Annotated in this window: 210 protein-coding genes, 3 tRNA genes and 1 pseudogene (2 of these 214 running past the window's edge); 128 read left to right on the forward strand and 86 right to left on the reverse strand. The window is 63.9% G+C overall.

Features of this window, described 5'->3' with window-relative positions; translation table 11 throughout:
- Positions 1-1,119: the 3' portion of a tRNA lysidine(34) synthetase TilS gene (gene tilS, locus KPL81_RS04855; RefSeq protein ID WP_338035590.1), read on the forward strand. It extends 147 nt beyond the left edge of the window; only the last 1,119 of its 1,266 coding nucleotides appear in the window; the start codon falls outside the window, past its left edge; the stop codon is at positions 1,117-1,119.
- Positions 1,120-1,149: 30 nt separating this feature from the next.
- Here tilS and ppx read toward each other — a convergent pair whose 3' ends face one another.
- Positions 1,150-2,697 carry an exopolyphosphatase gene (ppx, locus tag KPL81_RS04860; protein WP_219790898.1) on the reverse strand — a complete coding sequence of 516 codons (1,548 nt, stop codon included), beginning with the start codon at positions 2,695-2,697 and terminating at the stop codon, positions 1,150-1,152.
- A 183-nt stretch (positions 2,698-2,880) separates the two neighbouring features.
- Complete coding sequence (locus tag KPL81_RS04865) at positions 2,881-3,042, reverse strand: hypothetical protein (RefSeq protein ID WP_219790899.1); 162 nt, start codon at positions 3,040-3,042, stop codon at positions 2,881-2,883.
- Between the two features lie 114 nt (positions 3,043-3,156).
- Here KPL81_RS04865 and rho point away from each other — a divergent pair, with 114 nt between their 5' ends.
- From rho to KPL81_RS04900, 8 genes are all read left to right on the forward strand, one after another.
- The gene (gene rho / locus KPL81_RS04870; RefSeq protein WP_209475970.1) at positions 3,157-4,416 is read left to right on the forward strand and encodes a transcription termination factor Rho; all 1,260 of its coding nucleotides are present in this window, start codon (positions 3,157-3,159) and stop codon (positions 4,414-4,416) included.
- Positions 4,417-4,488: 72 nt separating this feature from the next.
- The gene (gene ubiD, locus KPL81_RS04875; protein WP_219790900.1) at positions 4,489-5,988 is read left to right on the forward strand and encodes a 4-hydroxy-3-polyprenylbenzoate decarboxylase; all 1,500 of its coding nucleotides are present in this window, start codon (positions 4,489-4,491) and stop codon (positions 5,986-5,988) included.
- Complete coding sequence (locus KPL81_RS04880) at positions 5,985-6,764, forward strand: NAD(P)H-flavin reductase (RefSeq protein ID WP_219790901.1); 780 nt, start codon at positions 5,985-5,987, stop codon at positions 6,762-6,764. The genes ubiD and KPL81_RS04880 overlap by 4 nt, the downstream gene beginning before the upstream one ends.
- Positions 6,761-7,474, forward strand: coding sequence for a dihydromonapterin reductase (gene folM, locus KPL81_RS04885; protein ID WP_219790902.1), 714 nt, complete (start codon positions 6,761-6,763; stop codon positions 7,472-7,474). The genes KPL81_RS04880 and folM overlap by 4 nt, the downstream gene beginning before the upstream one ends.
- A gap of 36 nt (positions 7,475-7,510) precedes the next feature.
- Positions 7,511-7,636: a hypothetical protein gene (locus KPL81_RS20720; RefSeq protein WP_275951357.1), complete on the forward strand. Its 126-nt coding sequence runs from the start codon at positions 7,511-7,513 to the stop codon at positions 7,634-7,636.
- A 318-nt stretch (positions 7,637-7,954) separates the two neighbouring features.
- The gene (locus KPL81_RS04890) at positions 7,955-8,119 is read left to right on the forward strand and encodes a hypothetical protein (protein ID WP_209475978.1); all 165 of its coding nucleotides are present in this window, start codon (positions 7,955-7,957) and stop codon (positions 8,117-8,119) included.
- 7 nt (positions 8,120-8,126) lie between these two features.
- Positions 8,127-9,209 carry a 3-deoxy-7-phosphoheptulonate synthase gene (locus tag KPL81_RS04895; protein WP_219790903.1) on the forward strand — a complete coding sequence of 361 codons (1,083 nt, stop codon included), beginning with the start codon at positions 8,127-8,129 and terminating at the stop codon, positions 9,207-9,209.
- Positions 9,210-9,290: 81 nt separating this feature from the next.
- Entirely contained in the window at positions 9,291-9,803 is a 513-nt protein-coding gene (locus KPL81_RS04900) for a DUF3087 family protein (RefSeq protein ID WP_219790904.1), read from the forward strand.
- Positions 9,804-9,839: 36 nt separating this feature from the next.
- On the opposite strand, the gene ppk1 is transcribed toward KPL81_RS04900, so the two are convergent.
- Positions 9,840-12,071: a polyphosphate kinase 1 gene (ppk1, locus tag KPL81_RS04905; RefSeq protein ID WP_219790905.1), complete on the reverse strand. Its 2,232-nt coding sequence runs from the start codon at positions 12,069-12,071 to the stop codon at positions 9,840-9,842.
- Between the two features lie 51 nt (positions 12,072-12,122).
- Positions 12,123-13,121, reverse strand: coding sequence for a porphobilinogen synthase (hemB, locus tag KPL81_RS04910; protein WP_422674114.1), 999 nt, complete (start codon positions 13,119-13,121; stop codon positions 12,123-12,125).
- Positions 13,122-13,353: 232 nt separating this feature from the next.
- On the opposite strand from hemB, the gene elbB reads away from it, so the two are divergent.
- Positions 13,354-14,016, forward strand: a complete 663-nt coding sequence (elbB, locus tag KPL81_RS04915; RefSeq protein ID WP_209475985.1) for an isoprenoid biosynthesis glyoxalase ElbB — start codon at positions 13,354-13,356, stop codon at positions 14,014-14,016.
- A 79-nt stretch (positions 14,017-14,095) separates the two neighbouring features.
- Here the strand turns inward: elbB and tatC are convergent, their stop codons facing one another.
- The 13 genes from tatC to KPL81_RS04980 form a co-directional block, all read right to left on the reverse strand.
- A complete protein-coding gene (gene tatC / locus KPL81_RS04920) occupies positions 14,096-14,881 on the reverse strand; it encodes a twin-arginine translocase subunit TatC (RefSeq protein WP_209475986.1) in 786 nt (261 codons plus the stop codon).
- Positions 14,878-15,312, reverse strand: a complete 435-nt coding sequence (gene tatB, locus KPL81_RS04925) for a Sec-independent protein translocase protein TatB (protein WP_209475987.1) — start codon at positions 15,310-15,312, stop codon at positions 14,878-14,880. Before tatB ends, tatC begins: the two co-directional genes overlap by 4 nt.
- 6 nt (positions 15,313-15,318) lie before the next feature.
- Complete coding sequence (gene tatA / locus KPL81_RS04930) at positions 15,319-15,588, reverse strand: Sec-independent protein translocase subunit TatA (RefSeq protein WP_209475989.1); 270 nt, start codon at positions 15,586-15,588, stop codon at positions 15,319-15,321.
- Between the two features lie 47 nt (positions 15,589-15,635).
- Complete coding sequence (locus KPL81_RS04935) at positions 15,636-15,971, reverse strand: phosphoribosyl-ATP diphosphatase (protein WP_209475992.1); 336 nt, start codon at positions 15,969-15,971, stop codon at positions 15,636-15,638.
- A gap of 29 nt (positions 15,972-16,000) precedes the next feature.
- Positions 16,001-17,623 carry a ubiquinone biosynthesis regulatory protein kinase UbiB gene (gene ubiB / locus KPL81_RS04940; protein WP_219791364.1) on the reverse strand — a complete coding sequence of 541 codons (1,623 nt, stop codon included), beginning with the start codon at positions 17,621-17,623 and terminating at the stop codon, positions 16,001-16,003.
- Positions 17,623-18,261, reverse strand: coding sequence for a ubiquinone biosynthesis accessory factor UbiJ (locus tag KPL81_RS04945; RefSeq protein ID WP_209475994.1), 639 nt, complete (start codon positions 18,259-18,261; stop codon positions 17,623-17,625). The genes ubiB and KPL81_RS04945 overlap by 1 nt, the downstream gene beginning before the upstream one ends.
- Positions 18,262-18,268: 7 nt before the next feature.
- Complete coding sequence (gene ubiE, locus KPL81_RS04950) at positions 18,269-19,036, reverse strand: bifunctional demethylmenaquinone methyltransferase/2-methoxy-6-polyprenyl-1,4-benzoquinol methylase UbiE (RefSeq protein ID WP_219790907.1); 768 nt, start codon at positions 19,034-19,036, stop codon at positions 18,269-18,271.
- A gap of 98 nt (positions 19,037-19,134) precedes the next feature.
- Entirely contained in the window at positions 19,135-19,518 is a 384-nt protein-coding gene (locus KPL81_RS04955) for a gamma-butyrobetaine hydroxylase family protein (protein ID WP_219790908.1), read from the reverse strand.
- A gap of 192 nt (positions 19,519-19,710) precedes the next feature.
- Positions 19,711-21,033, reverse strand: coding sequence for an ATP-dependent protease ATPase subunit HslU (gene hslU, locus KPL81_RS04960; protein WP_219790909.1), 1,323 nt, complete (start codon positions 21,031-21,033; stop codon positions 19,711-19,713).
- Positions 21,034-21,044: 11 nt separating this feature from the next.
- Positions 21,045-21,563, reverse strand: coding sequence for an ATP-dependent protease subunit HslV (gene hslV / locus KPL81_RS04965; protein WP_209476002.1), 519 nt, complete (start codon positions 21,561-21,563; stop codon positions 21,045-21,047).
- 157 nt (positions 21,564-21,720) lie between these two features.
- Positions 21,721-22,446, reverse strand: a complete 726-nt coding sequence (locus tag KPL81_RS04970; protein WP_219790910.1) for an SPOR domain-containing protein — start codon at positions 22,444-22,446, stop codon at positions 21,721-21,723.
- Between the two features lie 3 nt (positions 22,447-22,449).
- Positions 22,450-24,135: an arginine--tRNA ligase gene (gene argS / locus KPL81_RS04975; protein ID WP_219790911.1), complete on the reverse strand. Its 1,686-nt coding sequence runs from the start codon at positions 24,133-24,135 to the stop codon at positions 22,450-22,452.
- A 138-nt stretch (positions 24,136-24,273) separates the two neighbouring features.
- Positions 24,274-26,511 (reverse strand): primosomal protein N', encoded by a 2,238-nt coding sequence (locus KPL81_RS04980; RefSeq protein WP_219790912.1) that lies wholly within the window; start codon positions 26,509-26,511, stop codon positions 24,274-24,276.
- A 184-nt stretch (positions 26,512-26,695) separates the two neighbouring features.
- Between KPL81_RS04980 and rpmE the strand changes: the two genes are divergently transcribed.
- Complete coding sequence (gene rpmE, locus KPL81_RS04985) at positions 26,696-26,911, forward strand: 50S ribosomal protein L31 (RefSeq protein ID WP_111412913.1); 216 nt, start codon at positions 26,696-26,698, stop codon at positions 26,909-26,911.
- 254 nt (positions 26,912-27,165) lie between these two features.
- Entirely contained in the window at positions 27,166-28,437 is a 1,272-nt protein-coding gene (locus tag KPL81_RS04990; protein WP_209476010.1) for a malic enzyme-like NAD(P)-binding protein, read from the forward strand.
- Between the two features lie 81 nt (positions 28,438-28,518).
- Here KPL81_RS04990 and KPL81_RS04995 read toward each other — a convergent pair whose 3' ends face one another.
- Entirely contained in the window at positions 28,519-29,265 is a 747-nt protein-coding gene (locus KPL81_RS04995) for a DUF481 domain-containing protein (protein WP_219790913.1), read from the reverse strand.
- A gap of 128 nt (positions 29,266-29,393) precedes the next feature.
- Complete coding sequence (locus tag KPL81_RS05000; RefSeq protein ID WP_219790914.1) at positions 29,394-31,919, reverse strand: penicillin-binding protein 1A; 2,526 nt, start codon at positions 31,917-31,919, stop codon at positions 29,394-29,396.
- Between the two features lie 276 nt (positions 31,920-32,195).
- Here KPL81_RS05000 and pilM point away from each other — a divergent pair, with 276 nt between their 5' ends.
- The 13 genes from pilM (at position 32,196) to eno (ending at position 49,873) form a co-directional block, all read left to right on the forward strand.
- The gene (pilM, locus tag KPL81_RS05005; protein ID WP_219790915.1) at positions 32,196-33,257 is read left to right on the forward strand and encodes a type IV pilus assembly protein PilM; all 1,062 of its coding nucleotides are present in this window, start codon (positions 32,196-32,198) and stop codon (positions 33,255-33,257) included.
- Positions 33,254-33,829: a PilN domain-containing protein gene (locus KPL81_RS05010; protein ID WP_219790916.1), complete on the forward strand. Its 576-nt coding sequence runs from the start codon at positions 33,254-33,256 to the stop codon at positions 33,827-33,829. Before pilM ends, KPL81_RS05010 begins: the two co-directional genes overlap by 4 nt.
- Positions 33,826-34,452: a type IV pilus inner membrane component PilO gene (locus tag KPL81_RS05015; RefSeq protein ID WP_219790917.1), complete on the forward strand. Its 627-nt coding sequence runs from the start codon at positions 33,826-33,828 to the stop codon at positions 34,450-34,452. Before KPL81_RS05010 ends, KPL81_RS05015 begins: the two co-directional genes overlap by 4 nt.
- Positions 34,449-34,973 carry a pilus assembly protein PilP gene (locus KPL81_RS05020; RefSeq protein WP_219790918.1) on the forward strand — a complete coding sequence of 175 codons (525 nt, stop codon included), beginning with the start codon at positions 34,449-34,451 and terminating at the stop codon, positions 34,971-34,973. The genes KPL81_RS05015 and KPL81_RS05020 overlap by 4 nt, the downstream gene beginning before the upstream one ends.
- Before the next feature lie 56 nt (positions 34,974-35,029).
- Positions 35,030-37,153 carry a type IV pilus secretin PilQ gene (locus KPL81_RS05025; protein ID WP_219790919.1) on the forward strand — a complete coding sequence of 708 codons (2,124 nt, stop codon included), beginning with the start codon at positions 35,030-35,032 and terminating at the stop codon, positions 37,151-37,153.
- Positions 37,153-37,695 (forward strand): shikimate kinase AroK, encoded by a 543-nt coding sequence (gene aroK, locus KPL81_RS05030; RefSeq protein ID WP_219790920.1) that lies wholly within the window; start codon positions 37,153-37,155, stop codon positions 37,693-37,695. The genes KPL81_RS05025 and aroK overlap by 1 nt, the downstream gene beginning before the upstream one ends.
- A 2-nt stretch (positions 37,696-37,697) precedes the next feature.
- Positions 37,698-38,810 carry a 3-dehydroquinate synthase gene (gene aroB / locus KPL81_RS05035; protein ID WP_219790921.1) on the forward strand — a complete coding sequence of 371 codons (1,113 nt, stop codon included), beginning with the start codon at positions 37,698-37,700 and terminating at the stop codon, positions 38,808-38,810.
- A gap of 470 nt (positions 38,811-39,280) precedes the next feature.
- Entirely contained in the window at positions 39,281-43,732 is a 4,452-nt protein-coding gene (gene gltB / locus KPL81_RS05040) for a glutamate synthase large subunit (protein WP_219790922.1), read from the forward strand.
- Between the two features lie 24 nt (positions 43,733-43,756).
- Positions 43,757-45,178, forward strand: coding sequence for an FAD-dependent oxidoreductase (locus KPL81_RS05045; RefSeq protein ID WP_240549066.1), 1,422 nt, complete (start codon positions 43,757-43,759; stop codon positions 45,176-45,178).
- A gap of 125 nt (positions 45,179-45,303) precedes the next feature.
- Positions 45,304-45,858 carry a cupin domain-containing protein gene (locus KPL81_RS05050; protein WP_219790923.1) on the forward strand — a complete coding sequence of 185 codons (555 nt, stop codon included), beginning with the start codon at positions 45,304-45,306 and terminating at the stop codon, positions 45,856-45,858.
- Between the two features lie 112 nt (positions 45,859-45,970).
- Entirely contained in the window at positions 45,971-47,626 is a 1,656-nt protein-coding gene (locus tag KPL81_RS05055) for a CTP synthase (protein ID WP_219790924.1), read from the forward strand.
- Positions 47,627-47,631: 5 nt separating this feature from the next.
- Positions 47,632-48,498 (forward strand): 3-deoxy-8-phosphooctulonate synthase, encoded by an 867-nt coding sequence (gene kdsA, locus KPL81_RS05060; protein ID WP_219790925.1) that lies wholly within the window; start codon positions 47,632-47,634, stop codon positions 48,496-48,498.
- Between the two features lie 82 nt (positions 48,499-48,580).
- Positions 48,581-49,873 carry a phosphopyruvate hydratase gene (gene eno, locus KPL81_RS05065; protein WP_209476027.1) on the forward strand — a complete coding sequence of 431 codons (1,293 nt, stop codon included), beginning with the start codon at positions 48,581-48,583 and terminating at the stop codon, positions 49,871-49,873.
- Between the two features lie 497 nt (positions 49,874-50,370).
- On the opposite strand, the gene fdxA is transcribed toward eno, so the two are convergent.
- Positions 50,371-50,694 (reverse strand): ferredoxin FdxA, encoded by a 324-nt coding sequence (gene fdxA, locus KPL81_RS05070; RefSeq protein ID WP_111412930.1) that lies wholly within the window; start codon positions 50,692-50,694, stop codon positions 50,371-50,373.
- Between the two features lie 223 nt (positions 50,695-50,917).
- Positions 50,918-53,506, reverse strand: coding sequence for a DNA mismatch repair protein MutS (gene mutS / locus KPL81_RS05075; protein WP_219790926.1), 2,589 nt, complete (start codon positions 53,504-53,506; stop codon positions 50,918-50,920).
- 194 nt (positions 53,507-53,700) lie between these two features.
- Between mutS and KPL81_RS05080 the strand changes: the two genes are divergently transcribed.
- The 9 genes from KPL81_RS05080 to KPL81_RS05120 all read left to right on the forward strand — a co-directional run bounded on the left by KPL81_RS05080 (position 53,701) and on the right by KPL81_RS05120 (position 60,931).
- Positions 53,701-54,213, forward strand: a complete 513-nt coding sequence (locus tag KPL81_RS05080; RefSeq protein WP_209476029.1) for a CinA family protein — start codon at positions 53,701-53,703, stop codon at positions 54,211-54,213.
- Between the two features lie 122 nt (positions 54,214-54,335).
- Complete coding sequence (gene recA, locus KPL81_RS05085) at positions 54,336-55,400, forward strand: recombinase RecA (protein ID WP_219790927.1); 1,065 nt, start codon at positions 54,336-54,338, stop codon at positions 55,398-55,400.
- A 3-nt stretch (positions 55,401-55,403) separates the two neighbouring features.
- Positions 55,404-55,883 (forward strand): regulatory protein RecX, encoded by a 480-nt coding sequence (locus tag KPL81_RS05090; protein ID WP_219790928.1) that lies wholly within the window; start codon positions 55,404-55,406, stop codon positions 55,881-55,883.
- A gap of 174 nt (positions 55,884-56,057) precedes the next feature.
- Positions 56,058-58,667, forward strand: a complete 2,610-nt coding sequence (gene alaS, locus KPL81_RS05095; protein WP_219790929.1) for an alanine--tRNA ligase — start codon at positions 56,058-56,060, stop codon at positions 58,665-58,667.
- A 100-nt stretch (positions 58,668-58,767) separates the two neighbouring features.
- Positions 58,768-60,018: an aspartate kinase gene (locus tag KPL81_RS05100; RefSeq protein ID WP_209476036.1), complete on the forward strand. Its 1,251-nt coding sequence runs from the start codon at positions 58,768-58,770 to the stop codon at positions 60,016-60,018.
- Positions 60,019-60,248: 230 nt separating this feature from the next.
- On the forward strand, positions 60,249-60,449 hold the full coding sequence (csrA, locus tag KPL81_RS05105) for a carbon storage regulator CsrA (RefSeq protein WP_219790930.1): 201 nt from the start codon (positions 60,249-60,251) through the stop codon (positions 60,447-60,449).
- A gap of 99 nt (positions 60,450-60,548) precedes the next feature.
- Positions 60,549-60,641 (forward strand) — tRNA-Ser (locus KPL81_RS05110).
- A gap of 34 nt (positions 60,642-60,675) precedes the next feature.
- Positions 60,676-60,752, forward strand: a tRNA-Arg gene (locus KPL81_RS05115).
- A gap of 102 nt (positions 60,753-60,854) precedes the next feature.
- A tRNA-Arg gene (locus KPL81_RS05120) sits at positions 60,855-60,931 on the forward strand.
- A 207-nt stretch (positions 60,932-61,138) separates the two neighbouring features.
- Here KPL81_RS05120 and KPL81_RS05125 read toward each other — a convergent pair.
- Positions 61,139-62,101, reverse strand: a complete 963-nt coding sequence (locus KPL81_RS05125; protein ID WP_219790931.1) for a tRNA dihydrouridine synthase — start codon at positions 62,099-62,101, stop codon at positions 61,139-61,141.
- A gap of 168 nt (positions 62,102-62,269) precedes the next feature.
- Here KPL81_RS05125 and KPL81_RS05130 point away from each other — a divergent pair, with 168 nt between their 5' ends.
- From KPL81_RS05130 to KPL81_RS05140, 3 genes are read left to right on the forward strand one after another with little or no spacing between them, the layout of a single operon-like run.
- On the forward strand, positions 62,270-62,521 hold the full coding sequence (locus tag KPL81_RS05130) for an OadG family protein (RefSeq protein WP_219790932.1): 252 nt from the start codon (positions 62,270-62,272) through the stop codon (positions 62,519-62,521).
- A 56-nt stretch (positions 62,522-62,577) separates the two neighbouring features.
- Complete coding sequence (gene oadA, locus KPL81_RS05135; protein ID WP_219790933.1) at positions 62,578-64,413, forward strand: sodium-extruding oxaloacetate decarboxylase subunit alpha; 1,836 nt, start codon at positions 62,578-62,580, stop codon at positions 64,411-64,413.
- A gap of 12 nt (positions 64,414-64,425) precedes the next feature.
- The gene (locus tag KPL81_RS05140) at positions 64,426-65,748 is read left to right on the forward strand and encodes a sodium ion-translocating decarboxylase subunit beta (RefSeq protein WP_219790934.1); all 1,323 of its coding nucleotides are present in this window, start codon (positions 64,426-64,428) and stop codon (positions 65,746-65,748) included.
- Between the two features lie 89 nt (positions 65,749-65,837).
- Here KPL81_RS05140 and KPL81_RS05145 read toward each other — a convergent pair whose 3' ends face one another.
- Positions 65,838-66,179, reverse strand: coding sequence for a 2Fe-2S iron-sulfur cluster-binding protein (locus KPL81_RS05145; protein ID WP_219790935.1), 342 nt, complete (start codon positions 66,177-66,179; stop codon positions 65,838-65,840).
- A 402-nt stretch (positions 66,180-66,581) separates the two neighbouring features.
- Here KPL81_RS05145 and KPL81_RS05150 point away from each other — a divergent pair, with 402 nt between their 5' ends.
- From KPL81_RS05150 to KPL81_RS05160, 3 genes are all read left to right on the forward strand, one after another.
- Entirely contained in the window at positions 66,582-66,965 is a 384-nt protein-coding gene (locus KPL81_RS05150; protein ID WP_219790936.1) for a Na-translocating system protein MpsC family protein, read from the forward strand.
- Between the two features lie 178 nt (positions 66,966-67,143).
- Positions 67,144-68,166, forward strand: coding sequence for a Nif3-like dinuclear metal center hexameric protein (locus tag KPL81_RS05155; RefSeq protein ID WP_219790937.1), 1,023 nt, complete (start codon positions 67,144-67,146; stop codon positions 68,164-68,166).
- An 84-nt stretch (positions 68,167-68,250) separates the two neighbouring features.
- Positions 68,251-69,354: a hypothetical protein gene (locus tag KPL81_RS05160; RefSeq protein ID WP_219790938.1), complete on the forward strand. Its 1,104-nt coding sequence runs from the start codon at positions 68,251-68,253 to the stop codon at positions 69,352-69,354.
- A gap of 255 nt (positions 69,355-69,609) precedes the next feature.
- Here the strand turns inward: KPL81_RS05160 and KPL81_RS05165 are convergent, their stop codons facing one another.
- The 4 genes from KPL81_RS05165 to KPL81_RS05180 all read right to left on the reverse strand — a co-directional run bounded on the left by KPL81_RS05165 (position 69,610) and on the right by KPL81_RS05180 (position 73,969).
- A complete protein-coding gene (locus KPL81_RS05165; protein ID WP_219790939.1) occupies positions 69,610-70,890 on the reverse strand; it encodes a DcaP family trimeric outer membrane transporter in 1,281 nt (426 codons plus the stop codon).
- Between the two features lie 271 nt (positions 70,891-71,161).
- Positions 71,162-72,640, reverse strand: a complete 1,479-nt coding sequence (locus KPL81_RS05170; RefSeq protein WP_219790940.1) for a hypothetical protein — start codon at positions 72,638-72,640, stop codon at positions 71,162-71,164.
- A 229-nt stretch (positions 72,641-72,869) separates the two neighbouring features.
- Positions 72,870-73,400 (reverse strand): chromate transporter, encoded by a 531-nt coding sequence (locus tag KPL81_RS05175; RefSeq protein WP_219790941.1) that lies wholly within the window; start codon positions 73,398-73,400, stop codon positions 72,870-72,872.
- Positions 73,397-73,969, reverse strand: coding sequence for a chromate transporter (locus KPL81_RS05180; protein WP_219790942.1), 573 nt, complete (start codon positions 73,967-73,969; stop codon positions 73,397-73,399). Before KPL81_RS05180 ends, KPL81_RS05175 begins: the two co-directional genes overlap by 4 nt.
- 172 nt (positions 73,970-74,141) lie before the next feature.
- Between KPL81_RS05180 and KPL81_RS05185 the strand changes: the two genes are divergently transcribed.
- From KPL81_RS05185 to KPL81_RS05200, 4 genes are all read left to right on the forward strand, one after another.
- Positions 74,142-74,798, forward strand: a complete 657-nt coding sequence (locus tag KPL81_RS05185) for a GntR family transcriptional regulator (RefSeq protein ID WP_219790943.1) — start codon at positions 74,142-74,144, stop codon at positions 74,796-74,798.
- Positions 74,799-74,973: 175 nt separating this feature from the next.
- Positions 74,974-75,804, forward strand: coding sequence for a creatininase family protein (locus tag KPL81_RS05190; protein WP_219790944.1), 831 nt, complete (start codon positions 74,974-74,976; stop codon positions 75,802-75,804).
- 55 nt (positions 75,805-75,859) lie between these two features.
- Positions 75,860-76,165, forward strand: a complete 306-nt coding sequence (locus KPL81_RS05195; protein ID WP_219790945.1) for a ferredoxin — start codon at positions 75,860-75,862, stop codon at positions 76,163-76,165.
- Between the two features lie 156 nt (positions 76,166-76,321).
- A complete protein-coding gene (locus KPL81_RS05200) occupies positions 76,322-76,981 on the forward strand; it encodes a GntR family transcriptional regulator (RefSeq protein WP_219790946.1) in 660 nt (219 codons plus the stop codon).
- A 108-nt stretch (positions 76,982-77,089) separates the two neighbouring features.
- On the opposite strand, the gene nadX is transcribed toward KPL81_RS05200, so the two are convergent.
- The 6 genes from nadX to KPL81_RS05230 all read right to left on the reverse strand — a co-directional run bounded on the left by nadX (position 77,090) and on the right by KPL81_RS05230 (position 82,254).
- Complete coding sequence (gene nadX / locus KPL81_RS05205) at positions 77,090-77,908, reverse strand: aspartate dehydrogenase (RefSeq protein ID WP_219790947.1); 819 nt, start codon at positions 77,906-77,908, stop codon at positions 77,090-77,092.
- Between the two features lie 8 nt (positions 77,909-77,916).
- Complete coding sequence (locus KPL81_RS05210) at positions 77,917-78,255, reverse strand: 2Fe-2S iron-sulfur cluster-binding protein (RefSeq protein WP_219790948.1); 339 nt, start codon at positions 78,253-78,255, stop codon at positions 77,917-77,919.
- A 30-nt stretch (positions 78,256-78,285) separates the two neighbouring features.
- A complete protein-coding gene (locus KPL81_RS05215) occupies positions 78,286-79,302 on the reverse strand; it encodes a 2Fe-2S iron-sulfur cluster-binding protein (RefSeq protein WP_219790949.1) in 1,017 nt (338 codons plus the stop codon).
- A gap of 119 nt (positions 79,303-79,421) precedes the next feature.
- Positions 79,422-79,901, reverse strand: a complete 480-nt coding sequence (locus KPL81_RS05220; protein ID WP_219790950.1) for a GlcG/HbpS family heme-binding protein — start codon at positions 79,899-79,901, stop codon at positions 79,422-79,424.
- A gap of 41 nt (positions 79,902-79,942) precedes the next feature.
- Positions 79,943-81,397, reverse strand: coding sequence for an aldehyde dehydrogenase family protein (locus KPL81_RS05225; protein WP_219790951.1), 1,455 nt, complete (start codon positions 81,395-81,397; stop codon positions 79,943-79,945).
- Between the two features lie 125 nt (positions 81,398-81,522).
- Positions 81,523-82,254, reverse strand: coding sequence for an iron-containing redox enzyme family protein (locus KPL81_RS05230; RefSeq protein ID WP_219790952.1), 732 nt, complete (start codon positions 82,252-82,254; stop codon positions 81,523-81,525).
- A 468-nt stretch (positions 82,255-82,722) separates the two neighbouring features.
- Here KPL81_RS05230 and KPL81_RS05235 point away from each other — a divergent pair, with 468 nt between their 5' ends.
- On the forward strand, positions 82,723-84,111 hold the full coding sequence (locus KPL81_RS05235; protein ID WP_219790953.1) for an MFS transporter: 1,389 nt from the start codon (positions 82,723-82,725) through the stop codon (positions 84,109-84,111).
- Between the two features lie 52 nt (positions 84,112-84,163).
- Here KPL81_RS05235 and KPL81_RS05240 read toward each other — a convergent pair whose 3' ends face one another.
- The 4 genes from KPL81_RS05240 to KPL81_RS05255 form a co-directional block, all read right to left on the reverse strand.
- Complete coding sequence (locus KPL81_RS05240; protein ID WP_209476047.1) at positions 84,164-84,694, reverse strand: chromate transporter; 531 nt, start codon at positions 84,692-84,694, stop codon at positions 84,164-84,166.
- Positions 84,691-85,263 carry a chromate transporter gene (locus tag KPL81_RS05245; protein ID WP_209476049.1) on the reverse strand — a complete coding sequence of 191 codons (573 nt, stop codon included), beginning with the start codon at positions 85,261-85,263 and terminating at the stop codon, positions 84,691-84,693. Before KPL81_RS05245 ends, KPL81_RS05240 begins: the two co-directional genes overlap by 4 nt.
- Positions 85,264-85,378: 115 nt before the next feature.
- Complete coding sequence (locus tag KPL81_RS05250) at positions 85,379-85,996, reverse strand: IMPACT family protein (protein WP_219790954.1); 618 nt, start codon at positions 85,994-85,996, stop codon at positions 85,379-85,381.
- Positions 85,996-86,475 (reverse strand): LexA family protein, encoded by a 480-nt coding sequence (locus KPL81_RS05255; protein ID WP_240549067.1) that lies wholly within the window; start codon positions 86,473-86,475, stop codon positions 85,996-85,998. The genes KPL81_RS05250 and KPL81_RS05255 overlap by 1 nt, the downstream gene beginning before the upstream one ends.
- 203 nt (positions 86,476-86,678) lie before the next feature.
- Between KPL81_RS05255 and ccmA the strand changes: the two genes are divergently transcribed.
- From ccmA to KPL81_RS05325, 14 genes are all read left to right on the forward strand, one after another.
- Positions 86,679-87,323, forward strand: coding sequence for a cytochrome c biogenesis heme-transporting ATPase CcmA (gene ccmA / locus KPL81_RS05260; RefSeq protein ID WP_209476052.1), 645 nt, complete (start codon positions 86,679-86,681; stop codon positions 87,321-87,323).
- Positions 87,310-88,047 carry a heme exporter protein CcmB gene (ccmB, locus tag KPL81_RS05265; RefSeq protein ID WP_209476054.1) on the forward strand — a complete coding sequence of 246 codons (738 nt, stop codon included), beginning with the start codon at positions 87,310-87,312 and terminating at the stop codon, positions 88,045-88,047. The genes ccmA and ccmB overlap by 14 nt, the downstream gene beginning before the upstream one ends.
- Before the next feature lie 14 nt (positions 88,048-88,061).
- A complete protein-coding gene (locus KPL81_RS05270; RefSeq protein WP_209476056.1) occupies positions 88,062-88,802 on the forward strand; it encodes a heme ABC transporter permease in 741 nt (246 codons plus the stop codon).
- A complete protein-coding gene (gene ccmD / locus KPL81_RS05275) occupies positions 88,802-89,041 on the forward strand; it encodes a heme exporter protein CcmD (RefSeq protein ID WP_219790955.1) in 240 nt (79 codons plus the stop codon). Before KPL81_RS05270 ends, ccmD begins: the two co-directional genes overlap by 1 nt.
- On the forward strand, positions 89,031-89,534 hold the full coding sequence (gene ccmE, locus KPL81_RS05280) for a cytochrome c maturation protein CcmE (RefSeq protein ID WP_209476060.1): 504 nt from the start codon (positions 89,031-89,033) through the stop codon (positions 89,532-89,534). The genes ccmD and ccmE overlap by 11 nt, the downstream gene beginning before the upstream one ends.
- Positions 89,535-89,546: 12 nt before the next feature.
- The gene (locus tag KPL81_RS05285) at positions 89,547-91,553 is read left to right on the forward strand and encodes a heme lyase CcmF/NrfE family subunit (RefSeq protein WP_219790956.1); all 2,007 of its coding nucleotides are present in this window, start codon (positions 89,547-89,549) and stop codon (positions 91,551-91,553) included.
- Entirely contained in the window at positions 91,550-92,077 is a 528-nt protein-coding gene (locus tag KPL81_RS05290) for a DsbE family thiol:disulfide interchange protein (RefSeq protein WP_219790957.1), read from the forward strand. The genes KPL81_RS05285 and KPL81_RS05290 overlap by 4 nt, the downstream gene beginning before the upstream one ends.
- The gene (locus KPL81_RS05295) at positions 92,068-92,535 is read left to right on the forward strand and encodes a cytochrome c-type biogenesis protein (protein ID WP_219790958.1); all 468 of its coding nucleotides are present in this window, start codon (positions 92,068-92,070) and stop codon (positions 92,533-92,535) included. Before KPL81_RS05290 ends, KPL81_RS05295 begins: the two co-directional genes overlap by 10 nt.
- The gene (ccmI, locus tag KPL81_RS05300; protein ID WP_219790959.1) at positions 92,532-93,761 is read left to right on the forward strand and encodes a c-type cytochrome biogenesis protein CcmI; all 1,230 of its coding nucleotides are present in this window, start codon (positions 92,532-92,534) and stop codon (positions 93,759-93,761) included. Before KPL81_RS05295 ends, ccmI begins: the two co-directional genes overlap by 4 nt.
- 4 nt (positions 93,762-93,765) lie before the next feature.
- Positions 93,766-97,260, forward strand: coding sequence for a chromosome segregation protein SMC (smc, locus tag KPL81_RS05305; protein ID WP_219790960.1), 3,495 nt, complete (start codon positions 93,766-93,768; stop codon positions 97,258-97,260).
- A 226-nt stretch (positions 97,261-97,486) separates the two neighbouring features.
- Positions 97,487-99,106, forward strand: a complete 1,620-nt coding sequence (gene zipA, locus KPL81_RS05310) for a cell division protein ZipA (RefSeq protein WP_219790961.1) — start codon at positions 97,487-97,489, stop codon at positions 99,104-99,106.
- Between the two features lie 103 nt (positions 99,107-99,209).
- Positions 99,210-101,273: an NAD-dependent DNA ligase LigA gene (ligA, locus tag KPL81_RS05315; protein ID WP_219790962.1), complete on the forward strand. Its 2,064-nt coding sequence runs from the start codon at positions 99,210-99,212 to the stop codon at positions 101,271-101,273.
- Positions 101,270-101,542: a YheU family protein gene (locus tag KPL81_RS05320; RefSeq protein WP_219790963.1), complete on the forward strand. Its 273-nt coding sequence runs from the start codon at positions 101,270-101,272 to the stop codon at positions 101,540-101,542. The genes ligA and KPL81_RS05320 overlap by 4 nt, the downstream gene beginning before the upstream one ends.
- A 186-nt stretch (positions 101,543-101,728) precedes the next feature.
- Complete coding sequence (locus tag KPL81_RS05325; protein WP_209476077.1) at positions 101,729-104,341, forward strand: putative bifunctional diguanylate cyclase/phosphodiesterase; 2,613 nt, start codon at positions 101,729-101,731, stop codon at positions 104,339-104,341.
- A gap of 13 nt (positions 104,342-104,354) precedes the next feature.
- Here the strand turns inward: KPL81_RS05325 and mnmC are convergent, their stop codons facing one another.
- Together mnmC and KPL81_RS05335 are read right to left on the reverse strand one after the other, a co-directional pair.
- Positions 104,355-106,364 (reverse strand): bifunctional tRNA (5-methylaminomethyl-2-thiouridine)(34)-methyltransferase MnmC2/FAD-dependent 5-carboxymethylaminomethyl-2-thiouridine(34) oxidoreductase MnmC1, encoded by a 2,010-nt coding sequence (mnmC, locus tag KPL81_RS05330; protein WP_240549112.1) that lies wholly within the window; start codon positions 106,362-106,364, stop codon positions 104,355-104,357.
- A gap of 193 nt (positions 106,365-106,557) precedes the next feature.
- Entirely contained in the window at positions 106,558-106,857 is a 300-nt protein-coding gene (locus KPL81_RS05335; RefSeq protein ID WP_209476081.1) for a YciI family protein, read from the reverse strand.
- A 115-nt stretch (positions 106,858-106,972) separates the two neighbouring features.
- Between KPL81_RS05335 and KPL81_RS05340 the strand changes: the two genes are divergently transcribed.
- Positions 106,973-107,902, forward strand: coding sequence for a PHP domain-containing protein (locus tag KPL81_RS05340; protein ID WP_209478489.1), 930 nt, complete (start codon positions 106,973-106,975; stop codon positions 107,900-107,902).
- A gap of 34 nt (positions 107,903-107,936) precedes the next feature.
- Positions 107,937-108,560: an L-threonylcarbamoyladenylate synthase gene (locus KPL81_RS05345; RefSeq protein ID WP_219790965.1), complete on the forward strand. Its 624-nt coding sequence runs from the start codon at positions 107,937-107,939 to the stop codon at positions 108,558-108,560.
- Between the two features lie 15 nt (positions 108,561-108,575).
- On the opposite strand, the gene KPL81_RS05350 is transcribed toward KPL81_RS05345, so the two are convergent.
- Together KPL81_RS05350 and KPL81_RS05355 are read right to left on the reverse strand one after the other, a co-directional pair.
- Positions 108,576-109,460 (reverse strand): ion transporter, encoded by an 885-nt coding sequence (locus KPL81_RS05350; protein WP_219790966.1) that lies wholly within the window; start codon positions 109,458-109,460, stop codon positions 108,576-108,578.
- 58 nt (positions 109,461-109,518) lie between these two features.
- On the reverse strand, positions 109,519-110,361 hold the full coding sequence (locus KPL81_RS05355) for a CYTH domain-containing protein (protein WP_219790967.1): 843 nt from the start codon (positions 110,359-110,361) through the stop codon (positions 109,519-109,521).
- Positions 110,362-110,489: 128 nt separating this feature from the next.
- On the opposite strand from KPL81_RS05355, the gene KPL81_RS05360 reads away from it, so the two are divergent.
- From KPL81_RS05360 to glrR, 6 genes are all read left to right on the forward strand, one after another.
- Complete coding sequence (locus KPL81_RS05360; RefSeq protein ID WP_209476089.1) at positions 110,490-111,170, forward strand: TIGR00153 family protein; 681 nt, start codon at positions 110,490-110,492, stop codon at positions 111,168-111,170.
- Positions 111,171-111,238: 68 nt separating this feature from the next.
- Complete coding sequence (locus tag KPL81_RS05365; protein WP_219790968.1) at positions 111,239-112,504, forward strand: inorganic phosphate transporter; 1,266 nt, start codon at positions 111,239-111,241, stop codon at positions 112,502-112,504.
- Positions 112,505-112,639: 135 nt separating this feature from the next.
- Entirely contained in the window at positions 112,640-113,953 is a 1,314-nt protein-coding gene (argA, locus tag KPL81_RS05370; RefSeq protein WP_219790969.1) for an amino-acid N-acetyltransferase, read from the forward strand.
- Positions 113,954-114,844: 891 nt separating this feature from the next.
- Positions 114,845-116,344 carry a sensor histidine kinase gene (locus tag KPL81_RS05375; protein WP_219790970.1) on the forward strand — a complete coding sequence of 500 codons (1,500 nt, stop codon included), beginning with the start codon at positions 114,845-114,847 and terminating at the stop codon, positions 116,342-116,344.
- Positions 116,341-116,955, forward strand: a complete 615-nt coding sequence (locus KPL81_RS05380) for a hypothetical protein (protein WP_240549068.1) — start codon at positions 116,341-116,343, stop codon at positions 116,953-116,955. The genes KPL81_RS05375 and KPL81_RS05380 overlap by 4 nt, the downstream gene beginning before the upstream one ends.
- A gap of 164 nt (positions 116,956-117,119) precedes the next feature.
- On the forward strand, positions 117,120-118,400 hold the full coding sequence (gene glrR, locus KPL81_RS05385) for a two-component system response regulator GlrR (protein WP_240549113.1): 1,281 nt from the start codon (positions 117,120-117,122) through the stop codon (positions 118,398-118,400).
- A 56-nt stretch (positions 118,401-118,456) separates the two neighbouring features.
- Here glrR and xseA read toward each other — a convergent pair whose 3' ends face one another.
- From xseA to KPL81_RS05420, 7 genes are all read right to left on the reverse strand, one after another.
- Positions 118,457-119,797, reverse strand: a complete 1,341-nt coding sequence (xseA, locus tag KPL81_RS05390) for an exodeoxyribonuclease VII large subunit (protein WP_219790971.1) — start codon at positions 119,795-119,797, stop codon at positions 118,457-118,459.
- Positions 119,798-119,950: 153 nt separating this feature from the next.
- Positions 119,951-120,508, reverse strand: coding sequence for a PRC-barrel domain-containing protein (locus KPL81_RS05395; RefSeq protein WP_219790972.1), 558 nt, complete (start codon positions 120,506-120,508; stop codon positions 119,951-119,953).
- Between the two features lie 57 nt (positions 120,509-120,565).
- Positions 120,566-120,763 carry a CsbD family protein gene (locus tag KPL81_RS05400; RefSeq protein WP_167112124.1) on the reverse strand — a complete coding sequence of 66 codons (198 nt, stop codon included), beginning with the start codon at positions 120,761-120,763 and terminating at the stop codon, positions 120,566-120,568.
- Positions 120,764-120,925: 162 nt separating this feature from the next.
- Entirely contained in the window at positions 120,926-122,008 is a 1,083-nt protein-coding gene (locus KPL81_RS05405) for an AbrB family transcriptional regulator (protein ID WP_219790973.1), read from the reverse strand.
- Between the two features lie 53 nt (positions 122,009-122,061).
- A complete protein-coding gene (locus KPL81_RS05410) occupies positions 122,062-123,564 on the reverse strand; it encodes a tripartite tricarboxylate transporter permease (protein ID WP_219790974.1) in 1,503 nt (500 codons plus the stop codon).
- A gap of 12 nt (positions 123,565-123,576) precedes the next feature.
- Positions 123,577-124,026, reverse strand: a complete 450-nt coding sequence (locus tag KPL81_RS05415; protein ID WP_219790975.1) for a tripartite tricarboxylate transporter TctB family protein — start codon at positions 124,024-124,026, stop codon at positions 123,577-123,579.
- Positions 124,023-125,009, reverse strand: a complete 987-nt coding sequence (locus tag KPL81_RS05420) for a Bug family tripartite tricarboxylate transporter substrate binding protein (RefSeq protein ID WP_219790976.1) — start codon at positions 125,007-125,009, stop codon at positions 124,023-124,025. The genes KPL81_RS05415 and KPL81_RS05420 overlap by 4 nt, the downstream gene beginning before the upstream one ends.
- Positions 125,010-125,152: 143 nt before the next feature.
- On the opposite strand from KPL81_RS05420, the gene KPL81_RS05425 reads away from it, so the two are divergent.
- The 8 genes from KPL81_RS05425 to KPL81_RS05460 all read left to right on the forward strand — a co-directional run bounded on the left by KPL81_RS05425 (position 125,153) and on the right by KPL81_RS05460 (position 135,309).
- Positions 125,153-125,821, forward strand: coding sequence for a response regulator (locus KPL81_RS05425; protein ID WP_219790977.1), 669 nt, complete (start codon positions 125,153-125,155; stop codon positions 125,819-125,821).
- The gene (locus tag KPL81_RS05430; RefSeq protein WP_219790978.1) at positions 125,818-127,233 is read left to right on the forward strand and encodes a sensor histidine kinase; all 1,416 of its coding nucleotides are present in this window, start codon (positions 125,818-125,820) and stop codon (positions 127,231-127,233) included. The genes KPL81_RS05425 and KPL81_RS05430 overlap by 4 nt, the downstream gene beginning before the upstream one ends.
- Entirely contained in the window at positions 127,230-128,258 is a 1,029-nt protein-coding gene (locus tag KPL81_RS05435; protein WP_219790979.1) for an ABC transporter substrate-binding protein, read from the forward strand. Before KPL81_RS05430 ends, KPL81_RS05435 begins: the two co-directional genes overlap by 4 nt.
- 103 nt (positions 128,259-128,361) lie before the next feature.
- Complete coding sequence (guaB, locus tag KPL81_RS05440; protein WP_209476114.1) at positions 128,362-129,831, forward strand: IMP dehydrogenase; 1,470 nt, start codon at positions 128,362-128,364, stop codon at positions 129,829-129,831.
- Positions 129,832-130,007: 176 nt separating this feature from the next.
- On the forward strand, positions 130,008-131,582 hold the full coding sequence (guaA, locus tag KPL81_RS05445) for a glutamine-hydrolyzing GMP synthase (protein WP_219790980.1): 1,575 nt from the start codon (positions 130,008-130,010) through the stop codon (positions 131,580-131,582).
- Between the two features lie 287 nt (positions 131,583-131,869).
- Positions 131,870-133,000: a PIN-like domain-containing protein gene (locus tag KPL81_RS05450; protein WP_219790981.1), complete on the forward strand. Its 1,131-nt coding sequence runs from the start codon at positions 131,870-131,872 to the stop codon at positions 132,998-133,000.
- Between the two features lie 49 nt (positions 133,001-133,049).
- Positions 133,050-134,333 (forward strand): ATP-binding protein, encoded by a 1,284-nt coding sequence (locus tag KPL81_RS05455; RefSeq protein ID WP_219790982.1) that lies wholly within the window; start codon positions 133,050-133,052, stop codon positions 134,331-134,333.
- The gene (locus KPL81_RS05460) at positions 134,326-135,309 is read left to right on the forward strand and encodes an O-methyltransferase (RefSeq protein ID WP_219790983.1); all 984 of its coding nucleotides are present in this window, start codon (positions 134,326-134,328) and stop codon (positions 135,307-135,309) included. Before KPL81_RS05455 ends, KPL81_RS05460 begins: the two co-directional genes overlap by 8 nt.
- Before the next feature lie 158 nt (positions 135,310-135,467).
- Here KPL81_RS05460 and KPL81_RS05465 read toward each other — a convergent pair whose 3' ends face one another.
- The 5 genes from KPL81_RS05465 to KPL81_RS05485 form a co-directional block, all read right to left on the reverse strand.
- Positions 135,468-135,833 carry a DndE family protein gene (locus tag KPL81_RS05465; RefSeq protein ID WP_219790984.1) on the reverse strand — a complete coding sequence of 122 codons (366 nt, stop codon included), beginning with the start codon at positions 135,831-135,833 and terminating at the stop codon, positions 135,468-135,470.
- Positions 135,834-137,828: a DNA sulfur modification protein DndD gene (gene dndD / locus KPL81_RS05470; protein WP_219790985.1), complete on the reverse strand. Its 1,995-nt coding sequence runs from the start codon at positions 137,826-137,828 to the stop codon at positions 135,834-135,836.
- Positions 137,828-139,348, reverse strand: a complete 1,521-nt coding sequence (gene dndC, locus KPL81_RS05475) for a DNA phosphorothioation system sulfurtransferase DndC (RefSeq protein WP_219790986.1) — start codon at positions 139,346-139,348, stop codon at positions 137,828-137,830. The genes dndD and dndC overlap by 1 nt, the downstream gene beginning before the upstream one ends.
- Positions 139,348-140,424 (reverse strand): DNA sulfur modification protein DndB, encoded by a 1,077-nt coding sequence (dndB, locus tag KPL81_RS05480; protein WP_219790987.1) that lies wholly within the window; start codon positions 140,422-140,424, stop codon positions 139,348-139,350. Before dndB ends, dndC begins: the two co-directional genes overlap by 1 nt.
- A gap of 295 nt (positions 140,425-140,719) precedes the next feature.
- Complete coding sequence (locus tag KPL81_RS05485) at positions 140,720-141,961, reverse strand: NAD(P)/FAD-dependent oxidoreductase (protein ID WP_219790988.1); 1,242 nt, start codon at positions 141,959-141,961, stop codon at positions 140,720-140,722.
- Positions 141,962-142,279: 318 nt separating this feature from the next.
- Here KPL81_RS05485 and KPL81_RS05490 point away from each other — a divergent pair, with 318 nt between their 5' ends.
- Positions 142,280-143,137 (forward strand): TIGR01458 family HAD-type hydrolase, encoded by an 858-nt coding sequence (locus KPL81_RS05490; RefSeq protein ID WP_219790989.1) that lies wholly within the window; start codon positions 142,280-142,282, stop codon positions 143,135-143,137.
- A gap of 164 nt (positions 143,138-143,301) precedes the next feature.
- Here KPL81_RS05490 and KPL81_RS05495 read toward each other — a convergent pair whose 3' ends face one another.
- The 5 genes from KPL81_RS05495 to KPL81_RS05515 all read right to left on the reverse strand — a co-directional run bounded on the left by KPL81_RS05495 (position 143,302) and on the right by KPL81_RS05515 (position 145,739).
- Positions 143,302-143,844: an HD domain-containing protein gene (locus KPL81_RS05495; protein ID WP_219790990.1), complete on the reverse strand. Its 543-nt coding sequence runs from the start codon at positions 143,842-143,844 to the stop codon at positions 143,302-143,304.
- Positions 143,845-143,932: 88 nt separating this feature from the next.
- Positions 143,933-144,109 carry a DUF1289 domain-containing protein gene (locus KPL81_RS05500; protein ID WP_219790991.1) on the reverse strand — a complete coding sequence of 59 codons (177 nt, stop codon included), beginning with the start codon at positions 144,107-144,109 and terminating at the stop codon, positions 143,933-143,935.
- Complete coding sequence (locus KPL81_RS05505) at positions 144,110-144,475, reverse strand: hypothetical protein (RefSeq protein ID WP_219790992.1); 366 nt, start codon at positions 144,473-144,475, stop codon at positions 144,110-144,112.
- Between the two features lie 201 nt (positions 144,476-144,676).
- Positions 144,677-145,255, reverse strand: a complete 579-nt coding sequence (locus KPL81_RS05510; protein WP_219790993.1) for a tetratricopeptide repeat protein — start codon at positions 145,253-145,255, stop codon at positions 144,677-144,679.
- Positions 145,256-145,532: 277 nt separating this feature from the next.
- Complete coding sequence (locus KPL81_RS05515) at positions 145,533-145,739, reverse strand: cold-shock protein (RefSeq protein ID WP_209476169.1); 207 nt, start codon at positions 145,737-145,739, stop codon at positions 145,533-145,535.
- 303 nt (positions 145,740-146,042) lie between these two features.
- Here KPL81_RS05515 and KPL81_RS05520 point away from each other — a divergent pair, with 303 nt between their 5' ends.
- The 5 genes from KPL81_RS05520 to KPL81_RS05540 all read left to right on the forward strand — a co-directional run bounded on the left by KPL81_RS05520 (position 146,043) and on the right by KPL81_RS05540 (position 153,144).
- On the forward strand, positions 146,043-147,770 hold the full coding sequence (locus tag KPL81_RS05520) for a mechanosensitive ion channel family protein (protein WP_219790994.1): 1,728 nt from the start codon (positions 146,043-146,045) through the stop codon (positions 147,768-147,770).
- A 131-nt stretch (positions 147,771-147,901) separates the two neighbouring features.
- Positions 147,902-148,903 (forward strand): cytochrome c oxidase subunit II, encoded by a 1,002-nt coding sequence (coxB, locus tag KPL81_RS05525; protein ID WP_219790995.1) that lies wholly within the window; start codon positions 147,902-147,904, stop codon positions 148,901-148,903.
- Positions 148,900-151,431 carry a cytochrome c oxidase subunit I gene (gene ctaD, locus KPL81_RS05530; protein ID WP_219790996.1) on the forward strand — a complete coding sequence of 844 codons (2,532 nt, stop codon included), beginning with the start codon at positions 148,900-148,902 and terminating at the stop codon, positions 151,429-151,431. Before coxB ends, ctaD begins: the two co-directional genes overlap by 4 nt.
- A 19-nt stretch (positions 151,432-151,450) precedes the next feature.
- A complete protein-coding gene (locus tag KPL81_RS05535; RefSeq protein ID WP_219790997.1) occupies positions 151,451-151,864 on the forward strand; it encodes a hypothetical protein in 414 nt (137 codons plus the stop codon).
- Positions 151,864-153,144, forward strand: coding sequence for a c-type cytochrome (locus KPL81_RS05540; RefSeq protein ID WP_240549115.1), 1,281 nt, complete (start codon positions 151,864-151,866; stop codon positions 153,142-153,144). The genes KPL81_RS05535 and KPL81_RS05540 overlap by 1 nt, the downstream gene beginning before the upstream one ends.
- A gap of 125 nt (positions 153,145-153,269) precedes the next feature.
- Here the strand turns inward: KPL81_RS05540 and KPL81_RS05545 are convergent, their stop codons facing one another.
- A complete protein-coding gene (locus tag KPL81_RS05545) occupies positions 153,270-154,313 on the reverse strand; it encodes an aldo/keto reductase (RefSeq protein WP_219790999.1) in 1,044 nt (347 codons plus the stop codon).
- 202 nt (positions 154,314-154,515) lie between these two features.
- On the opposite strand from KPL81_RS05545, the gene KPL81_RS20820 reads away from it, so the two are divergent.
- Positions 154,516-155,379 (forward strand): helix-turn-helix domain-containing protein, encoded by an 864-nt coding sequence (locus KPL81_RS20820; protein ID WP_219791000.1) that lies wholly within the window; start codon positions 154,516-154,518, stop codon positions 155,377-155,379.
- Between the two features lie 109 nt (positions 155,380-155,488).
- On the opposite strand, the gene KPL81_RS05555 is transcribed toward KPL81_RS20820, so the two are convergent.
- Together KPL81_RS05555 and KPL81_RS05560 are read right to left on the reverse strand one after the other, a co-directional pair.
- Positions 155,489-156,118 carry a Vgb family protein gene (locus tag KPL81_RS05555; RefSeq protein WP_219791001.1) on the reverse strand — a complete coding sequence of 210 codons (630 nt, stop codon included), beginning with the start codon at positions 156,116-156,118 and terminating at the stop codon, positions 155,489-155,491.
- A gap of 29 nt (positions 156,119-156,147) precedes the next feature.
- Entirely contained in the window at positions 156,148-157,374 is a 1,227-nt protein-coding gene (locus KPL81_RS05560) for a helix-turn-helix domain-containing protein (protein ID WP_209476188.1), read from the reverse strand.
- Between the two features lie 277 nt (positions 157,375-157,651).
- On the opposite strand from KPL81_RS05560, the gene KPL81_RS05565 reads away from it, so the two are divergent.
- From KPL81_RS05565 to KPL81_RS05600, 8 genes are all read left to right on the forward strand, one after another.
- Positions 157,652-158,776 carry a CobW family GTP-binding protein gene (locus KPL81_RS05565; RefSeq protein WP_219791002.1) on the forward strand — a complete coding sequence of 375 codons (1,125 nt, stop codon included), beginning with the start codon at positions 157,652-157,654 and terminating at the stop codon, positions 158,774-158,776.
- Positions 158,773-159,681, forward strand: coding sequence for a GTP cyclohydrolase FolE2 (folE2, locus tag KPL81_RS05570; protein ID WP_219791003.1), 909 nt, complete (start codon positions 158,773-158,775; stop codon positions 159,679-159,681). Before KPL81_RS05565 ends, folE2 begins: the two co-directional genes overlap by 4 nt.
- 88 nt (positions 159,682-159,769) lie before the next feature.
- Positions 159,770-160,288 (forward strand): S-ribosylhomocysteine lyase, encoded by a 519-nt coding sequence (gene luxS / locus KPL81_RS05575; protein ID WP_209476205.1) that lies wholly within the window; start codon positions 159,770-159,772, stop codon positions 160,286-160,288.
- A 108-nt stretch (positions 160,289-160,396) separates the two neighbouring features.
- Entirely contained in the window at positions 160,397-160,882 is a 486-nt protein-coding gene (locus KPL81_RS05580) for a 2-thiouracil desulfurase family protein (RefSeq protein WP_209476207.1), read from the forward strand.
- A gap of 103 nt (positions 160,883-160,985) precedes the next feature.
- Positions 160,986-161,981: a DUF2157 domain-containing protein gene (locus tag KPL81_RS05585; RefSeq protein WP_219791004.1), complete on the forward strand. Its 996-nt coding sequence runs from the start codon at positions 160,986-160,988 to the stop codon at positions 161,979-161,981.
- The gene (locus KPL81_RS05590) at positions 161,978-163,045 is read left to right on the forward strand and encodes a DUF4401 domain-containing protein (RefSeq protein WP_219791005.1); all 1,068 of its coding nucleotides are present in this window, start codon (positions 161,978-161,980) and stop codon (positions 163,043-163,045) included. The genes KPL81_RS05585 and KPL81_RS05590 overlap by 4 nt, the downstream gene beginning before the upstream one ends.
- Entirely contained in the window at positions 163,042-163,578 is a 537-nt protein-coding gene (locus KPL81_RS05595; protein WP_219791006.1) for a GDYXXLXY domain-containing protein, read from the forward strand. The genes KPL81_RS05590 and KPL81_RS05595 overlap by 4 nt, the downstream gene beginning before the upstream one ends.
- Before the next feature lie 124 nt (positions 163,579-163,702).
- Complete coding sequence (locus KPL81_RS05600; protein WP_219791007.1) at positions 163,703-164,491, forward strand: ion transporter; 789 nt, start codon at positions 163,703-163,705, stop codon at positions 164,489-164,491.
- 15 nt (positions 164,492-164,506) lie between these two features.
- Here the strand turns inward: KPL81_RS05600 and KPL81_RS05605 are convergent, their stop codons facing one another.
- Positions 164,507-164,656, reverse strand: coding sequence for a hypothetical protein (locus KPL81_RS05605; RefSeq protein WP_209476215.1), 150 nt, complete (start codon positions 164,654-164,656; stop codon positions 164,507-164,509).
- 130 nt (positions 164,657-164,786) lie between these two features.
- On the opposite strand from KPL81_RS05605, the pseudogene KPL81_RS05610 reads away from it, so the two are divergent.
- Positions 164,787-165,404: pseudogene (locus KPL81_RS05610) on the forward strand (LysE family translocator).
- A gap of 66 nt (positions 165,405-165,470) precedes the next feature.
- On the opposite strand, the gene KPL81_RS05615 reads toward KPL81_RS05610, so the two are convergent.
- A complete protein-coding gene (locus tag KPL81_RS05615) occupies positions 165,471-166,223 on the reverse strand; it encodes a VIT1/CCC1 transporter family protein (protein ID WP_219791008.1) in 753 nt (250 codons plus the stop codon).
- Between the two features lie 144 nt (positions 166,224-166,367).
- Here KPL81_RS05615 and KPL81_RS05620 point away from each other — a divergent pair, with 144 nt between their 5' ends.
- From KPL81_RS05620 to KPL81_RS05670, 11 genes are all read left to right on the forward strand, one after another.
- Entirely contained in the window at positions 166,368-166,808 is a 441-nt protein-coding gene (locus KPL81_RS05620; RefSeq protein WP_219791009.1) for a hypothetical protein, read from the forward strand.
- 78 nt (positions 166,809-166,886) lie between these two features.
- The gene (locus tag KPL81_RS05625; protein WP_219791010.1) at positions 166,887-167,519 is read left to right on the forward strand and encodes a LysE family translocator; all 633 of its coding nucleotides are present in this window, start codon (positions 166,887-166,889) and stop codon (positions 167,517-167,519) included.
- Between the two features lie 136 nt (positions 167,520-167,655).
- A complete protein-coding gene (gene yghU, locus KPL81_RS05630) occupies positions 167,656-168,519 on the forward strand; it encodes a glutathione-dependent disulfide-bond oxidoreductase (RefSeq protein WP_219791011.1) in 864 nt (287 codons plus the stop codon).
- A complete protein-coding gene (locus KPL81_RS05635) occupies positions 168,520-168,987 on the forward strand; it encodes a GNAT family N-acetyltransferase (RefSeq protein ID WP_219791012.1) in 468 nt (155 codons plus the stop codon).
- A 72-nt stretch (positions 168,988-169,059) separates the two neighbouring features.
- A complete protein-coding gene (locus KPL81_RS05640) occupies positions 169,060-169,401 on the forward strand; it encodes a zinc ribbon domain-containing protein YjdM (protein ID WP_209476228.1) in 342 nt (113 codons plus the stop codon).
- A gap of 86 nt (positions 169,402-169,487) precedes the next feature.
- Entirely contained in the window at positions 169,488-170,474 is a 987-nt protein-coding gene (locus KPL81_RS05645) for an ABC transporter substrate-binding protein (protein ID WP_209476230.1), read from the forward strand.
- Positions 170,475-170,476: 2 nt separating this feature from the next.
- On the forward strand, positions 170,477-172,177 hold the full coding sequence (locus KPL81_RS05650) for an ABC transporter permease (RefSeq protein WP_219791013.1): 1,701 nt from the start codon (positions 170,477-170,479) through the stop codon (positions 172,175-172,177).
- Positions 172,165-173,211, forward strand: a complete 1,047-nt coding sequence (locus KPL81_RS05655; protein ID WP_219791014.1) for an ABC transporter ATP-binding protein — start codon at positions 172,165-172,167, stop codon at positions 173,209-173,211. Before KPL81_RS05650 ends, KPL81_RS05655 begins: the two co-directional genes overlap by 13 nt.
- Entirely contained in the window at positions 173,208-174,251 is a 1,044-nt protein-coding gene (locus KPL81_RS05660) for an MBL fold metallo-hydrolase (RefSeq protein ID WP_219791015.1), read from the forward strand. The genes KPL81_RS05655 and KPL81_RS05660 overlap by 4 nt, the downstream gene beginning before the upstream one ends.
- Positions 174,238-174,771, forward strand: coding sequence for a histidine phosphatase family protein (locus KPL81_RS05665; RefSeq protein ID WP_219791016.1), 534 nt, complete (start codon positions 174,238-174,240; stop codon positions 174,769-174,771). Before KPL81_RS05660 ends, KPL81_RS05665 begins: the two co-directional genes overlap by 14 nt.
- 93 nt (positions 174,772-174,864) lie before the next feature.
- Entirely contained in the window at positions 174,865-175,614 is a 750-nt protein-coding gene (locus KPL81_RS05670; protein ID WP_219791017.1) for a DUF72 domain-containing protein, read from the forward strand.
- A 165-nt stretch (positions 175,615-175,779) separates the two neighbouring features.
- Here KPL81_RS05670 and KPL81_RS05675 read toward each other — a convergent pair whose 3' ends face one another.
- From KPL81_RS05675 to KPL81_RS05685, 3 genes are all read right to left on the reverse strand, one after another.
- On the reverse strand, positions 175,780-176,019 hold the full coding sequence (locus KPL81_RS05675; RefSeq protein WP_219791018.1) for a hypothetical protein: 240 nt from the start codon (positions 176,017-176,019) through the stop codon (positions 175,780-175,782).
- A gap of 139 nt (positions 176,020-176,158) precedes the next feature.
- Positions 176,159-176,536: a septal ring lytic transglycosylase RlpA family protein gene (locus KPL81_RS05680; RefSeq protein ID WP_209476244.1), complete on the reverse strand. Its 378-nt coding sequence runs from the start codon at positions 176,534-176,536 to the stop codon at positions 176,159-176,161.
- A 264-nt stretch (positions 176,537-176,800) separates the two neighbouring features.
- Positions 176,801-177,697: a diguanylate cyclase gene (locus KPL81_RS05685; RefSeq protein ID WP_219791019.1), complete on the reverse strand. Its 897-nt coding sequence runs from the start codon at positions 177,695-177,697 to the stop codon at positions 176,801-176,803.
- A gap of 706 nt (positions 177,698-178,403) precedes the next feature.
- Here KPL81_RS05685 and KPL81_RS05690 point away from each other — a divergent pair.
- The gene (locus KPL81_RS05690; protein ID WP_219791020.1) at positions 178,404-178,793 is read left to right on the forward strand and encodes an HIT family protein; all 390 of its coding nucleotides are present in this window, start codon (positions 178,404-178,406) and stop codon (positions 178,791-178,793) included.
- A gap of 166 nt (positions 178,794-178,959) precedes the next feature.
- Complete coding sequence (locus KPL81_RS05695; RefSeq protein ID WP_219791021.1) at positions 178,960-179,388, forward strand: nuclear transport factor 2 family protein; 429 nt, start codon at positions 178,960-178,962, stop codon at positions 179,386-179,388.
- Positions 179,389-179,409: 21 nt separating this feature from the next.
- Here the strand turns inward: KPL81_RS05695 and KPL81_RS05700 are convergent, their stop codons facing one another.
- The 7 genes from KPL81_RS05700 to KPL81_RS05730 form a co-directional block, all read right to left on the reverse strand.
- Positions 179,410-180,726 carry a glycerophosphodiester phosphodiesterase family protein gene (locus KPL81_RS05700; protein ID WP_219791022.1) on the reverse strand — a complete coding sequence of 439 codons (1,317 nt, stop codon included), beginning with the start codon at positions 180,724-180,726 and terminating at the stop codon, positions 179,410-179,412.
- 87 nt (positions 180,727-180,813) lie between these two features.
- On the reverse strand, positions 180,814-181,428 hold the full coding sequence (locus tag KPL81_RS05705; RefSeq protein ID WP_219791023.1) for a LysE family translocator: 615 nt from the start codon (positions 181,426-181,428) through the stop codon (positions 180,814-180,816).
- Positions 181,429-181,465: 37 nt separating this feature from the next.
- Positions 181,466-182,314 carry an AraC family transcriptional regulator gene (locus tag KPL81_RS05710; RefSeq protein WP_240549069.1) on the reverse strand — a complete coding sequence of 283 codons (849 nt, stop codon included), beginning with the start codon at positions 182,312-182,314 and terminating at the stop codon, positions 181,466-181,468.
- Positions 182,315-182,464: 150 nt separating this feature from the next.
- The gene (locus KPL81_RS05715) at positions 182,465-182,626 is read right to left on the reverse strand and encodes a hypothetical protein (protein ID WP_219791024.1); all 162 of its coding nucleotides are present in this window, start codon (positions 182,624-182,626) and stop codon (positions 182,465-182,467) included.
- Between the two features lie 159 nt (positions 182,627-182,785).
- Positions 182,786-183,097: a hypothetical protein gene (locus KPL81_RS05720; protein WP_219791025.1), complete on the reverse strand. Its 312-nt coding sequence runs from the start codon at positions 183,095-183,097 to the stop codon at positions 182,786-182,788.
- Positions 183,098-183,384: 287 nt separating this feature from the next.
- Positions 183,385-184,383, reverse strand: a complete 999-nt coding sequence (locus tag KPL81_RS05725) for an NADP-dependent oxidoreductase (protein ID WP_219791026.1) — start codon at positions 184,381-184,383, stop codon at positions 183,385-183,387.
- Between the two features lie 43 nt (positions 184,384-184,426).
- Complete coding sequence (locus KPL81_RS05730) at positions 184,427-184,738, reverse strand: hypothetical protein (RefSeq protein ID WP_219791027.1); 312 nt, start codon at positions 184,736-184,738, stop codon at positions 184,427-184,429.
- 295 nt (positions 184,739-185,033) lie between these two features.
- Between KPL81_RS05730 and KPL81_RS05735 the strand changes: the two genes are divergently transcribed.
- Positions 185,034-187,706 carry an AsmA family protein gene (locus tag KPL81_RS05735; protein WP_219791028.1) on the forward strand — a complete coding sequence of 891 codons (2,673 nt, stop codon included), beginning with the start codon at positions 185,034-185,036 and terminating at the stop codon, positions 187,704-187,706.
- A 162-nt stretch (positions 187,707-187,868) separates the two neighbouring features.
- The gene (locus KPL81_RS05740; RefSeq protein WP_219791029.1) at positions 187,869-189,044 is read left to right on the forward strand and encodes a GGDEF domain-containing protein; all 1,176 of its coding nucleotides are present in this window, start codon (positions 187,869-187,871) and stop codon (positions 189,042-189,044) included.
- 6 nt (positions 189,045-189,050) lie between these two features.
- Here KPL81_RS05740 and KPL81_RS05745 read toward each other — a convergent pair whose 3' ends face one another.
- Positions 189,051-190,520 (reverse strand): dihydrolipoyl dehydrogenase, encoded by a 1,470-nt coding sequence (locus tag KPL81_RS05745; RefSeq protein WP_219791030.1) that lies wholly within the window; start codon positions 190,518-190,520, stop codon positions 189,051-189,053.
- A gap of 74 nt (positions 190,521-190,594) precedes the next feature.
- Positions 190,595-190,783 carry a DUF3008 family protein gene (locus tag KPL81_RS05750; protein WP_219791031.1) on the reverse strand — a complete coding sequence of 63 codons (189 nt, stop codon included), beginning with the start codon at positions 190,781-190,783 and terminating at the stop codon, positions 190,595-190,597.
- Positions 190,784-191,118: 335 nt separating this feature from the next.
- On the opposite strand from KPL81_RS05750, the gene KPL81_RS05755 reads away from it, so the two are divergent.
- From KPL81_RS05755 to KPL81_RS05780, 6 genes are all read left to right on the forward strand, one after another.
- Entirely contained in the window at positions 191,119-192,426 is a 1,308-nt protein-coding gene (locus KPL81_RS05755) for a putative bifunctional diguanylate cyclase/phosphodiesterase (RefSeq protein WP_219791032.1), read from the forward strand.
- A 92-nt stretch (positions 192,427-192,518) separates the two neighbouring features.
- Positions 192,519-192,722: a tautomerase family protein gene (locus KPL81_RS05760; protein ID WP_219791033.1), complete on the forward strand. Its 204-nt coding sequence runs from the start codon at positions 192,519-192,521 to the stop codon at positions 192,720-192,722.
- Positions 192,723-192,731: 9 nt separating this feature from the next.
- Positions 192,732-193,484 carry a creatininase family protein gene (locus KPL81_RS05765; RefSeq protein WP_219791034.1) on the forward strand — a complete coding sequence of 251 codons (753 nt, stop codon included), beginning with the start codon at positions 192,732-192,734 and terminating at the stop codon, positions 193,482-193,484.
- A gap of 311 nt (positions 193,485-193,795) precedes the next feature.
- Positions 193,796-194,251: a hypothetical protein gene (locus tag KPL81_RS05770; RefSeq protein ID WP_219791035.1), complete on the forward strand. Its 456-nt coding sequence runs from the start codon at positions 193,796-193,798 to the stop codon at positions 194,249-194,251.
- Positions 194,252-194,347: 96 nt separating this feature from the next.
- Positions 194,348-194,767, forward strand: coding sequence for a phage holin family protein (locus KPL81_RS05775; RefSeq protein WP_240549071.1), 420 nt, complete (start codon positions 194,348-194,350; stop codon positions 194,765-194,767).
- A complete protein-coding gene (locus tag KPL81_RS05780) occupies positions 194,764-195,906 on the forward strand; it encodes a DUF3618 domain-containing protein (protein ID WP_219791037.1) in 1,143 nt (380 codons plus the stop codon). Before KPL81_RS05775 ends, KPL81_RS05780 begins: the two co-directional genes overlap by 4 nt.
- 64 nt (positions 195,907-195,970) lie before the next feature.
- On the opposite strand, the gene KPL81_RS05785 is transcribed toward KPL81_RS05780, so the two are convergent.
- Complete coding sequence (locus KPL81_RS05785) at positions 195,971-196,693, reverse strand: YebC/PmpR family DNA-binding transcriptional regulator (RefSeq protein ID WP_219791038.1); 723 nt, start codon at positions 196,691-196,693, stop codon at positions 195,971-195,973.
- Positions 196,694-196,840: 147 nt separating this feature from the next.
- Here KPL81_RS05785 and KPL81_RS05790 point away from each other — a divergent pair, with 147 nt between their 5' ends.
- Both KPL81_RS05790 and KPL81_RS05795 read left to right on the forward strand, forming a co-directional pair.
- Positions 196,841-198,031: a M24 family metallopeptidase gene (locus tag KPL81_RS05790; protein ID WP_219791039.1), complete on the forward strand. Its 1,191-nt coding sequence runs from the start codon at positions 196,841-196,843 to the stop codon at positions 198,029-198,031.
- 107 nt (positions 198,032-198,138) lie between these two features.
- The gene (locus KPL81_RS05795) at positions 198,139-198,360 is read left to right on the forward strand and encodes a hypothetical protein (RefSeq protein WP_209476290.1); all 222 of its coding nucleotides are present in this window, start codon (positions 198,139-198,141) and stop codon (positions 198,358-198,360) included.
- A 36-nt stretch (positions 198,361-198,396) separates the two neighbouring features.
- On the opposite strand, the gene KPL81_RS05800 is transcribed toward KPL81_RS05795, so the two are convergent.
- Positions 198,397-199,026: a glutathione S-transferase family protein gene (locus tag KPL81_RS05800; RefSeq protein ID WP_219791040.1), complete on the reverse strand. Its 630-nt coding sequence runs from the start codon at positions 199,024-199,026 to the stop codon at positions 198,397-198,399.
- 76 nt (positions 199,027-199,102) lie between these two features.
- Positions 199,103-199,552: a redox-sensitive transcriptional activator SoxR gene (soxR, locus tag KPL81_RS05805; RefSeq protein ID WP_240549072.1), complete on the reverse strand. Its 450-nt coding sequence runs from the start codon at positions 199,550-199,552 to the stop codon at positions 199,103-199,105.
- A 264-nt stretch (positions 199,553-199,816) separates the two neighbouring features.
- Between soxR and KPL81_RS05810 the strand changes: the two genes are divergently transcribed.
- Positions 199,817-201,709, forward strand: coding sequence for an ABC transporter ATP-binding protein (locus KPL81_RS05810; protein ID WP_219791041.1), 1,893 nt, complete (start codon positions 199,817-199,819; stop codon positions 201,707-201,709).
- Between the two features lie 19 nt (positions 201,710-201,728).
- Here the strand turns inward: KPL81_RS05810 and KPL81_RS05815 are convergent, their stop codons facing one another.
- Positions 201,729-202,706: a LysR family transcriptional regulator gene (locus tag KPL81_RS05815; protein WP_209476298.1), complete on the reverse strand. Its 978-nt coding sequence runs from the start codon at positions 202,704-202,706 to the stop codon at positions 201,729-201,731.
- Positions 202,707-203,019: 313 nt separating this feature from the next.
- On the opposite strand from KPL81_RS05815, the gene KPL81_RS05820 reads away from it, so the two are divergent.
- From KPL81_RS05820 to aroQ, 6 genes are all read left to right on the forward strand, one after another.
- The gene (locus KPL81_RS05820) at positions 203,020-204,231 is read left to right on the forward strand and encodes an efflux RND transporter periplasmic adaptor subunit (RefSeq protein WP_219791042.1); all 1,212 of its coding nucleotides are present in this window, start codon (positions 203,020-203,022) and stop codon (positions 204,229-204,231) included.
- 99 nt (positions 204,232-204,330) lie between these two features.
- The gene (locus KPL81_RS05825; protein WP_209476302.1) at positions 204,331-207,504 is read left to right on the forward strand and encodes an efflux RND transporter permease subunit; all 3,174 of its coding nucleotides are present in this window, start codon (positions 204,331-204,333) and stop codon (positions 207,502-207,504) included.
- Positions 207,497-208,975 (forward strand): efflux transporter outer membrane subunit, encoded by a 1,479-nt coding sequence (locus KPL81_RS05830; RefSeq protein ID WP_240549073.1) that lies wholly within the window; start codon positions 207,497-207,499, stop codon positions 208,973-208,975. Before KPL81_RS05825 ends, KPL81_RS05830 begins: the two co-directional genes overlap by 8 nt.
- A 271-nt stretch (positions 208,976-209,246) precedes the next feature.
- On the forward strand, positions 209,247-210,647 hold the full coding sequence (gene dbpA, locus KPL81_RS05835; protein ID WP_219791043.1) for an ATP-dependent RNA helicase DbpA: 1,401 nt from the start codon (positions 209,247-209,249) through the stop codon (positions 210,645-210,647).
- A 27-nt stretch (positions 210,648-210,674) separates the two neighbouring features.
- Positions 210,675-211,577: a PA4780 family RIO1-like protein kinase gene (locus tag KPL81_RS05840; RefSeq protein WP_219791044.1), complete on the forward strand. Its 903-nt coding sequence runs from the start codon at positions 210,675-210,677 to the stop codon at positions 211,575-211,577.
- A 53-nt stretch (positions 211,578-211,630) separates the two neighbouring features.
- On the forward strand, positions 211,631-212,224 hold the full coding sequence (gene aroQ, locus KPL81_RS05845) for a gamma subclass chorismate mutase AroQ (RefSeq protein WP_219791045.1): 594 nt from the start codon (positions 211,631-211,633) through the stop codon (positions 212,222-212,224).
- Positions 212,225-212,236: 12 nt separating this feature from the next.
- Here the strand turns inward: aroQ and KPL81_RS05850 are convergent, their stop codons facing one another.
- The 3 genes from KPL81_RS05850 to KPL81_RS05860 form a co-directional block, all read right to left on the reverse strand.
- Entirely contained in the window at positions 212,237-213,016 is a 780-nt protein-coding gene (locus tag KPL81_RS05850; protein WP_219791046.1) for a molybdopterin-binding protein, read from the reverse strand.
- Complete coding sequence (locus tag KPL81_RS05855) at positions 213,000-213,881, reverse strand: cytochrome b/b6 domain-containing protein (protein ID WP_219791047.1); 882 nt, start codon at positions 213,879-213,881, stop codon at positions 213,000-213,002. The genes KPL81_RS05850 and KPL81_RS05855 overlap by 17 nt, the downstream gene beginning before the upstream one ends.
- Positions 213,882-213,970: 89 nt before the next feature.
- Positions 213,971-214,261 (reverse strand): hypothetical protein, encoded by a 291-nt coding sequence (locus tag KPL81_RS05860; protein WP_219791048.1) that lies wholly within the window; start codon positions 214,259-214,261, stop codon positions 213,971-213,973.
- 190 nt (positions 214,262-214,451) lie between these two features.
- On the opposite strand from KPL81_RS05860, the gene KPL81_RS05865 reads away from it, so the two are divergent.
- Together KPL81_RS05865 and KPL81_RS05870 are read left to right on the forward strand one after the other, a co-directional pair.
- Entirely contained in the window at positions 214,452-215,216 is a 765-nt protein-coding gene (locus KPL81_RS05865; RefSeq protein ID WP_209476312.1) for a response regulator transcription factor, read from the forward strand.
- Complete coding sequence (locus KPL81_RS05870) at positions 215,213-216,688, forward strand: sensor histidine kinase (protein ID WP_219791049.1); 1,476 nt, start codon at positions 215,213-215,215, stop codon at positions 216,686-216,688. The genes KPL81_RS05865 and KPL81_RS05870 overlap by 4 nt, the downstream gene beginning before the upstream one ends.
- A 16-nt stretch (positions 216,689-216,704) precedes the next feature.
- On the opposite strand, the gene KPL81_RS05875 is transcribed toward KPL81_RS05870, so the two are convergent.
- Complete coding sequence (locus KPL81_RS05875; protein WP_219791050.1) at positions 216,705-217,454, reverse strand: NAD(P)H-dependent oxidoreductase; 750 nt, start codon at positions 217,452-217,454, stop codon at positions 216,705-216,707.
- Positions 217,455-217,582: 128 nt separating this feature from the next.
- Between KPL81_RS05875 and KPL81_RS05880 the strand changes: the two genes are divergently transcribed.
- The 3 genes from KPL81_RS05880 to KPL81_RS05890 all read left to right on the forward strand — a co-directional run bounded on the left by KPL81_RS05880 (position 217,583) and on the right by KPL81_RS05890 (position 220,636).
- Entirely contained in the window at positions 217,583-218,623 is a 1,041-nt protein-coding gene (locus KPL81_RS05880) for a zinc-dependent alcohol dehydrogenase family protein (protein ID WP_219791051.1), read from the forward strand.
- A 20-nt stretch (positions 218,624-218,643) separates the two neighbouring features.
- On the forward strand, positions 218,644-219,543 hold the full coding sequence (locus KPL81_RS05885; protein ID WP_240549074.1) for a LysR family transcriptional regulator: 900 nt from the start codon (positions 218,644-218,646) through the stop codon (positions 219,541-219,543).
- 85 nt (positions 219,544-219,628) lie between these two features.
- Positions 219,629-220,636: a zinc-dependent alcohol dehydrogenase family protein gene (locus KPL81_RS05890; RefSeq protein ID WP_219791052.1), complete on the forward strand. Its 1,008-nt coding sequence runs from the start codon at positions 219,629-219,631 to the stop codon at positions 220,634-220,636.
- On the opposite strand, the gene KPL81_RS05895 is transcribed toward KPL81_RS05890, so the two are convergent.
- The gene (locus tag KPL81_RS05895; RefSeq protein WP_240549075.1) at positions 220,633-221,442 is read right to left on the reverse strand and encodes a helix-turn-helix domain-containing protein; all 810 of its coding nucleotides are present in this window, start codon (positions 221,440-221,442) and stop codon (positions 220,633-220,635) included. The two genes, KPL81_RS05890 and KPL81_RS05895, sit on opposite strands and share 4 nt — an antisense overlap.
- 262 nt (positions 221,443-221,704) lie before the next feature.
- Here KPL81_RS05895 and KPL81_RS05900 point away from each other — a divergent pair, with 262 nt between their 5' ends.
- The gene (locus KPL81_RS05900; RefSeq protein ID WP_219791053.1) at positions 221,705-222,025 is read left to right on the forward strand and encodes a DUF1330 domain-containing protein; all 321 of its coding nucleotides are present in this window, start codon (positions 221,705-221,707) and stop codon (positions 222,023-222,025) included.
- 153 nt (positions 222,026-222,178) lie between these two features.
- Positions 222,179-222,616 (forward strand): META domain-containing protein, encoded by a 438-nt coding sequence (locus tag KPL81_RS05905; protein WP_219791054.1) that lies wholly within the window; start codon positions 222,179-222,181, stop codon positions 222,614-222,616.
- Here KPL81_RS05905 and KPL81_RS05910 read toward each other — a convergent pair.
- Positions 222,610-223,143, reverse strand: a complete 534-nt coding sequence (locus KPL81_RS05910; protein ID WP_219791055.1) for a GrpB family protein — start codon at positions 223,141-223,143, stop codon at positions 222,610-222,612. The genes KPL81_RS05905 and KPL81_RS05910 overlap by 7 nt on opposite strands.
- Positions 223,109-223,613, reverse strand: the 3' end of a protein-coding gene (locus tag KPL81_RS05915) for an AraC family transcriptional regulator (protein WP_219791056.1). It continues 524 nt past the right edge of the window; only the last 505 of its 1,029 coding nucleotides appear in the window; its start codon lies off the right edge, out of view; the stop codon is at positions 223,109-223,111. Before KPL81_RS05915 ends, KPL81_RS05910 begins: the two co-directional genes overlap by 35 nt.

The raw sequence follows: 223,613 nt of genomic DNA on the forward strand, positions 1-223,613 counted from the left end.
CATGGCCTGCAGGATTGCGCCGATGGCTTCGAGGCCCACTGTCGGCGGCTTTGCTCACACCTCGGCGTGCCGCTGTTCGTCGAGCGCGTGGCGGTCGAGCGGGATGCCGGACTGGGGCTCGAGGGCGCGGCGCGGCAGGCGCGCTACGCCGCCTTCGCCCGCCGTGTGACACCGGGTGGCACGCTGTGGCTGGCCCAGCATCGCGACGACCAGGCCGAGACCTTCCTGCTCGCCGCCTTGCGCGGCAGCGGCGTGCGTGGCCTGGCGGCCATGCCCAGGCGGCGTGAGTGGCAGGGTCGACGCTTTGAGCGTCCACTGCTTGCCCACACCCGGCTCGAGCTCGAAGCCGAGGCCGAGCGGCTCGGCTTGCCGTGGATCGACGACCCCACCAATACCGATGAGAACCTCGATCGCAACTTCCTGCGCCGCAGCGTGCTGCCGCTGTTGCAGTCGCGCTGGCCCCATGCGACCGATGCTCTGGCGCGCAGCGCATGCCACGCCGCCGATGCGGAAGAGATGATCGAGGCGCTGGCCGAGGACGATCTCGCTGCGCTGGGGGGAGAGCCTGGGTGCCTACCGGTGGCGGGGCTCGCGTCGCTCAAACCCGCCCGCTGCCGTTCGCTGGTGCGCCTTGCCTGCCGCCGGCTGGGGCTGGCGCCGCCGCCTTCGGCGCGTCTCGATACCCTTCTGACCCAGCTCGCAGCACGCAAGGACGCCCAGGCGTGCGTCGACTGGGCCGATGCCGAGGCGCGGTTATGGCGTGGCCGGCTCTATCTTCAGCGCCGGCTTGCCGCGTTGCCGGCCGGATGGCGGGCCGAATGGCACGGGATGGAGCCGTTGGCCACGCCTTGGGAAGAGGCCGCAGTGGCACTGGCGCCTGCCGATGGCCGCCCGGTACGGCTGGTGCTGCTCCCGCGTCGGGGCGGCGAGCGCCTGCGCCTGGCCGGGCGAGGCCGACGCGACCTCAAGCGGCTGCTGCAGGAGGCCGGGGTGTCGCCCTGGGCGCGTGAGCGCGTGGCCGTGGTCTGGTACGAGGAGACGCCGGTGGCGGCACTGCTGCTGCCGGAGGGGCGCTGGGTCGCGGTGGCCGCCGGCTGGCGAGCGCAGCCGGCGGTTTGAGCCCCGCTGGGGCCGGCTGCGATGAGCGGCTCAACTGATGTTAAGGGCGAAGCCCGCGGTCTCCTGGTAGGAGGCTTCCTGCTCCAGGTCGGTGCGCAGCAGCAGCGCTTCGTCGCTCTCCCCCGCAACCAGCGCCAGCTGCAACGTCTCACCATCGTTGACCGCGAGACGCGGCGTCTCGGTGGGCTGTTCCCCCCGCGAGTGGTTGAGCAGCACCGCCAGACGCAGCAGCCGGGCCAGGCGAGCCAGAGGGAGCTGCTGAGACACGGGCAGCGCGCGCCATTCGCGCAGCGGGAACTTGCGCCGGTGGGCGCGCACCAGGAACGCCAGCAGCTGCTGCTCGGGACGCGAGAAGCCGGCCAGGTCCGAATGTTCCAGCAGATACGCACCGTGGCGATGGAATTGGCTGTGGGAGATGGCCAGGCCGATCTCGTGCAGGCGCGCGGCCCAGTCGAGAAAGCGTGCATGATCGTCACCGAGCCCCCAGGCCGCTCGCACCTGGGCGAACAGCCGGGCGGCGGAGAGCGCCACGTTCTCGGCCTGGCGCATGTCCACGCCATGGCGCTGCTGCAATGAGGCCAGCGTCTTGAGGCGCGAATCCTCGGGGCTGTTGCGGCCCACCATGTCGTAGAGCACGCCTTCCCGCAGGGCGCCATCGGCATAACGCAGCTGATCGAGACCGAATGCCTCGAAGATGGCGACGAGGATCGCCACCCCGGCGGGAAAGACCCGGGCGCGATCCGCCTTGAGGCCCTCCAGGTCTACCCGGTCGAGGTGGCCGCAGGCGATCAGGTCACGGCGTATCCGCTCGAGTCCCTTGCGTGTCACCAGGCCATCGGGAGCGCCGCCGGCGGCGGCAATGACCGAGGCGGCCGCCTTGATCGTGCCGCTCGAACCCACCGGATCGTTCCAGCCCAACTGGCAATAGGGACGACGGATATTGGCCAGTTCCGAGCGCGCCGAGAGCTCGGCGCGGCGCATGCGCTTCTCGCTGATCTCGCCATCTTCGAAGAAGCGGCGGGTATAGGTCACGCAGCCCAGTTGCAGGCTCTCCAGCGCCAGTGGCTCGAAGCGCTCGCCAATGATGAACTCGGTGGAGCCACCACCGATGTCGATGATTAGCCGGCGGCCGTTCTCGGCCAGGGAATGGGCGGCACCAAGGTAGATCAGGCGCGCCTCCTCGCGACCGCCAATGATCTCGATGCGATGTCCCAGCAGGGCTTCGGCGCGGTCGATCAGCGTCTGGCTGTTGTGCGCGTCGCGCAGGGCGTTGGTGCCCACCACGCGCAGCTGGCCCTGGGGGATGTCGGCGACGAACGGAGCGAAGCGGGCCAGACAGTCCAGCGCCCGCTGCATGGCGGCCTCCTCGAGCTGACCGTCGGCGTCGAGTCCGGCGGCCAGCTGCACCTTCTCGCCGCGCCGCGCGACGACCTGCAGGCGGTCATCCTGGTAGTGCGCGACCAGCAGGTGAAAGCTGTTGGAGCCCAGGTCGATGGCGGCCAGGCGTGTGGGACTCGGCGGCTGCGTCAGAGTGGCGGTAGCGTCGGTGGGCTGGGGCCGTTCCGTGGGTGAAGTCATCGAGGCATCCTGATGGCGAATGGCTAAAGGGTGCTGCGACGGCTGGATCGTGTCAATCTCACAAGGTTGATCGACAGGGTTGCGTTCCTCGTCGGCGTTGACTAACATCGGGTCGTTCGCCTGTTCCGAATGCTTTCCGACCGAGACACGACGTCCGCGTCGCGGTCAACATCAAGTCGTCAGTCAGCCCCCTTTTTGTCGCCCTGTCATGTGCCGGTAGCCATGGTGGCACTTGAGACGCACCAGGCGAAGAGTCGAGGCGACGAGAAGTGCTGCTCCCTCGAACACGATACCGTGCCGGCGGCCCTTGCGCAGAATGGTCGTAGCGTGACGGGAATCGCGCATGAGCGACAGCTTCCCGGGCTCTGAACGCACCCAAGCGGCGTACCGTTCTTTCTCCGCACCACTCCCACGGCCGCCGTGCCGCCACGCTGACATGAGCAACTTCCGAACGCACCGATGAATCTTACCGAACTCAAGCAAAAATCCGTGCCGGACCTTCTGGAGATCGCCCGTGAGATGGGCATCGACAACCTGGCCCGCTCGCGCAAGCAGGACATTATCTTCGCCATCCTCAAGAAGCACGCCAAGAGCGGCGAGGACATCTACGGCGACGGTGTCCTGGAAATCCTCCAGGACGGCTTCGGCTTCCTGCGCAGTGCCGACAGCTCCTACCTGGCCGGCCCCGACGACATCTACGTCTCGCCGTCGCAGATCCGTCGCTTCAACCTGCGCAAGGGGGATTCGATCTCCGGCAAGATTCGCCCGCCGAAGGAAGGGGAGCGCTATTTCGCGCTGCTCAAGGTCAGCGAGATCAACTTCGACAAGCCGGAAAACGCCAAGCACAAGATCCTGTTCGAGAACCTCACGCCGCTGTTCCCCCAGGAGCGGCTGCGCATGGAGATCGGCAACGGCTCCACCGAGGATCTCACCGCTCGCATCATCGATCTCACCGCCCCCATCGGCAAGGGCCAACGCGGCCTGATCGTCTCGCCGCCCAAGGCCGGCAAGACGCTGATGCTGCAGAACATCGCCACCTCGATCACGCGCAACAATCCCGAGTGCCACCTGATCGTGCTGCTGATCGACGAGCGCCCGGAAGAGGTGACCGAGATGTCGCGTACCGTGCGCGGCGAAGTGGTCGCCTCGACCTTCGACGAGCCGCCGGCACGCCACGTGCAGGTCGCCGAGATGGTCATCGAGAAGGCCAAGCGCCTGGTCGAGCACAAGAAGGACGTGGTCATTCTGCTCGACTCCATCACCCGTCTGGCACGTGCCTACAACACCGTGGTACCCAGCTCCGGCAAGGTGCTCACCGGCGGTGTCGACGCCCACGCCCTGGAGAAGCCCAAGCGCTTCTTCGGTGCCGCGCGGAACATCGAGGAGGGCGGCAGCCTGACCATCATCGCCACCGCGCTGGTCGACACCGGCTCGAAGATGGACGAGGTGATCTTCGAGGAGTTCAAGGGCACCGGCAACATGGAAGCCCACCTGGACCGCAAGCTCGCCGAGCGCCGCGTATACCCGGCGATCAACATTCGCCGCTCCGGCACCCGCCGCGAGGACCTGATTGCCTCCGAGGACGAGATGCAGCGCATGTGGATTCTGCGCAAGCTGCTCAACCCGATGGAAGATACCGCGGCCACCGAGTTCCTCATCGACCGCCTGAAAGATACCAAGACCAACCTGGAATTCTTCGAGGCGATGAAGCGCCGCTAAGCGGGATCAGCGGTGCAGAAAGGGGCGGCATGCTAAGCTGCCCCTTTCGTCGTTCCGGAAACGGGAAATCGAATGAAGTACAACGACCTGCGCGACTTCATCGCGGCCCTGGAGGCCCAGGGCGAGCTGATACGAGTTTCTGCCGAGGTGGACCCCTATCTCGAGATCACCGAGATCTGCGACCGCACCCTGCGCGCCGGTGGCCCGGCGCTGCTGTTCGAGAACGTCAAGGGCCATGACATGCCGCTGCTCGGCAACCTGTTCGGCACGCCCAGGCGGGTCGCCATGGGCATGGGCCAGGACAGCGTCGAGGCGCTGCGCGAGGTTGGCAAGCTGCTCGCCTTTCTCAAGGAGCCGGATCCTCCCAAGGGCTTTCGCGACGCCTGGGACAAGCTGCCGATCTTCAAGCAGGTAATGAGCATGGGGCCGAAGACGGTGCGCAGCGCCCCGGTGCAGCAGGTGATACTTGAGGGCGACGACGTCGACCTCGATCGCCTGCCGATCCAGCACTGCTGGCCGGGCGATGCCGCCCCGCTGGTGACCTGGCCGCTGGTGGTTACCCGCGGGCCGCACAAGAAGCGCCAGAACCTGGGCATCTATCGCCAGCAGAAGCTTTCCAGGAACCGCCTGATCATGCGCTGGCTGTCGCACCGCGGCGGCGCGCTGGACTTTCAGGAGTTCCAGCAGACGCACCCTGGCGAGCCCTTCCCTGTGGCGGTAGCGCTGGGCGCCGACCCGGCCACCATTCTCGGCGCGGTGACCCCGGTACCGGACTCCCTCTCCGAGTATGCCTTCGCCGGGCTGTTGCGCGGCTCGCGTACCGAACTGGTCAAGTGCGGCCACGCCGACCTCGAGGTGCCGGCCTCCGCCGAGATCATTCTCGAAGGCTTCATCTACCCCGACGACATGGCCCCGGAAGGCCCCTACGGCGACCATACCGGCTACTATAACGAGGTCGACGAGTTCCCGGTGTTTACCGTTACTCGCATGACCATGCGCCGCGACGCCATCTATCACTCGACCTATACCGGGCGGCCGCCCGACGAGCCGGCGATCCTCGGCGTCGCACTCAACGAAGTGTTCGTGCCGATTCTGCGCAAGCAGTTCCCCGAGATCGTCGACTTCTACCTGCCGCCTGAGGGCTGCTCCTACCGCATGGCAGTGGTGACCATGAAGAAGCAGTATCCCGGTCACGCCAAGCGCGTGATGATGGGCGTATGGAGCTTCCTGCGCCAGTTCATGTACACCAAGTTCGTGGTGGTGCTCGACGACGACGTCGACGCCCGCGACTGGAAGGACGTGATCTGGGCCATCACCACGCGCATGGATCCGGCACGGGACACCGTGATGGTCGAGAACACGCCCATAGATTACCTCGACTTCGCCTCGCCGGTGGCGGGGCTGGGGTCGAAGATGGGGCTGGACGCCACTTCCAAGTGGCCCGGCGAAACCGAGCGAGAATGGGGCACTCCCATCGTCATGGACGAGGCCGTCAAGGCCCGCGTCAGCGAACGCTGGAACGAGCTGGGTATTCACCTTCCCCCATCCCCTGACGACAAGAGGCCTGCATGACCCCGAGGACCCTGAGCTGCCAGGTGACGGCAGTGGAGGACCTGACCCCAGACGTGTTCCGCGTACGCCTGGAAGGACGCGCCGAGGCCATGGCCCACGAGGCGGGCCAGTATCTCGAGCTCAGGCTCGATGACGAGACCTGGGTACCGTTTTCCATCGCCAGCGCGCATCGCGGCGACGGCACCCTGGAGCTGCACATCCAGCACTGGCCGGAGCGCGAGAACTCCGCCCGGCTGCGTGAGCTGATCGTGGTGGCGCATCACCTGACGGTGCGACTGCCGGGCGGCGATTGCGTGCTGGATACCACCAGCCAGCGCCCGCTGCTGCTGATCGCCGCCGGCACCGGTTTCGCCCAGATGAAGGCGATCGTCGAGGCCTCGTTGCACGAGGCGCCCGAGCGACCCATCGAGCTGTGGTGGGCGGCCCGCGAACGGCGTGACCTCTATCTCGAGAGCCTGCCGCGGCAATGGGCCGAGCAGCACGAGAGCGTGCGTTTCCACGTGGTCACCGAGAGGGCGCCGGAGCCGCCGGTCACCGGTGAGCGCATCCAGGGCCATCGGGGCCGCATCGACCAGGCGTTGGCTGCCGGGGTCGAGGACGTCAGCGGCCATGACGTCTACCTCTCCGGCTCGCCGGGCATGGTCTATGCCTGTGTCGACGTGCTGGCTTCGCTGGGGTTGGAGCCGAGCCGGGTTTTCTCCGACGTCTTCGCCTATGCGCCGCGCCAGCCGTTGGTGCCCACCGCGGGAGTGCTGCGCCGGGGGAGCGCACGGTGAGTGCCTCGCCGATACTGATCACCGGTGGCGCCCAGCGCCTGGGCCGTCACTGCGCCGAGCGCCTGGCCGAAGATGGCCATCCGGTGATCGTCAGCTATCGCCGCGAGCGCCCCGAACTCGAGGCCCTGCGCCGTCGGGGCATCGTGACCCTGCCGGCGGATTTCTCCAGCGAGGCGGCAATTTTCGATTTCATCGCCAGGCTAAAGGGCGCAACGAGTTCGTTGCGCGCCATCGTTCACAACGCCGGCGACTGGGCACCGGACAGCCAGGGCGACGAGGCCGGGGTCGCTTTCGAACGACTGTTCCGCGTGCACATGCAGGCGCCCTACCTGATCAACCTGCATTGCCGCGAGCTGCTCGAAGCGTGCGCCGAGCCCCAGCGCGACATCGTGCACATGACCGACTACGTGGTACAGAAGGGCTCGAAGCAGCACGCGGCTTATGCTGCCACCAAGGCGGGGCTGGCCAATCTGACGCTCTCATTCGCGGCCATGTACGCGCCCCGGATCCAGGTCAACGCCATCGCGCCCGCCTTGATCATGCTGGGCGAGAGCGACGACGATGCCTATGCCGAGAAAGCCAGGGCCAAGTCGGTCATGGAGATGGTGCCGGGGCCGGGAGTGATCTACCAGAGCCTGCGCTACCTGCTCGACAACCGTTACGTGACCGGGATCACCCTACCGGTCGATGGCGGGCGCCACCTTCGCTAGAATGTTCCTCCCCCTGACAATACAAGAGGAACCCACATGGCGAATGACCATGACTTCAAGGACGACAGCGGTCTGCTGTCGATCGTGCTGGGCCTGGTGGTACTGGTCAGCATGGCTGCACTACCGGCCACCATCGGCTGGTACCAAGTGTTCGCGGGCTGACGGCCGCGCTTGCCAAGCCTGCCCCGATGGGGCACGATGACCGCAGAACATCGGGAGACGACCATGACACCGAAGCAGAGAACGAACCTTGCCGTTACCTACCGCATCTCGCATGCGGTGGCTGCGCTTGGCGTCCCCTTCGGTGGTCAGTACTGGTATTGGTTTAGCACCGGTGTGCCCGCGGCCGGGTCCTGAACGAGGACAGCGCCGCGAAGGCACACCCTAACCGGGTTGCCTCCCTTGAAACCCCCGGTCGGCAACCCCGACCGGGGGTTTTGCGTAGGCAGGCCCCAACGTTTTCGACACAGGAGACGCACCATGATCGTACGCCGCGCCACTTACGCCGCCTATGCCCGTCATGCCTATTATGGCTGGGATTACGGCTGGCGATTTAGCGCCGCGCGGTCGGTCCAGTGCGCCACCTCCGACCGTGAAATGACCGGTGGCATGACGACACGATGTTTACCGATCCCACGGAGTTGAAGACACCATGAATGCCCCCGCATCGCTTGCCCAAGGCCTGGCTCATGGCCATGCCGATCTCGCCGTTACCCATGCCAGCCGGGTCGAAATGACACTGCCCACGCCCGGCGAACTGCGTCGCCGGCTTCCTGTGACACCCCTCGTGGCCGAACGCCTGCACGGCCAGCGGCGCGCCATCCAGGACATCGTCTGTGGCCATGACGACCGCCTGCTGGTGGTCGTGGGGCCCTGCTCGATCCACGATCCCCTGGCGGCGCTGGAGTACGCTCACCGTCTGGCCGAGCTGGTGCCGAAGGTAAGCGATCGCCTGCTGCCGGTGATGCGGGTCTACGTGGAAAAGCCGCGCACCACCGTAGGCTGGAAGGGACTTGCCTACGATCCTGATCTGGACGGCAGCGGCGACATGGCTCGCGGTCTGCATGTGTCGCGTCACCTGATGAACGAGATTGCGGCGTTGGGACTGCCGGTAGCCACCGAGGTGCTGCAGCCGATGCTGGCCGCCTACCTCGACGACCTGTTGGCTTGGGTCGCCATCGGGGCGCGTACCACCGAATCGCAGCTGCATCGCGAACTTGCCAGTGGCCTCGAGGCGGCGGTGGGCTTCAAGAATGCCACCAGCGGTGAGGTTGGCGTGGCGGTGGATGCCATTCGCGCGGCGGCCCACCCCCATCAGCATTTCGGCCTCGACGATCAGGGCCGCCCGGCGCTGCGCGAGACCTCGGGCAACCGTCATGCACATGTGGTGCTGAGAGGGGGGCGCCATGGACCCAACTACGACAGCGATGCGGTGGGTGAGGCTCGCCGAATGCTGGAGCGGGCTGGGCTGCCTGCACGCCTGATGGTCGACTGCAGCCACGCCAACGCGCGCAAGGATCATCGCCGCCAGGCTGAAGTGCTGCGCGATGTAGTGACACAGCGCCTGGGTGGCGAAACGGCCCTGATGGGGCTGATGCTGGAGAGCCATCTGGAGGAGGGGCGCCAGGAACTCACCCCCGGCGCGCTGCGCCACGGCGTCTCGGTGACCGACCCTTGCCTGGGCTGGCGGGAGACCGAGGCGCTGTTGCAGGAGACCGCTGACAGGCTGCGCTGAACCGGAGTGGGCGAGTGAGACCTGTACTCGGCGTGACGATGCCGGGATAATCCCGGCATCGTTGCTATCGGAGTTCCCCTCATGCCGTTCACCTTCGAGCACCCTGATCCCGAGACCTATCGCCGCAAGGCGCGCATCATCAGCGTGGCCATGGCCGGCCAGCTGATCGTCTTCGGCCTGGTGTTCTCCCAACTGCTGGTGGCAGCCTTCGGTTCGAGCCTGTGGCTCAACGTGCTGGGGGTCTTTCTCGGCCTGCTGGCGACCAGCCTGACCTTCGCCGTGCTGCGTGAGCGCCCCTGGATGCGCGAGATGCGCTACGTCTGGCAGCTCAAGCATCACCTCTCACGAGTCAGCGGCTACCTAGGCACCCTGCGACAGGAAATGGATCGCGGCAACGACGTCGCGCTGCACCTGATGACCTTTTACCATCAGGGCATGGCCCAGTTGGCCGAACTCAATGGCCGCACCCTGGATGACGATGCCGAGCTGCTCGGCGAGCGTGCCAGGATCCGGAGCCTGCGCGAGGAGCGCGGGCTGCCCGAACGGGTCGAGGGGGTCGATCCCAACGATCTTGCCGCCTTCCGCAAGCGCTGAGGAAGCCGCCCGAACCTCGGACTGGCCCCGTGGCGCTCATACCTTGGCGGCGTAGGCGTACAGCAGCGTTTCCTGAGCGCTGATGGGGGCGCTGTCTCCCGGCTGCTGCTTCAGGTAGCGGCCGTCCGGCTGGAGCAGCCAGCTCTGGCAGTTGTCCACCAGATAGGTCTCGAGATCCTTGCGTACCCGCTCGGCCTGCTTGCGGTCGAGGAGCGGGAAAGCGGTCTCGACCCGGTGGAACATGTTGCGTGCCATGAAATCGGCGCTCGAGCACCAGGTCTCCTCCTTGCCGTCGTTGTGGAAATGAAACACTCGGGTGTGCTCGAGGAAGCGGCCGATGATCGAGCGCACTCGGATGTTCTCCGAGACGCCCGGCACGCCGGGGCGCAGGCAGCACATGCCGCGAATGATCAGCTCGCACTCGACGCCGGCCTGGGACGCCCGGTAGAGCGCCTGGATCAGCTTCGGCTCGGTCAGCGAGTTGCACTTGATGATCAGTTGAGCGCGCCGGCCGCGCCGGGCATGCTCGGCCTCGCGTTCGATCATCGCCACCAGACGTTCGTGCAGGGTGAAGGGGGCGTGCAGCAGCTTGTCGATATGCTGCGCCCGGCCCATGCCCGAGAGCTGCTGGAACACCTTGTGCACGTCGGCACACAGCGTCGGATTGGCGGTGAGCAGACTGTAGTCGGTATACAGCCGGGCGGTGCGGGCGTGGTAGTTGCCGGTGCCCAGGTGCGCATAGTGGCGTAGCTTGCCCCGCTCGCGGCGCACGATATGCATCATCTTGGCGTGGGTCTTGAAGGCCATCACCCCATAAATGACGATGGCCCCGGCCTCCTGCAGCCGCGAGGCGAGCGCCAGGTTGTCGGCCTCGTCGAAGCGTGCGCGCAGCTCGATCACCACGGTGACCTCCTTGCCGTTGCTCGCTGCTTCCACCAGGGCATTGACGATGGCCGAGTCGGCCCCGGTACGGTAGAGGGTCTGCTTGATGGCCAGTACGCTGGGGTCGCGGGCCGCCTCGCGCAGCAGATCCTCCACCGGCGAGAAGGCCTGGAAAGGGTGATGCAGCAGGATGTCGCCGCTGGCGATGGCTTCGAGCAGGCTTGCCTTCTTGCGCATCGCCTTGGGCAGACCCGGGGTGAAGGGGCGGTAGCGCAGATCGGGCCGGTCCAGGTCGCCGAGCGCCGAGATCATGCGGGTTAGGTTGACCGGGCCGTTGACGCGATAGAGGTCGGCCGCTTCGAGCTCGAACTGCTTGAGCAGGAAAGCGGCGAGTTCCTCGGGGCAGTTATCGGCGACTTCCAGTCTCACGCCGCTGCCGTAGCGCCGGGCCAGCAGCTCGCCGCGCAGCGCCGAGGCCAGGTCGGAGACTTCCTCGGGGTCCATCGAGAGGTCGGCGTTACGGGTCAGGCGGAACTGGTAGCAGCCGCGTACCGTCATGCCGGGAAAGACTTCGGCGGCATGGGCGTGAATCATCGACGACAGGAAGACGAATTCCTGGAAATCCGCTTCGCACAGCTCGCCGGGGAGCGCGATGACTCGCGGCAGCGAGCGCGGTGCCGGCAAGATCGCCAGTCCGCCCTTGCGGCCGAAGGCATCCTTGCCCTCCAGCTCGACGATGAAGTTGAGGCTCTTGTTGACCAGCCGCGGGAAGGGGTGCGATGGGTCCAGCCCGATGGGGCTGATCACCGGGACGATCTCGTTCTCGAAGAACGTGCGGATCCAGGTTTGCTGCGCCTCGGTCCACTCGTCGCGACGGCGGAAGCGCAGCCTGTGTGTCTCGAGGGCCGGGATCAGGATTTCGTTGAGAATCTGGTACTGGCGATCGACCTGCTCATGCACGATCTGGGATATCTCGGCCAGCAGCTGACGCGGCAAGAGACCGTCGGCGCCGGTGGTTTCGTCGCCCAGGGCGACCTGGTGCTTCAGCCCGGCGACCCGGATCTCGAAGAACTCGTCCAGGTTGGACGAGAAGATCAACAGGAACATCAGCCGGTTGAGCAGCGGATGTGCTTCGTCCAGGGCCTGCTCGAGCACGCGCACGTTGAATTGCAGGTGCGAGAGTTCGCGGTTGAAGTACAGCGCCGGATCGCTCAGGTCGGCCACGGCATCGGGCTGCGGCTTGGGCTTGATGCCGGCATGGCTCTGGTTGAGGCGTGGAGCGACCGTCTCACTGGCCGTCTCGTCGGTGATGCCGGCGGACACGCCGCCGGACGCTACGAGGTCTGTGGGGTCAAAGGGGCCACCAGGGCCGGGCACGTCTACCATAACGCTCTCTCGTGGCTAAGCGGCAGAGTGCCCAGAGACCGGGTCCCGCCGTCAGGATGCGAGCAGTGTCGCCGCTCGTTTGGCGAAATAGGTCAGGATGCCGTCGGCTCCGGCACGCTTGAAGCACATCAGCGACTCGAGAATGACTTCGTCGGGGTCCAGCCAGCCGTTGTCGAAGGCGGCCATGTGCATGGCGTACTCACCGCTAACCTGGTAGGCGTAGGTGGGCACCCTGAGCTCGTCCTTGATCCGACGCACCACGTCCAGGTAGGGCATGCCGGGCTTGACCATCACCATGTCGGCGCCTTCGGTCAGGTCCAGGGCTGCTTCGTGGAGTGCCTCGTCGCTGTTGGCCGGGTCCATCTGGTAGGTGCGCTTGTCGGCCTTGCCCAGATTGGCCGCCGAGCCCACCGCATCGCGGAACGGGCCGTAGTAGCGCGAGGCATACTTGGCACTGTAGGCCATGATGCGTACGTTGGGCAGATGCTCCTGTTCGAGCACCTGGCGAATCTCCCCGATGCGACCGTCCATCATGTCCGACGGGGCGACGATGTCGGCCCCGGCCTCGGCGTGGGACAGCGCCTGCTTGAGCAGTGTCTCCACGGTACGGTCGTTGAGCACGTAGCCGCTGTCGTCGATGATGCCGTCCTGACCGTGAATGGTGTACGGGTCGAGCGCCACGTCGGTCATGATGCCCAGCTCCGGCACTGCGGCCTTCAAGGCGCGCACGCTACGCTGGACCAGACCGCTGGCATTGTAGGCCTCCTCGGCCAGCTCGCTTTTCAGCGCCGGCTCCACCACGGGGAACAGCGCCAGGGCGGGTATGCCCAGCGCGTGGGCTTCGCGCGCCTCCTCGATAAGCAGGTCCAGCGACAAGCGCTCCACACCGGGCATCGAGGGCACGGCCTCGCGACGCTTCTCGCCGTCGAGGACGAACACCGGCCAGATCAGGTCGGCGGCGGTCAGGATCGACTCCCGCATCAGTCGCCGCGAGAAATCGTCGCGGCGCATGCGGCGCATGCGAGTGGCGGGAAACTGGCGTGTGGTCATGAAACTCAAGAGGCTCTACTCCAACTGGGGGCCACATCCGCCTTGAGATCAACTGGCGGCAGTGTGCCTGGAAAGAATGACGATTCGATGACAAGCATTGTGTCGAGTATATCAGTGCCGATCGAAGCGAAAAGCCGCGCCTTGTCGCACCCGGCACGACTCTCTAAAGTGTTGGCTTCGGGATTCGAGGCATGGCCCATCATTCGAGGCGCCTGACTACAAGGAGAAAGGCATGAGCAAACAAGTGGCGGTCATCCTGTCGGGGTGCGGGGTTCAGGATGGCTCGGAGATCTACGAGACCACCCTGACCTTGCTGCGTCTGGATCAACTGGGCATCGGCTATCGCTGCTTTGCGCCGGATATCATGCAGTACCATGTGATCGACCACCGCAACGGCGAGGCGATCGAGGGCGAGTCGCGCAATGTGCTGCTGGAATCGGCGCGCCTGGCGCGGGGCAACATCGCACCGCTGGAGGAACTCGAGGCCGACGAGTTCGACGCCGTGATTCTGCCCGGCGGCTTCGGCGCAGCCAAGAACCTGTCCAACTTCGCCGAAGCGGGCAGCGACATGGAGCCTCTCCCGGCACTGGTCGAGGCCGTGGCCCCCTTCCACGAGGCGCGCAAGCCGATCGGGCTGATGTGCATTGCGCCGGCGCTGGTGCCAAAGCTGCTGGGCCCGGGCATTGCCGTGACCATCGGCCACGACCCCGGTGTTTCAGGAGCGATCAGTTCGATGGGCGGCCTGCATCGCAGCTGCGGCGTCGAGGACATCGTAGTGGACTTCGAGAACCGCGTGGTGACCACGCCGGCCTACATGCTCGCCACCCGCATCGGCGAGGCCGCCACTGGGATCTTCAAGCTGGTCGAGCGTATCGACGAGCTGATGGACCTGTAACCACCGCACCGTAAAAGCACAGCGCCCCTCGTTCCCGGCGAAACGAGGGGCGCTTGCGGTTCAAGGCTTGGCTGCTCTGTCAGACGTCGTCGCGCTCTTCGACCGGGGTGGTCGGCTCCGAGCCTTGTCGCTTGCGTCGCACCAGGCGGCCGAACAGGATGCCCACCTCGTAGAGCAGGTACATGGGGATGGCCAGCAGGCTCTGGGAGATCACATCCGGCGGTGTCAGCAGCATACCGATCACGAAGCAGCCGAGGATGATGTAGGGCCGCTTCTTCGTCAGGCTCTCCACCGTGGTGGCGCCGGACAGAATCAGCAGGAAGGTGGCGATGGGGATCTCGAAGGCCACGCCGAAGGCGAAGAACATCTTGAGGACGAAGTTCAGGTATTGATTGATGTCGGTCATCACCGCCACGTCTTCCGGCCCGGTCTGAGTGAAAAACTGGAACAGCAGCGGGAAGACGACGTAGTAGGCAAAGGCGGCGCCGGTATAGAACAGCCCCACGCTGGAAGCCAGCAGCGGCAGGGCCAGAGACTTCTCGTTGTCGTAGAGGCCGGGCGCGACGAAGGCCCACGCCTGGTGTAGCACATAGGGAATGGCGACGAATACCGCGGCCACCAGCGTCAGTTTGAAAGGCGCCAGAAAAGGCGAGGCCACTTCGGTGGCAATCATCTGCGAGCCTTCCGGCAGCAGCGCCATGAGCGGCTGGGCCACGAAGGTATAGATCTCGTTGGCGAAGGGATAGAGCCCCAGGAAGATGACGAGAACCGCCACCACGGCGCGCAGCAGGCGCGAGCGTAGCTCGACCAGATGCTCGATCAGCGGGGCCTGGCCAAGTTCCTGCTTGTTGTCGGAGTCGCTCATCGGGAAGCGGCACCCTTGTCGTCTTGGTCTTGGGGGGAGTCGGGTTCAGCGGTATCGCGGGCGTCGGCAAGAGCGTCGTCCAGGCGCGCCGCAGCCGGCTTGGGAGGCTCCTGCGCTTCATCCTGCCCCGGCACGGATTGAGCATCAGGTGACACTGTCGAAGACGATGGCGTTTCGGCGATGCTCTCGACGTCGCGCTTGGCCTTGTTCAGGCTCTCATCGAGCTTGGTCTGCTGCTCCTTGAGCTTCTGACGCAGCTCCTCCGCTTCGAGCTGCGAGTTGATCTCCCGCTGCATGCTCGACACGGTGCGCTTGATCTTGCCGACCCACAGTCCCACGGTGCGAGCCGCCTTGGGCAAGCGCTCCGGGCCGAGCACCAGCAACCCCACGATCCCGATGATCAGGAGTTCGAGAAAGCCGATATCGAACATGGAAGTTTACTTGCGCTCTTCCCGGTCCTCGACCTCGTTCGCCGTCTTCTTCTCCTCGGCTCGAACGTCGTAGGTGTTGGGCTGCTCCTCGTGGGTCACCTTGGCCTGCGTCTTACTGTCCTTGCCTTCCTTGTCTTCCTCGTTGACGGCCTGCTTGAAGCCCTTGACCGCGCCACCCAGGTCGGAGCCGACGTTGCGCAGCTTCTTGGTGCCGAAGATCAGGATGATGATGCCGAGAACGATCAGCAGTTGCCAGATACTGATGCCACCTAACATGTAGCGTTACCTCTGAGTCGGGTTTCCGGCGGATCCGGAAGCCAATTTCACTTTGACCTTGCGGCCTTCTCTTCGTGCCCGGAGATTCCGAAACGGCGGGCCAACTCGTCTAGCACGTCCCGGTGGTCGAGTCCGAGATGCGACAGCATCACCAGGCTATGAAACCACAGGTCGGCGGTTTCGGCGACCACTGCCTTGCGCTCGGCGTCGCCGCCGGTTTCGGCGTCCTTGGCCGCCAGCAGGGTTTCCGTTGCTTCCTCGCCGACTTTCTCGAGTATCTTGTTGAGCCCCTTGTCATGCAAGGCGGCCACGTAGGACTCGGCGGGGTCGGCGCTGCGGCGCTGGCGGAGTACGTCGAAGAGTTCATCGAGAATATCATGCATGCGGCGGCTCCGGTTGAGGTGGATCAAGTTCACTGCCAGGCCAGCAGTACCAGGCCCAGCCCGGCCAGCAGCAGTACCGGCCAGGGCTGGCTCGCGGCCCAGTCGGTCAGCGGTTGCCAGGCCAACGCCACACCGGCCAGCAGCAGCCCCAGGCGCAGGCGGCGTCCACTGCGCCGGCTTTCGCCCAGCTGCTGCTGGATGCCACCGAGTGCCTGAGCCTGACGGCGGCGCTGGCGATGCTCATGCTCGATGCGGCTGAGCGCCTGATGGGCCACGGAAGGCAGCTCGGGCAGTTGACGCGACAGCTCCGGCGCCTGGCGCTTGAGCGACTCCCACAGACCCACCGCACCGGCGCGCTCATGCATCCAGCGCTCCAGATAGGGCTTGGCGGTGCTCCACAGATCGAGGTCGGGGTAGAGCTGGCGTCCCAGGCCCTCGATGTTGAGCAGGGTCTTCTGCAGCAGCACCAACTGCGGCTGCACCTCCATGTTGAAGCGTCGTGCGGTCTGGAACAGGCCCAGCAGCACCTGACCGAAGGAGATGTCCTTGAGCGGCTTCTCCAGAATCGGTTCGCACACCGTGCGAATGGCAGCAGCAAACTCGTTGGCACGGGTGTCTTCGCCGACCCAACCCGACTCGATATGCAGCGCGGCGACTTCGTAGTAGTCCTGACGGAAGAAGGCGAGCAGATTGCGTGCCAGGTAGTCCTGGTCCTCGCGTGTCAGGCTGCCGACGATGCCGCAGTCGATGGCGATGTACTGGGGATCGTGAGGGTGTTCGCGGGCGACGAAGATATTGCCCGGATGCATGTCGGCGTGGAAGAAGTTGTCGCGGAACACCTGGGTGAAGAAAATCTCCACGCCGCGTTCGGCAAGGCGCTTGAGGTCGGTACCCTGGGCACGCAGCGCGGCGATGTCGGCTACCGGGATGCCATGGATTCGCTCCTGCACCATGACCCGGCGGCGGGTGTGTGACCAATGCACCGTGGGCACGTGGAGCAGCGGCGAATCCTTGAAGTTACGCTTGAGCTGCGAGGTGTTGGCGGCTTCCTTGTGCAGGTCGAGCTCGTCGAAAAGGGTGGCTTCGTAGTCGCGCACCACTTCCACCGGGCGCAGCCGGCGCGCCTCGGGCAGCAGGGTCAGCAGACCGGCCACCCGGTACATCAGTGCCATGTCCTGACGCATCACCCGGTCGATGGCGGGGCGGATGATCTTGACCACAACGTCTTCACCGCTATGCAGGCGAGCGGCATGCACCTGGGCGATGGAGGCCGATGCCAGCGACTCCGGCTCGAAATGGGCAAAGGCGACGTCGAGAGGCATGCGCAGCTCGGCCTCGACCAGCGCCTTCGCTTCTTCGCCGGGAAAAGGCGGTACCTGATCTTGCAGGCGTCTGAGCTCATCGGCGACCTCCTCGGGCAGCAGGTCGCGGCGGGTGGAGAGTAACTGGCCGAACTTGACGAAGATCGGGCCCAGCGACTCCAGCGCCAGGCGCAGGCGCTCGCCGCCCGTCCGTCGACCCACCGGCACCAGGCGCAGCGGCGAGAGCAGGAAGGCCAGGCGCAGCCACCAGGGCAGCCGTTGAAGCGGTAGCAGGGTATCGAGGCGGTAGCGGGTGATCACCCAGATGATGCGCAGCAGGCGGAGCCCCATCATGACGCGGCCTCGCGTTCCAATCGGCGGCGCAGCCTGGCCAGGCGGGCCTCGAGGCGGTCAGTGGCTATCTCCAGCTCGGTGAGATGGTCGCGCAGGTTCTCCAGTTGCCGGCGTCCGGGAAGCAAGCGCGCCTCCTCGAACACATACTCGGCGATGTCGGCGCGCATCTCCTCCTGGGCACGCAGGCCCCAGCGGGCCAGGCTGCGCAGCCCTTCGGCGAGACTGTGGGCGGGTACGTCGCCCAGCCAGCGGGCCAGCTCCGCTTCCCAGTCGATATCGAGGTCGAGAAACAGGTCGCGCACCTCCTCGAGCAGGTGCACGCGGCCGCGCACGGCCAGGCGCCCACGAAACATCAGTCGCTCCATCGATTCGCCGCCGAGCAGCTCGCCCAGCGCTTCGGTATCGAGCTCGACGACGGTATCGGCAGCGCTCTCGTCGGGCTCGTCCTGGCGCATCAGGTCGACACCGTGCGGGTGGAAGCTCAGCAGCAGCGTCAGGGCAGGGCGCTCCAGTCGCAGCAGCAGCCGGCTGCCTGACAGCCGGGCCAGACGTGAGGGCGCAGCCAGGTCTCGTGCGAGCAGGGCATTGAGCGTGCGTTCGATGCCGGCCAGCAGCAGGGGCGGGGTCAGCGACATTACGACCTCAGAGCTTGATGCCGCGATGCAGGGCGACGATGCCCCCGGTGAGATTGGTGTATTCGACCCGCTCCAGCCCCGCTGTCTCCATCATTGCCTTGAGCGTCTCCTGGTCGGGATGCATGCGTATCGACTCGGCCAGGTAACGGTAGCTGTCGGCGTCGCCAGCTACCATCTGACCCATCACGGGCAGCAGACGGAAGGAGTACTCGTCGTAGGCGCGGGTCAGCACGGGGTTGTTCGGCTTGGAGAATTCCAGCACCAGCAGGCGACCGCCGGGCTTGAGCACTCGCGTCATTGAGCGCAGCGCGGCGTCCTTGTCGGTGACGTTGCGCAGGCCGAAGGCGATGGTGATGCAGTCGAAGCTGTTATCGGGGAAGGGCAGGCACTCGGCATTGGCCTGCACGTATTCGACGTTGCCACCGACGCCGTTGTCGAGCAGCTTGTCGCGGCCGACCCGCAGCATCGATTCATTGATGTCGGCCAGTACCACTCGACCGCGAGGCCCGACCAGACGCGAGAACTTGAGCGTCAAATCCCCGGTGCCACCGGCAATGTCGAGCACGCTGTGGCCGGGGCGCACACCGGCGCGCTCGATCGTGAGCCGTTTCCACAGCCGGTGGATGCCCAGTGACATGAGGTCGTTCATGACGTCGTAACGTGCCGCCACGGAGTGGAAGACGTCGGCCACGCGTGAGGCCTTTTCCGCTATCGGCACCTCCTGGTAGCCGAAATGGGTGGTGCGCTGCTCCCCTGGGGTGGAGTGAGGGCTCATGCGAAAGGGCTCCCGAATCGCTGCGGAAAGGTGAGGCGGGCCTCGTTCAGGGCCACATTGTAGCCTTCGGCAACGGTGCTTGTCTTGACGCCCGTCTCCTACAGCTGCTTGATTTCGATGCCCAACGGCTCGCGGCTGGCGCCGGCCTTCTCCAGTCGCGCGAGATAGTCGGCCCAGTAGGCCTCGCGGTTCTGGATCAGCTCGTGAAGGTAGTCCCAGCTGTAGATGCCGCTGTCGTGGCCGTCGTCGAAGACAAGTTTGACGGCATAGCGGCCCACCGGCTCGATGTTCTTCAGGCCGACGTCCTTCTTGCCCACCTGCAGCACGGCCTGGCTGGGATGGTGGCCGCGCACCTCGGCGGAGGGGGAGTAGACCCGCAGGTACTCCACCGCCAGGCGATGGCTCTCGCCGTCGGGGTAGCTGAGCTCCAGCTCGCGGGCCTTCTTGTGGTAGTGGATCTTGCTGGGGATGGGGGCGGTCATGCAGGACTCCGCTTGCATTGGTGAAGCGCAGCTGGCCGGCGACAGGCACCCGGGGTGCCGTACCATCGCGGAGGGGCTGTGAACCCATCCTTGGGCGCTACATTCGCCATCCCTGGCGAATGAGCTCCGCTTCGACCTGTCCCCGGCGCTGCACTCATGTAGGCCTTTGCTGCCGCGAGGTGCAGCCCACGATTAAAGAATATACCGCGACAGATCCTCGTCCATCGCCAGCTCGCCGAGCTGGGAGTCGACGTAGGCGGCGTCGATTGCCAGCGGGCTGCCGAGGTCGGCGCCCTTGAACGAGGCCTCTTCCAGCAGTCGCTCCATTACCGTATGCAGGCGCCGTGCGCCGATATTCTCGGTGCCTTCGTTGACCTTCCAGGCGATCTCGGCGATGCGCTCGATACCGTCCTCGGTGAAGTCGATGTCGAGCCCCTCGGTGGCCAGCAGCGCCTTGTACTGCTTGGTCAGCGCGGCGGAGGGCTCGGTGAGGATGCGCTTGAAGTCCTCCGGGGTCAGCGCTTCGAGCTCGACCCGGATCGGCAGGCGGCCCTGCAGTTCGGGGATCAGGTCGGAGGGGCGTGACAGGTGGAAAGCACCGGAGGCGATGAACAGGATGTGGTCGGTCTTGACCATGCCGTACTTGGTCGAGACGGTCGAGCCCTCGATCAGCGGCAGCAGGTCACGCTGCACGCCCTCGCGGGAAACCTCGCCACCGCTGGACTGGCCGCCGCCCTTGGCCACCTTGTCGATCTCGTCGAGGAAGACGATACCGTTCTGCTCCACCGCGTCGATGGCGCGATGCTTGATCTCCTCTTCGTTGACCAGCTTGGCGGCCTCTTCGTCACGCAGCAGGGCGAAGGCATCCTTGACCTTGACCCGGCGGGTCTCGGTCTTCTGGCGGCCCATGTTGGAGAACAGGCTCTGCAGCTGGCTGGTCATCTCCTCCATGCCTGGCGGCGTCATGATATCGATGCCCGGCCCCTGGGGGGTGATCTCGATGTCGATTTCCTTGTCGTCGAGATCGCCCTCGCGCAGTTTCTTGCGGAAGGTCTGGCGCGTCGAGCTGTCGGCGCGAGGGCTGTCCTCCTGGCCGCGGGGCGGCGGCAGCAGGGCGTCGAGGATGCGATCCTCGGCGGCATCCTCGGCGCGATGGCGCACTTCGTCCTTGGCCTGTTCGCGCACCAGCTTGATCGCGGCCTCGGTGAGATCGCGGATGATCGATTCGACGTCGCGGCCGACATAGCCCACCTCGGTGAACTTGGTCGCCTCGACCTTGATGAAGGGCGCACGGGCAAGCTTGGCCAGGCGCCGGGCAATCTCGGTCTTGCCCACCCCGGTGGGGCCGATCATGAGGATGTTCTTGGGCGTGACCTCGGGACGCAGGTCATCGTCGAGCTGCATGCGCCGCCAGCGATTGCGCAGGGCGATGGCGACGGCACGCTTGGCATCCTGCTGGCCGACGATGAACTGATCCAGGGCGTGGACGATCTCGCGGGGGGTCATCTGGGACATGAGGGCGGCCTTCAGAGCGTTTCGAGGGTGACGTGATGGTTGGTGAACACGCAGATGTCACCGGCGATCTCGAGCGATTTCTCGGTAATTTCCTGGGCCGAGAGGTCGGTGTTTTCCAGCAGTGCACGCGCCGCGGCCAGGGCGAAGTTGCCGCCCGAGCCGATGGCGATGATGCCGCGCTCCGGCTCCACCACGTCACCATTGCCGGTGATGATCAAAGAGGCGTTCTTGTCGGCCACGGCGAGCAGCGCCTCGAGCCGGCGCAGGGCGCGATCGGTGCGCCAGTCCTTGGCCAGCTCCACGGCCGCCTTGACCAGGTTGCCCTGGTACTTCTCCAACTGCGCCTCGAAGCGCTCGAACAAAGTGAAGGCATCGGCGGTGCCGCCGGCGAAACCCGCCAGTACCTGGCCGCGATAGAGGCGACGCACCTTGCTGGCGTTGCCCTTCATCACGGTGTTGCCCAGCGATACCTGGCCGTCGCCGGCCAGGGCCACCTGGTCACCGCGGCGCACGGAAACGATCGTGGTCATGGAGAGTAACTCCGTAACGGGGAGCCGGGGCTCCCGGTGACTTTCGGTCCCCGGCTGGCCGGGGACCGTGAAAGAGCATCCAGGGTAGGTGCGGGCGGCTGGGGGGGAATTCAAGCGCCATCGGCTATGTGGTCCTGTTGCCCGCCGCCAGTTCGGCTCAGTTGGTGGCGCGGTGGCGCAGCGGGGTTATGCCCTGGGTCACCATCAGATCCTCGGCGCGGTTGAGCTCACGGGTATCGTCATAGGGGCCGACCATGACCCGGTGCCAGGTCTCGCCGTCGGCGGCCTGTACCTGGCTGACCTGGGCCATCAGGCTCAGGTTGCGCAGGCGCTGGCGCAACTGCTCGGCGTCCTCGGGCTGGCGGAACGATGCCGCCTGCAGCATGTAGCGCGTGCCCGCCGGTGCCGCCGCCTCGCTGGCCGGTGTGGCATTTACTTCCTCACGCAAGTTGGCGGCAATCACCTGCGCGATGGGGTCGTCGGTGGACGCCTGCTCGGCAGCGGCGTCGTTGTCATCGGCTGGCGGTGGCTCGACCGCCAGCTCCGGCGGCGAGGCAGTCGAGGCGACGTCTTTGGGGGCCACGACTTCCTCAGGCAGCAGGGTATAGAACTCGAAGGTGGGCATGGGAGGGTCGCGCGGCTCGACGGTCGGCGTGGGTTCGCTCACTTCGGTTGGCGTGCGCGGGATCAGCTTGGCCAAGGGCGAGTCGCTGCCCGCCTGCCAAGGCGCGGTGCCGTGCTGATGTTGAGCCAGCAGAAAGCCTGCGATGACGCCACCCAGGCCCCATAGCCAACCGGGCAGGCGGAAGCCTTGGCGCCGGGCAGGAGCGCGCTTGCGGCTGGTAGTGGCGCCACGCTTGCTGGGCGTACGACGGGCGGCCATGGATCACATCTCCTCGGGGGCGCCGACGCCCAGCAGGTCGAGGCCGTTGCGCAGCACCTGACGCGTGGCCAGGCCCAGGGCCAGCCGGGCGTTGCGCAGCTCGTCATCGTCGACCATGACCTTCACCGCGTTGTAGCAGGAGTGGAACTCGGCGGCGAGGTCGAGCAGATACTGGGCGACCTGCTGCGGCTCTCGTGATGCGGCGGCGTGGTCGACGACCTCGGGGAAGCGCGCCAGGCGGTTCATTACCGCCTTCTCCTGGTCCGCGTCGAGCTTCGCCAGGCTGACCATCGCCAGGTCATGGTCGAAGCCGAGTCCCTGGGCCTCGGCCTTGCGCAGCATGCTGCATACCCGGGCATGGGCGTACTGCACGTAGTAGACGGGATTGTCGTTGGATTGCGAGCGTGCCAGGTCGATGTCGAAGGTGAGCTGCGAATCGGCACGCCGCGCGGCGAGGAAGAAGCGCGTGGCATCGCGCCCCACCTCGTCGATCAGGTCGCGCACGGTAACGTAGCTGCCGGCGCGCTTGGAAAGCTTCACCTCCACGCCGGAGCGGGTCACCATGACCATCTGGTGCAGCACGTAGTCGGGCCAGCCCCGGGGAATACCGGCTTCCAGCGCCTGCAGCCCGGCGCGCACTCGGGTCACCGTGGAGTGGTGGTCGGCCCCTTGCTCGTTGATCACGGTCGTGAAGCCGCGCTGCCACTTGTTCAGGTGGTAGGCCACGTCGGGCAGGAAGTAGGTATAGCTGCCATCGGACTTGCGCATCACCCGGTCCTTGTCGTCGCCGAAGTCGGTGGTGCGCAACCACAGGGCGCCGTCCTGCTCGTAGGTGTGGCCCTTCTCGATCAGCCGCTCGACCGCCTCCTCGACCTTGCCTTCACGGTAAAGCGAGGATTCCAGGAAATAGACGTCGAACGAGACGCCGAAGGCCTTGAGATCGAGATCCTGCTCGCGGCGCAGCCAGGCCACGGCAAATTCGCGGATGGCATCGAGGTCGTCGGGGTCGGCCTTGGCGATGACGTGACGGTCGTCGGCGTGGACCGTCTCGCCGGCCAGGTAATCGTTAGCTACCTCGATGATGTAGTCGCCGCGGTAGCCGTCTGCGGGCCAGGCGTCGTCATCGGGCGTGAGGCCCTTGGCGCGGGCCTGCACGGACAGCGCCAGGTTGGCGATCTGGGCGCCGGCGTCGTTGTAGTAGAACTCGCGAGTCACATCGAAGCCGGTGGCTTCGAGCAGCCGGCTGATACAGTCGCCAATGGCGGCACCACGCCCATGGCCGACGTGCAGCGGCCCGGTGGGGTTGGCGGAGACGAACTCGACCTGGACCTTCTGGCCGCGTCCGGCCAGGCTGCGGCCGAAAGTATCGCCGGCGTCGAGCACCTGGCGTACGACCTGAGCCGCGGCATCGGTGGCGGCGAAGAAGTTGATAAAGCCGGGGCCAGCGATCTCCACCTTTTCCACGGCGTCGCTTGCGGGCAGTGCCGCGATCAGCGCCTCGGCCAGATCGCGCGGTTTCCGGCCGGCCGGCTTGGCCAACAGGAGCGCCAGGTTGCTGGCGTAGTCGCCATGGGCCTTGTCCTTGGTCGGGTCGACCTTGATGGTCGGCTCGATATCGGCGGGCAGCGTGCCTTGCTGCTTGAGCGTATCGAGGGCGTTCTCGAGCAGGGAGATGATCGTCTCTTTCATGAAGCGGTTATGTCCTGTTGCGACGGGCGCACGAGGTGATGACGAAGCCAGAGGCACTCGCGAAGGGCGCGGCCACGATGAAAATGGGGCTGGTCGACCATTATCGGCAATTGTGCAGCGGCTTTAAAGGCCGCACGTTCAGCTGAGTGACTGCGGGTCGACGTCCAGCGACCAGCGCACCCGGCGCGCCTCGGGCGACGCCTCGAGCCAGACGGTGAGTCGGGCACAGGCGGCATGCAGCTGGCTGCGCCGGCCGGCGCTGAGCAGCAGGTGGACATGGTAGCGGTTCTGACGCCGCTCCATGGGGGCCGGCACCGGTCCCAGGCAGCTCACGTCGGGGGCGTGCTCGGCGACCCACTGACGCATCAGCAAGGCCGCTTCGCGGCCGAGTGAGGTGGCCGCTTCCTCGCGCGGGCTTTCCAGGCGCAGTAGGGCGAGGTGGCGGAAGGGCGGCAGCGCGGCGGCGCGACGCTCGGCCAGCAGTTGGCCGGCCAGGGCGTCGTAGCCGTGCTCGGCGAGCAGGCGCAGGTGTGGGTCATCGGTGTGCAGGGTCTGCACCAGCACCCGACCGGGATGTGCGGCGCGGCCGGCGCGACCGGCAACCTGGGTGAGCAGCTGGGCGCTGTGCTCCAGGGCTCGGAAGTCGCTGGCATAGAGCCCGGCGTCGGCGTTGACCACGACCACCAGCGTGACGTGGGGCAGGTGGTGTCCCTTGGCCAGCATCTGGGTTCCGACCAGCAGGCAGGGGGCACCGCGCCTCACCTCGCCGAGGGTCTGCTCGAAGGCATCGCGTCGCCGCGTGCTGTCGCGATCGATACGGTGAACCGGTACCTTGGGAAAGAGCGCCGCCAGGGTCTCTTCGGTGCGCTCGGTACCGCTGCCCAGTGGGCGCAGGTCGGCGCTGCCGCACTCGGGGCAGGCATCCGGCACCGGGCGGTGCTTGTCGCAGTGATGGCAGGCCAGCATCGGTGGCTGGCGATGCAGCGTCATGTGCGCGTCGCAGGCGTCACAGTCGGCCAGCCAGCCGCAGGTGTGACAGGCCAGCGTCGGCGCGAAACCGCGGCGGTTGATGAACACCAGCACCTGGTGTCCGGCCGCGAGCGTCTCGCGAATCGCCTCGATCGTCGGCGGGATCAGGCCACCCTGGCGCTGACGGCCGCGCAGGTCGATCAGCTCCAGCCGGGCCGGGGCGTAGCGGCTGGCGCGGCGGGTCAGGCGCAGGTGCCGGTAGTTGCCGCGCTCGGCATGGTAGAGGCTCTCCAGTGACGGTGTGGCGCTACCCAGCACCAGCGGGATGTCGTGGTGCTTGGCGCGGGCCACGGCCAGGTCGCGAGCGTGGTAGCGTAGCCCGTCCTGCTGCTTGAACGAGCCGTCATGCTCCTCGTCGACGATGATCGCGCCGGGCCGTGCCAGCGGCACGAAGATTGCCGAGCGGGTGCCGATGACGATGGGCGCGCGGCCGCTGGCCACTGCTTCCCAGGCGTCGAGGCGCTCGTTGTCGGTGAGTCCCGAGTGCAGTGCCACCACCGCTACCCGGAAGCGACTGCGAAAACGTGCCAGGGTCTGCGGCGTCAGGCCGATCTCCGGCACCAGCAGCAGCGCCTGGCGTCCGCGAGCGACTACCGCCTCGATCAACTGCAGATATACTTCGGTCTTGCCGCTGCCGGTGACGCCATGCAGCAGGCAGGGGTGAAAGGCATCGAAGCGCTCATGAATCGCCGCCAGTGCCGTGGCTTGCTCGCGGTTGAGCGGTAGCGCCGGCTCGGCCAGCAGCTGGGTCGTGGCGGGCGCGGCGCCGGCGAGCGGTATCTCGTGCCGCTCGGCCAGCGCTTTCTCCACCAGCGAAAGCAGTTGGTCGCGAGTAAAGCCCTGGGCCACGATCGCCTGGGTGGGCAGTCCATGGGGGTGTTGGCGCAGCATGGACAGCAGCTCGGCCTGGCGTGGCGCTCGCTTCAGGCGCGCATCGCCATCACGGCTGGCGGCCAGGGCCCGCCAGTGCTCGCGTTGGCGTCCGGCCAGCGGGCGACCCTGGCGCAGCAGCACGGGCATCGCCTGATGCAGGGTGTCACCCAGAGAATGCTGATAGTAGCGCGCGGTGAAGCGGCACAGCCACAGCCAGTCCTCGGGCAGCGGCTCGGCGTCCAGCCAGGCCTCCACCGGTTTCAGCCGGTCCAGGGGGTAGTCGCTGCGGTTGTCGCACGCCATCACCACGCCGACCACCTGGCGGCGTCCGAAGGGCACTCGAACGCGCAAGCCTGCCTGCCAGCCGCCGGGGGGCGCTTCGCGGCACGGGCGGTAATCGAACAGGCGCCTCAGGGGCGTGGGCACCGCCACGCGCAGCACGCGAGGCGGAGGCGAAGAGGGGGAATCGAGCAATTGGCCTCCGGCGTCGGCTCTGCTAGAATATCCGGCCGTCGTGGCACCTGGCTTTCCGAGAAGCAGGCCTGGCGGCTACCGGTTGGTTGAACGACTAATGTTGAACGAGTAGCGACGACAGACAACCCGTATGCGGTGCCTGGCAATGGATCAGGTGGCGGCATACCGCTCCATGAGGCTCAAGATGAAACAAGGTATTCACCCGGATTACAAGATGGTCACCGCGACCTGTTCCTGCGGCGCGACCTTCGAGGTCGGCACTACTGCCGGCCATGACCTGTCACTGGACGTCTGCTCCCAGTGCCATCCTTTCTACACCGGCAAGCAGAAGCAGGCGACCACCGGCGGCCGCGTCGAGCGTTTCAACAAGCGTTTCGGTGCCGCCATCAAGCGTGGCTGATTCGCCCTGCTACGGCGATACGCCTCGAAAACCCGCCTTCACGGCGGGTTTTCTCGTTTTGGGGCAAGGGAAGATGCCGCTGGGTGATAAGGAAAGGGTTATGGTTGCGGTGTCTGGTATAAGTTGCAGTAAATGGTGGCGATTGTTCGCGAACGAGCGTTCAAAAGCGGCGAATGGTGCGCTTGTTGAGTAGTGGAAGCTTTTTCTATATTGTAGAGGCCCTTACCCAAAAGTATGGATACCGGACTCTCAGCATGACAGACGCCAAGAAGCAGGCAGCGCTGGACTATCACGCCAAGCCCATCCCCGGAAAGCTCTCCGTGGAACTGACCAAGCCCACCGCTACCGCTCGTGATCTCTCCCTGGCCTACAGTCCTGGTGTCGCCGAGCCGGTGCGCGAGATCGCTCGAGATCCGGAGAACGCCTATCGCTACACCGGCAAGGGCAACCTGGTGGCGGTGATCTCCGACGGCAGCGCGATTCTCGGCCTGGGCAACCTGGGGCCGCTGGCCAGCAAGCCGGTGATGGAAGGCAAGGGCGTGCTGTTCAAATGCTTTGCCGGCATCAACTCGGTGGATGTCGAGGTCAATGCCGAGAGTCCGCAGGCCTTCATCGATACCGTGGCGCGCATCGCCGACACTTGGGGCGGCATCAACCTCGAGGACATCAAGGCCCCTGAGTGCTTCGAGATCGAGCAGGCGCTGATCGAGCAGTGCAGTATTCCCGTGTTCCACGACGATCAGCACGGCACCGCCATCGTCACCGCGGCCGGCATGCTCAATGCGCTGGAGATCGCCGGCAAACGCCTGGAGGAGGCCAAGATCGTCTGCTTGGGTGCCGGCGCGGCGGCGATCGCCTGCATGAAGCTGCTGGTTTCCTGCGGGGCTCGCTCCGAGAATCTGATAATGCTCGATCGTCGCGGCGTGATCCATGCCGGCCGTGAGGGGCTCAACCCCTACAAGGCGGTCTTCGCGGTGGACACCGACAAGCGCACGCTGGACGATGCCATCGAGGGCGCCGATGTGTTCATCGGCCTTTCCGGTCCCAACCTGATGACCGCCGAGCACATGCGCAAGATGGCGCCGAACCCCATCGTCTTTGCCTGTACTAACCCCGATCCGGAGATTCATCCAGACGTGGCACGCGAGGCGCGCCCCGACGTGATCATGGCCACCGGTCGCTCCGATTACCCCAACCAGGTCAACAACGTGCTGGGCTTCCCGTTCATCTTCCGCGGGGCGCTGGACGTGCGTGCCACGCGCATCAACGAAGAGATGAAAGTGGCGGCGGTGCATGCGCTCAAGGACCTGGCTCGCGAGCCGGTCCCCCAGGCGGTGCTCGACGCCTATGAGCGCGATCACATGGCGTTCGGCCCCGAGTACATCATCCCCACGCCGGTCGACGTGCGGCTGCTGGAGCGGATCCCGGCGGCGGTGGCCCAGGCCGCGGTGGATTCCGGGGTGGCGCGTCGTCCCTACCCGGCGCACTATCCGCTGAAGACCGTGGATGACGTCTACGGCGGCTGACGCTGGAACGTGCAACGACTGACGCAGCAGTACGCCGGCCTTCGGGCCGGCGTACTGCATGTTGGGCGTATTGAGGTGGGTTTACCAGCTGTAGAGCAGGGTCACGTTGCTGGTGTGGTCGGTATTCGCATCCGCCGTCTCGGGTGGGCTGGAGTTGTGCTTGATCTCGTGAGAGAGGCGCAGCGAGAGCCGCGAGTTGAGCTTGGCGGTGAGTGACGATACCGACCGCGACGTGGTGTTCTTGTCGGTCGCTTCCACCGACATCTCCTGGCGCAGATGAGAGTAGTCGGAGAAGGTCCATTGATAGTCCAGGGCGCTGTAGATCACGCCGAGGCTGTCGCTTCCGCCGTCCTCGAACTGATCGTGGCGGAATCCCGGTCCTCCCTCGAGCGAGAGGCGATGTCGGCCGGTGTCGATGACGTCGCGCCCGTAGCCGCCGATGGTGGTGATCTGCTGGTCGTAGCCACTGAAGCGGTCCTTCTCCCAGCGAGCGAAGCCGAACAGATAGTGCGGCCCGCTGAAGTCGTAGCGTTCCCGACCCGAGAGCAGATATTGTTCGGCGCTGGTCTCGCCATCGCGGGCCACGTTGCGTACCTCGGCGCGCAGCGTGTGGGTCAAGCTCCCCGTCAGCCAGGTCAGGCGGCTCTTGCCGATCAGGGTCTGGCTATTGGTGTTTCCGGAGAGGTGAGTGTAGCCGAGCTCGGCTTCGCCGCTGAAGGTGGGGCTGTCCTCTTCGGGTTGCGGAGGCGCATAGAAGACACTGTTGGCAAGGGCGGTGCCCGGCAATAGCGTCAGGCCAATGAAACACCATGGTAGAAGGCGTGGCATAGCAACGAACCTGTCCTGTTGTCCCGGTAACGGACCGCCTGGGTGAGCGGCTGTATGACGGTTGGCAAGACGGTGGGCGGCGTCCCTGCCGCCCTCGCACATACACTCCGTTAGAAAAGTGCTTTCGTTCAGAAGATTGCTTCGTAGCTGCCGGTACCCTGCGAGCCGCTGCGTTGCTCGATCTCCTGCTCGATCCGGCGCGGCTCCATGTCGGGCAGGTGATCGGGATGAAATATTTCAGTGATCCCCCCGGCTTGGCCATCGGCCAGGCGTCGCCCGGTCTGCTCGTCGATGCGTGCCCTGACCAGCTCCTCGGGCTCTTCGGGCAACGCCTCGGGACGCCCCTCCAACGCGCTGCCCATGAAGTCGATCCAGATGGGCAGGGCGGCATTGCCGCCATACTCGGCAATCGACTCGTTATCGTCCTTGCCGACCCATACGGTAGCGACCAGATCGTCGTTGTAGCCGGCGAACCAGGCGTCGCGGAAGCCGTTGGTGGTACCGGTCTTGCCCACCACGTCGCTGCGATTGAGCGACAGTGCGGCGCGTCCAGTGCCGCTCTCGATCACGTCGCGCAGCATGTCGCGCAGAATATAGACGGCCGTCGGGTCGGCGACCCGGGGCGCCACATCGTAGCGCTGGCCGTCGATTTCGACCTCGGTCTGACCCTCGCGACAGTCGCGGCAGGCGATGGCGGGGCGGGCTTCACTGATGATCTGATCGTCGCTGCCGCGGGTGACGCGCTCGATGAACCAGGGGGAGACCTGGAAGCCGCCGTTGGCCAATACGGCATAGGCGTTGGTCATCTCCAGAGGCGTCAGGTCGGCACTGCCAAGCGCCAGTGACAGGCCCCGCGGTAGCCGGCTGGGGCTGAAGCCGAAGCCCTCCAGGTACTCGATGGTGTTGTCGAGACCAAGGGTCTGCAGGATGCGGATCGTCACCAGGTTGCGTGAACGTGCCAGCGCCACGCGTAGCCGGGTCGGGCCGAGGAAGTCGCCGCTGGAGTTCACCGGTCGCCAGACCTCGTCGCTGCCGTCCTGCATCACCACCGGCGCGTCGTTGACCACCGAGGAGGCGGTCATCAGGCCGGTGTCGAGAGCGGCGAGATAGACGAAGGGCTTGAAGATCGAGCCCGACTGACGCTGCGCCTGGACGGCACGGTTGAACTTGCTGGCATTGAAACTGAAGCCGCCCTGCAGTGCCAGAATCGCGCCGTTGCTGGGGTTCATTACCACCAGCGAACCCTCGGCGTCGGGGCGCTGGGAGAGACGCCAGCTGCCGTCGTCGCGTTGCAGGATGCGCACCAGGTCGCCGGTATCGGCGATCTCGGCGGCGGAGCTTGGCTCGGCGCCGCGTGCCCGCGGGCTGCGGTACTCGCGTGCCCAGGAGAGGCCATCCCAGCCCAGGGTGACGAGTTCGCCTTCCCGGCTCAGCACGCGCATCTCGCGCTCCTGGCTCTCGACCACGATGGCGGGCTGCAGGGGGCCGAAGCCGGGCGTGCGCTCGAGTACGCGCAGCCAGTTGCTGACGTCGCCCTCGATGCCCTCGATGCGCGTCTGGCTGCGCTGCGCGGCCTGGCGGGCGGTCTGCATGATTTCGGGGGACTCGTCGAGCTCCTCTTCCAGGCCGCGGCGTTCGGTGCGCTCCTGGGCCTCGGCCAGGCTGGCGGGAATTTCGCGCTCCTCCGGCCCGCGCCAGCCGTGGCGGGTATCATAATCGATCAGACCGCGGGCCAGGGCCTCGCGGGCAAAGGGCTGCAGGTCGCTGTCTAGCGTGGTGTGGATGCGGTAGCCGCCGGTGTAGGCCTCTTCGCCGAAGCGCTCTATGGCGTACTGGCGTGCCATCTCCGCCACGTAATCGGCATCTACCTCAACCTGCGCCACGTAGCGACGGGCAGTGGTGGGCTCCTGCACGGCGGCCTCGTAGGTGGCCTGGTCGATGTAGCCGAGCTCGCGCATGCGGTAGAGGATCCAGTTGCGGCGGATCAACGAGCGCTCGGGGTTGGCCAGCGGGTTGAACGACGACGGCGCCTTGGGCAGCCCGGCGATCATCGCCTTCTGCGCCAGCGACAGCTCGTCGAGTGGCTTGTTGTAGTAGACCTCCGCGGCGGCGGCGATGCCGTAGGCACGGTGGCCGAGGAAGATCTTGTTGACGTAGAGCTCGAGGATCTCCTCTTTCGACAGGATGGTCTCCATCTCCAGTGCCAGCAGGATCTCGCGGATCTTGCGGGTGAAGGTTCGATCCAGCGTCAGCAGGTAGTTGCGCGCCACCTGCATGGTAATGGTGGAGCCGCCCGACTGGATGTCGCCGCTGGCGACCAGCTCCAGGGCGGCGCGCGCCAGGCCCTTGGGATCGACCCCACGATGATCGAAGAAGGAGGCATCCTCGGCGGCCAGCAGGGCCTGGAGGAAGTCCTCGGGAATCTCGTCGAAGGTGACCGGCATGCGGCGTTCCTCGCCGTACTCGCCGATCAGTTTGCCATCACGGGTGAAGATGCGCAGCGGGGTATGCAGTTCGAAATCCTGCAGCTGGCGAACGTCGGGCAGGCCCGGCGAGAAATAGAGGGCTGCGCCGGCCACGCTGAGCAGGGCCGCGGCGAATAGCGAGACCAGTAACCAGAAGGCCGAAAGAACCAGAGTCTTTATCCACTTCATGAAAAGGCGTTATCCGTGGTGAGAGCAGGAAGGGGATGGCGATGAAAGTGTGCCTTCATTGGCGTGGGGGCCATTATAGAGAACCTGAGCCGTTCGCCACCAGCGTTGAGACTCCGCCCCGTCCAACTTTGTGTGCAGTGACGAATTATCATGTAACCTCGTTCCTAGTAATGCGGGTATGATCGTTCTCAGCCTTCGCGCTCCGGTGCACAAGGCATACAAGAGCGGGATGATAACTAGCGACTATCGCGATGGCTTACGCAAGGGCAACGATTGATGCGACTCAGGCCCTCCGGCAAGGGGTTGATCGGTGTCGATATCACCTCGGCAACGGTCAAGCTGATCGAGCTCAAGCGAGTGGGCTCCCATTACCAGATCGAAAGCTATGCCGTCAGGCCGCTGCGCGAAGGTGCCGTGGTCGAGCGACGCATTCGCGATATGGGCGAAGTGGCCGATGCGCTGCGCCGCGCGGTCGAGAGTGCCAAACCCTCCTCTCGGCTGGCTGCGGCCGCGGTGCCGGCCAGCGCCGCCATCACCAAGACCCTGACGCTACCCGCTTCGCTCAACGATGACGAGATCGAAGCGCGTATTCAACTCGAATCAGACAAGCACATTCCGTTTCCGTTCAGCGAGGTCGCCTTCGATTTCCAGCGGTTGGGACTCAATGCCCGCTACGGTGATCAGCAGGACGTGTTGCTGGTGGCGTGCCGCCAGCAGGATGTCGTCCAGCTCACCGATGCCCTGCACCAGTCCGGGCTTTCGCCGGCGGCGGTGGACGTCGAGACTTTCGCCATGGAGCGCGCCTTCGGCGAGCTACGCCAACAGCTGCCGCCGGCCGCCGGCGATGACGACTGCGTGGCGCTGGTCGACATCGGGGCCACCATGAATGCCTTTCACGTGCTGCGCGGTGGGCGCATTGTCTACAGTCGCGACACTGTCTTCGGCGGGCGCCAGCTTACCGAGGAGATACGGACGCGCTATGGCCTGACGCTGGAAGAGGCCGGCCTGGCCAAGAAGCGCGGCGGTTTGCCGGAGGATTACCGGACCAGCGTGCTCGAGCCTTTCATCGATACCCTGGTCCAGCAGGTCGGACGCTCGCTGCAGCTCTATTACACCGCGGGTCGCAAGCAGGAGGTGCGGCGCATGGTGCTGGCCGGTGGCTCCAGCGTCATCCCCGGCCTTGCCGAGCGGCTCGCCCGTGAGAGTGCGATGCAGGTGGTGATCGCCAACCCCTTCCTGCGCATGAGGATAAATTCGCGTATCGACGTCCAGACGCTGGCCAGCGATGCGCCGGCCATGGTCACCGCCTGCGGCCTCGCCATGAGGTCCCCGTCATGACCATCGAAATCAACCTGCTGGGCTGGCGTGAGCAGCAACGGGCTCGCCGCAGTCGCCGCTTCTATCTGGCCCTGGCGTTCATGGCTGTGCTCGGTGGGGCAGGTGGCCTGGGTTTGACCTATCACTACGACGCGGCACTGGACGCCCAGCGCGAGCGCAATGCACATATACAGGCGCGCATGCAGCAGCTCGATGGTGATATCCGTTCGATCGGCGAGTATGAAGCCATACGCGAGCGCATGATCGGTCAGGTCCAGGTGTTCGGTGATCTGCAGCAGGGGCGTGCGCAGACGGTCGAGGTCTTTCGTGACCTCACGCTGAGCCTGGTCGACGGGGTGCACTACGTTCAGCTGAGTCGCCAGGGCGACCAGCTGCGCCTGACCGGGCGCGCCGAGAGCAATCACCGTGTCTCGGAGCAGATGCGCGCGCTGCAGACAGCGCCGGCCTTCTCCGAGCCGGTGCTGTCGGAAGTGGAGTCCGACGGCGGTGCGCGGCGACGCTTCAGTCTCGGCGTGACGCAGCTCGCCAACGGCATGCCGCCTCCGGGGGATGAAGAGGAGGGCGGGCCATGAACCTGCGTGCCGAGATACGCCGCCTACGCGAAGTTGACTGGCGTGGGCTGGACCTGAAGGAGTCCGGCGCCTGGCCGCTGCTGCTGCAATGGCTGTGCTGCCTGCTGGTCCTTGGCGTGACCTTTGCCGGTACCTACTGGTACCTGGCAGGCCCCAAGGCGGCCGAGCTCGAGCGCGCCGCAGCGGAGGAGGAGCGGCTTCTGCTCGACTATCGCAATCGCGCCGCACAGGCCGCTCGCCTGCCCGACATGCTCGAGCAACTGGCCCAGCTCGAGTCGCGCATGGACGAACTCATGGCGATGCTGCCCTCCGGCGCGGAGATTCCCTCGCTGATCGACAGCATCAGCGAGAGCGCCCTCAACCATCACCTGAGCATCGACTTCATTCGCTTGCGCAGCACCGTCGAGCGTGATTTCTACATCGAGCGTCCGTTCGACATCCAGGTGGAGGGAGAGTACCACCATATCGCCGGCTTCCTGGCCAGCGTGGCGGCGCTGCCGCGAATCGTCACGCTGCATGATTTCATCCTGGCGCCGGTGGAGGGCAGCGATCGCCTGCGGCTGTCGATGCTGGCGCGAACATACAGCTACCGTGCCCAGGCCGATGAGGAGGCGACGCCATGAAGCAAGCGTCGGTGGCGCTCACGGTCGGCCTGCTGCTGGTGGGCTGTGCCGATCCCCGTCTGGGCGAACTGGACCGGCGGCTGAGCGATATCCGCGCCAATCCGGGCGCGCCGCGAGTGCTGGAGATGCCGGAGGTGCCCCGCTACGAGTCGGTACCCTACGAGGCCAGCGATCATCGCAGTCCTTTCCGCCCCCAGTTGCCGGAGCCGGAACAGGCGCCTGCAGGCGATAGCGACCTGACGCCCGACTTCGAGCGGCAGCGGGAGCCGCTCGAGGCATACGACCTCGAGGCGCTGAGTCTGGTGGGCATCCTGACCATGAGGGGGCAGACCCATGCCTTGGTCAGGGAGCCCGAGGGCGAGGTGCACCGCCTGCGCACCGGCAACTACCTGGGTCGCAATCATGGTCGCATCGTCAGCATCACCGATTCGACGGTACAGTTGGTTGAGCTGGTGCCCACTGGCGGGGGCGGCTGGATGGAGCGCACGACACGCATGGCATTGGAAGAGACGAAGCGCTGACAGCGTTCGCGGTCGCTCGTGGCAGGGCACTTGAAACAGGCAGGAGTAGGGCAACGATGAAACATGTGATTCGCACACTGACGATACTCTGCCTGGTGTTGGCGGCGATGCCTGCCCTGGCGGCCACCACGCTCACCGATCTGGACTTTCGCCAGGGCGAGCGAGGTGAGCTGCTGGTCGACCTGACCTTCAGCGGCGGCGTACCGGAAGTTCGTGGCTATCGGCTGGACGCGCCGGCGCGACTGACCATCGACCTGGTGGATACGACCAATGCATTGGAGCGACGCAACATCGACCTTGGGGTCGGCGGCGTCGAACAGGTCACCGCCTTGGAAGCCGGCTCGCGCACGCGTCTGGTCTTTAATATGGAAGGTCCGCTGCCCTACGATACCGTGCAGCAGGGCGACCGGTTGAGGCTGGCCATAGGTGGGGGCGCGTCCGTCTCGGCCACACCGGCGGCGAGCAGTACGCCGGCCGCATCTCCCCGGTCCGCAGCGGCCGCCACGGGTGCCAGTCCGACCATTACCGATATCGATTTTCGCCGCGGCCAGGAGGGAGCGGGGCGATTGATCGTCACCTTCGACCGTGCCGGCGTCGAGGCCCGGGTACGCGAGCCGGGCCGCCATCGCATCGTCGCCGAGCTCAGCGGTGTCGAACTGCCGGAGGCGCACAACCAGGTGCTCGATGTCAGCGACTTCGGCACACCGATACGCCGTATCACGCCGCGTGTCGGCCGCGACGGCGTCACTCTCGAGATAGAAGGCAGTGACGAATTCGCCATGCTATCCACCCAGAGCGGACGCCAGCTCACCATCGAGGCGCAACCGATCACCCCGCAGGAGCGCGAGCAGCGCGTACGCCAGCAGTTTCCCTACACCGGCGAGCGCATCACGCTCAATTTTCAGAACATCGAGGTGCGCTCGGTGCTGGCGATCATCGCCGACTTCACAGGGCTCAACCTGGTCGCCAGCGACAGCGTGACCGGCGAGGTGACCCTCAACCTTGAGGACGTGCCGTGGGACCAGGCGCTGGATCTGGTGCTCAAGAGCCATGGCCTGGCCAGTCGCCAGGAAGGCAATGTCATCGTCGTGGCGCCGGCCAGCGAGCTGGCCAATATCGAGCGTCAGCAGCTGGAGGCGCGGGCCCAGGCCGAGACGCTGGCGCCGCTGGTGTCGGAGTACGTTCAGGTCAAGTATGCGCGCGCGGAAGATCTGGCCCAGTTGCTGCGGGGCGGCGAGGGCTTCGGTCTGCTCTCGGAGCGTGGTCGGGTGGCGGTGGACGGGCGCACCAACACACTGCTGATTCAGGATACCGCCGATCAGATACAGGAGATTCTCGCCACGCTCGACCAGCTGGATGTCGCCGTGCGCCAGGTGCAAATCGAGGCGCGCATCGTCATCGCCCGCGACGGCGTGACCCAGGAACTCGGCGTCAACTGGGGGGCCTCAGGCGGTGGCAGCCGCTTCAACCTGGGCGGGGCCTCGACCGGCACGCCGATCGCCGGTTTCGGCGATGGCCTCACCGGCCAGCGCGATAGTCGCGGGCAATTCACCGGTGAGTTCGACGACCCCACCGGCAGCCGCTTCGAGCGCGGCGGGCTCGCGGTTGACCTGGGTAGTGCCAACCCCATGACCAGCTTCAGTTTCGGCTATCTCTCCGGCGACATCCTGCTCGACCTCGAGCTGCGCGCGCTGGAGAGCGAGAACAAGAGTCAGACGATTTCTCAGCCCCGCGTGATCACCGCCAACCAGCGCAAGGCGACCATCATCCAGGGCGAGGAGCGCGCCTTCCAGTCCATCGGCGAGGGCAATGTGCCGCAGACCGAGTTCAAGGAGGCCGAGCTGTCGCTCGAAGTGACGCCGCAGATCACGCCGGACAACCGCATCATCATGGATCTGGTGGTCAAGAACGACAGCTTCCGCGAGGCGGCGCCGGGCCAGGCGCCGCCCATCGACACCAACCGCATCGAGACCCAGGTGCTGGTCGACAATGGCGAGACGGTGGTGCTGGGCGGCATCCTCACCACCGAGCAGCTCAGCCGTCTGGCCAAGACGCCGTTCCTGGGGGACCTGCCTGTGCTGGGTAGGCTTTTCCGGTACAATGAGTCGAGCAACCAGAAAGTGGAGCTGCTGGTGTTCATCACTCCACGGATACTCGAGGACGGCCTGGCGATTCGCTGATGCAGGACTTGCCCAATTTGATACTGGTCGGCCCCATGGGGGCCGGCAAGAGCACCATCGGCCGCCTTCTGGCGGCCGAGCTTTCCCGCGACTTCTTAGACAGCGACCATGAGATTCAGGCCCGCTGCGGTGCCGACATTCCGTGGATTTTCGACGTCGAGGGCGAAGCGGGCTTTCGCCAGCGCGAGATGCAGATGATCGAGGAGCTGACCGCGCTCGAGGGCGTGGTGCTCGCCACCGGCGGAGGCGCGGTGCTGCGTGAGGAGAACCGCCGGCGGCTGCGCGAGCGGGGCACCGTGATCTATCTCTTCACCACCGTCGAGCAGCAGCTCAAGCGCGTGGCCAAGGATCGCAACCGCCCCCTGCTGCAGCGTCCTGACCGCGAGCAGGTGCTGCGTGAGATGTTCGAGCTGCGCGATCCGCTCTACCGTGCCACGGCCGATGTCGTGGTGCGTACCGACCGGCGCAGTCCACGCGGCGTGGTCAACGAGATCGTGCGTCGTGTGCAGCGAATCATCGACCCCCTACAAGCCAAGGCCTGACCATGTTCACGAGCGAACCCCAAGCGAGCCGGTGCCGCCTGCAGGTGGCGTTGGGCGAGCGCAGCTACCCCATCCATATCGGCACCGGCCTGCTGGGCGATTCCGCCTGCCTCGCGCCTTATCTGGCCGGGCGCCAGGTCATGGTCGTGACCAACGAGACGGTGGCGCCCCTGTACCTGGCTCGCCTGCGTGAAGGGCTGCCCGCCGATGCCGAGGTGCGCGAGCTGGTATTGCCCGACGGCGAGGCGACCAAGACCCTGGCCAGCGTCGGCCGCATCTGGGACGCGCTGCTGGAAGCCGGGTTCAATCGCCGCTGCACCCTGATCGCCCTGGGCGGCGGCGTGATAGGCGACATGGTCGGGTTCGCCGCTGCCTGTTACCAGCGCGGCGTCGCCTTCCTCCAGGTGCCTACCACGCTGCTCTCCCAGGTGGACTCCTCGGTAGGTGGCAAGACCGGCGTCAACCATCCGCTGGGCAAGAACATGATCGGTGCCTTCTGGCAGCCGCGGGCGGTGCTGATCGATACCGATACCCTGAAAACCCTGCCGGCAAGGGAGCTCTCGGCAGGGCTCGCCGAGGTGATCAAGTACGGCCTGATCCGCGACGCCGATTTCCTGGCCTGGCTGGAGGGTGAGATGACTGCGTTGAGAGCCCTTGAGCCCCAGGCGCTGGCCTGGGCTATCGAGCGCAGCTGCCAGCTCAAGGCTGAGATCGTCGCAGCGGATGAAACCGAGCAAGGCGTGCGAGCCCTGCTCAACTTGGGACACACCTTCGGTCACGCCATCGAAGCGCACCAAGGCTATGGCAAGTGGCTACACGGCGAGGCGGTGGGGGCGGGCATGCTGATGGCCGCCGAGCTGTCGCAACGTCTCGGCTGGCTGGCCGCAGCGGAGGTCGAGCGTATCGCCGCCATCATTGCCTCGGCCGGTCTACCGCTGGCGGCTCCCGCCGACATGGGGGTCGAGGATTTCCTCGTGCGGATGCGCCTGGACAAGAAGAACGTCGACTCGCGCCTGCGCCTTGTCCTGCTCGAGACCCCGGGCCGGGCGGTGATCCACGATGAAACCCCTCAGCCGCTGCTCGAGGAGCTGTTGGCGGCCTTTCCTCGCCGCTGACCGCATCTCGCTTCGCTCTTTTCGCTCTGGCCGGTACGACGCCCAGCAGGCCGCACGAAGACTCGTGCGGCTTTTTTACGTGGCCCAGTATGTCGGTGCCTAGTGAGCGCTTTGCACTTTCAGCATTGAATCCGTATGCCTCATGCCGTATCGGCATGGGGAAAAAGGCCGGTTGTCGACTAAAGTCGTATGCCTTGTTTTGTACGTTTGCAATCCGTTTATGAGCCACGCAAGTCTTTGAACTGGTGGTTTTTTTTGTTTTGATTCATTCAGCAAGTTGCGGATTTGACGAAGGTTTTGCCAGCGGGCGGGAAGGCGGGAGATTGCGCGGCAGGGCGGTAAGTGTCTATGCTGGTCGTCCTTTTTACGCGACGGCAGCAGGCTGTTCTCGACAGCCAGAATAAAAAGAAAACATACCAAAATACACAACTGATGCCGTTTGGTCAATAGACACTCTTTGAGGCACGCCCATGAACCGAGGCCTTCATCAACCAGGCGAGTTCCGTGACAACTGTGGATTCGGCCTGATCGCGCATATGGAAGGGCAGGCCAGCCACGATCTCCTGCGTACCGCCATCGAATCGCTCACCTGCATGACTCATCGCGGCGGGATTGCCGCCGATGGCAAGACCGGTGACGGCTGTGGCCTGTTGCTCAAGATGCCCGAGGGCTTCATGCGCGAAGTCGCCGCCGAGTCGCTGGGCGTCGAACTCGGCGACCTGTTCGCCGTGGGGGCGGTGTTCCTGCCCGACGACGACGCCAAGGAGGCGCGTGCGCGCGGCATTCTCGAGGGCGAGCTGCGCGCCTGCGGCCTGGTCATCCGCGGCTGGCGCGACGTGCCGGTCGATCCCTCCTACTGCGGTCCCATCGCGCGTGCCTGCCTGCCGCGCATCCGCCACCTGTTCGTCGAGCCGGGCAAGCTCGGCGATGCCGCGCGTTTCGACGTCGACCTGTTCATGGCCCGTCGTCGCGCCGAGCAGATGCTGCGCGACGAGGAGGATTTCTACGTCTGCTCGCTGTCGTCCCAGGTCGTCTCCTACAAGGGCCTGATGATGCCGGTGGATCTGCCGACCTTCTACCAGGACCTGGGCGACGAGCGCCTCGAGACCGCCATCTGCGTCTTCCACCAGCGCTTCTCCACCAATACCGAGCCGCGCTGGCCGCTGGCCCAGCCGTTCCGCCTGCTCGCGCACAACGGTGAGATCAACACCATCGAGGCCAACCGTAGCTGGGCGAACTCGCGCAAGGAGAACTTCGTCAACGAGCGATTGCCCGACATCGCCGAACTCGACGAGATCGTCAATACCGTGGGTTCCGATTCATCGAGCATGGACAACATGCTCGAGGTTCTGCTGATGGGCGGCATGGAGCTGCACCGCGCGGTGCGCATGATGGTGCCGCCGGCCTGGCAGAACGTCGAGACCATGAGCGGCGAACTGCGCGCCTTCTACGAGTACAACTCCATGCACATGGAGCCGTGGGACGGCCCGGCCGGGCTGGTCATGACCGACGGCCGCCAGGCGGTCTGCATGCTCGACCGCAACGGCCTGCGTCCGGCGCGCTGGGTTATCACCAAGAACGGCTACATCACCCTGGCTTCGGAGATCGGCACATACGACTACAAGCCCGAGGATGTGGTGGCCAAGGGTCGCGTCGGCCCGGGCCAAATACTCGCCGTGGATACTCACACCGGCGAGGTGCTGCACACCGCGGACATCGACGAGCGCCTGCAGTCCGCCTACCCCTACAAGCGCTGGCTGAAAGAGGAGGCCCACTACCTCGAATCGGCCCTGACCGAGCTGGCCAGCTTCCAGAACATGGACGCCGAGCAGGTCAAGACCTGGCAGAAGATGTTCCAGGTCAGCTTCGAGGAGCGTGACCAGGTGCTGCGCCCGCTGGCCGAGAGCGGCCAGGAGGCGGTGGGCTCGATGGGTGACGATACCCCCATGGCGGTGCTGTCGCGCAAGCAGCGTCTGCTGACCGACTACTTCCGCCAGAAGTTCGCCCAGGTCACCAATCCGCCGATCGATCCGCTGCGCGAAGCGATCGTGATGTCGCTGGAGACCTGCATCGGTGCCGAGCTCAACGTGTTCAAGGCCACGCCGGAGCATGCCCACCGCATCATCCTGACCACGCCGGTGCTGTCGCCACGCAAGTTCACCGCGCTGCTCGAGCAGGACGATCCGACCTTTGCGCACCAGCAGCTGAGCCTGGGCTACGACCCCGAGCAGATGGGACTCAAGGCGGCCATCGTCGAGCTGTGCCGCCAGGCCGAGGCCGCGGTGCACGATGGCAAGGTGATTCTGGTGCTGTCGGATGCCCACCTCGAGCAGGGGCAGCTACCGATCCATGCCGCGCTGGCGGTAGGCGCCGTGCATCACCATCTGGGCAAGCTGGCGCTGCGCCCGCGTGCCAACATCGTGGTCGAGACCGGCTACGCCCGTGACGCCCATCAGATGGCAGTGCTGTTCGGCGTCGGCGCCACCGCCGTCTTCCCGTGGCTGGCCTACCAGGTGATGGCCGACATGCATCGCACCGGCGAGCTCACCGGCAACCCGGCGGATGCCCGCGAGAACTATCGCAAGGGCATGCAGAAGGGCCTCTACAAGATTCTCTCCAAGATGGGTATCTCGACGCTGGCCTCCTACCGCGGCTCGCAGCTGTTTGAGGCGGTAGGGCTCTCCTCCGAGGTGATCGAGCTGTGCTTTTCCGGCATGGCCTCGCGCATCGAGGGCACCGGCTTCAGCGAACTGCAGCTGCAGCAGGAACTGCTGGCGCGCGACGCCTGGACGCCGCGCAAGGGCATCGCACAGGGCGGCCTGCTCAAGTACGTGCACGATCACGAGTACCATGCCTACAACCCCGACGTGGTCAAGTCGCTGCAGGAGGCCGTGCAGGAGGGCGACTATCGCAAGTGGAAGAAGTTCGCCCAACTGGTCAACGAGCGCCCCGCCGCGACCATCCGCGATCTGCTGGGACTCAAGGCCGCCGAGACGGCGCTGCCCCTCGAAGAGGTGGAGTCGATCGACGAATTGCTGCCGCGCTTCGACAGTGCCGGCATGTCGCTGGGGGCGCTCTCTCCCGAGGCCCACGAGGCGCTGGCCCAGGCCATGAACGAGGCCGGCGGACGCTCCAACTCCGGCGAGGGCGGCGAGGACCCGGCGCGCTACGGCACCATCCGCAGCTCCAAGATCAAGCAGATCGCCTCGGGTCGCTTCGGCGTCACCCCGGCCTACCTGGTCAACGCCGAAGTGCTGCAGATCAAGGTGGCCCAGGGCGCCAAGCCCGGCGAGGGCGGCCAGTTGCCCGGCGGCAAGGTCAACGACCTGATCGCACGGCTGCGCTACTCGGTGCCCGGCGTGACGTTGATCTCGCCTCCGCCGCACCACGACATCTACTCCATCGAGGACCTGGCGCAGCTGATCTTCGACCTCAAGCAGGTCAACCCGGAGGCGCAGGTATCGGTGAAGCTGGTCTCCGAGCCCGGCATCGGCACCATCGCCACCGGCGTGGCCAAGGCCTACGCCGACCTGATCACCGTGTCGGGCTATGACGGCGGCACCGCGGCCAGCCCGCTGACCTCGATCAAGCACGCCGGCAGTCCCTGGGAACTGGGCCTGCCCGAAGTGCACCAGGCGCTGCGCATCAACGGCCTGCGCGACAAGATTCGCCTGCAGACCGATGGCGGTCTGAAGACCGGCCTCGACGTGGTCAAGGCGGCGATTCTCGGTGCCGAGAGCTTCGGCTTCGGTACCGCGCCGATGGTGGCGCTGGGCTGCAAGTACCTGCGCATCTGCCACCTCAACAACTGTGCCACCGGTGTGGCGACCCAGCACCAGTACCTGCGCGACGAGCACTTCCGCGGCACCGTGGACATGGTCAAGAACTACTTCCGCTTCATCGCCGAGGAGGTGCGTGAACTGCTGGCCATGCTGGGCGTGCGCAAGCTGACCGACCTGATCGGCCGCACCGACCTGCTCGAGGTGCTGGAAGGCGATACCGCTTCGCAGCGCAAGCTCGACCTGACGCCGCTGCTGACCAACGACTTCGTGCCGGCCGATGCGCCGCAATTCTGCCAGGTCAGCCGCAACGTGCCGCACGACCCCGGTGCCAAGAACCAGGAGGTGCTGGCTACCATCGAGCAGGCCATTGCCGACAAGAGCGGCGGCGAGTTCACCTTCAACATCACCAACTGCGACCGCTCGGTGCCGGCGCTCTCCTCCGGGGCGGTGGCCAAGCACTACGGCGAGGCGGGTCTCGAGGATGCGCCGATCACGCTGCGTTTCACCGGCGTGGCCGGGCAGAGTTTCGGCGTGTGGAACGCCCGTGGTCTCAACCTCTACCTGGAGGGCGATGCCAACGACTATGTCGGCAAGGGCATGAACGGCGGCAAGGTCGTGCTGATACCGCCGCGGGGCAGCCGTTTCGAGAGTCACAAGACGGCGATCATCGGCAACACCTGCCTGTATGGTGCCACCGGCGGCAGGCTGTTCGCCGCCGGCACCGCCGGCGAGCGTTTCGCCGTGCGCAATTCCGGCGCCCATGCGGTGATCGAGGGCGCCGGCGACCACTGCTGCGAGTACATGACCGGCGGCCTGGTCTGCGTGCTCGGCGCGACCGGCGTCAACTTCGGTGCCGGCATGACCGGCGGCTTCGCCTACGTGCTCGACGAGGATCGCTCCTTCGTCGATCGCTACAACCATGAGCTGGTGGAGATCCACCGGGTCAATACCGAGGCCATGGAGGCCTATCGGCGTCACCTGCGGGAGATCATCGAGGAGTTCGTGGCCGAAACCGGCTCTGCCCGTGGGCGCGAGATACTCGACGACTTCAGCGACTTCGCCCGCCATTTCTGGCTGGTCAAGCCCAAGGCGGCGAGCCTGAACAGCCTGCTCGACGAATCGCGCAGACGTCCCGAGTAAGCCGGAATTCCAGGAGACACGAGTATGGCCAACCGTTTGACCAGAAACGACTTCCAGTTCATAGACGTGGGGCGTCAGGATCCGCAGAAGAAGGATGCGCGCACGCGTTCGCGCGAGTTCGGCGAGATCTACGAGGCGTTCAAGCCCCAGGAGGCGGCCAGCCAGTCGCACCGCTGCCTGCACTGCGGCAACCCGTACTGCGAGTGGAAGTGCCCCGTGCACAACTACATTCCCAACTGGCTGCAACTGGTGGCCGAGGGCAACATCCTCGAAGCCGCCGAGCTGTCGCACAAGACCAACTCGCTGCCCGAAGTGTGCGGCCGGGTGTGCCCGCAGGATCGCCTGTGCGAAGGCGCCTGCACGCTCAACGACGGCTTCGGCGCGGTGACCATCGGTTCGGTGGAGAAGTACATCACCGATACCGCCTTCGCCATGGGCTGGCGCCCGGACATGTCCCAGGTCACCTGGACCGACAAGAAGGTCGCCATCATCGGTGCCGGTCCGGCAGGGCTCGGCTGCGCCGACATTCTGGTGCGTAATGGCGTGCGTCCGGTGGTCTACGACAAGTACCCCGAGATCGGCGGCCTGCTGACCTTTGGCATCCCCGAGTTCAAGCTCGACAAGACAGTAATGGAGCGTCGTCGTGCGGTGTTCGAGGAGATGGGTATCGAGTTCCGCCTGGGCGTCGAGGTGGGCAAGGACGTCGACTTCGACGCGCTGCTCGCGGAGTACGACGCGGTATTTCTCGGCATGGGAACCTACAAGTACATGACCGGCGGTTTCCCCGGCGAGGACCTGCCCGGCGTGCACAAGGCGCTCGACTACCTGATCGCCAACGTCAATCACTGCCTCGGCTTCGAGAAGGATCCGGCCGACTACGTCTCGCTGGAAGGCAAGCAGGTCGTGGTGCTGGGCGGCGGCGACACCGCCATGGACTGCAACCGCACGGCGATTCGCCAGGGGGCCGCCAGCGTGACCTGCGCCTACCGCCGCGACGAGGAGAACATGCCGGGTTCCAAGCGCGAGGTGGCCAACGCCCGCGAGGAGGGCGTGGAGTTCCTGTTCAACCGCCAGCCGGTGGCGGTGGTCGGCGAGGGTCAGGTCGAGGGCGTCAAGGTCGTGCGTACCCGCCTGGGCGAGCCCGACGAGAACGGCCGCCAACGCCCCGAGGTGGTGCCGGGCTCCGAGGAAATCCTGCCTGCCGACGCGGTGGTCATCGCCTTCGGCTTCCAGCCGAGCCCTGCGCCCTGGTTCGATCGCTTCGGTATCGAACTCGACGAGCGCGGTCGCGTACTGGCGCCGGAGCAGGGTGCCTATGCCTTCCAGACCACCAACGAGAAGATCTTCGCCGGTGGCGACATGGTGCGCGGCTCCGACCTGGTGGTCACCGCCGTGTTCGAGGGGCGCCAGGCCGGCGAGGGCATCCTCGACTACCTCGGCGTGTAAGCGCCTTCGAACGCCTCGCTCTTTCTGCTCGGTCCGCCCCGGCCTGATGTGCCGGGGCGTTTTCGTTCTACGCCGTATTTTTCTAGACTCTGGGCAGATTCCCAACCTGCCGACGAGGAGCGATCATGGACGAGACGCGACTGGAGCTGGGGCTTGCCGACGCACAGGGCGACCCGGTTGCCCCCGAGCGGATGGTGTTCGCCGATGACGAGCGCATTCCCAACAGCCGGCTGGCGACGCTGGCCTTTCGTTCGCGTGGCGTGAGCCCGGTGCTCGACCGTGAGGCGATTGCCGAGCGCTTCGAGCGGCTGTTCGACGCCAACGGCTGGCGGCCGAGCTGGTGCGGCGGAGTTTACGACTACCATCACTACCACTCCATCGCCCACGAAGCGTTCGGCGTGCTCTCGGGCTGGGGCAGGCTGCGCCTGGGCGGAGAGCGGGGCGACGACCTCGAGCTGCACACCGGCGATGCTCTGGTGCTGCCCGCGGGTACCGGTCATTGCCACCTGGAGGCGAGCGATGACTTCCTGTTGCTCGCCGCTTACCCGCAGGATCAGCGCGAACTCGATCTGCTGCCGGCCGACCCCGCCGAGCACGATGCGGCGGTGGCACGTATCGCCCAGGTATCGCGCCTGTCGCGCGATCCTCTGGGAGGCGATACGGCGCGCTGGTGGTCGTGATGCCGGGACGCCAGCGTCGAAATTGAGCCATTGGTCGTAATCTGCTACGCTGTTGTCCCATCCTGGCGCGGCTTTCTGCCACGCCTCATGATCACGTTTCGACAGGTCCTTCATGACACGATATATCTTCGTGACCGGCGGCGTTGTGTCCTCTCTCGGCAAGGGCATCGCGTCGGCCTCGCTGGCGGCGATTCTCGAGGCGCGTGGCCTCAAGGTCACCATGCTCAAGCTCGATCCCTACATCAACGTGGATCCGGGCACCATGAGCCCGTTCCAGCACGGCGAGGTGTTCGTCACCGAAGATGGCGCCGAGACCGATCTCGACCTGGGCCACTATGAGCGTTTCATCCGCACCAAGATGACCCAGGGCAACAACTTCACCACCGGCCGCGTCTACGAGCACGTGCTGAGGCGTGAGCGCCGCGGCGACTATCTGGGCGGCACCGTGCAGGTGATCCCGCATATCACCGACGAGATCAAGCGCCGCGTCTACGCCGGCGGCGAGGGCTTCGATGTGGCCCTGGTCGAGATAGGCGGCACCGTGGGCGACATCGAGTCGCTGCCGTTCCTCGAGTCGATCCGCCAGATCAGAAGCGAGCTGGGCGCGAGCCGGGCGATCTTCATGCACCTGACCCTGGTGCCCTACATCAAGACCGCCGGCGAGACCAAGACCAAGCCGACCCAACACAGCGTCAAGGAGCTGCGCTCGATCGGCATCCAGCCCGATATTCTGATCTGCAGGAGCGAGGTTGAGCTGGAGGAGACCGAGCGGCGCAAGATCGCCCTGTTCACCAACGTCGAGGAGCGTGCGGTCATCCCGCTTCAGGATGCCGACACCATCTATCGCATCCCGCTGATGCTGCACGAGCACGGCCTCGACGAGATCGTCTGCGACAAGCTGCGCCTGGAAGCCGAGCCGGCCGATCTGGCGGAATGGGTCCGCGTGCTCGATGCCAAGCTCAACCCGCTCAAGTCGATCAATATCGCCATGGTCGGCAAGTACATGGAGCTGCTCGACGCCTACAAGTCGCTCAACGAGGCGCTGATCCACGCCGGCATCCAGACCCGGGTCAAGGTCAACGTCGACTACATCGACTCCGAGGACATCGAGCGCCACGGCACCGAGCGCCTGGCCGGCAAGGATGCGATCCTGGTGCCGGGCGGCTTCGGCGAGCGCGGCGTGGAGGGCAAGATCGAGACTGCCCGCTACGCTCGCGAGAACGGCATTCCCTACCTCGGCATCTGCCTCGGCATGCAGGTGGCGGTGATCGAGTATGCTCGCCATGTGGCCGGCTGGGAGGATGCCAACTCCACCGAGTTCACCCACGACACCCAGCACCCGGTAGTGGGCCTGATCACCGAGTGGATCAACGCCGAGGGCAAGATCGAACTGCGCGACGAGGCCTCCGACCTGGGCGGCACCATGCGCCTGGGCGGCCAGGTCTGCCATCTCGAGCCCGGCACCAAGGCGCGCGAGGCCTATGGCAGCGACGAGATCGTCGAGCGCCACCGGCATCGCTTCGAGGTCAACAATCAGTTCGTCGAGCAGTTGCAGCAGGCCGGCCTGGTGATTTCCGGCAAGAGCGTCGACAACTCTCTGGTGGAAATGATCGAGCTGCCCGACCACCCGTGGTTCGTGGCCTGCCAGTTCCATCCCGAATTCACCTCCACGCCGCGCGACGGCCATCCGCTGTTTACCGGCTTCGTCAATGCGGCGCTGGAGCACAAGGCGGCGCGCACTCGCGCGTTGACCTCGCATCAGGAGTGAGTCCCATGTCTGCCGCGACCCCGTCCGTACCCGAGCGACATGTTTCCATTGCCGGCCTTACCGCCGGCAATTCTTTGCCATTGATGCTGCTCGGTGGCATGAACGTGCTGGAGTCCCGCGAGCTTGCCCTCGAGGTGGCCGAAACCTACGTCGAGGTGACCGGCCGGCTCGGCATGCCCTACGTGTTCAAGGCCAGCTTCGACAAGGCCAATCGCAGCTCGATCCACTCGTTCCGCGGTCCCGGCCTGGAGCAGGGGCTCGCGATTCTGGCTGAGATCAAGCAGCGCTTCGGCGTGCCGGTGATCACCGACGTTCATGAGCCATGGCAGGCCGAGCCCGTGGCCGAAGTGGCCGACATCATCCAGTTGCCGGCCTTCCTGGCGCGCCAGACCGACCTGGTGGTGGCCATGGCCAGGACCGGCGCGGTGATCAATATCAAGAAGCCGCAGTTCCTCGCGCCCCACGAGATGCGCCACATCATTCGCAAGTGCGAGGAGGCGGGCAACGGCCGCCTGCTGCTGTGCGAGCGCGGCTCGAGCTTCGGATACAATAATCTGGTGGTCGACATGCTCGGCTTCGGCGACATGAAGCAGACCGGCTGCCCGGTCTTTTTCGACGTCACCCACTCCCTGCAGCGGCCGGGCGGCCGGGCCGACAGCGCCGGCGGCCGTCGCCAGCAGGTTGCCGAGCTGGCCCGGGCCGGCGTTGCCGTTGGGTTGGCCGGGCTGTTTCTCGAAGCCCATCCGGACCCCGACAGCGCCCTGTGCGACGGCCCTTGCGCGCTGCCGCTGGACCAGCTCGAGCCCTTCCTGACCCAGCTCAAGGCGCTCGACGAGCTGGTCAAGGGCTTCCCGGCACTGAATATCGAATAACGGCTACCCAGGCAATTTTGCTCCATAAGCCGAGAGAGAACATCGACTCAATCAACGCTGACTGAATGAAAGGACGACACAGATGACCAAGATTGTCGAAATCCACGCCCTCGAGGTACTCGACTCCCGCGGCAACCCCACCGTGCAGGCCGAAGTGCGCCTGGAGAGCGGTGCCGTTGGCGTGGCTTGCGCTCCGAGCGGTGCCTCTACCGGCTCGCGCGAGGCGCTGGAGCTGCGTGACGGCGACAAGTCGCGCTACCTGGGCAAGGGCGTGCTGAAGGCGGTCGAGGCCGTCAACGGTGCGATCCGCAGTCGCCTGGTCGGCATGGATGCCCGCGACCAGCGTGGTCTCGACAATGCCATGCTCGAACTCGACGGTACCGACAACAAGGCCAGCCTTGGCGCCAATGCCATCCTTGCCGTGTCACTGGCGGCCGCCAAGGCCGCGGCCAACGCCAAGGGCATGCCGCTCTACGCTCATATCGCCGAACTCTATGGCCAGCCCGGCCAGTACCGCATGCCGGTGCCGATGATGAACATCCTCAACGGCGGCGAGCACGCCGACAACAACGTCGACATCCAGGAGTTCATGATCCAGCCGGTGGGTGCGCCGAATTTCCGCGAGGCGCTGCGGGTCGGCGCCGAAATCTTCCATGCGCTGAAGAAGGTGCTGTCCGCGCGGGGGCTGGCCACTGCGGTGGGCGACGAGGGCGGCTTCGCGCCCAACCTGGAGTCCAACGCCGAGGCGCTCGCCGTGATCAAGCAGGCCGTCAGCGATGCCGGCTACGAGCTCGGCCGCGACGTGACCCTGGCGCTCGACTGCGCCTCCTCCGAGTTCTATCAGGACGGCCAGTACAGTCTGTCCGGCGAAGGCAAGTCCTTTGACGCTGCCGGCTTCGTCGACTACCTGGCCGAGCTGTGCGACCAGTATCCGATCGTCTCCATCGAGGACGGCATGGACGAGTCCGACTGGGATGGCTGGAAGGCGCTGACCGACAAACTCGGCGACAAGGTGCAACTGGTCGGTGACGACCTGTTCGTCACCAACACCCGTATCCTCAAGCGCGGTATCGACGAGAGCATTGGCAACTCCATCCTGATCAAGTTCAACCAGATCGGCTCGCTCTCCGAGACGCTGGACGCCATCAAGATGGCCCAGGACGCCGGCTTCACCGCGGTAATCTCCCACCGCTCCGGCGAGACCGAGGACACCACCATCGCCGATCTGGCCGTGGGAACCTCGGCCGGCCAAATCAAGACCGGCTCGCTGTGCCGTTCCGATCGGGTAGCCAAGTACAACCGCCTGCTGGTGATCGAGCAGCAGCTCGGGGACCGTGTCTCCTACCCTGGTCGTGCGGCGATCAAGGGGCAGTGAGCGCATCGTTTATGGCTACCGGCCGACGATATCGCTGACATTTTTGTAGGATATTGACTACAAAAAGGCGAAGATCTAAGCCCGCATAGCTGCAAGAAGGTCGATACCAAAGGTGTCGGCCTTTTTTAATTCCTTGTTTTTACTCACTTTACGCAATGGGTTGTTAACCTCGAGAAGGCCTCGAGGTTGTTTGGTGGCTGCTTGCGCCTGTTGGCGGACATGCCAGAATGCACGTGGGACAAGGCAGAGCGGGAGGCTCTCCGGCAGGATGCAACGGGATGCTATCTACATGGCACGCTCGGTGCGACAGGACGTCGCCTCCGGGCAGGGACGTTGCCGCAGGAGAGAGGGCGGAGGGAACCGCCCAAGGAAATGCTGGGAGCCGGGCGACCTGAGGGGTCGCCTTTTTTTTGCCCGGCGTTTGGCCTGGGCAGGCTCGCCAAGGCGCCGAATGCCGGCTGGCATGCGGCGCGGGAACAGGCCGGCTTGCGCTGCGCTCAGCGCTCGAGGTATTGCAGTTTGCCGGGCTTGCCGTCCCACTCCTCGGCATCGGCCGGGGGATCCTTCTTTTCCGCAATGTTGGGCCACACTTCGGAGAGTTCGGCATTGATGGCGATGAACTCCTCCTGCCCCTCGGGTAGTTCATCCTCCGAGAAGATTGCCTCGGCGGGGCACTCGGGCTCGCACAGGGCGCAATCGATGCACTCGTCCGGATGGATCACCAGAAAATTGGGGCCTTCGTAAAAGCAGTCCACCGGGCAGACCTCGACGCAGTCGGTGTACTTGCACTTGATGCAGTTTTCGGTGACGACAAAGGTCATGCCTGTCTCCCTCCTCGCAGCCGGGTCGTGACCTCCCGGTTGGTAATGTACGGATCAGTCTTGGAAAAGCACTGCACAAAATACCTGCGCTTCTTCTCGCCCGGCGATCTGTTCAGCACTTTCTTAGGTCTTTAAGTTATAAAAAACTAACTTTTTATAAGGGGTGCATAATTGGACGCTTCATTCTAGTCATGCCTCCCCGTGTGAGCAAGCGCCGTCGTGGCTACAACCTCTCGCGCCAGGCATAGATCAACTCCAGTGCTCGCCGCGGCGTCAGCTCATCCGGGTCGAGGCCGGCCAAGTCGTCGAGCAGGGGGTGTGGCGCCGTGGCAAACAGGTCGTTCTGCAGCGGGGCCGGTCCGCTATCGTGCCTAGGGGTGCCGCGATGGCTCTGGTCGACTTCCTGCTGCTCGAGTTGCGCCAGCTTGTCCCGAGCCCGCGCGATCACTGATGGCGGCACGCCGGCCAGCTGTGCCACCTGCAGACCGTAGCTCTGGCTGGCAGGGCCTTCCTCCACGCGGTGCATAAAGACGATGCCGTCGCGGTGCTCGGCGGCGGTGAGGTGCACGTTGGCAACCCCCTCAGCCTGGTCGGTCAGCGCGGTCATCTCGAAGTAGTGGGTGGCGAACAGCGTGAAGGCGCGCGTGCGAGTCAGGTGCTCGGCGCTGGCCCAGGCCAGCGACAGGCCGTCGAAGGTGCTGGTGCCGCGGCCAATCTCGTCCATCAGCACCAGGCTGTGGTCGGTGGCGTTGTGCAAGATGCTGGCTGTCTCGGTCATCTCCACCATGAAGGTGGAGCGGCCGCCGGCGAGGTCATCCGATGAGCCGATGCGGGTGAAGATGCGGTCCACCGGACCGATGCAGGCCTCGTCGGCAGGGACGAAACTGCCGGTATGCGCGAGCAGCACGATCAGTGCCGCCTGGCGCATGTAGGTCGACTTGCCGCCCATGTTGGGGCCGGTGATGACCAGCATGCGACGGCGCTCGTCGAGCACCAGGTCGTTGGGCACGAAGGGCGCGTCGCTGACGTGCTCGACCACCGGGTGGCGGCCGCCGCGAATCTCGATACCCGGCGCCTCGGCGAGGCGGGGGCGCGAGAAGCCGAGCGCCTGGGCGCGCTCGGCGAAGGCCGCCAGCACGTCCAGGGCGGCCAGGGCGCGACCGGTGCCCTGGAGTGCATTGAGTTCGGCGTTGAGCGAATCGAGCAGGCCGTCGTAGAGCAGTTTCTCGCGGGCCAGGGCGCGCGACTTGGCCGACAGTGCCTTGTCCTCGAACTCCTTGAGTTCGGGAATGATGAAGCGTTCGGCGTTCTTCAGGGTCTGGCGCCGGATGTAGTCGACCGGCGCCTCGCGGGCCTGGGCGCGGGGAATCTCGATGTAGTAGCCGTGCACCCGGTTGTAGCCCACCTTGAGGCCGGCGAGGCCGGTGCGTTCTCGCTCGCGGGCCTCGAGCTGCACCAGGTAGTCGCCGGCGTGCTCGGCCAGCCCGCGGTAGTCGTCGAGCTCGGCATCGAAGCCTTCGCGGATCACGCCGCCGTCGCGGATCACCACCGGCGGGTTGTCGACCAGCCCGCGGGTGAGCAGGTCGGCGAGTTCGGGGTAGGGGCGGATATGGTGGGCCAGATCGTCCAGCGCGGTGCCGTCGCTGTAGTCGGCGAGTTCGCGCTCCAGCGCCGGCAGGGCCAGCAGGGCGTCGCGCAGGCGGGCGAGATCCCGTGGCCGTGCACTGTAGAGCGCCACGCGCGCCAGGATGCGCTCGACGTCGCCGATCGCCTTGAGCTGCTCGCGCAGGGCCACGAAGCCCTCCCGCTCGAGCAGCAGGGCGACGGCTGCCTGGCGCCCTTGCACCTGGCTGCGGTCGCGCAGCGGGCGGTTGAGCCAACGCTTGAGCAGTCGCGAGCCCATGGCGGTGGCGGTAGTATCGAGCACGCTGGCCAGGGTGTTGTCGCTGCTGCCGCCGAGATTGATGTCGATCTCGAGGTTGCGCCGGCTGGCGGCATCGATCACCACGGCGTCGTCGCGGTTCTCGACACCCAAGGCGGTGACGTGGGGCAGCCGCGAACGCTGGGTGTCGCGGGCGTACTCGACCAGCACCCCGGCGGCGGTAAGTGCCGCTTCGAGGTGGGCGCAGCCGAAGCCGCGCAGATCCTGCACCTGGAACTGGTCGCACAGCAGGCGGGTGGCGGATTCGAGGTCGAACAGCCAGTCGCTCTGGCGGCGCAGGCCCTGTCGGCCCTCCAGGGCGGGTGGCAGCGGCAGGCTCTCGGGCAGGAGCAGTTCCGCCGGGTCGAGGCGCTGCAGCTCGGCCAGCATGTCGCCTTCTCCCTCCACTTCGAGCACGCTGAAGCGGCCACTGGAGAGTTCCAGCCAGGCGATGCCCCAGCAATCACCGGCCGGATGCACCGCCACCAGCAAGTTGTCGCGGCGGGCGTCGAGCAGCGCCTCGTCATAGAGGGTGCCGGGGGTGACGATACGCACCACGCGGCGCTCCACCGGCCCCTTGCTCGTCGCCGGATCGCCGATCTGCTCGCAGATCGCCACCGACTCCCCAGCCTTCACCAGGCGTGCCAGATACCCTTCGGCACTGTGGTAGGGCACTCCGGCCATGGGAATCGGCTTGCCCGCGGACTGGCCGCGCTGGGTCAGGGTAATGTCGAGCAGCGCGGCGGCGCGCCTGGCGTCGTCGAAGAACAGCTCGTAGAAATCGCCCATTCGATAGAACAGCAGCACCTCGGGGTGCTCGCGCTTGATCTTCAGGTACTGGGCCATCATCGGCGTATGGCTCGGCACATCCGTCTTGACCGCGTCGTTCATGCTTTCTCGGCTGGCTCGTCGGTTGTGTGGGGCATGGAAGAGAGCAAGGTTACCACGCCCCATGCGGCGTCGACACGATACAAGCTGATGGCCTGCTGTCGAGGGCAAGGATACGCTATGGTAAGGCTGTTGCAGGACATGCGGTCGGTGCCGCGGCTCTCTGCCCCCGACCCTACCGACAAAGGAGCGATACCATGCCCCACAGTGCCTCCAGCCTGGCCAACCTCGACCTCGCCACGCTCGCCGAGCGGCTCGGACGGCGCTGCCGCGAGCATGGCGTCAGCGTCACCACGGCTGAATCCTGTACCGGCGGCGGGGTGGCCAGCGCCATCACTTCGGTGGCCGGCAGCTCGGACTACTTCGAAACCGGCTACGTCACCTATTCCAACGCCGCCAAGGCGCGCCTGCTGGGTGTGCCCGAGGCACTGATTGCCCAGCACGGGGCGGTCAGCCGTGAAGTCGTGGAGGCCATGGTGGCCGGCGCCTGCCGCGACAGCGGCGCCAAGCTCGGCGTGGCAATCAGCGGGGTGGCCGGACCCGACGGTGGCACGCCCGAGAAGCCGGTGGGCACCGTGTGGCTGGCCTGGGGCAGCGAGGCGCAACAACAGGCCGAGCGCTTCCAGTTCCCTGGCGACCGACGGGCAGTGCGTGAGCGCGCGGTACGCGAGGCCATCGTCGGGTTGATTCGTTACCTCGAAACCGACTAGTCGCGCGGCGAATTTTTCGTCATACTACTGTCCAACCATACAGTGTCCGGGCGAGCTCCCCGTTGGCAGCCCGCCATCCATCTGCACCTGCAAGCGTCTGCGAGTTCTGCGAGGAGAGCCTCATGGCACAGGATGAAAATCGTTCCAAGGCATTGAATGCCGCCCTTTCCCAGATCGAGCGCCAGTTCGGCAAGGGTACCGTGATGCGCCTGGGCGATACGCCGCGAGTGGTGATGCCATCGGTATCCACCGGCTCGCTGGGGCTCGACATCGCACTGGGTATCGGCGGCCTGCCCTACGGCCGGGTGGTGGAGATCTTCGGCCCGGAATCCTCGGGCAAGACCACCCTGACCCTGTCGGTGATCGCCCAGGCCCAGCGCCAGGGCAAGACCTGCGCCTTCATCGACGCCGAGCACGCGCTGGACCCGAGCTACGCCGAGAAGCTCGGCGTCAACCTCGACGACCTGCTGGTGTCGCAGCCCGACACCGGCGAGCAGGCACTCGAGATCTGCGACATGCTGGTGCGCTCCGGCGGGGTCGACGTGATCATCATCGACTCGGTGGCGGCGCTGACCCCGCGGGCCGAGATCGAAGGCGAGATGGGCGACTCCCACGTCGGCCTGCAAGCGCGTCTGATGTCTCAGGCCCTGCGCAAGATCACTGGCCACATCAAGAACGCCAACTGCATGGTGGTGTTCATCAACCAGATCCGCATGAAGATCGGCGTCATGTTCGGCAGCCCCGAAACCACTACCGGCGGCAATGCGCTCAAGTTCTACGCCAGCGTGCGCCTCGACATCCGCCGCACGGGCTCGGTGAAGCAGGGTGACGAGGTGACCGGCAACGAGACCCGGGTGAAGGTGGTCAAGAACAAGGTGGCGCCGCCGTTCCGTCAGGCCGAGTTCCAGATCCTCTACGGCAAGGGTATCTACCATGCCGGCGAGGTGGTCGACCTGGGCGTGCAGTGCAACCTGATCGACAAGGCCGGTGCCTGGTACAGCTACCAGGGCAACAAGATCGGTCAGGGCAAGGCCAACGCTGCCCAGTTCCTCGAGGACAACCCGGCGGTGATGGAGGAGATCGAGAGCCAGATCCGCGGCCAACTGCTGGCCACGGGCGCGCCCAAGGAAGAAGAGGCCGAGGAGCCGGTGGCCGCCGACGCCGAGCGCGAGGACGACCTGCTCTAAGTCATGCCTGCCCAGCCCGAAGCGCATGCGTCGTCCCCGCGGGACGACGCCATTCGTCTGCTGGCCCGGCGCGAGTACTCGCGCGCCGAGCTGGCGCAGCGGCTGGCGTCCCGGGCACACCCTCCCGAGGCGATCGACGCCTGCCTCGACGCGCTGGCCGAGGACGGCCTGCAGTCCGACGCGCGTTTCGCCGAGAGCTTTCTGCGCTCGCGAATGATGCGCGGTCAGGGGCCGCTCAAGGTGCGCGGCGAGCTGGAGCGGCGCGGCGTCGAGCGCACGCTGGTTGCCACTACGCTGGCCGCAGCCGAGCAGGACGGCGAGGTCGACTGGTTCGAGCTGGCCGCCGAAGCGCTATCCCGGCGCTTCACCCACCCCGGCGACTCCCCTCGCGAACGCGCCCGACGCGAGCGTTTTCTGGCCTCGCGAGGCTTCGATTTCGACCAGATCCGCCATGCCCTGGAGCGGCTCGGCGCAACCGAATGACGCTCAGCTTGGGCGCCTCCCCTTCAGTCGCTTGACATCTGCGTTATAATGCCTCCCTTTGTGAACGCCCTTGGTGGCGCTCCTGACACGTCAAGGCGTGCGATTCGGCCAGGTGGAAACGGTGCCGGACGCGCCTGCCCGTCGGGTGACCACGCTCATCGCCACGGATACCCCATGAAAAGCGCAGACATCAGACAGGCCTTTCTGAGTTACTTCGAGGAGCACGGCCACACCATCGTACCGTCGAGCTCCCTGGTGCCGGGCAATGACCCGACGCTGCTGTTCACCAACGCCGGCATGGTACCGTTCAAGGACGTCTTCCTCGGTCGCGACCCGCGTCCCTACGTGCGCGCGACCTCGGCGCAGCGCTGCGTGCGCGCCGGTGGCAAGCACAACGACCTCGACAACGTCGGCTATACCGCGCGTCATCACACCTTCTTCGAGATGCTGGGAAACTTCAGCTTCGGTGACTATTTCAAGCGCGACGCCATCCGCTTCGCCTGGGAGTTCCTCACCCAGCGCCTGGGACTGCCGGCCGAGAAGCTGTGGGTCACGGTGCACGTCAGCGACGACGAGGCGGAGAAGATCTGGAAAGAGGAGATCGGCGTCGACCCGGCGCGTTTCTCCAAGCTCGACGAGGACAACTTCTGGCAGATGGGCGATACCGGCCCCTGCGGGCCGAGCTCGGAGATTTTCTTCGACCACGGCCCCGATGTGTGGGGCGGCCCTCCCGGCAGCCCCGAGGAGGACGGCGACCGCTACATCGAGATCTGGAACCTGGTGTTCATGCAGTTCGACCGCGATGCGGCCGGCAACCTGAACCCGCTGCCCAAGCCCTCCATCGACACCGGCATGGGGCTGGAGCGCGTGGCGGCGGTGCTGCAGGGCGTGCATTCCAACTACGAGATCGACCTGTTCCAGAACCTGCTCGAGGCCGCAGCCCGCCACACCGGCCACGCGGATACCACCACGCCCTCGCTGCGGGTGATCGCCGACCATATCCGTTCCTGCGCCTTCCTGATCGCCGACGGCGTGCTGCCTTCCAACGAGGGGCGCGGCTACGTGCTGCGCCGGATCATTCGTCGCGCCATTCGTCACGGCAACAAGCTGGGCGCCAAGGGTAACTTCTTCCACAAGCTCGTCGGCGCCCTCGATGTCGAGATGGGCGAGGCCTATCCCGAGCTGCGCGAGGCGCGCCATCAGATCGAGCGCATCCTGCTCAAGGAGGAGGAGCAGTTCGCCCGTACCCTCGAGCACGGCATGCGTCTGCTGGAAGAGGCGCTGGCCGATCTCGACGGCGACGTACTGCCGGGCGAGACGGTATTCAAGCTCTACGACACCTACGGCTTCCCCTATGACCTGACCGCCGACGTCTGCCGCGAGCGCAGCGTGACCCTCGACGAGGCCGGCTTCGAGCGCGAGCTCGAGGCCCAGCGCGAGCGCGCCCGCGCCGCCAGCCAGTTCGGTGCCGACTACGGCGCGGCGCTGGAACTCGAGGGCGAGACCGCCTTCACCGGCTATGACCAGCTCGAGGATCGTGCTGCCGTGACCGCCATCGTCGATCGCGAGGGCAACGCCCTGGCGGCGCTGGAGCCCGAGCAGCGCGGCATGGTGGTGCTCGACCGCACGCCGTTCTACGGCGAATCCGGCGGCCAGGTGGGTGATACCGGCTACCTGCTCGCCGAGGGTGGCCGTTTCCTGGTCACCGATACCCAAAAGCAGGGCGGCCACCACCTGCACCACGGCGTACTGCTGGAAGGCAGCCTCGCCGTAGGTGCCGAGGTGCGTCCCCAGGTCGACGCCGGGCTGCGTGCGGCCACCGTGCGTAACCATTCTGCCACCCACCTGATGCACAAGGCGCTGCGCATGGTGCTGGGCGATCACGTGCAGCAGAAGGGCTCGCTGGTGACACCCGAACGGCTGCGCTTCGACTTCAGCCACTTCGAGGCCATGACGCCCGAGCAGCTCGGCGAAGTGGAGCGCCTGGTCAACGAGCAGATCCTCGCCAACGCGCCGACTCGCATCGAGCAGATGACCCTCGACCAGGCCAAGGCCAAGGGCGCGGCGGCGCTGTTCGAGGCCAAGTACGCCGACAGCGTGCGGGTGCTGACCATCGGCGCCGACGACTTCTCCATCGAACTGTGCGGCGGCACCCACGTGGCCCGTAGCGGCGACATCGGTTGCTTCCATATCGTCGGCGAGCAGGGCATCGCCGCCGGGGTGCGCCGTATCGAGGCGATCACCGGCGAGGGGGCGCTGGCCTATTTCCGCGAGCAGGAGGCACGACTGGCGCGTATCGGCGAGCGTCTCAAGGCCAAGCCGGAGCAGGTCGAGGAGCGCGTCGAGGCGCTGGCCGAGCGCAACCGCAGCCTGGAGAAGGAGCTCGAGCGGCTCAAGGCCAAGCTGGCCAGCGCTGCCGGTAGCGATATGCTCAGTCAGGCTCGCGAGGTCAGCGGCATCAAGGTGCTGGCGACCCGGCTCGAGGGCGTGTCCGCCAAGGAGCTGCGCGGCGTACTCGACCAGCTCAAGAACAAGCTGGGCTCGGGCATCGTGGTGCTCGGCGTCGCGGACAGCGATGCCGGCAAGGTGAGCCTGATCGCCGGCGTCACCGATGATCTGACGGCCCGCGTGAAGGCCGGCGAGCTGGTCAACCACGTCGCCTCCCAGGTCGGCGGCAAGGGCGGTGGCCGGGCCGACATGGCCCAGGCCGGCGGCAGCGACGTCGGGGCTCTGCCGGCGGCGCTGGAGAGCGTGCCCGCCTGGGTCGAGCAGCGCCTGCAGTAATGCGAGACAGGGCCGGTGACCGCGATGTCCCGGCCCTTTGACTTTGACGACTTTCACTCATCCGGGCGCGTTGCGCTCGACATGCGAGGGAAAACCGTAGATGGCACTATACGTACAGAAATTCGGCGGCACCTCGGTAGGCTCCGTGGAGCGCATCAAGGCCGTGGCCGAAAAGGTCAAGGGCTTCCGTGACGATGGCCATCAGGTCGTGGTCGTGGTTTCCGCCATGAGCGGCGAAACCAACCGCCTGATCGGCATGGCCAACGAGATCAACGACGAGCCCACGCCGCGAGAGATGGACATGCTGGTCTCCACCGGCGAGCAGGTGACCATCTCGCTGCTGGCGCTGGCCCTGCACAAGCTCGGCGTGCCCGCGACCTCCTATACCGGCTCCCAGGTCGGTATTCTCACCGACAGCGCTCACACCAAGGCGCGTATCCAGCGTATTGAAACCGACGAGATGCGCGAGGATCTCGACGAAGGCAAGGTGGTCGTGGTGGCCGGCTTCCAGGGGGTCGACGAGGAGGGCAACATCACCACGCTCGGGCGCGGCGGCTCGGACACTACCGGCGTGGCACTGGCGGCGGCGCTGGGTGCCGACGAGTGTCAGATCTACACCGACGTTGACGGCGTCTACACCACCGATCCGAGGGTGTGCTCCAAGGCCCAGCGCCTCGACAGCATTACCGTCGAGGAGATGCTGGAGCTTGCCAGCCTCGGCTCCAAGGTGCTGCAGATCCGCTCGGTGGAGTTTGCCGGCAAGTACAATGTCCCGCTGCGCGTGCTGTCCAGTTTCCAGGACGGCCCCGGCACCCTGATCGTTGCTGAATCCGACCAAGACGAGGACTCCATGGAAGAACCACTGATCTCCGGTATCGCCTTCACCGCCAACGAGGCCAAGCTGACGCTGCTCAACACGCCCGACGTGCCGGGCGTGGCCTCACGCATCCTCGGTCCGATTGCCGACGCCAATATCGAAGTCGACATGATCGTGCAGAACGTGGCGCCGGCCGGTGATTACACCGACTTCACCTTCACCGTGGCCAAGGGTGACTACAAGAAGACCCTGAAGATCCTCGAGGAACAGGTGATACCCGATCTGGGCGGTGGCGAGGTCAACGGCGATGACAACATCGCCAAGGTGTCACTGGTCGGGGTCGGCATGCGCTCCCATGCGGGCGTGGCCTCCAAGATGTTCCGCGTCCTGGCGGACGAGAACATCAATATTCGTATGGTTTCCACCTCTGAAATCAAGATCTCGGTGGTGATCGACGAGAAGCAGATGGAGCTCGCCGTGCGTGCCCTGCATACCGCTTTCGGTCTGGACAAGTCCGATATCGAGAGCGAATAGGCAAACACAAGAAATTTAACAAGATCCGGACGACTTTTAGGAGGACCCTGTTCTACGCTGGGGGGAGTCTGCTGCGATGAGCGGTCTGGCTTCCCTTCAACGCTGTCATGGTGTCATGGTGGGGTTGGTGGTGGTGCACAGTGGTTCATTTGTTACATAATGCAAGCAGCAACTAAGCGTCGGGGATCGACGCGCATCCCGTTGCTAGTCGTCTGAGAAGGAGATCAGTCATGCTCATCCTGACCCGCCGAGTCGGAGAAACGCTGATGATCGGTGATGACATCACCGTGACCGTCCTTGGCGTCAAGGGCAACCAGGTCCGCATTGGCGTCAATGCGCCGAAGGATGTCGCCGTACATCGTGAAGAGATCTATCAGCGCATTCAGCGCGAGAAGTCCGACGACGATGGGGGGAGCAACCCCGCCTCGTGAAGCCGTGACCTCTCCCGACGTTTGGTGTTGAGAAACAAATAGCTGAATACGCTGGACAAAGGGGAGCGGAAACGATAGGATATGCGCCGTGTCGTTGAGGGAGAGGTGGCCGAGTGGCTGAAGGCGCTCCCCTGCTAAGGGAGTATGGGGTTTATAGCCCCATCGAGGGTTCGAATCCCTCCCTCTCCGCCATGCGACACGTTGTCGTTGTTCGAAGCGTGATGATGCGCCCGTAGCTCAGCTGGATAGAGTACCTGACTACGAATCAGGTGGTCGGAGGTTCGAATCCTCCCGGGCGCGCCACGATTGGCGAAGTGAGCGCAAGCATTCGGAGTCGGGTGCCTAGGTTTCTCGTCGTACGGTTCGAAGATGGCATCGTTTGCAAGATCGCCGATCTTGATGTTAGCGCCCGTAGCTCAGCTGGATAGAGTACCTGACTACGAATCAGGTGGTCGGAGGTTCGAATCCTCCCGGGCGCGCCAGTTTGTGACCCGCTCTCGCTCGAGGGCGGGTCTTCTGTTTTGGTCCAGCGCATATCGCAGGACCTGCTTGTCGACTAGCCGAGCCGGCATGGGATGATGCCGGTCGCGCGATCGTTTGGGTGCCCTCGTGACGCGATGGGCACCCTTTTTTATCTCCTTCTCTTGCCTTGCCGTCTTGCCCCGCCCCGCTCTGTATACCCGGGGGGGTCAGGCGGGCTCGGGCTGGCTGCGTGCGCGCTCCTCACGTGCGGCGCCGAGGCCTGTCAGCAGCGTCTCCAGATCATTGATGCGCTTGACTGCGTGGAAGCGACGAGCGGCCTCGGCATCGCGCTGACGCATGTGGTTCAGCCACTGCTTGACCAGGGAGGTGACAACCCGTTCGGGAAGTGTGGTACGCTGCAATGCAGCAAATTCCGCCAGGATGGCGCCGCGTGCCTGCCACGGTGTGGTGGGTAGCGTCTCGCCGGTCGTCAGCCAATGGCGGATGCGCTGGGCCAGCCAGGGGTCGGCCAGGGCGCCGCGCCCGAGCATGACGTCGCGACAGCCAGATAGGGTGCGTGCCTTCCAGTAGTCCTCGAGGCTCCAGATGTCGCCATTGGCGACGACGGGAATGCCCAGGTGGCGGCGAATGCGACCGATCCACTCCCAGTGGGCCGGGGGGCGGTAGCCCTCGTCGCGGGTGCGCGCATGGACGACGAGCTGTGTGGCGCCGCCATCTTCCGCCGCCTTGGCGCAGTCGAGCGCCAGGCGGCGGTGCGAAAAGCCCAGGCGGATCTTGGCCGTGACCGGGATGTCGCTACCTACGGCGGCATGTACGGCCGCCACGGCGGCGTGCACGCGCTGCGGGTCGCGCAGCAGCGAAGCGCCACCGTCGTGGCGATTGACCAGCTTGGCCGGGCAGCCGAAGTTGAGGTCGATGGCAGTGGCGCCGAGCTTTCTGGCCTGCTCGGCATTGGCGGCCAGAGCGGCCGGGTCGCTGCCGAGCAGCTGCAGTGCCACCGGCACCCCGGAGGGGGTCGTCACTCCGTCGTCGAGTTCGGGGCAGTGGCGCCGAAACACTCTCGGCGGCAGGCGTGCGTCGACGACGCGAACGAACTCCGTGACCGTCCAGTCGAAACCGGGGCGGCGGGTCAGCAGGGCGCGGGTGTGGGCATCGATCACGCCCTCCATGGGGGCGAGCCCGATCCGGCCTTGTAGTAAAACAACAACTTTGTCTTCCACCATGACGCGCTTGCAATAAATCCAGAGTGTGGCAGTTTATAGGGCCGACATTTTGCCGCTTGGTGACAAGTTTGCGGCTTTTCGCTGGCAGGTCGTGAAAAATCAGGGGGATAGCGCATGCAGGACAAGCAGTTGTTGCTCGAGGGTCTGGCCCTGATGGGGGTCGGTATGGGATTCGTTTTTGTTTTTCTTACAATCCTCGTGCTGATCACGACCCTGATGTCGAAAATCATCTGTCGCTTGGCGCCAGCACCCGTATCCCCGGCCCCGATGCCGGTCCCCACTGCTTCCGACAAGGCCGATGACGCCCAGCTCACGGCCGTCATCAGCGCCGCCGTTCACCGCTACCGCCGTCGCCGTCGCCGCTGATCGGTGGCGCGAAGCCTCATACTACTACACAAAACGCCATCCACGGGGTCATCTTTATGAGTGAGACCAAGCGCCCGCTGGGCATCACCGACGTCGTACTGCGCGACGCCCACCAGTCGCTGTTCGCCACCCGCCTGAGGCTCGACGACATGCTGCCGATCGCCGAAAAGCTCGATCGGGTCGGCTTCTGGTCGCTCGAATCCTGGGGCGGCGCCACCTTCGACGCCTGTATCCGCTACCTCGGCGAAGACCCGTGGGAGCGGATACGGGCGTTGAAGGAAGCCATGCCCAACACTCCCCAACAGATGCTGCTGCGCGGGCAGAACCTGCTCGGCTACCGTCACTACGCCGATGACGTGGTCGACCGTTTCGTCGAGCGGGCCAAGACCAACGGTGTCGACGTATTCCGCGTGTTCGATGCGATGAACGACCCGCGCAACCTGGAGCGGGCGATCCGCGCGGTGCGCAAGGTGGGCGGTCATGCCCAGGGCACCATTTCCTACACCGTGAGCCCGGTACACACCCTCGACAGCTGGGTGGAGCTCGCCGAGACCATCGCCGACATGGGTGCCGACTCGCTGGCGATCAAGGACATGGCCGGCCTGCTGGCCCCCTATGACGCCTTCGAGCTGGTCGGTCGCCTCAAGAAGGCGCTGGACATCCCCATCCACATGCAGTGCCATGCCACCACGGGGCTCTCCACCGCCACCTACCTCAAGGCGATCGAAGCCGGTATCGACAACGTCGACACGGCCATCTCCTCGATGTCGATGACCTACGGTCACAGCCCGACCGAGTCGGTCGTGGCCATCCTCAAGGGCACCGAGCGCGACACCAACCTCGATCTCGAGCTGCTCGAGGACATCGCCGGTTATTTCCGCGAGGTGCGCAAGAAGTACGCTGCCTTCGAAGGCTCGCTGAAGGGCATCGATTCGCGCATCCTGGTCGCCCAGGTGCCGGGCGGCATGCTCACCAACATGGAGAACCAGCTCAAGGAGCAGGGCGCCGGCGACAAGCTCGACGACGTGCTGGCCGAGATTCCGCGCGTGCGCGAGGATCTGGGCTTCATCCCGCTGGTCACGCCCACCTCCCAGATCGTCGGCACCCAGGCGGTGATGAACGTGATGATGGGTGAACGCTACAAGTCGATCTCCAAGGAGGTCCAGGCACTGCTCAAGGGTGAGTACGGCGCTGCCCCGGCACCCTTCGACAAGGCATTGCAGAGCCGCGTGCTCGAGGGTGGCGAGCCGATCACCTGTCGCCCTGCCGACCTGCTCGAGCCCGAGATGGAGCGCCTGGCCGCCGAGCTCCGGGAGAAGGCCAAGGCCGACGGCATTCGCCTGGCCGAGGGTGAGCGCGAGATTGACGATGTGCTGACGTATGCGCTGTTCCCGCAGATCGGGCTCAAGTTCCTCAAGAACCGCGACAATCCCGACGCTTTCGAGCCCGCTCCCCGGGCGCCCGGCCAGGAAGCGACTGCGACCAATGTGCCGGTCTCTTCACAGAAGGGCGGGGCCGAGGCCAAGGCGCCGGCAACCCAGGCCGGCACATCCGCCGGTCCCGAGACCTATACCGTCACGGTCAACGGCAAGCAGTACGTCGTCGAGGTCGCCGAGGGCGGCGAGATCGGTGCGGTACAGGAGCAGGCCCAGCCCGCCTCCGCCCCCGCGGCGGCCTCCAGCGGCGAGAGCATCGACGCCCCATTGGCGGGCAACATCTTCAAGGTCAACGTGCGCCCCGGCGACACGGTCAAGGAGGGGGACGTGGTGATCATCCTCGAGGCCATGAAGATGGAAACCGAAGTGCGCGCTGCCAGCGGCGGTACCGTGTCCGAGGTCAGAGTCAGCGAGGGTGACAGCGTCACCGTCGGCGACACGCTGATCGTGCTCTAAGGGTCTAAGCCAATGGACAAGCTATTGACCCTGTGGGAAGGCTCCGGCCTGTATAACCTGACGCTGGGCCAGGCGGTCATGATCGCGGTCGGCCTGTTGTTGCTCTACCTGGCCATCTACAAGAAGTTCGAGCCGCTGCTGCTGGTGCCGATCGGTTTCGGCGGCATCCTGGCCAACATTCCCGAGGCCGGGCTGGCGCTGTCGGCGGCCGAGCAGGCCGCGCATCTGGCACGCCCCGGCGTGCTGGAGCAACTGGCTGCGGTACTCGACGTGGATCTGGCCGCCGGCGCTTCCGTCGATGCCTGGCGCCACGCCATCAGCGCGGCGCTGCATGGCGACATCACGCCTCAGGCCTACCGGGCGGCCAGCGACGTGGCGATGGACGCCGGCTACGGCAACGGCATGCTGTACCAGTTCTACAGCGTGGCGATCGCCTCGGGCATTGCGCCGCTGGTGATCTTCATGGGCGTCGGTGCAATGACCGACTTCGGCCCGCTGCTGGCCAACCCGCGTACCCTGTTCCTCGGGGCGGCGGCACAGTTCGGCATCTTCGCCACCCTGCTCGGTGCGGTGGGTCTCTCGGCGCTGGGCGTAATGGACTTCTCGCTCAACCAGGCCGCCGCCATCGGTATCATCGGCGGCGCCGACGGCCCCACCTCGATCTACGTGTCGAGCGTGCTGGCACCGGAGCTGCTGGGTGCCATCGCCGTGGCCGCCTACGCCTACATGGCGCTGGTGCCGTTGATTCAGCCACCGATCATGCGCCTGCTGACCACACAGAAGGAGCGTGCGATCGTCATGACCCAGCTGCGCCCGGTGTCGAAGCTCGAGAAGATCGTCTTCCCGGTGTCGCTGCTGCTGCTGGTGGCGCTGTTCCTGCCTGATGCCGCGCCGCTGCTGGGGATGTTCTGCTTCGGCAACCTGATGCGCGAGTGCGGCGTGGTCGAGCGCCTCTCCGATACCGCGCAGAACGCCCTGATCAACATCGTCACCATCTTCCTGGGGCTCTCGGTGGGCTCCAAGCTGATGGCCGAGAGTTTCCTTGCGGTGGAGACCCTGGGCATCCTGGGACTGGGCATCGTGGCCTTCGGCATCGGTACCGCGGCCGGCGTGCTGATGGCCAAGCTGATGAACCTCGTCAGCCACATGCCGATCAACCCGCTGATCGGTTCGGCCGGCGTCTCGGCGGTGCCGATGGCGGCACGGGTCTCCAACAAGGTCGGCCTGGAAGCCAACCCGCACAACTTCCTGCTGATGCATGCCATGGGGCCCAACGTGGCCGGGGTGATCGGCTCGGCGGTGGCCGCCGGGGTGATGATCAAGTACCTCGGCTGAACGCGCCTAGGCCGAATAGCGATGCGCTCACTAGTCGGGAAGGTGGGCGCGTCGCTTTTTGTCGATTATTCAGGCGTCGCGAGGGTTGCTCAGGATGTCGTGACGGTCCCCGAGCGGTTCTGGCCGACAGTGCCGGCAGGGCTCTCCTGGGCCAGTTCCAGATCCTCTTCAACCCACAGCTGGCAGGCCAGCCGGTAGCCCTGTTCAAGCCGGCTGCCGAGCATTTTCTTCTCTTTCCAGTTGGGTTCAGGCAGCGCTTCGCCACCCTTGACCACCTTGCACATGCACTTGGCACATTTGCCCATGCCGCAGCCGTAGCTGAGATGGGGATAGGGAAACTGGCGGATACCGGCACGCACCACCAGATTGGTGTTGGGCTGGACTTCACCTTCGAAGACTTCGCCATTCTTGTAAATCTTGATCAGGGGCATGGTGTTCACCTGGCTCACTGCTGAATCGGGACTCGCACGGCGCTTTTGTTGCACTCGTGCCGAAGCTGTATGGTATACCATGTGCCAAAATGGAGTGTCCGTCAACTGAATGTAGGCGAGTCGTCGCCATTGCCAAAGCATCTATGCAAGCGAGCGTGAGTCGACTTCAGTCAGCCGGACTCCCGACAGCGATTCAGGTCATAACAATTTTCGAGAAGGCGACCCCTGCCTGGTTTTCTTAGGCCTATCGGCAGCTTGCTGCCACGACTACCTGACATCGGTATTGAGGGGAATAATCGATTTTTCCTGGTTGACAGGTTTTTACCGGTTGGCTAACCTCAGTGACGTGCGATGTTGGTATACCAGGTGGCGAGAGCCAGCCGAACCCATGCGAGGTCGACCATGAGCGCCTTGGACACTCACTCTTCGGGCACCCATTCACTGGGGCAGTTCAAGCAGGAGCTGATCAAGGACTACAACGAGGTCAATCATCGTATCTTTGGTATCGGCGTGGTGCGCCAGAAGGTCGACGTGCAGGGTGACAAGATACTCATCGTCGCGCTGCACAAGCGGGTTCCCTCGCTGGCGTATCTGAATACGCTGAACAGCAACGTGAGCGAGCTGGCCGACCACTATTTGATCAAGGGCTTCAAGAACGAATTCAAGCAGCTGCTGGTAGAGAAGTACGGCTTCGAGATCGTTTCCATCTTCAAGGACTACGACGCGCAGGCCGAGCTTTCCGCTACCGTGGTGTTGTTGCAACGAGACGTGCGCGACTACCTCTGACCTCGACGTCAGGGCATAGGCCGCAAGTCCGTACAGGAAAGACCGTTGACTGGTGATGTGAACTCGTCCTGACAGGACGAGTGCTCGAGACCGTCAGCGCAGTGGGAGGCAAAGGCCTCTCGCTGTGCTGGCGGTTTTTTTGTGGTCCAGGTTGCGACCGGAATAGAGGAGAGAGCCGATGGCCAAGGTAGCGGATATCGTCAATGCGATGAGCGTGATCACGGGCGGTAGAACGGTGTCGTCCATGGAGGAGGTGAAGCGAGGGGATCACCCGTTCGTGATCCTGAAGTCCTCGGGCATCTACGGCAAGGAAGTGCTGGAAATCCCGGGGCTGATCTATGGTGACCCGAACAAGGAAGTGAAGAAGATCGCCGTGTGCATGACCATGACCGAGCTGGTGATCGAACTGGCGGGCGCCACCGGGGTGGATGCCGTCGTGGCGCATCACCCCATCGCCGATGCCGCCAGCTGCGGCGGGGTGACGCTGAAGAATTATCTCGACCTCTACGACGTGGCGGGGCTGGAGTGCCACGAGGCCTTTCACGGCCTGCACCCCGGCATTCCTTACCTGCACGGTCACAAGGTGCTGAAAGGCAGCATTTCTTACGGTGGCGTGCATGGCAATATCATGTTCGTGGGTCGTGCACTGCCGGGTATCGCCACCCTTGGCGACATTCTCGACCGCCTGGACGGCTTCATGGCGCTGGACCAGGATCGTGCCCTGCTTGCCGAAGAGCGCCTGGTGCGCGGCATCGAGGAGATTCGCGAAACCAGCGTGGAGACCCGTGGCTTCATCCACCTCGGCGAGCGCGACAGCCGGGTCGAGAACGTGCTGCACATCTTCCCTCATACCGGCTTCTCGCCGGAGAACTTGCGCCAGGCCGTGGCCGAGAACCCCGATGTGGATACCGTGCTGGCTTCGATCAGCCGCGTCTACGCCGGACATGAGCTGATCGAGACGGCCCGTGAGCTGGGGCTCAACTTCCTGGTCGGCAACTGCCACGTGATGGAGATTCTGGAAAACGGACTGCCACTGGCCCACGCTCTCGACGAGTTGCTGGAGGGGGTCGAGGTTGTGCTGTTCCGCGACCGGGTCACCTCCACGCCGGTGCGCCGGGTAGGCAATGAGGCAATGCAGGCTTATGCCCGGGAGATGGCGTCAAGCCACCTGTTGGGCAAGCATGCATTGAGCGAAACCTAGACAGTTAATGACAGAATGGGCACAAGTTATCCACAAGTGCCAGATCAAAAACAAGGTCCATCTAAAAACAACAGAGGCACCGACATGAAGACCTCAGTCACTACCCCTGAAGCGAAACCCGCCCTGCCTGCGAGCAAGCGGGCATGGAAGCGCATCGAAGTGGTCGGCATCGTACTGCTGTGCATCTGCCTGCTGATGCTGCTGCTCTCTCCGACCAGTCTTTCCGGCCTGTTCAACTCGATTCTCGATTCCGTGCGACCCGTGGTGGTCGACGTCTTCCTCACCGGTGTGGTCGGCACGGCGATCATCGTCAGCGTGATCGTTGGTCGGCTACTGGAGCGGCTGGGCTTCACCGATGCCCTGGTTCGCATCTTCGTGCCGGCCATGAAGCTCTTAGGCGTCAACCCGGCGGTAATCATCCCCAGTGTCTACAACATCTTCGGCGACATCAACGCGGCGGGTAAGATCTCCGGACCTATCCTGAAGAAGGCGGGTGCCACCAAGGACGAGCAGAAGCTCGCCGTGGCTACCATGGTGCAGTCGCAGCAGTCGTTCTCCACCTTCATGCTGGGGCTGATGGCGCTGACCTTTGCCGGGGTGAACGTCTTTGCCGTGGTGCTGCTGGCGGTGTTCCTGCCGCTGGTGATTTCGCCGCTGATCCTGTCGAAGGTGCTCTATCGCGACGTCAAGCGGGTCGAAATCGGTCACCTGCCGACCTTTACCCCCGAGCGCGACTTCATGCCCACGCTGTTCAGCGCGGCGCGGGAGGGCGTCGAGCTGCTCCTGTTGATCCTGATTCCCGCCGTGGCGCTGGTCTTCGCCGTGATCGGCGTACTCGATTACATCGGCATCTGGGCGCCGATCGAGGCGGGGCTCGGCAAGGTCATGCTGCTGTTCAACATCCACCCGGAAACCGGGGTGCTGTCGGTGCTGGTGAGCCCGACCCTGGCCATGGGCCAGCTGCAGAGCATTGCCGCCGAACTCGATCCATCGCTGGTGGTAGGCTCCTTCGTGCTGGCTTCCTCGGGCCTGCCGCTCTCCGCCGTATTCGGCCAGGTGCCGGTGGTCTGGGCGGAAAGCTCCGACCTATCCGAGCGCGAGGCCATGGGCGCCGCTGTGCTGGGCATCGTCATGCGCCTGGCGACGGCGTTCCTGATCGCCTTCTTCGTCACTCCGCTGGTGGTATAGGAGCATGCTGGCCGACCGGAGGGGGGGGGCTCCGGCCGGCCATGCCTGGGTCAACAGAGCTCTGAACTCTAGCTATTCCAGTAGCACTTGCGCATCTCGTTCTCATGCGTCTGGTCCATGGCGATGCGAGGAAGGCTATCAAGGCCTGTCGTGCAGTGCGCGGTGTCGTCATTGCCATGAATGCAGGAAAAACCCCGCCCAGAGGGCGGGGAAGGAGTAACTCAGTATCAAACGGATAATGCGTCTTGCCGGAGCTTAGAAGCTATACATCACCATCGCCTGCACGCGAGAGGCATAGCCCTCCCGGCCGTTCACCGTCTCGCGCTTGTTCCAATTGGCTTCGATACCGTAGCTGATGCGCTCGCTCAGTGCGGGCGACCAGATATAGTTGATCCAGGCGGCTTCGTAGGAATCGTCATTTGTGAGGAAGGCGGGATTGTTATCGAGGTCGGCGGTGATACGGCTGTAGGCGGCGTTGATGGCGCCCGGCCCCACCGCAAGGCTGGCCCCAAGAGTGCCGCCGGTCGACTCGATGGTTTCCAGTTCACCCTCGGAAGTGGCGAATGCAGGGGCGATCTGGGGGTTGCCCTGGTTGTAGCCGCCAATGCCATCGCCATGGGTCAGGGCGCCGCGTATCGTCAAGTCATCACTGACTTTCATGGCGACCTCGGCCCCCAGTCCCCAGCCAAACGCAGAGTCGCTGGCAGCGGGCGTCTCGATACCGGCGCTATCGAATTCGAGGTATCGAGCGACCCCTGAGAAGGAGTAATGAAAGGTTCCCTCCGTGTCGGTATAGCGCAGCGTGACGTCAGGAAGCTGGCTCTTGGCGCCCGGAGCCGACACTTGACCGCCTTCATCGGCTGGATTTTCCAGCGCCATGGAGAGTTTGCCTGAGGTGTAGCGGAGCTGAGGCTGGCGCTCAACGGCGGGCCGGCCGGTTGGACCGGTAAAGGAGATCAGCGGCGTGCTGGAGACGAAACCCGCGAAGTTGGTCCAGGTCTGGCCGGCCAGCAGATGGTTCCATTTGCCATAGGCATGACGTAGCCGAAAAGCGGAGCTATCGCCGTAGAAATCCCCTTCGATGGTGGTCTCGAGATTGCTGCCTGCAACTGGGGTGGATGTGCCAAAGCCGATACGGCTTTCGCGGGCATGCATGGTGAAATGGCCGTTGGGCCCCTCTTCCCCTTCCAGACGTGGGGCGGAGCGATCAACCGTATCGCCCAGTGCGTTATCGAAATCGTAGATCACATCCAGCTTGACGTAGCCATAAATGGACGCGGTCGTATCCCCCACTTGGAGCTCGTAAGCGAACGAGCCTGCTGAAACCGCCAGCGTCATGGCGCCGATGGAGGAAATGGCAAACTGCTTGACGTTGTTGTGTATTGTCACTGTCTGGTCCTTTGATGTCGGATTGGTAGTCCTGCCCGAGCGTCTCGAAACCTGGCTTCGATGCGCCCGGAAGGGTTCGAGTAGTATCGGCGCTCTCTCGGGTCTCCTTTCGTTGGCAAAAGCATTTCCCGCCTCGATGTTGGGCACCGAGACGAAAACCGAGCTGCGCTTCGCAGCGGTTGGATGTGGACATGTCGTTATCCAGGTCGACCCGGTTCCGGTGGCATGAAGATGTTGTGAAGCCAGCGGGTCGACCTGGGTTGTTAGCGGACTGACATGTAAGTCAGGGATGTGAAAAGCGCTGCTTTCATAAGCTGCTAGGCAAAAATGGCATATGGTGTACCAAATAGCTTATAGCTTGGTGCTTCTTGAGCATGCTGGTGAATCTCGGCGCTTGCACACATGCCGGGTCACCAAGCTACATCAGTAGAATTGCAAGGAGCGCAGCCACGACGATGCCGGAAATCACCGGTACGAAATTGCGTCTTACCAGCGCCGAGGGGCTGACGCCCGCGATACCGGCATCCGCAGCTACGCCGAAGGCCCAGGCAGCCAGCGTGCCACCACCGGCGAAGATGGCCGCCACCTGGCCCAGGGCTGCCAGCACGTGCACATCTACACCGGCACCGGTGCCCAGCGCACCGGACAGCGAACCTACCAGTGGCAGGCCGGAGAAACCCGAGCCGTCCATGCCGGAGAGCAGACCGATAAAGGCCATGCCGAAGGCCAGTAGGAAGACGTTGCCATCGATGTATTGACCGATATTGTGGCCGATATCGAACAGGTAGCCGGCGGCATTGGTACCGATGACCTGGGCGGAGTGCTCTGGGTGGCCGAGGAAGAAGAAGCCGGCGATCGGGATGATCGGGGCGAAGATCTTGATGGCGAAGAAGAAGCCTTCGCGGGTGTAGCTGCTGATGCCATCCAGGGCGTGATGGCCGTGGGAAGCAAGCGAGGAGAGCACCAGCAGCAAGGTGGCCGTGCCGCCCAGCAGTGCCGTGGCACCGCCGCCTCGAATTGCCTGGTCGGGAAGGAACAGGGCGCGATAGATCATCAGCCCGGCTATGCCAAGCAGGATCACTGGTACGGCGATGGCAAAGAGGCGCGCATAGGGGCCGGCAGCCGGTTCGTCCTCTTCGTTGACCGTATTGGCCTGGACGGCGGCAGCTCCTGCCGAGCGAGGTGCGAAGACGGCATCGCCCCGGGGGATCTCCAGCGCCCCCGAGCGCATGTCACGGCGCAGGTGTAGGCAGGCGAGGGTAATTGCCACGGCACCGACTATCAAGGAAAACAGCAAGGTATAGGGAATTAGCGTCGAAGTCTCGATACCTGCGGCACCGGCGGTCAAACGGCTGGCACCTTGGATCACCGGGTCAGCGGAAAGCGCCATGCCATGACCGAACAGGTTGACCGCCATGGCCGCGCCGATAGCCGGCAGGCCCACTTGCATGGCGACGGGGATCAGCACGGTGCCGACCAGAGCTACGGCCGGTGTCGGCCAGAAGAAGGCAGCGGCGAGATACATGGTGATGCCGAGGGCGAAAAACGCTGTCCAAGGACCGATCATCAGTTTCTTCATCGGTGCCACCATCAAGCGATCGGCGCCCTGGTGCTGCAGCGACTTGAGCATGGCCACCATCAGCGCTATGACCAGCATGATGTCGAAGAGCTCGTTGCCGGCATTGAGCAGGGCGCGGAAGACTACCTGAACGGCGAAGATCAGCTGGTTGAGCCCACCATCGTGGGGCGCTTCGGCCAACAAGCCCAGCATGAAGATACCGGCAATGGAAGGAATGATGACGCCCTTGCGGAAGCCGATGGAAACGAAGATCGCCAGGATCACAAGAAGGAAGACCCAGTGCGACGCGGTAAGTTGTACCTGTTCGAGTTGTTCCATGTTGTACCTTGTCGTGTCGTCAGGCTTGGCGATGGCGGAGCCGGAGGTATCGGGCGGACCATCGGGAGCTTGTAGTTGTCGATTGCTGTACTGCCACGGATGTGTTTGCCTTGCATGTCACGAAAGTGTCGCTGTCGACCTACGTGCATGGAGTGGCTGGTTTATTGTCGTCGCATGTCATCTCCTGTCGTTTCGTAAAGGCACTCGGCAAGCAGCCTGCATGTCTTGGTTAGCCCAGCAGCAGACCGCCATAAGCCAGCGAGGCGGCGATCACAAGGGCAGGATGCAGCCTGAAGAGAAGCAGGGCGATTGCTGCCATTGCTGCAATCAGCAGCGTGTGAAGTAGTCCCGCCCCATCCAGGCTCTCGAAGAAGAAGCTCACCACCAGGCCAGCCATCATCATCGCGATGACCGGACGAACCCACTGGCTCATGCGCTTCACGCGTGGCGAGTCGCGATAGCGATAAAGCAGCCCCAGGGCGCCCAGCATGATCAGCAGCGTGGGCACGACGGTGGCGAAGACGGCGACCGTCGCGCCGCCGATACCCGCCACTTCATAGCCGACATAGCCGGCCATCTTGGTGGCTATCGGGCTTGGCAGTGCATTACCCAGGCCCAGCACCTCGGCGAACTCCTGACCGCTCATCCAGCCGTAGCGGCCCACCACTTCCGCCTCGATCAGCGGGATAATGGCCGGGCCCCCGCCATAGCCGACTATGTTGGGAATGAAAAAGGCGAGAAAAAGCTCGAGGTAGATCATCGCGTTGCCTCTTTGACGGCTTTGCCTTGCGTCAAGGGCGGGAGCAGGGCAGCTCCCAGAAGCGCGCCAATGACCAGGCCTGGGTGAATATCCAGCCAGTAGATCAGCCCGCCCGCCATGCCGGCCATTACCAGGCTGACCGCCCAGCCCAGTGCCAGTCGTGACTTGTTGAGAAAGTCCCAGGTGAGCTGGCCCATCATCACCATGACTACCGGCACCACTCCTTGTCCCATGCCGTGAATCCAGCTCACATCCCGATAGCGGCTGAAGAGCCCCAGCATCAGAATCATGGCGATGATCATTGGCAGTATCACGGCTAGCACTGCGTTGATGCAGCCGAGCGTGCCACCGACCCGAAAACCGATATAGCCAGGCATCTTGGTGGCGATGGGGCCCGGCAGAGTGTTGGCGATAGCCAGTACATCGGCGAACTCTTCATCCTGCATCCAGGCATGACGCTTGACGACTTCTTGGTGTACCAAAGGGATCATCGAGGGGCCTCCACCGAACCCGAGTAGGCCGATTCGGAGAAAGGAAAAGAACAACTTGCCCTGTAGTGATGCTGTCATGTCAGCCGATGTCCTAGTCTGTGCGTCTCACCCTATGCTTAAAAACAATCGCTTAAGCATAAGAGAAAGCTATTTTTCTAGTAAAAATCGATTATTTGACCTAGATTATGTCTCACAGCTTCAAGCGTCAAGCTCGGTATACCAAATTCCATAAAGAGAATGGAGTCACGCCATGAATGAAGTGCTCAAGCAGGGCAGTGCCACGACGGCCAGCAGGATCTACGAAATGCTCCGCCAGGATCTGCTCGATGGCCGCTACGCTGCCGGCGAGCGGCTGTCGATCGCATTGCTGCGAGAAACCTATCAGGTGGGCCTGAGTCCGCTGCGCGAGGCGCTGAACCGTCTGGCGGCCTATGGTCTGCTGCGCCAGGAGAACCAGCGCGGCTTTCGCGTGCTGGAGTTGAGCCGCGACGAGCTTGCCGATATCACCGAAATGCGCCGTCAGCTAGAGGGCAAGGCGTTGGAGCTTGCCGTCAAGCATGGCGATGAAGAGTGGGAATCCCAGCTTTTGGCCGCGAATCATCGCCTATCGAAGGTCTGCGCTCATACGCCGGTCGTGGAGTGGGAGCAACTGCACTCGCGCTTCCACAATGCCCTCGTCGCCCCTTGTGGTTCGGTCTGGTTGTTGCGCTTCATCTCGCAGCTGCACGACCAATTCGATCGCTATCGGCGCGTGGCGCCACGCGCCCAGGAGCTGCGTCATCAGCTCGATGCCCAGCATCAAGAACTGGTGGACCTGGCTCTGGCTCGCAATGCTAGCGGTGCCCGGGAATTGCTGGAGGAGCACATCACGCTTTCCAGCGAAGTGGCGCAGAAGAGCTGCCGCTAGGCAGCCCTGGCGCGGCGTACTGAAGTCCTTTGCCGTAGCCCCCCCCTCTTTACAGGGGCGGTTAGCTTCGGCTAGTGTTGGTTTATGGTATACCAATTACACCTGTATCATGCCATAGACCACAACACGCGACCAGGCGTTGAAGTTCGCCGCGCAGGTGCCGAGGGAGAGCGGGATGGAAGGTCAGAGTGAGAATCAGAAGAGCCAGGTAGATAGCTATGTGTTAACGGAGATGACCTGGCCGGAGGTCGAGGAGGCGCTCAAGACCGTCAAGATGGCCATCGTGCCGGTCGGAGCGCACGAGCAGCATGGACCGCACATGAACGAGAGCTGCGATGCAGTACTTGCCATCGAGATGGCCAAGCGCCTCGCCGCTGTGCTGCACCCACAGGTGCTGGTGACGCCCACGGTCAACATGGGAGTCTCCCCGCACCACCTGAACTTTCCCGGCACCATCAGCCTGCGCCCCGAAACCCTGCTGGCCGTGCTGCGCGACATGGTCGTCTCGCTGCAGCGTCACGGAATCGACAAGGTGTTGTTCCTCAATAGTCATGGTGGAAATCAAGCCACGCTTGGCCTGGCCTGTGCCAGCTTCATTCAGGAATTAGGCGTGGCGTGCTACTACGCCAAGACCACCGCTTCCGCCAAGAAGGCCATGAAGGAGCACATTTCCTCAACCCTGTTCGGCCATAGCTGCGAGCGCGAGGTTTCCGAGGCGTACTATCTAGCTCCCCACCTGGTGCGCTCGGAACGGCTCGAAAAGGGCGACATCGTGCACGGAGGCTATTGGGAGGGATTGCGCCCGGGCAACCCTCTCCAGGGCTTTTACTACTACGAAGAAATGACCCGCAACGGCTGCATCGGCGACGCCACCCGGGCAAGCCATGCCATCGGCAAGGCCATCGTCGAGGAGGCGCTCGAGGAGCTATCGGCGGCGCTGCGGCCGCTGCTTTCCGAAACTGTCCAAGCCCAGGCTGAGCACGATGATAGAGAGCTTGCCACCTGAAGGGGTACTGACAAGAAACGAGCGGTTGGTCAAATCACAACGAGAGAGCGATGACATGTACATCATTTTGACAAGCAAGCTGGGCGAATACGATGCCCGGCCGGGGCAAGGCATCGCCCCCGTCGAATCTTACGAATACTTCTTTTATGGCAGGAAGAAGGCCGACTTCACCATTGCCGAGGTCAATGGTGACCAGGGCCGGGTCAGCATTGTCGAGACCGGGGAGGGCGGCAAGACCAATAGCGTGCCGCTGAAATTCTTTGAACGCTTCGACACCATCGCAGCGGCGCGAGCCGAACTCGAGCAGCTGGTGACCTTCGGCAGCATCGACACTCGTCTGGAGAAGGCGCCGCTGCACTGAGCCGGCCGTCTATCTGTCATCCTCGCCCCCCGTTCCCATCGGTACGGGGGGCGTTGTTTTTCTGGACCTTCGTGTACCAGATGCCAACGTTTTGACGCGATGTGATAAGATACTTTTTGACGAACCCTAGCTTCGAGACAACCGATGGTAGCCCGAATGGCAGAATCCTGGACACAGGAAGACCTTTCACCGATCCGCGACAAGGTATATGCCTATCTCAAGGACGCCATACTGCGCGGCGAGTACAAGGCTGGTGACCGTCTGGTCGAAAGGGTGCTGGCCGAAAAGCTCAACATCAGCCGCACGCCCATCCGCGAGGCGCTGTTTCGCCTCGAGACCCAGCGTTTCGTGCGTACCGTGCCGCGCAAGGGAGTGGTGGTCAACGAGATCACCCAGGCGGAGATTCTCGAGGTGTTCATGATTCTGGCCTCATTGGAGTCGCTGGCGGCTCGCCTGGCCGCGCAGAAGGTCAACGACGAGATCGTTGCCGAGATCGACCGCCTCATGGCCGAGATGGACGAAGCCCTGCAGGACGGTGACGGCGATGAGGTAGAGCTCAACATCAAGTACAACGACCTGATTGGCCGGGCCTCGGGGAATCCGAAGCTTCACGAGATGCTGGTCGACCTGAAGGACTATGTGCGCGCCTTTTCGAATCTCAGCAGCGCCCTGCCCGGGCGCACCAAAGAGGCCTTGCGCGAGCACCAGGACATCCTCGGCGCCATTCGCGGTGGGGAAGAGGACCTGGCCGAGAGCTTCACCCGGATTCACCTCGAGAAGTCGCGCAAGGCGTATATGAACCGTTCGCAGGTCTGATCGGGCAGTAGAGACAAGCGATACAGGACAGAAAAGGCAAGCCGAGCGCTCACAGTGCTAGCGTCCGGCTTCATTTCATACCCCTTCCGTTGGCGTGGCAGTGGCTGTCTAACCGATCACCAGCGGTGAGGAGAGATTCTTCAGCGCACGGGCCACGCTCATGGCAACAATATAGCCGGTCTTGGGGTTGTCGGGCGAAGGCGTGTTCTGCACTTCGATACGTACCTCGCCGAACAGGCCTTTGGCGGAAACCTCATGCACATTCTTCTCGATGGTGGGATCGACCAGTACTCGAACCTGGGTGGCCTCGAAGCCCACTCCGGCCAAGCTCAGCGCCGCCGAGACGTTGACGCTCTCGGGAAATACACGTGAAGACTCACGGGCATTGCCCTCGAAGATCAGCGTCGGCTGCGTCACCGTGTCGAGATCCACAACTTCCTCGGCGTAGGTGTCACGCCACGCCTTTACCGGCTTGCGGGTCGTCAGCGTAACGCGCTCCAGTGGGCCCTGGGCGGCAGCGGCGATACGGTCGAGACCGGCAATCGCCGCCGAGGGTATCAGCACGCGCTTTTGCTGCTGGCTGGCGCTGGCCATGATCCGGTCATATAGCTTCTGGTCGCAGAAGGCGCCGACCGAGACCACCATGAAATCGCAGCCGTGTTGCAGTGAAGTCTCGGCATAGCGAATCACGGCTTCGTGTCCTGCCGTCTCGACCACCACGTCGGGGCGAAAGGCAAAGAAGGTCTCTTCGTTGTCGGTAATCGTGCAACCGTCCAGTGAGATGTCGTCATACTTGCCGGCATTGCGTACTAATACGCTGGTCAGGCGGGTGTTACCCGCCTGACCGCTGAGGATGGCCTCGGCGACATCCTTGCCTGCCGTACCGTAGCCGATGAGCCCAACTCGAATCGCGTGTTGCTCTGTCATTGCGTGCCTCATGCCTCTGCCTTGGGTTTGACCTGGCACGTGCCGGCAGCACCGCCCTTGGGTGTCTCTTCCCAGGAAACCTTGACGTCGCCCTTGAGAAAGGTCTGGCAGGCGAGGCGATAGCCCTGCTCCAGCTCTTCGGCAGAAAGCAGCTTCTCCTCCTTCTTCTTTACGGCGTCGGTGTTCTCGCGGCCCTCCTCGACGAGACATTTGCAGGTGCCGCAAAGCCCGCCGCCGCACTTGAACGGGATACCGCCCTTCTCGCGCAACGAGATGCGCAGCAGGTTGGAATCTTCCGGGGCGCTGATGACCTTGCCGCCGCTGGTAATGAAAGTGATGTCCGGCATGACGATTACCTCGCTGGATCCGGTGATGCCTCAGGCCACGCTGCCTTCGAGCTCATGGGTGAAGTTAAAGCTGTCGGCATAGATGCGCTCGACGTCGAGGCCGCGCTGGGAAAAGCTCGTCTTGGCGGCAGCGATCATCGGCGGCGGGCCGCACAGGTAGGCATCGAAGGCGCTGAGGTCCTCGAAGTCCTGGCACACCGCCTCGTGCACGAAGCCGCGGCGACCGCCCCACTCGGGGTCGGGCTCCGAGAGCACGGGCACGTAGCGGAAGTTGGGCAGCGTTCGTGCCCACTGGCGTAACTGCTCGTCGAGGTAGAGGTCCTCTACACGGCGTACGCCCCAATAGAGGGCGATGCCGGGACGCTCGGGTTCGTCCAGCAGCGACTCGATGATGCTCTTGAGCGGTGCCAGGCCGGTGCCACCGCCCACCATCAGCAAGTCGCGTGGACTCTTGGCGTCATGGCGGAAGTTGCCCAGCGGCAGTTCCACGTCGAGGGTGTCGCCTGGTTTGTAGTCGGTCTCGAGTCGGCCGGTGAAATGGCCGCCGGGGACGCGACGGATATGGAAGTCGAACAGCTCGCCGCGGTGGGGCGAAGCCATGGAGAAGCTGCGGGGGCTGCCGTCGTCCAGCATCACGTTGAGGTACTGGCCCGGATGGAACACCACCTCGCTGGCCGTGGGGATGCGCAGTACCAGGTGGGTCACATCGTGGCTCAGCTTTTCAAGCCGCTCGATGGTAGCAACATGGAAATCGGCCGGGATGTAGCCTTCCGGCAGCAGCTTGGCACTGATGGTCAGGTCGCTCTGGGCGCATGCCTGGCAGGCCAGTGCGTAGCCCGCCTCGGCTTCCTCTTCGGTCAGTCCGAAGGGGAACTCCTCGTAGTCGACCGTGCCTTCAAGCAGCTTGATGCGGCAGGCACCACAACCACCGAAGCGGCAGTCGTGAGCGAGCGGAAAACCGGCACGCTCGGCAGCCTCGAGCAGTGGTTCGCCCGTCTGGGCTTCGAAGCTTTCTGAGGTCTCGGAGAGAGTAATACGGTAGCTCATGGCAGCCTCCTGGAGTGCACCCGTTTCAAGGCATGGTCTTGTCGTTGTTGCAGGGTGTCTGTGCTTGGCTGATCGTCAGGGGAGTCGGCAAGGGCGGGCCGCTTGCCGACGTCGCATGCTTATTTCTTGATGTCGGCTTCGACCACGACCTCATGGCCGGAGTCGCGCAGGTGATTCTGTAGCGCTTGCAAGGCCGCCAGTCCGGCCTGGGTGTCCTGCTCGCCGTTGCCGCCGCTCAGGCCGACGCCGCCAATCACCTCGCCATCGACGACGATGGGAAAGCCGCCGACGAACACGGCAAACTTGCCCTCGAAGCTCCATTGAATGCCGAAGGCTTCGTTGCCCGGCAGAGCGGGGCCGTTGGGGGCGGTATTGAACAGGTGGGTCGAACGCTTGTGCCCGGCAGCGGTGAAGGCCTTGTTCCAGGCGATCTGCGGGCCGGTGACGCGGGCGCCGTTCATGCGCTCCAGCGCCAGCGGGTAGCCGCCGTCATCCACAACGCAGATGGTTTCCAGCACGCCGATCTCTTCGGAGCGCTGCTTGGCGGCTTCCACCATCAGCTTGGCTTCTTCCAGTTCCAGTCGAAATACCTGTTTCATGGGCTTACCTTGTCGTCAGGTTGTCGTTGTGAATGCCGCACTCAGCGGCCGATGTAGACAGTCTTGGTCTGGGTGAAGAAATCCAGCCCGGCGCGACCCGACTCTCGAAACGTTGAGGTGCTCGACTGCTTCAGGCCGCCGAAGGGCGCGTTGACCAGATTGCCGGTGGTGGTGCGGTTGACCTTGACCGTGCCGGCCTGGATATCGAGCGGGAAGCGCTGGATATAGGCGATGTCGTTGGTTACCAGCGCGGCTGACAGGCCGTAGGGCGTATCGTTGGCCTTGACGATGGCATCCTCGTAGCCGTCGATCTCGATCACCGCGACCACCGGGCCGAAGATCTCCTCGCGGGCGATGCGCATCTCCTGGGTGACGTCGCTGAAGATCGCCGGCGCCACGTAGAAGCCCTTGGCATAGTCGCCCTCGCTGAGGTGCTCGCCGCCATGCACGTGCGTGGCCTCCTGCTTGCCAGACTCGATGTAGCCAAGCACGCTGTCGAGCTGCTGGCGGGTGGCCAGCGGACCGATCTGGGTGCCTTCGGTCATGCCGTTGCCGATCTTCAGCGTCTTGACCTTCTCCACCAGCCGCGCGAGGTACTCTTCTTTCAGGCTGCGGGCGATCAGCACCCGGCTGGTGCCGGTGCAGGCCTGGCCGGTCAGCGAGAAACCGCCCTTCACGGTCAGGTCCACCGCAGTATCGAGGTCGGCGTCTTCCAGCACGATCAGCGGATTCTTGCCGCCGAGTTCCATCTGGGTGCGGGTGGCCATGGCTGCGGCGCGGTGAATGCGCTCGCCGGCGGCGGTGGAGCCGGTGAACGAGATCGCCTTCACCACGGGGTTGGCGGTGATCTCCTCACCTATCGCCGAGGCGGCCCCGGTGATGAAGTTGAATACCCCTGCCGGGGCGCCGGCATGATGCAGGGCCTCGGCCAGGCGGTAGCCTATCAGCGGCGCATCGGACGAGGGCTTGAACACCACGGTATTGCCGGTAATCAGGGCCGGGGCGATCTTGCGGGCCGGGATCGAGATCGGGAAGTTCCACGGCGTGATGACGGTGGCCACGCCGAGCGGCTCGCGCTGGGTGTAGACCATCATCTTGGCGTCGTCCTGGGGGAAGGTCTCGCCGGTGATGGTCTGGCCTTCGATCGCGTAGAAGCGCAGGGTCTGGGCGGAACGCGCGATCTCGTCGCGGCTGTTGGCCAGCAGCTTGCCTTCCTCGCGGGTCAGTTCCTCGGCGAACTGTTCGACATTCTCCATCAGGTAGTCGGCGGCCAGATTGAGGATCTTGGCGCGCTGCGAGATCGGAGTCGCGCGCCAGGCGGCGAAGGCGTGGTCTGCTGCCGCGATGGCCTGGCGTGCATCTTCGACGGAGGATGCCTGGAAGTGGCCGAGCAGGTCGTCCTGGTCGGCGGGGTTGCGGTTCTCGAAGGTTTCCCTCGAGGTGCTGGCGACCCACTGGCCGTCGATATAGTTGAGAAACTGGGTTGCGTTATCCAAGACGCTTACCTCTTCGTCGTCGCTGGCTGTCGTCACGGGCTGTTATCACGCTCCCAGCCGCGTGGTGGCCATCCGCCGGCATCGGGCCGGCAGATGACATCACGCGAGGCTAGGTAGGGGCTCGATCAAGCCGCCATGTCGAGCTCGGTGAGAGGCAGCTCGTCGGCGACATAGTCGTAGTACAGCGCGGTGGTATAGAGCAGGCGCATCTGGGCGCCGATCTCGCAGATCTTCAGGCAGCGCTGCTGCAGCTCGACGGTGTCGGCGTGTTCCAGCACGATCTGGTAGCCGCGCTCGCCATGGATCTCGTCGGAGACGATGTGCAGGTCGAAGAACTCGACTTCCTCGTCGGTGAAGCCGTACTTCTCACGCAGGGTCGGGGTCTGTCGGCGGTAGATCGAGGGCACCTGGGACTCCAGGCCGACGACCAGGGCTGCCACGGCGACGACCGGATGCTCGCGCATGGCCACGGCGTAGCACCAGCTCTGCAGGCCACGGGTGGTGGGCGACATGTTGTCCGGGTTTTCGACGCGCTCGCGAGTGGTACCGCAGGCCTCGGCGAAGCGGATCAATAGGTCGGTATGACGATCGCCACCCAGCTCCTCCTCATACATGTTTTGCAGCAGGAAGTCCTTGGCTTCGGTGTGGCTTTCCGGGGTGTTGGCATAGATGTAAGCCAGGTAGTCGGCGAAGGGACCGACATAGTGGTAGTGGTTCTCGGCCCAGCGGGCGAGGTGGTTGCGAGACAGCTTGCCGCTGGCCCAGGCCACGCTGAACGGTGCCTTGTTGGCGCTCTTGCCCTTGATGGCTTCTTCCAGGGCGGTACGGAATTCGTCGCGATTCATCAACTGTGCCATGGGGGAGGACTCCTGTTTGTCGCTCGTGCGCCGCCTGGCCTGTCAGGCCGCGCTGTTGTTTTTGCTGTCCGGTGCCGGTCGTTCGGCGGTTTTTCTAGATGGCTTATGGTATACCAAAAGCCATGTGAAGGAGCGTATTCCTACGAATTTCCCCTGTCAAGTAATTTTGGCCCAGGGGAGTCTGGGGCGGCGCGCCAAGTTGGAATGCAGCCCGGGGCTATAGCTGGCCGCTAGAATAGACCGAGGAGGGGACGGTCGACTGTAACGTCAGCGATTCGATAGTGACTGTTGTCGGTTCTGTGAGTGGGAATGAATCTGTTTTTGGTATACCATTGACATAAGCGATAGCGCTGATCGTCAAGGTGCGCAGAGAAATCAAGGTGGCAGCGAAATGAGCAAGCGATGTCCGGCGAGGTTGGGGAACGGAGAGGCAGGAGCCTGGTGGCATCCGCACGGTGAGAGTTTGTCATGCTGAAGCGGCTCTTCGAAGAGCGCCCCGGAGATGCCGGACTGGGTGGGCAGCAGCGACGCATGGCTACGCTCGTGGTGGTGTTGGCCACCTTGTTGGCCGTACTCGACCTGGGCATCGTCAATATCGCCTTGCCGTCACTGGCCAGTAGCCTGGGAGTGGAAGAGTCTCGAGCGGTTTGGGTTGCCACGACCTATCAACTGGTGTGCGCTGCTTCGCTGCTCTCATTCGCGGCGCTTAGCCGCCTGGTGGGGCAATGGCGCGTCTTCACTAGTGGTTTAGCGCTCTACAGTCTGGGCGCGCTGGGCGCGGCGCTGGCTCAGAATCTGGAGTTGCTGCTGGTCTGGCGGGTCGTGCAAGGGCTGGGTGGTGCGGCAATCCTCAGCTTGGGGCCATCGCTTTATCGAAATATCTTTCCGCACCGGCTGCTGGGGCGGGCGATCGGATTGAATGCGATGGTCGTTGCCTTTGGCTTGGCATCAGGACCCACGCTCGGGGGCCTGGTACTGACGCTGGGCAGTTGGCCTTGGGTTTTTGCGCTCAATGTCCCCGTGGGACTGGTAGCTATCGGGCTGGCTTGGCGAGTGCTGCCAAGCGAACCATGGCGGCACGGCGGCTTCGATTGGCCGGGGGCGCTACTCTCCGTTCTGATGATGGGGGGCTTCGTGCTCACCATGGAACGGTTCGGCCATGGCGGGCATTACCTCTTGGTAGGTGGGCTTGGGGTGCTTAGTTTGCTGTCCATGGCTGTCTTCATCTGGCGGCAACGCCGCACTTCCACACCGCTGGTACCGTTGTCGTTGTTCGAGGCGCCCCGCTTTGCCACGGCATCGATAGTGACGGTGCTGGCCTTCACCGCCCAAGGCGCGGCTTTCGTCGCGCTGCCCTTTCTCTATCAGAGCGTGATGGGGGTGTCGCCACTCGAAGCGGCCCTGCTCTTCACCCCCTGGCCGCTGGCGCTGCTGGTCTCGGGGCCGGTCGCCGGCCGCCTGGCCGACAAGCGAGATCCTGCGCTTCTCGTGGCAGGTGGGCTGGGCTTGTTCCTGTGCGGAATGGTCGGTCTGGGCTGGTTGAGTACCGCCGGTTCTGCACTCTACTTGTTGATTCCTTCACTGCTGTGCGGCCTGGGTTACGGCTTCTTCCAGGCGCCCAACAATCGCGAAATCATGGGCAGCGCCCCCTTGACGCTAAGCGCCAGCGCATCCGGGGTGTTGGCGTCACTTCGCACTTTCGGCCAGTGCCTGGGCTCCGCACTGGTGGCATTGGTCATGGCGCTGCCATTCGGCAATGTCACCCTGGCTCTGTGGCTGGCGGCTGTGTTGGCGCTGCTGGCCTTGTTGGCCAGTGTGTTGCGTCTTTCACAGCCTGCGCAGGTCACGGCTGCATGACATGTCAGTCAGTTACCAGGCCAGCACGGTGCCGTTGGTGCGTGGCTTGGTATCAGCCGAGGAAGAGGCCGCCATACATCAGCGCGGCGAGTATCACGAAGGCTGGATGCACGCGGAAGCGCAGCAGGGCGATGGCGGCAGCCGCGGCGATCAGCAGCGTATGCCGCAGGCCGGCGCCTTCCAGTCCTGTACTGAAGAAGCTCCAGGTCAGCCAGGCCATCATGACGGCGATCACCGGGCGCACCCACTGACTCATGCGCTTGACGCGCGGCGAGTCGCGATGGCGATAGAGCAATCCGAGGGCTCCCAGCATTAGCAGCAGCGACGGCACCACCGTGGCCAGCACGGCGATCGCGGCGCCGGCGATGCCGGCGACATCGTAGCCCACGTAGCCGGCCATCTTGGTGGCGATGGGGCTCGGCAGGGCGTTGCCCAGGGCCAGGGTCTCGGCGAACTCCTGTGCGTTCATCCAGCCATAGCGGCCCACCACCTCGGCTTCGATCAGCGGAATGATCGCCGGGCCGCCGCCATAGCCGATGATGTTGGGCACGAAGAAGGCGAGAAACAGCTGCCAGTAGATCACGGCGTCGCTCCCTTGCGCCGACGAGCGGGGTAGAGCAGGGCGGTGAGCAGCAACGCCCCGATGACCCAGCCGGGATGGACTCCCACGAGATAAATGAGTCCGCCGGCTGCGGTTGCCATGGCAAGGCTGATGGCCCAGCCCAGGGCGAGGCGCGACTTGTTCCAGAAATCCATTGTCAACTGGGCCATCATGACCATGACCACTGGCACCACGGCTTGTCCCATGCCGTGGATCCAGGCCACGTCGCGATAGCGGCTGAGCGTCGTTAACAGCACGATCATGACGGCAATCATGGGCAGGATCACGGCAGCCACGGCGATCACGCAGCCGCTCGCGCCCGCCACCCGATAGCCGATGTAGCCGGGCATCTTGGTGGCGATGGGGCCGGGCAGGGTGTTGGCGATGGCGAGGATGTCGGCAAACGCCTCGTCATCGAGCCAGGCGTGACGCTTGACCACTTCCTGCCGGACCAGGGGGATCATGGCAGGACCGCCGCCGAAGCCGAGTAGACCGATGCGGACAAAGGCCCAGAACAGGGCGCCGAGGGGCGCCTTGGCAGGCGGCATCATGGAGACTCCTCAATTGGGGAACGCAGTAAAGGGTCGTTACTGTAGGGCCATTGCCCGGAAAGGTTTACCCTACTGACTCGCCTCTGCGCAAATGGCAGGCGCCCCGGGGCAGCAGCTAAGCGTCGATCAAGGCAAGTCTGCCGCGCAGGCGGGCCTCCAGCGGGGTGAGATCGACCTCGGTGTCGCTGGGCCAGCCTACGCTGAGCAGCACACCGTCGCTGGCGTAGTCAGCGACCTCGATCGGGACGTCGCGGGCCTCGAGCCAGGCGCGGGCTTCGGCCTCGCCGGCGAAGTCGACCTTCAACCTGAGTACGGTACGCTCGACCACTTGCCGCAGCGGCAGGTCGTCGAGCCCTCGGGCCACGGCCTGGGCATAGGCACGGGCCAGGCCGCCGGTGCCCAGCTTGGTACCACCGAAGTAGCGGGTCACCACGCAGCCTACCTGGCCCAGGCCCGAGCCTTCCAGCACCTGGAACATCGGGCGGCCTGCCGTGCCGCCGGGTTCGCCGTCGTCTGAGAAGCCGATGGCGTGCTGTTCTCCGGGAGGCCCGGCAATATAGGCACTGCAGTGATGGCTGGCGTTAGGGTGGGCCCGACGGGCTTCGGCCAGCAGGGCCTCGAAAGCCGTCGGGCTGGGGGCATGGCAGAGCCAGGCGATGAAGCGGCTCTTCTCTACCTCGTGGAGGCTTTCCCGCCAGCCACCGGGCGGCAGGTCGGGCACCGGGTAGCGCATCAGTGGGTCAGCTCACGGTGTTCCTGCTGACGCACCACGCCCATCACCATGCCGAGCACCTGGATATCGCTGTTCTTGAGGTAGATGGGGGCCATGTTCTCGTTGGCCGGCTGCAAGCGCACGCCGCTCTTCTCGATGTAGAGCTTCTTCAGTGTCACTTCCTGCTGGTTGATCAGCACCACGGCGGTTTCGCCGTTCTCGGCGCTCTCCTGACGCTCGATGATGATCACATCGCCATCGAAGATGTTGCAGTCGATCATCGAGTCGCCACGCACCCGCAGTGCATAAGTATTGCGGCGTACCATGCAGGCTGGGGCGTGGATGCTGTCGCCGCTGGGGCAGGCTTCGATGGGCAGGCCCGCCGCGACGTCACCCAGCAGGGGCACCTCGGTCAGGTCGGTGGCGTCGACGCTGGCCCAGGAGGTGGCGATGGGCAGGTTGGGGCGTCGGTACAGGTACTGCATGGAAGGCGTTGGCATTGGCGTTCCCCCTCTTTGCGACCCTGTTGAAATGTACAGGTATCCTGCATCATACCAAGCGGTCGCCAAGTGGCAAGTTTTGCCGATGCCTTGTTGCCTTGACCTGTGGCAAGGGTGGCGCCGTGACGCACCTCGTTCGCTAGCGGCTACAGGCCTTTCCGTGTAGCATTTCGGTCGAATTGACCCTTTCCTGGAGAGTGCCGTTGAGCCTGCGTCTGCAAGCGCGAAACCTGGCCTGCGAACGAGATGACCGCTGGCTGTTCCGGGGCTTGGACCTGGATATTCGCGCCGGCGAGATCGTGCGGGTGGAAGGCCCCAACGGCAGCGGCAAGACTACTCTGTTGAAGATTCTCTCCGGTCAGCTCGCCGACTACGAAGGCGAGCTGTTCTGGAACGAGCAACCGATGCGCAAGTCGCGTGACGCCTTCCTTGCCAACCTGCTCTACCTGGGCCACGCGCCCGGCGTCAAAGCGGCGCTGACGCCGCTGGAAAACCTCGCCTGGTACCAGGCCCTTGCGGGCCATGCGCCGAGCGAAAAGACGCGCATGAGTGCGTTGGAGGAGCTCGGTCTGGTGGGCTTCGAGGACGTCCCGGCAGCCCAGCTCTCCGCCGGTCAGCAGCGCCGCGTGGCGCTGGCACGCCTGTCGCTCACGCCGCGTCCGTTGTGGGTGCTCGACGAGCCCTTCACGGCAATCGACCGCGACGGTGTCGCGGCGCTGGAGCGCCGGCTGGTCGAACATGCTCGCCGCGGTGGTTGCGTGCTGGTCACCACCCATCACGAACTGACGCCGTGTGCCGAGTTACGCCGTATCCGTCTCGGCGGGGGAGGGGCCAATGCCGGCATCTGAAGGCGCTCTGGGGAAGGAGGAGGCGGTGGTTCGCGCGGAACCTCGCGGCGGTCTTGCTGTCGCAGTGTGGGCAACACTGAAGCGGGACCTGCTGTTGTTGCTGCGGCGGCGCAGCGAAGTGCTCAACCCCCTGGTGTTCTTCGCCATCGTCATCACCCTGTTCCCGATCGGTATTTCTCCCGATCCGGCGCTGCTCGCGGCCATCGCCCCCGGTCTGCTGTGGGTGGCGGCGCTACTGGCGGCGCTGCTGTCTCTCGACAGCCTGTTCCGGGCCGACTACGACGACGGCTCGCTGGAGCAGCTGCTGCTGACGCCCCAGCCGCTGGCGATGCTGGCCCTGGCCAAGGTGGCCGTGCACTGGCTGCTGACCGGCCTGCCCCTGGCGCTGATGGCGCCCGTGCTGGGCATCATGCTGGCGCTGCCGGCGGGCAGCTACCTGGTATTGGCCGTTTCACTGGCACTGGGCAGTGCCAGTCTCAGCCTGATTGGTGCCATCGGAGCGGCGCTGACGGTGGGGCTCTCGCGTGGCGGCGTATTGCTGTCGCTGCTGGTGCTCCCCCTTTACATTCCGGTGCTGATCTTCGGCGCCGGGGCCGTTCAGGCGGCCATCTTCGGCGATAGCGTGCTGGCGCACCTGGCGATCCTCGGCGCGCTGCTGGCGCTGGCCCTGATCTTTGCGCCATTGGCGATCGCGGCATCGCTGCGCATCAGTATCAACGGTTGAGAGGTTGACGAGGCATGTGGGCCTTCCTTAACAAGCTGCGTTCCCCCAAGTGGTTCTACACCATCAGCGCCCGTCTGCAGCCCTGGTTCTGGGCTGCGGCACTGATTCTGATCGTCACCGGCAGCGTCTGGGGGCTGGCTTTTGCGCCGGCCGACTACCAGCAGGGCAACAGTTTCCGCATCATCTATGTGCACGTACCGGCGGCATTCCTCGCCCAGTCGATCTTCGTCTCCCTGGCGGTGACGGGGCTGGTGTTCATGGTCTGGAAGATCAAGATCGCCGACATGGCGGCCACCGTGATGGCGCCGCTGGGCGCGGCCATGACCTTCGTCGCGCTGTTCTCCGGTGCGGTGTGGGGCGTGCCCACCTGGGGCACCTGGTGGATGTGGGATGCGCGCCTCACCTCGATGCTGATACTGCTCTTCCTCTATCTCGGCGTGATCGCCCTGCGCGGTGCCTTTGCCAGTCGCGACAGCGCCTCCCGTGCCGCCTCGGTGCTCGCCATGGTCGGCGTGATCAACATTCCGATCATCAAGTACTCGGTAGACTGGTGGTACACGCTGCATCAGCCCGCTACTTTCACCGTCACCGGGCGCGCCGCCATGCCGATGGAGATGTGGCTGCCGCTGCTGATCATGGTGCTGGGCTTCTACTGCTTTTTCATCGCCCTGACCCTGATGCGAACGCGCAGCGAGATCCTGCGCCGCGAGTCCAGCAAGCGCTGGGTGCGCGAGCTGGCCGAGGAGGCGAACTGATGGCTTTCGACACCTTCCAGGAATTTCTCGCCATGGGCGGGCACGCACGTTACGTCTGGTCGGCCTGGGGCCTGACCGCCGTACTGTTGCTGGGGGCAGTGCTGCATGCCCGCTTCGAGCGTCGTCAGCTCATGCGCCAGCTGAAACGGCGTCTGCGCCGCGAAGCTCACCAGGCCGGACACGCCGGCGGGGCGCAACCGATTCCAACTAGCAGGGGTAGAAGCACCAATGAGGCCTAAACGTAAACAGAAGCTCTTCCTGGCCCTGGGGCTGGTGTCTCTGGCGGCGATCGCCGTGGGGCTGACGCTCTATGCGCTGCGGGCCAACATCAATCTGTTCTTCAGCCCGATCCAGATCGTCGCCGGCGACGCGCCTTACGAGCGCCAGATCCGTGCTGGCGGCATGGTCAAGGAGGGCAGCGTGGCGCGCAATCCCGACAGCCTCGATGTCGAATTCACCGTGACCGACTATGTCGAGGACGTCCGCGTGCACTACAGTGGCATCCTTCCCGACCTGTTCCGTGAAGGGCAGGGGGTGGTGGTAGTCGGCCAGCTGCAGCGCGACGGCTACATCAAGGCCGACCAGGTACTGGCGCGCCATGACGAGAACTACATGCCTCCCGAGGTATCCGAGGCGCTCGAAGCGGCCGGTTACTCCCCCGCCGACTACCAGGCCAAGGCCGCCGAGGTGGCCGAGCGCCTCGAGGCGCGTGAGGGTGCGAGCCAGAATTGATCCGGAGACGTCATGTTCATTCGTTTGATCCCTGAAATCGGCCATTTCGCCCTGGTCGTCGCCATGTTGATGGCGGCGGTACAGGGGGTGATGCCGCTGGCCGGCGCCGCGCTGCGCCGGCCGTTGTGGATGGCCTATGCCCGCCCCATGGTCGCCGGTCAGTTCCTGTTCGTGTTCATCGCCTACCTCTGCCTCACGGCAAGCTACCTGCTCGACGATTTCAGCGTGGCCAACGTGGCCAACAATTCCAACTCGATGCTGCCGTGGTACTACAAGTTCAGTGCCGTGTGGGGCAACCACGAGGGCTCGGTGCTGCTGTGGAGCCTGATGCTGGCCGGCTGGAGCTACATGGCGGCGCGCTTCTCCCGCGAGCTGCCGCGCGACATGGTGGCGCGGGTGATCGGCGTGCTGGGCCTGGTCGCCGTCGGTTTCCTGGCCTTCGTGCTGGTTACCTCCAACCCCTTCGAGCGGTTGCTGCCGAACGTGCCGAGCGACGGCGCCGACCTCAACCCGCTGCTGCAGGACATCGGCCTGATCCTGCACCCGCCGATGCTGTACATGGGCTACGTGGGCTTTTCGGTGGTCTTCGCCTTTGCCATCGCTGCGCTGCTCGGCGGTCGCCTCGATGCGGCCTGGACCCGCTGGGCGCGGCCCTGGACCAACCTGGCCTGGGCCTTCCTCACCGTGGGAATCGCACTGGGTAGCTGGTGGGCCTACTACGAGCTGGGCTGGGGCGGCTGGTGGTTCTGGGATCCGGTCGAGAATGCCTCGCTGCTGCCCTGGCTGACCGGCACTGCGCTGATGCACTCACTGGCGGTCACCGAAAAGCGCGGTTCGTTCAAGAGCTGGACGGTGCTGCTGGCGATCTTCACCTTCTCACTGTCGCTGCTGGGCACCTTCCTGGTGCGCTCCGGCGTCTTGACCTCCGTGCATGCCTTCGCCAACGACCCCTCGCGCGGCTTCTTCATCCTCGTCCTGCTGGGCATCACCGTGGGCCTGTCGCTACTGATCTTCGCCCTGCGCGCGCCACGGGTCAGCCAGCGCACCGGCTTCAATTGGCTGTCGCGTGATGCCCTGCTGCTGATCAACAACATCCTGCTGGTGATCATGACCATCACCGTGCTGATGGGCACCGTCTATCCACTTCTGCTCGACGCGCTCGACCTGGGCAAGATCAGCGTGGGCCCGCCCTACTTCAACACCCTGTTCGTGCCGCTCACGGTCATCATGTGCGTGTTCATGGGCCTGGGCCCGTCGGCGCGCTGGAAGCAGACCGACCCACGCCTGATGCTCAAGCGGCTGTGGCTCGCCGGCGTCGCGGCGTTGGTCATAGCCGCGGCGATGCCGTTCGTCATCGGCGGCGAGTGGAACGCCTGGGTCGCCCTCGGCCTGGTGGCGGCGATGTGGATCGTACTGCCGACGCTGCGCGACCTCTATGACAAGACCCGTCGCGCCGAGTCGTTCGGCGCCGGTCTCAAGAAGCTGTCGCTGGCCTACTGGGGCATGCAGCTCGGCCACCTGGGAGTGGCGGTAACCATCATCGGCGTGGCGGTGGTCTCCAACTTCGAGATCGAGCGCAACGTACGCATGTCGCCCGGCGATAGCGTCGAGGTCGCCGGCTACACCTTCACCATGCAGGAGCTGACCTCCCGGCGCGGGCCCAACTACATCGCCGATGGTGCCGCGATCGAGGTGCGCCGCGGCGACAGCCGGCGCAGCTTCGTGATGAACCCGGAAAAGCGGCTCTACATCGCGCGTGGCATGCCCATGAGCCAGGTGGCACTGCGCCCCGGCCTGTTCCGTGATCTCTACGTGGCCATGGGCGAGGATCTGGGCGACGGCAGCTGGGCCATGCGTGTACAGTACAAGCCCTTCGTACGCTGGCTGTGGCTCGGCGCGCTGCTGATGGCGGCCGGCGGTTTGCTTGCCGTCATCGATCGCCGCTATCGGCGCCTGGCAACGTCGCGCGATCCCGAAGAGAAGGCTCGCGAAGGCGCGGCGCGGGAGGCTACGGCATGACGCGACGCCTGCTGCTGATGCTGCCGCTCGTAGGCTTCCTGGTGTTGGGCGCCTTTCTCTATCAGGGACTTTCGCTGAATCCCTTTCAGCGTGAATCGGCGTTGATGGCACGGGAGTTCCCAGCCTTTCAACTTCCCACTCTGGAGGATCCTGAGCGGATCGTGGATGAATCCTTGCTTGAAGGCGAAGTCACCCTGGTCAACGTCTGGGGCGAGTGGTGTCCGACCTGCAAGCAGGAAATGCCGCAGTTGCTCGACCTGGCCGATCGCGGTGTCCGTCTGGTCGGTGTCGACTACAAGGATACTCGAGAGAAGGGGGGAGCATTCCTCGCCGAGTTTGGTAATCCGTTCGAGGTCAATATCTTCGATTCCGAAGGCGTTCTAGGTTTTGATCTGGGTGTCTACGGTGCACCGGAAACATTTCTGGTCGACCGAGATGGCATCATCCGCTACCACCATACCGGTTACATCAAGCCGGAAGATGTTCACGATGTGATTCTGCCGGAGGTGAGGAAATGGCAGTGATACGATGGTTCTTCGTGATTCTGCTCCTGGCTACCGGCATGGCGCATGGCGGTGCCGTTGAGGTTCGTGAGTTCAGCAACCCGGTGCTCGAGCAGCGTTACCAGAGCCTTACGGCCTCGTTGCGTTGCCCCAAATGCCAGAACCAGGCGATCAACGACTCCGACTCTCCCATCTCCCAGGATATGCGTGAGAGGGTCTATGCCATGCTGCAGGACGGCCGCTCGGACATGGAAATCCGCGATCACATGGTGCAACGCTTCGGTGACTATGTGCTCTATAACCCGCGCCTTGAAGGTCGTACCTATCTACTATGGGGATTGCCCGCGGTACTGGTCGTGGCCGGTGCCGTTCTGGTGATGCTGCTGATTCGCGCGCGTCGCAATGCTTCGGTGCGTGCCCTGAGCAACGAGGAACGTCATCGCCTGGAGGCATTGATCAAGCAGGAGAAAGGCCAATGATCGCGCTGTGGTTAGCCTTCGGCCTGCTGCTGTTGCCGGCGCTGTGGCTGCTGGTGGCGCCGATGCGGCGTGCGCGTCTGGTGCACGATGCTCAGGCCAGCTTCGAAGCCAACGACCGTGCGACCGAACAGAACGTAGCGATCTATCGTCGTCGTCTGGCGTCGCTGGAAGCGGCGCTGGAGCGCGGTGACATCGACCAGGCGCAGTTCGACGAGGATCGTCTAGAACTCGACCGCAGCCTGCTGGAAGATACCGCGAATCTCACACGTCGCCCGCTGCATTCGCCCGCTGCGGGGCGTTTCGCGGTGCCTGTCGTGGCCTTGGCGCTGGTGATTTCCGCCATGCTCTGGTATCAGCACGAAGGTGCCGAAGGGGACCTGCGCCTGCTCGCCGCCTTCGAGGAGAGCGATTCACTGCCGGCCCTGCTGGAGCGCCTGCAGCAGGAGGCCCAGCGTCAGCCTGACAATGCCGATGTCTGGGCCTCGCTGTTTCCACTTTACCGCGATTCAGGCCAGGGCGAGGCCGCCATAGAGGCGCTGGATCGACTGATCGCGCTCGAAGGCCGGCTGCCTTCGCTGCTCGCTCAGAAGGCGCAGCTGCTGTTCTTCATCAACGACCGCACCCTCACTGACGAGGTGCAGGCGCTGGTTGATGAGACACTTGAACTCGATGCCCGCGAGCCGACCATTTTCGGCATGTTGGGCGTACACGCCTTCGACCGCGGCGACTACGAGCAGGCCATCGACCACTGGCGGCGAGCCATCGCCGGCATGTCCGATTCCAGCTCCGCGCAAGCCTTGCGTGAGGGAATCCAGGTGGCCCAGCAGCGCCTCGGCGTCGCTTCCGAGGGGGGAGAGGCCGGAGTTGCCCAGGGGCCGGGAGTGCGGGTGAGCGTCAGCCTAGACGAGGAACTCGAGGGCCTGCTCGACGACGATACCCGCGTCTACGTCGTGGCCCGCGACATGGCAGGTGAGCTGCCGCCGCTGGCGGTGGCCCGGCTGACCCTCGGCGACTTGCCGACCACGCTCACGCTCGACGACCGCCACGCCATGTCCGAGGCGGCGAGCCTGTCCCAGGCCAGCGAGGTGCGTCTGGTGGTCCGCGTGACCCGGAGCGGCGGAGCCACGCCCGAGTCCGGCGACATGTATGGCGACGTGGAGGGCGTGCCGGTGGGCGACGTTGAAGGCGAGCCCGTGGAGGTAGTGATCGACCGTGTCATAGAATAGCCGGATGCGACTCACCTCGATCCGCCTGAGCGGTTTCAAATCCTTCGTCGATCCGGTCACGGTGCCCTTCGATGGCAATATGACCGCGATCGTCGGCCCCAACGGCTGCGGCAAGTCGAACATCATCGACGCCGTGCGCTGGGTCATGGGCGAATCCTCGGCCAAGACCCTGCGCGGCGAGTCGATGACCGACGTCATCTTCAACGGCTCCACCGCGCGCAAGCCGGTAGGGCAGGCGGCCATCGAGCTGCGCTTCGACAACAGCGACGGAACCATGGGCGGTCCCTATGCCCAGTACGCCGAGATCGCGGTCAAGCGCCTGGTCGCCCGCGACGGCCAGTCGAGCTACTTCTTCAACGGCCAGAAATGCCGCCGCCGCGACATCGCCGACCTCTTTCTCGGCACCGGCCTCGGCCCGCGCTCCTACGCCATCATCGGCCAGGGCATGATCTCGCGCCTGATCGAGGCGCGTCCCGAAGAGCTGCGCGCCACCCTCGAGGAGGCCGCCGGTATCTCCAAGTACAAGGAGCGCCGCCGCGAGACCGAAAACCGCATGCGCCGCACCCGCGAGAACCTCGAGCGCCTGGAGGACATCCGCGAGGAGCTCGACAAGCAGCTCGAGCGCCTGCGGCGTCAGGCCGAGGCCGCACGGCGCTACCAGACCCTCAAGGAGGAGGAGCACCGGCTCAAGGGCGAGCTGGCGCTGCTGCGTGGCCGTGCGCTGCGTGCCCGGCAGCGCGAGGAAGAGCATCGCGTGCGCGAGCTGGAGACCGCGGTCGAACGCGAGATCTTGGGCCTGCGCCAGTGCGAGACCCGTCTCGAGGAGGCGCGCGCCGATCACGACGCGCTGGCCGAGACCCTGGAGGCGCGACAGGCGCGCTTCTTCGAGACCAGCGGCGCCATCGCCCGCCTCGAGCAGAGCCTGGAGCACGCCCGCAGCCGCGAGGGGCAATTGGCCCGCGACCTGGAGAGTGCCCGCCAGGAGCTGGTCGAGCTGGATCGCTTGGGCGAACACGACCGCGAGCGACTGGTGCGCCTCGACGAGCGGCTCGAGACCCTGATACCGGAACAGGAGGAACTTGCCGAGCAGCTCGCCGAGCTGGAGGCGATGCTGGAGGAGGCAGAGCCCGGCGCGGAGGAGGCCGAACAAGCCTTCGAAGCTTTCAGCGAAGGCTGGCGCGAGACCAGCCGCGACGCCGAGCGCAGCCAGGATCGCCTGCGTGAGCTCGAGAACCGCCTGGCCCGTCTCGAAGCCGATGCCCAGCGTCGCCGCCAGCAGCAGCAAGAGTTGCCTGACCTGGCCGAGTTGACCGCCCGGCGCGACGAATTGAAGGAGCGGCTCGCCGAATTCGGCCTGGCCCAGGAAGAGACCGAGGCGCGCCGCGAACGACTCCAGGCCACCCGGGAGGAGGCGCGCGAGGCCGCCGCCGAGTTGGAGCGCGAGCGAGAGACCGAACGCACCCGGCGCAGCACGCTGCAGGGTGAGCTCGCTTCGCTCGATGCCCTGATCCAGGCGGCCCTCAACGATCCCGACGAGGCCCTGACCGAGCACTTGGCGAGCCATGAGCTGGGCGGCCTGCCTAGGCTGGGCGAATCGCTCGAGGTCGACCCCGGCTGGGAAGCCAGCGTCTCCTGGGTGCTGGCTCCCTGGCTCAAGGCGCGCCTGGCGGAGCCCATGGGGTTTCGTTCGGCAAGCGCCGCACCGCCTGCCGAACTGGGGGCGCTATCGCCTCGTGGCGATGCCGAGTTCGCCCCGCATAGCCTGGCCGCGAGGGTGCGTGGGGCTGGAGCCGCTGCGGCCTGGCTGGCGCCGATCCGTTGCGTCGAGAGTGATGAACGCGCCTGGGAGGCGCGAGAGGGACTGGCCGCCGGCGAGAGTCTGATCACCCCCCAGGGGCTGTGGCTGGGGCGCGACTGGGTGCGACATCGCGGCCAGGGGGCCGGTCCTGATGCGCTGCTGGTAAGTCGCCGCCGCTTCGAGGAGGTGGCCGCCGAGCTCGACGAGATCGAGACCCGGCTGGCGTCGCGTGACCAGGCCATCGCCGCTGAGCACGAGCGTGTCGGCCAGGCCGAGCGCGACCTCGAGGCGATCCGCCAGGAGGAGCGTCGCCTGGCCGGCGAGCAGCAGCAGTTGGCGGTGCAAGACAGCGGCCTGGCCAGTCGTCTTGAGCATCTGCAGGGGCGTGCCGGCGAGCTGGCCGAGGAGTTGGCGGGGCTCGACGAGGCCCGCGAGGAGACGCGTCAGCTCATCGAGGCGGCGCGCGAGCAGTGGCAGCAGGCCATGGCGCGGCTCGAGGAAGGCGCCGAACAGCGTGAACGGCTGGAGCGGGCGCGCAGCGACGCCCGCGAACGCCTGGCCTCCCTGCGTGCCCGGCAGCGCCCGCTCGATGAGCGCCGCCAGCAGCTGGCGCTGGAGCGCCAGCGTCTCTCCACCGAGCGCGACGGCCTGGCCGAGCAGCAGGGGCGCAGCCTCGATACCCGCGAGCGTCTGCTGGCGCGCTGCGAAGAGTTGACCGAGACCCTCGAGCAGCTGCGCGAGCCCGACGAAGAGCAGCGCGAAAAGCTCGACGAGCTGTTGCATCGCCGCGAGGGTGACGAGCGCGCACTGAATGAAACCAAGGCGCGTGCCGCCGAGCTGGTGGAGCGACTACGCGAGGACGAGCTGGCGCGGCAGAACCATGAGCGCAATCTCGAAGGCATTCGCGAGCGTTTGCAGGAAGCGCGCATGCAGGTGCAGGCCCTGGCACTCAAGGCCGAGACCCAGGACGAGCAGCTCGCCGAGCTGGGCCACCAGACCGCCGAGCTGGAGGAGCGCCTCGATCCCAACGCCACCGAGTCGGCCTGGCAGACCCGCCTGGAGGAGGTCGGCGAACGCATCCGCCGCCTGGGGGCGATCAACCTGGCCGCTATCGAGGAGTACGACCAGCAGGCCGAGCGACGCAACTATCTCGAGGCCCAGCAGTCGGAACTCAATGAGGCGCTGGAGACGCTGGAGAAGGCGATTCGACGCATCGATCAGGAGACGCGTACCCGTTTTCGCGACACCTTCGAGCGAGTCAATCAAGGCCTGCAGTCCCTTTTTCCACGAGTCTTCGGTGGTGGAACCGCATGGTTGACGCTGACCGGCGAGGATTTGCTCGACACCGGGGTGGCCATCATGGCGCGCCCTCCCGGAAAGAAGAACAGCACCATTCATCTCCTCTCCGGTGGGGAAAAGGCATTGACGGCCTTGTCGCTCGTCTTTGCCATCTTTCAACTCAATCCGGCGCCTTTCTGCATGCTCGACGAAGTCGATGCACCACTCGATGATGCCAACGTCGGTCGCTATGCCAAACTGGTGAAGGACATGTCCGAGTCGGTGCAGTTCATCTATATCACCCACAACAAGATTGCCATGGAAGCCGCCGAAAGATTGATGGGGGTCACCATGCAAGAGCCCGGTGTGTCACGCCTGGTAGCTGTCGGGGTGGAGGAGGCGGCGGCGCTTGCCGAAGCCTGACGGAGGCTTGAAAGCGAGCGGCAAACGCGATATCAGAAGGCACGTCACGGTCATGAAGCAGATTACAAACGCGAATTGACAGGGAAAGGCGCAGGGTCGATTTGACTCTCGAGCGATAATGCCGGGGCTTGACAAACAAAAAAAGTGGCCCTTTTTCCGGCAATCGCGCTATGCTGTTCACGAACATCCATCCGGCATGGCGCCCTAGTGATAGGCAAGACGACCCATGGAACTTAGAGAATGGCTGATCATTCTGGGGCTGGCCCTGGTGACGCTCATCGTCATAGATGGTGTGCGTCGCCTGAAACGTCAGCGCCGAGTGCCCCGCCTGGACCAGGTAGGGGATAACAACAACCCAGGCAATGGTGAGGCAGCTGCCGACGACGATAACCCGGAGTTGCCCAACGGCGGCGCTCGTGTCGTCAGACCCGCCAGCTATACCCAAGTGCCGGCGAAGCCCAAGCTGGAACGCCAGGAACACCCCGGACCTTCGCGGGTGCTGGCTGGCCTGAAGAGTGCCGGTGCCGATACCAGACCCATGCCGAGCCCCGATTCCGGCGCCGCCGCGGCAACGCGCCCGGTGGCGTCAGCCATGCCGGAAGCGTCGCCCTCGGCCAAGCCTGCCATGGCGGAAGCGCACGAGCGCAAGGGCCGCCAGGACAAGATCGCAGAAGAGAAGGCAAAGGCACCGGTCGAACGGGCCTCGCGGCCAGCCGAGGAGACTCCGAGCGAGCCTCAACGGTCCGTCGAGCCCGAACATGCCGCCCGCGTCGAGACAGAAGCCGCTGGCGCCATTGCCGAGCCGCCGGCACGCGACGAACGGGAAGGGCGCCATGAGCCGACCCTCTCCGCGCTGGAAGAGGAAGCGCCGAGTCCTGCCGCAAGCGCGCCGCTGGCTGCCGACCCGGCCGACTACGATCCTCATCACGACGAGGACGAGCGTTATCGGCTGGTCGACCTGGAAGGCATGGGCGACTCGTTCATGAGCGGCTCGCGCCGCATGGGCGAGTCGGTACAGCGTTTCGGGCTCTCCATCCAGCAGCGCATGGCCAAGCGTCGCGAGCAGAAGCGCGAGGACAAGGTGCGCCGCGATCAGGCGCGTGCCGAGAAGGCCGCTCGCGAAGCCCAGCAGCGCCGTGAGGCCGCCGAGGCTCAGGCTGCGAGGGACGCCGAACGTCGCCGCCTGGAAGCCGAGGCCATCGAGCTGGCCGACGATGACGACCCGCTGTTCGCCCCGCCGCGTTCGAGAGCCGCTGAAGCGGAGCGTACGGCATACGCCGAACCGGCCGGCGCGGAGGCCGAGTCCGTCAGCGACGACGACGTGGTACGCGCGCATCCGACGCTGGCGCGGGCGCTGCGCCACAACGTCAACGCCGAGCGGGCACGGGATACGCTGAGCCAGGCCGACGAGATCATCGTCATCAGCGTGCTGTCGCGCGACGAGGAGGGCTTCTCTGGCGAGGCGCTGCTCAACCTGATGCTGGCCTGCGGCCTGCGCTATAGCAGCGAGATGGGCATCTTCCACCGCTTCGAGACCGAGGACCCCGACAGCGAGCTGCAGTTCTCGATGGTCAACGTGCTCAAGCCGGGCACCTTCCCGATCGAGGCGATGGACGAGTTCCGCACGCCGGGCATCACCCTGCTGATGCCGCTGCCCGGCGCGCTGGACACGGCGGCGGCCTTCGAAGCGATGGTCGAGACCGCCATGGTCATCGTGCGCAACCTGGGTGGCGAACTGAAGGACGAGAACCACAGCGTGATGACCGCGCAGACCGTGGAGTTCGCCCGCCAGCGCGTGCAGGAGTTCGAACGCCGCAACCGCCTCAACCGCTACCAGGTGAATTAACGCCTGAGCGCGTGCCATGCCGCACCCGTCGACAACCCCGTGAGCGATCACGGGGTTGTCGTGTTGAGGGCGGCAGTGATCCCCTTCGAGACATGACAGACGCATGAGCCAGCCCGATCAGAACACTCTCGATGAAGTCGCCAAGCTGCGCGCCGAGCTCGACGACGCCAACTACCGCTACTACGTGCTCGACGAGCCGCAGCTCACCGATGCCGAGTACGACCGCAAGCTGCGCCGCCTGCAGGAACTGGAGCAGGCCCACCCCGAGCTGGTGACACCCGATTCGCCGACCCAGCGGGTCGGGGCGCCGCCCGATGCCGGCTTCCCCGAGGTCGAGCACGCGGTGCCCATGTTGTCGCTGGACAACGCCCTGAGCGAGGAGGAGCTCACCGCTTTCGTCAGGCGCGTCGCCGAGCGGCTGGAGACCGACGGCGAGGCGATCCGCTTCTGCTGCGAGCCCAAGCTCGATGGCGCCGCCGTGTCGCTGGTCTACGAACATGGCGTACTGATCAGCGGTGCGACTCGCGGCGACGGGCGCACCGGCGAGGGCATCACCTCCAACCTGCGCACGCTGCGCTCGATTCCGCTCAGCCTGCGCGGCGAGGCCCCCGAGCTGCTCGAAGTGCGCGGTGAGGTGATCATGAGCCATGCCGGTTTCGAGCGGTTGAACGAGCGCGCCCGCGAGGAGGGCGGCAAGGTCTTCGCCAACCCGCGTAACGCCGCGGCGGGCAGCCTGCGCCAGCTCGACCCCGGCATCACCGCCAGGCGGCCGCTGGAGTTCAGTGCCTACCAGGTGGCACGCATCGAGCCGGACCCTGGCGATGCCAGCCACAGCGAGCTGATGGCGCACCTCAAGACCTTCGGCTTTCGCACCAGCTCCCAGCTTCGTGTCGTCACCGGCAGCCAGGGCCTGGTCGACTACTGCCGCCGGCTGGGCGAGCAGCGCGACGGTCTGGGTTACGACATCGACGGCGTGGTAATCAAGGTCGACGACCTGCGCCTGCAGCGTGAGCTGGGCTTCGTCTCGCGGGCACCGCGCTGGGCCATCGCCTTCAAGTTCCCCGCCCAGGAGGAGACCACGCGGCTCAACGACGTTGAGTTCCAGGTCGGCCGCACCGGTGCGATCACGCCGGTGGCGCGGCTCGAGCCGGTCTCGGTGGCCGGGGTTACCGTCTCCAACGCCAGCTTGCACAATGCCGACGAGATCGCGCGGCTCGGCGTGATGATCGGCGACACCGTGGCGATTCGACGGGCCGGCGACGTCATTCCCCAGGTAGTGCGGGTACTCGAGGAACGGCGGCCAGACGACGCTCGCGAGATCGTCTTCCCCAGCCGCTGCCCGGTGTGCGACTCCGAGATCGAGCGTCTCGAGGGTGAGGTGGTGGCGCGCTGCTCCGGCGGGCTCTACTGTGCCGCTCAGCGCAAGGAGGCGCTCAGGTACTTCGCCTCGCGCCGAGCGATGGACATCGATGGCCTCGGCGAGAAGCTCATCGACCAACTGGTCGAGCTCGACTGGGTCAAGACGCCTGCCGATCTGTTCCGGCTCGACGTCGAGCGCCTGGCCACGCTTCCGCGCATGGCCCGGAAGTCCTCCGAGAATCTGGTGGCGGCGCTGGAAAAGGCCAAGCAGACCACCCTGCCACGCTTCATCTTCGCGCTGGGCATCCGCGAAGTGGGGGAGGCCACGGCGGCCAACCTGGCGCGCCACTTCGGTACCCTGGACGCGTTGATGACCGCCGAGCTGGCCGAGCTCGAGGCGGTGGATGACGTCGGCCCGATAGTGGCCGCCCACGTACATACCTTCTTCCGCCAGGAGCACAACCGCGAGACCATCGAGGCACTGCGCGAGCAGGGCGTGACCTGGATCGAGGAGAGCGTCGGCGAGCGTCCCCAGCCACTGGCCGGGCAGACCTGGGTGCTCACCGGCACGCTCGAGAGCATGACCCGCGACGAGGGCAAGGAGCGCCTGCAGGCGCTGGGCGCCAAGGTGGCCGGCAGCGTATCGAAGAAGACCGCCGCCGTGGTGGCCGGCGGGGCGGCCGGCAGCAAGCTGGCCAAGGCCCAGGAGCTGGGCGTGGAAGTGCTCGACGAGGCCACTTTCCTCGAGCGTCTGGCGGCCTGGGAGCGCGGTGAAGGCGCACCCGACGACGAGGAGACCGACACATGAGCGACGGACGCTTCATCGAGGTGCCCTACCGCATGCTGCCGGCGGAGACGCTCGATGCACTGCTCGAGACCTTCGTCACCCGCCAGGGCTACGACACCACCGATACCGGCGAGGGCATGCGCGGCTGGGTTGGCCAGCTCAAGCGCCAGCTCGAACGCGGCGAGCTGATCATCGCCCACGACCTGCAGACCGAGACCACCGAGGTGCTGACATTGGCCCAGTGGCGCGCCTTCGGTCGCGACCTGGCTGACGACGAAGAGGAAGGTTAGACGAGCCGGAGTACTAGAAAACTCATACCAAGGTGTGAGAGCGAGTCTCCTGCAAGCTTTCCGTGAATTGATGTAAGTCAAATGAGCATTTGCCAAAAATGACGACAATGGGCGGCAATTTTCTCGTTTGGCCGGCGACTCAGGGTTGAGGTTCGGCACCACCTGTCCTTCTTGATAAGGGTCGTGATGCTGACTTTAGCCCGCTCGTTCTTCACCTGCTTGAAGTCCCTGCAAGGGTTCGTACTGGTGGCGATCATTTCCGCTTCGCTCACCGTATTCGTCGGCGTCACCCTGGTCTCATCGCTGCTCTACGAGAACATCCTGGCGCGTCAGGCGGAGCAGACCTCCGAAACCCTGGCCCGGCAGAGCTTCAACGCCATGCTGCAGGTAATGCGCCAGGGCTGGAGCCGCGATGAGATGGAAACCTTCATCGACGAGACCAAGCGCGCCCACGCCGGTGCCGGCTATCGCTTCAACTTCTATCGCGGCGAGCGGGTATCGGAGCGCTACGGCGAGATCGATCAGCCGCCCATGGACATCGTCATTCGCTCCGCCCTCGAGACGGGCAACGAGCGGGTGTGGCGCGAGAATGGCACGGTGCGTCGGATCATGCCGTTGGTGGCCCGGCCGGAGTGCCTCTCCTGCCACCAGAACGCGGCCACCGGCGACGTACTGGGCGTGATCGACATCCAGCGCGACATGGCGCCGATCAGTCGCGAGATGCGCTTCAACTACCTGGCCCTGTTCATCGTCGCCGCCTTGGTGATCCTGCTGCTGGCGCTGGGCATGTCGAAGCTGTTCGCCGAGCGGATTCAGGTCACCCTCGATCAGTTCCGCGACCGCCTGGCCGCCGTCAACTCCGTCGAGGATTTCCGCAAGCTCGACGTCAGCGACACCCGGGTACGCTTCCAGGAGCTCAACGTCGCCATGCAGCAGGTCAATGCCCTGGTCGACCGCCTCAGGAATGTGGCAGTGGACAAGGACATCCTCGAGTTCGAGATTCGCCTGCTGAGCAAATTCATCATTACCTCCGAGGTGGTGCGCGACTGGCGCGAGTTCATCAAGGAACTGCTGGCCGACATCAACACCATCATCCAGGCGCATACACTGGTGACGATCTTTCAAGTCGAGGACGAAGGGTACGAGCTGGAGGTGTTCTGGTACCGTGAAGTGGCGCCCGAGACCCGGGCCACCTTCGAGCAGCTGCTGACCCAGCTGCTGGAAAACAAGCATGAAGGACCGCCCGGCGGCACCATTCTCAAGGTGTTCCATCACAACGTGCTGAGCTGCGAATCGGGTGAGGGGTTGTCAGACCTGTCGCCTGAGGACATCCGCCTGCAAACCAAGTCGCTGCTGCTCGAGGCGCCGAAGATCGGCGGTATCGTCGGCATCGGCGTGCAGTCGGACCTGGCCCAGGACCCGATCCGCCATATCGTCATCGACGGCATCCTGTCGACGCTGCTCAACCTGGTGGGCTCGGTCAAGGCGATCTACAAATACACCCAGGATCTCGAGTACTACGCCACCCGCGACCCCCTTACCAGCCTGCACAACCAGCGCATCTTCAAGGACATGCTGGCCTACGAGGTGGGCCGGGCGACGCGCCACCAGGACCACTTCAGCCTGCTGATGCTGGACCTCGACAACTTCAAGACCGTCAACGACCGCCATGGCCACGCCTTCGGCGATCAGTTCCTGCACGCGGTGGCCGATACCCTGGCGCAGTCGATACGCCCCGGCGACTTCCTGGCCCGCTACGGCGGCGACGAGTTCACCGTAATCCTGCCCCAGACCGAGGAGGAGCAGGCCTACTCGGTGGCGCTGCGCATCGCCGACAACCTCACCAGCCAGGTGCTCACCGCGCCCGACGGCACGACCGTCAGGGCGACGACCTCGATCGGCATCGCCTGCTATCCCAATCATGCCGGCAATGCCCATGATCTGTTCCTGATGGCCGACAACATGATGTACAAGGCCAAGCGCAAGGGTAAGAACTGCGTGGCCCTGCCGGAGCGGGAAGAGGTGGCGGCCGTGTTTCGCGAGGTGGGCGAGAAGAACCAGATGGTGCTCAGCGCGCTGGAGGAGCAGCGCATCGTGCCCTACTTCCAGCCCATCGCCGACGTGCGCAGCGGCGAGGTCAACGTTCATGAACTGCTGATGCGCATCCAGCTCGACGATCGCCTGGTGCCGGCCGGTGAGTTCATCGATATCGCCGAGAGCATCGGGGTAATCCACAAGATGGACTATCAGCTGATCGAGAAGGCCTTCATCCAGATTCGCGAGCAGGGCTACCAGGGCATGCTGTTCATCAACCTGTCGCCCAAGTCGCTGATTGTGGGGGAGTTCATTGGCCGTATCCATCAGTTGGCCATCGATTACGACATCCTGCCGGAACGCATCGTCTTCGAGCTGACCGAGCGCGAAACGGTGAGCAACCTCAAGCTGCTGGAGAAGTTCGTGCTCGAACTCAAGCTGGAGGGCTTCAACTTCGCCATCGACGACTTCGGCTCGGGCTACTCCTCGTTCCGCTACCTCAAGCAGTTCCCTATCGATGTGATCAAGATCGAGGGCGAGTTCATCCGCAACATGCTCAGCGACGAGAAGTACATGGCCTTCGTCAAGAGCATCGTCACCTTGGCCCAGAGCCTCGGCGTCAGCACCATCGCTGAGTTCATCGAGAACGAGGAGGTGCTGGCCGCCGTCGAGGCGCTGGGCATCGACTTCGGCCAGGGCTATCACCTGGGCCGGCCGGGGCCGCGCTTCGTCAGCCGCCGCCAGCAGGTTCTCGTCGAGAGGTAGCAGCGAAAGCGCACTACTTGCCCTGGACCAGGTCGCGGATGGTCCGCCGCCCCGGATGCAGGTGATCCACCAGCGGCCACTCCAGCGGCAGCGGCTCGTCGCACAGGCGCGAAGCGAGCAGCTCGGCGCACAGCGGCGCGCTGGCCATGCCGCGGGAGCCGTGGGCGGCGCTGATCCACAGCCCGGCGTGGTGCCTGCCGGGAGCGTCGGGTATGCGGGTGGCATCCTTTGCCAGCACGGCATAGTCCTCGCGCCAGGCCTCGGCGTCGGGAACCGGTCCGGCATATGGCGACTTGTCGGGGCTGGCCGCGCGCACGCCGGTGCGTGCGGTGAGCCGTTCGGGCGAGAGGTCGGCACCGGCCTCGCGCAGCGCCGCCACGAAGTGGGGCAGGCCGCGCTCGAGCTCCGCCAGGTTGGCGGCGTGGTCGGCCTCGCGCTCGGCGAGGTCGGTGTCGCCGGGAGCAAAGGTGGCGCCAAAGTTGAGTACCCCGTCTGCCGCCGGCGGAACGTAGCCGCCAGCGCACACCACGCGGCCCAGCGCTGGAGCGCCTTCGGGCAATGCCAGCTGGCTGACCTGGCCGCGCACCGGCTGCAGCGGCAGCGCCGCGAGTTGGCTGAACCCGGCAGCCTCGCGAGCGGCTGCGACCACCACCTGGTCGGCTTCGATGCGCTCGCCGTCGGCCAGGGTCAGCGTCCAGCCGGCTTCGCCGCCGTGCAGCGCCGTCACTTCACCACGGCGGAAGCTGACGCCGGGCGTGCGGGCCAGATGAACGCACAGTTCCAGCGGCCTGACCCAGGCGGCTTCAGGGTAATCGAGCGCCGATGCCTCGAGTCGTATTCCCGCCGCGCGGCTGGCCGCCTCGGCATCGAGGCCGCGCACCACGCTCTCGGGCAGCGAATGGTTGGCCAGGAAACGTGCCTGGCGTGCCTGCTCCTTCTCGTCCAGCGCCAGCTGCAGCACGCCGCTGGGCCGCCACAGTGTCTCGTCCGGGTCGAGCTGGGCCAGCCAGCGCCGGCTATACAGCAGGCCGGCGAGGTAGGCACGACTCTGCAGGTTGGTCTCCACGGCCAGCTTGACGTAGAGCGCCCCCTGCAGGTGGGTGGCGCCCAGCTCGGCGCGGTCGAAGCGATCGATCAGGGTAACGGCCACGCCGCGCCGGGCCAGGGCGGCAGCGGTGCTGGCACCGGCGATGCCGGCGCCGATCACCGCCACGTGGCGCGGCGGACGTGGCGCTGGCGGGCTGAACCAGGGCGTGTTCCGGCGACGGGAATCGGCAGGCGGCTCGGCAATCTCCCCGCAGAGCATTTCCCTCTTGCGCCCGAAGCCCGACACCTTGCGCCAGGCAAATCCCGCCGCGGCCAGCCCGCGCTTGACCACCCCGGCGCAGGTGAAGGTGGCGAAGGTCGCCCCCGGCCGCGAGCGGGCGGCCATGGCGTCGAACAACTCGGGGCGCCACATCTCGGGATTCTTGGCCGGGGCGAAACCGTCGAGAAACCAGGCATCCACCCGCCCTTCGAGCAGGACGAGGCGCTCGGTGGCATCGCCGAAGTGCAGGTCCAGCGTCACCCGCTCGTCGAGCCACAACCGATGCACGCCAGCCACCGGCTCGGGCCACTGGCGCACCAGCCGTTCAGCGCGCGGGGCCAGGTCCGGCCAGGCGGCGAGCGCCCGGGTCAGGTCGTCCCGGCTCAGCGGGTAGCGCTCGGTGGAAACCAGATGCAATCGTGCCCCGGCCGGGGCGTGCGCGTCGAAGCAGGCCCAGGCACAGAGCATGTTGAGCCCGGTGCCGAAGCCGGTCTCGCCGATGGTGAAGGGCCGCGGCTCCTGCCAGGCGGCCAGGCGTCGCGGCAGGTCGTTGCCGGCGAGAAAGACATGCTCGGTTTCCGCCCGGCCGTCGTGGCGCGAGAAGTAGACGTCGTCGAAGCGGCTCGAGTGCGGAGCACTGTCGCCGGTCTCGTCGTGCTGCCAGTCGAGACGTGCGGGCTCGAGGCCGGCCAGCGGCGGAAGGGGGGCGTGGGGCAGTGACACGGGCTTCTCCAGTACCAGACAAGGCTGCTCAAAAATTGATCGATGGCGTCGCCGCGGCGTGGCATGGCGTATCGCGCAAGGCATCCGCGGCGTTTCAACAGCGTTATCCACAGAAGCTGTGAGCAAACTCCTGTGGATAAGCGGTCTCGTCGGGGAAGGGGAGTCCCGAGCGGTCAGGGGGTCCGAGTCAGGGCAAGACCTTCTTGAACGGCTTCACTGTCGCCTTGGCATAGACCCCGGCGATCATGTAGGGGTCGGCATCGGCCCAGGCCTGGGCAGTGTCGAGGCTGTCGAACTCGGCCACCACCAGGCTGCCGCTGAAGCCGGCGTCGCCGGGGTTCTCGGCATCCACCGCGGGATGCGGGCCGGCCAGCACCAGGCGGCCCTCGTCGCGCAGCTTCTCCAGCCGGGCCAGGTGGTCGGGGCGGGCGGCCAGGCGGCGCTCCAGGCTGTTCTTCACGTCTTCACTGATGATTGCGTACAGCATCGCAGCGTTTCCTCTGGCAAGCGCGGTATCACCGCAGACTCCAAGCGTGCGTTGACCGACCGTCGCCGGGCGCGCACCATGGGCCATCATTTTGACAAAGTTGCCTGCCCGCGTCATGCCGCTGCCCGCTCTGCCCACGCGTTTCGACGGCGACTCCGCTCCTCTGGGGGTCGATCTCCACATGCACTCCACTGCCTCGGATGGCGCCCTGCCGCCCGCTGAGGTGGTCGCCCTGTGCGCTGCGCGCGGTGTGTGGCTAATGGCGCTGACCGACCACGACACGGTAGCCGGCGTGGCCGAAGCCGGCGAAGCGGCGACGCGCCTAGGCGTGCACCTGCTGCCGGCAGTCGAACTCTCGACCCGCTGGCACGGGATCGGCATTCATGTCGTGGGGCTGTTGCCGCAGGGGGCTCGTGGGGCGCTCGCCGAAGGGCTCGATGACCAGGCCCGGGCGCGCGAGGCCCGTGCCGAGGTGATCGCCAAGCGCATGGAGAAGATCGGGCTCGACGACGCCCTGGCCCGCGCCCGCGAGCAGGCCGGGCCCCATCGTCCGCTGGGTCGGCCCGACTTCGCCCGGGCGCTGGTGGCGGCGGGGCTGGTGCCCGACATGGCCACGGCGTTTCGTAAGCATCTCGGCAGCGGCAAGGCGGGCGACGTCAAGGCGCACTGGCCGGCGCTGGCCGAGGTGGTGGGCTGGGTGGTCGAAGCGGGCGGCGTGGCGGTGCTGGCCCATCCCCTGCGCTACGGGCTAACCCGACGCAAGCGCGGCCAGCTGCTGGACGATTTCGTGGCCGCCGGCGGCCAGGCCGCCGAGCTGGTCAGCGGCTTCCAGAATGCCGACGTGACCCGCGACCTGGCCCGCCAGCTCGCCGAGCGGGAACTGTATGCCTCGCTCGGCAGCGACTTCCATTTCCCCGGCGGCCACTTGGCCCCGGGCAGCATGAGCCCGGTGCCGCGCACTGCCGTGTCCCCGGTGTGGATGCACCCTCGTCTGGCTGGCGTCGTTGCGACGGGCTGCGACGCGGCCGCCCCCGGCGCGCTATAGTGGCGGCACGCATCAAAGACGACAGGGAGCCCGCATGAGTCAGTTCTTCCAGATCCACCCGGACAATCCGCAGAAGCGCCTGATCGACCAGGCGGTGCAGATCGTGCGCCAGGGCGGCGTGGTCGCCTATCCCACCGATTCCGGCTATGCCCTGGGTTGTCACCTGGGGGACAAGAAGGCGATCGAGAAGATCAAGTGGCTGCGCTCGCTGGACGACAAGCACAACTTCACCCTGGTGTGCTCCGACCTCTCCGACATCGGCACCTACGCCAAGGTCGACAACAGCGTGTTCCGCTTGCTCAAGGCCAATACGCCGGGGGCCTACACCTTCATCCTCAACGCCACCTCCGAAGTGCCGCGCCTGCTGCTGCATCCCAAGCGGCGCTCCATCGGCGTGCGCGTACCCGACCATCGCATCACCCTGGCCCTGCTCGAGGCACTGGGCGAGCCGCTGATGAGCGTGACGCTGATCCCGGTGGGCGAGGAGCTGCCGATGACCGACCCGGAAGAGATCCGCGAGCGCTACGGTGCCCACCTGGATCTGGTCATCGACGGCGGCGCCTGCCATCTGGAGCCCACCAGTGTGATCGACCTGCGCGAGCTACCGCCGACCATCGTGCGCGAGGGGCGTGGCGACCTGACCCCCTTCCGGGATTGAGCGCCTCGCCGCCGTTCAATCCCTGGACGTATCGCGCGCCTGTTCGGCGAGGTGCGGGTCCGGCGTTTCCTCGTCCAGCCAGGTGCCGCACTTGAGGCAGTAAAGCGCACGCTGCTCGTGACGGTCGTGGCCGCAACCGGGGCAGGCCTGCTCGGAGTACCGGTCGGCGCGGATCGAGCGGATCACTTCGGCGGAGAACACCCCGGTGGGGATGGCGATGATCGAGTAGCCGATCAGCATGACCAGGGTGGAGATCGCCTGGCCGAGGGGGGTGACGGGGACGATGTCACCGTAGCCCACCGTGGTCAGTGTCACGATGGCCCAGTAGATGGCCGTTGGTATGCTGCTGAAGCCGGCTTCGGCAGGCTCGATCATGTAGACCAGCGCAGCGAACAGCGTCACCAGCAGGAACATGGTGAACAGGAACAGGAAGATCTGGTGCCAGCTGCGCAGCAGTGCCTCCACCAGCAGGCGTCCTTCACCGACGAACTGCATCAGGCGCAGCACGCGGAAGATGCGCAGCACGCGCAGCAGGCGCACGATCACCAGGGTCTGGGTGCCGGGCAGCAGCAGCATCAACCAGGTGGGCAGGATGGCAATCACATCGATCACGCCGTAGAAACTGCGCAGGTAGCGCAGCGGCTTGTCGAGAATGATCAGGCGCACCGCCAGTTCGACGGTGAAGGCGAGAGTGAACCCCCACTCCAGCCAATAGAACCATTCGCCATACGCCGCGCTGAGGTGATCGACGGTATCGAGCATGACCACCAGCACGCTGGCCAGGATCACCAGGATCAGGGCAATGTCGAAGCCCTTGGCCAGCGGCGTGTCGGATTCGAAGATGATCTGGAACAGACGTGTACGCACGCCATCGGCGGCCGGTCGGAACGGTTCGGTCATGCGCTGGCTTCCTGCGGCAAGTGGCTCACTTCAGCGGTACGTGGCAATGGGAAACGGCTCATGCCGCCAGATGATGGGCCAGCCGCAGCGCCACGCGACCGAAGTCGACGCCTAGCCAATCGGCTTGCTCCAGCATGGCGGCGAGACGGGCAGCGTCGTAGTCGCCCGTTGCGGCGATGGCCTGCAAGGCCTCCCGGGCCGCTTCTCTCCAGTTATCCTCGCCGGTATCGGCGAGGGCGTCCAATGCCAGCAGGGCACGCCGCAACCGTTCGCCCTTCGTCTCGCCCGGTGGCAGCGTCCAGCGGCCGCTGAGCAGGGCGCTGCCGCGGGCGGCCTTGCTGGCATCGGCGGGTCGCAGCGGCACCGTTTCGGCGAAGGCTTGCGCCAGGCTCCACAGTGCCTGGGGGGCGCCGTCCTTGAGTTCCAGTTCCAGCTCGCGGATCGGCACATGCCGTCCGGCGGCACGAATCTCGCCCTGGTCGAGCGCGACTTCGATGGTGGCTTCCGCCAGCTCCAGGCGCCAGGCACGGCGCTCGAAATCGGTGGCGAAGCGCGGCTCGAGCCGTTCCAGCACGTCGTCGCCCAACCCGGCAATGGGAGGCAGCTCGGCCAGTCTCGCGCGGTCCAGCGTCTCGCTGGCTACCGGCCACTCCCACTCGTCTCGCCGGCTGTAGCCACCGGCGCCTTCGCCGCTGGTCTTGAGGGTCTGCACCCAGCTGTCGCCATGCCGGCGCAGCCTCAGCGCCATGCGCGCGGCCTCCAGCTCGCCCGCCGGCGTGTCGAAGTAGACATTGGCCAGGTGCCGGGCGTCGTCCACGCCGCTGCGCAGGAGAGGGTGCTGCAACAGGCGCTCCGGCCCCGTCTCGCCCAGTGCCAGCTTCATTTCTATCTCTTCGCTCATGTGCTTTCCTGCTGTTCGACTAGAATGAGAGCGCGTCAGGGGCTACCGTGTAAGCCAAATATTTCAATGACGTGACAGGGTGCCATTCTTTATACTGGCGCCGCCATTCCACAAGCGCATTCTACGCCATGGTCAAATCAAATCCGTTTTCGGCGATGTTCGGTCGCTCGCCGTTCCAGCCACTGCTGGCGCATATCGCCAAGTCCAACGAGTGTGCCGACCAGTTGCTGCCTTTCTTCGAGGCGTCGCTGGCCGGTGACTGGGACGAGGCCGCCAGAGTCCGCGAGACCATCACCCAACTGGAGCATGAGGCCGATAGCCTCAAGACCGAGCTGCGCCTCAACCTGCCCAATACGCTGTTCCTCCCCGTTTCCCGCAGCGACCTGCTCGACCTGATCAGCGTCCAGGACAAGATCGCCAACAAGGTGCGCGACATCACCGGCATCATGCTCGGCCGGCGCATGCAGGTGCCCGCCGAGCTGGCCCAGCCCATGCGCGACTACATGCACACCGCCGTGGCCTGCGTCGCCCAGGCGCGCCAGGCGCTGGAGGAGCTTCAGGATCTGCTCGAATCGGGCTTCGGCCGTCATGTCGCCGACGTGATGCAGAACCTGATTCGCGAGCTGCACATTCTCGAGCAGCAGGCCGACCAGCAGCAGATCGACATACGACGCCAGCTCTTCGAACTCGAAGACAGGCTCAAGCCGGTAGACGTGGTCTTTCTCTACAAGATCATCGACTGGGTCGGCGAACTCTCCGATCGCGCCGAGCGCGTCGGCAGCCGTCTCCAGATTCTCACTGCCCGGTAGGGCATCGTCGCCCGGCCCGGCCGGGACATGTCCTCTCAACCTGACAGCCACATAGGACCCAACCCCCTATGTCGATCATTGCAGAGCACGCGAACACCTTCATCATCCTGGCCTGCCTCTTCGGCTTCTTCATGGCCTGGGGCGTCGGCGCCAACGACGTCGCCAACGCCATGGGCACCTCGGTCGGCTCCAAGGCGATCACCATCAAGCAGGCGATCCTCATCGCGGTGATCTTCGAGTTCCTCGGCGCCTGGCTTGCCGGCGGCGCGGTCACCGAGACCATTCGCAAGGGCATCATCGACCCCGCAGCACTGCAGCACGATCCCCAGCTGCTGATCTACGGCATGCTGGCCTCGCTGCTGGCCGCCGGCACCTGGCTGTTGATCGCCTCGATGAAGGGCTGGCCGGTGTCGACCACCCATTCCATCGTCGGCGCCATCGTCGGCTTCGCCCTGGCAGGACTCGGCATCGATGCCGTGGGCTGGGCCAAGGTGGGGCAGATCGCCGCCAGCTGGGTGGTATCGCCGCTGCTGTCGGGCGTCATCGCCTTCACCCTGTTCAAGTCGGTGCAGCACCTGATCTTCGAGTCCCATGACCCGTTTGCCGCGGCCAAGCGCTACGTACCGTTCTACGTGCTGCTGGTCGGCTTCGCCATCTGCATGGTGACCCTGACCAAGGGGCTCAAGCACCTGGGGCTAAACCTTGGGTTTGGTACCAACCTGCTGCTGTCGGTTCTGTTCGGCCTCGGCATGATGGCCCTGGGCGGCTGGATGGAGCGGCGCGTACAGGCCGGCAGCCGCCAGACCGACCATTTCGGCTTCACCGGGGTGGAGCGGGTGTTCGGCGTACTGATGATCTTCACCGCCTGCGCCATGGCCTTCGCCCATGGCTCCAACGACGTGGCCAACGCCGTGGGACCGCTGGCGGCCGTGATCAGCGTGGTCGAGCACGGCGGCACCATCGGGGCTTCGGCACTGGTGCCCTGGTGGGTGCTGGTACTGGGCGGCGGCGGCATCGTGGTGGGGCTGGTCACCTACGGTCACAAGGTCATCGCCACGGTGGGTACCGGCATCACCGAACTGACGCCCAGCCGCGGTTTTGCCGCCACCCTGGCCGCGGCGCTGACCGTGGTGCTTGCCTCGGGCACTGGGCTGCCGATCTCCACCACTCACACCCTGGTGGGTGCGGTGCTCGGCGTCGGCCTGGCTCGCGGCATGACGGCGCTCAACCTTCGCGTGATCGGCACCATCGCGATGTCCTGGCTGATCACTCTGCCGGCGGGGGCAGGCCTGGCAATATTGTTCTTCTTTATGTTCAAGGGAATCTTTGGTTAAACGCCATCGCTCGCGACTTAGAACTGGCTGGGTATGTATGTACACGGCGGCACCTTGATGGTGCCGCCGTTTTCGCTGCTCTGATATAGTCGAAGCCGATACACCCTCCCTTTCATCTGCTGCCGGAGAGCGGCCTTGGACACTCGTTTCCCCTTCGTCGACTGGTTCCGCAATTCCTCCCCTTATATCAATGCGCATCGGGGCCGAACCTTCGTGATCCTGATCGAGGGCGAGGCCATGGCGCGAGGACGAGGCGAGCAGTTGATCCAGGATCTGGCGTTGCTGCACACCCTCGGCGTGCGTCTGGTGGTGGTGTTCGGCATCCGCCCCCAGGTGGAGCAGGCGCTGAACGAAGCCGGCATCGAGCCGCGGCGCCACGACGGCCGTTGGGTGGCCGACGAAGCGATCATGGCCTGCGTCGAGCGGGTCGCGGCCGAGCAGCGCCTGTGGCTCGAGGCGCGGCTGTCGCTGGGTCTGCCCAACACGCCACTGCACGGGGTCGAACTGACCGCGGTCTCCGGCAACCTGGTGATGGCCAAGCCGCTGGGGGTGCGCGAAGGGGTCGACTACGATCACAGCGGCGAGGTGCGCCGGGTACGGGTGTCGGCGGTGCAGGGGCTGCTCGACCGCGGCTCGCTGGTGCTGCTGCCGCCGCTGGGCTTCTCCAGTACCGGCGAGGTGTTCGACCTGGACGCCGCCGAAGTGGCCCAGCACGCGGCCATGGCGCTGGCTGCCGACAAGCTGATCCTGCTGGGCGAGGCGGCCGGGCTGTATGACGAGAATGGTGCCCTGCAGCGTCAGCTGACGCCTGCCGAAGCCGAGCCGCTGCTGAGCCAGATCGAACCGGGCTGCGAGCAGGCACGCCACATTGCCGCCGCCTGCGCTGCCGCGCGCCACGGGGTGGCGCGAACCCACCTGCTTTCGTGGCAGGATCACGATGCGCTGCTGGGCGAGCTGTTCACCCGCGACGGGGTGGGCACGATGATCACCCGGCATCGCTACGAGCAGCTGCGTCCGGCCGAGCTCGGCGATATCGCCGGCCTGCTGGAACTGCTCGAGCCGCTGGAGCGGCGCGGCATGCTGGTGCCGCGCTCGCGTGAACGCCTGGAGCACGAGATCGACGATTATCTGGTCATCGAGCGCGACGGCATGATCATCGGCTGCGCGGCGCTGCACTGCTTTGACGAGACCCAGATGGGCGAGCTGGCCTGCGTGGCGATCCACGTCGACTATCGCGGCGGGGCACGCGGCTCGCTGCTGCTGTCCGGTATCGAGCGTCGCGCGAGACGGCTCGGGCTCGGCGCTCTGTTCGTGCTGACTACCCATACCGCCCACTGGTTCGTCGAGCACGGCTTCCGCCCCTCGGACATCGATTCGCTGCCCACCCTGCGGCGCGATACCTACAACCACGCCCGCAAGTCGAAGATCCTCGTCAAGCCGCTTTCGTGACGCCCTGATAGGGGCAGCAAAAAAGGCCGAACGAGGCGCAGCCGCCGCCCTGGAATCGTGTGCCGGGCGGCGGCTGTCGCTTTGGGGCAACGCCGCTTGAAATGTCGTCTCCAAAAGGCTACACGGCAAGTCACTGTTTTCAATAAATATCCTAAAGCCTGGTCGCAACGGTGTCGCCATTCGGTGACGAAAAAGAGGCCGGTGATACGCTGATTGAGCGGCTTTTGCCGTACGGTGACGGCGTGCCAACTTTTTTATCTATTTAACTTGTTGTTTTTAAATAGATTGCCAATTTTTTGGCACGCAACTCGCTATATACTTGGTGAGCAACGAAGAAGTGATTCAAACGGCTCGAATCACTTCGGATCGTCAAGAGGCTTGGGAACCACCACCCCCCCATGCCCTGTGCGACCCGAGCTTCACGACGATCGACGTTCGCTCCGCGATGTGTAACTTAGGTTGCGATGAGACGGGTACCGCCGATAGGCAAGGAACGGTACCAGAAGGGCAAGGATGCCCCGGCAAGGATGCCTCATCCCCTTCGGGGGATCGAATTCCGGGCCAGCGCCGGTGAATGCACCGGCGCTGGCACCAAAGGACGAAGCAAGGCGGTTCGCCGCCTGCCCGTACCGACGGCTCCTGGTAGCAACGGGTCGGCAACGGGGCTTCGGGACCCTCGGGTCCGCTGAAAGTATGGGACATGGCTCGACCAGGCGAACGATGCCCATATTTTCAACCCCTTCAGTTCCCTGCGTATTGGGCCGGCATCTTGCCGGCCTCTTTTTTTTCGACAGGACTGAGACGGGGAAGTAGGCGAGCGTGGAACTCTGTTATCCTTCAGGTACGTACCCTATGGTGGTCCCTTATCCTCTCCTGAATAGAACATTGGTCATGACCAAACGGGTCTCGCGCCGCTGGCGTCCACGCTCATTGCTGCAGCTCGTGCTGTTGGCGTTTCTTGTTGTAATGCTGCCGTTGGGAATCTTGATGTACCAGGCCGGCCAGGCCTTGTCCGAACTGTCACACCTCGCGGACGTCAGTGCCCGCCAGGCGGTGGAAGAGAGCCGGCGTGCCCGGGTTCTCAGCAACCTGGCCGTCGAAATGGAGCGCAGTGCGCGCCAGTACGCGGTACTCGAGCAGGAGAGCCTGCTCGACCTGTACGCCGAGCGCCACAACGAGTTCCGCGAGCTGCTGGCGATGCAGCGCCGCTTCCTGCCCGACAACCCCGACGTGCAGGCGCTGGAAGAACAGCTGCTGCTGCTGTCGCAGCTGCCCGAACTGGATCCCGAGGCGCTCGAGGTATGGCTGTCGCTGTTCGTGCCATTTGCCGAGCATACCGAGGCAATGCGCCAAGCCACCAATCGCCAGATCGATGCCAGCATCGAGATAATCAGCGCCAGGGCGGAAGCCGTGCAGTCGCGACTATGGCTACAGACCACCGCGCTGGTCTCCGCCAGCCTGCTGCTCATGCTGCTGTTCAGCTGGCTGATCATTCGCCCGGTGCGCCAGCTCGAGCGCCGCATTCTCAGCATCGGCAGCGGCGTCGAGACCAACGACCGCGATACCATCCAGGGGCCCGCCGAACTGGTACAGCTCGGCGATCGGCTCGACTGGCTCTCGACCCGGCTCAGCGACCTGGAGGCACAGAAACAGCAATTCCTGCGCCACATGTCTCACGAACTCAAGACGCCGCTTGCCAGCGTGCGCGAGGGCTCGGCGCTGCTGGCCGATGGCGTGGCGGGCGAGATGACGCCGCGCCAGCGTGAAATCCTGGCCCTGATCGACTCCAGCGGCCGTGAACTGCAGCGCCTGATCGAACAGCTGCTCGACTACAACCTGCTGCAGCACAACCAGCGCATCACCCTCGAACAGGTGGACCTGGCGACGCTGGTCAAGGCCACCCTGGCCAAGCATCGGCTAGCACTGGAGCACAAGGGCATGCGGGTGACCGCATTCGACGGTCCCTTGGAGTGGGTAGTCGACCGTACCGCGGTGGGGCGCATCCTCGACAACCTGGTCTCGAATGCCATCGCCTATGGCGAAGACGGCGGCGAGCTGCTGCTGCGCGCCCACGCCGGACGGGAGCACCTGATTCTCGACGTCGCCAACAGCGGCGAACCCATCGCCGAGCATGATCGCGCGCGCCTGTTCGAACCGTTCTACCAGGGGCGCTCGCGGCGCAAGGGGCCGCTCAAGGGCTCCGGTATCGGGCTCTCGGTCGCGGCCGACTGCGCGCGCATCCAGAACGGCAGCCTGGGGCTGATCGAGGATAGAGAATACGAAGTGTGCTTTCGCCTGACGCTGCCGCGTCAGGCGCTTCCCTTGACCACGGAAAACAATAAGATGGAGCCCGTCGAAGTGGGCATCAGCGCAAGGAGCGAGGAACGATGAGGGTAACGAAGAGCTATCGAACGGGGAACGACCGTACGAGGAATGAGCGTACACAGAACAGCCGGGCGAGAACGGCGTTCGCTGTCGGTGGGCTGGCGCTTGCGCTGAGCGGCTGCCAGTACCTGCCCGAGCAGGCTGGACTCGGCGCGGAGCCGGAAGCGGCCCCGACGACCAGTTGCCGTACGGTGGAGCCGACGTTCGACAACGAAGCTTGCCTGCTGCCCAGTTGGGTGGCGTACGGCTTGGCGTCGCAGCGTGGCGATGGAGAGTGGCGCCGTCAGAAGCAGAATGAGCTGGACGCAGATTACGAATTGAGCGAAGCCGAGCGGGAGCTGGCACGTGCAGTGGCACTGGCCTGGGGCAGCGAGCAGGAGTGGCGGCAGGCATCGGAGCTCTATGAGGCGCACACGCATGCTGCGCCGGCCGACCTGCAGCCGCTGCTGCTCTACTGGCGCAACGAACTGGAAGGGCGTCGTGCCCTGGCCAGCAGGAGCACGGAGGCCCGCGCCCAGGTGCAAAGCCTGCAGCGGCAGAACGCCGAGCTCTCCGAAAAGCTCGAGGCGCTTACCGCCATCGAGCAGAACATGAACCTGCGACAACAATCGCCCTGAGGGGCGATCGGGCAACACGGGAGAAAGACGTGATGGAAGCCGCTCGATTGACCGATACACGCAAGAATGAGGCGCGCAGGCCGGCACGTACGTCGGGTGCGAAGGCAAGCAATGCCCACGTTTTGCTGGTCGACGATGACGTCAGCCTATTACGTCTGTTGGGAATGCGCCTGGAAAGCCGCGGCTACCGGGTGACCACGGCCGAGAGCGGCTCCGAAGCGCTGCGCAAGCTCGAGGCCGAACGTCCTGACATCGTGCTCTCCGACCTGCGTATGGACGAGATGGACGGTCTCGCCCTGTTCCAGGCCATCCAGCGCGAGGTGCCGGGGCTGCCGGTCATCATCCTGACCGCCCACGGCTCCATACCCGACGCCGTGAACGCCACCCAGCAGGGCGTGTTCAGCTTCCTCACCAAGCCGGTGGACCGCGACGAACTGTTCCGCGCCATCGACGAGGCGTTGACCCACCTGCCCACTGGCGGCGGCGACGACAGCGAGGCCTGGCGTGCCAGCATCATCACCCGCAGCCCGGAGATGGAGCGCGTGCTGGAGCAGGCACGCATGGTGGCCTCGTCGGATGTCAGCGTGCTGATCACCGGCCCTTCCGGTTCGGGCAAGGAGCTGCTGGCACGGGCTATTCACGATGCCAGCCCACGTGCCAACCACCCGTTCGTGGCGATCAACTGCGGCGCGTTGCCCGAGCAGCTGCTCGAGAGCGAGCTGTTCGGTCACGCCAAGGGCGCCTTTACCGGGGCGGTGAGCGATCACAAGGGGCTGTTCCAGGCCGCCGAGGGCGGCACCCTGTTCCTCGACGAGATCGGCGACATGCCGCTGCCGCTGCAGGTCAAGCTGCTGCGCGCGCTGCAGGAGCGCCAGATCCGTCCGCTGGGCTCGACCCAGTCGATCCCGGTCAACGTGCGCATTCTCTCCGCCACCCACCGCGACCTCAGCCAGGCGATGCACCAGGGCGAGTTCCGCGAGGACTTCTTCTACCGCCTCAACGTGGTCAACCTGAAGCTGCCGGCGCTGAAGGACCGCGCCGAGGACGTGCCGCTGCTGGCACGCCACCTCGTTGCCCAGGCAGCGGAGCGGCACAAGCCGTTCGTCAAGGGCTTCTCGCCGGAGGCGCTCAACCTGCTCGCCACCAGTGCCTGGCCCGGCAACGTGCGCCAGTTGGTCAACGTGGTGGAGCAGTGCGTGGCGCTGACCCGCTCGCCGATGATTCCCGAAGCCCTGGTGGCCCAGGCGCTGGCGGCGGAGGACTGTGCGCTGCCTACTTTCAACGACGCCCGTGCCGGCTTCGAGCGCAGCTATCTGGTCAAGGTGCTCAAGATCACCGAAGGCAACGTGACCCAGGCGGCACGCATCGCCGGGCGCAACCGCACCGATTTCTACAAGCTGCTCAGCCGCCACGAGCTTGAGCCGAGCACCTTCAAGCCCGAGTAACGCCAGCCGACCTGTTATCCTGACTGTCATCAAGAGCGCCCGCCACGGCGCTCTTGTCATTTGAGACGACGCTTGACCTCCACTTTCAGTTTTCCTTCACCCAGCCGAGCGGTCAGCGCCTGGCCCGGCTGGGTATCGCCCGCTCGCCGTATCACCTTGCCTTCGTCGTCCTGCAGGATGGCGTAGCCGCGCCCCAGCACCGCCAGCGGGCTGACCGCCTGAAGCTGCCGCGCCAGGCCGGCCAGGCGTTCGCGCTGGCGCGTCACGTCGCGCTGCATGGCCTGTTCGAGCCGGGCCCGGACGCGGGCCAGCCGCTCACCGGCCTGCTCGACCCGGCGCCGTGGGTGGCAGGCGTCCATGCGGCGTTGCACATGACCCAGTTGCCGGCGCTCGGCGGCGAGCCGCATGAGCATGGCGCGCCGCAGGCGGCCCTCCAGCTCGCCCAACACCTGGCGCTTGCGGGTCAACACCTCGCCGGGGTGGCGCAACCGTGCGCGCAGGTGGTCCAGCCGCTGGCCCTCGCGCTCGAGTCGCGCCTGGGTACAGCGTAAAAGTTGACGCTCCAGCCCGGCCAGGCGGCGCAGCAGGTCGCGCCTGTCGGGCACCAGCATCTCAGCGGCGGCGGAGGGTGTGGGGGCGCGCACATCGGCGGCCAGGTCCGACAGGGTGATATCCACCTCGTGACCCACCGCCGACATCACCGGCAGGCGCGAGTGATAGATAGCCCTTGCCAGGTGCTCGTCGTTGAACGCCCAGAGATCCTCCAGGCTGCCACCGCCGCGGGTGATCAGCACCACGTCGCGGGCCGGGTCCAGCGCCTGCTGGCGGTTGAGCAGCCCCAGCGCGGCGATCAGCGCCGGCGCCGCCTCGCGACCTTGCACCGGCACCGCGATGAGCGTGACCCGGGCCAGCGGCCAGCGCGCCTTGAGCACCGCCAGCACGTCGCGGATGGCGGCACCGGTGGGCGAGGTGAGCACCAGCAGGTGACGCGGCGGGCAGGGCAGGGGCCGCGCATTGGCGAATACGCCCTCGGCGGCGAGCCGCTGCTTGAGCCGCTCCAGCGCAAGCAGCAGTTCCCCCTCGCCGGCCGGCTGCACCGCCTCGGCGATCAGCTGGTAGTCGCCGCGAGGCTCGAACAGCGACACCCGGCCGCGCACCCGCACGCGGTCGCCGTCGCGCATGGGGGCCGCCACGAAGCGGACGCGGGTGCGAAACAGTGCGCAGCGCAGCTGCGCCGAGCTGTCCTTGAGCGTGAAATAGACATGCCCCGAGGCCGGCCGCGACACGCCGGAAAGCTCACCCTCGACCCACAGCTCGCCGATGCCCTGTTCGAGCAGCAGCCGGGCGCGGCGGTTCACTTCGCTGACGGAAAGCGCGGTATCGGTGGGTGGCGCCATGCTTCGAGCGTCCTTGGCCGTTTGAGCGTCAGCAACTGACGCGGGAAGACCACTCTAGCATGCCCATGGCGCCAGCAAAGGCGGGAGCGAGGCGAAAAAAAGCGCCGGGAAGGACCCCGGCGCAAGCGTCATGGGGAGGGCTGGGTGAAACAATCAATCCTCATCGACGGCACCATCCTTGCCCCAGGTACCGCCGGATACGCCTTCGCCCTGCCAGGCGCTCATGCCCTCATGGCGGGTGCGAAGCGCTTCGGACTCCTGGTCGAACCAATCCCGCTCGTACTCGGGGAAGCTCTCGAGATCCTCGCTGTTGGCATTGATCAGCACGCGGTGGGTCACGTAGCCGTCACCGAACGGACGATCTTCGTCGCGGTTGCTCTCGAGGCTGATGTCCTCGATGTCCGCCACGATCTCGCGACCGCCCATGCCAAGGATTTCGCCGGTCTCGATCACCAGCGCACTGACTTTCTGCTGATCGTCGAGCAGGATGTCTTCCACTTCACCAACTTCTTCGTCGGGATTGTCGCGGAGGTAGACGTCTGCATCGGTCAGGTCATCCACAGAGTACAGTCCCTGCGCTTGGGCCGACTCCTGCTGGTTCTGCTGGTTTTGTTGATCCTGCTGCTCGTCTTCATTGGCGATAGCCTGACCGCCAAAGGCCAAGCCGCCGCTTACGGCTGCCACTGCGATGGTAAGTAGATGCTTTTGCATGATCGCTCTCCTTTCCATGGTTCGGATCTTGCCAATCGATGGGTGTCAATCTCCGACCTAGAGATTGCGCGCCCATTCATCTGCCTGGCGTTCCGCTTCTTCACGCTCCAGGCCATAGCGCTGTTGCAACTTGCCTATGAGCTGCTCCCGCTTGCCAGCAATCTGGTCGAGTTCCTCGTCGCTGAACTCACCCCAGCTGGCGCGGGCCTTGCCCATGTATTCCTTCCACTTGCCTTCGATCTGGTCCCAGTTCATCTTGTCACTCCTTCCGTGAGTGATGTCGGCGTTCACTTCGTTAACCTAGAACATGCCCCTGGCACTGTAAGTCAAAGTTGGTTTCGGACTGTATCCGAGCGTAATGAGGCGTGCGCCTGGCCGCTGGAGAGTCGCGCCGGAGATTCCTGCCAGGGACAGGCGCTAAGCCAGCCGGCGGCGGAAGGCGCGCAGCATGAGCGGCATCAATAACATCAAGGCCGCGATGCGCAGCAGGTGATGAGAGGTCACGAAGGCGGGGTCGATGCCGAGCGAAAGGGCCACCAGGCTCAGCTCCGGCGCGCCGCCGGGCATGTTGGCCAGCAGCGCAGCCGCCATGGAGTAGCCGGTCACGACATGAATGCTCCAGGCTGCCGCGATGGCAACCAGCATCAGCGCCGCGGCTTGCAGGGCCGCCATCCACAGGTTGAAGGCCACTGCGGCAAGCGGCGTTCCGCCGAAACGGATGCCCACCGAGACCCCGATGATGACCTGGGCGATGGCCATCACCGAAGGGGGGACCACCGCATGAGTCAGGCCCGTCAGGTGAAGCGCCGCCGACACCAGCGCGGGGCCGAACAGAAAGGCATTGGGCAGGCGCAGCAGGCGGCCCAGGCCGATGCCGGCCACGCCTGAACCCAGCAGCCAGGCGATATCGAAGAGGGAGGGAAGCCACAGCCAGGAGGCGGCACTGGCCGGGCGCATGCCGAGTTCGACATGACCCAGCACGTCGAGCAGCGGAGGTATCGCAAGTAGCAAAACCAGAATGCGAGTGGCGTGGGTCAGCCCGACGATACGCAGGTCCGCTCCCGACTCCATGGCCATGGCAGTGACCGCCGAAACGCCGCCGGGAATGCCGGCGTACAGGGAGGTCTCGATCGAATACCCCGCCACGCGATGCGCGAACCAGAACGAAAAAGCCCACATCACGGCCGTGGCGAACAGCATCATGCCGAGGCTGATCGTCCACGCCGCGACGTCGCCGGCCATGCCGGGAGAGAAGGCCGAACCCAGCATCACGCCGATGACCGCCAGCACGGCCTTGCGCGCCGACCCCGGGCCGCGCAGCCGCATCCCGGCCAGGCTGGGCAGGGTCGTCGCCAGCATGGCGCCCAGCAGCCAGGGCAGCGGCAGCCCGGCCCAGAAGGCGAGGCCGCCGCCGAGCAGGCCCAGCAGCAGGGTGGGGAGGAAAGCGCGCAGGGCGTCGAAACGGGGTCGCTTCGCAAGGGGCGGTTTCGAGAGGGGCAAAGTCGGTATCCGCAACAGCAAGAAGAAATGCTGGGGCTAGGCCCCGGCCTGGTTCAGGCGCGTCCCAGGCGCGCCTTCATCATCTTGGGCAGCAGCCACGGTAGCACCAGCAGCGCCGCGGCGGCGATCCACAGGCCCAGCGAGATGCCCGAGCGCCACAGGATCTCCACCTCGCCACCGCTGATCGACAGGGCGCGGCGCAGGTTCTGCTCCATCAGCCCGCCGAGCACGTAACCGAGGATCACCGGTGCCAGCGAGAAACCCAGCTTGCGCAGCAGGTAGCCGAACACGCCGATGATCAGCATCAGGTAGATGGCGGTGAGGTCGGAGTGGAGCTGGTAGACGCCGACGAAGGCCAGGATGGCGATACCCGGCACCAGCACCCAGCGCGGGATGGTCAGCACCCGGGCGAACACCCCGGCGAGCGGCAGGTTGAGTGCCAGCAGCACCAGGTTGCCGATGTACAGCGAGGCGATCAGGCCGCCGGCGACTTCCGGGCGTTCGCTGAACATCATCGGCCCGGGGGTGATGTTGTAGAGCATCAGCGCGCCGAGCAGCACGGCGGTGGTGCCGGAACCGGGAATGCCCAGGGTCAGCATCGGCACGAACGAACCGGCGGCGGCGGCGTTGTTGGCCGACTCCGGTGCCGCCAGGCCACGCATGTCGCCGCTGCCGAAGGTGCCTTCCTTGTCGGAGAGGCGCTTCTCGGTGGTGTAGGAGACCGCACCGGCCACCGACGCCCCGGTACCCGGCAGCACGCCGATGATGAAGCCGATCAGCCCCGAGCGCAGCATGGCGCCCTTGCAGTAGAGCACCTCCTTGAGGGTGACGAACACGCGCCCCAGCGGGGGGATATCACCGTCGGCATCCTTGCGGTTGGCATGCTCGAGCATCAGCAGGATCTCGCTGATGGCGAATAGGCCGATGATCATCACCACGAAGTCGATGCCGTCATAGAGTTCGGGCATGCCGAAGGTGTAGCGCAGCACCCCGGTACCGGAATCGACGCCGACGGTGCCGATCAGCACGCCCAGCACCGCGCCGATGGCGGTCTTGGTCGGGTCCTTGCCCATCATCACCGACATCGATGCGAAGGCGAATACCATCAGGGCGAAGAATTCGGCGGGGCCGAACATCACCGCGACTTCCGCCAGCAGCGGGGCGAACAGCGTCAGGCCGAGAATGGCGAGGGTCGCGCCGACGAAGGAGCTGACCGCCGACAGGCCCAGCGCCGGGCCGGCAAGCCCCTGCTTGGCCAGCGGATGGCCGTCGAGGGTGGTCATTACCGCGCCGGCATCGCCGGGCACGTTGAGCAGGATGCTCGACATACGGCCGCCGTATTCGGCCCCGGTATAGATGCCGGCGAGCAGGATCAGCGCCGACTCGGCCGGCAGGCCCAGGGTGTAGGCCAGCGGCATCAGAATGGCGATGCCGTTGATCGGGCCGATGCCGGGCAGGGCGCCGAACAGCGTGCCGAGCAGGGCGCCGAGGAAGGCCAGCCCGAGATTCAGCGGGCTCAGCGCAACGCCGAAGCCCTGGATCAGGAAATCAAACATGAGGGCGTTCCTCTAGATGAAGGGGCGCAGCCACTCGCCGCTGGGCAGCGAGATCCCCAGCCCCGCGGTGAACAGGTAATAGCTGCCTACGGCCATCAGCACCCCGGTCAGCAGCGCCTTGCCCCAGGGGGCGGCGAAGATCCGTGCCAGCGCGACCGCCGCCAGCAGGGTGGTGACGACGAACCCCAGCCGCGTGAACAGCAGCGCGTAGACCAGCAGCGCGGCGAGCACCGCCAGCAGCTTCACGGCCAGGGAGCGGTCGGGCCAGTGGCCGTTGCTGCCGGGCTTGAGGACCAGCACCAGCGACAGCGCGGCAAGCAGGATGGCGAGAATCAGCGGAAAGGCCTTGGGCCCCACCGGATCGTAGCTGAAGGGCACGTGAAGCCTGACGGCCTGGACGGCGACGAACGCCGCCAGACCGATCAGGCACAGGCCCAGCACTCGGTCGGCGGCAAGCTTCATTGGCTCAGACCCACTTCTTCAGCCAGCGACTGGAACTGCGCGACCTGCTCCTGGACGTAGCGGTCGAACTCGGGCCCGAAGCTCGACATCCGGAACAGCCCGCGTGCCTCGCGCAGCTCGGCGAACTCCTCGGACTCGGAGAGTTCGGTGAGCCGGTCGACCCAGGCGAAGTAGGCGTCGTCGTCGACCTCGGGGCCCATGTAGTAGCCGCGCCAGATCGGCCACTGCACGTCGTAGCCCTGCTCGGCAGCGGTGGGAATGTCGGCGTAGGGCCCGTCCATCCGCTCTTCGGAAAGTGCCGCCAGCACGCGGATCTTGCCGCTTTCGAGCTGCGACTTGAGCTCGGAAAGGTCGCCGGTGAAGACCTGGATATGATCGCCGAGCAGCGCCGCCAGTGCCTCGCCGCCGCCTTCGAAGGCAACGTAGCGCAGATCCTGCGGCGAAATGTCGGCGGACTGGGCGGTCAGCGCCGCCTTCATCCAGTCCTGGCTGCCGATCGTGCCGCCGGCGCCGAAGGCGATCTCGCCGGGGTTGTCGCGCAGGTCGTCCATCAGCTCGTCGAGGTTCTGCCAGGGCGAATCGGCATTGACCACGATGGCGCCGTAGTCGACGCCCAGGGCGCCCAGCCAGCGCACTTCGGTGGCGTCGTACTGGCCGAACTTGCCCAGCGCCAGGTTGACCGCCGCGCCGGTGCTGGCCGCCACGATCAGGTTGGGATCGTCGGTGCGCACGCCGTTGACATGGTTGTAGGCCACGGCACCGATGCCGCCCGGCATGTAGGTGACGACCATCGGCTGGTCGATCAGCCCGGTCTCCTGCAGGCCGTTGGCCGCCAGGCGGCAGGTCAGGTCGTAGCCGCCGCCCGGCTTGGCCGGGGCGATGCACTCGGTGGAATCGGATTGGGCCTGGGCGCCGCCGGCAACCAGCATGCCGCCCAGCAGGGCCAGCCCGGAGCAGTGACGCAAAGCCTTGTTGATCTTCATGGCGAACTCCTGTTCTCTTGTTCTGGGAATGCGGAGAGGGATTTCCCCGCCTGCCATCGCCGTGGATGCCAGAACGGCCATGCTAGGCACCCAACCTTTCATCAACCTGTCATCTCGTCACCGCCTCATAGGACTTTGGTCGTATGCGTCTGCTCGTCGTCGAGGACGATCCTCTCATTGCCCGTTCGCTGCACCAGGCCCTGACGCCGCTGGGCAATACCGTCGAGGGCTTTGCGCGCCATGCCGAGGCCAGTGCGGCGCTGCGCCACGACCGCTTCGACCTGATCCTGCTCGACCTGGGGTTGCCCGACGGCGACGGCCTGACGCTGCTCGGCGAACTGCGCGAGCGTGGCGACACCACCCCGGTGCTGATCCTCACCGCCCGCGACGGCATCGACGACCGCGTGCGCGGGCTCGACCTGGGCGCCGACGACTACCTGGCCAAGCCGTTCTCGCTCGCCGAACTCGAAGCGCGGGTGCGCGCCCTGCTGCGGCGCAGCCAGCAGCGCAGCGACAACCGCCTGCGCCTGGGTGGGCTGTGTTTCGATCCGGCGCTGGGGGTCGCCACGCTGCACGACGCGCCTCTCGAACTGCCGCGTCGCGAGCTGTGCCTGCTGGAAGACCTGCTGCTGCATGCCGGCAGCATCACCCCGCGCGAGATGCTCGAGAGCCGCCTGTTCGGTTTCGGCGAGGTGGGCTCCAATGCCCTGGAGGTCTACATCAGCCGCCTGCGCAAGCGGCTGAAGGACAGCGGGCTGCGCATTCGTACCTTTCGCGGCCTGGGCTATCGGCTCGAGGAAGAGCGCGAGTGATCGAGGTCGACGGCACCCTGAAGTCGCGCCTCGCGGTATGGCTGTCCGTCACCGTCACTGCGCTGGGCGCGCTGCTGCTGGTCGAGGCCTATTTCAGCTCGCAGCGCGCCGCCCAGCGCGCCTACGACAGCCAGCTCGAATCGGCGGTGCTGACCATAGCCGAAGCGGTGCAATGGCAGGAGGGGAGGCCGGTGGTGGAAATTCCCGCCGCCGCGTTGCAGATCCTCGCCACCCGTCATCAGGAGCGGGTCTTCTACGCCGTGCTCGATGCCGAGGGGCGGCGGGTTTCGGCCAACCTGGACATGCGCATTCCGGCTGAGTGGCGCGCCCGGGTGGCTGAAGAAGGGCCGGTGTGGACGAACGCCGAACACAGCGGCGCCGAGTGGCGCCTGCATGGCTGGGAGTTCGACTCCGCGGGGTGGGAGACCCAGGACCCGGTACAGATCTGGGTCGGCCATACCCTGGCCGGGCGCCAGGCATTGACCGCAGAGCTGTTCAAGGGCGCGGTGAGCCGCTTCCTGGTCATGGTGCTGGTCGCGGGGCTGTTGATGCTGCTGGCCATGCGCGTGGCATTGAAGCCCATGCGTCGCCTGCGCCATCTGTTGCGTCAGCGCGAGGCCGACGACATGCGCCCGCTCGACGCCAGGGTGCCGGAAGAGCTTCGCGAACTGGCCGAAACGCTTGATACCCTGTTCGCCCGCCAGCGCGAGAGCCGCGATGCGCTGCTGCGTTTCACCGCCGATGCCAGCCACCAGCTCAAGACGCCGCTGTCGGGGCTGCAGAGCACCAGCGAGCTGGCCTTGAAGAGCGATCGACCCGACGAATGGCACCGGGCACTGGCGGCAATCCACCAAGGGGCCGAACGCACCAGTCGCCTGGCGAGCCAACTGCTCAGCCTGGCGCGCTTGCGTCACGTTGCCGATGGCCGCGAAATGCACCGGCTCGACCTGTCGGCGCTGCTGCGCGACACCCTGTTCGACTGGGCCGGGCTCGACGTCGCCCAGGACCACGACCTGGGCCTGGCCGAACTTCCCGAAGCACCGTTGTACGTTCGCGGCGAGCCCTGGGCGCTGCGTGAACTGCTGGGTAACCTGATCGACAACGCCCTGCGCTACACGCCGCCGCATAGCGTGATCACCCTTGGCCTGGTGCAGCACGGGGGAGAAGGGAAGCGCGGTGGAGAAGTGGAGCTCTACATCGAGGACGACGGCCCCGGCGTCTCCCCCGAGATGCTGCAGCGCCTGCACCAGCCCTTCGAGCGTGGCGGACGCCAGGACACCGAAGGCTCGGGGCTGGGGCTGGCGATCGTCGACTCCATTGCCCGGCGTCACGACGCCCGCCTCACGGTGGCGCTGCGCACGCCGCACGGGCTGAGAATCAGCATTATCTTCCCCCTGGAGAACAGCCCATGACGCCCCGCTATGTCCACGTCTTTGCGTTCATCGCTCTCCTGCTGGCGGCGGCACCGGGCCGGGCGGCGAATCCGCTCGTGGTCGAGGCGGCGCTCGACAGGGAAGTGGTCGCACCGCTGCTGGCGGCCTTCGAGCTGGCGCATCCCGACATCGAGCTGGACTTCCGCGACCGCTCCACCCTGCAGGTCGACGAGCGCGTCGCCGGGGCCGGTCCGGCGCCGGACGTGGTGATCAGCTCGGCCATGCCGTGGCAGATGGCACGCGTCAACGAAGGCTACGCCAGCCGCCTGGATTCGGCCGAGGCGCGGGCCTGGCCGGAGTGGGCCAAGTGGCGCGACGAGGTGTTCGGCTTCACCTTCGAGCCGATCGTCATGGCCTACCGTCTCGACCTGTCGCGGCACATGATGCCACCGGCTACCCATGCCGATCTGCATACCCTGCTGACCGAACAGTGGGAACTGCTGCATGGACGGGTGACCACCTACTCCCCATTGCACAGCGGCGTGGGCTACACGCTGTTCCAGCAGGACGCACGCTACACCACGCGCTTCTGGGACCTGGTCGCCGCCATGGGCAACGCCGAGGCCGTGCTCGAAGCCAATACGCGAGACATGCTCGAAGGCATCAGCGACGGGCGCTACTGGCTGGGCTACAACCTGCTGGGCTCCTACGCCATGGTGTGGGCACAGCAGCATCCCGAAGTGATCGTCCAGGTGCCCCAGGACTACTCGCTGGTAATGATGCGCATGGCGTTCATTCATCGCGATGCGCCGCACCCGGCCGCAGCCCGGCAATTCCTCGACTTCCTGCTCAGCCGCGAAGGCCAGCGGGTGATCGCTGGCGAAACGCCGCTGTTCAGCGTGCGCCCCGACGTGATCGGCCCCTACACCGCGCAGCGCCTGCGCGACCAGGTCGGCGATCGGCTCTATCCCATACCACTCGATGCCTCGCTGCTGGCCTTCGTCGACCCGCAGCGGCGCGATGCTTTCATGCAGCGCTGGCGGCGCGAATTCGAACGTCGCTGACCCGTCTGCAAGCCGGCCTTCGCATTGCCCGGGCCTTGGCCGGAGCGCTATAATGGTCGATTACTTTCCCCACTCCCCCCACCAGCACTGGGTGTTGCCGACTATGCTACGTATGGCCCAAGAAGCTCTTACGTTCGACGACGTATTACTCGTACCCGGCTACTCGGAAGTCCTGCCCAAGGACGTCAGCCTGCGGACCCGCCTGACCCGCGACCTCTACCTCAACATCCCCCTCGTCTCCGCCGCCATGGATACCGTGACCGAAGCCCGCCTGGCCATCGCCATGGCCCAGGAAGGCGGCATCGGCATCATCCACAAGAACATGTCGGTTACCGCCCAGGCGGCCGAGGTGCGCAAGGTCAAGAAGCACGAGAGCGTGATCGTCAAGGACCCGGTGACCGTCGGGCCCAAGGCCAAGCTCGAGGACCTGCTGGCAATGGCCCAGGAGTACGGCTTCTCCGGCTTCCCGGTGGTGGAGGGCGAGGCCCTGGTGGGGATCGTCACCGAGCGCGACATGCGCTTCCAGCCCAACCACGGCGACCGCGTGGCCGACATCATGACCCCGCGCGAGCGCCTGGTCACCGTGCCCGAGGGCACCGGGCTCGACGTGATCAAGGCCAAGATGCAGGAGCACCGGGTCGAGAAGATGCTAGTGGTCAACGACGCCTTCCACCTGCGTGGCCTGGTCACCTTCCAGGACATCGAGAAGGCGCGCACCTTCCCCAACGCCGCCAAGGACGCCGACGGCCGCCTGCTGGTGGGCGCCGCGGTGGGCACCGGCCCGGAAACCCCTGATCGCGTGGCCGCGCTGGCCGAAGCCGGCGTCGACGTGGTCATCGTCGACACCGCCCACGGCCACTCCAAGGGCGTGATCGACCGCGTCGCCTGGGTCAAGGAGCACTTCCCGCAGATTCAGGTGATCGGCGGCAACATCGCCACCGCCGCCGCCGCGCGTGCACTGGCCGAGGCCGGTGCCGACGGCGTGAAGGTAGGCATCGGCCCCGGCTCCATCTGCACCACCCGCGTGGTGGCCGGCGTCGGCGTGCCGCAGATCACCGCGGTTTCCAACGTCGCCGAGGCGCTCAAGGAGTTCGATATCCCGCTGATCGCCGACGGCGGCGTGCGCTTCTCCGGCGACCTGGCCAAGGCCATCGCCGCCGGCGCCAGCGCAGTGATGGTGGGCGGCCTCTTGGCCGGCACCGAGGAAGCCCCGGGCGAGGTCGAGCTGTTCCAGGGCCGTACCTACAAGGCCTACCGCGGCATGGGCTCGATGGGTGCCATGGCCCAGAGCCAGGGCAGCGCCGACCGCTACTTCCAGGACAAGGACGCCGGCGCCGAGAAGCTGGTGCCGGAAGGCATCGAAGGTCGCGTGCCCTACAAGGGCGTGATGGGCGCCATCGTCCACCAGCTGATGGGCGGCCTGCGCGCCTCCATGGGCTACACCGGCTGCCGCGACATCCAGGAGATGCGCACCAAGCCGGAGTTCGTGCAGATCACCGGCGCTGGCTTCGCCGAATCGCACGTGCACGATGTGCAGATCACCAAAGAAGCCCCCAACTATCGAGCCGGTTAGCGGCGCCGCTGATCTGGCGCCATGCGTTGTTGAAAACGGCCTCAGCATGCTCATTGACAACCACGTCAACTCCGCTGCTTTCGGCCGTTTTCGCCTAGCCTGACGCTCAGCCAGCGACGCCGCTTGTTCGTGCCACGCCTTGCCCGCCGCCATACGTTGCCAGTAGAGACGACCCGATGACCGACATTCACGCCCACAAGATCCTAATCCTCGACTTCGGTTCCCAGTACACCCAGCTGATCGCCCGCCGCGTGCGCGAGATCGGCGTGTACTCCGAAGTGCGTGCCTTCGACATTACCGAGGAAGAGATCCGCGAATACGCCCCCAACGGCATCATCCTCTCCGGCGGCCCGGAATCCACCGTGGCGGCCGGCTCGCCCCGCGCGCCGGAGTGCGTGTTCGAGATGGGCCTGCCGGTGCTGGGTATCTGCTACGGCATGCAGACCATGGCGGTGCAGCTCGGCGGCGAGGTGGAAGGCTCCAACAAGCAGGAGTTCGGCTACGCCCAGGTCAAGATCGACGGCAGCGACGACCTGTTCCGCGACATCAAGGACCACGTCGACCACGACGGCAAGGCGCTGCTCGACGTGTGGATGAGCCACGGCGACAAGGTCGCCCGGGTGCCCGACACCTTTGCCGTGACCGCCTCCACCCCGAGCTGCCCCATCGCCGCGATGAGCTGGCCGGAGAAGCATTTCTACGCCGTGCAGTTCCACCCCGAGGTGACCCACACCCTGCAAGGCATGCGCATCCTCGAACACTTCGTGGTGGGCATCTGTGGTGCCGAGAAGCTGTGGACCCCGGCGCGCATCATCGAAGACCAGATCGCCCGCGTGCGCGACCAGGTGGGCGACCGCCACGTGCTGCTCGGCCTCTCCGGCGGCGTGGATTCCTCGGTGGTGGCGGCGCTCTTGCACCGCGCCATCGGCGACCAGCTCACCTGCGTGTTCGTGGATAACGGCCTGCTGCGCAAGAACGAAGGCGACCAGGTGATGGAAACCTTCGCCCAGCACATGGGCGTGAAGGTGATCCGCGTGGACGCCGAGGAACTGTTCCTCTCCAAGCTGAAAGGCGAGAACGACCCGGAAGCCAAGCGCAAGATCATCGGCAACACCTTCATCGACGTATTCGATGAAGAGGCCAGCAAGATCGAAGGCGTCGACTTCCTCGCCCAGGGTACCATCTACCCCGACGTGATCGAATCCGCCGCCAGCAAGACCGGCAAGGCCCACGTGATCAAGTCGCACCACAACGTCGGCGGCCTGCCCGAGACCATGAAGCTGCAGCTGGTGGAACCGCTGCGCGAACTGTTCAAGGACGAAGTGCGCAAGCTCGGCCTGGAACTCGGCCTGCCCTACGACATGGTGTACCGCCATCCCTTCCCGGGGCCGGGCCTGGGCGTGCGCATTCTCGGCGAAGTGAAGAAGGAGTACGCCGACATCCTGCGCGAAGCCGACGCCATCTTCATCGAGGAACTGCACAACGCCGACTGGTACCACAAGACCAGCCAGGCCTTCGCCGTGTTCCTGCCGGTCAAGTCCGTCGGCGTGGTCGGCGACGGCCGCCGCTACGAATGGGTCATCGCCCTGCGCGCCGTGGAAACCATCGACTTCATGACCGCACGCTGGGCTCACCTGCCGTATGAGCTGTTGGAGAAAGTCTCCAACCGCATCATCAACGAGATCCGCGGCGTCTCCCGCGTGACGTACGACGTCAGCAGCAAGCCGCCCGCGACGATCGAGTGGGAGTGAGGCACGCCTAGGCAGAACGCCTGACACGGCTAAGCTGACCAAGATCAAGGGCCTACCAAAGGGTAGGCCCTTTTTCTTTGCAATTCATTACAGGGTTTTGTTTACTCAGGTTAAGGTTGCCGAGACGACCGCCGATAGAACAGGTAGGTACAACGCAGACAGGGCTGTCGCAGGGAAAGGATGTCATCCCCGGGCGGTAGCGTGACCTTAGTTACGAATTATTATACTTCGATGCCTCGTAACTACCCAGCCTATCGGTACAATATAAATGAAAAGAACGGATAATTATGAACGAGGATTTTACTGCTTACCATTCTTTGAGTGAGTCCGATCTGGTAAGATTCATTAAAAGCGCCACATTATCGCTAGATACTAATTTTATACTCAACTTGTTTAGGTTTGAGAAAAAGCACAGAGATGCTCTACTTTCTTTGTTTTCTGTGGAAGAAATAAATGACCGAATTTTAATTACGCATCACGCCGCTTTAGAGTTCTATGAAAATTTAGAAGATGTGGCAAGCGAACCGTTGACAAAGTTCGACGACGTGGTAAAGATTATCAGAGGATTTAAAAAGGAAAACTTTAACCTCAATTCCGAGGGAAAGGAAAAAAGTATATATTCAGGGCTTTATGGAAAAATATCAAAGGAGTTAGATAGGTTAATTCGCGAAGTTGAGCTTGAGAAGAAAGCCATTAAATCCTCGTTCAACAAGCGAGAAATATTGCAAGAAATCGAAAAAATATTTAAGGGGAAGGTTGGCAATTCCTTCGAATTTAATGAAATAAGGTCGTTAGTAAAAAAATGCTTAGAGAGATATGAGAGCAAAATTCCACCTGGCTATGGTAAAGATGAAAATAAGCCAGGGGCATATAGTTTTTGCGGTGAAACGTTGCCAAAAAAATGCGGAGACTTTTTTATTTGGGAGCAAATGCTTAGGGATGCCGAAGCCAAAGGAAGATCCGTATTATTCATATCTGATGACGAGAAAAGCGATTGGATTAAAAAAAGCAAGCAGGGGCCGCTACCTAGACCAGAACTTCGCATCGAAGCGAGAAACAGAACGGGTAATGACTTTTATATAGTTAATACGAAACGTTTTCTGTCATTGGCTAGTAAAGCTTATCACATAGGGATTAAAGCAAGTCAAGTTAATGAAATTGGCGAGATCGCTAAGCGTCAAGGTAATTGGAAGGATGAGGTCTATAATGCCATGAGACAGCTTGGGGGCGAAGCTAATTTGAAGGAAGTATATGACAAAGTGAATGAAAATCGAGAAGGAAATGTACCTGCTTCTTTTGAATCGATAGTTAGAAAAGCAATATACCATTATGCGCCAGAGACAGATATTTATTTGCATAAAGAAAAATTGTATGAGCAAGTGTCTTCTGGTCGTTGGAAAATAAGACAAACAGTGTAGAAATTAGTTTTATAAAAGGAACATCCACCAGTCGCGATAAGGAAGAAGTATGGAAAAGGTTAAAGCTACCCCTACTAAAGAATTTTTTATAAGCATGTTAACAAGGGATGTTCCTTTAGATAGAGCTGTATTAGATCTAGTTGATAATAGCATAGATGCCGCATACCTAGCAGGCGATATAAAAAATAAAACAATAGATATCGCGATAAATCGAGATGAGTTCTGCATTACGGATAATTGCGGTGGTATGGATAAAGAAGTTGCAATTAATTATGCATTTAAATTTGGGCGATCAAAGTCAGATGCAAGAGATACACCAAATTCAGTAGGTCAATTTGGTGTGGGGATGAAAAGAACACTTTTTAAAATAGGACGACAATTTAGCGTAAAGTCATCCCACCCAAATGGATCTTTTATTATAGACGTAGATGTTGATAAATGGCTTGAAGAGCCGGATGATTGGGATTTTTCATTAGTACCTACGGAAACAGAAGATGCTCATGGAACAAGCATTAAAGTTACACAGCTATTGGAAGGCGTCTCACAGAATTTTTCAACAGAGTTATTTGTTAAGCAGATATTAAACGACATAGAGAAGGCTCATTTCAAAGCTATCAGAAAAGGCGTTGTTATTAAAGTTAATGGTTCAAAAGCGGGAAAGTACGATATAAGCTTTAAGGCATCAGAATTTTTGCAGCCCATATGCATTGTAAAAGAGTATAATGGGGTTGAATATAAAATAATAGCAGGGGTTTCCGAGCGAATACTTGAAGATGGCGGATGGTATATCATTTGTAACGGTCGTCTAATTGAGTATGCGAACAATAATACTAAAACAGGGTGGGGGCAAGCAGGGATACGGAAATATCATCCGGATTACGCTTATTTTAGAGGTGTTGTCGAATTCAATGCAGCTGAGTCCGAGCTTTTGCCATGGACTACAACCAAAACAGGCGTGGATGTCGACAACAGTGTTTATAGGAAAGCACTGAACGACATGAAAGCAGCTATGAAAGAAGTTATGTCTTTTCTGAACAAAAGACAAAAAGAAGATGAAGATTTTAAAAATGAATTAATCGAACATAAGCCTCTGAATGATGCGCTTGATAGCGCACAGATTGTCGGGTTTGAAGAGGTTAAAATTAATCATTCAATGGTCACGCCCAATACAGCAATAAGGCAGCCTGATCCAGACCCTTCAGTTAGTGTGCAATATAGGGTAAAAAAGAAACGAATTGATAGGCTTAAAGAAGCACTGGGTTTAGACACCAATAAGGATGTCGGTGTGCATACATTTGAGTATGTGTTTGAGCAAGAGGTGGGCGATGAGTAAAAGCGGTGATAAAATTAATTATATGCTTCGCCCAGCTAAAAGTATTGAACGGAAATTAATCAAAGACTCATTGACTGGGGTGGTGCAAAACTTCGGGCAAGAAAAATATAAGTACATTGGATTCGGGTCAAAGTATTTTGCAGATTTTCTATACTTTCATAGACATCTGCATATTAATGAAATGATAAGCATAGAGGTCGATTCCAGCAATTCAAAAGTGTACGAATTTAACAAGCCATTTTCCTGTGTGGAACTGAAATTTGGACATTCCAACGATATCCTTCCTGAACTTGATTTGAGTTGCCCAGTTATAGTTTGGCTAGATTATGATGGTGTTTTTGACAGGACCATTACAGAGGACATAGTAAACTTGTTTTCAAGATGTTCTTCTGGCTCCGTGATTATCGTTAGTTATAATTCTAGACCATTCAAGATTGGTGAGCTACAAGCAGAATTTGATTCCAGCAGTACAAAAGGCTTAATCCAGCGAGCGCTCTCTCAAAGGGTTGGCGAAGAAGCAATTCCATATCAGTTTAATGAAAAAGGGTTGGGAAAATGGGAAGCCTTCTCTAAATTAATAAAAAAAATAGCTGATAACCATATTCATAAGGCTATCGGAGATAGAAACGTAGGGGAGCAAGATCCATTTAAATACCAGCAAATGTTCTATTTCGATTATAAAGATGGCGTGGAAATGTCAACGATAGGTGGAATTGTTTATAAAAATAGCGATGAAGATAAATGGTTGTCAAGCTGTTCCCATAAATACTCTTTCGTGAGAGCGCACGATGAAAGGTGTTTGATTGAAATCCCAGCATTAACATCAAAGGAAGCAAGAGAATTGTTAGCACATACGCCCATAGACAGTGATAAAATAAGAAATTTAAAGAGGGGCGGGGTTTTCAAGGAAAAAGATATAATGAAGTTTAACGAATTTTATAAATATTATCCGAGCTATTCAGAGATTGAGCTATGACTATATATTTTTCGTTAGACGCTGATGTTTGCCGCTAGCTACGGGCTAGCGGACTTTCCAGCCCTATGGGGATGAGCGAGAGGCATATGACGCCACATTGTTTATAACCATAGAGCTATTTTAATTTGCGAGGTCAGTCTCTTGTCTGACGCACGAACTTAAGAAGTTTTATCAAGTAAGTTTTTCATTTCATATAGTGACTGAATGTGCCCTAGTTTATGTAATCCGCTGTCGATTAAAAATTGAATTACTTGTTCTATATTATCAGGTTTGAGATCTTGCTCTGTGCAGAATTGATGAACCAATGTTTCATAAAGTTTTTCATGCTCGCCAAATAAGACATCTCGATTAATGATGTGTGTTTGCGTAGGGTGGGCTGCGTTGATAGAAGCTAATCGAGTATCTCTTAGTGCTAAGTTAATAGAAATGCGTGCGATCACATTTGGAGTAAGGCGCGTCTTGGTTTGGACGTGCTGCAAACGGTCCCAGGTTTTTTTGCTAAGGCGGATGCGGCTAGGAAACATTTATTTCGCCTCACTCACTTTCCAGAAGTAACCTTCTTTCACGCTAGTGGCACCGGCCTGCGGCTTATACTGCAATTGGTAGGCTCTAGCGATATGTGGCATAAGCTCTTCGTAGAAATTTTTATCAACCTCAGTATCAGTTGAGAGAATAATCATTTGGTGACTCGCCGTAGGAAAGTATGCTTTAACAAGTTTGCTCCGGTGCTTTGAATCGAGGCGCCCGAGTGGAGTGTCGACGATCATGGGAAGTTGTCGACCTGAAGTTTTTGCAAGCGCTTCAAGGATCGAAATTGCAAAAATTTGCTTTTCGCCGGCCGAAAGTTCATCTTTTCCAATTCGTCGTCCCTCTGGGGTTAGCAAATCGACAACGAAAGTATTCGGGTTGATTTTGATATGAAGGGCCATATCTTCTTTTCGTACTAGCTTGGAAAAGCACTTTATAAATTGGTTCTCAAGTTCATGAATTTTCAATTTTGCTGTATAATTGACATAATCTGTTAGCAAGCCACTGGTGTTGCCGATGTATTTAAACAAACGCTGCTTATCGCTATTCTTAGCTGCTTCTTCATAGAGTTTATCCAGCTGTCGTGCAGCTTCTACAGCTTTATTGGCTGCAACACGCCCTAGGCGTCTGATTTCTTCCAATTTGGCTTCCAGCTTGCCACACTGCTGTTGTTGAGTCAGTAAGTTCTCGATATCGGTAGCAATTAGTGAGTCCTCTGGGGCGCGTGCTAGTGCCGCCCCTAGCTCATCTAGATGGGTTTCAACGCGCTCAAGCTGATTAAATAATTGACTTGCTTCATTCTTCTGTCGCCGCGCATCACTGATAGTCGAAAAGACTAGGCCAGCCTGTGAAGGGGTCAGGTCATGCGTTGGCGGGTTGGAACTGCTGTCGAGAGCGCTTTGACAAAGTGCAGCAAGCTCTTTTTCCACAAGGCGCTGTGTTTTTTCATCCAGCTTCCCTTTTAAATTTTCCGTTGCTTTGACAAAGAATAGTTCCAACGCTTCATTAGCATGTAGGGTGCTCTGTGTGTGCAAATCTTTCTCAATCTGTTGCTCAACACGCACACAAAACTTTTCTGCCAAGGCAATTGGGGCGGCGTCGGAAAGCAGTGCTATCAGGCGAGATGACAATATCTCTCGCTCAGAGAGAAGCTGATCGCGCTGCTCTTCAAGTTGTTTACGGGTGGCCGCGAAATGGCCGCCGCGTTCGTTAATAGTTTCTTGAAGCTGGGTTACGCGTGTCTCGGCTTCAGCCCGTGCAGCACTCACCGTGTTAAGTTGTTGCCGTAATTCTTCGATGGTCTTACAGCATTCGTCTAGAGTTGCTTTTTGAACAGTAATCTTGTCTTGTATATCTTTTTCGGAGGAGTTTTTAGCGAGTTTTCGCTTCAGAACAGTCAAGTCTCCAGAAAGACGTTCAACTATATCCAGTCCAAGCAATTTCTTTATAGACTGCTCTAATATTTCTCCGCCTTTTCTTTCAGCAAGCTCAGCGATCTTTTCCCCGTCGAAGAAAAATAAATCAGAAACGCCGATTGGTATTAGTTCATTCAAAAAAACTTGAGCTTGCTCTTTGCTCAGCCCCTTTATAGTCTGGCCGTCTTCAAAAATAGTCAGCGACTCGCTAACACTTTTTCCTTTCCGCTCCCAAGCTCTCTTGACGTTATATTCATACGTCACACCAAGTTTGGAATATGTGAATGTCAATTCTATTGAAGCAGTTTCAGAGGGGCTTGTGCCTTTTCGCGGGGCATGGATAGCATCGAGCAGGAATGCTTCATAACGCTTTTGAGATATGTTATTTCCAAGTGAATGGCGTCCATAAAGAGCCAAGCGAATACCCAATAAAATGCTAGTTTTACCTGCACCGTTTAGCCCACCAAAAAGAATGATCGGACAATTATGGTTAGCATTTTTTCGTGGCGAAAGTTCGAAGTGATTTTTTCCTTCGAAAACGCGAAAATCAGTTAATATTAAATCTTTAATAAGCATTACTGGAAAAACTCGGCAAATTCTTTTTGGATTTCTTCAGCGTGAGATTTTCCTCGCTTACGAAATGACTCATTTCTCTCGTTAACCACTTCGAGTGTTTCCCAATCTCGTTGAAGGATGGACTCTAACTTATCCAAAATTCCTCTCCGACTGCCTAAGCCAGAAACTTGCAACTCAGCCTCAAGTAATTTTCTGACTAAAGCTACTGGTACTCCATACGTCTCGCACAGCTCTGCCAGTATACTGGAATCAGCTTTAGTGAAGGCGCCAGCATCATCTTCGACCCAAGAGAGATCTTCACCATAAACAGCACGGTAAATGGATGGTAGAGAATCTTCCCAATCTGGTTCGTTGGGGTCTCTTAGCCATTCTCTACGTATTACGTGAAGTTCGGGCCGGGTGATGAGCTCAATTTCTCTTCCGGCATCGTTTATTTCTTTTTCGATTTCAAGTAGCTCTTTCAGAAATTCTTTTCGCTTGGAAAGCCAATAGGGACCGGGAATGTGACGGACCTCTTTAATATTATCATCCTTAATATCGCCTGAATTGTACGACACACGACCTGTCCGACGCCGAAAATTGCGGTATTCTTCGGCATTGTCAGGTTGCCGTGATGCATAAAGCTTATTGCGAAATTTTAGCAGTGGCTCCATCCAGGCCGCACCAGACTCAATTAGCCCATGGAGGGCCTTATCTTCTGTCACAACTGTACATGTCCAGCAGCCAAAACGACTATTCCCACAAGAAGGTGTGCTTTTATCGATCACTAATGGACATTCACCTTGGTTTGAGCCTTTATACAGCTCAAAAAGCATTCGATTTGAACCTCCCCAAGGGCAGGGTGCGCTCATCAAATACATCCAGACATCATCTGCCGACCAGCTTTCAATCGGCATATAAGTATACGCGTTGGGAAGCGAGCTATGCCTGCTCAGTGCGGTGCCGTCGATTTTATGCTTGGCAATAACTTGCGCTCTGGAGGCGCTCTCTTGACTACGGGAGCCCAATACCACGATAGTTTCCCCATACTGAGCAACAGTGTCTAGGATGAACGTACTGACCGGGTCAATTTTCATCCTCTCAGTACACCATCTGAATGTTTGATTGGGTGCTGGATAGCCACGGCCAATCAGGTTGACCCAGAAGGTCTGATCCGTTTTGGGTTCAACGCTATGGGCGCTGAGAGGCAGCTGTTCGTGCACAGCTGCTTCGTTTATCGCCACAAGTGTTCGCTGAATCATGTCAACGACTACAGGGGTTTCAACTAATGTGTCGGATGAAACGACGTAAATATGCTTTTTCCGAAGCTTAGGAGGGAGTTCGATCAGTGCGGTATAAACTAAAGAAAGTACGCAGGTCGAGTCCTTGCCGCCGCTGAAGCCAATAATCCAAGGGCGGTCATCGGAAGTGTAGATGCGCTGTATCTCTCCGACTAAATCCACTAGAGGCCGGCCAGCTACCACTGCTTCTTTGATCAGGGAGGTGTGATCAGCATAGATAAACTGCTCTTTCGCTGACATTACTTTAACGCCTTTTCATATTCGTGTTCGCTGTCTGTTAACGCGATGCCTAGTTGTTGCTTGACATAATTTCCTGTTAACACAACGCTGGCACGGGCTTTGCTGATACGCCCGTGATGCATGGCACGACCTTCCCACTCATTATTAGCACGTGACCAATCAATGTGCTGGAGCCTTTCTAGGATATTTTTCCATTGGGGCTTAGGTTTGTAAAGAAGTTCTGCGCCGATATTTCCTATAGCTTGTAGCATGACGCCATGAGCATGAACGTACTGCTCTCTTAATTCGCTAGTTGCGACTTTTTTTTCCAGAGCAAGCTGCCAGTCGGCCATGTTGGCTGCAACGCTATTCCAGAAGTCTATGGCAAGTTCTTGCTCTTCTTTAGTGATAAGGTCGCCCTTGCGCTTCTGTAAAAGGGTTTTGGTTGCGTTTTTAATCGCGGAAAGAGTAAAGAGCTTGCTGCTGCGGTTCGATATGCTTGATTTTTCCATCTCGGTGAGCCTGGAAAATACAGTAACTTGGTTGGCTACATTGCGTGCCATCTCTGCTATAGCATCGCGGTGATCATAAAGTGTGCTTATGGAATCACTTGGTCGAACAGCATGTTTGTTCAAGTCGGCAAACATTTGCTGGCTGCGTTTCAGGCCGGCGTCAATAAAAAATAATACTGGTATGTTGTCATAGCCAAGCTCGGGGTTTTGCTCTATTGCTTGTATGATGGCTTCCCTGCGGTGTTGGCCGTCGTTAATTAGAATCTTGGCGTCCATTGGTATTGAGAGTAGCCCTAAATTTTGCCCTAGCCCCGTATCAGTGCTTGGTTCAAATGTAACTTGGGCGTCAATGGATGCTGTAATTGCAGATAAGGTGTAGTTAGTTGGGTTTTCTACCAGATAGCTTGCTATTTCTGGAACGCGTGTTCGGTTGAGCGTACGCTGAGCTCGTAACTCGGGTGGTACCTCTTGGCTGTCAAAAATAAAAATTTTTGGAACCAGGCGCATGGGGCACATAGCAACATAGCAGGGTCTGCCTGATTGAACGCCCCTCGCCGCTGGGAAAGTATGTGAAAAATCGACCATGCGCTGCCACCCAAATGGAAGTCAAAATCAGCTGGAAGTGAAAGTAGCAAGAAAAAAACTTCCATGTCAATGCGGAAAGGCTCCAGAGCAGTACTGGAGTAGGCGGCAGCGGCAAGGAGATAAGCGGGCGATCCGGCCGTATGGCAGTTGCTCCCCCGCTAGAGCCTCTGTAGCAGCATCTGCTCAGTGCATTGATGACTAAGGGAATCGTGATCCCTGCGCCGAGTCCAACCATTGCGGGAATCTACATAAAGCGGGCGCCTCAAGGGCGCCTGTTTTCGTTATGGCATTGCCTTCAAAAGCGATCGACGCGGAACGGTGCCATATCCACCGCGGGTGTTTCGCCATCCATCATCTGGGCGAGCAGTTCGCCGGTGGCCGGGCCCAGGGTGAAGCCCTGATGGCCGTGGCCGAAGGCGAGCCACAGCCCTTCCTTGTTGGGGGCGGGCCCGATCACCGGCTTCATGTCGGGCAGGCAGGGGCGGGCGCCTTTCCAGGGCTGGCTGTCGCGACGCTTGCCCAGCGGGAACAGCTTGCGTGCCACCTTCTCGGCGGCGGCCAGTTGCTTGTACTGGGGCGGCGATTCCAGGTCGGCCAGCTCGGCGCCGGTGGTCAGGCGAATGCCGGCGCGCATCGGTTCGAGCAGGAAGCCTTTCTCGGCGTCCATCACCCAGTGGTTGAGCTTGGCTTCGCCTTCGGCGGAGTAGTGCATGTGGTAGCCGCGCTTCACGAACAGCGGCACTTTCATGCCCAGCCTGCCCAGCAGCTCTCCGGCCCAGGGGCCCAGGGCCACTACCACCTCTTCTGCCTCCAGGGGGCCTTCGCTGGTATCGACTTGCCAGCCACCCTCGACCTGGCGCACGTCCTCGACGCTGGCCTTCATCACCTGGCCGCCCTGTTCGGCAAAGCTGCGGGCGTAGGCCTGCACCAGGCCGCCCGGGTCCGAGACCATCCAGGGCTGCGTCCAGTGGATCGCTCCGACCAGCCCCTTGCCCAGATGCGGCTCCTTGGCATAGAGCGCCTCGGCGTCCAGCACCTCATACTCCACCCCGAAGCGCTCGTGGTTCTCCTGGGCTTCTTTCTGGCGCTCCTCCAACTCCTTTTGGGTGCGGTAAAGCTCCAGCCAGCCGCCCTTGCGCACCAGCGCCTCGGCGCCGGCAGCCTCGATCATCGGGGCGTGGGCATCCTGGCAGCGCATGATCAGCGATGCCCACTCGTTCACGATGCGCTCGTAGCGCTTACCGCTCGAGTTCAGCCAGTAGTCCAGCAGCGGGCCCGCGGCGCTCAGCATGCCGCTGGGACGGTAGCGGATGTCCACCTGGCGGTTGGGCACCACTCGCAGCAGGGTGGCGACATCACGGGGGAAGGCGTAGGGACGCACTGCCTCGCGCTGGATGATGCCGGCATTGCCGAAGGAGGTCTCGAGACCCGGCTCGCGGCGGTCCACCAGCGTGACGTCATGACCGCGACGCACCAGATGCCAGGCCACGGATACGCCGACCATGCCGGCACCAAGAACGATGATTTTGCGGGCCATGAAAGTCTCCCTGCCGATGGAAAATGGAAGGCTCCGCCGCGGGGCAGAGCCTGTCATGGGCGGAGTTTATCAGCACTTCCCAGAAAATCGGCCACCTGCTGAAAATTAAGATTATCGCTCTATATTTTTAATAGAAGGCGGAATCTTTATCCATCAATAGAGTGGTTAATGGAATTATTTTCGTATCCGGCTCCTGGCCCTGCGTTGGACACCGGCCAGGCAGCGAGCCGCTGGCCACCGAGTGCCTTCCGTTCCCGCGCGACTGACCGGAGCGGCGCCGCCAGCGTGGATGGACGGCGCTGCAAGGACTAGCCTCAATTGCTGAAGGCGGTCTTGCTCGACATCAGCGGCGTGCTGAGCGAGGACGGCGAGGCCCTGCCCGGCGCCGTGGAGGCGGTGGCGCGGCTGCAGTCCAGCGGCCTGGCGCTGCGCTTTTTGACCAACACTTCGCGCAAGACCTCGGCCGCGGTGCGTGACGAGCTGCAGCGACTGGGCTTCGCCCCGGCGCCCGAGCAGGTGTTCACCGCACCGGGGGCTATCCGTCGCTATCTCGAGCGTAGCGGGCTTCGTCCCTACCTGCTGATCCATGAGCGGCTCGAGCCCGAGTTTGCCGGCCTGCCCTGCGAAAAGCCCAATGCGGTGGTGCTCGGCGATGCCGAGCAGCGCCTGGACTATGCCCACCTCGACGAGGCCTTCCAGCTGCTGCTGGAGGGAGCGCCGTTGCTTGCCGTGGGCACCAACCGCTACTTTCGCCAGTCGGGCACCCTGCACCTGGACGCGGGGCCCTTCGTGCGCGCTTTGGAATATGCCGCCGGCATCGAGGCCAAGGTGCTGGGAAAACCCGCGAGCGATTTCTTCCATGCCGTGCTCGACGACATCGGGGTGGCGCCCGGCGAGGCGCTGATGGTGGGTGATGACGTGGAGTGCGATGTGATCGCCGCCATGGAGCTCGGCTTGCAGGCGTGCCTGATTCGCTCAGGCAAGTATTGCGGGGGGATGAGGCGCGGGCGCCGCAGGCACGCTGCGAGGCGAGCCTGGCCGAGCTGGTCGATACGTTGCTGGAGGCGCGCTAGGCGTGGCTGCCACCTCTCCAACAGCACTTGCTCCAGGTATGATTCCAATGTCTCGCAGCGTGGTAGTTACCGCTCGGTAATTTTCATGGCGATGAAGACTTGAGCGGAGGAGCAAATTACCGATCGTTAACTTTTTCAAGGTCACGCTGGCACGGTAACGTTGGGGCTCGGGAGGCTGCGCTGGGGAAGCGCTGGACAAATCGCCGAGCGAGATGAAGCGCAACGCAGTGATTCGCTCGTGCAGGCATATGTGCAGTGTTTCCCTGGTTATCGCGCAGCGCCGCGAATCCTTGCCTCGCCTTCCGTCAATACGCTCCATGCCTGGCGTTGCAGGGCCTGGTCACCCCTTGTCATCACTTCCAGCAATTGGCGCTTCTCGGCCAGGTAGACCCGGGCGAAGCCGGGGGCCCGCGCGACGATGCTGCCGGTGTTGTCGATCAGGTCGGCGTACTTGATGGTCTGCGCCTCGGGCGAAACCTCGGCCAGCCGGTTGCGCTCCAGCGCCTTGCGGTGAGCGCGGTTGCCGATTTCCGGGTCGATGAATTGATCCGTCAGTTCCAGGACCAGTGCGGTCACTCGCTCGCCGAAGCACGCCTCGAGGTCTAGCGCCGTAACGGCGGTATCCTCGAGCACGTCGTGCAGGTGGGCAGCGGCGATCATCTCCACGGTTGCCGTCTCTACGGCCGATACCCTCTCCGCGACGGCCACCGGATGATGCCAGTAGGGCTCGCCGGTGTACTTGCGCTGCTGCCCCACGGCTTGATGCGCGGCCCGGCAGAACAGTGCCGCCCGTTCGATCATGTCGTCCATGCTGGTTACTCTCTCCGTTAATCTCTCCGTAACACTCTCCGCTTCACTATCTTCCGTTCCACTCTATTCCGTACCACCTTCACCTGCCTCAATCGCGCGGAAGTTTCTTCAGGCGCTCCTCGGCGCGCTTCACCGTTTTCATTTTTTCTGGCCGCTTCATGGCTTTCCAGTGGCGTATCTCCTCCATGGTGCGGCCGCAGCCGATGCAGAGATCGCCTTTCAGTTGGCATATCGAGACACACGGGCTTTCGATCTTCTTCGCCATTCAATGCCTCGTCGGCTTGGTGCGCAGCCTGCGCTGCCAGTCGCCGCCGTGCTCCCGCTGGCACGCTTCTTCGCTGTCGAAATCGAGATGCCGCGAGACGTCGCCGATATCGAGGCCGGCCTCGGCCAGGGCTTCGGCGGTCAGCTCGGCGATGCTTCGTTTGGCATCGCCCTTGAGCGCATTCGCCAGGTTGGAGTGGGTATCGAATACCCAGGTGACCACCAGGCTCTCGGGAAAGCGCTGGTAATCGACCTCGTGGGTCAGCCAGCAAAAGCCGGGCAGCAGGGGCTTGGCCTGCTCACAGGCCTGTGTCAGCGAAGCGACTAGTCGTCGCTCCATCTTGCCGCGTTCTTTCTTGGCAATCATTGACTCTCCAATGCGTTAACCTGCCAGGGCAGTGCTCGGCACCGCGAAGCCGGAGTGTACAATGAACTCGGGCCTGACCAGGCTGGCCATCGAACTCACGGCGCCAAGGCGGGGAACGCCACCAACGCCAGGCCGATTTCCGCAGCCGCGTCCATCGCGGCACGGCGTGAGGGCTTGCACGGAGGCTCGCTTGATCTCGGCTCAAGGCAAGAACTTCCGGATCAATTCCTCCCGCTCCATCTTGAGCATTTCTCCGACGATCGGGTCCTGCCCGCCTTCTTCGTCGACTTGCCATTCCTGCAACAGTGCCTCGGCCTCGGGCGAACCGGCCAGGCGGGCTGCCAGGATGTGGTTGGCGCTCGGCTGGCTGCCTGTTTCATCGGTCATCACGTAGGCGGCTTCGACCTCCGCATAGCAGGCCATGGCATTGTCGGTGGTGCCTTCCATGCGTTCGAGCAGCATGCAGCGCAGCAACATGCCCTCCTTGTGCAAGCCGTTTTCGTGCAGCGCATCCAGGTCGCGCTTGGCTTGCCCGTAGCGGCCCATGCTGGCGAGCAGGTTGGCGCGGCTGCTGCGCAGCTCGGGGTCGTCGGGGTGGCGTTCCAGCCCCTCGTTGTATATCGCCAGCGCATTTTCGAGCTGCCGCGTATCGCCCATGGCTTCCATGGCCACTGCGCTGGCGCGCTCCTGATAGTGCTCCGGTGGCTCGTCGCTGGCTGCAGGGCCGGTGGCCAGCAGCAGGACGACAAGCGAGAGGCTGCCAATCTTCGATGGGTTCATCCTGATCCCTCGGTCTCGTCTTCCATTCCTTATTGAGACCCAGTATCGCTCGCTTGGTGCGATGGGTCATTTAACGAGCGCGGCGTTGAGATATGGCTTACAAATTTTTCGGCGATCGCTTACGCGGAAGGGCGTAACCAGACGTTGTGCAGGTACGTGGATGGTCGTCGATGCGGTGGAGCGTCAATAGGTGGCGGCCAGTCACGCAGATACGACAAGGCCCGCCGAAGCGGGCCTCGATTTCGAACCGTGCGGTTCTCTCTCGCGTGACAGTCGGTCAGGCGAGCTGTTTGATGTTGGAGGCCTGAAGGCCCTTCTTGCCCTGGGTCACGTCGAATTCGACGGTTTGACCTTCCTGCAGGGACTTGAAGCCGTCAGCCTGGATTTCGGAGAAGTGGGCGAACACATCGTCGCCACCATCGGCCGGTGAGATGAAGCCGAAGCCTTTGGAATCATTGAACCACTTGACTGTACCAGTCGTCATAACTTTCCTTTTGCGCCGTAGCGCCTTGCTACATTCTTGGGGTTACCCCCATGGGATAGCGGGTTATGGCTTACCCGCTGAACCCACCGTGTCATGCTTGAACGCCATGGGTCAAAGCCTTTCGCGGTTATTTTTCGTATCCGCTGCCGACGCCGCCTCCAAGCTGGACGAGGCAGGCCTTGCTGAGTTGTACTGAGAACGGCTCATGATTCGCATCGTTCGTGGCCGGTGGTCGGTATGCCTGGAACGAACGACGCTGTCGCAGGGAATCGACAGTGAATTCGCAGCAACTGGGAAACAGCTATGAGAGCGAACAGGACATGGCGCCTGTGGGGCGTGCTGGTCGTGGCACTGCTCCTTTCCGGCCTGGGGCTGACGCAGGCACAGGAGGGGGAGAGCGAGGAGTCGTCGGCTTGGTTCTCGGTCGACTCGCTGAACGAGGGGCTGGGTGAGGTCCCAGAGGAGGTCACGCGGCAGACGCCGCGCGAATCGGTCCGTCGCTTTCTCGAACTGGCCGACCGGGAAGCCTATGGTGCGGCGGCGCATCACCTGAATCTGGCCAATCTGGACCCGGCCGAGCAGGGGGAGCGCGGTGCGGTGCTGGCCAGGCAGCTGGCGACGATCTTCCGTCGCGGTGAGTGGGTCGATGCTTCCGACCTTTCGGGGCGAGAGGATGCCGCCATTGAAGACCCTTCGGGCCAGAACCCTCAGGCCGGTGAGCCCCGGCGCAACCTCAAGCTGGCGACGCTCGAGGCCAACGACCAGACCTATGAGATTCGCCTGGGACGTTATCGTGTCGATGATGACGATGCGGTCTGGCTGATCACGCCGGACAGCGTGTCATCGATACCTCTTCTCTATGAGGAATATGGCCCCTCGTTGCTCGAGGAGTTCGTGCCGGAAGAGCTCAAGTCCTCGCTCGGAGTACTCAAGCTGTGGGAATGGATCGCCATTCCGGTCTTTCTGCTGGTGATCGGCCTGGTGGGATGGAGCGTCCATCGCCTGGTCGGCTGGCTGTCGCACTGGTTCCCCTCCGGCTGGCCGAGCATCTTCGCCGGCAGGATCAGCGGGCCCGTGGCGCTGCTGGTGATGGCGTTCACCGCGCGGTTTTTGCTCGACTATGTGGTCTCCTTCACCGCGGTGGCCACCACTTCCCTGCGTGTGCTCTTGATCATTCTGATCGCCTGGGGCTTGGGGACGATCCTGCTGCGCCTGGTGGATACCATCCTGCTCAAGGTGACGCGGCGCATCGTCGGGGAGATCGACGACACCAAGCCCAAGGACGAGCGCAAGCTGCTCACCACGCTCTATGCGCTGCGGCGCATCATCATCCTGATCCTGGTGACTGCAGTCTCGATCTACGTGCTGAGCCAGATTCAGCTGTTCGAGTCGCTGGGCTTGTCGCTGCTGGCCTCGGCCAGCGTGCTGGCGGTGCTGGTGGGTATCGCCGGCCAGGCGGTGCTGAGCAATATTCTCTCCTCGTTCCAATTGTCGCTGGCCAAGCCGATCCGCATTGGTGACCTGGTGATGTTCGAGGGGCAGTGGTGCTACGTGGAAGGGATCTTCTACACCTTCATCCGGCTGCGCAGCTGGGATGAACGACGCGTGATCGTGCCGGTGACCTATTTCATTTCGAAGCCCTTCGAGAATCTCTCGGTCAAGAGCGCCAAGATGTACCGCTATTTCGAGATGAAGCTGCACTTGAGCGCCGACGTTCAGGTCATCCGCGAGAAGTTCATGGAAATTGCCAAGGAGGAGGACAGTGTCGTCGAGCATCACAAGCTGTGCTGCTACGTGACCGGACAGACCGAGACGGCGCAGACGGTCACCTGTTATCTCATGACCTCCGATCCGTTTTCCGGCTGGGCCGCGGAAAAGAATGTGCTCGAGAAATTGATGGCCTTCGTACGTGACGAACATCCGCAATGGTGGCCGCGCGAGGTGGTGGTGCTCAGCCAATACGATATCGCCAAGGGCAAGCGGCAGGATGCCCAGCGGGCCGAAGAGGATGACCAAGATGAAGGGGCATGAGGCGTACCCTAGGCCAAGGCCGCGAGTGGCTGGGCGCGGCCATATGGCATAGTGTTGGTTTAGTCGTCACGTTTTGCCGATAAACGGCCTCGAGGCCACCAACAAGCCCCGGCAGCGAGCAAGGCCTGATCATGGATGCGACGTATCTATCTCCAAGGAGTTGGGGTTGGCGTGCTCTCATCGCGCTGCCGCTGTTGGGCGGCTGCAGCGGACCTCAGTCCACGCTGCAGCCGGCGGGTGTCGACGCCGAGCAGATCGCCCGGCTGTTCTGGTGGATGAGCGGGTTCGCCATCCTGATCTGGGGAGTGGTGATCGGCTGCGCCGTGTTTGTCACCTATATCAAGCCCAGATCCCATGACAGCCGAGTGGCACGCTGGTTGATTCTCGGCGGTGGCGTGGTCGTTCCTCCCCTTGTCCTGGGGGTCTTGCTTGCCTTCGGCCTGTCGCTTCTTCCGTCGCTAAGCGCTCCGGCCGAGGACGGGCTGCAAATCTCCGTCTCCGGGGAACGCTGGTGGCGGCGGGTGCGGTATCCAACGCCGTCGGGCGGCACCGTGGAGCTCGCCAACGAAGTGCGCCTTCCCGTCGGTGAGCGGGTGGGGTTCCGCTTGACCAGTCCTGACGTCATTCACTCGTTCTGGATTCCCTCGCTAGGCGGCAAGGTCGACATGATCCCCGGGCGGACTACCCGGTTGTCGCTGGAGCCCACCGAGGTGGGCGTCTTTCGCGGCGCCTGCGCCGAGTTCTGTGGCACGTCCCATGCGCTGATGAACTTCCGCGTCGTGGTGATGGAGCCGGATGCATTCGACACTTGGCTCGAGCAGCAGGCGTCGCCCGCTCGACCGCCTCAGGGCGAGGTAGCCCGCCGCGGGCAGGAGGCCTTTCTTGCGAATGGCTGCGGTGCCTGCCATGCCATCCGCGGCACGTCGGCCGATGGTGTGTTGGGGCCCGATCTGACCCATGTCGGTAGCCGCTTGAGCCTTGCTGCCGGCACTCTGCCCACCGATGCGGAGTCCTTCGAGCGCTGGATCAGCCATCCGGACGATATCAAACCGGGAGTGAACATGCCGGCCTTCGACATGCTACCGGCGCCCCAGATTCACTCCATTGCTACCTACTTGAGCCAACTGGAATGAACGACCGGACGTACAGCCATGACGAGCGGGACGACCGCGCACGCCGCGAGGCGCAGGAGCGGCGCCTCAGCGCGCCCTGGCAGACGCCGCGTGGCTGGCGCTATTGGTCTGCCGTCAACAACTCCGAGGTCGGGCTCTGGTACACCGCAACCTCCTTCATTTTTTTCCTTTTCGCCGGCGTGCTGGCGCTATTGATGCGCACGCAACTGGCCATTCCCGAGAACGACTTTCTTTCTGCCACCACCTACAACCAGGTCTTCACCCTGCACGGCTCGGTGATGATGTTCCTCTTTGGCGTGCCGATTTTCGAAGCCTTTTCGATCATGATTCTGCCGCAAATGCTGGGCGCGCGGGATCTACCGTTTCCGCGCCTGTCGGCCTACGGTTACTGGAGCTTCCTGATAGGCGGGATCTTTGTCTGCGGTTCCATTTTCTTCGGTGTCGCTCCCGAAGGGGGCTGGTTCATGTACCCGCCCCTGACCACGGCATATCAGGAAGGGCTCGGAGCCGACATCTGGCTGCTGGGGCTTTCGTTCATCGAAGTGGCATCGCTTGCCGCAGCGGTAGAACTCATCGTCGGTGTGCTCAAGACGCGTCCACCCGGCATGCGCATCAACCTGCTTCCCCTCTATGCCTGGTACATCCTCGTCGTGGCGGTGATGATCCTCTTCGCCTTTCCGCCCCTGATCGCCGGCGATTTGCTATTCGAGATGGAGAGAGCCTTCGACTGGCCTTTCTTCGACCCCAGCCGGGGCGGCGACCCACTGCTTTGGCAGCACCTGTTCTGGATATTCGGCCATCCCGAGGTCTACATCATTTTCCTCCCGGCGATCGCACTGGTCGCAATGATCGTTCCTACCTTCGCTCGGCGGCCCATCGTCGGCTATAGCTGGGTCGTCCTGGCTGCCGTCGGTACTGGATTCATCAGTTTTGGGCTATGGGCCCACCATATGTACACCACCGGGTTGCCGAATATTTCCTTGGCATTTTTCTCGGCGGCCTCCCAGGCGGTTGCTATTCCCACTGGCGTACAGATCTTCTGCTTTCTGGCGACGGTCATGGCCGGACGTTTCGTGCGTTCGGTGCCCATGCTGTTCGTCACCGGAGCGTTGGCAATCTTCGTGCTGGGAGGGCTGACCGGTGTGATGGTGGCCATCGCGCCGTTCGATTTTCAGGCTCACGATACCTATTTCGTGGTGGCTCACCTGCACTATGTTCTGATCGGCGGCGTACTGTTCCCGGTCGCTGCCGGGCTCTACTACTTCTATCCCATGGCTACCGGCAAGCTGTTGGCCGAAAAGCCGGGCTACTGGGCGTTCTGGCTGATGTTCATAGGCTTCAACGTCACCTTCCTGCCGATGCACTTCACCGGCCTGTTGGGAATGCCGCGACGGGTGTTCACGTATGCCGCCGATATCGGCTTCGATGGCCTCAATCTGGTATCCACCATCGGCGCCTTCATTCTGGCGGCCGGCGTCGCCGTGCTGGTCATCGAGGTGCTGCGGCCGAAGGGAAAACAGCCTTATGCGAAACGCAACCCCTGGAATGCGGGCACGCTGGAATGGCTGGGGGAGATGCCAGGTAAGCCTTGGGGCGTTCGCTCGATTCCCCTGGTCAAGGGGCGTTATCCGCTCTGGGATCAGCCCCACCTCATACGAGACGTCGATGCCGGACGCTTTTACCTTCCCGATGCCGAAGAGGGCAAGCGGGAGACGTTGATCACCACCACCATCGATGCCGACCCGATACAGTGCCTGCGAGTGCCGGGGCCGACGTTCATCACTCTCTGGGCGGCGCTCTTCACCGGCGGTGCCTTCATCTTCGCGACCTACAAGTGGTATCTCGCAGCAGGCACCAGTGCCTTGCTGGCGTTGGTCACAGTCCTGGTCTGGCTGTGGACGGGCACCGCCAAGATACCGGAGAAGCGCAGCAAGGACGTCGGGCTGGGCGTCAGCCTCCCGCTGTATGCTTCCGGCTCGACGTCGGTCGGGTGGTGGGCGATGTTCATTACCATGATCGGCGACATGAGCGCCTACGCCAGCCTGCTGTTCGGCTACTTTTTCTTCTGGACCGTGCACGACGATTTTCCGCCCGATCCTGCGGCCGGCCCGGGGCTTTTCTGGCCAGTCGTGGCGGCGGCGCTCCTGCTCGGCGCTTGGGTATGCACGCTGTTGTCCAGACACTGGAACCGGCGTGACCGGCCGTTGGCCTTCACTCTCGGCTTGGGACTGGGAGCCGTGCTCAATGTGGCCGGTATCCTGGCGCTGCTGGCCGGCCCGCACCTGAATGGCCTGGACCCAACGCGGCACGTTTATCCGGCCACCGTCTGGGTCCTGGTGTTGTGGACAACCATCCATCTCGGGGTGGGCCTGGTGATGCAATGCTACTGCATCGCCCGCCGCTGGGCCGGCCGCATGACCGCCGAACATGACATCGACATTCGAAACGTTACGCTCTATTGGCACTTCATGGCCATTACCTCAGGCGTAACGGTCCTCGTGATAGCCGGCTTTCCGCTACTGGCCTGAAGAGAATCGGGAGGTGCGAATGACAAGACGAGCGCAAGCCGAACCCGACGCCCAAGGCAAGCCCACTCCGGGCCGACGCGAGTCCCTCTGGCCGCTCGCGATGGGGCCTTTACTGTGGGTGGCGCACTTTCTTCTTTCCTATGCCACGGCGGCCGTCTGGTGCGCGAAGGTGGGAGGCGAAAACGGTTCTCTGGGCGGGGTGCGTCTCGTCATCGGTATTTACACCGCATTGATTCTGTCAGGGATTGCCGTCGTCATTTGGCGCGGCTTACGAAAACACAGGTTCGGTACGGCCACGGTGCCGCACGACTTCGATACCCCTGCGGATCGTCACCGCTTTCTTGGCTTTGCGACGGTATTGCTGGGTGGGCTTTCCTTTGTTGCCACGCTGTACGTCGCCCTGCCTGTCGTCTTCATCGAGAGCTGCCGTTGATGGACACCAAGCCAAGAGCCCAACTGCGGCGACTCGTCGGCCTCCCAGGCAAAGCAAAGCGGTATCTGCTCGACCATGGGAAAGCGCTATTACTGGGCTTGGCAGTCCTGGGGGGGACGCTGGTGGGCGGCGCTGTGCTAATCGTCTGGTCGGGCCTGGTGCCGATCAGCGCCAGTTCTGGCCACTGGCCCGTAACCCGCTGGTTTCTGCACTTCGCCATGCGCAATGCCGTCGAGACCCGGGCGAGTGGCATCAAGGCACCGATGCTGAGCGACCCGGCGCTGGTGCTCAAGGGCGCTGGCCATTATGCGACCGGCTGCATGCCCTGCCACGGTGCCCCGGGGCGACCACGCTCCTTGATTGTCCAGCAAATGACGCCTGAACCACCGCTTTTGGCGCAGCGGGTCCACGAGTGGAGGCCCGAGCAGTTGTTCTGGATCATCAAGCATGGGGTCAAGTTCACGGCGATGCCGGCGTGGGCGAGCTTGCAGCGCGAGGATGAGGTCTGGGCAATGGTCGCTTTCCTGCAGGAGCTGCCGACGCTAAGTTCCGAACGCTACGTGCAGTTGGCTTATGGCGAACGAGACGAGGCAGACGCTGTCGGTGAAGCGGCAAGCGGCTCTCTGCGAGCGCTCAGTGAGCCCATGGGCCCGCTGTTAGCCAATTGCAGCCGATGCCATGGCGCGGACGGTCGTGGCCGCGGCTTGGGAGCCTTCCCCAAGCTGGCGGGCCAGAGCGAAGCCTACCTGCGGACGAGCCTTCTTGCCTATGCCGAGGGGGAGCGCAACAGTGGCATCATGCAGCCGATTGCCGCGGGATTGAGCGAAGCGGAGATGCGCTCGCTCGCAGCACATTATGCCGGCCGGGAGGACGCGGCGAGCCAACCGGCCAGGCAGCGAGCCAATGCAGGCGAGCCGGGCGCAGCGATTGCCGGTCCGGCTTCGATAGCGCGTGGACGAGACATTGCCCGTCAGGGCGTGCCCGAGCAGGGGGTGCCCTCCTGCGTCGACTGTCACGGTCCGCGATCGGAACCGAGCAATCCCCATTATCCCAGGCTGGCCGGCCAGTACGCCGACTACCTCGCTCTCCAACTGTCCCTGTTCAAGTCCGATAAACGCGGCGGTTCGCCCTACGTGCGTATCATGCATAGCGCAGCCAAAGGCTTGGACGAAACGCAGATACGCGACGTGGCGAGCTACTATAGCTCCCTCGCCCAGGATCTTGGCGATCAACCGGAAACGCTCCCGGCGCAGGGGGCGCGGCGTGCCGACAGTCGCTGACGCTGCCGTGACCGGTGGCGGCGGCCTTTGGCCTCGATCGGCTTCGGCGTGACACGAGCTCCGCGTAGCGGAAACGACGAGGACCCGGCATGCCGGGCCCTCGCCGTTGCTCCCGGGGCACGGCTTCAGCGCTTCAGCGCACCGAGCTGCTGGCGGCGGTACTCGCCCTGACGCTCGAACATCCAGCCGGGATACTCGGCGGGAAGCTGGCTGACGCTATCGAGCAGCGCGAGCTCCTCGGCGCTGAGCGTGACCTGTGCGGCGGCAATATTGTCGTCGAGCTGGTCGAGGCGATTGGCGCCGACGATGACGCTGGTGACTGCCGGCTGGTGCAGCAGCCAGGCGAGCGCAATCTGGGCGACGCTGACGCCCTTGGCCTCGGCGATGCTGCGCATGACGTCGACGCAGTCATGAGCGCGTGCCTGCTCCACCGGCGGGAAGTCGAAGTTGGTGCGGCGGCCTTCGCCCGCGGTCTGGCCGTCGCGGCCGTACTTGCCGCTGAGCAGGCCGCCGGCAAGCGGGCTCCACACCATCAGGCCGAGGCCTTCGCTCTCCAGCATGGGGACGATTTCACGTTCCAGGTCGCGACCGGCCAGGGTGTAGTAGGCCTGCAATGACTGGAAGCGGTTCAGACCCTTGCGTTCGGCGATGCCGAGTGCCTTGACGATCTGCCAGGCGGCCCAGTTGGAGACCCCGACATAACGCACGTGGCCGTGTTGAACCAGGGTGTCCAGCGCGCTCAGGGTCTCCTCGATGGGCGTGGCGGGATCGAAGCCGTGCACCTGATAGAGGTCGATATGATCGAGCTGCAGGCGCTTCAGGCTCGCCTTCACGCCTTCCATGATGTGATAGCGCGTCAGCCCCCTGGCGTTCACCCCCGGACCGGTCTCGCCGAATACCTTGGTGGCGACGACCACTTCATCGCGCGGCACGCCGAGGTTCTTCAGCGCCTGGCCGGTCATGCGCTCCGAGAGCCCCTCGGAGTAGACATCGGCAGTGTCGATGAAGTTGATGCCGGCCTCCAGCGCGCGGGCGATCAGCCGCTCGGCGTCGCTCTGCTGGAGATCGCCGATCTTGCTCCACAGCTCGCCCTCGCCGCCGAAGGTCATGGTGCCCAGGCAGAACTGGGAGACGAAGAGGCCGGTATTGCCAAGCTTGCGATATTGCATGGGGTACTCCTTTACATTGCCGGGTAGTAGTGTGGCAGTGCCCAGCACGGTGTTGGGCGGACGGATCGTGTCGTTGTGTTAGTAGGGCGTTAGCGCCGCGGGTGAGCGACGCGGTATACCATGGCCACGATACGTGGGTCGCGAGCGCACGATCAGGAACGCGCTATTCTGGTATTCGCACTTCCCCCCTAGGACACGCCCAGTGCTCAGCCATATTCGACGCAGCGAAATTGCCACTTTCCTCCGGATTCGACGTGCCCGGCTGCAGCCCGAGCAGGTCGGGCTGCCGCGCGGGCGGCGACGACGCACGCCGGGCCTGCGCCGCGAGGAGGTGGCCGAGCTCGCCGGCATCAGTACTGAGTGGTATGCCTGGCTGGAACAGTCGCGAGACGTTAATCCCTCGCTGGACACCCTGCAGCGCATCGCTCAGGCCCTGCGGCTGGAGCCTGCCGAGCAGCAGCACCTCCTGAACCTGGGCGGCTACGGCGTGGAGAATGGCGACAACGGGCTGGCGCGCGAGGCCGTGGTGGGCGACAGCCTGCAGCGCCTGCTGGAGCAGATCGTCTGTTGTCCGGCTTGGATAATGGGAGCCCGTTCGGACATCCTGGCCTGGAATCGAGCGGCCACCGTGATCCATGGCGACCTCGGCGCGATGCGAGGCATCGAGCGCAACGGCATCCATCAACTGTTCCTCAATCCAGCGATGCGCCGCATGCTGGTGGATTGGGAGGTGCATGCGCGGGACTGTGTGGCAAAGCTGCGCCTGACCCAGGCCAACTACCTCGATGACCCCTGGTTCAACGAGCTCATCGAGCTGCTGCGGTCACGTAGCCCCGCTTTCTCTGCCTGGTGGGACGAGCATGAGGTGCGCCTGCCCCACGACGGCGTCAAGGTCTACGAGCATCCGAAAGCGGGTCGGCTCTCCTTCGACTACGCCATCCTGCAGGTGGCCGGAGGCAACGAGGTGCCGCTGAACCTGATCACCTACGTGCCTACCCGCGATACGGACACCCAGGAGAAGATGGAGGCCCTGTTGCGGCGCTCCGCGCTGGTGCTCTCTGCCTGACTGGGTTTTCGACATGGCCCGACAAGTCCGGGAAGAGTGCACCATTCGTGAGGCGTGACGGCGCGCCTGAGGGCTACCGTCACGCCGCACTACTTGCTTGGGACGGCAACTACCGCGGGCGACGCACGACCCTCAGCTTGCCGCTGGCGCCGCCGCCGCAGAAGAAGCGATCGGTGCCATCCGACTCGAGCCCCGAGACGCCTGTGCCCTGAGGCATATCGAGTTGTTGCAGCACCTCGCCCGAGGCTGGGTCGATTCGCCTCAAGTCGCTGCCGTCATCCTCCCAGGTGCCATGCCAGAGTTCGCCGTCGACCCAGGTGACACCGGTGACGAAGCGATTGGATTCGATGGTACGCAGGATGGCTCCGCTGTCAGGATCGATCTGGTGGATCTTGCGGTCGCGGTACTGGCCTAGCCAAAGCGAGCCTTCGGCCCAGGCCAGCCCCGAATTGCTACCGGGCGGAGCGGGGATGGTGGCGAGGACCCGGCCGCTGGCGGGCTCGATCTTGTGGATGCGGTCTGCGGAGATCTGGAACAGGTGTTGGCCGTCGAAGGCCGTTCCTGCATCGGCCTCGATTTCGATCGAGCGCTGTGGCTCGCCGGTTTCGGGATCGAAGGCGCCAAGCATTTCGCCGGTGGCAAGCCACACGTGGCGTCCGTCGTAGCTGACACCGTGCACGTGCTCTACACCGGGGAAGGGACCGAATTCCTGGAGTACTTGCGCTGCTGAACGGTTCATGTCGTTGACCTCGTTTGGTGGGTACCGTCTCAGCCTAATCCGCCGGGTAGAGGCCCCGGGAGTAACAAGGTTGTCGTGAAACCCGGCACCGGCGGGGCGACCCAGCGCCGGGCCCTGCCGCGGCCGAAGGACTGCACTTTGCCCACTCTGGCAAGCGTCTCGAGCGCGCGCTGAATGTTGCGCTGGCTGGCGCCGAGGGCCATGGCCAGGGCCGAGCTCGACCACGGCTCGCCGTCGCTGAGCAGGGCCAGCACGTCGCCATGCTTGTCTTCGATAGGGCGCGCCAGAACCACGACCTCGGTAGCGGAAGTTGGCTCCAGCACGTAGCCTCGCGGCGTTGCACACACGCCGGCCAGGGGGCCGAGTGCCGCACGCAGCCGGCCGAGCTCGACGCGCAGGCGGATACGGTGCGAGTCGTCGGCGAAGCGAGTGCGAAACGTGCCGGCGATGAGCGCATCCCGTGGCACGTCGGCTGGCCAGGCTTCACCCAGCAGGCGAGCCAGGGCGAACAGCACCGGGCGGGTAGCGAGCGAGACTGCGACATGGCCGTTGCGAACGGCGTGGCGGCAGGCGTCGACGACGAGCGCCTTGGACGCCAGTAGCGCTTCGACCTCAGGCAACAGCAGCAGGCGCTCTTGACCTTGCGCCACCAGGCGTGCGGCGGGGGCGCCCAGGGCGTGCCAGGCATTCTCGACTTCCGCCTGCAGGGCGACAACGCCGGAGAGGCGAGCGTTTTCTGCGGCGCGTTCGAGTGCGGTGCGTGCTGCCGCGGTGTGCAGCCGTCGCAGGGCGATGCCTGCCGCAACCAATGCCTGGATGGCCCCCAGAGCGGGAGGAAGGGAGTGGAGAGCGAGCTGGGCCAGGGCATGTTCGGCCTGTTCAAGGCGCCCGAGCAACAGCAGGCGGCGAGCCTCGAGCGAACGAGCATGGGCGGCATTCGTCAGGTCTCCATGCGCCTCGAGCGTGGCTCGTGCAGAGTCGAGCCGCCTCGTGGGCCAGCCGAGATCGCGTGACGCCAGGGCAACCTCGGCCTCGGCGACCACGCACCGGGCACGAGCCATCTCCTCCCTGGCGCTGAAGGTGCGCGCTGCACGCTGCAACAGCAGCCTGGCGCGGGCGAAGTCGCCAAGCTGAGCCATCGCGATTCCTCTCAGCGCAAGAGCCGGTGCATCGTCACGCAGGGCGACCCGGTTCAAGGCCCCGAGGGGATCGCCCGCCGAGAGCGCACGGCCCGCGGCCGTGATCAACGCGTCCATCTCAATCCCGTTTTGTCTGCTCTGGACAACGGCTACGAGCGAGCCTGGGAGGCATGCCTCTAGTATGTGCCGCTATCCTGCGCTCTTCGAGCCGGCATGCCCTCACTCTACACGACGACAATGCGTTGTCTTGGCGCTGCCCCGCCTCGATCTGTCGTGAAATCATCGTCATTCTAAAAACGTTATGTTATAACTTTTCATGGCAAGAACAGCGCGACGCTCGCTCCCTGTATTGCGGTTTCGCTGGTTAGCCCTACCTCGTTACGGTGCTTTTCCCATGAGTCCAGATACCCACGACCTGATTCCCGTTACCGTGCTGACCGGCTTCCTCGGCAGCGGCAAGACCACCCTGCTCAACCAATTGGTGCACCAGCCCGCGATGAAGGATGCGCTGGTGGTGATCAACGAGTTCGGCGACATCGGGCTCGATCACCGTCTGGTCGCTGAAGGCGATGAGCACAGCGTGGTGGAAATGAGCAGCGGCTGCCTGTGCTGCACCATACGCGGTGATCTGAGCCGCACCGTGCAGAAGACCTTCGATGCGATCGAGCGAGCGGGCGGCGAGCCCTTCTCGCGCGTGATCATCGAAACCACCGGACTCGCCGACCCCTCTCCCATCCTGCACACCCTGATGACCGACTACTGGCTGGCCCATCGTCTGTACCTGGATGGTGTGATTTGTCTGGTGGATGCCGCCAGCGGCGTTTCGACGCTCAATGCCCATCGCGAGTCGCAGCGTCAGGCTGCCGTCGCCGACCGGCTGTTGATCACCAAGGCCGATCTGGTGGACGAGGCGCGACTGTCTCGGCTTGCCGGCCATTTGGCTCGGATCAATCCAGCTGCCGAGCAAGTGCAAGTGAGTCATGGCGAGATAGCGGCCGAACGGCTCACCGGAGAGGGCCTCTCTGTTCAGCGCCAACGGGCGGACCATTGGCTGAGCGCGGCCTCCTATGCTCAGGTATCGCCCACGGTGGGCATGACGCCGCCTTCTGCCGGCTCCCTGGTCTCGATGCTGACGCCTCAATCCGGGCCGGTTCTCAGCCGGCATGGCGAACAGATCCGCTCGTTCTGTTTCACCGTGGAGGAGCCCATCGCGCCTGACGTCCTCGAGGACTGGCTGGACCTGTTGATGTCACTGCTGGGCGAGAAGATCCTGCGGGTGAAGGCCATCGTGAAGATTGCCGGGCGAGAGCAGCCGTTGGCCCTGCACGGCGTGCAGCACATCTTTCACCCACCGGAGCCGCTGCCGGTCGAGGCCTGTAGCGACGGTATCTCACGCTTTGTGTTCATTACTAACGGCGTAGCGCCCGAGGCGGTCGCGCAGCTGTTCGACTATTTTCAGCCCGGTCGCGCAGCTGAGAACCACCTTTCATCCTTCAACGCGCAAGGAGTCTCCCGATGAATCGGTTGGCATTGGAAGATATCGCCATGGCTCCTGCCTCTCGTCTCGGCACCTTGAGCTGGGTCGGAATGGAGAATATCGCCCTGCCGCTGCAGGTGGTCGGCCAGGGTATCACCGGATACGCTTCGGCGGGGGTCAGCCTGGACGACCCCACCGCGCGGGGCATCCACATGTCTCGTCTCTACCTGGCCCTGGCCGAACTCGAGTCGCGCGAGATTTCTCTGGTGCGCGTGGCGGCGGTGCTGGAGGCCTTCCTCGACAGCCATCAGGGGCTCTCGCAAGGCGCCTTTCTCGATCTCAGCGGCGAGGCGATGCTCAAGCGACCGGCGCTGATCAGCCCCCTGGCGGGCTGGAAGCGCTATCCCTTCGCCCTGCGCTGCCGGCGCGACGAGCGTGGTTTTGTGGCCACCCTCGATCTCACGGTGGGCTACTCCTCCACCTGCCCCTGCTCGGCCGCTCTGGCGCGACAGCTGATCCAGCAGGCCTTCGACGAAGATTTCACCGACATGCCGATCAGCCGCGAGGCGGTGCGGGCCTGGCTGGGCAGCGAGCAGGGCATTCTGGCCACGCCCCATAGCCAGCGCAGCCAGGCGCACCTCTCGGTGCAGCTCGCTAACGATCAGGACGAGCTGCCGCTGATTGCGCTGGTGGATCGCACCGAGCGGGCGCTGGGCACCGCGCTGCAAACGGCGGTGAAGCGGATCGACGAACAGGCCTTCGCCCTGGCCAACGGCCAGAACCTGATGTTCTGCGAGGATGCCGCGCGCCGCCTGCAGCATGCGCTGCGCGAGCAGCCCGGCATCGATGGCTTCCGGCTACGCGTGGTGCACGCCGAAAGCCTGCATGCCCACGATGCCGTGGCGCGCAGCGAGTGGAACTGGGGCGAGTCAGCTGGGTGCGCATGACGGGAGGCGGTCAGCGTCGGTTCCGGGCCGGCGGGCAACCCATGCTACCATGGGGGTTTCGGCGAACCCGATCGACACAGGACTGAACATGCCTCTACTTGATAGCTTTACCGTCGACCACACGATCATGAACGCCCCGGCGGTTCGCGTCGCCAAGACCATGCAGACGCCCTCCGGCGATACCATCACGGTGTTCGATCTACGCTTCAACAAGCCGAACGAAGACATGATGGGTGAGAAGGGCATTCACACCCTGGAGCATCTGTTCGCTGGGTTCATGCGCAATCACCTGAACGGCAAGGACGTCGAGATCATCGATATCTCACCGATGGGCTGCCGCACGGGGTTCTACATGAGCCTGCTGGGCAACCCCAGCGAAGAGCGCGTCAGCGAAGCTTGGCTGGCGGCGATGCAGGACGTGCTCGACGTCAAGCGGATGGAAGACATCCCGGAACTCAATGAGTACCAGTGCGGTACCTTCGTGATGCACTCCCTGGAAGAAGCCCAGGAGATCGCTCGCTGCATCATCGAGCGTGGCGTCGGGGTCAACAGGAACGAAGAGATCACCCTGAGTGAAGATAAGCTGAAGTCGCTGGGCAACCATTGACGCATAGCGAGAGTCTCGTGACCCGCCCAAGAGGCGGGTTTTTTCTTTGCGGAATTCGCTAAAGTAGGCAGGCAGAAGACAACGAGGTGTCGCGAAACGGGAGGGGCAATGGAGAAGGTGCTGGTCAGCGCGTGCCTGCTGGGCAGGCGGGTACGCTACGATGGCGGTGCCAAGAGCCTGGCCTCGGAGATCCTGGCGCAGTGGCAGGCCGAGGGTCGGGTGGTATCGGTATGCCCCGAGGTTGATGCCGGCCTGCCTACGCCGAGGCCGCCCGCCGAGATTATCGCCGGCGATGGGGGTGGGGTACTCACCGGTTCGGCGCAGGTCGTCGATCGCGACGGTACCGATCTCACCGAGGTGTTTCGGCAGGGCGCTTCGCTGGCGCTCCAGCTGTGCCGGGAGCATGACATCAAGGTAGCGGTTCTGACCGAACACAGCCCCTCCTGCGGCAGCACGCAGATCTACGATGGCAGTTTCTCGGGAGTGAAAAGGGCCGGTGCCGGTGTCACCGCGGCGCTGCTTCGCCAACACGGGGTTCGGGTGTACGGTCAGCACGAAATCGTCGATGCATGGCGGACCATCAAGGAACTGTGATGCGCGATATATCACGCCCTTGGTCAGGGCTCGTTGGCTCAAGCTGCTCTATCCCACAAAGCCGATCATCCCTACCAGGCCTATCTCATCGTGGAGCCCGACCATGAGTAGTGAGAGGCTCAACATTCACCGTCAACTGACGGCATTGATCGAGCGGGGCGCCATACCTCGTGAGCAGGTGGCGCGGGCAGTCGCGCTTTCCGGGCTGTACCCTTCGGGGCGGGCTTGGGGGGTATTCCTGGATCGGCTGCTGCTGTGGTTGGGTACGCTGGCGCTGGCTTGCGGACTGCTGTTTCTCATCGCCTACAACTGGACCGCGATGGGACGTTGGCTGCGCTTCGGACTGGTGCAGGTAGCGCTGGTAGTGGCCATCGGCATCTACTGGTGGGCCGTAGGGCGCGGCGAAAAGGATAACTGGGTGGCTCGGGCGGCACTCATGGCGGCTTCGCTGCTGCTGGGCGTGCTGTTGGCGCTGTTTGGTCAGGTCTACCAGACCGGTGCCGATCCGTGGCAGCTGTTCTTCTTCTGGGCCGTGCTGATGTTGCCCTGGACGCTGGTGGCGCGCTTCGATGCGCTCTGGGTGCTGTGGCTGGGGTTGCTCAATCTTTCGCTGGCGCTCTACTTCCGCACATGGGGTGGGGCATTTGGCCTCCCGTTCGCCAGCGACACCGCCGCCCTGTGGGGGCTGTTCGCGCTCAATACCGTGGCGCTGGCGCTATGGGAGCTGGGCGCGCGGCGTTGGCGCTGGCTGTCGGCAGGGTGGGCCACGCGCCTGTTGGCGCTGGGCGGCGGCATCCCCCTGACCCTGCTCATGATCACCATCATTCTCGATGACTGGGCCGGCCTCACGCCTGCCATGCTGGTCTATCCGGTCTGGTTGGCGGCCCTCTACGCCATCTACCGCTATTGGCGAGCCGACCTGTTCATGCTGGCGGGGGGCTGCCTGTCGGTCATTACGGTCGTCACGTTCTTTCTTGCCCGACACCTGCTGTGGCACGCCGAGGCGGCTGGCTTCCTGGTCTTGGCCGTGGTGGTGCTGGGGTTGGGAGCAGCAGCCGCCTTCTGGCTCAAGCGGCTGCATGCGGAGATATCGGCATGATGCCTTCACTCAAGGAGAGACTTGACCAGGCTGGCATTGCGGTGTCGGAAGACGAGGGCGAGCCGGCACTCGAGACGCCCTGGTTCGTGCGCGCCCTGCAGGCGTTTTCGGGCTGGCTGGCGGCCCTGTTTCTGCTCGGTTTCATCGCCATGGGCGCGGTGTTCGTGCTCGACACCAGCGTGGTCGCCGCCATGCTGGGGCTGGTGATGATCACGGGTGCCTTTGCGCTGCTGCGGGGGACGAAAGGTGACTTCGTCGAGCACCTGGCGCTGGCGGGTAGCTTGGCGGGCCAACTGCTGGTGGCCTGGGCACTGGGCGCCGCCCTGGGGGACGTGAACGCTGGCTTCTGGTGGGCGTTGGTAGCGCTACAGACGCTGCTGGCGCTGGTGATGCCAAGCCTCACGCATCGCACCTTTTCGGCCTTCGCGGCGAGCCTGGCACTTTATCTCGCCTTGATGGAAGGCATCTCGTTGCCTTCGCTCGCCGGAGGCCTGGTGCTGTTCTCACTGACTGTCCTGTGGCTCAACGAGTTTCGCTGGCCGGCGCGGTTGAGAACGGTGCAGTCGCTGGGCTATGGCCTGCTGCTTGGGCTGCTGGCCATCCAGGCCATGCAGTACTTCGGCCAGTCGCTGCTGCTTGGGCGCTATTACACGGGAACCGGCCTGGGCTGGCTGGAACCCTGGGCCGGGGATGCCTTGGGCATGCTGGCGCTGTTGTTGCTACTTCGGTACGTCTTTCAGCGCCATGCCAGCGCGGTCGCTTCATCCGTGCGCTTGGCGGCCTTCGGTGCCTTGGCGGTGCTGATGCTGCTCTCGCTCCAGGCTCATGGCCTGAGCCATGGCGCCGTGGTGGTCGTGCTGGGTTTCGCTATCGGCAATCGTCTGGTCATGGGGTTTGGGGGGCTACTGCTGCTGCTCTCGATTTCGAACTACTACTACTGGCTCGAGGCGACCTTGCTGACCAAGGCAATGACGCTGTTCGCCCTCGGCGTGGTGCTACTGACGATCCGCTGGGCCATGCCGCGCGGCTGGCGGGCCGGTGAAGCGAAGGGGGCGGGCCAATGATCGCGACAGCCAAGCTCGACAGGGTCGTAGTGGTTATCGCTACCGTGCTGATCCTGGCGCTGGTCAACTGGAGCATCTGGGCCAAGGAGCGTCACTTGGCCGAAGGTGAGGTGGTGTATCTGGAACTGGCGCCAGTGGATCCGCGCTCACTACTGCAGGGCGACTACATGGCTCTCAACTTCGAGATCGCCAACCGCATCAACGAGGCGCACTATGCGCAGCGCAGGGAGAGCGGCGAACCGCAGGCCGCCGATGGTCATGTGATCGTGCGCCTGGATGCGCAGCGCGTGGGGCATTTCCAGCGCCTGGGCGCGAGCAACGATTCCCTTGCCGCCGACGAGATGCGCCTGCGCTACCGGATGCGCAACGGCCGGGTCCGCTTTGCCACCGACGCTTTCTTCTTTCAGGAGGGCCATGCCGAGCGCTACGAGTCCGCCCGTTATGGCGAGTTCCGCGTCGACGAACGCGGCGAACCCTTACTTGTTTCCCTGCATGACGACGAGCTGGAGAAGCTGGGAGACATGGCGCGTTAAGAACTCGCCAGCGCTCGCACCTGCTCCGGCCGTCTGCGTTGAAACATGGCAACGGCGAGGGAAGCCATTCCCGGCAGCGATGGTATAAGGTCACGCATCCCATTCAGCTAACAGGAGGTTTGCCTTGCTGCGTGAGAGGCTCCATCGCCAACTGACGCCGGGGGCTTGGCCCGACTCGGGGTTGTCGCCGATCAATCGGGTCGTCTGCGTGCTGATTCTGCTGGCGTCCCTGATGGCCGTGCTCGAAACCGAGCCGACTTTGCGCCAGGCGGCACCGGATCTGTTCTTTGCTATCGAAGCTGTCTTCGTCGCGCTCTTTCTCGCCGAATACGGATGCCGGCTGTATGCCGCCGGGGAGGAGCCCCGCTACCGGGGTATCTCGGGCCGCATCCGCTACGTGTTTTCCTTTTGGGCGCTGATCGATCTGCTCGCAATCCTGCCGTTCTTCCTGGCATTCCTGCCTTTCAACAATGTGTTCCTGCTGCGCATGATGCGCGTGCTGCGTATCTTGCGTCTCGCTAGGCTGGGGCGTTTCAGCCGAGCCTGGTCTGCGCTGGCCGAGGCCCTGCATGCCCGCAGCTACGAGCTGCTGCTCAGCGTCGGTGTGGCGGGCCTGTTGCTATTGATTTCCGCGGCCTGTCTCTACGTGGTGGAGGCTGCCGACCAGCACGAAGCCTTCGGCAGCGTGCCGCGGGCATTGTGGTGGAGTATCGCTACCCTCACCACGGTGGGCTACGGTGATGTCACGCCCATCACGCCTCTGGGGAAGGTGTTTGCCGGTATCACCGCGGTGGCCGGTATCGGCATCATCGCCATGCCCACGGGTATTCTCGCCGCGGCTTTCAGCGATGTTTTTCAGAGCAAGGACCACCAACCAGAACGCCGACATGGCGCTGGAGAGGTGGAGCGGTAGTAGCTTCACTGTGCCTCACCGCCGTGTATCGTACCGACGTCGACGGATAGCGCGCTGACGTTCGCGCTCGCGGCGGCGCTGACGGGCCAGGGCGTTGCCGTTGGCCAACTCGACCAGAAACTCGAGCTCCGCCTCACTGAGCGGTTCGCGCTTGGGTCGCGTCATCCAGGGGCTCCTGCCGAAGAGGGTTCTGGCCGACGCTAGCGGAGGAAGGTGGCAAACGAGTGACGATGGCATGCCGGTCGCCGCTGTTGCATGATGGCATTCGTCCCTCCTCGACTCAGGTAGGAAACCCATGCCCCTTGAAAGCGCGCTGCTCTATATCGTGGCCATCTTCGTCTTCGCCGTGACCCCCGGGCCCGGAGTGTTCGCTCTGCTGGCGCGAGGCATGGCCTCCGGCGCGCGGGTCTGCGTGCCGCTGGCGCTGGGCATGACCCTCAGCGACCTGCTCTACCTGCTGTTGGCTTTCTACGGCCTGGCGGCCATCGCCTAGAACTGGAGCGAGGCCTTCACGGTAATTCGCTACCTTGGTGCCGCTTACCTGCTCTACCTGGGCTGGAAGATGTGGACCGCCCCGGTCGAGGCCGAGCCACTGGCGCCCGAGCTGCAGCGGGGGGATGCCGTGAAGGGTTTCCTGCAGGGCTTTCTGATCTCCGCCTCCAACCCCAAGGTGATTCTCTTCTACATCGCCTTCCTTCCCACCTTCATCGATCTCACCGCCCTGGCTTCCCACGACATGGTGCTGGTGGTCGGGCTCACCTTCGTCAGCCTGATGGCGGGGCTGATGCTGGTAGCCTCCGGTGCCTCGAGCGCACGGCGTTTCCTGCAGACCAAGCGCGCCATGAAAGGCGCCAACCGCTCTGCAGGCACCCTGATGGCCGCTGCCGGCGCCTTCCTGATCGCCAAGGGGTAAGAACTGGCGAGTTGGATCGGCTCGGGGAAGGGGAGCCGTGGTAGTCTTGGCATACTCTGCATGCACTTAACCCAGGCCGAATAGTGCATGTGCCAGGTGCCCGCTGAGGAAGGCGAGGCCGGCAGCGGCGCCTCCCATCAGCAGGGTACGGATTCCGGATCGCAACACCGGCCGCTGGTAGACCAGGCTCTTGAGCATTCCGATGCCGAAGAACATCGCACCGGCAATGACGAGGCTTGCCAGGAACTGTATGGCCGTATCCAGGTCCGGTAAGGCATAGGGCAGCAGGGGCATGGCGCCGACGACGATAAAAGCGAAGAAGGTGGTCAACGCGGCGCGCAGGGGGTTCAATCCGACGGGTTGCAGGTAGTGTTCCTCCTTGAGCATGGTGTCTACCCAGACATCGTGATCGTTGGTCAGCGTCTCGACCACTGTCTCCAGCAGCTCTCCCTCGAAGCCTTTCGCCCGGAATATCTGACGAATTTCCTCCCGCTCCCCATCGGGGATGAGCTGGATATGGTGACGTTCGCGACGGGCGACACTGTCGATATGCTCTTGTTGCGCCTGGTAAGCCTCGTAGTTGCTGACTGCCATGCTGAAGCCGTCGGCGAGTAGATTGGCGAAACCCAGGACCAGGGCAACCGTAGGGGAGAAGCCGGCACCGAAAGCGCCTGAAACGACGGCAAATGTCGTGACGCAGCCATCGATACCGCCCAGCACTGCATCAGGTAGTGTGTTGGCTGATGGCGGTTGAGACAGACGTGCCTTGATTGCCTCAGGGCGATGTTCAGGCTCGAGATCCTTACGATCATATGCCATGGCAGCCATCCGCAGAATGGGGGGGTGGGAACGGTTTTTTCTAAAGGTAGTAGAGTAAGGCGGTAATGAAACCAAGCCCCTTGTCGCTAATCATGCGGGAGGTACTGCGATAATTTTCGGTGCGTGATAATTGCGGGAAACGACATGAGAAAGGAATCGCTCCACCGTATTCTAATAGTTGCCGAAATGCTCCTGCTGGCATTGCCGGTGAGCCTGTTCTGCCTGCTCTCCGGACTGGCCCTGCTGAGCACGGTAGGGTTTTACTGGGGCTTGGAGGAACTGGCGATCATGCTCTTCGTGTTCGTCGGTTTTGTGGGTATCGTTGGGCTATGGTGCGTGGCGGTGGCTTACCTGGTGCGACGGCCGCGGCTCACCTGGTGGTGGCGGGCCGCCAGCCTGGGCGCCGGTTTAGTGAGTGTCTCTCTGATGCTATTTTGCCTGGTCGCCTTCGGCTGGGAGTTGCCGGAGTGGGGGATCATCGTTGCCCTGGGCGTATTTGCCAGCCCGCTGCTGGTGCCCTTTCTCCACTTGGCCTATTTGCAGCGCATGCACCGGGAAGTATTGTCGACCCATGCGCAGCGATAGCCTACGCGGTAATCTCGAGCATTGTCGTGGCGAGCGGCCTGCAACTGGCGTCTTGGCGAATCTATAAGGAGATGACCCGTGGAGTGGTGGACCTGGATGACCTTCGTCGGGGTGATAACGGCCCTGATCATTTTCCCGGGGCCGGTGGCACTGTTATGCACCACGCATGGCCTGCGTTTCGGCCGGCACCGGGCTTTTGCCACGGTGCTGGGTGGCGGGGTGGCTTCACTGGTATTGATGACGCTTTCCGCCTTGGGGCTGGGCGCCATACTCGCCACCTCAGAAACGGCCTTCTTCGTGTTGAAGCTGCTGGGCGGCGCCTACCTGATCTACCTGGGATTGCAGGCCTGGTTGGCCAAGCCCCAGTCGCCGCTGGCCGAGGCGCCAGCGGCAGTGAAGGGCCAATCGGTTCCCGCCATGTTCCGCCAGGGGTTCCTGGTGGGTATCGGCAACCCCAAGGACCTGCTGTTCTTTGCCGCCCTGTTTCCGAACTTCATCACCATCGGCGAACCGCAATTGCTTCAGTTCATCATCCTGGCGCTGACCTGGCTGGTCATCGACACGACCTTGATGACGCTCTACGCCACTCTGGGTTCGGGGCTGGGTCGCTGGTTCGATAGCCCCGGCAGGATGCGGGCGTTTCATCGCACTACCGGGGGCTTGTTCCTGGGTGCCGGCGGAACGTTGATCGTTTCGAGCGCCAACAGGTGAGCCCTCGCGTGTGCAAAAGCAGTCATTCAAGGCCGACTCGAAGCTCGAACGTTAACACGCTATCTTTCCCCTACTGCACGCGTCTCTCTTCCCGCCGGGGAGTGGGCGCTTCGACACTCAGCGTTCTGGAGCACTCATGAGCCAAGAAAACGAGTACGTGCCGCCGAAAGTGTGGAAGTGGGAAAAGGCGAACGGCGGCGAGTTCGCCAGCATCAACCGGCCCATCGCCGGCCCTACCCATGACAAGGAGTTACCGGTCGGCAAGCATCCGCTGCAACTCTACTCGCTGGCTACCCCCAACGGGGTCAAGGCCGGCATCATGCTCGAGGAACTGCTGGCGCGGGGCCACACGGGCGCCGAATACGACGCCTGGCTGATCCGCATCGGCGAGGGCGAGCAGTTCGGCAGCGGCTTCGTCGAGGTCAATCCCAACTCCAAGATCCCGGCGCTGATGGATCACAGCACCACGCCGCCCACCCGGGTGTTCGAGTCGGGCTCGATCCTGCTCTACCTGGCCGAAAAGTTCGGTGAGTTTCTGCCCCGGGATACCGCTGGGCGTACCGAGACGCTGAACTGGCTGTTCTGGCAGATGGGCAGTGCGCCGTATCTCGGCGGCGGCTTCGGCCACTTCTATGCTTATGCGCCGACCAAGATAGAGTACGCCATCGACCGCTTCGCCATGGAGACCAAGCGACAGCTCGACGTACTGGACCGGCGGCTGGCCGAGAGTCGCTATCTCGGCGGGGACGACTACACCCTTGCCGATATCGCCAACTGGCCCTGGTACGGGCAGCTGGCGCTGGGTCGCGTCTACGATGCCGGCGAGTTCCTGCAGGTACAGGAGTACGAGCACGTGCAGCGCTGGGCCAGGGAGATCGATGCCCGGCCGGCGGTCAAGCGCGGGCGCATGGTAAACCGTACCTTCGGCCCGTTGGAGCAGCAGTTGCATGAGCGCCACGACGCCAGCGACTTCGAGACCAATACCCAGGACAAGCGCTAGGTGACTGTCATCGCGCCAAGACGGCTGGAGCCCCGCGACCTGGAAGCCTGCGCGACGCTATTCGCGCAGGTATTCTCTGCCGAACCGTGGAGCGAGCCGTGGGGTTTCGAACGCGCCCTGGCTCGGTTGGCTCACTTTCACGAATCGCCCGGCTTCGTCGGCGTGGTGACACCGGGCGAAGGCAGTGCGGCCGCAGGTTTTCTGCTGGGTAATCTGGAGCCCTATCTGGAAGGCTACCTGTTCTACTTGAGAGAAATGTGCGTTGCCTCGCATCGGCAGGGCCAGGGAATCGGCTCGCAGCTTTACCGGGCTCTGGAGCGGGAGCTGACCGAGCGAGACGTTCGCGCGGTGTACCTGGCCACGGGGAGGGAAATCCCTGCGGCCCATTTCTACCAGAATCTCGGTTTTCGCTGCAGCGAAAGCATGGCGTTCTATGCCCGAGGCCTGCCAGGTCCGGAAAGTGAATAGGATGCTCATTGGACACCCCCGGGGCGCTCTGGCATGCTTCGCGCTCCGCGAAACCTGCCCAAGAGAAGCCCCATGAGCGCGCTGCCGAACTGCCCCGCCTGTCATTCCGAATACACCTATGAAGTGGCCGACATGTACGCCTGCCCTGAATGTGGTCACGAGTGGTCGAGTGTGTCGGGTGAGACAGAGTCCAGCGACGAGAAGGTGGTACGCGATGCCAACGGCAACGTGCTGCAGGATGGCGACAGCGTCACCGTGATCAAGGACCTCAAGGTCAAGGGCAGCTCGTCGGTGGTCAAGGTGGGCACCAAGGTCAAGAGCATTCGCCTGGTCGAGGGCGACCACGACATCGACTGCAAGATCGATGGCTTCGGGCCGATGAAGCTGAAGTCGGAGTTCGTCAAGAAGGCGTAACGTAAATAGGCAGGAAAACCAACTGTCACTGAGCTGTAAGCGAACGGCAGTACCTTCGATGGAACACACTCATCGGAGGTTGGCTCATGCTGAAGCGTCCCTTGGTAACCGCTCTTTCCGCATCCGTGGTACTCACCGGCCTGGCACTTCCCGCCCTCGGCAACGAGAAGCTGGTGCTCTATACCAGCCAACCCAACAGCGACGCCCAGCAGACCGTCGACGCTTTCCAGGCGGCCCACCCCGGTATCGAGGTGGAGTGGGTACGCGACGGTACCACGCAGCTGATGACTCGCCTGCGCTCCGAACTCTCCGCCGGCGTCAGCAACCCTGACGTGCTGCTGATCGCCGACAGCATGACCATGGAGTCGCTCAAGCAGGAAGGGCACCTGCAGGCCTACCAGAGCCCGGAGCGCGAGGCCTATGATGCCGAGCTGTACGATTCCGAAGGCTACTACTACGGCACCAAGCTGATCACCACGGGGATCGTCTACAACACCGGGGCCGAACACCGGCCGCAGCGCTGGCAGGACCTCATCCAGCCCGAATACGAGGGGCAGGTGGCCATGCCCAGCCCGCTCTACTCGGGGGCCGCGCTGATTCACATGGCGACCATCGAGTCCAACCCCGAGCTGGGCGAGAGCTATTACGAAGCGCTGCAGGCCAATCGTGTCGAGGCCCAGGGCGGCAACGGCGGCGTGTTCAATGCCGTGGCGGCGGGTACCAAGCCCTACGGCGTCGTGGTGGACTTCCTGCCGATTCGCGAAGCGGCCAAGGGCTCGCCGGTGGCCTTCGTGTTCCCCGAGGAGGGCGTGAGCGCGGTGACCGAACCGGTCGCCATCATGCAGGAGGCCAAGAACCTCGACGCCGCACAGAAGTTCGTCGACTTCGTGCTCTCCCGCGAAGGCCAGGAGCTGGTCAGCGAGCAGGGCTATCTGCCGGCGCATCCCGCTGTCGCCCCGCCGGCGGGCTTTCCCGCCCGTGACGACATCGCGCTGATGCCGCTGGATACCCAGAGCGCTCTGGCCCGTGAAGACGAACTCAAGCAGCGCTTCGGCGACCTGTTCGGCAGCTGAGCATGTCACCGGGCCTCACCGATAGCAGCCAGCACCGCTGGCTGCTCACCCTGCTCATGCTCGTCATCGTGGCGCTCAGCCTGGCGCCCAGCCTGCGCTTGCTGATGGAGGCGCTGAGCGACCTGGCCCAGGGCAGCGAATCACCTCTGTGGCGGGTCCTGCAGGCCGAGAGCACCTGGCGGGCGCTCGCGCGCAGTCTCTACACCTCGGGGCTGGGCATGCTGATCGCGCTGGCACTCGGCAGCCTGTTCGCCTTCGTGATCACCCTTACCGACATTCGCGGCAAGGCCTGGCTGGTGTTCTGCTTCATGCTGCCGATGATGATTCCGCCTCAGGTCACCGCGCTCAGCTGGTTGCAGCTGTTCGGCCCCGCCAGCCCGCTGCTGAAAAGCATCGGTATGGCGCCGCCCCTGGGCAGTCCCCAGCCGCTCTACTCGGCCGAGGGTATCGCCCTGCTGCTGGGCATCCAGAGCGCGCCGCTGGTGTTCCTGGCGCTGCGCACCTCGCTGCTTTCGCTGCCCCGCGAGCTGGTCGAGGCGGCGCGCATCAGTGGTGCTCGCCAGGCCCAGGTGTGGGGGCAGATCATCCTGCCGGTGACCCGCAGCGGCCTGATCGCAGGGGGAGGCATGGCGTTCATCTCGAGCCTGGGCAACTTCGGCATTCCCGCCATGCTTGGCATTCCTGCGGGCTACTACGTGCTGCCGACCCTGATATATCAGCGCATGGCCAGCTTCGGTACCGGCGTGCTGGCCGAAATGGCCTCGCTGTCGCTGCTGATCGGCGTGCTGGCGCTGGCCGGCGTGGCGCTGCAACAAGCGTGGATGAAGCGCAGCCGGTTCGGCTTGGTGGGGCACTCCGGGCGGGCGCACGATTTCTCGCTGGGACGCTGGCGGGGTGGAGTGACCGCGCTGCTGGTGGCCCTGTTGCTGGCCATCCTCGTCGCCCCGTTGGCGGCGCTGGTGGTGAGCTCGCTGGTGCCGGCCATGGGCGTGCCGCTGAGCTGGGAGACCGTCACCCTGAGTGCTTACCACGAGGTGATCGGCCGCCAAGGGGCGACCTGGCGTGCGGCTAGTAACAGCCTGTGGCTGGCGGGTAGTGCCGCCGTGGTACTGATGCTGTGCAGCCTGCCGCTGGCCTATCGCCTGCAGCGCCTGCCCCAGCGCTGGCAGAGCCTGGCGCTGAGCGCCATCGAGCTGCCCTATGCGCTGCCCGGCGTGGTGCTGGCGGTGGCCTGCATACTGCTCTTCGTACGGCCCATTCCCGTGGTGAACGTGGCACTCTACGGCACCCTGGGGCTGATCTTCGTCGCCTACCTGGCGCGTTTCCTGGTGGTGTGCCTCAAGCCGGTGGCCGCCGGCCTTGCCCAGCTCGATCCCTCGCTGGAAGAAGCGGCCCAGCTCGCTGGCGCCGGCCCCTGGCGACGCCTGGGCGGCATCGTGTTGCCGCTGGTGGCGCCGGCGCTGTTCGCGGGTGGGTTGCTGGTGTTCCTGCTGGCGGTAAACGAGCTGAACGTCTCGGCGCTGCTGTGGAGCGCCGGCAACGAGACCCTGGGCGTGCTGATCTTCAACCTCGACGAAGGCGGCGAGAGCGTGCTGGCCGCCGCGGTTTCCGTACTGGTGGTGCTGATGGTCGCCACGCTGATGCTGGCGCTGAGCCTGCTGGCGCCGCGCCTGCCCAAGGGGGTCGTGCCATGGCAGGGCTGACGATCGATCACGTCACCAAACGCTTCGGCGAGCAGTGTGCCGTCGATGCGCTTTCACTGGACGTGGCACCGGGTGAGTTCGTCGCGCTGCTCGGCCCCAGCGGCTGCGGCAAGACCACCATGCTTCGCATGCTGGCCGGCTTCGAGTCGCTCAGCGAGGGCGAGATCCGCTTGGGCGGGCGCACCCTGGCCAGCCGCGAGCAGCACGTGCCGCCCGAGCAGCGCAACATGGCGATGGTGTTCCAGTCCTACGCGCTGTGGCCGCACATGAGCGTGGCCGACAACGTCGGCTACCCACTCAAGCTGCGCCGCCTGGATGGCGAGAGCTACCGGCGCCGGGTGGCCCAGGCGCTGGCGCTGGTGGGCCTTGCATCCTATGCCGCGCGTTCGCCGCAGGAGCTCAGCGGTGGCCAGCGTCAGCGCGTGGCGCTGGCACGCTGCCTGGTCACTGATCCCGACGTCGTGCTGCTCGACGAGCCCTTGGCCAACCTTGACCGCCACCTGCGCGCGGCCATGGAGCAGAGCTTTCGCGACTTTCACCGCCGCACCCAGGCCACCCTGGTCTATGTCACCCACGACCAGAGCGAGGCCATGGCGCTGGCAGACCGCATCGCGGTCATGCGCGAGGGCAGGCTGGCGCAGTGGGCCACTCCAGAAACGCTCTATCGCCAGCCACGAACCGCTTGGGTGGCCAGCTTCATCGGCCAAGGCAGCCTGTTGAACGTGGCTGCCGGGCGGCCTGGCCAACGCCTGGAGGAGGCCGCGCTGATGCGCGGGCTTGCCGCCGTACCTGCCGAGCGCACCCAGCCGGTGCTGGTGCGCCCCGAGCACGTGAGAGTGCATCCCGCTTCCCCTTCGTCGCAGGATCTGCGTGGGCGGGTGGAAAGCGTCACCTTCCGCGGCGAACGCTACGAGCTGCATCTGCGCCTCGAAAGTGGCGAGACGCTCATGGCCTACCACGCCACGGCGCTGGGCGAAGGCCAGCTGGTAGCTTTGACCCTGCACGAGGGCTGGTGCCTGGAGCCCGACGCATGAGCCTGCATGTCGAGGTGCTCAGCGGGCTTGGCGAGAAGGCTCCCGCCGCCATCATGGTCGAGGCCGAGGGCAGGCGCCTGCTGCTCGACGCCGGCGGTGCCCTGCATCCGGGCCAGTCGATGGCCTGGGCCGAAGGGCTGGATGTCGATGCCGTGATGATCGGCCACGATCATTTCGACCATATCGGCGGGGTATCGGCGCTGCCTGCCGAACTGCCGCTCTACTGCACGACCGCGGTGGCGGCGGCGCTGCCCAGCGACCGCGAGTGGCGAGCGCTACCCGAGCGTGGCCAGTGCTGCATCGCGGGCATACCGGTGACCACCGGACAGGCGGGACATTCGCTTGGCGGCGTGTGGTTGCATCTCGGCATCGAGGAAGGCGTGTTCTACAGCGGCGACGCTTGCATCGAATCGCTGCTATTCCCCTTCGATGAACCGCCGCCGGCTCGAGTTGCGCTGCTGGACGCTTCCTACGGGGTCTATGACACGCCCCAGGCGCAGTGTCGCGAAGCCATCGCGCAGCGGCTGACCGAGCCTTGGGTACTGCCGGTGCCCGCGTCGGGTCGCGCCCTCGAGATGGCAGTGTGGCTCGACGCCCAAGCTGAGCGCTTGGGCATGAGCTGGAACATGGATCACTCTTGCCGCGCAGGGCTCGAGGCCTTGCTGCGGCTGCCCCGTGCGCTGCGCCGGGAGGGGTATGACGTTGCCATCCGTCGGCTGCTCGACTCTTCCCGTACGGATTCTCCCATGCTATGGCTGGTGGAGGACCGCGACGATGACCCCGAGGACTGGCCGGCGCACCGTCTTCTGCACACGGGCTATCTCACGCCCCGGCGGCAGCGCCAGAGGGCCGCCGGGGAAATAGACTGGCGGCGCTGGAACGTCCACCTGCGACTCTCCCATATGCGGGCGTTGGTGCGGCAACTGGGCGCCGGACAGGTGTTCCCCCTGTTCACCTCCGAGGTACGTGAGGTGAGCGAGTCGTTGGCGGCATCGAAAGCGCTGGCCCTGTCGGAGGAGGACGGCAATGCTGCTGGCTAGGCCTTTCGTCTTCATTCGCCACGGTGAAACGCGGCTCAACCGCGAACATCGCATCGGCGGGCGCAGCGACGTGCCTTTGACGGCGCTGGGCGAGGCCCAGGCGCGGCAGGCCGCCGTGTGGTTGGACCGACCCTGGAGCCGGGTCGTGACTAGCACGCTGCAGCGCGCCTGGCGCACAGCGGAGCTGGCGGTGCCGGGCCAACAGGCGATGCGCCTGAACGGGCTCGACGAGCGTGACTGGGGTCGATTGGACCAGTTACCGCTCATGCAGCAGCCACCCTACGAGGCCACCCCGCCCGGCGGGGAGAGCTGGGCGAACTTCCAGGCTCGTGTGCTGACCGCGCTGAATGGCGTGCTGGCAAGCGCGGAGATGCCGCTGGTGGTGGCCCACTCGGGCGTTTTTCGTGTCATCCGCGCGCAACTGGCCGGTACCCCGAACGGCCCACGCCTGCTCAACGCCACTCCTGTACTCATTATGCCCGGCCTGCTGGGGTGGCAGGTCGCGCGCTACACGGGGTGAACGTTCGGTAGCGAACGATCGGGCAATAACGGAATGCGCACGAGATAGCTGCCACACTGGAGGGACATTCATCTGCGTCGCATGGAGGGATCCATGAACCAGACCACGCAGCGCAAGCGCCAGGGACGGCTACGCATCGGTACATCCGGCTATCAGTATCGCCATTGGCAGGGGCGCTTCTATCCGGAAGCGCTGACCCAGGACGAGTGGTTCGGCCATTACGCCGAGCGGTTCGATACGGTAGAGCTCAATAACACCTTCTATAGCCTGCCCCAGGCAGGCACCTTCGACAAGTGGAAGGAGGCAGCGCCAGCCGGCTTTGAATACGCCCTTAAATTCAGCCGCTACGGCAGTCACATGAAGCGTCTCAAGGATCCAGAGCAGAGCCTTGGTACCTTCCTCGAGGCCGCACGGCGGCTAGGCGAGTGTCTGGGCCCGATCCTGGTGCAGCTGCCACCCAACTGGAAGGCACGGCCGGAGCGGCTGGACACTTTTCTCGCCGAGGCGCCGAAGCAGTATCGCTGGGCCGTCGAGCTGCGCGATCCTGACTGGCTCAACGACGAAGTGTATGAAGTTCTGCGTCGCCACGGCGCGGCGCTGTGCCTGCATGACATGCTGGAGCAGCATCCTCGAGTGATGACCGCCGATTGGACCTACCTGCGCTTTCATGGCAAGCGCTATGCAGGCAGCTATTCGAGTCAGTATCTCGTGGCCGAGGCAACGCGTATCGCCGAGCTGCTGCACGATGGCCGTGACGTCTATGCCTACTTCAACAACGATCAGAAGGCGCATGCGCCGCGCAATGCGCTCGACTTGAGACGCTATGTGCAGGACAGGCAGTGAGCAGGGCGTCGATTGTCGAAAGTGCGCCCGGCCATTCGCTGTCTAGCGGCAAGGGGGCGTAATGCCGCGGTCAAAGGAGACTCGCAGCAGTGGTTGGCATTGACCGGGGGGACGTCGCAGAAGATCCGCAACCGGGTATCGTCGCCGGTCCAGGCGCTGAACGAATCAGGAGGCGGTGTGCTCGTTTGGTGATTCCTGAGCCATCAGCTCGTCGGCCAGTGCCCGCGAAGCAAGGGCGAACTCGATGCGTGCTGCACTGAGCGCGGTGAGGTCCTTGCTGGCGCCATCCCTCTCGAGGCGGTCGAGTTGGGTCTTGGCCATGACCAGCCGCTTGCAGAGCGCCTGTTTGCTCGATGATTCTGTGGCGTCGCCCGGCGAGAGTGCCGGTGTGATCGATTCATGCATCGTTACGTTTCCCTGCGCCATTTGGAACCGAAGGGCTCAGCGGCGGTCTTGGCCGCTCGCTTCGAGGGGAATATCGGCACAGGCAGGACAAACTGAAGCCCAGGCGGAGAGGCATGACGAGTCGAGGTGAATCGCAGGCTTATCGCACGGTGACCATGACCGGTGCCGTGCCGCGCCTCAGCATGCCGAGTTCGCGTGCAGCCCGCTTGGAGAGATCGATGATGCGACCTTCGATATAGGGGCCGCGATCATTGATCAGCACTTCCACTTCCTGCCCGGTGTCTGCCCGCGTCACGAGCACCTTGGTGCCGAGGGGAAGGCTGGGGTGGGCGGCTGTCAGGGCCTGCTGATCGAAGGCATCGCCACTGGCGGTGGTGGCGCCCTGAAAGCGGTCGCTGTAGAAGGAGGCGATACCCTCTTCCTGGACTTCGGCCTCGTGGGCCAGGACATTGGCGGTGGATACTGCCACCCATCCTGCCAGGCAACAAGCGAGCAACGTCTTGAGTCGAGCTCCCATGGTATTACCTCAGGTTATCGTGTGGCGGTTATCGCTTTCATCGATGAGGTGCCGGTGAGCGTTACGGATACTACCTGTCATGGGCGGTCAGGGCAACCTGTCTCGTGCGCTTCGATTCCGTTCACGGGAGAAGCCGTCGCGTTGGGCGGCGATGGGCACTGATCGGTTCGGTGCTGCGTTGTGAGCCGGAGCCGGACGCAGGTGAGCGGCGTGACAAGCCGCGGAAATCGGGTCGGGTGGTAGGAGCGCCAGGGGTATGCCGGGTCAGGTTCCCTGGGCGCGGTGAGTCCAGGTCTGTGGCTTCTCGTCATGACCAATGAGGCGCAGGTTTGGTACGACCGCCGTGCGGTTGCGCCCGGCTTCCTTCGCCGCGTAGAGCCCTTCATCGGCTTGTTGCACCAGCACCGAGCGATTGCCATTGCGCACCGGCAGCATCGAGGAGACGCCGATACTGACGGTGACATGCTGTGCGACGGGAGAGGCGGCGAAGGGGAGGGCTCGCTCTGCCAGCATGGCATGGATGCGCTCGGCCATGCGCATGGCGCCCTCCATGCTGGTATGCGGCATCAGCACCACCATTTCCTCGCCGCCATAACGCGCCACCATGTCGCCAGGACGTGCGGCAGCGCTGCGAAGCACGTCGGCTACGCCGCGCAGGCAGGTATCGCCGGCCTGGTGGCCGTAGGTATCGTTGAAGCGCTTGAAACAGTCGATATCGATCATCAGCAGGCTGAGCGGTTGACGCTCGCGAGCTGCCCGGCGCCACTCCAATTTCAGCACACGCTCGAATTCGCGGCGGTTGGCGATGCCCAGCAGGCCGTCACTGGCGGCCTGGTGAACGAGTCTTGCATTCTGCGCTGCAAGGCGCTCGCGCTCCTGCAACAGCCGAGCTTCGCGGGAGCGATAGATCTGGTGCATCGGCAGCATGATCACGGCCATGGCGAGGACGATGCCGCTGGCGAAGCCGGCAAGCGCCATTCCGGAAGGCAGCACGTTTGTCGCCACCGCTTCCAGGGATGCGACAGCACTAGGGAAGAGCGCTGCCTGATCCGGCACCAGGCCGTTAAGGGAGAGCGCAGCGTCCAGCAGCAGGGCAACCGCCAACGCACAAGCGGTGAGAGAGGTCCAACTGCTCAGCGGAGACTTGGGCTTCATCTGCATGGCGTTCGTCTCATTCCTGAACCGTTTGGGCAATGCCCGAGACAGGGTGGCGACTCTGACCAGCTAGCGCTCACGGCATCCTTGCGTCTCGCTGCGTATCTTGCGGCTAAAAAAAGGGCCGCAGAGCGGCCCAAGTACGCAGGGAACTAAAGGATAGTGCAAACTCATCGCAAGAGCGTGCCTTAGGCCGGTGGAGGCGAATGCATCCTGCTCGCCGGGATTCACCCAAGGTGCGTCACTCCGTGACGCTGCTAAGTGCCTAGTTGGCGAGCGGTGATCAATCTTGCTATTGCCTCACTCGCTATGTCTTGCCGTTGCAAGTAAGTAAGCGAGAATGATGCCATTATTCACGTTCTTTTTTAAAAACAGTGTTTTAGTAATGCTTTCGTGCGACGCTTGAGGCAGGAAGGGAAGAAGGAGCCTAAGTTGATACGTGAAAATGTTGCCGATTGGAGACGCTAATCGCGCCATTTAATGAAAATGCAATAAAATCAGCTTTTTGAGAGTCTTCTTTTGGCGACACGGGCGGATAGAGGTCGCGGCATGGGGCCTATCGGACTGCTCCTGGCATGAGAGGAAGCGACAGAACCCAAGACCTTCCTCTTGGCCAAGCCTCGGTGCGGCAGTAAATAGACTGAAAACGTCGCTCGGACGAGACTGCGTGCGATACCCTATCCCTTTGCCTTTCCTGACAGGGAGAACCGAAATGGCAAGTGTCTTCAGTCGTATCATCCATGGTGAACTGCCCGGTGAGTTCGTTTGGTCAGACGAGCAGTGCGTGGCCATCATGACCCTCAATCCAATGAAGCCTGGTCACTTGTTGGTGATCCCGCGTGAGGAGATCGACCACTGGGACGACATGCCGAGCGAGCTGAGCGCGCATCTCATGACGGTATCGCAGGCACTGGCCAAGGCGCTCAAGCAGGCTTTTCCCTGCGAACGCGTGGGAATGATGATCGTAGGGCTCGAAGTCCCTCACGTGCACCTGCATCTGGTACCGATCGATGCCATGCAGGATATTCGCCTCGAAGGATTGCCCCAGGCGCGACCGGAGGAGCTGGCGGAGAACGCCGATCGTATTCGTGGGGCCCTCTAAGCCGGTCGTCGCGGCTATGCATGGCCAACGCTGCTTCGTTGTACGCCATGGCTTACACACTTTGGCGCCGATGACTGATAGTACTTCCGTGGCTCTGGTCTAGTATGGGGAGCTTCCTAAGCTCGCTGAAACAACGGCGGGCAGGACCCGTCCAAGAGCTGGGCTTATGGAGGACATGGTGCACGAAAAACTGCTGGAGACCCGGCGGCAATGGTACGCCGCCTATGTCGATGGAAACGTCGGGCGGATGGATCACATGCAGCTCGACGACTTCGTCCTGATCGATGAAGCGGGTCTACGGGGCAAGCTGGATCAACTCGGCGAGATTGCCGAAGCCGTGGCGGCAGACCGCTGGTTTGGCCGACACAGTCAGGCTGAGGATCTCGTCTTGGAGCTGATGCCCCTGGGCGATGTCGTATCGATCTATGGAGAGGGGCGAATCGTTGAGGACGATCGGGTTCGGTATCGCCTGAACTTCAGCGAATTGTGGCAGAAGAAGAACGGGGAGTGGTGGGTGCGCTCCCTGCATTTCACTAAGTCCGCCACCTCGGCGGGCTGGCAATGCAACTGGACGAAAGGCCAGCAGACAGCCTGAGCGGTCCGCCGGCCAAGGCATTCAGTCGCGCTGTGTCATGCAGTTGGCATAGAAGCTCACGGTGGCGGGCCAGTCGCTGAACACGCCAGTGACTCCGACGTCCTGGACCAGCGTATCGAGTGTGACCAGCTTGACGCCGTCGCGTCGTACCACGTCTTCTGTGGTCTGATGGTACCACTGGCCGCCTTCGGCCAGTGGGCCCGAGCGCTCGAGGGTCCAGGTGATCAGTTCGAGACCCGCCTCACGGGCACGCTGGGCGTATTCGGAAGGCACGAGACGGCTTTCGTTTTCCTCGGCATCAGGGTTGGCCTCGAGCAGCATCCACATCGGTGGTGCCAGGATGCGCACACCCTGGCTGGCCAACTCCTCCATACTCGGCGACCAGGTGTCGGGGTCGGCATGGTCGAAACCCTCGTGATCGTAGCGTCCGTCCAGATAGACCGCCTGTTTACCGAATTCGGGCTCATTCTCGATCCAGTAGCGCACGTCATCGAGATTGAATGACTGGGCGAAGACATCGCCGGGCGCCACATCGGCGTCCCTGTACTCGTCGATGAGCTTCTGTGCGTACCCCTCCTGGCTCATGCCGTTGAAGGGCATCTCCACCTCGGGGGTCTTGAGTTCAGGCGTCATCTTTACGCCTAGCTCTCTGAACAGGGCGATGCTGTCGGCATGACTCATCAGGGTGCCGCGCGTGGCGTAGAGGTCGGTACGCCAGCCGGGCGTGCCGGCCATGTACTCCTCGAGGCTGCGCGCTTGCTGATTGGCGCCCTCCATGGTGCCGCGCAGGGTACGAAACTCGGCCAGGGTGATGTCGCTGGTACAACAGCGAATATCGGCGGCATTGGTCAACTCGCCGCTCTCCGGGTCGATCTCCGGCGGCACGCTGCATTTCTCGGCCAGCTCGGTCTCCACGATATTGGTAGTGGTGTGCAGGTCGCACTGGGAGTGGCGGCATACCAGCTCGTTGTCGCTGGTGAAAGTCACGTCGCACTCTAGAATGCCCGCACCGCCCTGAGCGCCCGCCAGGTAGGATTCCAGGGTGTGCTCGGGAAACTGTAGCGGAGCGCCGCGGTGGGCGATGGAAAGCGCCGAAGGCTGCCAGTCGGTGTGTCGGGTGGCGCACTCGAGCAGTTCGGCCTTGAGTTCGCGTTCACGCTCGGTTTCCCCGCTCATGTCATTGACCAGGAAGAGCGGGCGTGGGCCGAGCGTTACCTGGCGTGCGGCTTCCTGCAGGGCAGCATTCCAGTGTGGGGCATCGGCGGTAGACTCCTGGGCCAACGCCGGACCAGTGGCCAGCAGACCCAGGCAGACCAGGGTGGGGAGTGTCTTGTTCATGGCGTGTCTCGCTTTCTTCCTTGTTGGCGTGAGCTCCGGAGGTAGACCGGAGCCAGACTTGAGCGTAGCCATGCGCAGCGAGCCGGGCTAGCGCTCCGCTAGCGTCAGGCGCACCGCCAGGGCAAGGAAACTCGCCGCAAAGGTGCGCCGCAGCCAGGCCAGAACCCGCGGGCGCGCCAGGACCCGCTGACGAGCCGCTGCCGCGCTGACGCCATAGACGATAAACACCGCAAATGTCATTAGCATGAAAGCGAGGCTCAAGCCGAACATCTGGACCAGTGGAGCCTCGCTGGTATCGACAAACTGCGGCAGGAAGGCAAGAAAGAACAGGGTGAGCTTGGGATTGAGCAGATTGATCAGCACAGCGTTGCCGATCAGGCGCCTGGCCGGCAGGGGAGGTGGCGCCTGGCCGGTGTCAGGGAGCGCCATTGCACGCGTCCTCAGCATGCTCCAGGCGATGTAGAGCAGGTAAGCGACTCCCAGCAGCTTGAGGAGCTGAAAAGCCGTGGCGCTCGCATGCAACAGGGAGGCAAGTCCGGTAATGGCGGCGAGCATGTGAGGCACGATACCGAGGGTACAGCCTAGGGCCGCCAGAATGCTGGCGCGTACGCCGCGCGCAAGGCCAGTGGCAAGTGTGTAAAGTACCCCGGTACCGGGAGATGCGACGACGACCAATGAGGTCAAGAGATATTCGAGGGACATGATCAGGCTCCGATAGTGATATGAAGCTAGCGTGTCGCTATCGGCCGGCCGGTTCTTGAACGAAATTGCAGCCTCGGGGCTGACTGAGCGCGTGGCGATAGCGCCCCGGGGAGAGCCCGAGCTGACGATTGAAGGCCCGGCTCATGTGACTCTGGTCGGCGAACCCCGCATCAAGGGCAGCCTGGCTCAGCGAACGGCCGTTGGCGATCAACTGCCTGGCCATCGACACTCGTCGCTGCAGTTGGTAGGCGTGTGGTGTGATGCCCAGTGTTCGGGAAAAGCTGCGTAGCAGTTGGTAGCGGCTCAGGCCCGCCATCTCGGCCAGCTCGCTCAGGGTGACGGCCTGTTGCGGAGCGTCGTCGAGGCGCTGGCGTACCCTGGCGATATTGCCCTTGGCAATATGCAGGCTATCCAGGCGGCGCGAGCCATGGCGAGTGAAGGCCGCTCCGAGCAGTTGGCAACTGCTTTCCTCGAGGCTGAGAATGTCCCCTGACCCCGTGACTAGCCGAGAAAACAGTTGCTGCATCAGCGTGAGAAGCAGCGAGTCATTGAGCGCGGGGCAAGTCATGGCGATAGGGGAGGCGGGCTCCCCGACATACTGTCGAACCAGCGCCGGATCGAAGTAGAGCATGTGCCAGGTTCGCCGGGTTCCTCCGAGAGGTGCGCCGTCATGCACTTCGCCCGGGTTGACCGTGATGATGTCGCCGGTCACTGCTTCCACCCGACCGATATCGCTCCATGAGCGCTGTCCGCCGGTGGTGATGACGCCGATGCCGTACTGGTCATGGGAGTGACGGGGAAAGGTCCGGTCCGACGCCAGGCTCATCGCCACCAGACCATGAATTCCGGTGCGGTGCGCAAGGACCTGATGACTTGCTGCCGACATGTTCGCCTCCATGACCTGCGCTGACCCGCAGACCGGCCAAGGCCTTGCCAGAGGATACGATCTCTCGACAGGCCAATCCGACCACGATGCGTTTTTATTTTCTGACTAAGCAAATAATTGGCTGGAAGGAAGACGAGTACAAGTCTTTGATCAGTCCTGCTCGTGCGATATTTCTGCAGCTGGAGTGGTCAGTGGACGCTCGAAATATTGCCAGAGGGATTCTTGTGCAGCCTGCAAATCACTGGCCTGAGCGGCCCAGAACCGGAGCACTTCGTCGTCGTAGCGAGCGGCAGCATGGTAGGTCTGTGTCATGTGGTGGCCCTCCTATAGGACTACACCACCAGCGTAGACGCTTTTTGCTGCGTTGCAGCATCAAATTTGTAACGGAGCATGCTGTCGCTGCTGCCGATGCAAAGACGCCCCAACCGGCATAGCCGAATGGGGCGTGGTTCGTTGTCGTGTAGCAGGGTTTCAGCGTTGCGGGTGCTCCTCGAACAGTTCGGCCTTGGCTTCGCGCATAACGTTTTCGCAGGCAGCCTGATGGGCGAGCTGGGTCAGCAGGCTCTGGGTCACGGCGAAGCCCTTGCCGAGACAGATGTCCACCTCTTCGCGACTCAGGTGAGGGGTTAGGTCGTAGTCGATCTTGATCGTTCTTCCACGTCCATCCAGTCTGTCGGCAAGGCTGCGGATGAACCAGGCCAGGCGCTCTCGCCAGCCGCTCGTCTCTTCCTTGCCTTCGTTGACACTGAACGTGCACCGCCACTCAGGTTTGTAGACTCGCATGAGTGTCTCCTGTACTGGCTTGAATATGAATGATCGATCGTGATGTTCGGCTCCGCTTCTTCGATAAGACGACTTGCTTAATATACTAAACTTATACTGACCTTTCACGGGCTGTGCCGTTTCGCCATGCTCTCAGCTATAGGTACCATGCTTTTCAGCCCAAGGGTATGGGGCGTTCGGCTGAGTGGAAAAGGCGCCCCTCGATACCTTATCGGCAAGAGGGGGAGAAAGCTGAACGGCGAGCGCGATGAAGGAAGAGACCGAGGTTGGCTAGGACGGGGCCGCCATCAAAGCCGTACCAGCATCTTGCCGCGATTGGCGCCCTCGAAGAGCTTGAGGAAGGCGTCGGGGGTACGCTCCAGCCCCTCCTCGACGGTTTCCTCGTAGTCGATCTCGCCGCGAGCGACACGAGGACCGACCTCCTCGAGGAAATGGGGGTACTCGGTCCAGTGATCGGCGACGATGAAACCTTGCATGTGGGCACGCTGCACCAGCAGGTTCGACAGGTTGCTCGGTCCCCGGTCGGGGGTGTCGCTGTTATAGCGTGAGATCAGACCGCAGACGGCGATACGCGCCCCGACCTTGAGGTTGTCCAAGGCGGCCTCGAGGCAATCGCCCCCGACATTCTCGAAGTAGACGTCGAAGCCTTCGCGACAGGCGTCCCTTAGCGCGTCCCCGAGCTGCCGAGCGTCCTTGCCCTTGTAGCTCACGGCGTGGATGCCGTGCTGTTCCAACCATTCCAGCTTGTCTGCTGCGCCGGCTATGCCGACCACGGTGCCGCCCTTGGCCTTGGCCAGCTGGACGACGAGCGAACCCACGGCGCCGCTGGCGGCACTGACCAGCACGTTGTCGCCTTCGCGCAGGTGGGCGATGCGGTTAAGCCCCGTCCAGGCCGTCATCCCCGGCATGCCGAGCACACCCAGGAAGGTCTGGTCGGGTACGTCCATGTCGGGCAGGGGCTCGAGCACATCACCCTTGAGCTGGGCCACGTCCCGCCAGCCTGCCATGTGGCGGACCTTGTCGCCGGCCCTGAAACTGGTATGACGCGACTCGACCACCTCGCCGATGGCAGCGCCCTCCAGCGGAGCGTTCAGCTCGAACGGTGTGACATAGGTCTTGACGCCGCTCATGCGACCACGCATGTAGGGATCTACCGAGAGCCAAGTGTTGCGAATGCGCACCTCTCCCTCATCCAGGGCCGGCAGTTCCTGGTGATGGAGTTCGAATAGCTCTCTCGGCGGCATACCTTGCGGGTAGTCGCGAAGGGTGAAATAGCGTGTCTGCATGTCGGCTCCTTGACGCGTTACTTCCTGGAGGGCCGCGTCGACGTCAGCGCGGCGGCCCTTGTTCGAAGAGTTCGGCCTTGGCGTCCCGCATCACGTTTTCGCAGGCTGCCTGCTGGGCCAGTTGGTTGAGGAGCGAGTGGGTAACCTCAAACCCCTTGACCAGGCAGGTATCGATCTCTTCGGCTGTCACCGCGGGCTCGATGTTGCATTCGATCGTTACCGTGCGGCCCTTGCCGTCAAGCCTGTCGGCCCAGCGTCGGAGGCGCCAGGCCAATCTCGAGCGCCAGCCGGCCGATGCTGCGGCGGCCTCGTTTACGGTGAAGGTGCAGTGCCATTCCGGCTTGTAGATTTTCATGTGAACCTCCCGTTCCGGCAGGGAACACCCCGCTGACTCTCCTTGTTAACCGTGGTAACACGGTCGAGACGTCCATGCCTTCAGCATAGAAGCTTTATCGCCCGGGCACAGGTTAGCGAGTGTGAAGGCTTGCTAAGGGACGATGATCGTTCGTCGGATCGCTCTAACGGTGCCAACGCCGTGTCGCTGGTTCGGAGTGGGTTCGCTGCCGCGGCGACCGAGGGAGGGTTGGACCTATTTCACATCTCTGACCATGGTTAGGAGACTGGTCCTGTCACAACCCATGGAAGGTAGGGTGAAAAAAATCACTCGGAGAGTTGCCATAACGCTGGGAGTAGTGCTGCTGGTGCTGGCAGCCGCGGTGCTGTTCCTGGAATCCGCCTGGTTTCGCGGCTGGCTGGAAGGACGGGCCAGCGCGCAGCTGGGGCGTGAGGTGGTGATCGTTGATCACGGCATCGACTGGGGCGTGCCGCTGACCCTGCGTCTCAGCGAGGTGCGCGTGGCCAACGTACGGTGGGCCGAAGAGCCGATGGCTCGCTTCGATGAGCTGGCGGTAACGCTGAACGTGGGTGCCCTGCTCCAGCGTGAGCTCGAGCTGGAGCGGATTGGCGTGATCCGGCCGCAGATCCGCCTGCTGCGCCGCGAGGATGGCACGACCAACGTGAGCGACCTGTTCGACCAGGAGCCGACCGAGGAACAGGCAAGCCCGCTCTGGCCCGAGGCGTTCGCGATTGAGCAGGGCCGGCTGCTCTATCGTGATGCCGCCCGGGACGTCGACCTCGACATCGCTTTCGAGACTCTCGGAGAGAGCGTCGACGAACTGAGCCTGGACGTCCACGGAGAGGGGCATGCCCAGGACGCCTCGGTTCAGCTTCAGGGACGGATGCACTTGGAGCTGGAAGAGCGCCGAGGCCGTGTCGAAGCCTTTGAGGGGCGTATCGGCGAGAGTCGCCTGGAAGGCCGCCTGGCACTGGATCTTGGTCGTGATGCTCCCCGTCTGGCCGCCGAACTGGACGGCGATGCACTCGACCTCGATCGCTGGGGGCTGTTCGAGACAAGTGAGAAGGAAGTTGCCTCGCCACAGGACGGGACGCCGCAGGAGACCTGGGATCGCCGCGCGGCTCAAGTGCTGGAGGGTATGGAGGCGTTCGAGGCCGATCTCGATCTGTCGCTCGGGCGGCTGCACTATGCCGGCCAGAGCCTTCACGATCTGAGCGTGAGCGTGACCCTGGAGGAGGGCCGGCTTTCTATCGCCCGGTTGCAGGCGTTGCAGCAGCTCGATGAAGAGACACCGCGCTCGCTGAACGTCCAGGGCTGGCTCGAGGTGGAAGAGCAGCGCCTGGTGGCCGATCTGCAGGCGCAGCTCGATCGCATCGATTTGACCGCGGCGCTCGCTCCGCTCGGTCTCGGTCGGCTGGGTACGCTGAATGGCAACCTGAACACTCGCGTGACGGGCGGGGGATTGCTGTTCGAGGATACCGCGCTGGACTACCGCAACCCGCACTGGGGCCTGACGCTCTCATTCAGTGCCGACACTCGTACCGAAAACGTAGAGGGGCGACGCATCCATCTGATAGGCGATGGACGCTACGAGCAGGAACCCTTCACTTTCGACCTGCTGATCGGACCGTTGCTCGACCTTACCCATGCCGATACGCCTTATCCGATTTCCGGTGACCTGACTAGCGGTGAAACCCGGCTATGGATCGATGGTAGCGTGGTGCAGCCCTTCGCCCTCGAAGCGCTGGAAGGAAACTTCCGCCTCGAGGGGCCCAGTCCGGCGGAACTCACCGAACTGACGGGCATCGCCTTGCCGGAATTGCCGCCGTACCGGGTCAACGGCTACCTGCGCTATCAGGACGACCTGCTGACTATTAACGAACTCGACGGTGGTTTCGGCGATAGTGACGTGGCAGGCGACGTGCGCTTGCGTTTCGGCGCTCGCCCCAAGCTGTGGGCGACGCTAGTTTCCCAACAGTTGGAGGCGGACGACTTGCTGCCGCTGTTCGGCATGTCGCCGAAGACAGGTCCGAGCGAGACGGAATCCGCCGAGCAGCGGCAATGGGAAGCGGAGGAGCGTCGTACGGGGAAGTTGTTTCCCGATCGGGCATGGAATCTCGAGGCGCTGCGCAACACCGACATCGTGCTCGACTACGAGGCGAGCGATGTGCAGGCGGAGCATGTGCCGTTCGAGGATCTAGAGCTCGCGCTGGAACTGGAGCAGGGCGTGATGACAGTCGACCCCCTGCTAGTAGGTCTTGGCGGCGGACGAGTCAGGGCCTCCTGGGTCATGGAGGCACGCCAGGCAGCGCTGGAAGGCGACCTGCAGTTGGCCCTCGATCAGATCAATCTTCGCGCTCTGCTGGACGAGGCCGGTCTGCCCGATGTGGCTCGCGACACCCTGGGGGTGTTCGGTGGCCGTGGCGAATTCCGCTATCACGGCCGCTCCATGCATGAGGTCATGGCCGGGCTCGATGGCGAGCTGGAGCTGGCCATGTCCCGGGGCTGGCTGGATATCATTGCCGCTGAGCTGCTGCCGCTCAACGTGGCTAATGCCTTGGTGGCAGCGCTCACCGGAGAAGAGCAGGTGCAACTGGAGTGTACCTACGTGCGTTTCGTGGCCGACGACGGCCTGGCCGACTTGGCCAACTTCTTCATGGCCACGGAGATCGCCCACTTCGAGGGGGCCGGGGCCATCAACCTGGCCACCGAGCGCATGGACATGGCCTTTCAGGGCCATAACGTGGATCCCACGCTGTTCACTGGCAATTCGCCGGTGGAGCTGAAGGGAACGTTGCGCGATCCGGAGGTGAACGTCATCACCGAGGAGCTGATGGCGCGTGGTGCACTGTCGCTGTTGGGCGCTCTCGTCGCGCCGCCCCTGGCAGTCCTGCCGTGGGTCGACCCGGGCGGCGGCGAGCAGGTCGGTATGGGCTGTGAGCGAGCACTCTCGGCGTTCGAGGAGTGAGCTGGCGCCTGGCTCATGCCCCCCCTAAGGCCCGTGATCGCCGCGACAGCGGCGGGCCCCACCTCAGTGGAATAAGCTTTAAACGCCACGGTACGATACTCTGTGCCTGGCCTCGCCTGCTGGGAGGCCAGTCGTGAGGGCATCGTGATGCGTGAGGTATCAATGAACCGGCCAGAACGAATCCTGGTGGAGAGCCATGGGCCGAAAGCTATCGATCCACCGAGGGGAGTGTTCGGCCGTTTCTGGCGCGACCTCATGACGTCGGGCGGGCGCACTGACGAGAGCTGCCCCGATTTCTTGCGCATCACCCTGCTCAACTTGGTCCAGAGCACCGGCGTCCTGATCTGGGGGCTGTTCCTTTTGCTGCTTCTGTCCGGCGTACTGGAGCCCAGACCGGGACGCCTGATCATTGATGCGGCGGGGCTGGTGATCGCCCTGTCGGTCATTATCGGCCTGCGCCGTGGCATCTCCGTCCCTGTGGCAGCACACGTCACCCACGCGTTCCTTTTCCTGGGGCTGCTGGGGTTGTCGTTCACTCGGGCGCAGAATCCACTGACGATGACCTTGCCGCTGATCTACCCAGCCCTGGCTTTCCTGCTGCTCGACGATATACGCCGTGGGCTCGCCGGCACCTTGCTCATGACGGCGGGGCTCAATATTTTGCTCTCATCGGGGTTCGGGCCCAATTTGCGCGACAGTGACATGCTGCTCGACGGTGCCTTGACCATAACCGTGGTGATGATGTTCCAGGCAGCGGTGATGGCCCTGTACGTCCACCATCGCAAGCAGTCCACTTCCCTGCTGCGCGCCGTCAGCGTACAGCTCAACGAACTGGCCAGTCATGACCCGCTAACGGGACTCTACAATCGCCGTACCTTCTTCGAGGTACTCGAGCGTGAACTGGCGCGGCGCGACGAGGACAAGCGCCTGCTGGCTTTCCTGCTGTTCGATGTCGATCACTTCAAGGCATACAACGATACCTACGGCCACCCCAAGGGCGACGAATTGCTCAAGCGGCTCGCCGGTATTGCCTCAAGCGTCTTTTCTCGTGGTGAGGATGTCGTGTTTCGCCTCGGTGGGGAGGAGTTCGGTGTGGTCTTTCACACGGAAACGCCTGAGCAAGCCGCCGACATGGCCGACCGGCTGCTGGCTGGCGTTGAAGCTATGGGGGAGCCGGCGCCTTCTGGTCCACATGCCTATGTCACCGTCTCTGCCGGCCTCAATCTCATGGCCAAGGGGCACGACACCACCGCCAATCAGGTCTATAGCCGTGCCGACCAGGCGCTTTATCGAGCCAAGCAGGATGGGCGCGCGCGCTGGTGCCATGCCTCGCCATGAAGTGGTCTACCCACCGGGGCCATACTCGAGGCAGCGTTCGGTCATGGCCGGCCCCTGCAGCAGGGCTCTGCTGAGATCTCGCAAGGCGCTGCGCAGGCCCTCCTCCAGTACCGGGTGGTAGTAAGGCATCTCCAGCATGCGCTCGACGCCCATCTTCTGCTCCAGCGCCCAGGCCAGCAGGTGAGCGATGTGCTCCACCTGCGGACCGAACAGCTCGGCGCCGAGAAACTGGCCGGAGCCGTGCTCGGCGTAGAGGCGCATCAAGCCTCGGTTCTGGCGCATTACCACTGCGCGCCCCTGATCCTCGAAAGTGGCTTGACCTTCTGCAACGTTGTCACAGCCGAAACGGTTTGCCGCCTCGTCGCGGCTCAGGCCAACGGTAGCCATCTGCGGCTCGGTGAAGACAATCGACAGCGGCGTGCTGCGGTGACCGGCGCGGCGCTCGGGGTAGCGGCCGGCGTTGTGCCCGGCGATGCGCCCCTGCTGGTTCGCTTCGTGCAGCAGCGGCAGCTCCTGGCTGGCATCGCCGGCAATGAAGATGTGGCTGCCGGCGTTCTCGTCGTCAGTGTGCCGGCACTGCATGGTAAAGCGGTTATAGTAGGGCACCCCCTTGTCGTCCAACGCCAGGCCGGCGTTGTGCAGATCGAGGCGGTCGAGATTGGGTCGACGTCCGGTAGCGGCCAGCAGGTAGTCGAAGCGCTCAGTCAAGCGATGCCCACTGTCGCGTTCCAGAAACGTGATCGCGACCTGATTGCCATCCCGCTCGATGGCCTCGACCTGAGCCGCCGGGTCGAGGTAGAACTCGTCGCTGAAGGTGCGTTCGGCATAGTCGCGCAGTGCCGGGTCCTGGAACGGGCCGAGCGAGCCGCTCTTGCCGAACATGCGCAGGCGCACGCCCAGACGGCTGAGTGCCTGGCCGAGCTCCAGGCCGACGATGCCGGGCCCGAACACGGCTACCGACTCGGGCAGGTCGTCCCATTCGAAGACGGCGTCGCTGTCGATCAAACGATCGCCGGCAGGAGCGAAGGCCTTAGGCGAGTGGGGACGTGAGCCAGTCGCGATGATGATGGCGCGGGCATGCAGGCGAAGATCATTACCGATGCGCAGGGTATGCGGATCCTCGAAGCGGGCGTGGCCCGAAAGCCGATTCTCGGGCTCGATGCGCTGCATGGACTCGAGTACGTTCTCGACGAAGGCGTCACGCTGACGCCTGACGCGTTCCATCACGTCACGGCCGTTGACACCGATACTTCCTATCTCGATGCCGAAGCCCGCCGCCGTGTGGGCCTGGTGGGCCGACTCGGCGGCGGCGATGAGCAGCTTGGACGGCATGCAGCCCACCCGGGCACAAGTGGTACCGGGTTCGCCCCCTTCGATGAGCACGACCCGGTCATGATACTGCCTGGCTACCTGCCAGGCGCTGAGACCGGCGGTGCCGGCCCCGATCACGGCAATATCGACGTTGCATTCCTGCATGACTCGTCTCCCGGCTTGCTGGCATCTGGCTAAAGCCTAGACGCTGCTTGCAGAAGGCGGCCACTGCGGTGCGATTACGACTTGCGGTTGTGAGCGGGCTTGTCCTTGCGGTTGGACGAAGCCATTTTCTCGAGTTCCTTTTCGTCCATCGATTCGTACATCTGCTTCGACGCACCTTCGAGTTCGCTGACCTTTTTTTCGCCACGCTTGGCAGCAAGAGCAGCGCCTGCCGCCATTTGCTGGGCTTCGGATTTAGCGGGCATTATCTGGTTCCTCCCTGAGCTAATATTAGGTCCCTTTATCAACCCTAGATCCAGAAGCAGATGCAATTTGTATCAATATGTTGCAAATAAGTTGGATTGCGTAATTTCCGGGGCGGCCTTCCATCAAAAAAGGGCAAAGAAAGGTGACATAAAGCCCTAAAGTAATAAAATCCAGTGTTACAAATCTCCTTTTGACGAGGTCCAAATAGCATGATATCTGAAAGCAAGAGTATGGAATAACGATAATGACCTTGGCGTGAATGCAGTCGTTCAAGGGACCACTTTATTTTCTAATACTCGAATGGTCCGTTGCATCCCGTGGGGAAGGGAGTCTCATGCGCCAGCTTGCCACCCAACGCCGATCCCATGATCCGGCCGCCCCGGCCTATCGCGATGACGTCACCGGCTTGGCCACGCGCAGCCATGCCGAACATCGGCTCGCCGCCTTGCTGGCCCATGCCGCAGTGCGGCATGCGAAGGTCGCCATACTGCACATCGACATCGATCGCTTGAAGGAGATCAACCATTCGCTGGGCAGGCCGATGGGTGACGCTTGCCTGCGTCTGATGGCCCAGCGGGTCAGCGACGTGATCGACTTCAAGGGCAGCGTCTACCGGCTGGATAGCGACGAGATCATGGCCGTGATACCCGACGTGGCAGGTCTGGAGGGGGTCGTGTCCATCGTCGAACGGCTGTTGGCGCATACTCGTCTGCCCTTCGAGCTGTCCGGGCGAACCCTGTTTGCCAGCTGTTGTATCGGCCTGGCGCTGTATCCTGATCATGGCGGCACGGTCACCGAACTGATGCGCCATGCCAATCTGGCCCGGCGCAAGGCCCAGGCCAGGGGCGATATGCGACATTGCGTCTTCTCGCCTGAACTGCTCGACGACGGGCCCGATATCGTAGCGCTGCGCAGTGAGCTGCGCGATGCCTTGCCGCGCGGAGAGCTGGAACTGCGCTACCGCCCCGTGCTCTGTGCACGCAGCGGCCAGGTGGTAGCCGTGCTGGCTCAGCCGCGCTGGTGCTCGCCACGTTTTGGTGTGCTCGAGGCGGCACGATGGTGGCCTGCAGCTCGCGACAACGGGCAACTGGATGAAATCTGTTCCTGGGTGTTGGCGAGAGCCTGCCGCCATTCCCGTTCATGGTTCGAGGCCGGCTCCGGATTGAGGGTAGTGGTCGGCATGCCGGCCGAAGCCGTGGCAGGCGACATGCTCGCGGAGCGTGTCAGCGAGGTGCTCGCCGAGAGCGTCCTGCCGGCGGGGCTGCTCGAGATCGAATTGACCGAAGCCGGGCTGATACAGGATCCCGATCATGCCTGCGTTCTGCTCGAACGGCTCAAGGCGAAGGGCGTGAAGCTCAGCATCGACGGCTTCGGCAGCGGCCATTCCATTCTGGGACATTTGAGCCGGCTTCCCATCGACACGCTCAAGCTCGATGCGTCGTTCATCGACGACTGCCTCGACAACCCACGCCGCCAGGCGGTCATCCGCTCGGTCATCACGATGGGGCATGAGCTGGGCGTGCGCGTAGCGGCCAACGGGGTCGCATCGCGACAGCAGGCCGACTACCTGCGCGAGCAGGGCTGCGACCTGTTGCAGGGCAGCCTCTGGTCGCGCATGGAGTACAGCGATTCGTCGTCGTAGTAGTTAGGGCGCCATGTCAGGTTCAAGGTTGCGGGAAGGTCTCATTGGGTCGACCATGAAGCCTTTCCCCGACCTGCCCTATAGGAGCCGACATGCCCATCGTGACCATTCAGCAGTTCCCGCGCGAACTGGCGCAGAAGCGTGAGCTGGCGCGCCGTATCACCGACGCTTTCCGTGAGGTTTATGGCGTCTCGGAGCAGAGCGTTCAGGTATTCTTCCATGAAGTGGATGGCGAGAACTGGGCCAAGGCAGGTGTGATGGGCAGCGAACCCAGCAATGGCAAGGATGCATCATAAGGAGACGACATGCGGCTGCAACATGCTACCTGGCAGGAGGTCGACGCCTACCTGCGACGTGAGACCGGCATCATCGTGCCGATCGGTTCCACCGAGCAGCACGGCCCCAACGGTCTGGTGGGTACTGACGCCATCTGTCCCGAGACGGTTGCCTGGGAAGTCGGCGAGCGTTACGGGGTGCTGGTCGCACCGACCCAGAACCTGGGCATGGCTCAGCATCATCTGGCCTTTCCCGGCACCATCAGTCTGCGCCCCAGTACGCTGATCGCCGTGCTGCGCGATACCGTGATCTCGCTGTCACGCCATGGCTTCACCCATGTCTTTTTTCTCAACGGCCACGGTGGCAATGTGGCGACCCTGAGCGCGGCCTTTGCCGAGATCCATGCCGAACGCAGCATGGGCTACGGGCCGCAGCCCGTGGGCGAACTGCACCTGACGACCCACAACTGGTTCGCCGGTTCGCGCGTCCGCGAGCTGGCGGAATCGCTCTACGGCGATGCCGAAGGCACCCATGCCACCGCTTCGGAGGTGGCGCTTTCCTGGTTCGCGCGGCCCGAGGCGGTCAAGCACGTGGACATGTCGCCGCGCATCGCCCCTCGCGGCAGTGCCCAATGCGATGCCGACGAGTTTCGGCGTCGCTTTCCCGACGGTCGCATGGGCTCGGATCCTTCGCTGGCAAGCATCGAGCACGGCGAGCGTTTCCTCGACGCCAGCGTGTCCGATGCCTGGGAGGCCTATCGGGCTTTCATACGCCCCATTTAGGCAGTGAAAGGGATATTCATCGCGACTTTATCTCGTCGTTCATACCCGTGCCAATGGCCTGTCAGGGCTCGGTGCCTTGCGTTACCCAGTGTTGGGTTCGTAGCGCGTCAGGGTAATGTTCATTAACGGCGTATTGCTGCTTTGTGTCGTTGATGGTGGCCGGGCGTCAAGCCAATTGACAGCCCCTCCATGCGTACTATTTTGCGAGTGTCAACCAAGCGTCGAGTATGGACTGGACAGGGTTGCATGAGACCTTTTTGGGCATGGAGCCCTTTCCGGGTTGTGACATTAGCAAAACATGGAGGTGGCGAATGAGCGATATCCATAGCCGCGCGAGCCGTGAAGCTGGCGTTGGCAGCGAGCGTGACCGGCACGGTCTCGACCGTGAAGAACTCCGCCATCAAGCGGAAGAGACCCGCGACGAGCTGCGCGAAGCAGCAAGGGCGCAAGCCGAGGGCTTGCTGGATCGACAGAAAGCTGCGGCAGCCGACCAGGCCGAGCGAGTCTCCACGGTGCTGCATAAAATGGCCGATGAATTCGAACGTCAGGAGCAGCCGTATTTTTCCGGTTGTGTCAATGAATTGGCCAAGCGTTCCGATAACTTTTCCCGAACCCTGCGCGAGCGCGATCTGGAGGCGTTGATGGAGCAGACCCGTCACTACAGCCGCCAGCATCCAGCGCTGTTCATGGGTGGCGCGATTGCGGCTGGTTTCATGCTGTCGCGCTTCATGCGTAGCTCCAGCCAGGGCGACGCACCGAGACCCTGAGTCGCAGCATATGAGACGAGAGTGTTGGCTTTCGTCGAGTGAATGCTCTGCTGTGGGATGCAAAGGAGGCGACACACCATGGAAGCGGAAAACAGAATGCGGACAGGGGAGACTTCGGTAGCCTCCCTTTTCACCAATCTGGCACGTGACGTCACCTCGCTGGTACGCAAGGAGACCGAACTCGCCAAGGTGGAAATGGGCGAGAAAACCAGCCAGGCCATGGGCGCTCTGGCCTCGATTGCCATCGCTGGCGCCGTGCTTCTAAGCGGTTTTCTGGTTCTACTTGCCGCGGCAGTCTTCGGTCTCAATACCGTGCTGCCTCCCGACACCACGCCTTGGCTCTCCGCCCTTATCGTCGGTGGGGTAGTGGTGCTGGTCGGCTTCATCATGCTTCAAGCCGGGCGCAAGAAGCTCAAGCAGGAAAATCTGATGCCAACGCGTACCATGGCGAGCCTGCGGCGTGACAAGGCGCTGACTCAGGAGCATGAAGCGACGCTCAAGGAGGAGGTGAGATGAGCCAGCGCGATCGGCGTACCTCTGACGAGATCGAGGACGAAATCCATCAGGCGCGCACGCGTCTGGATGAAACCCTTCACGAAATCGAAGAGAAATTCTCTCCCCGAACGCTTATGAATACGACCTACGAGTATCTCCGTCACGGCGGAGCAGAAAACGCTCTCTCATCGTTGGGTAATACGATCCGTGAGAATCCTTTGCCCGTCATGGTGACCGGCATCGGCCTGGGCTGGCTGCTGCTGGCGCAACGCCGCTCCGGCCACGATCATGAGTATGCTGACCGTGAGCCATACGCGGGTGGTTACCCCGGATCCACGATGCCCGTCACGAGAATGCCCGATGGGGGTACCGCGCCGGGTGGCGGTGTGAGCGGCGCCGGCACCACGACGCTGGGGCATGATCCTGCGGCATTCGGCGCCACCCCCCAGCATGGCGGGGCGGAGCACGGCCATGGGAAGGGCATGACGCATAAAGCGCAGCAAATGGCCGGCCAGGTACGGGACCGTGCCCAGCATGTCAGCGACCAGATGCGAGAGCGTGCCCAGCATATGAGCGGGCAGATGCGCGATCGGACCTCTCGCTTGCGTGATCGCCAGCATTCGGCCATGCAGAGCGTCAGCCACCGGGCTCGTGATGCCGGGACACAGACCAGCCACTTCGTCCAGGACCATCCGCTCGTCGCCGGTGCCCTTGGCGTCGCGATGGGTGCCGTGCTCGGCAGTCTGTTCTCGCCGACACGCGCCGAAAACCGTCATTTGGGAGAGATGCGCGATCAGGCCCTCCAGCGTGCCGAGGAAGCTGGGCGGGAACAGCTCGAGCGCGCCGAGGAAAAGGTCCACCATACCGCCGACCGGCTGAAGAACGAGGCTCGTACGGCGCAATCGTCGAACTCGCCGAGCTATTCAGATGCACCTGGCTATGTGGAGAACCCTTCGAGCGAAGAGCGCTACGCCAAGGCGGGGTCGACTTCCGCTACCGAGGGCAATGCGGGGCGCGAGTCGGCCGCTGGCAAAGGCGGTATGGGAACCGGCAGCGGTGTCTCCAGCAGCGCTACGGAGAGCCGGTCCACGGCATCGTCCCAGACGTCTGGCGCGAAGCCTGGCGAGAGCGGCGGCTCCACGCCGTCACGCGGAGCTTGAACGCCGCCGTTTCCCACCAGGAAGGAAACGTGCCGCCGCGCCCAGCCGGGCGCGGTGTCTTGCGTCAGGCGCTGACGTCGGCGTTGTGAAAGACGTTCTGCACGTCGTCGAGATCATTGAGGGCGTCGAGCAGCTTCTCGAACATGGCGACGTCATCACCCTCGACGGGGGTAGTGGTCTGCGGTACGAACTGGATCTCGTCGACCTCGAATTCGATTTCGCCGAAGGCGTCGATCAAGGCCTGCTTGGCCTTGGCATACTCGGTATGCGGGGCGAACACCGTGATCCGACCCTCCTCGTTCTCGATGTCGGTCACGTCGACATCGGCCTCCATCAAGGCTTCCAGCGCCGCCTCCTCGTCATCGCCGGCGTAGGCGAGAATGGCGCAGTGGTCGAACATGTGGCTCACGCTGCCCGGGGTGCCAAGCTTGCTCTTGGCCTTGTTGAAGCAGGCGCGCACGTCGCCGAAGGTGCGGTTGGGGTTGTCGGTCAGGCAGTCGACGATGACCATGCAGTTGCCTGGGCCGAAGCCCTCGTAGCGAGCCGCTGAGTAGTCCTCGCCGCCTACGCCGCTGGCCTTGTCCAGCGCCTTGTCGATCACGTGGCTGGGTACCTGGTCCTTCTTGGCGCGCTCGATCAGGCCACGCAGCGTCAGGTTGCCGTTGGGGTCGGTGCCGCCCTGCTTGGCGCAGACGTAGATCTCGCGCCCGTACTTGCTGTACACCTTGGTCTTGGCGGCGGCCGTCTTGGCCATGGATTCCTTGCGGTTCTGAAAGGCCCTGCCCATAACGTTGTCCTGTTGCATCGGATACGAGGCTGGATTCTACGAAACCGGCCTGTTCGGGAACAGCCCTATTTCGTCTCGGTGATGGCTGACAGGTTGCAGGGCACGGCTACACTGCTTTGAGATTCTTCTGCCAGTCGGAGCCGCGTCATGGATCACCATCAGTACCGCCACGCCTTGGCGGCACGACTCGAGGCCAGTGAGCTGGCCTTTCCCGTAAGCGAGTTCGACGCTCGTCTGGCCCGCGTACGTGACGCCATGCGCAAGGTTGGGCTGGACGCCTTGCTGCTGACCGACCCCGCCGACATCTACTACCTGACCGGCTACAACACCTTCGAGGTATCGGTGCATACCTGCCTCGTGTGCTCGGCCGAGCGCCTGGTACTGCAGGTGCCCTCCATCGAGACCGGACCGGCAGTGGTCACCGCGCGGGTCGACGAGCTGCTGGGCTATCGCTGGGAGGGCATCGGCGAGGTGATCGAGCCGTTGGCCGACACCTTGGCGCCTTTCCGGGCCATTGGCCTGGATCTCTACGGCGCGGGGTTGCGCCATGGCGTGCTGCGTGAACTGCAGGCGCGTCTGGGCGCCGAACGCTTCCGTGACGATGGCGGTGAACTGCTTGATGGCATCCGCATCGTCAAAAGCGCGGCGGAGCTTGCCTGCCTACGCGAGAGCGCCCGGATCACCTCGCTGGGGCTCGAAGCCGCTACGCGGGTCATAGCCGCCGGCATGCTGGACAGCGACGTGGCAGCGGAGGGCGCGCGCGCCATGCTGGCGGCCGGCAGCGAGTTCATGAGCATGCAGCCCATCGTGACCACCGGCCAACGCATCAGTGTGATCCACGTCAACCACCAGCGTCACCGCATTGCCCCCGACGAGCCGGTCTTCCTGGAGTTCGGCTCAGCCTATCGCCGCTACACTGCGCCGATGATGAAGACGGTCGTTGCGGGGCGTGCCACGCCGGCGATGCTGGCATGGCGGGACGTATGTCGCGACCTGTTCGAGGCTCTCTGCGCCACGATGCGCCCCGGCAATACCTTCGATGACGCCGCCCGGGCCGCCGAGGCCGTGCTTGCCCCCCATGCCGATCAAGTCTTTTTCTCTGGCGTGTTCGGCTATGCCGTGGGGGCCCAGTTCCCGCCCAGCTGGGTCGAGGGCAGCGGCTATGTTGCTCGCGGACAGCAGCGGCAGTTCGAGGCCGATATGGTCTTTCACCTGCCGCTCTGCCTGCGCGTGCCGGGCGTGTGGGGCGTGGGCCTCAGCGATACCGTGCGGGTCACGGCAAGCGGCGCCGAGCCGCTGACGGACAACGACTGGCAACTGAACGAGTGCTCATCCTGAGTGAACTGGACGCCTTGAGCTATCCACTATACTGGGAGGGGATAGGGACATCCCGCACGGACGGGATGACGGTCGTCTGAATAGCCAACCAACGGAAGGAGGACATCATGACACAGACGGTAACGGCAACCTATCTGGATCTCATGAAGGCCACCAACGCCTACGACGAGCTTATCTCCAAGAATTTTCCGCGCGAGAAGCTCCACTTCGACAAGGAGGCCAATCAGATCAAGGTGATCGTGCCGGACGAATCGAAACCGGAGGCGGAGGAGATTCTCAGCCGCCATCAACCGGACGATCTCTGGTCTCGTCCCTTCGAACAGCACTGAGTCGTCACCCTTGTCGTACGGCTGAACACTTCACGTTCAGAGGGGGCTTGCGTTCTGGCGTGCGGCCTGTGCATCGAGCGAGCTGGCACGCCGGTACGCCTCGCGCTCACTGACCCGTGCCCAGTAGTCGGCAAAGGCGGGACATGACTCCAGGCTGCCGAACTGAAGCCCCCAACCGATGTGTGAACCGAGATAGACATCGGCAGCGCTGAAGTGCGGGCCGGCAATGAACTCGTGAGCGCTGACGGCTACCTCGAGGGTTTCCAGTACCGATTCGATGCTGCCATAGCCGACCCTGCCCTGCTGCGCGATATTGGGCTCCATTCCCAGGTCGCGATCGGTGATGGCGGCCTCCAGCGGGCCCGCGGCGAAGAACAGCCAGCGGTAATAGGCGCCGCGTTCGGCGAGAGGCGGCGCCAGGCCGGCTTCGGGAAAGGCATCCGCCAAGTAGGCGCAGATGGCGGCACATTCGGTCACCACCGTTTCGCCGTGGCGTATCGCAGGTACCTTGCCCATGGGATTGATGGCAAGGTACTGGGGGGACTTCATGGGGGAGCCGAACGCCACGACCTCGGTATGGTAGGCAGCGCCGACCTCCTCGAGCATCCAGCGGGCGATGCGCCCCCGGGACATGGGGTTCGTATAAAGAATCAGTGGGTCGGTCATGGCGGGTCCCTCCAAGCGCGCTTAGCTCAAGATAGCAGGTCCCGTCGGTAACGTAACAGAACGGTTAAACGGTAGTTCAATCGGGCTCGAGCAGGCGTGGCCCCGAGCCCTCGGCGGCCAGCTGGTCTTCAGGGTTGCGCAGTGGGCAATCCTCCATCGACAGGCAGCCGCAGCCGATGCAGTGGTCTAGCTGGTCGCGCAACTGGGCGAGACGGGTAATCCGCTCGTCCAGGGCGTGTCGCCAATTCGTCGAGAGCCGCTTCCAGTCGGCGGCGGTGGGGGCGCGAAAGTCCGGCAGGTCCTCGAAGGCGGTACGGATCTCGGCCAGGGGAATGCCGGTACGCTGGGCGACCTTGATGATCGCCACACGACGTAGCACGTCGCGCGAGAAGCGGCGCTGATTGCCGGCGTTGCGGCGACTCTTGATCAGCCCCTTGGCCTCGTAGAAGTGAATGGCGGATACCGCCAGGCCGCTGCGTTTCGCGACTTCGCCGACGCTGAGATCGCGTTGGAGGTGGGCTGGCATCTTCCGTCTCCCTGGCTTCGTCTGGGGAGTCGTTTTTAGCGTTTCATCAGGCATTGGGCAAGCCATCCAGGAGAAACAAGTTTACCGATAAGCGTTCATGATGGGTAAAATCAGCAAGTTTGATTTTTCCCTCGTGCACGAGACTCGTAAGGTTTCAGCTCGCTGACTTTAAATTATTTTCTTGCTCTTCTTGACCTCAATTTAAGTTTAGGTTTTAGCCTGCAGCCTGTCATCTTTCGTACTTCCCCTGACGATGGAGTTGTCATGTTCCGTTACTTCGAAACACTGGTGAACCCCTATCCCTCGGGGCAGAGCGGGACACCGCCGCGAGGGCTCGGCGCGTTCATCCTGCATTTCTCGCGTCCGCTGTTGCCGCTGCTGGTGGCGATGGCGCTGTTGACGGCGCTGGTGTCCGCTGCCGAAGTGGTGTTCTTCAGCTACATGGGCGATCTGGTGGACTGGCTGTCGGGGGCCGAGCGCGAGGGATTCTTCGCCGAATACGGCTGGCGTCTGGCCGGCATGGCGGCCTTGGTGGCGGTCGGCCTGCCGCTGTTGACTCTGCTGCAGTCGCTGGTGATGCATCAGGGCATCTTCGGCAACTATCCCATGCTTGGCCGTTGGCTGGCGCACCGCCACATGCTCAGCCAGAGCCTGGCCTTCTATCAGGACGAGTTCGCCGGACGCGTCTCGCAGAAGGTGATGCAAACGGCGTTGGCGATCCGCGAGACGGTCACCAAGCTGCTCGACCTGATGGTCTACGTACTGGTCTATTTTGCCGGCGCCATGCTGGTGATGGGGCAAGCCGAGCCCTGGCTGATGCTGCCGCTGGTGGTGTGGCTCGTGGGCTACGTGGCGATCCTGCGCCACTACGTGCCGCGGCTGCGCCGGGTTTCCATGCAGCAGGCCGATGCGCGGGCGGTGATGACCGGGCGTATCGTCGACAGCTACAGCAACATCCAGACCATCAAGCTGTTCGCCGACACGCGGCGTGAGCAGGGCTACGCCCGCGAAGCCATGGAGCAGTTCATGGTGACTGTACACCGCCAGATGCGCCTGGCCACGGGACTCACCGTGAGCCTGACGCTGCTCAACTCGCTGCTGCTGGCCGGTGTGGCGGCCGTGGCCATCAGCGCCTGGTACCTCGAGGCCGTGTCGCTGGGCATCATCGCCGTGGCCATTGCCTTGGTGATGCGCATTCGCTTCATGTCCAACTGGATCCTGTGGGAAGTGGCGGGGCTTTTCGAGAACATCGGCACGGTACAGGACGGTATCAACACCATCGCCCGTGAGCCGGCGGTCAAGGACGTGCCCGGTGCCGGCGAGCTCACGGTGCCGCGTGGCGAGATTCGCTTCGAGGCGCTGCGCTTCGGCTATGCACGCCCCGACGGCGAGACCAACCGGGTCTTCGATGGCCTCACGCTGAACATCGCCCCAGGGGAGAAGGTCGGGCTAATCGGCCGCTCGGGGGCCGGCAAGTCGACCCTGGCCAACCTGCTGCTGCGCTTCTACGACCTGGAGGGCGGCCGCATCCTGATCGATGGTCAGGATATCGCCGGCGTCACCCAGGAGTCGCTGCGCCGCAAGATCGGCATGGTCACCCAGGACACCTCGCTGCTGCACCGCTCGGTGCGCGACAACATCCGCTATGGCAGCCCCGACGCCAGCGAAGAGGAGATCTGGGAAGCGGTGCGCCGCGCCCATGCCGATACGTTCATTGACGAACTGGTGGATCTCGAAGGGCGTCGCGGTCTGGATGCCCATGTCGGCGAGCGTGGGGTCAAGCTCTCCGGGGGCCAGCGGCAACGCATCGCCATCGCCCGGGTGCTGCTCAAGAACGCCCCGATCCTGGTGCTCGACGAGGCCACTTCGGCGCTCGACTCCGAGGTGGAGGCGGCCATCCAGGAGCAGCTCTATGCCCTGATGGAAGGCAAGTCGGTGATCGCCATTGCCCATCGGCTGTCGACCATCGCCATGCTCGATCGTCTGGTAGTCATCGACGAAGGTGTCATCGTCGAGAGCGGTACCCACCAGGAGCTGCTGGCAAATGGCGGCCTCTACGCCTCGCTTTGGCGGCGTCAGTCGGGTGGCTTCCTGGGGTTGGATACCGAGGAGGAAAGCGAACGCGGGCGTGGAGAGCCGCTGGACGTGGCGCCCTGAAATGCGGCGCCTGGTCGAATCATGCGGTTTCGTCGATGGCCTCGGCCGGTGCGTCGGTGGACACCGGAGGCCGCCACGGCTCGGGCGCCGACAGGCTCTCGATCCGCATGCTCTCGACCACGAAGTCGACGAAGGTACGCACCTTGGGCGAGATGAGCTGACCGCCCGGGAAGACGGCATTGAGCTCCACTTCGGGGCCCTCCCAGCCTTCGAGGATGCGCCGTGGCCGCGTGGCTTCCGCAGCGAGGCAGACGACGAATTCATTGGCGAGCATGATGCCCTGGCCATCTTCGAGCATGCCGCGCAGGGCGAAGGGATCGTTGGCGATGGCGACCGGGTCGACTTCCACCTCGACGCTTTCCTGGCTCGCGCTGTTGCGTAGCTGCCAGACATGTCGTTGGCCGCGCTGGTCCATGGCCTTGGCCAGCACGGCATGAGAAGCCAGGTCCGCCGGTGTGCGAGGTTCGCCATGGCGAGCGAGGTAACTCTCGCTGGCGTAGACGAACGAGCGGAAGCGGGCCAGGGGGCGGGCCACCAGGCTGGAGTCCGGCAGGGCGCCGACCCGCAGGGCGACGTCGATCTGGTTGGCGACCAGGTCGAGGCGCTCGTTGGAGAGCACCAGCTCGATGCGCACCTGGGGGTGCAGCTGGCGGAAATCCCGTATCAGTACCGAGGTGAACTCGGTGCACATGGTGAAAGGGGCAGTGACCCTGAGCCAGCCGCGCGGACTCTCCTCGAGGTGATGCACGGCCTTCTCCGCCTCGCCGAGGTCGCGGGCGATGCGATTGCAGTAATCGAAGTAGATGGCGCCGGCTTCGGTCAGGCTCAGCCTGCGGGTGGTGCGGTTCAGCAGACGGGCACCGAGGCGGCGTTCCAGGTCCTGCACCTTGCGGCTGACGGTGGTCTTTCCAAGGCGCAGCTGCTTGGCGGCGGCGATGAAGCTGCCCTGCTCCACGACCTTGGCAAAGATCAGGGCATCGTTGAGGTCTTGCAGCATGGTCGTTGTCCTGTGCCGTGCTTGCAATGTCAGGGGAGGGCAACACTGCAGGGCGAGAGTCGACGAGAACGGCCGCACGGGAACTGTCCCGCCAATGGGACAGTATTTCCCTATTGGCCCGACTAATCAAGTGACCGGTAACCCGATATGGTGATGGTCGGCAAAGTGGCAGCTGTCGATTTATCACTCCGACAAACGACATTAATTAAAATAGGCAGAAAGAATTAAGAATAGTGAAGCAGGGGGCGAGCATCGCTGGCTGAAAAGAATACCGACACTGCTAATTGCGATTTGTACTGGGAGAGTGGAAACAATGAACGTCCACAAGATGTTCGCGAATCGAGACGGCCGGCGAGCGTTCATGGTTACCGCCATGTTGGCCGGTCTCGTCGTTCTGACAGGATGTGAAAGCCAGGCCGATGACCAGGGAAATGCCGAGCAGGGGCCACCGCCGCCCCAAGTCAGCGTGGCCCAGGTGCTGGTCGAGAACGTAGAGCTGTGGGATGCCTTCACCGGGCGTATCGAAGCGGTGGAAACCGTCGACCTGCGGCCGCGCGTGTCGGGCTACATCGAGAGTGTCAATTACACCGAAGGCCAGGAGGTCGAGAAGGGCGAGGTGTTGTTCACCATCGACCCGCGACCCTACCGTGCCGAGCTGGAGCGGGCCGAAGCCGAGCTGCAGCGGGCCCAGGCTCGCGCCGAGCTGGCGCGCAGCGAAGCCGCCCGGGCCGAGGCGTTGGCCCAGAGCCGCTCGATCTCGCGCGAGGAACTGGACCAGCGGCGTGCCGCGTCGGCTACCGCCGAGGCCGACATTCTCGCCGCCCGGGCCATTGCCGAAACGGCCAGGCTCAACATGGAATTCACCGAAGTGCGCGCGCCCATTGCCGGGCGTGCCGGCCGGGCATTGGTCACGCCGGGCAACCTGGTCTCCGAGGCCTCGCCGTTGACCCGAATCGTCGCCCTCGACCGGGTGCACGTGCACTTCCACAGCGACGAGCTGGCCTACCTGCACTACGACGCCATGGCACGCAACGGCAGCCAGGCGAGCTTCCGCGAGGGCGGCATTCCGGTACGCGTGGGGTTGGCCAACGACGAGGACTACCCCTACCGCGGCGAGGTCGACTTCGTCGACAACCGCCTTGATGCCGAGGCGGGCACCATTCTTACCCGCGCCGTGCTCGACAACAGCGAAGGCCGCTTCGCCCCGGGCATGTACGCCCGCGTACAGCTGCTGGCGGGGAGCGCCGAGGACACCCTGCTGATCGACGACAAGGCGGTGCTCACCGACCAGGACCGCAAGTACGTCTATGTGGTCGACGAGGAGGGGCGCGCCATGCGCCGCGACGTGCAGCTGGGCCGCATGGCCGACGGACTGCGTGTCGTCGCCGCCGGTCTCGAACCCGGCGACCAGGTGGTCGTGAACGGCGCCCAGCGGATCTTCTTCCCCGGCATGCCGGTGGCGGCGGAGAGCGTAGACATGCGCGGCCAGGCCGAGGGAGGCAACGAGCTGGCCGCCACGCACTGACTGCCAGGCTCCACTGCCCGATGTAACAGAACAAGCGCTATAAACCCTGAACGATCTTCGGCGCGGACGTGGCTGTCCGCGCCGGGAGGGAGTCTTGTCATGGATTTCGCCAAGTTCTTCGTCGACCGGCCGATCTTCGCCGCGGTGCTGTCGATCCTGATCTTCATCGCCGGTGCCATCACCATCCCGCTGCTGCCGGTCAGCGAGTATCCCGACGTGGTGCCGCCCACCGTGCAGGTGCGTGCGGTCTATCCCGGGGCCAACCCTAAGGAGATCGCCGAGACGGTGGCGACACCGCTGGAGGAGGCAATCACCGGGGTCGAGGACCTGATGTACATGAAATCGGTGGCTGGCTCCGACGGGGTGTTGGCGATGACGCTGACCTTCCGCCCCGGTACCGACCCCGACGAGGCCCAGGTCCAGGTGCAGAACCGTGTCGCCCAGGCCCAGGCGCGGCTGCCCGAGGCGGTGCGCCGCCAGGGGGTGACCACCGACAAGCAGTCGCCCGACCTGACCATGGTGCCGCAGCTGATCTCACCCGACGGCCGCTATGACAGTACCTACCTGCGCAACTATGCGGCACTGCACGTGCGCGACGAGCTGGCGCGCCTGCCCGGGGTGGGCCAGGCGATGCTGTTCGGTGCCGGCGATTACGCCATGCGGGTGTGGATCGATCCCGATCGAGCCGCCGCGCGCGGACTCACCGCGGGCGACATCATCGCCGCCATCCGCGAGCAGAACGTACAGGTCTCAGCGGGACAGCTCGGCGCACCGCCGACGCCGACCACGTCGGACTTCCTCATCTCGATCAACGCCCAGGGCCGGCTGACCACCGAGGAGGAGTTCGGCGACATCGTGGTCAAGGCGGGTAGCGATGGGCAGATCACCTATCTCTCGGACGTGGCGCGCATCGAGCTCGGCGCCGCCGAGTACTCGCTGCGTTCGCTGCTCGACAACCAGCAGGCAGTCGCCATCGGCATTTTCCAGGCCCCCGGCTCCAACGCCATTGCACTCTCCGATGCGGTACGCGAGAAGATGGAGGAGCTTTCCCAGCGCTTCCCCGAGGGCGTGGAGCACACCATCGTCTATGACCCCACGGTGTTCGTCCGCGACTCGATCAAGTCGGTGATCAAGACGCTGCTCGAGGCGGTGCTGCTGGTGGTGCTGGTGGTCACGCTGTTCCTGCAGACCTGGCGCGCCTCGGTGATCCCGCTGCTGGCGGTGCCGGTGTCGATCGTGGGTACCTTCGCCGTGCTCTACCTGCTCGGCTTCTCGATCAATACCCTGACGCTGTTCGGCCTGGTGTTGGCCATCGGCATAGTGGTCGATGATGCCATCGTGGTGGTGGAGAACGTCGAGCGCAACATCGAGGAGGGGCTCGCCCCGCTGGCGGCGGCCCACCAGGCCATGCGCGAGGTAAGCGGTCCGATCATCGCCATCTCGGTGGTCTTGTGCGCAGTATTCGTGCCGATGGCTTTCCTCGAAGGCGTCACCGGACAGTTCTATCGCCAGTTCGCAGTGACCATCGCCATCTCCACGGTAATCTCGGCGGTCAATTCGCTGACGCTGTCGCCGGCGCTGGCGGCCATGCTGCTCAAGCCCCACGATGCGCCGAAGGATCGCCTGTCGAGAGTGATCGACTTCCTGTTCGGCTGGCTGTTCCGCCCCTTCAACCGCTTCTTCGCTGCAAGCTCTCGAGGGTATCAGCGTGGCGTGGGGCGCAGCCTGCGTCGGCGTGGCGCGGTGTTCGCCGTCTACGCGCTGCTGCTGGCCGGCACCGGCGTAATGTTCCAGATGGTGCCGGGCGGTTTCATTCCCACCCAGGACAAGATGTACCTGATCGGTGGCGCCAAGCTGCCCGAGGGGGCCTCGCTCGACCGCACCGAGGCGGTAATCCGCCGCATGACCGATCTGGCACTGGAAACCGAAGGCGTGAGCTCGGCGGTAGCCTTCCCCGGGCTCAACCCGCTGCAGTTCACCAACACGCCCAATACCGGCACGGTGTTCTTCGGTCTCGACCCGTTCGAGTCGCGCTCGCGCAGCGCCGAGGAGATCGTCGGCGAGCTCAACGGCAAGTTCGGTTCCATGCAGGAGGCGTTCAGCTTCGCCTTCACCCCGCCGGCGATCCTCGGCATCGGTTCGGGGTCGGGCTTCTCGCTATTCATCCAGGATCGCGCCGGGCTGGGCTACGGTGAACTGCAGCAGGCCGTCGACGGCTTCAGCGGTGCGCTGATGCAGACGCCGGGCATGGGCTACCCGATCACCTCCTACCAGTCCAACGTGCCCCAGCTCGACCTGCACGTCGACCGGGTCAAGGCCAAGACCCAGGGCGTTGCGCTGACCGACCTGTTCGAGACCCTGCAGGTCTATCTCGGCTCGGTCTACGTCAACGACTTCAATCGCTTCGGGCGCACCTGGCAAGTGATGGCCCAGGCCGACGGCGACTACCGCATGGACGTGGAGAACATCGATCGCCTGCGCACCCGCAACGCCTACGGCGAGATGGTGCCGATCGGCAGCATGATCCGTGTCGACCGGACCTTTGGTCCCGATCCGGTTATCCGCTACAACGGCTACCCGGCGGCCGATCTGATGGGCGAAGCTGACCCGCGGATCCTGTCGTCGAGCCAGGCCATTGAGGTGGTCGAGCAGCTTGCCCCGGCAGTGCTGCCGGCGGGCATGGGCTTCGAGTGGACCGACCTGAGCTACCAGCAGGTCAACCAGGGCGGGGCGGCACTGGTGGTGTTCCCGCTCGCCATCCTGCTGGTGTTCCTGGCCCTGGCCGCGCTTTACGAGAGCTGGACGCTGCCGCTGGCGGTGATCCTGATCGTGCCGATGTGCATGCTCTCGGCGCTGATCGGCGTGAAGCTCACCGGCGGTGACAACAACATCTTCGTGCAGGTGGGCCTGGTGGTGCTGATCGGCCTGGCGTGCAAGAACGCCATTCTGATCGTCGAGTTCGCTCGTGAACTGGAGCTGCAGGGGCGTGGCATCGTCGAGGCGGCGCTGGAGGCGTGCCGCCTGCGCCTGCGCCCGATCATCATGACCTCGATCACCTTTACCGCCGCGGTGGTGCCGCTGATGCTGGCCGGCGGTGCCGGCGCCGAGGTACGCCAGGCGCTGGGCACGGCGGTGTTCGCCGGCATGCTTGGCGTGACCCTGTTCGGCCTGTTCCTCACCCCGGTGTTCTACGTTGCCCTGCGCAAGCTGGTTACGCGTGGGCAGGCAGAGCCCGGCGACGCACAGCCCGTGGAGGGGGCTTACCATGCTTGATCTGGCCAAACGCAAGAGAACCATGCGTAACCTGATGCCGTTGCCGCTCGCCCTCGCGCTGGCCGCCTGTGCGGTAGGGCCCGACTACCGAGCACCGGCCCTGCCTGAATCGGCCAGCCTGGTGCGTGCCGAGCCGGGGCTGGTCACGACGCAAGCCGTCGAGCGCGACTTCTGGCGTAGCTTCGACGATCCGCTGCTGAGCGAACTGGTCGAAGAGGCCTTCGACGCCAACCACGACCTGCGCATTGCCCTGGCCCGCCATGATCGCAGCCTGGCACTGCTGCGGCAGTCACGTCGCGACCTGGCGCCCAGTGTTACCGCCGAGGCCGGTGCCGCCCACCAGCGTGCCAGTGCCGACCAGATGCCACAGGCAACGCGTTCCCAACGTGACTTCGAAAGTTACGACGCCGGCGTCGCCGCGCTGTGGGAGCTCGATTTCTTCGGCCGCGTGCGCCGCGCCGTGGAGGCTCAGCAGGCAGAGGTCGAGGCTTCTGCCGCCGATCTGCGCGCCATGCAGGTGGTGGTGGTTGGCGAGCTGGTCGATCAGTACATGCGCCTGCGCGGCCTGCAGGAGCAGCTGCGCGTGGCCGAGGCCAACGCCGAGAATCAGCGCGAGTCGCTGGCACTGGTCGATGCGAGGTTGGAGGCCGGACGCGGCACCGAGTTCGACAGCGTGCGCGCCCGGGCGCAGCTCGAGAGCACGCTTGCGCGCCTTCCGGCACTGGAAGGGGAGATTGCCGCCATCATCCATCGCCTGGCGGTGCTGACTGGGCGCGAGCCGGGAGCGCTGATCGCCAGATTGGAGCAGCCGGCACCGATGCCGACGTTGCATGACCAGGTGGCCGTCGGGCTTCCCGGCGAGCTGCTGCGTCGGCGTCCCGATATCGCCGCGGCCGAGCGGCGCCTGCATGCCGCTACCGCCAGCATCGGCGTGGCCACCGCCGACCTCTATCCGCGTTTCACCCTGAGCGGGCTGCTCGGCACCCAGGCCGCCAGCACCGGCGACCTGTTCAGCCGCGACAGCGAAACGCGGCTGGTGGCGCTGGGCGTGGATTGGTCGTTCCTCGACAGTGGCCGGGTGCGCGCGCGCATGGCCGCCGCCGATGCCGATGCCGAAGCCAATCTGGCGCGCTACGAGCAGACCGTGCTGCTCGCGCTGGAAGAGGCCGAGACGGCACTCGCCCGCTACGCCCAGGCACTGCGCGAGCGAGAACACCTGGAGGCCGCTGCCGAGGCCAGCGCCGAGGCAGCCCGCCAGGCGCGGGTACGTTTCGAGGTGGGGGTGATCGACTTCCTCGAAGTGATCGATGCCGAACGTTCGCGCCTGGACGCCGAGGACGGCCTGGCCCAGAGCAACGTGCGTGCCGCCACCGCCCTGGTGGGGCTCTACCGCGCGCTGGCCGGCGGTTGGGAGGAGCGCATGGACGAGCCGCGCCAGGCGAGTGTCGAATCTGTGCTGACCTCCACCTGAGGAGGGCAAGCCTCTGGCTTGCCCTTTGAAGACGAACCGGCACGGTGTGCGCCGTGCCGGTTCATGTTGTCGCATGCCCCTCCCGGCCCCCTTCCTGTCATGATCGCCCCAGTAAGCACTCGCTGACCTGCAACGGTCGAGAAGGCTACACCATCCCCCAGTTTCTGGTATGCTGCCTGCCTTCCTTTTACCCTCGGTTCGTGCCTTCAGGCACTGCCGCTTCGCTTGCTGCCCGCCTCGGCATCGCTCAATTTCTTTCAGGTCTCTTTCCGTGTCCGACTCCTCCAACGACGGGGTTTTTGCCTCGCTGCCGCTGGCGCCAGAATTGCTGGCCAATCTCGATTCGCTCGGCTACCACGCCATGACGCCGATCCAGGCCGCAAGCCTGCCTCCGGTGCTGGCGCGGTGTGACGTGATCGCCCAGGCCAGGACCGGCTCGGGCAAGACCGCCGCGTTCGGCCTGGGGCTGCTTTCACGCCTCGAGATAACGCGTTTCCAGGTTCAGGCGCTGGTGCTATGCCCCACCCGTGAGCTGGCCGACCAGGTGGCCGGCGAGATCCGGCGGCTTGCACGCACATTACCCAACGTCAAGGTGCTGACCCTATGCGGCGGGGCTCCCCTGGGCCCGCAGCTCGCCTCCCTGGCGCATGGTGCGCATGTGATAGTGGGCACTCCAGGCAGGGTGGAGGAGCATCTACGCAAAGGCTCGCTCGACCTCGCTGCACTCGAGACCCTGGTGCTGGACGAAGCGGACCGCATGCTCGACATGGGCTTTCAGCCCAGCCTGGAGGCGATCGTCGCCGCGACGCCGGCCAGCCGTCAGACCCTGCTGTTCAGCGCCACCTTCAGCGGCGAGATTCGGGCCGTCGCCCAGGGGCTGATGCGCGACCCGGCCGAGGTGGCGGTGAGCGAAAGCCATGACGAAAGCACCATCAGCCAGCGCGTCTACCGGGTGGCGGACGAAGCCGAGCGCTTCGAAGCCCTGCGTGGGCTGCTGTTGCAGCACCGGCCGCATTCCAGCGTGGTGTTCTGCAATACCAAGCGCGAGACCGATGAGGTCGCCGAGGCCCTCTGCGCGGCGGGTTTCGCCGCCTTGGCGCTGCATGGCGATCTGGAGCAGCGCGATCGCGAGCGTATCCTGGTGCTGTTCGCCAACCACAGCGCCTCCATCCTGGTGGCCACCGACGTGGCAGCTCGCGGGCTGGATATCGCCGCGCTGGATGCGGTATTCAATTACCAGATCGCCCGCGACCTCGAGGTTCACGTACATCGCGTCGGGCGAACCGGCCGTGCCGGCGGCTCCGGCATCGCCTGCACCCTGGTCAGCGAGAGCGAGGCCTATCGCCTCGAGCGGCTCAACGAGTTCCTCGGCGAAGCATTGGAGAAAGCACAACTGCCGCCGCGCAGCGTGCTGGCGCGGGAGCCGTTCCTGCCGGCGATGGCCACGCTGCAGCTCGACGGCGGCAAGAAGCAGAAGGTGCGCCCCGGCGATATCCTCGGTGCCTTGACCGGCGAGGGTGGCATCGAGGGCACCCAGGTTGGCAAGATCAAGGTATTGGAGCGCAGCGCCTACGTGGCCGTGCAGCGCGAGGTCGCCAAGGCGGCGCTCGCACAACTCGGTACCGGGAAACTCAAGGGGCGCACGTTTCGCGCCCGGCGTGTCAGTCGCTGACTCGTCGCGGAATAAAGAGGGGGGAAGGTGAAGATACCCAAGCGATTGCAGCCGTTGGTGGACGACGGCCTGATCGAGGCGGTCGAGAGCCAACTGATGAGCGGCAAGGAGGCCCAGGTCTTTGTCGTACGCTCCCATGGCGAGCGGCGCTGCGCCAAGGTCTTCAAGGAGGCGAAGCAGCGCAGCTTCAAGCAGGCGGTGCAGTACCAGGAGGGGCGCCGCGAGCGCAACAGCCGCCGCTCACGGGCCATGGCCAAGAAGACCAAGTACGGCCAGAGGGAGCAGGAACAGGCCTGGCTCAACGCCGAGGTCGATGCTCTCTATCGGCTGGCGGCGGCGGACGTGCGGGTGCCGCAGCCCTACGGCTTCATCGACGGCGTGTTGCTGATGGAGATGATCAGCGATGCCGAGGGCTTCACTGCCCCGCGGCTGGATGACGTGACCCTGAGTGCCGATCAGGCCCGCGAGTACTACGCCAAGATCCTGCGCGACGTGGTCAAGATGCTGTGCGCCGGCCTGGTGCACGGCGATCTTTCCGAGTTCAACGTGCTGCTGGCCGCCGACGGTCCGGTAATCATCGACCTGCCCCAGGCGGTGGACGCCGCCGGCAACAACAGCGCCGAGTGGATGTTCGAGCGCGACGTCGACAACATGCGGCGCTACTTTGGCCGCTTCGCCCCGGAGCTGCTCGGTACCGACTATGGCAAGGAGATCTGGTCGCTCTATGAAGCCGGCGAGCTGCATCCGGAGAGCCCGCTGACCGGCTGCTTCGAGCATGATGATCGTGCGGTCGACATCAGTGAACTGATGGGCGTGATCGACGATGTCCGCGAGGAGGAGGCGTACCGTCAGGGGATGCGCAACCGCGGCGACGAGCCCGGCGTGGAGGAGGCCGCCGAGGAGTGGCGGGAATCCCAGCGGGAGCGTTGAGCCGAATTGGAGTACCCTTTCGAAGCATCTCCAATAACCGAGCGAGGATCGCCATGTCGTTGCGTAAGACGTTGCCCATTCATCCCGGACGCTGGCTTGCGATTGCCTTGGCCCTGCTGTTGGCCGGGTGTCAGATGCAGCCGCCGGAGCCGCCCGACGAGGACAAGGCGGCCATCGACCGCATGCTGGGACTGCTCGACGAGCGGCTCGACGTGGCGCCGTTGGTGGCCCAGTCCAAGTGGAACAGTGGCGCGCCTATCGAGGCGCCCGAACGCGAGGCGCAGATCCTCGACCAAGTGGCGGAGGATGCCGAAGCCGCTGGCGTCGACGAGGATTTCGCCCGGCGCTTCTTCGAGAAGCAGTTCGAAGCCAGCAAGCAGATCCAGCGGCGCCTTCACCATCAATGGCTGCAGGAGGGGCGCTCGACCTTCGCCGACCCGCCCGACCTCGCCGAGGAGGTGCGCCCGGTGCTGGATCGCCTGACCCCGCAGCTCATCGATTCACTGGCCGACATACAGCGTATCGCCGCGGTCGAAGGTTCAGGGCGCTATCTTGAGCGGCGCGCGGCGGAGCTGGTTCAGGACGACTTCGATGGCGAGCCGCGTAACGTCTCGATCCAGCCGTTGTTGGAGCGCCTGGCACGGTAGTGCTTGGCTAGCTTATATCCCTGCCCACCACTCGTAGCCGCGGTCCTCCCAATAACCGCCCCGGCCGCGGCCGAGGTGGGCGAAGCTCTCCACCAGTTCGATGCGCATCACATACTTGGCCATCTTGTAGCCGAGCTGGCGCTCGGCTCGCAGCCGAACCGGGGCACCGTTGGCGATGGGCAGGTCGCGGCCGTTCAGGCCATAGGCCATCAGCGTTTGTGGATGGTAGGCCTCGATCATGTCCAGGCTTTCGTAGTAGGCGTCGCCGCCGCGGTAGCGATCGGCACAGTGAAAGACTACGAAGCGCGCCTCGTCCCGCACCCCGACCTGGTCCAGCAGGTCGCCGAGTACCACCCCGGTCCATTGGCCGATGCAGCTCCAGCCCTCGACGCAGTCGTGGCGAGTGATTTGGGTACGCGAGGGCATGCTCCGCAGCTCATCGAGCGAAAAGCGCTGCGGACGCTCGACCAGCCCGTCGATCGTCAGGCGCCAGTCGCGGAAACCGTTGGCTGCCAGGCGTCGGTAGGCGGCCTCCTGCGGGTTGGTGGTGCCGTTGGCGCGAAAGGTCGGCGCGATGTCCTCGAGCGAGTATTCACGGGCGAGGGATTCGCGCGAGGCCAGCAGGCGCTGGGCTTTCTGCGTCAGGGCACTGCTAGCATCGAACAGCCGGCCCATGGTGTCGCTACGCGACAGCCGGTCGCAACCCGTCAGCAGCACGGCGGACGCGGCCAGCAGCGAGCGGGTCAGAAAGCGTCGACGCCGAGGATCGGTGGGGCTATTTTTGCTGTTCATCGAAGTGAGCCTCCTCGCTTGCGGGCAGGGCCGGGGGTAAGCGGTAGCGCCCGGTGATCATCGAGCGCAAGTTGTTGGCGACGCCGGAGACCAGCACCAGCACGATGTGGATCAGGAAGAACCCCACCAGGGCCAGGGCGCATAGGAAGTGGATCGTGCGTGCGCTCTGGCGGCCGCCGAAGATATCCAGCAACCATGGCCAGGCGGCATCCATGGTTGGTGACATGGTCAGCCCGGTCAGCACGACCAACGGCATGACGATGAACAGCACCTGCAGGTAGGCAAGCTTCTGCAGCAAGTTGTAATGGCGCGCTTCCTCACCGCGCGGAAAGCGCAGCCGCAGGTGGTCGTAGAAAGTATGGTGGAGGGTTCGCCATTCCTGACGGCGTGGCAGCAAACGTCGCCTTAGCTGACCGCTGAGCACCAGATACGCCAGGTAGGCGATCAGCATGGGAGCGAAGACCCAGGCGGCGAGAAAGTGCCATTGGCGACCGGAGGAGAGCCAGCGCGGGCCGGGCAGGGTCGCCCAGGCCGGGAAAGCACGTCGTTCACGGGCTTCATCCGGGCCGGAAAGGCCCAGCACCCCGGTAGTATCGAAACGGTAGGGGCCGACTTGGGTGATGCCGCGCAACTCGCCGTCGTCATCCGTCGCGGCGCGAATCGATAGCGCCGGGCTGGCGAAACTGGAATCCTTGCCCCAATACAAGGCGGGGTGGGCATTGAAGATCTGCAGGCCACTCATCAACAACACCAACAGACAGGCGGCATTGACCCAATGCCAGACCCGTGTGAAGGCGCCGTGTCTCTTGATGACCGTGGCAGTTTGGTTCCTGTTCGTGTAAATGAATGAGTTGAAGACACGCATCGCGGCACCCTCCTGCGAGCGAAGATCGAGAAAATCGGCCGGTGATGGGAAGTCACAGACGAGCACCGGCCGATACCGCGAGCCGTGCTTCACATGGCATCGTCATCCGACATCATGTCGTCTTCCTCCTCCATCATGTGATCGTCTTCCTCCATCATTGCGCCATCGTCATGCATGGCATCTTCTTCCATCATCGCGCCTTTCTCTTGCATGGCATCGCTGTCCGTGGCGTCACTGCCCATTTCATCGCCGCTCATGGCCTCATGCTCCATGCTGTCGCTTTCCATGGGCTCGTCGGCCAGGGCGGCGGTCGGCAGCAGCAGCGCCGTGGCGAGTAGGGTGGCAAACAGCGCGGTCTTGGGACGGTTCAACGGGTTCATCGGTTTGCACCTCTTGTTTGGATTGGCCGCCAGCGTTATGCCGGAGCGGCAAGGGTCACACTAGTCAGGCGCCGCCATGGGTTCATCACGGAACCATCACGTCGTGATATCTTTTCTCGTGATAATTTCGTGATGTAGCAGCGTCGCTGTCGTTCTAGAGTGGACGCAGGCAACGGGCGGGAGTCTGGCGATGAGCTATCGAATCCTCTGTGTCGAGGACAATGCCGAAATTGGCAGGCTGCTCACCGAATCGCTGGAGGCGGCAGGGTATGCCTGTGACTGGGTTCGCGACGGCGAGGCGGCGCTGGCATTGCTCGGTGCCGAGGCGGCGGGAGTACGTTATGACCTGGTGACGCTGGACTTGATGCTGCCCGGGGTGGATGGCCTGGAAGTGTGCCGCCAGCTACGTCGTCGCGACAGCTTGACGCCGGTGCTGATGGTGACTGCCAAGGCGGCGATCCGCGACGTGGTGGTGGGGCTGGAGATCGGCGCCGACGATTACGTTACCAAACCCTTCGCCATGCCGATCCTGATGGCCCGGATCCAGGCCCTACTGCGCCGCGGTCAGCGCCAGGCACCCAGTGACGACGGCATCGTCAGCACGCCGCCGCTGGTCTGCGGCCCGCTGGTCATCGATGCCGACCGGCACCGGGTCCAGCTCGATGGCAAGCCGCTTCAGCTCACAGGCAAGGAGTTCGCGCTGCTCTCGCTCTTCGCGCGCCATCCCGGGCGCAGCTTCAGTCGCGGCGAACTGCTCGATCATGTCTGGGGCGAGGAATTCGATGGCTACGACCACACCGTGAACACTCATATAAATCGTCTGCGCAGCAAGATCGAAGTCGACCCGGCCAGACCGCGTTTCATTCAGACCGTCTGGGGCGTGGGCTATCGCTTCGCCGAGACATCGGAGTGCCAGGGCTCGCCGCCGTCCGGGCCGGGCGCCGAGCGCTCATGAGGGGATTGCTGCGCCGTTGCGGGCGGCTGGGTCGCAGCCTCTATGCGCGTATCGCGCTGGTCTACCTGACCAGCCTGTTGCTGCTGTCGGTGGCCACCGCCTGGATCGCCATCAGCCAGTTCAACCAGCTCACCCGGGAACTGCAGCAGCGGATGGAGATCGATCTCGCCAAGAATCTCGCCCAGGTCATTCAGCCGGCCTTGTGGCAAGGTCCCGGAAGCGCTGCCGCACGCGACATGGCCCGCCATATTCTGTCGATCAATCCCTCTTTGTCGCTGTATGTGCTCGACGAGCAGGGCAGGGTAATCGCCGACTACGCCGAGCCGGCCTGTGGACTGGGACGACGGATCGAGGTTCGGGCGCTGGAAACCTTGCTTAGTGAAGAGCCGATGCTGCCCGTGCTGGCGACGGCGCCCTGCGGTGACGAACCGGGAATCTTCTCCGTCGCGCCCATCTTGCATGGTGAGGCACGCCGCCAGGGCTTTCTTTACGTCGATCTCGCCAATGCCGGCCAAGCGTCGATGTTCTCCATGCTGCGAACCAGCTCCATTACCCGCACCCTGGTCGCGGCCGGGCTGATGGCGCTGCTGGTGTCGGGGGTCTTCGGCCTGGTGTGGTTCGCGCTGTTGACCCGGCGCTTCTCGCGCTTGACCACGGCGGTACAGCGATTTGCCAACGGCGACTACGGGCAGCGCATTGCCGCGCCCCGCGACGACGAGCTGGGTCGCCTGGCCCGGGCCTTCAACGACATGGCCGGGACCATCGAGGCACAGCTCCAGGCCATGCGTGAGACAGATCGCCAGCGGCGTGAGCTGGTAGCCAACCTTTCGCACGACTTCCGCACGCCGCTGACTTCGCTACGTGGCTATGCCGAACAGCTGCTGGTCGCGGAAGCCGCCGACGAGGGCCGCCGGCGAATGCTGACGGCAATTCTCGACAATGCCGACCGCCTGACCCGTCTCGCGCAGCAGCTCTCGACCCTGGCGCGGCTGGACGCCGACCACCGCCCCCTGCAGTGCGAGCCGTTTGCGCTGGCCGAGCTGGCCCACGACATCGTCGGCAAGTTCCAGCATCAGGCCCGCGAGGCCGGCATCTCGCTGACGGTAACCTGCGACCCCTCGCTGCCCCAGGTCGAGGCCGACCTGGGGCTGATCGACCGCCTGTTGGCCAACCTGATCGACAATGCCCTGCGCGCCACCCCCGCCGGGGGCTGGGTGCGTCTCGACGCCGAAGCGTTGCCGCAGGGGGTGCGGTTGGTGGTGATCGACAACGGCGTCGGTATCGCCGAGGAGGAGTTGCCGCTGGTCTCCCAGCGCTTCTACCGCACCCGGGCCAGCCTCGCCAGGGGCGATGGCTCGGGGTTGGGGCTGTCGATCGTACGTGAGATCTGCGAACGGCACGGGGTAGCATGGAAGATCGTCAGCGCACCGGGGAAGGGCACCGAGGTGAGCGTCATCCTGCCCCGTGCGTGACGCTTACCCCGGGCATTCACAAGCGCCAGCTCTCGGGGTGCCCCGCCTTGAGCGTGCCCTGCTCGTCCCAGTCGTCCCAGCCGGCGAAGGGAATCGGCGCCTCGCCGTCGAGCCTTTCCAGCCGCCTTGCCCAGGCCGCCTTCTCCGCTTCCAGACGCTCACGGAACGCCGCCTCGTCCTGGTAGCTCAGCCCGCCGCCCTGCACCCCGTAGGTGACCTGGGGCGGCAGCACGCTAACGCCCAGATAGTAAAGCGAGTAGTGGATTGGCCACAGCAGTGCCACGATATGGCCGCTGCGGCCATGCCGGGTGAAGGTCGGCGCCGGGGCGCCGGTGGTCACCGACAGCAGCACCCGCTTGTCGGGAAAACGCCCCCGGTCGTAGCGCATGCGGCCGGAGTAGAGCCCGCCGTAGACGAACACTCGGTCGAACCAGCCCTTGAGCATGGCCGGCTGGGCGTGCCACCACAGCGGGAACTGCAGGATCACCAGGTCGGCATGCTCGAGCCGCTCGATTTCGCGCTGCACGTCGGCGGGCAGGGTGCCGCCTTCGAAGGCGCTACGCTGCTCGGTAAGGGGCAGGAACGCCTCCGGTTCGGCACGGTCGGTGTAATGAACCGGGCTCTCCAGCGGATCGAAACCTTCGGCGTAGAGATCCGAGACCTCGACGCGGTAGCCCTGCCGTTGCAGGGTCTCGACGGCGACGTCCTTCAGGGCGCCGTTGAAGGAGTGGGGTTCGGGGTGGCAGAACACGATCAGGGCATGCATCTTGGGTCTCCGCTTCGCTGGCCTACGTGATGCTTGGCTTCAGGCTATGCTGTACGCTGACGATCCGATATTCCCTAAAAACGACAACCGACTTTGCATATCTGAACAGCCTGCTAGGGAGGACCTTGATGAAAGCCGTGGTCTACGAGGCCTTTTCCGCTCCACCGCAAATCCAGCACCTGCCCGACCCGACGCCGGAAACACACGGCGTGGTGGTCAAGGTTATGGCGACGGGCGTTTGCCGCAGCGACTGGCACGGTTGGATGGGGCACGATCCCGACATCCGACTTCCCCATGTCCCGGGGCACGAGCTGGCGGGCATCGTCGAGGCGGTGGGCAAGGACGTGACGCAATGGCGTGTAGGCGATCGCGTCACGGTGCCGTTCGTCGGCGGCTGTGGTAGCTGTCCCGAATGCTACTCTGGGAATCACCAGGTCTGCGATAGTCAGTTCCAGCCGGGCTTCACCCATTGGGGCTCCTTCGCCCAGTACGTCGGCATCCATCATGCCGACATCAACCTGGTGGCCTTGCCGGAGACGCTGGACTTCGCCACGGCGGCCAGCCTGGGCTGTCGCTTCGTAACCTCGTTTCGCGCCGTGGTCGACCAGGGCAAGGCATCCGCCGGGCAGTGGGTGGCGGTACACGGCTGCGGTGGCGTCGGCCTTTCCGCGATCATGATCGCCAACGCCGTGGGTGCTAATGTCGTGGCCATCGATATTTCGGAAGACAAGCTCGAGCTGGCCCGTGAGCTGGGCGCGGTTGCCAGCGTGAACGCGAGCGAGGTGGCGAGCGTTGCCGAGGCGGTCATCGAGATAACGCGGGGCGGCGCCCACGTATCGCTGGATGCGCTGGGACACCCCGCCACCTGCTTCAACTCGATCAGCAATCTGCGCAAGCGCGGCAAGCACGTTCAGGTCGGGCTCATGCCGGCCGATCACAGCACGCCGGCCATTCCGATGAGCAAGGTCATTGCCCACGAGCTCGAGATACTCGGCAGCCACGGCATGCAGGCTCATCGCTACGGCGCCATGCTCGAAATGATCCAGACCGGGAAGCTTTCGCCCGAGAAGCTGGTTGGCCAAAGGATCGACCTGGAGCAGTCGATCGAGGTGCTGACGAGCATGGACAGGTTCCAGGGCGTCGGCGTGACCGTGGTCACCGAATTCTGAGCAGTGACCGGAGCCGCGCCATGCCGGCGACCGATGAGGGCAAAATCGTGACGGAACAGTCGCTGCACTGGGACGACCTGCGCGTGGTGCAGGCCATCTTCGAGGCGGGCTCGCTCTCCGGCGCCGGACGGCGGCTGGGAGCCAGCCATGCCACGGCCTTTCGCCGCCTGAACGCCATCGAGCGACGCCTGGGCGTGGCGCTGTTCGAGCGCTCGCGCACGGGCTACGTGCCGACCCCGGCAGGAGAGGACCTGGCGGCTACCGCGGCCCGTGTGGAGGCCGAGGTGTTGGGTGTCGAGCGCCGCGTGGCGGGGCGAGACCTGCGCCTCTCCGGCAGCATTCGCGTGACTACCACCGATACGCTGCTGATGGGGCTGCTGTCGCCGATCTTCGCCGGCTTCCAGCGCGCGCATCCCGAGATCGTGCTCGAGGTGGCGGTCTCCAACGAGCTGTTCAATCTCTCCCAGCGCGATGCCGACGTGGCGGTGCGGCCCTCGTCGTCGCCGCCGGAGCATCTGGTGGGGCGACGGATCGGTACCATCGCGCAGGCCGTCTATGCTCGCGGCGATGGCGCTGTCGATGCCTGGGTCGGGCCGGACCGTCACCTGGGCTATGCCGCGCTCGACGCCTGGATGTCCGAGAAAGGGGCCAACGAGCACTGCCGTTATCGCGTCGACACCATGTTCGGCATGCTGGCCGCCGCCCGCGACGGGCTCGGCCGCGCCGTGCTGCCCTGTTACCTGGCCGACGTCGAACCGACGCTGGCCCGCCTCGGCGAGCCGATTCCCGAGCTCGCCACCGACCTGTGGCTGCTGACCCACCCAGACCTGCGTCGGGTGGCACGCATTCGCGCCTTCATGGCCTACGTCGCCGAGGCCGTGCAAGCCGAGCCTTGCCTCGAGGATGGACAAACAGGGTGAGCCTTGCGCTTCCGCCGGCATGATGGGCTAGGCTCTTGGCACTCTCAATGAAAGCGAAAGGCAATGAGGATAGAGGAGTGCCGAGATGAAAGTCGTGACCTTGAAGAGCCCAGGCGGGCTGGACCAGCTGCAAGTCGGCGAGCGCGAGGCGCCGGGTGAACCGGGGCCTGGCGAGATACGCGTACGCGTGCATGCCAGCTCGCTCAACTTCCATGACTACGGCGTGGTGGCCGGCAAGATGCCCACCGAGGATGGCCGCATTCCCATGTCCGACGGTGCAGGAGTGGTCGAGGCGGTGGGCGAGGGCGTCGAGGAGTTCGCCGTTGGCGATGCGGTGGTCTCTACCTTCTTCCCCTACTGGCTGGATGGGCCGGCGCGGGTCGGTGATTTCAAGACCACCCCCGGCGACGGTTTCGATGGCTACGCCCGCGAGCAGGTGATTCGTCCGGCCACCTGGTTCACCCATGCGCCACGGGGCTACAGTCACGAGGAAGCCGCTACGCTGACCACGGCGGGCCTCACCGCCTGGCGCGCGCTGGTGGTGGACGGCAACCTCAAGGCCGGCGACACCATCCTCACGCTGGGCACCGGCGGCGTTTCCATCTTCGCCCTGCAGTTCGCCAAGGCGATGGGGGCAAGGGTGATTTCCACCTCGTCTTCCGACGCCAAGATCGAAAGACTCAAGCAGCTCGGCGCCGATCACACCCTCAACTACAAGGCCCAGCCGGAGTGGGGCAGGAAGGTGAAGGCGCTGACCGACGGCCAGGGCGTTGACCATGTTATCGAGGTCGGCGGGCCGGGTACGCTGCCGCAGTCCATCGACGCCGTGCGCATCGGCGGTCATATCTCGCTGATCGGCGTGCTGACCGGGCGCGGCGGCGAAGTGCCCACCGCCAAGCTGATGGCCAAGCAGGCGCGCCTGCAGGGGCTGATCGTCGGCAGCCGTATCCACCAGCAGGAGATGGTGCGCGGCATCGAGGCCAGTGGCGTGCATCCGATCATCGACAGCACCTTCGCGCTCGATGAGATTGCCGATGCCTTCCGCCACGAGGAGGCGGGGAGGCACTTCGGCAAGATCTGCCTGTCTTTCTAGCCAATCGGCACGGGCGCGGCCAACTGCTGCAGCACTTCCTGGCTGGCCGCGTCCGCCGGGAAGAACGACTCGATGGCGAGTTCCTCCAGGGTGATGTCGAGCGGAGTGCCGAACACCGTGGTGGTACTCAGCAGCGACAGCACGCGGCCATCCGGCATGGCCAGCTCCAGCGGCACGACGATGCCGGCATGACTCGATTTCGAGGCCAGATGAGGGCGAGCCCCGGCCGGCACCGGGTAGCCCTTCAGCTCCTCGGCGAGTTCGATGAGCGCCGGGTCGGCGGTCGTCTCGGCCTGGCGTGCCAGTCGCTCGAGAATATGGGCACGCCATTCACGGAAATTGCCGATGCGCGGCGCAAGCCCCTGGGAATGCAGCGTGAGCCGCAGCACGTTGATCGGAGGCTTCAGCAGTTCGGCGTCGATGCCGTCGAGCAGCGCTTCGAGCGGCCGATTGGCCAGCAGCAAGTGCCAGTGGCGGTCGACGGCCAGCGCCGGGTAGGGGGCATGGCTCGCCAGCAGCCGCTCGATCACGCCGCGGACCGTCTCGAGTTCGGGCGCGTCGATAGGGCGTTCGCCGAAGGCCGGGGCGAAACCCGCGGCGAGCAGCAGCCGGTTGCGCTCGCGCAGAGGAATGCCCAACTGTTCGGCCAGGCGCAGCAGCATCTCCCGGCTGGGCGTGGCCCGTCCGGATTCGACGAAGCTCAGGTGGCGCTGGGAAATCTCGGCCTCGGCGGCAAGGGCGAGCTGGCTCAGCCGCCGCCGCTGGCGCCACTCCTTCAACAGCTGCCCGGGGGTAGGAGAAGTCATGGTCATGACGCCAGATTAGGGTAACGCTGCGCAAATGCCTACACGAGCGAATCGCTGCGTTGCGCGGTGCGCGGAATCCTCACATATACCCCATATGCTCCGGCTCCTGTGCTCCGTGCGCCTTGCGCTTCATCTCGCTCGGCTATTTGTCCAGCATTCCCCTCGCGTCAAGCGATATGCCTGGCTATTACCTCGCAGGTAATCGCCAGGCTGCGCGAGGTGGGTGAAGCTGGTGGCGAAACCCACCACAGGAGTATTTGCCATGACCGCCTACGCCATCGCCCGCCTGCAGGACGTCACCATGGGGCCGGAAATCGTCGAATACCTGGAAAGCATCGATGCCACCCTGGCGCCCTACTGCGGTCACTACCTGATCCACGGCGGCGCCACCGAGGTATTGGAGGGGAACTGGCAGGGCGATACGATCATGCTCAGCTTCCCAAGCCTGGAACAGGCCCGTGCGTGGTACCACTCCGAGGCCTACCGGCGCATCCTGCCGCTGCGTACCGCCAACGCCGTGGGCGACGTGATCCTGGTGGAAGGTGTGCCGGAAGGGCACCGGGGCATCGATATTCTCGGTTAGATCTCGGGGAGATGTCATCCTGGCCTTGAGAAGTCGCGATATCCCCGGTATCTGCGTAATTCAGGCTGGCTATTCGCCATCGCTTTTCAGACAGTACGGCACATGGAGCCCGCTGTTCTGGCGGAGGTCGAGTCTGCTTGCCGAGGAATGAAAATGAAAAGGCGTTTTGCCATCTTGTTGGGAACGCTGGCCGTTGTGCTGATGGGCTGTACCGGTTTGGAGCGTGCGATGACCCACGACGAGCCGCTGGTGAACACCTACTGGAAGCTGACCCGGGTCGGCGGTGTCACGCCCGTCGCGGTGGACAATCAGCGCGAGGCGCATTTCGTGCTGCATGCCGAGGAGAACCGCGTAGCGGGTTCCACCGGGTGCAACCGCCTGGCAGGCAACTATCACTTGGAGAGCGAGTCCCTGAGCTTCGGCCCCTTGGTGACCACGCGCATGGCCTGCCTGCAGGGAGGCGAGACCGAGCAGGCGATTCTCGCCGCACTCGAAGCGACGGCCACCTGGCAGGTCGAAGGCCAGACGCTTAGCCTCATGGACGAGGCCGGCTCCGCCGTGGCGCAGTTCGAGGCGGTGCACCTCTACTGAGCGATGACTGAATTCACAAACTCCCCCTTGGCCAGGGTATAGGCTTCGCGGTCCGCTTGGTGGCGGGAAGCCAGTTCGCGCTTTAGAGCGGCATAGCGAGTGGCCTGGGTCGGATCGGCGCGCAAGGCATCACGAAAGGCCAGCCGCTGGTGCCACAGCTCACCGTCGTAAACCACCACGTGTAGGTGATGGGTGCGTCGGCCGTGGGCGTGGCGCATGAACCAGCGACGGTCGGTCAGGCTGGCGTTGAACTCGACTGAGGTCACGTAGCCGTGATCAAGAATTGGCTTGAACAGGGCATCGGCCATGGCCATGGAAGCGACCCCGGCCATGACGTCGATGATGGGCTTGGCTGGCATGCCGGGAATGGCGGTGCTGCCGATGTGCTGCACGTCGAGCAGCTCGGCCGGGAAGCGCTCGAGGAGACGCGTGCGCTTGGTATCGAAGCGTGCCGGCCAGGCAGGGTCGTACTCCGCCAGATGCACCGGTTCATCAATGGCCCGCTGTAGCGACTGGGCTTCGTTCATGGGGGCTCCTGGCGGTGGGTTCATACGTGGGCGCATCCGTTCTGGCCTCGTGTTGCTGGCGCAGCGCCCCGGGCGGGTAGCCGTGGATGCGCTTGAAGGCGCGGCTGAAGGCGGCCGCGCTGCCATAGCCCAGGCGGTAGGCGACGGTTTCGATCGGTTGGCGCTCGCGGCCGATCCACTGGACCGCCAGACGCATGCGCAGCTCTGTCACGTAGCGGTGCGGGGTCATGCCCGTTACCGCCAGGAAGCGCTCGGCGAATACCGAGCGCGAGCTGCCCATCTCGGCGGCGAGTTCGGCTACCGTCCAGTTGCGCCCCGGCTCGCGATGCAGAGCGGCGATGACGCCCCCTAGGCGCGGATCGCGCAGGGCCTCTATCCAGCCGGTGGCATCGCCGCAGCCGCACTCCACCCAGCCCCGCACGATGAAGGCGGCCATCACGTCGGCAAGCCGAGCCAGGATGGCGGCGTAG

The sequence above is a fragment of the Billgrantia antri genome, assembly GCF_019430905.1.
GTDB lineage: Bacteria > Pseudomonadota > Gammaproteobacteria > Pseudomonadales > Halomonadaceae > Halomonas > Halomonas antri.

What these genes read in the sequence shown, in the direction of transcription:
- ppx (WP_219790898.1), bottom strand. Translation starts at nt 2,697, where the DNA reads ATGACTTCACCCACGGAACGGCCCCAGCCCACCGACGCTACCGCCACT.
- KPL81_RS04865 (WP_219790899.1), bottom strand. Translation starts at nt 3,042, where the DNA reads ATGCGCGATTCCCGTCACGCTACGACCATTCTGCGCAAGGGCCGCCGG.
- rho (WP_209475970.1), top strand. Translation starts at nt 3,157, where the DNA reads ATGAATCTTACCGAACTCAAGCAAAAATCCGTGCCGGACCTTCTGGAG.
- ubiD (WP_219790900.1), top strand. Translation starts at nt 4,489, where the DNA reads ATGAAGTACAACGACCTGCGCGACTTCATCGCGGCCCTGGAGGCCCAG.
- KPL81_RS04880 (WP_219790901.1), top strand. Translation starts at nt 5,985, where the DNA reads ATGACCCCGAGGACCCTGAGCTGCCAGGTGACGGCAGTGGAGGACCTG.
- KPL81_RS20720 (WP_275951357.1), top strand. Translation starts at nt 7,511, where the DNA reads ATGGCGAATGACCATGACTTCAAGGACGACAGCGGTCTGCTGTCGATC.
- KPL81_RS04890 (WP_209475978.1), top strand. Translation starts at nt 7,955, where the DNA reads ATGATCGTACGCCGCGCCACTTACGCCGCCTATGCCCGTCATGCCTAT.
- KPL81_RS04895 (WP_219790903.1), top strand. Translation starts at nt 8,127, where the DNA reads ATGAATGCCCCCGCATCGCTTGCCCAAGGCCTGGCTCATGGCCATGCC.
- KPL81_RS04900 (WP_219790904.1), top strand. Translation starts at nt 9,291, where the DNA reads ATGCCGTTCACCTTCGAGCACCCTGATCCCGAGACCTATCGCCGCAAG.
- ppk1 (WP_219790905.1), bottom strand. Translation starts at nt 12,071, where the DNA reads ATGGTAGACGTGCCCGGCCCTGGTGGCCCCTTTGACCCCACAGACCTC.
- hemB (WP_422674114.1), bottom strand. Translation starts at nt 13,121, where the DNA reads ATGACCACACGCCAGTTTCCCGCCACTCGCATGCGCCGCATGCGCCGC.
- elbB (WP_209475985.1), top strand. Translation starts at nt 13,354, where the DNA reads ATGAGCAAACAAGTGGCGGTCATCCTGTCGGGGTGCGGGGTTCAGGAT.
- tatC (WP_209475986.1), bottom strand. Translation starts at nt 14,881, where the DNA reads ATGAGCGACTCCGACAACAAGCAGGAACTTGGCCAGGCCCCGCTGATC.
- tatB (WP_209475987.1), bottom strand. Translation starts at nt 15,312, where the DNA reads ATGTTCGATATCGGCTTTCTCGAACTCCTGATCATCGGGATCGTGGGG.
- tatA (WP_209475989.1), bottom strand. Translation starts at nt 15,588, where the DNA reads ATGTTAGGTGGCATCAGTATCTGGCAACTGCTGATCGTTCTCGGCATC.
- KPL81_RS04935 (WP_209475992.1), bottom strand. Translation starts at nt 15,971, where the DNA reads ATGCATGATATTCTCGATGAACTCTTCGACGTACTCCGCCAGCGCCGC.
- ubiB (WP_219791364.1), bottom strand. Translation starts at nt 17,623, where the DNA reads ATGGGGCTCCGCCTGCTGCGCATCATCTGGGTGATCACCCGCTACCGC.
- KPL81_RS04945 (WP_209475994.1), bottom strand. Translation starts at nt 18,261, where the DNA reads ATGTCGCTGACCCCGCCCCTGCTGCTGGCCGGCATCGAACGCACGCTC.
- ubiE (WP_219790907.1), bottom strand. Translation starts at nt 19,036, where the DNA reads ATGAGCCCTCACTCCACCCCAGGGGAGCAGCGCACCACCCATTTCGGC.
- KPL81_RS04955 (WP_219790908.1), bottom strand. Translation starts at nt 19,518, where the DNA reads ATGACCGCCCCCATCCCCAGCAAGATCCACTACCACAAGAAGGCCCGC.
- hslU (WP_219790909.1), bottom strand. Translation starts at nt 21,033, where the DNA reads ATGTCCCAGATGACCCCCCGCGAGATCGTCCACGCCCTGGATCAGTTC.
- hslV (WP_209476002.1), bottom strand. Translation starts at nt 21,563, where the DNA reads ATGACCACGATCGTTTCCGTGCGCCGCGGTGACCAGGTGGCCCTGGCC.
- KPL81_RS04970 (WP_219790910.1), bottom strand. Translation starts at nt 22,446, where the DNA reads ATGGCCGCCCGTCGTACGCCCAGCAAGCGTGGCGCCACTACCAGCCGC.
- argS (WP_219790911.1), bottom strand. Translation starts at nt 24,135, where the DNA reads ATGAAAGAGACGATCATCTCCCTGCTCGAGAACGCCCTCGATACGCTC.
- rpmE (WP_111412913.1), top strand. Translation starts at nt 26,696, where the DNA reads ATGAAACAAGGTATTCACCCGGATTACAAGATGGTCACCGCGACCTGT.
- KPL81_RS04990 (WP_209476010.1), top strand. Translation starts at nt 27,166, where the DNA reads ATGACAGACGCCAAGAAGCAGGCAGCGCTGGACTATCACGCCAAGCCC.
- KPL81_RS04995 (WP_219790913.1), bottom strand. Translation starts at nt 29,265, where the DNA reads ATGCCACGCCTTCTACCATGGTGTTTCATTGGCCTGACGCTATTGCCG.
- KPL81_RS05000 (WP_219790914.1), bottom strand. Translation starts at nt 31,919, where the DNA reads ATGAAGTGGATAAAGACTCTGGTTCTTTCGGCCTTCTGGTTACTGGTC.
- pilM (WP_219790915.1), top strand. Translation starts at nt 32,196, where the DNA reads ATGCGACTCAGGCCCTCCGGCAAGGGGTTGATCGGTGTCGATATCACC.
- KPL81_RS05010 (WP_219790916.1), top strand. Translation starts at nt 33,254, where the DNA reads ATGACCATCGAAATCAACCTGCTGGGCTGGCGTGAGCAGCAACGGGCT.
- KPL81_RS05015 (WP_219790917.1), top strand. Translation starts at nt 33,826, where the DNA reads ATGAACCTGCGTGCCGAGATACGCCGCCTACGCGAAGTTGACTGGCGT.
- KPL81_RS05020 (WP_219790918.1), top strand. Translation starts at nt 34,449, where the DNA reads ATGAAGCAAGCGTCGGTGGCGCTCACGGTCGGCCTGCTGCTGGTGGGC.
- KPL81_RS05025 (WP_219790919.1), top strand. Translation starts at nt 35,030, where the DNA reads ATGAAACATGTGATTCGCACACTGACGATACTCTGCCTGGTGTTGGCG.
- aroK (WP_219790920.1), top strand. Translation starts at nt 37,153, where the DNA reads ATGCAGGACTTGCCCAATTTGATACTGGTCGGCCCCATGGGGGCCGGC.
- aroB (WP_219790921.1), top strand. Translation starts at nt 37,698, where the DNA reads ATGTTCACGAGCGAACCCCAAGCGAGCCGGTGCCGCCTGCAGGTGGCG.
- gltB (WP_219790922.1), top strand. Translation starts at nt 39,281, where the DNA reads ATGAACCGAGGCCTTCATCAACCAGGCGAGTTCCGTGACAACTGTGGA.
- KPL81_RS05045 (WP_240549066.1), top strand. Translation starts at nt 43,757, where the DNA reads ATGGCCAACCGTTTGACCAGAAACGACTTCCAGTTCATAGACGTGGGG.
- KPL81_RS05050 (WP_219790923.1), top strand. Translation starts at nt 45,304, where the DNA reads ATGGACGAGACGCGACTGGAGCTGGGGCTTGCCGACGCACAGGGCGAC.
- KPL81_RS05055 (WP_219790924.1), top strand. Translation starts at nt 45,971, where the DNA reads ATGACACGATATATCTTCGTGACCGGCGGCGTTGTGTCCTCTCTCGGC.
- kdsA (WP_219790925.1), top strand. Translation starts at nt 47,632, where the DNA reads ATGTCTGCCGCGACCCCGTCCGTACCCGAGCGACATGTTTCCATTGCC.
- eno (WP_209476027.1), top strand. Translation starts at nt 48,581, where the DNA reads ATGACCAAGATTGTCGAAATCCACGCCCTCGAGGTACTCGACTCCCGC.
- fdxA (WP_111412930.1), bottom strand. Translation starts at nt 50,694, where the DNA reads ATGACCTTTGTCGTCACCGAAAACTGCATCAAGTGCAAGTACACCGAC.
- mutS (WP_219790926.1), bottom strand. Translation starts at nt 53,506, where the DNA reads ATGAACGACGCGGTCAAGACGGATGTGCCGAGCCATACGCCGATGATG.
- KPL81_RS05080 (WP_209476029.1), top strand. Translation starts at nt 53,701, where the DNA reads ATGCCCCACAGTGCCTCCAGCCTGGCCAACCTCGACCTCGCCACGCTC.
- recA (WP_219790927.1), top strand. Translation starts at nt 54,336, where the DNA reads ATGGCACAGGATGAAAATCGTTCCAAGGCATTGAATGCCGCCCTTTCC.
- KPL81_RS05090 (WP_219790928.1), top strand. Translation starts at nt 55,404, where the DNA reads ATGCCTGCCCAGCCCGAAGCGCATGCGTCGTCCCCGCGGGACGACGCC.
- alaS (WP_219790929.1), top strand. Translation starts at nt 56,058, where the DNA reads ATGAAAAGCGCAGACATCAGACAGGCCTTTCTGAGTTACTTCGAGGAG.
- KPL81_RS05100 (WP_209476036.1), top strand. Translation starts at nt 58,768, where the DNA reads ATGGCACTATACGTACAGAAATTCGGCGGCACCTCGGTAGGCTCCGTG.
- csrA (WP_219790930.1), top strand. Translation starts at nt 60,249, where the DNA reads ATGCTCATCCTGACCCGCCGAGTCGGAGAAACGCTGATGATCGGTGAT.
- KPL81_RS05125 (WP_219790931.1), bottom strand. Translation starts at nt 62,101, where the DNA reads ATGGAGGGCGTGATCGATGCCCACACCCGCGCCCTGCTGACCCGCCGC.
- KPL81_RS05130 (WP_219790932.1), top strand. Translation starts at nt 62,270, where the DNA reads ATGCAGGACAAGCAGTTGTTGCTCGAGGGTCTGGCCCTGATGGGGGTC.
- oadA (WP_219790933.1), top strand. Translation starts at nt 62,578, where the DNA reads ATGAGTGAGACCAAGCGCCCGCTGGGCATCACCGACGTCGTACTGCGC.
- KPL81_RS05140 (WP_219790934.1), top strand. Translation starts at nt 64,426, where the DNA reads ATGGACAAGCTATTGACCCTGTGGGAAGGCTCCGGCCTGTATAACCTG.
- KPL81_RS05145 (WP_219790935.1), bottom strand. Translation starts at nt 66,179, where the DNA reads ATGCCCCTGATCAAGATTTACAAGAATGGCGAAGTCTTCGAAGGTGAA.
- KPL81_RS05150 (WP_219790936.1), top strand. Translation starts at nt 66,582, where the DNA reads ATGAGCGCCTTGGACACTCACTCTTCGGGCACCCATTCACTGGGGCAG.
- KPL81_RS05155 (WP_219790937.1), top strand. Translation starts at nt 67,144, where the DNA reads ATGGCCAAGGTAGCGGATATCGTCAATGCGATGAGCGTGATCACGGGC.
- KPL81_RS05160 (WP_219790938.1), top strand. Translation starts at nt 68,251, where the DNA reads ATGAAGACCTCAGTCACTACCCCTGAAGCGAAACCCGCCCTGCCTGCG.
- KPL81_RS05170 (WP_219790940.1), bottom strand. Translation starts at nt 72,640, where the DNA reads ATGGAACAACTCGAACAGGTACAACTTACCGCGTCGCACTGGGTCTTC.
- KPL81_RS05175 (WP_219790941.1), bottom strand. Translation starts at nt 73,400, where the DNA reads ATGATCTACCTCGAGCTTTTTCTCGCCTTTTTCATTCCCAACATAGTC.
- KPL81_RS05180 (WP_219790942.1), bottom strand. Translation starts at nt 73,969, where the DNA reads ATGACAGCATCACTACAGGGCAAGTTGTTCTTTTCCTTTCTCCGAATC.
- KPL81_RS05185 (WP_219790943.1), top strand. Translation starts at nt 74,142, where the DNA reads ATGAATGAAGTGCTCAAGCAGGGCAGTGCCACGACGGCCAGCAGGATC.
- KPL81_RS05190 (WP_219790944.1), top strand. Translation starts at nt 74,974, where the DNA reads ATGGAAGGTCAGAGTGAGAATCAGAAGAGCCAGGTAGATAGCTATGTG.
- KPL81_RS05195 (WP_219790945.1), top strand. Translation starts at nt 75,860, where the DNA reads ATGTACATCATTTTGACAAGCAAGCTGGGCGAATACGATGCCCGGCCG.
- KPL81_RS05200 (WP_219790946.1), top strand. Translation starts at nt 76,322, where the DNA reads ATGGCAGAATCCTGGACACAGGAAGACCTTTCACCGATCCGCGACAAG.
- nadX (WP_219790947.1), bottom strand. Translation starts at nt 77,908, where the DNA reads ATGACAGAGCAACACGCGATTCGAGTTGGGCTCATCGGCTACGGTACG.
- KPL81_RS05210 (WP_219790948.1), bottom strand. Translation starts at nt 78,255, where the DNA reads ATGCCGGACATCACTTTCATTACCAGCGGCGGCAAGGTCATCAGCGCC.
- KPL81_RS05215 (WP_219790949.1), bottom strand. Translation starts at nt 79,302, where the DNA reads ATGAGCTACCGTATTACTCTCTCCGAGACCTCAGAAAGCTTCGAAGCC.
- KPL81_RS05220 (WP_219790950.1), bottom strand. Translation starts at nt 79,901, where the DNA reads ATGAAACAGGTATTTCGACTGGAACTGGAAGAAGCCAAGCTGATGGTG.
- KPL81_RS05230 (WP_219790952.1), bottom strand. Translation starts at nt 82,254, where the DNA reads ATGGCACAGTTGATGAATCGCGACGAATTCCGTACCGCCCTGGAAGAA.
- KPL81_RS05235 (WP_219790953.1), top strand. Translation starts at nt 82,723, where the DNA reads ATGCTGAAGCGGCTCTTCGAAGAGCGCCCCGGAGATGCCGGACTGGGT.
- KPL81_RS05245 (WP_209476049.1), bottom strand. Translation starts at nt 85,263, where the DNA reads ATGATGCCGCCTGCCAAGGCGCCCCTCGGCGCCCTGTTCTGGGCCTTT.
- KPL81_RS05250 (WP_219790954.1), bottom strand. Translation starts at nt 85,996, where the DNA reads ATGCGCTACCCGGTGCCCGACCTGCCGCCCGGTGGCTGGCGGGAAAGC.
- KPL81_RS05255 (WP_240549067.1), bottom strand. Translation starts at nt 86,475, where the DNA reads ATGCCAACGCCTTCCATGCAGTACCTGTACCGACGCCCCAACCTGCCC.
- ccmB (WP_209476054.1), top strand. Translation starts at nt 87,310, where the DNA reads ATGCCGGCATCTGAAGGCGCTCTGGGGAAGGAGGAGGCGGTGGTTCGC.
- KPL81_RS05270 (WP_209476056.1), top strand. Translation starts at nt 88,062, where the DNA reads ATGTGGGCCTTCCTTAACAAGCTGCGTTCCCCCAAGTGGTTCTACACC.
- ccmD (WP_219790955.1), top strand. Translation starts at nt 88,802, where the DNA reads ATGGCTTTCGACACCTTCCAGGAATTTCTCGCCATGGGCGGGCACGCA.
- ccmE (WP_209476060.1), top strand. Translation starts at nt 89,031, where the DNA reads ATGAGGCCTAAACGTAAACAGAAGCTCTTCCTGGCCCTGGGGCTGGTG.
- KPL81_RS05285 (WP_219790956.1), top strand. Translation starts at nt 89,547, where the DNA reads ATGTTCATTCGTTTGATCCCTGAAATCGGCCATTTCGCCCTGGTCGTC.
- KPL81_RS05290 (WP_219790957.1), top strand. Translation starts at nt 91,550, where the DNA reads ATGACGCGACGCCTGCTGCTGATGCTGCCGCTCGTAGGCTTCCTGGTG.
- KPL81_RS05295 (WP_219790958.1), top strand. Translation starts at nt 92,068, where the DNA reads ATGGCAGTGATACGATGGTTCTTCGTGATTCTGCTCCTGGCTACCGGC.
- ccmI (WP_219790959.1), top strand. Translation starts at nt 92,532, where the DNA reads ATGATCGCGCTGTGGTTAGCCTTCGGCCTGCTGCTGTTGCCGGCGCTG.
- smc (WP_219790960.1), top strand. Translation starts at nt 93,766, where the DNA reads ATGCGACTCACCTCGATCCGCCTGAGCGGTTTCAAATCCTTCGTCGAT.
- zipA (WP_219790961.1), top strand. Translation starts at nt 97,487, where the DNA reads ATGGAACTTAGAGAATGGCTGATCATTCTGGGGCTGGCCCTGGTGACG.
- ligA (WP_219790962.1), top strand. Translation starts at nt 99,210, where the DNA reads ATGAGCCAGCCCGATCAGAACACTCTCGATGAAGTCGCCAAGCTGCGC.
- KPL81_RS05320 (WP_219790963.1), top strand. Translation starts at nt 101,270, where the DNA reads ATGAGCGACGGACGCTTCATCGAGGTGCCCTACCGCATGCTGCCGGCG.
- KPL81_RS05325 (WP_209476077.1), top strand. Translation starts at nt 101,729, where the DNA reads ATGCTGACTTTAGCCCGCTCGTTCTTCACCTGCTTGAAGTCCCTGCAA.
- KPL81_RS05335 (WP_209476081.1), bottom strand. Translation starts at nt 106,857, where the DNA reads ATGCTGTACGCAATCATCAGTGAAGACGTGAAGAACAGCCTGGAGCGC.
- KPL81_RS05340 (WP_209478489.1), top strand. Translation starts at nt 106,973, where the DNA reads ATGCCGCTGCCCGCTCTGCCCACGCGTTTCGACGGCGACTCCGCTCCT.
- KPL81_RS05345 (WP_219790965.1), top strand. Translation starts at nt 107,937, where the DNA reads ATGAGTCAGTTCTTCCAGATCCACCCGGACAATCCGCAGAAGCGCCTG.
- KPL81_RS05350 (WP_219790966.1), bottom strand. Translation starts at nt 109,460, where the DNA reads ATGACCGAACCGTTCCGACCGGCCGCCGATGGCGTGCGTACACGTCTG.
- KPL81_RS05355 (WP_219790967.1), bottom strand. Translation starts at nt 110,361, where the DNA reads ATGAGCGAAGAGATAGAAATGAAGCTGGCACTGGGCGAGACGGGGCCG.
- KPL81_RS05360 (WP_209476089.1), top strand. Translation starts at nt 110,490, where the DNA reads ATGGTCAAATCAAATCCGTTTTCGGCGATGTTCGGTCGCTCGCCGTTC.
- KPL81_RS05365 (WP_219790968.1), top strand. Translation starts at nt 111,239, where the DNA reads ATGTCGATCATTGCAGAGCACGCGAACACCTTCATCATCCTGGCCTGC.
- KPL81_RS05375 (WP_219790970.1), top strand. Translation starts at nt 114,845, where the DNA reads ATGACCAAACGGGTCTCGCGCCGCTGGCGTCCACGCTCATTGCTGCAG.
- KPL81_RS05380 (WP_240549068.1), top strand. Translation starts at nt 116,341, where the DNA reads ATGAGGGTAACGAAGAGCTATCGAACGGGGAACGACCGTACGAGGAAT.
- glrR (WP_240549113.1), top strand. Translation starts at nt 117,120, where the DNA reads ATGCGCCTGGAAAGCCGCGGCTACCGGGTGACCACGGCCGAGAGCGGC.
- xseA (WP_219790971.1), bottom strand. Translation starts at nt 119,797, where the DNA reads ATGGCGCCACCCACCGATACCGCGCTTTCCGTCAGCGAAGTGAACCGC.
- KPL81_RS05395 (WP_219790972.1), bottom strand. Translation starts at nt 120,508, where the DNA reads ATGCAAAAGCATCTACTTACCATCGCAGTGGCAGCCGTAAGCGGCGGC.
- KPL81_RS05400 (WP_167112124.1), bottom strand. Translation starts at nt 120,763, where the DNA reads ATGAACTGGGACCAGATCGAAGGCAAGTGGAAGGAATACATGGGCAAG.
- KPL81_RS05410 (WP_219790974.1), bottom strand. Translation starts at nt 123,564, where the DNA reads ATGTTTGATTTCCTGATCCAGGGCTTCGGCGTTGCGCTGAGCCCGCTG.
- KPL81_RS05415 (WP_219790975.1), bottom strand. Translation starts at nt 124,026, where the DNA reads ATGAAGCTTGCCGCCGACCGAGTGCTGGGCCTGTGCCTGATCGGTCTG.
- KPL81_RS05420 (WP_219790976.1), bottom strand. Translation starts at nt 125,009, where the DNA reads ATGAAGATCAACAAGGCTTTGCGTCACTGCTCCGGGCTGGCCCTGCTG.
- KPL81_RS05425 (WP_219790977.1), top strand. Translation starts at nt 125,153, where the DNA reads ATGCGTCTGCTCGTCGTCGAGGACGATCCTCTCATTGCCCGTTCGCTG.
- KPL81_RS05435 (WP_219790979.1), top strand. Translation starts at nt 127,230, where the DNA reads ATGACGCCCCGCTATGTCCACGTCTTTGCGTTCATCGCTCTCCTGCTG.
- guaB (WP_209476114.1), top strand. Translation starts at nt 128,362, where the DNA reads ATGCTACGTATGGCCCAAGAAGCTCTTACGTTCGACGACGTATTACTC.
- guaA (WP_219790980.1), top strand. Translation starts at nt 130,008, where the DNA reads ATGACCGACATTCACGCCCACAAGATCCTAATCCTCGACTTCGGTTCC.
- KPL81_RS05450 (WP_219790981.1), top strand. Translation starts at nt 131,870, where the DNA reads ATGAACGAGGATTTTACTGCTTACCATTCTTTGAGTGAGTCCGATCTG.
- KPL81_RS05455 (WP_219790982.1), top strand. Translation starts at nt 133,050, where the DNA reads ATGGAAAAGGTTAAAGCTACCCCTACTAAAGAATTTTTTATAAGCATG.
- KPL81_RS05460 (WP_219790983.1), top strand. Translation starts at nt 134,326, where the DNA reads ATGAGTAAAAGCGGTGATAAAATTAATTATATGCTTCGCCCAGCTAAA.
- KPL81_RS05465 (WP_219790984.1), bottom strand. Translation starts at nt 135,833, where the DNA reads ATGTTTCCTAGCCGCATCCGCCTTAGCAAAAAAACCTGGGACCGTTTG.
- dndD (WP_219790985.1), bottom strand. Translation starts at nt 137,828, where the DNA reads ATGCTTATTAAAGATTTAATATTAACTGATTTTCGCGTTTTCGAAGGA.
- dndC (WP_219790986.1), bottom strand. Translation starts at nt 139,348, where the DNA reads ATGTCAGCGAAAGAGCAGTTTATCTATGCTGATCACACCTCCCTGATC.
- dndB (WP_219790987.1), bottom strand. Translation starts at nt 140,424, where the DNA reads ATGGTCGATTTTTCACATACTTTCCCAGCGGCGAGGGGCGTTCAATCA.
- KPL81_RS05485 (WP_219790988.1), bottom strand. Translation starts at nt 141,961, where the DNA reads ATGGCCCGCAAAATCATCGTTCTTGGTGCCGGCATGGTCGGCGTATCC.
- KPL81_RS05495 (WP_219790990.1), bottom strand. Translation starts at nt 143,844, where the DNA reads ATGGACGACATGATCGAACGGGCGGCACTGTTCTGCCGGGCCGCGCAT.
- KPL81_RS05500 (WP_219790991.1), bottom strand. Translation starts at nt 144,109, where the DNA reads ATGGCGAAGAAGATCGAAAGCCCGTGTGTCTCGATATGCCAACTGAAA.
- KPL81_RS05505 (WP_219790992.1), bottom strand. Translation starts at nt 144,475, where the DNA reads ATGATTGCCAAGAAAGAACGCGGCAAGATGGAGCGACGACTAGTCGCT.
- KPL81_RS05510 (WP_219790993.1), bottom strand. Translation starts at nt 145,255, where the DNA reads ATGAACCCATCGAAGATTGGCAGCCTCTCGCTTGTCGTCCTGCTGCTG.
- KPL81_RS05515 (WP_209476169.1), bottom strand. Translation starts at nt 145,739, where the DNA reads ATGACGACTGGTACAGTCAAGTGGTTCAATGATTCCAAAGGCTTCGGC.
- KPL81_RS05520 (WP_219790994.1), top strand. Translation starts at nt 146,043, where the DNA reads ATGAGAGCGAACAGGACATGGCGCCTGTGGGGCGTGCTGGTCGTGGCA.
- coxB (WP_219790995.1), top strand. Translation starts at nt 147,902, where the DNA reads ATGGATGCGACGTATCTATCTCCAAGGAGTTGGGGTTGGCGTGCTCTC.
- ctaD (WP_219790996.1), top strand. Translation starts at nt 148,900, where the DNA reads ATGAACGACCGGACGTACAGCCATGACGAGCGGGACGACCGCGCACGC.
- KPL81_RS05535 (WP_219790997.1), top strand. Translation starts at nt 151,451, where the DNA reads ATGACAAGACGAGCGCAAGCCGAACCCGACGCCCAAGGCAAGCCCACT.
- KPL81_RS05540 (WP_240549115.1), top strand. Translation starts at nt 151,864, where the DNA reads ATGGACACCAAGCCAAGAGCCCAACTGCGGCGACTCGTCGGCCTCCCA.
- KPL81_RS05545 (WP_219790999.1), bottom strand. Translation starts at nt 154,313, where the DNA reads ATGCAATATCGCAAGCTTGGCAATACCGGCCTCTTCGTCTCCCAGTTC.
- KPL81_RS05555 (WP_219791001.1), bottom strand. Translation starts at nt 156,118, where the DNA reads ATGAACCGTTCAGCAGCGCAAGTACTCCAGGAATTCGGTCCCTTCCCC.
- KPL81_RS05560 (WP_209476188.1), bottom strand. Translation starts at nt 157,374, where the DNA reads ATGGACGCGTTGATCACGGCCGCGGGCCGTGCGCTCTCGGCGGGCGAT.
- KPL81_RS05565 (WP_219791002.1), top strand. Translation starts at nt 157,652, where the DNA reads ATGAGTCCAGATACCCACGACCTGATTCCCGTTACCGTGCTGACCGGC.
- folE2 (WP_219791003.1), top strand. Translation starts at nt 158,773, where the DNA reads ATGAATCGGTTGGCATTGGAAGATATCGCCATGGCTCCTGCCTCTCGT.
- luxS (WP_209476205.1), top strand. Translation starts at nt 159,770, where the DNA reads ATGCCTCTACTTGATAGCTTTACCGTCGACCACACGATCATGAACGCC.
- KPL81_RS05580 (WP_209476207.1), top strand. Translation starts at nt 160,397, where the DNA reads ATGGAGAAGGTGCTGGTCAGCGCGTGCCTGCTGGGCAGGCGGGTACGC.
- KPL81_RS05585 (WP_219791004.1), top strand. Translation starts at nt 160,986, where the DNA reads ATGAGTAGTGAGAGGCTCAACATTCACCGTCAACTGACGGCATTGATC.
- KPL81_RS05590 (WP_219791005.1), top strand. Translation starts at nt 161,978, where the DNA reads ATGATGCCTTCACTCAAGGAGAGACTTGACCAGGCTGGCATTGCGGTG.
- KPL81_RS05595 (WP_219791006.1), top strand. Translation starts at nt 163,042, where the DNA reads ATGATCGCGACAGCCAAGCTCGACAGGGTCGTAGTGGTTATCGCTACC.
- KPL81_RS05605 (WP_209476215.1), bottom strand. Translation starts at nt 164,656, where the DNA reads ATGACGCGACCCAAGCGCGAACCGCTCAGTGAGGCGGAGCTCGAGTTT.
- KPL81_RS05615 (WP_219791008.1), bottom strand. Translation starts at nt 166,223, where the DNA reads ATGGCATATGATCGTAAGGATCTCGAGCCTGAACATCGCCCTGAGGCA.
- KPL81_RS05620 (WP_219791009.1), top strand. Translation starts at nt 166,368, where the DNA reads ATGAGAAAGGAATCGCTCCACCGTATTCTAATAGTTGCCGAAATGCTC.
- yghU (WP_219791011.1), top strand. Translation starts at nt 167,656, where the DNA reads ATGAGCCAAGAAAACGAGTACGTGCCGCCGAAAGTGTGGAAGTGGGAA.
- KPL81_RS05640 (WP_209476228.1), top strand. Translation starts at nt 169,060, where the DNA reads ATGAGCGCGCTGCCGAACTGCCCCGCCTGTCATTCCGAATACACCTAT.
- KPL81_RS05645 (WP_209476230.1), top strand. Translation starts at nt 169,488, where the DNA reads ATGCTGAAGCGTCCCTTGGTAACCGCTCTTTCCGCATCCGTGGTACTC.
- KPL81_RS05650 (WP_219791013.1), top strand. Translation starts at nt 170,477, where the DNA reads ATGTCACCGGGCCTCACCGATAGCAGCCAGCACCGCTGGCTGCTCACC.
- KPL81_RS05655 (WP_219791014.1), top strand. Translation starts at nt 172,165, where the DNA reads ATGGCAGGGCTGACGATCGATCACGTCACCAAACGCTTCGGCGAGCAG.
- KPL81_RS05660 (WP_219791015.1), top strand. Translation starts at nt 173,208, where the DNA reads ATGAGCCTGCATGTCGAGGTGCTCAGCGGGCTTGGCGAGAAGGCTCCC.
- KPL81_RS05665 (WP_219791016.1), top strand. Translation starts at nt 174,238, where the DNA reads ATGCTGCTGGCTAGGCCTTTCGTCTTCATTCGCCACGGTGAAACGCGG.
- KPL81_RS05670 (WP_219791017.1), top strand. Translation starts at nt 174,865, where the DNA reads ATGAACCAGACCACGCAGCGCAAGCGCCAGGGACGGCTACGCATCGGT.
- KPL81_RS05675 (WP_219791018.1), bottom strand. Translation starts at nt 176,019, where the DNA reads ATGCATGAATCGATCACACCGGCACTCTCGCCGGGCGACGCCACAGAA.
- KPL81_RS05680 (WP_209476244.1), bottom strand. Translation starts at nt 176,536, where the DNA reads ATGGGAGCTCGACTCAAGACGTTGCTCGCTTGTTGCCTGGCAGGATGG.
- KPL81_RS05685 (WP_219791019.1), bottom strand. Translation starts at nt 177,697, where the DNA reads ATGCAGATGAAGCCCAAGTCTCCGCTGAGCAGTTGGACCTCTCTCACC.
- KPL81_RS05690 (WP_219791020.1), top strand. Translation starts at nt 178,404, where the DNA reads ATGGCAAGTGTCTTCAGTCGTATCATCCATGGTGAACTGCCCGGTGAG.
- KPL81_RS05695 (WP_219791021.1), top strand. Translation starts at nt 178,960, where the DNA reads ATGGAGGACATGGTGCACGAAAAACTGCTGGAGACCCGGCGGCAATGG.
- KPL81_RS05700 (WP_219791022.1), bottom strand. Translation starts at nt 180,726, where the DNA reads ATGAACAAGACACTCCCCACCCTGGTCTGCCTGGGTCTGCTGGCCACT.
- KPL81_RS05705 (WP_219791023.1), bottom strand. Translation starts at nt 181,428, where the DNA reads ATGTCCCTCGAATATCTCTTGACCTCATTGGTCGTCGTCGCATCTCCC.
- KPL81_RS05710 (WP_240549069.1), bottom strand. Translation starts at nt 182,314, where the DNA reads ATGTCGGCAGCAAGTCATCAGGTCCTTGCGCACCGCACCGGAATTCAT.
- KPL81_RS05715 (WP_219791024.1), bottom strand. Translation starts at nt 182,626, where the DNA reads ATGACACAGACCTACCATGCTGCCGCTCGCTACGACGACGAAGTGCTC.
- KPL81_RS05720 (WP_219791025.1), bottom strand. Translation starts at nt 183,097, where the DNA reads ATGCGAGTCTACAAACCTGAGTGGCGGTGCACGTTCAGTGTCAACGAA.
- KPL81_RS05725 (WP_219791026.1), bottom strand. Translation starts at nt 184,383, where the DNA reads ATGCAGACACGCTATTTCACCCTTCGCGACTACCCGCAAGGTATGCCG.
- KPL81_RS05730 (WP_219791027.1), bottom strand. Translation starts at nt 184,738, where the DNA reads ATGAAAATCTACAAGCCGGAATGGCACTGCACCTTCACCGTAAACGAG.
- KPL81_RS05740 (WP_219791029.1), top strand. Translation starts at nt 187,869, where the DNA reads ATGAACCGGCCAGAACGAATCCTGGTGGAGAGCCATGGGCCGAAAGCT.
- KPL81_RS05745 (WP_219791030.1), bottom strand. Translation starts at nt 190,520, where the DNA reads ATGCAGGAATGCAACGTCGATATTGCCGTGATCGGGGCCGGCACCGCC.
- KPL81_RS05750 (WP_219791031.1), bottom strand. Translation starts at nt 190,783, where the DNA reads ATGCCCGCTAAATCCGAAGCCCAGCAAATGGCGGCAGGCGCTGCTCTT.
- KPL81_RS05755 (WP_219791032.1), top strand. Translation starts at nt 191,119, where the DNA reads ATGCGCCAGCTTGCCACCCAACGCCGATCCCATGATCCGGCCGCCCCG.
- KPL81_RS05760 (WP_219791033.1), top strand. Translation starts at nt 192,519, where the DNA reads ATGCCCATCGTGACCATTCAGCAGTTCCCGCGCGAACTGGCGCAGAAG.
- KPL81_RS05765 (WP_219791034.1), top strand. Translation starts at nt 192,732, where the DNA reads ATGCGGCTGCAACATGCTACCTGGCAGGAGGTCGACGCCTACCTGCGA.
- KPL81_RS05770 (WP_219791035.1), top strand. Translation starts at nt 193,796, where the DNA reads ATGAGCGATATCCATAGCCGCGCGAGCCGTGAAGCTGGCGTTGGCAGC.
- KPL81_RS05775 (WP_240549071.1), top strand. Translation starts at nt 194,348, where the DNA reads ATGCGGACAGGGGAGACTTCGGTAGCCTCCCTTTTCACCAATCTGGCA.
- KPL81_RS05780 (WP_219791037.1), top strand. Translation starts at nt 194,764, where the DNA reads ATGAGCCAGCGCGATCGGCGTACCTCTGACGAGATCGAGGACGAAATC.
- KPL81_RS05785 (WP_219791038.1), bottom strand. Translation starts at nt 196,693, where the DNA reads ATGGGCAGGGCCTTTCAGAACCGCAAGGAATCCATGGCCAAGACGGCC.
- KPL81_RS05790 (WP_219791039.1), top strand. Translation starts at nt 196,841, where the DNA reads ATGGATCACCATCAGTACCGCCACGCCTTGGCGGCACGACTCGAGGCC.
- KPL81_RS05795 (WP_209476290.1), top strand. Translation starts at nt 198,139, where the DNA reads ATGACACAGACGGTAACGGCAACCTATCTGGATCTCATGAAGGCCACC.
- KPL81_RS05800 (WP_219791040.1), bottom strand. Translation starts at nt 199,026, where the DNA reads ATGACCGACCCACTGATTCTTTATACGAACCCCATGTCCCGGGGGCGC.
- soxR (WP_240549072.1), bottom strand. Translation starts at nt 199,552, where the DNA reads ATGCCAGCCCACCTCCAACGCGATCTCAGCGTCGGCGAAGTCGCGAAA.
- KPL81_RS05810 (WP_219791041.1), top strand. Translation starts at nt 199,817, where the DNA reads ATGTTCCGTTACTTCGAAACACTGGTGAACCCCTATCCCTCGGGGCAG.
- KPL81_RS05815 (WP_209476298.1), bottom strand. Translation starts at nt 202,706, where the DNA reads ATGCTGCAAGACCTCAACGATGCCCTGATCTTTGCCAAGGTCGTGGAG.
- KPL81_RS05820 (WP_219791042.1), top strand. Translation starts at nt 203,020, where the DNA reads ATGAACGTCCACAAGATGTTCGCGAATCGAGACGGCCGGCGAGCGTTC.
- KPL81_RS05825 (WP_209476302.1), top strand. Translation starts at nt 204,331, where the DNA reads ATGGATTTCGCCAAGTTCTTCGTCGACCGGCCGATCTTCGCCGCGGTG.
- KPL81_RS05830 (WP_240549073.1), top strand. Translation starts at nt 207,497, where the DNA reads ATGCTTGATCTGGCCAAACGCAAGAGAACCATGCGTAACCTGATGCCG.
- aroQ (WP_219791045.1), top strand. Translation starts at nt 211,631, where the DNA reads ATGTCGTTGCGTAAGACGTTGCCCATTCATCCCGGACGCTGGCTTGCG.
- KPL81_RS05850 (WP_219791046.1), bottom strand. Translation starts at nt 213,016, where the DNA reads ATGAACAGCAAAAATAGCCCCACCGATCCTCGGCGTCGACGCTTTCTG.
- KPL81_RS05855 (WP_219791047.1), bottom strand. Translation starts at nt 213,881, where the DNA reads ATGCGTGTCTTCAACTCATTCATTTACACGAACAGGAACCAAACTGCC.
- KPL81_RS05860 (WP_219791048.1), bottom strand. Translation starts at nt 214,261, where the DNA reads ATGAACCCGTTGAACCGTCCCAAGACCGCGCTGTTTGCCACCCTACTC.
- KPL81_RS05865 (WP_209476312.1), top strand. Translation starts at nt 214,452, where the DNA reads ATGAGCTATCGAATCCTCTGTGTCGAGGACAATGCCGAAATTGGCAGG.
- KPL81_RS05870 (WP_219791049.1), top strand. Translation starts at nt 215,213, where the DNA reads ATGAGGGGATTGCTGCGCCGTTGCGGGCGGCTGGGTCGCAGCCTCTAT.
- KPL81_RS05875 (WP_219791050.1), bottom strand. Translation starts at nt 217,454, where the DNA reads ATGCATGCCCTGATCGTGTTCTGCCACCCCGAACCCCACTCCTTCAAC.
- KPL81_RS05880 (WP_219791051.1), top strand. Translation starts at nt 217,583, where the DNA reads ATGAAAGCCGTGGTCTACGAGGCCTTTTCCGCTCCACCGCAAATCCAG.
- KPL81_RS05885 (WP_240549074.1), top strand. Translation starts at nt 218,644, where the DNA reads ATGCCGGCGACCGATGAGGGCAAAATCGTGACGGAACAGTCGCTGCAC.
- KPL81_RS05890 (WP_219791052.1), top strand. Translation starts at nt 219,629, where the DNA reads ATGAAAGTCGTGACCTTGAAGAGCCCAGGCGGGCTGGACCAGCTGCAA.
- KPL81_RS05895 (WP_240549075.1), bottom strand. Translation starts at nt 221,442, where the DNA reads ATGACTTCTCCTACCCCCGGGCAGCTGTTGAAGGAGTGGCGCCAGCGG.
- KPL81_RS05900 (WP_219791053.1), top strand. Translation starts at nt 221,705, where the DNA reads ATGACCGCCTACGCCATCGCCCGCCTGCAGGACGTCACCATGGGGCCG.
- KPL81_RS05905 (WP_219791054.1), top strand. Translation starts at nt 222,179, where the DNA reads ATGAAAAGGCGTTTTGCCATCTTGTTGGGAACGCTGGCCGTTGTGCTG.
- KPL81_RS05910 (WP_219791055.1), bottom strand. Translation starts at nt 223,143, where the DNA reads ATGAACGAAGCCCAGTCGCTACAGCGGGCCATTGATGAACCGGTGCAT.